This is a genomic window from Streptomyces sp. NPDC052225, from assembly GCF_040679615.1.
Taxonomy (GTDB): Bacteria; Actinomycetota; Actinomycetes; order Streptomycetales; family Streptomycetaceae; genus Streptomyces.
The window spans coordinates 112,629-340,009 of the sequence record NZ_JBFAVD010000007.1 but is presented as its reverse complement, the minus strand read 5'-3'; the positions used below and the strand labels follow the sequence as shown (position 1 = coordinate 340,009).

The 227,381-nt window shown below is 71.0% G+C and carries 204 protein-coding genes, 2 tRNA genes and 2 riboswitches (2 of these 208 cut by a window edge); of the genes, 121 read left to right on the top strand and 85 right to left on the bottom strand.

What is annotated here, in order from left to right; genetic code table 11:
- Window positions 1–1,765, top strand: partial view of an efflux RND transporter permease subunit gene (locus AB0L37_RS14295; RefSeq protein WP_365504201.1) — the 3' portion only. The gene continues 1,367 nt to the left of window position 1, outside the view; 1,765 of the gene's 3,132 nt are visible here — the last part of the coding sequence; its start codon lies beyond the left edge, outside the window; it ends in the stop codon at window positions 1,763–1,765.
- A gap of 198 nt (window positions 1,766–1,963) precedes the next feature.
- On the opposite strand, the gene nadA is transcribed toward AB0L37_RS14295, so the two are convergent.
- Entirely contained in the window at window positions 1,964–3,169 is a 1,206-nt protein-coding gene (gene nadA / locus AB0L37_RS14290; protein ID WP_365504199.1) for a quinolinate synthase NadA, read from the bottom strand.
- Between the two features lie 276 nt (window positions 3,170–3,445).
- On the opposite strand from nadA, the gene AB0L37_RS14285 reads away from it, so the two are divergent.
- Window positions 3,446–3,802, top strand: coding sequence for an iron-sulfur cluster assembly accessory protein (locus AB0L37_RS14285; protein WP_365504197.1), 357 nt, complete (start codon window positions 3,446–3,448; stop codon window positions 3,800–3,802).
- A 61-nt stretch (window positions 3,803–3,863) separates the two neighbouring features.
- Here the strand turns inward: AB0L37_RS14285 and AB0L37_RS14280 are convergent, their stop codons facing one another.
- Together AB0L37_RS14280 and AB0L37_RS14275 are read right to left on the bottom strand one after the other, a co-directional pair.
- Window positions 3,864–5,390 (bottom strand): hypothetical protein, encoded by a 1,527-nt coding sequence (locus AB0L37_RS14280; RefSeq protein ID WP_365504195.1) that lies wholly within the window; start codon window positions 5,388–5,390, stop codon window positions 3,864–3,866.
- A gap of 101 nt (window positions 5,391–5,491) precedes the next feature.
- Window positions 5,492–5,710 carry a hypothetical protein gene (locus AB0L37_RS14275; RefSeq protein ID WP_365504193.1) on the bottom strand — a complete coding sequence of 73 codons (219 nt, stop codon included), beginning with the start codon at window positions 5,708–5,710 and terminating at the stop codon, window positions 5,492–5,494.
- Window positions 5,711–5,844: 134 nt separating this feature from the next.
- On the opposite strand from AB0L37_RS14275, the gene AB0L37_RS14270 reads away from it, so the two are divergent.
- Window positions 5,845–6,822, top strand: a complete 978-nt coding sequence (locus AB0L37_RS14270; protein ID WP_365504191.1) for a carbohydrate kinase family protein — start codon at window positions 5,845–5,847, stop codon at window positions 6,820–6,822.
- A gap of 137 nt (window positions 6,823–6,959) precedes the next feature.
- Here AB0L37_RS14270 and AB0L37_RS14265 read toward each other — a convergent pair whose 3' ends face one another.
- The gene (locus AB0L37_RS14265; RefSeq protein ID WP_365504189.1) at window positions 6,960–8,342 is read right to left on the bottom strand and encodes an aminotransferase class V-fold PLP-dependent enzyme; all 1,383 of its coding nucleotides are present in this window, start codon (window positions 8,340–8,342) and stop codon (window positions 6,960–6,962) included.
- 353 nt (window positions 8,343–8,695) lie between these two features.
- Here AB0L37_RS14265 and coxB point away from each other — a divergent pair, with 353 nt between their 5' ends.
- From coxB to AB0L37_RS14245, 4 genes are all read left to right on the top strand, one after another.
- Window positions 8,696–9,655, top strand: a complete 960-nt coding sequence (coxB, locus tag AB0L37_RS14260; protein WP_338695784.1) for a cytochrome c oxidase subunit II — start codon at window positions 8,696–8,698, stop codon at window positions 9,653–9,655.
- Window positions 9,652–11,388, top strand: a complete 1,737-nt coding sequence (ctaD, locus tag AB0L37_RS14255; RefSeq protein ID WP_365504186.1) for a cytochrome c oxidase subunit I — start codon at window positions 9,652–9,654, stop codon at window positions 11,386–11,388. The genes coxB and ctaD overlap by 4 nt, the downstream gene beginning before the upstream one ends.
- Window positions 11,385–11,783, top strand: coding sequence for a cytochrome c oxidase subunit 4 (locus tag AB0L37_RS14250; RefSeq protein WP_365504184.1), 399 nt, complete (start codon window positions 11,385–11,387; stop codon window positions 11,781–11,783). Before ctaD ends, AB0L37_RS14250 begins: the two co-directional genes overlap by 4 nt.
- Window positions 11,784–11,903: 120 nt before the next feature.
- Entirely contained in the window at window positions 11,904–13,145 is a 1,242-nt protein-coding gene (locus AB0L37_RS14245; RefSeq protein WP_365504182.1) for an Ig-like domain-containing protein, read from the top strand.
- Window positions 13,146–13,217: 72 nt separating this feature from the next.
- Here AB0L37_RS14245 and AB0L37_RS14240 read toward each other — a convergent pair whose 3' ends face one another.
- Window positions 13,218–13,619: a hypothetical protein gene (locus AB0L37_RS14240; protein WP_365504180.1), complete on the bottom strand. Its 402-nt coding sequence runs from the start codon at window positions 13,617–13,619 to the stop codon at window positions 13,218–13,220.
- 174 nt (window positions 13,620–13,793) lie between these two features.
- Here AB0L37_RS14240 and AB0L37_RS14235 point away from each other — a divergent pair, with 174 nt between their 5' ends.
- The 6 genes from AB0L37_RS14235 (at window position 13,794) to AB0L37_RS14210 (ending at window position 20,945) form a co-directional block, all read left to right on the top strand.
- On the top strand, window positions 13,794–14,414 hold the full coding sequence (locus AB0L37_RS14235; RefSeq protein WP_338695773.1) for a heme-copper oxidase subunit III: 621 nt from the start codon (window positions 13,794–13,796) through the stop codon (window positions 14,412–14,414).
- An 81-nt stretch (window positions 14,415–14,495) separates the two neighbouring features.
- Window positions 14,496–15,305, top strand: a complete 810-nt coding sequence (locus tag AB0L37_RS14230; protein WP_365504178.1) for a c-type cytochrome — start codon at window positions 14,496–14,498, stop codon at window positions 15,303–15,305.
- The gene (locus AB0L37_RS14225) at window positions 15,302–16,366 is read left to right on the top strand and encodes a Rieske 2Fe-2S domain-containing protein (RefSeq protein ID WP_365504176.1); all 1,065 of its coding nucleotides are present in this window, start codon (window positions 15,302–15,304) and stop codon (window positions 16,364–16,366) included. Before AB0L37_RS14230 ends, AB0L37_RS14225 begins: the two co-directional genes overlap by 4 nt.
- Window positions 16,363–18,009, top strand: coding sequence for a cytochrome bc complex cytochrome b subunit (locus AB0L37_RS14220; protein WP_365504174.1), 1,647 nt, complete (start codon window positions 16,363–16,365; stop codon window positions 18,007–18,009). Before AB0L37_RS14225 ends, AB0L37_RS14220 begins: the two co-directional genes overlap by 4 nt.
- A gap of 121 nt (window positions 18,010–18,130) precedes the next feature.
- Entirely contained in the window at window positions 18,131–19,195 is a 1,065-nt protein-coding gene (gene trpD / locus AB0L37_RS14215) for an anthranilate phosphoribosyltransferase (protein WP_365504172.1), read from the top strand.
- 86 nt (window positions 19,196–19,281) lie between these two features.
- Window positions 19,282–19,399: riboswitch (SAM riboswitch) on the top strand.
- Window positions 19,400–19,586: 187 nt separating this feature from the next.
- Window positions 19,587–20,945 (top strand): aminotransferase class V-fold PLP-dependent enzyme, encoded by a 1,359-nt coding sequence (locus AB0L37_RS14210; protein ID WP_365504170.1) that lies wholly within the window; start codon window positions 19,587–19,589, stop codon window positions 20,943–20,945.
- A 67-nt stretch (window positions 20,946–21,012) separates the two neighbouring features.
- Here the strand turns inward: AB0L37_RS14210 and AB0L37_RS14205 are convergent, their stop codons facing one another.
- Together AB0L37_RS14205 and AB0L37_RS14200 are read right to left on the bottom strand one after the other, a co-directional pair.
- The gene (locus AB0L37_RS14205; protein ID WP_365504168.1) at window positions 21,013–21,294 is read right to left on the bottom strand and encodes an Lrp/AsnC ligand binding domain-containing protein; all 282 of its coding nucleotides are present in this window, start codon (window positions 21,292–21,294) and stop codon (window positions 21,013–21,015) included.
- On the bottom strand, window positions 21,291–22,034 hold the full coding sequence (locus AB0L37_RS14200; RefSeq protein ID WP_365504166.1) for a rhomboid family intramembrane serine protease: 744 nt from the start codon (window positions 22,032–22,034) through the stop codon (window positions 21,291–21,293). The genes AB0L37_RS14205 and AB0L37_RS14200 overlap by 4 nt, the downstream gene beginning before the upstream one ends.
- A 94-nt stretch (window positions 22,035–22,128) precedes the next feature.
- Between AB0L37_RS14200 and AB0L37_RS14195 the strand changes: the two genes are divergently transcribed.
- From AB0L37_RS14195 to AB0L37_RS14175, 5 genes are all read left to right on the top strand, one after another.
- Complete coding sequence (locus AB0L37_RS14195) at window positions 22,129–22,368, top strand: hypothetical protein (protein WP_338695757.1); 240 nt, start codon at window positions 22,129–22,131, stop codon at window positions 22,366–22,368.
- 32 nt (window positions 22,369–22,400) lie between these two features.
- Window positions 22,401–23,753, top strand: a complete 1,353-nt coding sequence (locus AB0L37_RS14190) for an NYN domain-containing protein (protein ID WP_365504163.1) — start codon at window positions 22,401–22,403, stop codon at window positions 23,751–23,753.
- A 286-nt stretch (window positions 23,754–24,039) separates the two neighbouring features.
- Complete coding sequence (locus tag AB0L37_RS14185; protein ID WP_365504161.1) at window positions 24,040–25,065, top strand: NlpC/P60 family protein; 1,026 nt, start codon at window positions 24,040–24,042, stop codon at window positions 25,063–25,065.
- A 233-nt stretch (window positions 25,066–25,298) separates the two neighbouring features.
- The gene (locus tag AB0L37_RS14180) at window positions 25,299–26,333 is read left to right on the top strand and encodes an NlpC/P60 family protein (protein WP_365504159.1); all 1,035 of its coding nucleotides are present in this window, start codon (window positions 25,299–25,301) and stop codon (window positions 26,331–26,333) included.
- Between the two features lie 34 nt (window positions 26,334–26,367).
- Window positions 26,368–27,570, top strand: a complete 1,203-nt coding sequence (locus AB0L37_RS14175) for a hypothetical protein (protein WP_365504158.1) — start codon at window positions 26,368–26,370, stop codon at window positions 27,568–27,570.
- A gap of 13 nt (window positions 27,571–27,583) precedes the next feature.
- Here the strand turns inward: AB0L37_RS14175 and AB0L37_RS14170 are convergent, their stop codons facing one another.
- Window positions 27,584–28,123 carry a PadR family transcriptional regulator gene (locus AB0L37_RS14170; protein ID WP_365504156.1) on the bottom strand — a complete coding sequence of 180 codons (540 nt, stop codon included), beginning with the start codon at window positions 28,121–28,123 and terminating at the stop codon, window positions 27,584–27,586.
- Between the two features lie 98 nt (window positions 28,124–28,221).
- Here AB0L37_RS14170 and AB0L37_RS14165 point away from each other — a divergent pair, with 98 nt between their 5' ends.
- Window positions 28,222–29,547: an MATE family efflux transporter gene (locus tag AB0L37_RS14165; RefSeq protein WP_365504154.1), complete on the top strand. Its 1,326-nt coding sequence runs from the start codon at window positions 28,222–28,224 to the stop codon at window positions 29,545–29,547.
- On the opposite strand, the gene AB0L37_RS14160 is transcribed toward AB0L37_RS14165, so the two are convergent.
- Window positions 29,508–30,752: a glycosyltransferase family 87 protein gene (locus AB0L37_RS14160; protein WP_365504152.1), complete on the bottom strand. Its 1,245-nt coding sequence runs from the start codon at window positions 30,750–30,752 to the stop codon at window positions 29,508–29,510. The two genes, AB0L37_RS14165 and AB0L37_RS14160, sit on opposite strands and share 40 nt — an antisense overlap.
- Before the next feature lie 91 nt (window positions 30,753–30,843).
- Between AB0L37_RS14160 and AB0L37_RS14155 the strand changes: the two genes are divergently transcribed.
- The gene (locus AB0L37_RS14155; protein ID WP_365504150.1) at window positions 30,844–31,986 is read left to right on the top strand and encodes a glycosyltransferase family 4 protein; all 1,143 of its coding nucleotides are present in this window, start codon (window positions 30,844–30,846) and stop codon (window positions 31,984–31,986) included.
- Window positions 31,987–32,151: 165 nt separating this feature from the next.
- Here AB0L37_RS14155 and AB0L37_RS14150 read toward each other — a convergent pair whose 3' ends face one another.
- Entirely contained in the window at window positions 32,152–33,948 is a 1,797-nt protein-coding gene (locus tag AB0L37_RS14150; protein WP_365504148.1) for an AMP-dependent synthetase/ligase, read from the bottom strand.
- Between the two features lie 291 nt (window positions 33,949–34,239).
- Here AB0L37_RS14150 and AB0L37_RS14145 point away from each other — a divergent pair, with 291 nt between their 5' ends.
- From AB0L37_RS14145 to AB0L37_RS14120, 6 genes are all read left to right on the top strand, one after another.
- The gene (locus AB0L37_RS14145) at window positions 34,240–35,001 is read left to right on the top strand and encodes a metallophosphoesterase (protein ID WP_365504146.1); all 762 of its coding nucleotides are present in this window, start codon (window positions 34,240–34,242) and stop codon (window positions 34,999–35,001) included.
- Between the two features lie 90 nt (window positions 35,002–35,091).
- Complete coding sequence (locus tag AB0L37_RS14140) at window positions 35,092–35,526, top strand: SRPBCC family protein (RefSeq protein WP_365504144.1); 435 nt, start codon at window positions 35,092–35,094, stop codon at window positions 35,524–35,526.
- A gap of 11 nt (window positions 35,527–35,537) precedes the next feature.
- Window positions 35,538–36,635, top strand: a complete 1,098-nt coding sequence (locus AB0L37_RS14135) for an ArsA-related P-loop ATPase (protein WP_365504142.1) — start codon at window positions 35,538–35,540, stop codon at window positions 36,633–36,635.
- 79 nt (window positions 36,636–36,714) lie between these two features.
- Window positions 36,715–37,170: a DUF5304 domain-containing protein gene (locus AB0L37_RS14130; protein WP_365504140.1), complete on the top strand. Its 456-nt coding sequence runs from the start codon at window positions 36,715–36,717 to the stop codon at window positions 37,168–37,170.
- 53 nt (window positions 37,171–37,223) lie between these two features.
- Entirely contained in the window at window positions 37,224–38,177 is a 954-nt protein-coding gene (locus AB0L37_RS14125; RefSeq protein WP_365504138.1) for an ROK family glucokinase, read from the top strand.
- A 70-nt stretch (window positions 38,178–38,247) separates the two neighbouring features.
- Window positions 38,248–39,003 (top strand): endonuclease/exonuclease/phosphatase family protein, encoded by a 756-nt coding sequence (locus AB0L37_RS14120; protein ID WP_365504136.1) that lies wholly within the window; start codon window positions 38,248–38,250, stop codon window positions 39,001–39,003.
- Here AB0L37_RS14120 and AB0L37_RS14115 read toward each other — a convergent pair whose 3' ends face one another.
- The 4 genes from AB0L37_RS14115 to AB0L37_RS14100 form a co-directional block, all read right to left on the bottom strand.
- Window positions 39,004–39,978 (bottom strand): CU044_5270 family protein, encoded by a 975-nt coding sequence (locus tag AB0L37_RS14115; protein ID WP_365504134.1) that lies wholly within the window; start codon window positions 39,976–39,978, stop codon window positions 39,004–39,006.
- A complete protein-coding gene (locus AB0L37_RS14110; protein WP_365504132.1) occupies window positions 39,971–40,597 on the bottom strand; it encodes an RNA polymerase sigma factor in 627 nt (208 codons plus the stop codon). Before AB0L37_RS14110 ends, AB0L37_RS14115 begins: the two co-directional genes overlap by 8 nt.
- A 174-nt stretch (window positions 40,598–40,771) precedes the next feature.
- Window positions 40,772–41,377 carry a hypothetical protein gene (locus tag AB0L37_RS14105; protein ID WP_365504130.1) on the bottom strand — a complete coding sequence of 202 codons (606 nt, stop codon included), beginning with the start codon at window positions 41,375–41,377 and terminating at the stop codon, window positions 40,772–40,774.
- Window positions 41,370–42,167 (bottom strand): alpha/beta fold hydrolase, encoded by a 798-nt coding sequence (locus AB0L37_RS14100; RefSeq protein WP_365504128.1) that lies wholly within the window; start codon window positions 42,165–42,167, stop codon window positions 41,370–41,372. Before AB0L37_RS14100 ends, AB0L37_RS14105 begins: the two co-directional genes overlap by 8 nt.
- Before the next feature lie 205 nt (window positions 42,168–42,372).
- Here AB0L37_RS14100 and AB0L37_RS14095 point away from each other — a divergent pair, with 205 nt between their 5' ends.
- The 5 genes from AB0L37_RS14095 to AB0L37_RS14075 all read left to right on the top strand — a co-directional run bounded on the left by AB0L37_RS14095 (window position 42,373) and on the right by AB0L37_RS14075 (window position 47,337).
- Complete coding sequence (locus tag AB0L37_RS14095; protein WP_365504253.1) at window positions 42,373–43,134, top strand: lysophospholipid acyltransferase family protein; 762 nt, start codon at window positions 42,373–42,375, stop codon at window positions 43,132–43,134.
- A gap of 59 nt (window positions 43,135–43,193) precedes the next feature.
- Window positions 43,194–44,411, top strand: coding sequence for a DUF5931 domain-containing protein (locus AB0L37_RS14090; RefSeq protein ID WP_365504126.1), 1,218 nt, complete (start codon window positions 43,194–43,196; stop codon window positions 44,409–44,411).
- A gap of 28 nt (window positions 44,412–44,439) precedes the next feature.
- On the top strand, window positions 44,440–45,117 hold the full coding sequence (locus AB0L37_RS14085; RefSeq protein WP_365504124.1) for a response regulator transcription factor: 678 nt from the start codon (window positions 44,440–44,442) through the stop codon (window positions 45,115–45,117).
- A 52-nt stretch (window positions 45,118–45,169) separates the two neighbouring features.
- Window positions 45,170–46,198 (top strand): 6-phosphofructokinase, encoded by a 1,029-nt coding sequence (locus AB0L37_RS14080; protein ID WP_365504122.1) that lies wholly within the window; start codon window positions 45,170–45,172, stop codon window positions 46,196–46,198.
- Window positions 46,199–46,335: 137 nt separating this feature from the next.
- Window positions 46,336–47,337 (top strand): 2-hydroxyacid dehydrogenase, encoded by a 1,002-nt coding sequence (locus tag AB0L37_RS14075; protein WP_365504120.1) that lies wholly within the window; start codon window positions 46,336–46,338, stop codon window positions 47,335–47,337.
- Here AB0L37_RS14075 and AB0L37_RS14070 read toward each other — a convergent pair.
- Together AB0L37_RS14070 and AB0L37_RS14065 are read right to left on the bottom strand one after the other, a co-directional pair.
- The gene (locus AB0L37_RS14070) at window positions 47,286–49,175 is read right to left on the bottom strand and encodes an anthranilate synthase family protein (protein WP_365504118.1); all 1,890 of its coding nucleotides are present in this window, start codon (window positions 49,173–49,175) and stop codon (window positions 47,286–47,288) included. The two genes, AB0L37_RS14075 and AB0L37_RS14070, sit on opposite strands and share 52 nt — an antisense overlap.
- A 113-nt stretch (window positions 49,176–49,288) precedes the next feature.
- Entirely contained in the window at window positions 49,289–49,348 is a 60-nt protein-coding gene (locus AB0L37_RS14065) for a trp operon leader peptide (RefSeq protein ID WP_365504251.1), read from the bottom strand.
- Window positions 49,349–49,457: 109 nt separating this feature from the next.
- Between AB0L37_RS14065 and AB0L37_RS14060 the strand changes: the two genes are divergently transcribed.
- Together AB0L37_RS14060 and AB0L37_RS14055 are read left to right on the top strand one after the other, a co-directional pair.
- A complete protein-coding gene (locus AB0L37_RS14060) occupies window positions 49,458–50,810 on the top strand; it encodes a class II 3-deoxy-7-phosphoheptulonate synthase (RefSeq protein WP_365504116.1) in 1,353 nt (450 codons plus the stop codon).
- Between the two features lie 159 nt (window positions 50,811–50,969).
- On the top strand, window positions 50,970–51,218 hold the full coding sequence (locus tag AB0L37_RS14055; RefSeq protein WP_365504115.1) for a (2Fe-2S)-binding protein: 249 nt from the start codon (window positions 50,970–50,972) through the stop codon (window positions 51,216–51,218).
- Window positions 51,219–51,228: 10 nt separating this feature from the next.
- Here AB0L37_RS14055 and bfr read toward each other — a convergent pair whose 3' ends face one another.
- Window positions 51,229–51,708, bottom strand: coding sequence for a bacterioferritin (bfr, locus tag AB0L37_RS14050; protein WP_361176008.1), 480 nt, complete (start codon window positions 51,706–51,708; stop codon window positions 51,229–51,231).
- Window positions 51,709–51,884: 176 nt separating this feature from the next.
- On the opposite strand from bfr, the gene AB0L37_RS14045 reads away from it, so the two are divergent.
- On the top strand, window positions 51,885–52,517 hold the full coding sequence (locus AB0L37_RS14045; protein ID WP_365504112.1) for a sulfite oxidase-like oxidoreductase: 633 nt from the start codon (window positions 51,885–51,887) through the stop codon (window positions 52,515–52,517).
- A 24-nt stretch (window positions 52,518–52,541) separates the two neighbouring features.
- Here the strand turns inward: AB0L37_RS14045 and AB0L37_RS14040 are convergent, their stop codons facing one another.
- The 6 genes from AB0L37_RS14040 to thiO form a co-directional block, all read right to left on the bottom strand.
- Window positions 52,542–53,096 carry a DUF4396 domain-containing protein gene (locus AB0L37_RS14040; protein WP_365504110.1) on the bottom strand — a complete coding sequence of 185 codons (555 nt, stop codon included), beginning with the start codon at window positions 53,094–53,096 and terminating at the stop codon, window positions 52,542–52,544.
- A gap of 108 nt (window positions 53,097–53,204) precedes the next feature.
- Window positions 53,205–54,098: a deoxyribonuclease IV gene (locus AB0L37_RS14035; protein ID WP_365504108.1), complete on the bottom strand. Its 894-nt coding sequence runs from the start codon at window positions 54,096–54,098 to the stop codon at window positions 53,205–53,207.
- 50 nt (window positions 54,099–54,148) lie between these two features.
- Window positions 54,149–56,095, bottom strand: a complete 1,947-nt coding sequence (gene pknB / locus AB0L37_RS14030; protein ID WP_365504106.1) for a Stk1 family PASTA domain-containing Ser/Thr kinase — start codon at window positions 56,093–56,095, stop codon at window positions 54,149–54,151.
- A gap of 93 nt (window positions 56,096–56,188) precedes the next feature.
- Window positions 56,189–56,983, bottom strand: a complete 795-nt coding sequence (locus AB0L37_RS14025; RefSeq protein ID WP_365504104.1) for a thiazole synthase — start codon at window positions 56,981–56,983, stop codon at window positions 56,189–56,191.
- A gap of 7 nt (window positions 56,984–56,990) precedes the next feature.
- On the bottom strand, window positions 56,991–57,191 hold the full coding sequence (gene thiS, locus AB0L37_RS14020; protein ID WP_365504102.1) for a sulfur carrier protein ThiS: 201 nt from the start codon (window positions 57,189–57,191) through the stop codon (window positions 56,991–56,993).
- Window positions 57,188–58,375, bottom strand: a complete 1,188-nt coding sequence (thiO, locus tag AB0L37_RS14015) for a glycine oxidase ThiO (RefSeq protein WP_365504100.1) — start codon at window positions 58,373–58,375, stop codon at window positions 57,188–57,190. Before thiO ends, thiS begins: the two co-directional genes overlap by 4 nt.
- Window positions 58,372–58,485, bottom strand: a riboswitch (TPP riboswitch). Its footprint overlaps the gene before it by 4 nt.
- A 51-nt stretch (window positions 58,486–58,536) precedes the next feature.
- Between thiO and AB0L37_RS14010 the strand changes: the two genes are divergently transcribed.
- From AB0L37_RS14010 to AB0L37_RS13985, 6 genes are all read left to right on the top strand, one after another.
- Window positions 58,537–58,884 carry a hypothetical protein gene (locus AB0L37_RS14010; RefSeq protein WP_365504098.1) on the top strand — a complete coding sequence of 116 codons (348 nt, stop codon included), beginning with the start codon at window positions 58,537–58,539 and terminating at the stop codon, window positions 58,882–58,884.
- 186 nt (window positions 58,885–59,070) lie between these two features.
- A complete protein-coding gene (locus AB0L37_RS14005; RefSeq protein ID WP_365504096.1) occupies window positions 59,071–60,297 on the top strand; it encodes an FAD-dependent oxidoreductase in 1,227 nt (408 codons plus the stop codon).
- 82 nt (window positions 60,298–60,379) lie between these two features.
- Window positions 60,380–60,745 carry an Rv2175c family DNA-binding protein gene (locus AB0L37_RS14000; protein WP_365504094.1) on the top strand — a complete coding sequence of 122 codons (366 nt, stop codon included), beginning with the start codon at window positions 60,380–60,382 and terminating at the stop codon, window positions 60,743–60,745.
- Window positions 60,746–60,826: 81 nt separating this feature from the next.
- Window positions 60,827–61,474 (top strand): thiamine phosphate synthase, encoded by a 648-nt coding sequence (gene thiE, locus AB0L37_RS13995; RefSeq protein WP_365504092.1) that lies wholly within the window; start codon window positions 60,827–60,829, stop codon window positions 61,472–61,474.
- Window positions 61,475–61,559: 85 nt separating this feature from the next.
- Entirely contained in the window at window positions 61,560–62,480 is a 921-nt protein-coding gene (metF, locus tag AB0L37_RS13990) for a methylenetetrahydrofolate reductase [NAD(P)H] (protein ID WP_365504090.1), read from the top strand.
- 45 nt (window positions 62,481–62,525) lie between these two features.
- A complete protein-coding gene (locus AB0L37_RS13985) occupies window positions 62,526–63,413 on the top strand; it encodes a hypothetical protein (protein ID WP_365504088.1) in 888 nt (295 codons plus the stop codon).
- 48 nt (window positions 63,414–63,461) lie between these two features.
- Here AB0L37_RS13985 and AB0L37_RS13980 read toward each other — a convergent pair whose 3' ends face one another.
- The 5 genes from AB0L37_RS13980 to AB0L37_RS13960 all read right to left on the bottom strand — a co-directional run bounded on the left by AB0L37_RS13980 (window position 63,462) and on the right by AB0L37_RS13960 (window position 69,440).
- Window positions 63,462–64,958, bottom strand: a complete 1,497-nt coding sequence (locus AB0L37_RS13980; protein ID WP_365504086.1) for an NAD(P)/FAD-dependent oxidoreductase — start codon at window positions 64,956–64,958, stop codon at window positions 63,462–63,464.
- Between the two features lie 43 nt (window positions 64,959–65,001).
- Complete coding sequence (locus AB0L37_RS13975; protein WP_365504084.1) at window positions 65,002–65,613, bottom strand: DUF4126 domain-containing protein; 612 nt, start codon at window positions 65,611–65,613, stop codon at window positions 65,002–65,004.
- Between the two features lie 335 nt (window positions 65,614–65,948).
- Complete coding sequence (locus AB0L37_RS13970; RefSeq protein ID WP_365504082.1) at window positions 65,949–66,575, bottom strand: TetR/AcrR family transcriptional regulator; 627 nt, start codon at window positions 66,573–66,575, stop codon at window positions 65,949–65,951.
- Window positions 66,576–66,610: 35 nt separating this feature from the next.
- Window positions 66,611–68,695 carry a YhgE/Pip domain-containing protein gene (locus AB0L37_RS13965; RefSeq protein WP_365504080.1) on the bottom strand — a complete coding sequence of 695 codons (2,085 nt, stop codon included), beginning with the start codon at window positions 68,693–68,695 and terminating at the stop codon, window positions 66,611–66,613.
- The gene (locus AB0L37_RS13960) at window positions 68,667–69,440 is read right to left on the bottom strand and encodes an ATP-binding cassette domain-containing protein (RefSeq protein ID WP_365504077.1); all 774 of its coding nucleotides are present in this window, start codon (window positions 69,438–69,440) and stop codon (window positions 68,667–68,669) included. The genes AB0L37_RS13965 and AB0L37_RS13960 overlap by 29 nt, the downstream gene beginning before the upstream one ends.
- 155 nt (window positions 69,441–69,595) lie before the next feature.
- Between AB0L37_RS13960 and AB0L37_RS13955 the strand changes: the two genes are divergently transcribed.
- The 3 genes from AB0L37_RS13955 (at window position 69,596) to AB0L37_RS13945 (ending at window position 71,742) form a co-directional block, all read left to right on the top strand.
- The gene (locus tag AB0L37_RS13955; RefSeq protein WP_365504075.1) at window positions 69,596–70,150 is read left to right on the top strand and encodes an SAV_6107 family HEPN domain-containing protein; all 555 of its coding nucleotides are present in this window, start codon (window positions 69,596–69,598) and stop codon (window positions 70,148–70,150) included.
- A gap of 138 nt (window positions 70,151–70,288) precedes the next feature.
- The gene (locus AB0L37_RS13950; RefSeq protein WP_365504073.1) at window positions 70,289–71,059 is read left to right on the top strand and encodes a methyltransferase; all 771 of its coding nucleotides are present in this window, start codon (window positions 70,289–70,291) and stop codon (window positions 71,057–71,059) included.
- 275 nt (window positions 71,060–71,334) lie between these two features.
- On the top strand, window positions 71,335–71,742 hold the full coding sequence (locus AB0L37_RS13945) for a DUF3040 domain-containing protein (protein WP_365504071.1): 408 nt from the start codon (window positions 71,335–71,337) through the stop codon (window positions 71,740–71,742).
- 190 nt (window positions 71,743–71,932) lie between these two features.
- On the opposite strand, the gene AB0L37_RS13940 is transcribed toward AB0L37_RS13945, so the two are convergent.
- The 4 genes from AB0L37_RS13940 to AB0L37_RS13925 all read right to left on the bottom strand — a co-directional run bounded on the left by AB0L37_RS13940 (window position 71,933) and on the right by AB0L37_RS13925 (window position 77,566).
- A complete protein-coding gene (locus AB0L37_RS13940; protein WP_365504069.1) occupies window positions 71,933–74,350 on the bottom strand; it encodes a DUF3488 and transglutaminase-like domain-containing protein in 2,418 nt (805 codons plus the stop codon).
- Window positions 74,347–75,744, bottom strand: a complete 1,398-nt coding sequence (locus AB0L37_RS13935; RefSeq protein WP_365504065.1) for a DUF58 domain-containing protein — start codon at window positions 75,742–75,744, stop codon at window positions 74,347–74,349. The genes AB0L37_RS13940 and AB0L37_RS13935 overlap by 4 nt, the downstream gene beginning before the upstream one ends.
- Window positions 75,744–76,802, bottom strand: coding sequence for a MoxR family ATPase (locus AB0L37_RS13930; RefSeq protein ID WP_365504063.1), 1,059 nt, complete (start codon window positions 76,800–76,802; stop codon window positions 75,744–75,746). Before AB0L37_RS13930 ends, AB0L37_RS13935 begins: the two co-directional genes overlap by 1 nt.
- 224 nt (window positions 76,803–77,026) lie before the next feature.
- Window positions 77,027–77,566, bottom strand: coding sequence for a carbonic anhydrase (locus AB0L37_RS13925; RefSeq protein ID WP_365504061.1), 540 nt, complete (start codon window positions 77,564–77,566; stop codon window positions 77,027–77,029).
- A gap of 409 nt (window positions 77,567–77,975) precedes the next feature.
- On the opposite strand from AB0L37_RS13925, the gene rsmH reads away from it, so the two are divergent.
- The 17 genes from rsmH to AB0L37_RS13840 all read left to right on the top strand — a co-directional run bounded on the left by rsmH (window position 77,976) and on the right by AB0L37_RS13840 (window position 96,068).
- Window positions 77,976–78,932: a 16S rRNA (cytosine(1402)-N(4))-methyltransferase RsmH gene (gene rsmH / locus AB0L37_RS13920; protein ID WP_365504059.1), complete on the top strand. Its 957-nt coding sequence runs from the start codon at window positions 77,976–77,978 to the stop codon at window positions 78,930–78,932.
- Window positions 78,933–78,968: 36 nt separating this feature from the next.
- Window positions 78,969–79,577 carry a septum formation initiator family protein gene (locus tag AB0L37_RS13915; RefSeq protein ID WP_365504057.1) on the top strand — a complete coding sequence of 203 codons (609 nt, stop codon included), beginning with the start codon at window positions 78,969–78,971 and terminating at the stop codon, window positions 79,575–79,577.
- 4 nt (window positions 79,578–79,581) lie between these two features.
- Window positions 79,582–81,546, top strand: a complete 1,965-nt coding sequence (locus AB0L37_RS13910; RefSeq protein ID WP_365504055.1) for a penicillin-binding protein 2 — start codon at window positions 79,582–79,584, stop codon at window positions 81,544–81,546.
- A 40-nt stretch (window positions 81,547–81,586) separates the two neighbouring features.
- The gene (locus tag AB0L37_RS13905; protein WP_365504053.1) at window positions 81,587–83,242 is read left to right on the top strand and encodes a UDP-N-acetylmuramoyl-L-alanyl-D-glutamate--2,6-diaminopimelate ligase; all 1,656 of its coding nucleotides are present in this window, start codon (window positions 81,587–81,589) and stop codon (window positions 83,240–83,242) included.
- A gap of 4 nt (window positions 83,243–83,246) precedes the next feature.
- Window positions 83,247–84,650 (top strand): UDP-N-acetylmuramoyl-tripeptide--D-alanyl-D-alanine ligase, encoded by a 1,404-nt coding sequence (gene murF, locus AB0L37_RS13900; protein WP_365504051.1) that lies wholly within the window; start codon window positions 83,247–83,249, stop codon window positions 84,648–84,650.
- Window positions 84,647–85,720 (top strand): phospho-N-acetylmuramoyl-pentapeptide-transferase, encoded by a 1,074-nt coding sequence (gene mraY / locus AB0L37_RS13895; protein ID WP_365504049.1) that lies wholly within the window; start codon window positions 84,647–84,649, stop codon window positions 85,718–85,720. The genes murF and mraY overlap by 4 nt, the downstream gene beginning before the upstream one ends.
- Window positions 85,702–87,144, top strand: a complete 1,443-nt coding sequence (murD, locus tag AB0L37_RS13890) for a UDP-N-acetylmuramoyl-L-alanine--D-glutamate ligase (RefSeq protein WP_365504047.1) — start codon at window positions 85,702–85,704, stop codon at window positions 87,142–87,144. The genes mraY and murD overlap by 19 nt, the downstream gene beginning before the upstream one ends.
- A gap of 89 nt (window positions 87,145–87,233) precedes the next feature.
- Window positions 87,234–88,559: a putative lipid II flippase FtsW gene (gene ftsW / locus AB0L37_RS13885; protein WP_365504045.1), complete on the top strand. Its 1,326-nt coding sequence runs from the start codon at window positions 87,234–87,236 to the stop codon at window positions 88,557–88,559.
- 6 nt (window positions 88,560–88,565) lie between these two features.
- On the top strand, window positions 88,566–89,654 hold the full coding sequence (gene murG / locus AB0L37_RS13880; protein ID WP_365504043.1) for an undecaprenyldiphospho-muramoylpentapeptide beta-N-acetylglucosaminyltransferase: 1,089 nt from the start codon (window positions 88,566–88,568) through the stop codon (window positions 89,652–89,654).
- A 29-nt stretch (window positions 89,655–89,683) separates the two neighbouring features.
- Window positions 89,684–90,496, top strand: a complete 813-nt coding sequence (locus AB0L37_RS13875) for an FtsQ-type POTRA domain-containing protein (RefSeq protein WP_365504041.1) — start codon at window positions 89,684–89,686, stop codon at window positions 90,494–90,496.
- A 298-nt stretch (window positions 90,497–90,794) separates the two neighbouring features.
- Entirely contained in the window at window positions 90,795–92,012 is a 1,218-nt protein-coding gene (gene ftsZ, locus AB0L37_RS13870; RefSeq protein ID WP_365504039.1) for a cell division protein FtsZ, read from the top strand.
- 25 nt (window positions 92,013–92,037) lie between these two features.
- Window positions 92,038–92,778 carry a peptidoglycan editing factor PgeF gene (pgeF, locus tag AB0L37_RS13865; RefSeq protein WP_365504037.1) on the top strand — a complete coding sequence of 247 codons (741 nt, stop codon included), beginning with the start codon at window positions 92,038–92,040 and terminating at the stop codon, window positions 92,776–92,778.
- 6 nt (window positions 92,779–92,784) lie between these two features.
- Entirely contained in the window at window positions 92,785–93,513 is a 729-nt protein-coding gene (locus AB0L37_RS13860) for a YggS family pyridoxal phosphate-dependent enzyme (protein ID WP_365504035.1), read from the top strand.
- A gap of 126 nt (window positions 93,514–93,639) precedes the next feature.
- Entirely contained in the window at window positions 93,640–94,284 is a 645-nt protein-coding gene (gene sepF / locus AB0L37_RS13855; protein ID WP_365504033.1) for a cell division protein SepF, read from the top strand.
- A 76-nt stretch (window positions 94,285–94,360) separates the two neighbouring features.
- Window positions 94,361–94,645 (top strand): YggT family protein, encoded by a 285-nt coding sequence (locus AB0L37_RS13850; RefSeq protein ID WP_188339419.1) that lies wholly within the window; start codon window positions 94,361–94,363, stop codon window positions 94,643–94,645.
- Window positions 94,646–94,691: 46 nt separating this feature from the next.
- Window positions 94,692–95,852, top strand: coding sequence for a DivIVA domain-containing protein (locus AB0L37_RS13845; RefSeq protein ID WP_365504030.1), 1,161 nt, complete (start codon window positions 94,692–94,694; stop codon window positions 95,850–95,852).
- Between the two features lie 141 nt (window positions 95,853–95,993).
- A tRNA-Ala gene (locus AB0L37_RS13840) sits at window positions 95,994–96,068 on the top strand.
- Between the two features lie 88 nt (window positions 96,069–96,156).
- Here AB0L37_RS13840 and ileS read toward each other — a convergent pair.
- Entirely contained in the window at window positions 96,157–99,294 is a 3,138-nt protein-coding gene (ileS, locus tag AB0L37_RS13835; RefSeq protein WP_365504028.1) for an isoleucine--tRNA ligase, read from the bottom strand.
- 645 nt (window positions 99,295–99,939) lie between these two features.
- Here ileS and AB0L37_RS13830 point away from each other — a divergent pair.
- From AB0L37_RS13830 to AB0L37_RS13805, 6 genes are all read left to right on the top strand, one after another.
- Window positions 99,940–101,301, top strand: a complete 1,362-nt coding sequence (locus AB0L37_RS13830) for a TraR/DksA family transcriptional regulator (protein ID WP_365504026.1) — start codon at window positions 99,940–99,942, stop codon at window positions 101,299–101,301.
- Window positions 101,302–101,396: 95 nt separating this feature from the next.
- Window positions 101,397–101,999, top strand: coding sequence for a signal peptidase II (lspA, locus tag AB0L37_RS13825; protein ID WP_365504024.1), 603 nt, complete (start codon window positions 101,397–101,399; stop codon window positions 101,997–101,999).
- 70 nt (window positions 102,000–102,069) lie between these two features.
- Complete coding sequence (locus AB0L37_RS13820; protein ID WP_365504022.1) at window positions 102,070–103,011, top strand: RluA family pseudouridine synthase; 942 nt, start codon at window positions 102,070–102,072, stop codon at window positions 103,009–103,011.
- Entirely contained in the window at window positions 103,008–103,478 is a 471-nt protein-coding gene (locus tag AB0L37_RS13815; RefSeq protein WP_365504020.1) for a GNAT family N-acetyltransferase, read from the top strand. Before AB0L37_RS13820 ends, AB0L37_RS13815 begins: the two co-directional genes overlap by 4 nt.
- 115 nt (window positions 103,479–103,593) lie before the next feature.
- Entirely contained in the window at window positions 103,594–105,180 is a 1,587-nt protein-coding gene (locus tag AB0L37_RS13810; RefSeq protein ID WP_365504018.1) for a Na+/H+ antiporter, read from the top strand.
- 29 nt (window positions 105,181–105,209) lie between these two features.
- Window positions 105,210–105,962 carry an SDR family oxidoreductase gene (locus AB0L37_RS13805; protein ID WP_365504016.1) on the top strand — a complete coding sequence of 251 codons (753 nt, stop codon included), beginning with the start codon at window positions 105,210–105,212 and terminating at the stop codon, window positions 105,960–105,962.
- On the opposite strand, the gene AB0L37_RS13800 is transcribed toward AB0L37_RS13805, so the two are convergent.
- Entirely contained in the window at window positions 105,959–107,068 is a 1,110-nt protein-coding gene (locus AB0L37_RS13800; RefSeq protein WP_365504014.1) for a mechanosensitive ion channel domain-containing protein, read from the bottom strand. The two genes, AB0L37_RS13805 and AB0L37_RS13800, sit on opposite strands and share 4 nt — an antisense overlap.
- Before the next feature lie 62 nt (window positions 107,069–107,130).
- Between AB0L37_RS13800 and AB0L37_RS13795 the strand changes: the two genes are divergently transcribed.
- A complete protein-coding gene (locus tag AB0L37_RS13795) occupies window positions 107,131–107,700 on the top strand; it encodes a dienelactone hydrolase family protein (RefSeq protein WP_365504012.1) in 570 nt (189 codons plus the stop codon).
- Here the strand turns inward: AB0L37_RS13795 and AB0L37_RS13790 are convergent.
- The 5 genes from AB0L37_RS13790 to AB0L37_RS13770 all read right to left on the bottom strand — a co-directional run bounded on the left by AB0L37_RS13790 (window position 107,697) and on the right by AB0L37_RS13770 (window position 113,696).
- Window positions 107,697–108,695, bottom strand: coding sequence for a zinc metalloprotease (locus AB0L37_RS13790; RefSeq protein ID WP_365504010.1), 999 nt, complete (start codon window positions 108,693–108,695; stop codon window positions 107,697–107,699). The genes AB0L37_RS13795 and AB0L37_RS13790 overlap by 4 nt on opposite strands.
- Before the next feature lie 313 nt (window positions 108,696–109,008).
- Complete coding sequence (locus tag AB0L37_RS13785; protein ID WP_365504008.1) at window positions 109,009–110,658, bottom strand: alkaline phosphatase D family protein; 1,650 nt, start codon at window positions 110,656–110,658, stop codon at window positions 109,009–109,011.
- Window positions 110,659–110,734: 76 nt separating this feature from the next.
- Window positions 110,735–111,553: a thioredoxin domain-containing protein gene (locus AB0L37_RS13780; protein WP_365504006.1), complete on the bottom strand. Its 819-nt coding sequence runs from the start codon at window positions 111,551–111,553 to the stop codon at window positions 110,735–110,737.
- Between the two features lie 57 nt (window positions 111,554–111,610).
- Window positions 111,611–112,303, bottom strand: a complete 693-nt coding sequence (locus AB0L37_RS13775) for a hypothetical protein (protein ID WP_365504004.1) — start codon at window positions 112,301–112,303, stop codon at window positions 111,611–111,613.
- Between the two features lie 67 nt (window positions 112,304–112,370).
- The gene (locus AB0L37_RS13770; protein ID WP_365504002.1) at window positions 112,371–113,696 is read right to left on the bottom strand and encodes a DUF2252 domain-containing protein; all 1,326 of its coding nucleotides are present in this window, start codon (window positions 113,694–113,696) and stop codon (window positions 112,371–112,373) included.
- A 176-nt stretch (window positions 113,697–113,872) separates the two neighbouring features.
- On the opposite strand from AB0L37_RS13770, the gene dnaE reads away from it, so the two are divergent.
- The gene (gene dnaE / locus AB0L37_RS13765; protein WP_365504000.1) at window positions 113,873–117,412 is read left to right on the top strand and encodes a DNA polymerase III subunit alpha; all 3,540 of its coding nucleotides are present in this window, start codon (window positions 113,873–113,875) and stop codon (window positions 117,410–117,412) included.
- Window positions 117,413–117,507: 95 nt separating this feature from the next.
- Here dnaE and AB0L37_RS13760 read toward each other — a convergent pair whose 3' ends face one another.
- Window positions 117,508–117,672 (bottom strand): hypothetical protein, encoded by a 165-nt coding sequence (locus AB0L37_RS13760; protein WP_365503998.1) that lies wholly within the window; start codon window positions 117,670–117,672, stop codon window positions 117,508–117,510.
- Window positions 117,673–117,917: 245 nt separating this feature from the next.
- Here AB0L37_RS13760 and AB0L37_RS13755 point away from each other — a divergent pair, with 245 nt between their 5' ends.
- The 4 genes from AB0L37_RS13755 to AB0L37_RS13740 all read left to right on the top strand — a co-directional run bounded on the left by AB0L37_RS13755 (window position 117,918) and on the right by AB0L37_RS13740 (window position 121,942).
- Window positions 117,918–119,171, top strand: a complete 1,254-nt coding sequence (locus tag AB0L37_RS13755; protein WP_365503996.1) for an NYN domain-containing protein — start codon at window positions 117,918–117,920, stop codon at window positions 119,169–119,171.
- Between the two features lie 248 nt (window positions 119,172–119,419).
- A complete protein-coding gene (locus AB0L37_RS13750; protein ID WP_365503994.1) occupies window positions 119,420–120,400 on the top strand; it encodes an ABC transporter ATP-binding protein in 981 nt (326 codons plus the stop codon).
- Window positions 120,397–121,227 (top strand): ABC transporter permease, encoded by an 831-nt coding sequence (locus tag AB0L37_RS13745; protein WP_365503992.1) that lies wholly within the window; start codon window positions 120,397–120,399, stop codon window positions 121,225–121,227. Before AB0L37_RS13750 ends, AB0L37_RS13745 begins: the two co-directional genes overlap by 4 nt.
- 34 nt (window positions 121,228–121,261) lie before the next feature.
- Entirely contained in the window at window positions 121,262–121,942 is a 681-nt protein-coding gene (locus AB0L37_RS13740) for a DUF2567 domain-containing protein (protein ID WP_365503990.1), read from the top strand.
- Window positions 121,943–121,958: 16 nt separating this feature from the next.
- Here the strand turns inward: AB0L37_RS13740 and AB0L37_RS13735 are convergent, their stop codons facing one another.
- The 5 genes from AB0L37_RS13735 to AB0L37_RS13715 all read right to left on the bottom strand — a co-directional run bounded on the left by AB0L37_RS13735 (window position 121,959) and on the right by AB0L37_RS13715 (window position 127,405).
- Window positions 121,959–122,888 carry a dihydrodipicolinate synthase family protein gene (locus tag AB0L37_RS13735; protein WP_365503988.1) on the bottom strand — a complete coding sequence of 310 codons (930 nt, stop codon included), beginning with the start codon at window positions 122,886–122,888 and terminating at the stop codon, window positions 121,959–121,961.
- 370 nt (window positions 122,889–123,258) lie between these two features.
- The gene (gene ybaK / locus AB0L37_RS13730; RefSeq protein ID WP_365503986.1) at window positions 123,259–123,762 is read right to left on the bottom strand and encodes a Cys-tRNA(Pro) deacylase; all 504 of its coding nucleotides are present in this window, start codon (window positions 123,760–123,762) and stop codon (window positions 123,259–123,261) included.
- A gap of 27 nt (window positions 123,763–123,789) precedes the next feature.
- Window positions 123,790–124,566: an LON peptidase substrate-binding domain-containing protein gene (locus tag AB0L37_RS13725; protein ID WP_365503984.1), complete on the bottom strand. Its 777-nt coding sequence runs from the start codon at window positions 124,564–124,566 to the stop codon at window positions 123,790–123,792.
- Between the two features lie 5 nt (window positions 124,567–124,571).
- The gene (locus AB0L37_RS13720; RefSeq protein WP_365503982.1) at window positions 124,572–125,591 is read right to left on the bottom strand and encodes a hypothetical protein; all 1,020 of its coding nucleotides are present in this window, start codon (window positions 125,589–125,591) and stop codon (window positions 124,572–124,574) included.
- A gap of 299 nt (window positions 125,592–125,890) precedes the next feature.
- Entirely contained in the window at window positions 125,891–127,405 is a 1,515-nt protein-coding gene (locus AB0L37_RS13715; protein ID WP_365504249.1) for an oxidoreductase, read from the bottom strand.
- A 245-nt stretch (window positions 127,406–127,650) separates the two neighbouring features.
- Here AB0L37_RS13715 and hisD point away from each other — a divergent pair, with 245 nt between their 5' ends.
- From hisD to AB0L37_RS13650, 13 genes are all read left to right on the top strand, one after another.
- Complete coding sequence (gene hisD, locus AB0L37_RS13710; protein WP_365503980.1) at window positions 127,651–128,973, top strand: histidinol dehydrogenase; 1,323 nt, start codon at window positions 127,651–127,653, stop codon at window positions 128,971–128,973.
- Window positions 128,970–130,070: a histidinol-phosphate transaminase gene (locus AB0L37_RS13705; protein ID WP_365503978.1), complete on the top strand. Its 1,101-nt coding sequence runs from the start codon at window positions 128,970–128,972 to the stop codon at window positions 130,068–130,070. Before hisD ends, AB0L37_RS13705 begins: the two co-directional genes overlap by 4 nt.
- Window positions 130,067–130,660, top strand: a complete 594-nt coding sequence (hisB, locus tag AB0L37_RS13700) for an imidazoleglycerol-phosphate dehydratase HisB (protein ID WP_026246354.1) — start codon at window positions 130,067–130,069, stop codon at window positions 130,658–130,660. The genes AB0L37_RS13705 and hisB overlap by 4 nt, the downstream gene beginning before the upstream one ends.
- A gap of 2 nt (window positions 130,661–130,662) precedes the next feature.
- Window positions 130,663–130,827, top strand: coding sequence for a hypothetical protein (locus AB0L37_RS13695; RefSeq protein WP_338695599.1), 165 nt, complete (start codon window positions 130,663–130,665; stop codon window positions 130,825–130,827).
- Between the two features lie 9 nt (window positions 130,828–130,836).
- On the top strand, window positions 130,837–131,475 hold the full coding sequence (hisH, locus tag AB0L37_RS13690) for an imidazole glycerol phosphate synthase subunit HisH (RefSeq protein ID WP_365503975.1): 639 nt from the start codon (window positions 130,837–130,839) through the stop codon (window positions 131,473–131,475).
- Window positions 131,476–131,483: 8 nt separating this feature from the next.
- Window positions 131,484–132,209 carry a bifunctional 1-(5-phosphoribosyl)-5-((5-phosphoribosylamino)methylideneamino)imidazole-4-carboxamide isomerase/phosphoribosylanthranilate isomerase PriA gene (gene priA / locus AB0L37_RS13685; RefSeq protein ID WP_365504247.1) on the top strand — a complete coding sequence of 242 codons (726 nt, stop codon included), beginning with the start codon at window positions 131,484–131,486 and terminating at the stop codon, window positions 132,207–132,209.
- On the top strand, window positions 132,206–132,613 hold the full coding sequence (locus tag AB0L37_RS13680) for a RidA family protein (RefSeq protein ID WP_365503973.1): 408 nt from the start codon (window positions 132,206–132,208) through the stop codon (window positions 132,611–132,613). Before priA ends, AB0L37_RS13680 begins: the two co-directional genes overlap by 4 nt.
- Window positions 132,610–133,365 carry an imidazole glycerol phosphate synthase subunit HisF gene (gene hisF, locus AB0L37_RS13675; protein ID WP_365503971.1) on the top strand — a complete coding sequence of 252 codons (756 nt, stop codon included), beginning with the start codon at window positions 132,610–132,612 and terminating at the stop codon, window positions 133,363–133,365. Before AB0L37_RS13680 ends, hisF begins: the two co-directional genes overlap by 4 nt.
- Window positions 133,366–133,577: 212 nt before the next feature.
- Window positions 133,578–134,480: a dienelactone hydrolase family protein gene (locus tag AB0L37_RS13670; protein ID WP_365504245.1), complete on the top strand. Its 903-nt coding sequence runs from the start codon at window positions 133,578–133,580 to the stop codon at window positions 134,478–134,480.
- A gap of 91 nt (window positions 134,481–134,571) precedes the next feature.
- Window positions 134,572–136,551 (top strand): helix-turn-helix transcriptional regulator, encoded by a 1,980-nt coding sequence (locus AB0L37_RS13665; RefSeq protein ID WP_365503969.1) that lies wholly within the window; start codon window positions 134,572–134,574, stop codon window positions 136,549–136,551.
- Window positions 136,552–136,648: 97 nt separating this feature from the next.
- Complete coding sequence (locus AB0L37_RS13660; RefSeq protein WP_365503967.1) at window positions 136,649–137,866, top strand: helix-turn-helix domain-containing protein; 1,218 nt, start codon at window positions 136,649–136,651, stop codon at window positions 137,864–137,866.
- A 77-nt stretch (window positions 137,867–137,943) separates the two neighbouring features.
- On the top strand, window positions 137,944–138,543 hold the full coding sequence (locus AB0L37_RS13655; RefSeq protein ID WP_365503965.1) for a helix-turn-helix domain-containing protein: 600 nt from the start codon (window positions 137,944–137,946) through the stop codon (window positions 138,541–138,543).
- Between the two features lie 14 nt (window positions 138,544–138,557).
- Window positions 138,558–139,802: an MFS transporter gene (locus AB0L37_RS13650; protein ID WP_365503963.1), complete on the top strand. Its 1,245-nt coding sequence runs from the start codon at window positions 138,558–138,560 to the stop codon at window positions 139,800–139,802.
- 9 nt (window positions 139,803–139,811) lie between these two features.
- Here AB0L37_RS13650 and AB0L37_RS13645 read toward each other — a convergent pair whose 3' ends face one another.
- On the bottom strand, window positions 139,812–140,210 hold the full coding sequence (locus AB0L37_RS13645) for a VOC family protein (protein WP_365503961.1): 399 nt from the start codon (window positions 140,208–140,210) through the stop codon (window positions 139,812–139,814).
- 43 nt (window positions 140,211–140,253) lie between these two features.
- Window positions 140,254–140,889, bottom strand: a complete 636-nt coding sequence (locus AB0L37_RS13640; protein WP_365503959.1) for a TIGR03085 family metal-binding protein — start codon at window positions 140,887–140,889, stop codon at window positions 140,254–140,256.
- Between the two features lie 83 nt (window positions 140,890–140,972).
- Between AB0L37_RS13640 and hisI the strand changes: the two genes are divergently transcribed.
- Complete coding sequence (gene hisI, locus AB0L37_RS13635; RefSeq protein WP_365503957.1) at window positions 140,973–141,350, top strand: phosphoribosyl-AMP cyclohydrolase; 378 nt, start codon at window positions 140,973–140,975, stop codon at window positions 141,348–141,350.
- On the opposite strand, the gene AB0L37_RS13630 is transcribed toward hisI, so the two are convergent.
- Window positions 141,331–141,795, bottom strand: a complete 465-nt coding sequence (locus AB0L37_RS13630; protein WP_365503955.1) for a hypothetical protein — start codon at window positions 141,793–141,795, stop codon at window positions 141,331–141,333. The two genes, hisI and AB0L37_RS13630, sit on opposite strands and share 20 nt — an antisense overlap.
- A 257-nt stretch (window positions 141,796–142,052) precedes the next feature.
- Here AB0L37_RS13630 and AB0L37_RS13625 point away from each other — a divergent pair, with 257 nt between their 5' ends.
- The 9 genes from AB0L37_RS13625 to lgt all read left to right on the top strand — a co-directional run bounded on the left by AB0L37_RS13625 (window position 142,053) and on the right by lgt (window position 150,377).
- Window positions 142,053–143,534 carry an anthranilate synthase component I gene (locus AB0L37_RS13625; protein WP_365503953.1) on the top strand — a complete coding sequence of 494 codons (1,482 nt, stop codon included), beginning with the start codon at window positions 142,053–142,055 and terminating at the stop codon, window positions 143,532–143,534.
- A gap of 49 nt (window positions 143,535–143,583) precedes the next feature.
- Window positions 143,584–144,249, top strand: coding sequence for a TIGR02234 family membrane protein (locus AB0L37_RS13620; protein WP_365503951.1), 666 nt, complete (start codon window positions 143,584–143,586; stop codon window positions 144,247–144,249).
- A gap of 108 nt (window positions 144,250–144,357) precedes the next feature.
- On the top strand, window positions 144,358–144,609 hold the full coding sequence (locus tag AB0L37_RS13615) for an HGxxPAAW family protein (protein ID WP_365503949.1): 252 nt from the start codon (window positions 144,358–144,360) through the stop codon (window positions 144,607–144,609).
- A gap of 88 nt (window positions 144,610–144,697) precedes the next feature.
- A complete protein-coding gene (locus tag AB0L37_RS13610) occupies window positions 144,698–145,147 on the top strand; it encodes a DUF2752 domain-containing protein (protein WP_365503947.1) in 450 nt (149 codons plus the stop codon).
- A gap of 143 nt (window positions 145,148–145,290) precedes the next feature.
- A complete protein-coding gene (gene trpC / locus AB0L37_RS13605; protein ID WP_365503946.1) occupies window positions 145,291–146,100 on the top strand; it encodes an indole-3-glycerol phosphate synthase TrpC in 810 nt (269 codons plus the stop codon).
- 289 nt (window positions 146,101–146,389) lie between these two features.
- The gene (gene trpB / locus AB0L37_RS13600) at window positions 146,390–147,676 is read left to right on the top strand and encodes a tryptophan synthase subunit beta (protein WP_365503944.1); all 1,287 of its coding nucleotides are present in this window, start codon (window positions 146,390–146,392) and stop codon (window positions 147,674–147,676) included.
- Complete coding sequence (trpA, locus tag AB0L37_RS13595) at window positions 147,673–148,488, top strand: tryptophan synthase subunit alpha (RefSeq protein ID WP_365503942.1); 816 nt, start codon at window positions 147,673–147,675, stop codon at window positions 148,486–148,488. Before trpB ends, trpA begins: the two co-directional genes overlap by 4 nt.
- Before the next feature lie 79 nt (window positions 148,489–148,567).
- Window positions 148,568–149,341, top strand: a complete 774-nt coding sequence (locus tag AB0L37_RS13590; protein WP_365503940.1) for a thioredoxin domain-containing protein — start codon at window positions 148,568–148,570, stop codon at window positions 149,339–149,341.
- A gap of 82 nt (window positions 149,342–149,423) precedes the next feature.
- Window positions 149,424–150,377 carry a prolipoprotein diacylglyceryl transferase gene (gene lgt / locus AB0L37_RS13585; protein WP_365503938.1) on the top strand — a complete coding sequence of 318 codons (954 nt, stop codon included), beginning with the start codon at window positions 149,424–149,426 and terminating at the stop codon, window positions 150,375–150,377.
- 70 nt (window positions 150,378–150,447) lie between these two features.
- On the opposite strand, the gene AB0L37_RS13580 is transcribed toward lgt, so the two are convergent.
- The 10 genes from AB0L37_RS13580 to AB0L37_RS13535 form a co-directional block, all read right to left on the bottom strand.
- Window positions 150,448–151,293: a CoA ester lyase gene (locus tag AB0L37_RS13580; protein ID WP_365503936.1), complete on the bottom strand. Its 846-nt coding sequence runs from the start codon at window positions 151,291–151,293 to the stop codon at window positions 150,448–150,450.
- Complete coding sequence (locus tag AB0L37_RS13575; protein WP_365503934.1) at window positions 151,290–152,501, bottom strand: CoA transferase; 1,212 nt, start codon at window positions 152,499–152,501, stop codon at window positions 151,290–151,292. Before AB0L37_RS13575 ends, AB0L37_RS13580 begins: the two co-directional genes overlap by 4 nt.
- On the bottom strand, window positions 152,498–153,853 hold the full coding sequence (locus AB0L37_RS13570) for an ADP-ribosylglycohydrolase family protein (RefSeq protein WP_365503932.1): 1,356 nt from the start codon (window positions 153,851–153,853) through the stop codon (window positions 152,498–152,500). Before AB0L37_RS13570 ends, AB0L37_RS13575 begins: the two co-directional genes overlap by 4 nt.
- Window positions 153,853–155,001: an ADP-ribosylglycohydrolase family protein gene (locus tag AB0L37_RS13565; protein ID WP_365503930.1), complete on the bottom strand. Its 1,149-nt coding sequence runs from the start codon at window positions 154,999–155,001 to the stop codon at window positions 153,853–153,855. Before AB0L37_RS13565 ends, AB0L37_RS13570 begins: the two co-directional genes overlap by 1 nt.
- Entirely contained in the window at window positions 154,998–156,167 is a 1,170-nt protein-coding gene (locus AB0L37_RS13560) for an ADP-ribosylglycohydrolase family protein (RefSeq protein ID WP_365503928.1), read from the bottom strand. The genes AB0L37_RS13565 and AB0L37_RS13560 overlap by 4 nt, the downstream gene beginning before the upstream one ends.
- Before the next feature lie 310 nt (window positions 156,168–156,477).
- Complete coding sequence (locus AB0L37_RS13555; protein WP_365503926.1) at window positions 156,478–157,551, bottom strand: ADP-ribosylglycohydrolase family protein; 1,074 nt, start codon at window positions 157,549–157,551, stop codon at window positions 156,478–156,480.
- A 36-nt stretch (window positions 157,552–157,587) separates the two neighbouring features.
- Entirely contained in the window at window positions 157,588–158,904 is a 1,317-nt protein-coding gene (locus AB0L37_RS13550) for a sugar ABC transporter substrate-binding protein (protein WP_365503924.1), read from the bottom strand.
- Window positions 158,904–159,746 carry a carbohydrate ABC transporter permease gene (locus tag AB0L37_RS13545; RefSeq protein WP_365503922.1) on the bottom strand — a complete coding sequence of 281 codons (843 nt, stop codon included), beginning with the start codon at window positions 159,744–159,746 and terminating at the stop codon, window positions 158,904–158,906. Before AB0L37_RS13545 ends, AB0L37_RS13550 begins: the two co-directional genes overlap by 1 nt.
- Entirely contained in the window at window positions 159,743–160,702 is a 960-nt protein-coding gene (locus AB0L37_RS13540) for a sugar ABC transporter permease (RefSeq protein WP_365503920.1), read from the bottom strand. The genes AB0L37_RS13545 and AB0L37_RS13540 overlap by 4 nt, the downstream gene beginning before the upstream one ends.
- Window positions 160,703–160,718: 16 nt before the next feature.
- Window positions 160,719–161,747, bottom strand: coding sequence for a LacI family DNA-binding transcriptional regulator (locus tag AB0L37_RS13535; protein WP_365503918.1), 1,029 nt, complete (start codon window positions 161,745–161,747; stop codon window positions 160,719–160,721).
- A 325-nt stretch (window positions 161,748–162,072) separates the two neighbouring features.
- Between AB0L37_RS13535 and AB0L37_RS13530 the strand changes: the two genes are divergently transcribed.
- The 3 genes from AB0L37_RS13530 to AB0L37_RS13520 all read left to right on the top strand — a co-directional run bounded on the left by AB0L37_RS13530 (window position 162,073) and on the right by AB0L37_RS13520 (window position 169,223).
- Entirely contained in the window at window positions 162,073–162,804 is a 732-nt protein-coding gene (locus AB0L37_RS13530; RefSeq protein ID WP_365503916.1) for a VIT1/CCC1 transporter family protein, read from the top strand.
- A 361-nt stretch (window positions 162,805–163,165) separates the two neighbouring features.
- The gene (gene gltB, locus AB0L37_RS13525) at window positions 163,166–167,767 is read left to right on the top strand and encodes a glutamate synthase large subunit (protein WP_365503914.1); all 4,602 of its coding nucleotides are present in this window, start codon (window positions 163,166–163,168) and stop codon (window positions 167,765–167,767) included.
- Entirely contained in the window at window positions 167,760–169,223 is a 1,464-nt protein-coding gene (locus AB0L37_RS13520) for a glutamate synthase subunit beta (RefSeq protein WP_365503912.1), read from the top strand. The genes gltB and AB0L37_RS13520 overlap by 8 nt, the downstream gene beginning before the upstream one ends.
- Before the next feature lie 131 nt (window positions 169,224–169,354).
- Here AB0L37_RS13520 and AB0L37_RS13515 read toward each other — a convergent pair whose 3' ends face one another.
- The 3 genes from AB0L37_RS13515 to AB0L37_RS13505 form a co-directional block, all read right to left on the bottom strand.
- Window positions 169,355–169,864, bottom strand: coding sequence for a lamin tail domain-containing protein (locus AB0L37_RS13515; protein ID WP_365503910.1), 510 nt, complete (start codon window positions 169,862–169,864; stop codon window positions 169,355–169,357).
- 427 nt (window positions 169,865–170,291) lie between these two features.
- Complete coding sequence (locus tag AB0L37_RS13510; RefSeq protein ID WP_365503908.1) at window positions 170,292–171,200, bottom strand: chitosanase; 909 nt, start codon at window positions 171,198–171,200, stop codon at window positions 170,292–170,294.
- Window positions 171,201–171,225: 25 nt separating this feature from the next.
- Window positions 171,226–172,140 carry a rhomboid family intramembrane serine protease gene (locus AB0L37_RS13505; protein WP_365503906.1) on the bottom strand — a complete coding sequence of 305 codons (915 nt, stop codon included), beginning with the start codon at window positions 172,138–172,140 and terminating at the stop codon, window positions 171,226–171,228.
- Window positions 172,141–172,245: 105 nt separating this feature from the next.
- Here AB0L37_RS13505 and AB0L37_RS13500 point away from each other — a divergent pair, with 105 nt between their 5' ends.
- Together AB0L37_RS13500 and AB0L37_RS13495 are read left to right on the top strand one after the other, a co-directional pair.
- Window positions 172,246–172,812, top strand: a complete 567-nt coding sequence (locus tag AB0L37_RS13500) for a HutD family protein (protein ID WP_365503904.1) — start codon at window positions 172,246–172,248, stop codon at window positions 172,810–172,812.
- A 73-nt stretch (window positions 172,813–172,885) separates the two neighbouring features.
- Window positions 172,886–173,785 carry an RNA polymerase sigma-70 factor gene (locus AB0L37_RS13495; RefSeq protein WP_365504243.1) on the top strand — a complete coding sequence of 300 codons (900 nt, stop codon included), beginning with the start codon at window positions 172,886–172,888 and terminating at the stop codon, window positions 173,783–173,785.
- On the opposite strand, the gene AB0L37_RS13490 is transcribed toward AB0L37_RS13495, so the two are convergent.
- Window positions 173,766–174,665, bottom strand: a complete 900-nt coding sequence (locus AB0L37_RS13490; RefSeq protein WP_365504241.1) for an aldo/keto reductase — start codon at window positions 174,663–174,665, stop codon at window positions 173,766–173,768. The genes AB0L37_RS13495 and AB0L37_RS13490 overlap by 20 nt on opposite strands.
- Window positions 174,666–174,771: 106 nt before the next feature.
- On the opposite strand from AB0L37_RS13490, the gene AB0L37_RS13485 reads away from it, so the two are divergent.
- Complete coding sequence (locus tag AB0L37_RS13485) at window positions 174,772–175,173, top strand: MerR family transcriptional regulator (RefSeq protein WP_365503902.1); 402 nt, start codon at window positions 174,772–174,774, stop codon at window positions 175,171–175,173.
- Here the strand turns inward: AB0L37_RS13485 and AB0L37_RS13480 are convergent.
- From AB0L37_RS13480 to AB0L37_RS13470, 3 genes are read right to left on the bottom strand one after another with little or no spacing between them, the layout of a single operon-like run.
- Window positions 175,097–176,062, bottom strand: coding sequence for an acyl-CoA dehydrogenase family protein (locus tag AB0L37_RS13480; RefSeq protein ID WP_365503900.1), 966 nt, complete (start codon window positions 176,060–176,062; stop codon window positions 175,097–175,099). The genes AB0L37_RS13485 and AB0L37_RS13480 overlap by 77 nt on opposite strands.
- Window positions 176,062–177,201 (bottom strand): acyl-CoA dehydrogenase family protein, encoded by a 1,140-nt coding sequence (locus tag AB0L37_RS13475; protein WP_365503898.1) that lies wholly within the window; start codon window positions 177,199–177,201, stop codon window positions 176,062–176,064. Before AB0L37_RS13475 ends, AB0L37_RS13480 begins: the two co-directional genes overlap by 1 nt.
- Entirely contained in the window at window positions 177,198–178,043 is an 846-nt protein-coding gene (locus AB0L37_RS13470; protein WP_365503896.1) for an enoyl-CoA hydratase, read from the bottom strand. Before AB0L37_RS13470 ends, AB0L37_RS13475 begins: the two co-directional genes overlap by 4 nt.
- Before the next feature lie 91 nt (window positions 178,044–178,134).
- Between AB0L37_RS13470 and AB0L37_RS13465 the strand changes: the two genes are divergently transcribed.
- From AB0L37_RS13465 to AB0L37_RS13435, 7 genes are all read left to right on the top strand, one after another.
- Window positions 178,135–178,926: an SDR family oxidoreductase gene (locus tag AB0L37_RS13465; RefSeq protein ID WP_365503894.1), complete on the top strand. Its 792-nt coding sequence runs from the start codon at window positions 178,135–178,137 to the stop codon at window positions 178,924–178,926.
- Entirely contained in the window at window positions 178,923–179,513 is a 591-nt protein-coding gene (locus AB0L37_RS13460; protein WP_365503892.1) for a TetR/AcrR family transcriptional regulator, read from the top strand. Before AB0L37_RS13465 ends, AB0L37_RS13460 begins: the two co-directional genes overlap by 4 nt.
- 19 nt (window positions 179,514–179,532) lie before the next feature.
- Window positions 179,533–180,690, top strand: coding sequence for an acetyl-CoA C-acetyltransferase (locus AB0L37_RS13455; protein ID WP_365503890.1), 1,158 nt, complete (start codon window positions 179,533–179,535; stop codon window positions 180,688–180,690).
- Window positions 180,691–180,707: 17 nt separating this feature from the next.
- A complete protein-coding gene (locus AB0L37_RS13450) occupies window positions 180,708–181,484 on the top strand; it encodes a glucose 1-dehydrogenase (protein WP_365503888.1) in 777 nt (258 codons plus the stop codon).
- 34 nt (window positions 181,485–181,518) lie between these two features.
- A complete protein-coding gene (locus AB0L37_RS13445) occupies window positions 181,519–182,145 on the top strand; it encodes a TetR/AcrR family transcriptional regulator (RefSeq protein ID WP_365503886.1) in 627 nt (208 codons plus the stop codon).
- 143 nt (window positions 182,146–182,288) lie between these two features.
- The gene (locus AB0L37_RS13440; protein ID WP_005318814.1) at window positions 182,289–182,492 is read left to right on the top strand and encodes a cold-shock protein; all 204 of its coding nucleotides are present in this window, start codon (window positions 182,289–182,291) and stop codon (window positions 182,490–182,492) included.
- An 82-nt stretch (window positions 182,493–182,574) separates the two neighbouring features.
- Window positions 182,575–184,161, top strand: coding sequence for a DEAD/DEAH box helicase (locus AB0L37_RS13435; protein ID WP_365503884.1), 1,587 nt, complete (start codon window positions 182,575–182,577; stop codon window positions 184,159–184,161).
- A gap of 24 nt (window positions 184,162–184,185) precedes the next feature.
- Here AB0L37_RS13435 and AB0L37_RS13430 read toward each other — a convergent pair whose 3' ends face one another.
- The 5 genes from AB0L37_RS13430 to AB0L37_RS13410 are packed head-to-tail and all read right to left on the bottom strand — an operon-like array spanning window position 184,186 to window position 188,622.
- On the bottom strand, window positions 184,186–185,097 hold the full coding sequence (locus AB0L37_RS13430; protein ID WP_365503882.1) for a tyrosine-protein phosphatase: 912 nt from the start codon (window positions 185,095–185,097) through the stop codon (window positions 184,186–184,188).
- A gap of 42 nt (window positions 185,098–185,139) precedes the next feature.
- Window positions 185,140–186,189, bottom strand: a complete 1,050-nt coding sequence (locus AB0L37_RS13425) for a nitronate monooxygenase (RefSeq protein ID WP_365504239.1) — start codon at window positions 186,187–186,189, stop codon at window positions 185,140–185,142.
- A gap of 20 nt (window positions 186,190–186,209) precedes the next feature.
- Complete coding sequence (locus AB0L37_RS13420) at window positions 186,210–186,977, bottom strand: CoA-transferase (protein WP_365503880.1); 768 nt, start codon at window positions 186,975–186,977, stop codon at window positions 186,210–186,212.
- Window positions 186,974–187,822 (bottom strand): CoA-transferase, encoded by an 849-nt coding sequence (locus AB0L37_RS13415; protein ID WP_365504237.1) that lies wholly within the window; start codon window positions 187,820–187,822, stop codon window positions 186,974–186,976. Before AB0L37_RS13415 ends, AB0L37_RS13420 begins: the two co-directional genes overlap by 4 nt.
- A 32-nt stretch (window positions 187,823–187,854) precedes the next feature.
- Window positions 187,855–188,622 (bottom strand): enoyl-CoA hydratase family protein, encoded by a 768-nt coding sequence (locus tag AB0L37_RS13410; protein ID WP_365503878.1) that lies wholly within the window; start codon window positions 188,620–188,622, stop codon window positions 187,855–187,857.
- Between the two features lie 72 nt (window positions 188,623–188,694).
- Here AB0L37_RS13410 and AB0L37_RS13405 point away from each other — a divergent pair, with 72 nt between their 5' ends.
- A complete protein-coding gene (locus AB0L37_RS13405; RefSeq protein ID WP_365503876.1) occupies window positions 188,695–189,447 on the top strand; it encodes an SDR family oxidoreductase in 753 nt (250 codons plus the stop codon).
- 1 nt (window position 189,448) lies between these two features.
- Window positions 189,449–190,393: an SDR family oxidoreductase gene (locus AB0L37_RS13400; protein ID WP_365503874.1), complete on the top strand. Its 945-nt coding sequence runs from the start codon at window positions 189,449–189,451 to the stop codon at window positions 190,391–190,393.
- A gap of 377 nt (window positions 190,394–190,770) precedes the next feature.
- Here the strand turns inward: AB0L37_RS13400 and AB0L37_RS13395 are convergent, their stop codons facing one another.
- Both AB0L37_RS13395 and AB0L37_RS13390 read right to left on the bottom strand, forming a co-directional pair.
- Window positions 190,771–192,315, bottom strand: a complete 1,545-nt coding sequence (locus AB0L37_RS13395) for an ankyrin repeat domain-containing protein (protein ID WP_365503872.1) — start codon at window positions 192,313–192,315, stop codon at window positions 190,771–190,773.
- Window positions 192,316–192,392: 77 nt separating this feature from the next.
- Window positions 192,393–193,298 (bottom strand): hypothetical protein, encoded by a 906-nt coding sequence (locus AB0L37_RS13390; protein ID WP_365503870.1) that lies wholly within the window; start codon window positions 193,296–193,298, stop codon window positions 192,393–192,395.
- 309 nt (window positions 193,299–193,607) lie between these two features.
- Here AB0L37_RS13390 and AB0L37_RS13385 point away from each other — a divergent pair, with 309 nt between their 5' ends.
- The gene (locus AB0L37_RS13385; RefSeq protein WP_365504235.1) at window positions 193,608–196,763 is read left to right on the top strand and encodes an endo-alpha-N-acetylgalactosaminidase family protein; all 3,156 of its coding nucleotides are present in this window, start codon (window positions 193,608–193,610) and stop codon (window positions 196,761–196,763) included.
- A 159-nt stretch (window positions 196,764–196,922) separates the two neighbouring features.
- On the opposite strand, the gene AB0L37_RS13380 is transcribed toward AB0L37_RS13385, so the two are convergent.
- The gene (locus tag AB0L37_RS13380) at window positions 196,923–198,668 is read right to left on the bottom strand and encodes a beta-galactosidase family protein (RefSeq protein WP_365503868.1); all 1,746 of its coding nucleotides are present in this window, start codon (window positions 198,666–198,668) and stop codon (window positions 196,923–196,925) included.
- A 162-nt stretch (window positions 198,669–198,830) separates the two neighbouring features.
- On the opposite strand from AB0L37_RS13380, the gene AB0L37_RS13375 reads away from it, so the two are divergent.
- The 5 genes from AB0L37_RS13375 (at window position 198,831) to AB0L37_RS13355 (ending at window position 205,933) form a co-directional block, all read left to right on the top strand.
- On the top strand, window positions 198,831–199,718 hold the full coding sequence (locus tag AB0L37_RS13375; protein WP_365503867.1) for an AraC family transcriptional regulator: 888 nt from the start codon (window positions 198,831–198,833) through the stop codon (window positions 199,716–199,718).
- A gap of 6 nt (window positions 199,719–199,724) precedes the next feature.
- Window positions 199,725–200,066, top strand: coding sequence for a chorismate mutase (locus AB0L37_RS13370; RefSeq protein WP_365503865.1), 342 nt, complete (start codon window positions 199,725–199,727; stop codon window positions 200,064–200,066).
- An 82-nt stretch (window positions 200,067–200,148) separates the two neighbouring features.
- A complete protein-coding gene (gene pepN, locus AB0L37_RS13365) occupies window positions 200,149–202,650 on the top strand; it encodes an aminopeptidase N (RefSeq protein ID WP_365503863.1) in 2,502 nt (833 codons plus the stop codon).
- 491 nt (window positions 202,651–203,141) lie between these two features.
- Complete coding sequence (locus AB0L37_RS13360; RefSeq protein ID WP_365504233.1) at window positions 203,142–204,509, top strand: aminotransferase class V-fold PLP-dependent enzyme; 1,368 nt, start codon at window positions 203,142–203,144, stop codon at window positions 204,507–204,509.
- Window positions 204,506–205,933, top strand: a complete 1,428-nt coding sequence (locus AB0L37_RS13355; RefSeq protein ID WP_365503861.1) for a SidA/IucD/PvdA family monooxygenase — start codon at window positions 204,506–204,508, stop codon at window positions 205,931–205,933. Before AB0L37_RS13360 ends, AB0L37_RS13355 begins: the two co-directional genes overlap by 4 nt.
- A 12-nt stretch (window positions 205,934–205,945) precedes the next feature.
- On the opposite strand, the gene AB0L37_RS13350 is transcribed toward AB0L37_RS13355, so the two are convergent.
- A complete protein-coding gene (locus tag AB0L37_RS13350) occupies window positions 205,946–207,751 on the bottom strand; it encodes a 5'-nucleotidase C-terminal domain-containing protein (RefSeq protein WP_365503859.1) in 1,806 nt (601 codons plus the stop codon).
- Window positions 207,752–207,904: 153 nt separating this feature from the next.
- Between AB0L37_RS13350 and AB0L37_RS13345 the strand changes: the two genes are divergently transcribed.
- Both AB0L37_RS13345 and pyk read left to right on the top strand, forming a co-directional pair.
- Window positions 207,905–208,615: an SIMPL domain-containing protein gene (locus AB0L37_RS13345; protein WP_365503858.1), complete on the top strand. Its 711-nt coding sequence runs from the start codon at window positions 207,905–207,907 to the stop codon at window positions 208,613–208,615.
- A gap of 161 nt (window positions 208,616–208,776) precedes the next feature.
- Window positions 208,777–210,213, top strand: coding sequence for a pyruvate kinase (gene pyk / locus AB0L37_RS13340; RefSeq protein WP_365503856.1), 1,437 nt, complete (start codon window positions 208,777–208,779; stop codon window positions 210,211–210,213).
- A gap of 56 nt (window positions 210,214–210,269) precedes the next feature.
- On the opposite strand, the gene AB0L37_RS13335 is transcribed toward pyk, so the two are convergent.
- From AB0L37_RS13335 to AB0L37_RS13325, 3 genes are all read right to left on the bottom strand, one after another.
- Window positions 210,270–212,210, bottom strand: coding sequence for an alkyl sulfatase dimerization domain-containing protein (locus AB0L37_RS13335; RefSeq protein WP_365503855.1), 1,941 nt, complete (start codon window positions 212,208–212,210; stop codon window positions 210,270–210,272).
- 133 nt (window positions 212,211–212,343) lie between these two features.
- Entirely contained in the window at window positions 212,344–213,123 is a 780-nt protein-coding gene (locus tag AB0L37_RS13330; RefSeq protein WP_365503853.1) for a helix-turn-helix domain-containing protein, read from the bottom strand.
- A gap of 107 nt (window positions 213,124–213,230) precedes the next feature.
- Window positions 213,231–213,303: transfer RNA gene (locus AB0L37_RS13325), tRNA-Leu, on the bottom strand.
- Window positions 213,304–213,411: 108 nt separating this feature from the next.
- Here AB0L37_RS13325 and AB0L37_RS13320 point away from each other — a divergent pair.
- Window positions 213,412–214,068 (top strand): response regulator, encoded by a 657-nt coding sequence (locus tag AB0L37_RS13320; RefSeq protein WP_365503851.1) that lies wholly within the window; start codon window positions 213,412–213,414, stop codon window positions 214,066–214,068.
- Window positions 214,069–214,149: 81 nt separating this feature from the next.
- On the opposite strand, the gene AB0L37_RS13315 is transcribed toward AB0L37_RS13320, so the two are convergent.
- From AB0L37_RS13315 to AB0L37_RS13290, 6 genes are all read right to left on the bottom strand, one after another.
- A complete protein-coding gene (locus AB0L37_RS13315; RefSeq protein WP_365503849.1) occupies window positions 214,150–214,866 on the bottom strand; it encodes an ABC transporter ATP-binding protein in 717 nt (238 codons plus the stop codon).
- The gene (locus tag AB0L37_RS13310) at window positions 214,863–215,651 is read right to left on the bottom strand and encodes an ABC transporter ATP-binding protein (RefSeq protein ID WP_365503847.1); all 789 of its coding nucleotides are present in this window, start codon (window positions 215,649–215,651) and stop codon (window positions 214,863–214,865) included. Before AB0L37_RS13310 ends, AB0L37_RS13315 begins: the two co-directional genes overlap by 4 nt.
- A 5-nt stretch (window positions 215,652–215,656) precedes the next feature.
- Entirely contained in the window at window positions 215,657–217,438 is a 1,782-nt protein-coding gene (locus tag AB0L37_RS13305) for a branched-chain amino acid ABC transporter permease (RefSeq protein WP_365504231.1), read from the bottom strand.
- A gap of 5 nt (window positions 217,439–217,443) precedes the next feature.
- A complete protein-coding gene (locus AB0L37_RS13300; RefSeq protein ID WP_338695482.1) occupies window positions 217,444–218,373 on the bottom strand; it encodes a branched-chain amino acid ABC transporter permease in 930 nt (309 codons plus the stop codon).
- Window positions 218,374–218,476: 103 nt separating this feature from the next.
- Window positions 218,477–219,712, bottom strand: coding sequence for a branched-chain amino acid ABC transporter substrate-binding protein (locus tag AB0L37_RS13295; RefSeq protein WP_365503845.1), 1,236 nt, complete (start codon window positions 219,710–219,712; stop codon window positions 218,477–218,479).
- A gap of 403 nt (window positions 219,713–220,115) precedes the next feature.
- A complete protein-coding gene (locus AB0L37_RS13290) occupies window positions 220,116–220,718 on the bottom strand; it encodes a hypothetical protein (RefSeq protein ID WP_365503843.1) in 603 nt (200 codons plus the stop codon).
- A 145-nt stretch (window positions 220,719–220,863) separates the two neighbouring features.
- Between AB0L37_RS13290 and AB0L37_RS13285 the strand changes: the two genes are divergently transcribed.
- Window positions 220,864–222,801, top strand: a complete 1,938-nt coding sequence (locus AB0L37_RS13285) for a Xaa-Pro dipeptidyl-peptidase (RefSeq protein WP_365503841.1) — start codon at window positions 220,864–220,866, stop codon at window positions 222,799–222,801.
- Here the strand turns inward: AB0L37_RS13285 and AB0L37_RS13280 are convergent.
- Entirely contained in the window at window positions 222,770–223,264 is a 495-nt protein-coding gene (locus AB0L37_RS13280; RefSeq protein ID WP_365503839.1) for a hotdog fold thioesterase, read from the bottom strand. The two genes, AB0L37_RS13285 and AB0L37_RS13280, sit on opposite strands and share 32 nt — an antisense overlap.
- A 57-nt stretch (window positions 223,265–223,321) precedes the next feature.
- A complete protein-coding gene (locus AB0L37_RS13275) occupies window positions 223,322–225,601 on the bottom strand; it encodes an FdhF/YdeP family oxidoreductase (RefSeq protein WP_365503837.1) in 2,280 nt (759 codons plus the stop codon).
- 186 nt (window positions 225,602–225,787) lie between these two features.
- Here AB0L37_RS13275 and polA point away from each other — a divergent pair, with 186 nt between their 5' ends.
- Window positions 225,788–227,381, top strand: partial view of a DNA polymerase I gene (gene polA, locus AB0L37_RS13270; protein WP_365503835.1) — the 5' portion only. The gene runs 1,145 nt beyond the window's last position; the window shows 1,594 of its 2,739 coding nt (coding positions 1–1,594); its start codon is at window positions 225,788–225,790; the stop codon falls past the right edge of the window.

Below are 227,381 nucleotides of genomic sequence, written 5' to 3'. Positions count from 1 at the left end.
CGAGCTGTTCGGCTCGTTCAGCCTCACGGTGACGGCCGCGCTCCTCGCGTCTTTGCTCGTCTCGCTGACGGTCGTGCCGGTCCTCTCGTACTGGTTCCTGCGCCCGCCGAAGACGGCCCGCGGTGTCGACCCGGAGGAGGCCCGCCGCAAGGCCGAGGAGAAGGAAGCACGCTCCTGGCTCCAGCGGATCTACGTCCCCGTGCTCCGTTTCGCGACGCGCCGCCGCTTCACCAGCGTCGTCATCGCGATCGTCGTCCTCGTCGGCACGTTCGGCATGGCGCCGATGCTGAAGACGAACTTCTTCGACCAGGGCGAGCAGGAAGTCCTGTCCATCAAGCAGGAGTTGAGGCCCGGCACCAGCCTCGCCGCGACCGACGCCTCCGCGCGCAAGGTCGAGAAGGTGCTCCAGGGCATCGACGAGGTCAAGGACTACCAGGTCACCATCGGCTCGTCCGGCTTCATGGCGGCCTTCGGCGGCGGCACCGACACCAACCAGGCCTCGTACCAGGTGACCCTGAAGGACAAGGCGTCGTACGAGGACACGCAGAGCCGCATCGAGCGCGAGCTCGGCAAGCTCTCCGGGATCGGTACGACGACGATCGCGGCCGGGGACGGGTTCGGCAGCCAGGACCTGAGCGTGGTCGTGAAGGCCGCCGACGGCGCCGTCCTCGACAAGGCGTCCGAGCAGGTGCGCGACGCGGTGGCCTCGCTCGACGACGTCACGGACGTCACCAGCGACCTGTCGACGTCGGTTCCGCGGATCTCCGTGAAGGCCAACTCCAAGGCGGCCGCGGCCGGTTTCGACGACACGACGCTCGGCGCCGCCGTCACCCAGGCCGTGCGCGGCACCACCAGCGGCAAGGCGATCCTCGACGACACCGAGCGCGACATCGTCGTGAAGTCGGCGAAGCCCGCCACGACGATGGACGAGCTGAAGAAGCTGCCGATGGGGCCGCGCGGCCTCACCCTCGGCGACATCGCCACGGTGAAGCTGGCCGACAGTCCGGTGTCGATGACCCGGATCGACGGCGCCCGCGCGGCGACCGTCACGGCGAAGCCGACCGGTGACAACACGGGCGCGGTCAGCGCCGACCTCCAGAAGAAGATCGACGCGCTGAAGCTGCCGAAGGGCGCCACGGCGACCATCGGCGGTGTCACCTCCGACCAGGACGACGCGTTCAAGAACCTGGGCCTGGCGATGCTCGCGGCCATCGCGATCGTCTTCATGCTCCTGGTGGCGACGTTCCGCTCGCTGGCCCAGCCGCTGATCCTGCTGGTCTCCATCCCGTTCGCGGCGACCGGCGCGATCGGCCTGCTGATCGCCACCGGCACCCCGATGGGCGTCCCGGCGATGATCGGCATGCTGATGCTCATCGGCATCGTGGTCACGAACGCGATCGTCCTCATCGACCTGATCAACCAGTACCGGGCCCAGGGCCTGGGAGTGGTGGAAGCCGTGGTCGAGGGCGGCCGCCACCGCCTGCGCCCGATCCTCATGACGGCCCTCGCGACGATCTTCGCCCTGCTCCCGATGGCGCTCGGCGTCACCGGCGAGGGCGGCTTCATCGCGCAGCCACTGGCCGTGGTCGTCATCGGCGGCCTGATCACGTCGACCCTGCTGACCCTCCTCCTCGTCCCGACGCTCTACGCGATGCTGGAGCTCCGCAAGGAGAAGCGGGCGAGGAAGCGCGCGGCGAAGCGGGAGAAGAAGGCGGACGTCCCGTCCCCCTCCACCTCCCCGGACTCGGAACCGGCGCAGGTCTGACGCCGGCCCCCGCCGCCTTGGGCAGTCTGCCGCCTGGGGCGGCAGGGTGGGCAAGGCGGCACCCCGGCGCGGGGCGAGCGCTTCACAAGGCGCCCACCGCGACGCACATCGGCCCGGCAGCAATTGCCGGGCCGATGTGCGTCGCGGGCCGCAGCCCGTCACCGATTGCTCGCGCAGTTCCCCGCGCCCCTGGCGGGGCTACGGCAACGCCAGCATCCTTTCGAGCGCCAGCTTCGCGAACTGTTCCGTCTCGCGGTCGACCTCGATCCGGTTCACGAGCTGCCCGTCCGCCAGGGACTCCAGCGTCCACACCAGATGCGGCAGGTCGATCCGGTTCATGGTCGAGCAGAAGCAGACCGTCTTGTCGAGGAAGACGATCTCCTTGCCCTCGGGAGCGAAACGGTTGGCAAGGCGCCGCACCAGGTTCAGCTCGGTCCCGATCGCCCACTTCGACCCGGCGGGAGCGGCCTCCAGCGCCTTGATGATGTACTCCGTCGACCCGACGTAGTCCGCCGCGGCGACGACCTCGTGCTTGCACTCGGGGTGCACCAGCACGTTCACGCCCGGAATCCGCTCGCGCACATCGTTCACGGAGTCCAGCGAGAACCGCCCGTGCACCGAGCAGTGCCCGCGCCAAAGGATCATCTTGGCGGCCCGCAGCTCGTCGACGGTCAGGCCGCCGTTCGGCTTGTGCGGGTTGTAGACGACGCAGTCGTCAAGGGACATCCCGAGGTCCCGCACCGCGGTGTTGCGCCCGAGGTGCTGGTCCGGCAGGAAGAGCACCTTGTCGCCCTGCTCGAAGGCCCAATTGAGCGCCCGCTCGGCATTGCTCGACGTACAGATCGTGCCGCCGTGCTTGCCGGTGAACGCCTTGATGTCGGCCGAGGAGTTCATGTACGAGACGGGCACGACGGACTCGGCGATCCCGGCCTCGGTCAGCACGTCCCAGCACTCGGCGACCTGCTCGGCCGTCGCCATGTCGGCCATCGAGCAGCCGGCGGCGAGGTCGGGCAGCACGACCTTCTGATCGTCACCGGTCAGGATGTCCGCGGACTCCGCCATGAAGTGCACACCGCAGAAGACGATGTACTCGGCCTCGGGCTTCGCGGCGGCGTCGCGCGCCAGCTTGAAGGAGTCGCCGGTGACGTCGGCGAACTGGATGACCTCGTCGCGCTGGTAGTGGTGCCCGAGCACGAACACCTTGTCGCCGAGCTTCTCCTTGGCCGCGCGGGCCCGCTCCACGAGGTCGGGGTCGGAGGGCGACGGCAGGTCGCCGGGGCAGTCCACGCCGCGCTCGCTCGCGGCGTCGGCCTCGCGGCCGAGCAGCAAAAGCGCCAGAGGCGTAGGCGAAACATCCAGGTCAACGGGGGCCTGGGGGGTCTGGGCCGTGGTCACGTCACGCACCCTTTCTGATCAACAGAACGACTTCTCGTCGAAATGACGCTATCTATCATACGTGGTTCACGTCAGTTTGACGACACTCAATTCGTCGATGTGACGCAATCCGCCTCACCTTCTCTCCACGGGCCCCGTGCCCCGTTCCTCCGGGGTGTGCGAGCATGAAAGGAAGAAGCGCGCAGCCCTCAACTGTTTTGGCCTCGGCGGATCCGGAATGGATCCGGGCCTTTGCCGGTTGTAATGGTCGCCAAGCAGTCTCCGTACAACCCGGGAGAGATGTAGATGTCCGTATCGGACGAGACCACCACCGTCAGCGACGGCATCATCCTGAGCGACGCCGCCGCGGCCAAGGTCAAGGCTCTGCTCGACCAGGAAGGCCGTGACGACCTGGCCCTGCGCGTGGCTGTTCAGCCGGGCGGCTGCTCCGGCCTGCGCTACCAGCTCTTCTTCGACGAGCGTCAGCTCGACGGCGATGTCGTCAAGGACTTCGGCGGCGTCAAGGTCGTCACCGACCGCATGTCCGCCCCGTACCTGGGCGGCGCCTCCGTCGACTTCGTCGACACCATCGAGAAGCAGGGCTTCACGATCGACAACCCGAACGCGACGGGTTCCTGCGCCTGCGGCGACTCGTTCAGCTAAAGCGAACAACGAGGCGGCCCACCCCGTACGCGGGGTGGGCCGCCTCGTCGTTCACCGCTGTTCAGCCACGCGGAGCGGTCTCGCTGCCACCCGGCCGGTTCCGCTGTGCCACCGGCACCTCGTGCCCCTGGCCGTCCACGACCTCGCGCCCGTCCAAGGGCGCGTCCAGCGTGACCGGCAGCGTGTAGAACTTCGCCAGCTCGACGCAGACGGTCCCCTTCTTCTCGGTCGCCGTCACCGTCACGCTCACCCGGTCCCCGGACTCGTGGGCCCGCGCCGCGTACGTCGCGCACACGCCCCCGGTGAAGTGCAGCGTCAGCGTCTTCCCCGCGCCGCTGTACCCCTCCACGCGTACGCCGTGCCGGTCGGACCCCGGGTCACCGGCCGATGTGCTCGGCCGCGGACTCGGCTCCGCCGGCGGCTCCCCGCCCGGCGAGGACGACGCACTCGACGGCGCCACCAGGTACGCGGGGTCGACCGCCGGATGCGTCACCGTGAACACCGAGTCCGCCCCGGTCGGCTTCACCTCGAACAGCCACGCCGGTACCAGCGCCTGCCGCCCCTGCGTGTAGTAGGCCGCGAGCCCGAACGCCGCCTTGTCCACGGTCACGGTGGAGGACGCCGGCGGCCGCGGCGACGACGGGGTGCACCCGGAGCCCTGCGCCGTGCTCCCGTCCAGCGGCACCGCGCTCGCGCAGTCACCGGCGGAGCGTCCCCGGCCACCGCCCGAGGCCGCCCTGTTCAGCTGCCGGATCGTCTCCTCGGCGCCGACCACCGGATAGACATCGCCCTTGACCGTGGCCTTCAACTGCCCGCTGCCGCCCGTCACTTGACCGTCGGGGCCGACCTGGATCCCGGTCGACCAGCCGTACGTCGGCAGGCCGCCCACCGTCGGGTCCGCGTTCACCACCCGCGTGGCGCCCATGAGCTGGTCCGTGTCGAGCTTCGCGTCGTCCTGCCCGAGCGCCTTGAGGATCGGCGCCGCCGCCTTCTTCGCGACGGCCGCGCTCACCGCGTCACCCTCGCTCCCGCTGCCCACCGGCGGGTCCGAACACTTCGCCACGCCGCCGCACTTGTCACCGGCCGACGGTGCGAGCCGGGAGTAGGTCCAGGCCCCCGGCGCCTTCCGGTTCACCTGCAACGACGGGCCCGAACCGTCCTGCGGCGGGTCCAGCCGCCAGGCCCCGTCCCGCAGTTGAGGCCGCCCCTCGACACCGAGCGCCTTGGCGAGCGAGGCCACCTCGGACGCGCTCACCTCACCCTCGGCGCGGTACACGGGCGCCTCGTCCGGCCCGTCGGGCAGCGCGCCGCCCGCCTTGTAGCGGGTGCCGTTGGGGTCCGGCTCGCCGGGCGCGATGCCGTTCGTCGTGCCGGGGCTGCCGCCCTCGCCGTATCCGTCCAGGGCCAGCGGCGGGGGAGTGCCGCCCCCACCGGGGCCGCTCGTACGGTCGTCGCCGCTCGGCCCCGACGCGTTCGTCGCGAGGTACGCTCCGCCGCCACCGGCGAGAAGGACAGCCGCGGCGACCGAGGCGATCGCCAGCGTGCGCCGCCGCCCGTGCCGGTCCCGCGTCTGCTGTTCGGTGCTCACCGCATCGCTCCTTCACCTGCCGCGTCGTATCCCGCATCCCCTTGATGAGGGACAGCTACAGGGGACAGCGATGGGACGCGGCAGGGGAGCGCGCGGTTCCCTCAGTCGCCGAAATCGGCCATGGAGTCGATGAGGCGGGCGGACGAGGCCGGCACGACGACCCCGTGGATCCGCGCGGAGACCGGCCCCGCGGGCGTCGGAACCCTCCGCTCCACCTCCCAGGGCGCCCGGGGCGTCACCCAGTGCGGCACCATCCGCGCGCAGTCGACGCGCAGCGCCGCGAGCCCGTCCTGGGTCATGAAGGACACGTCGTAGGTCATGACGGCACCGTAGGCACGTGGCCCCGTACGAAAAAAGCCCTACTATCGGGTAGTTTCCGCACTTCAGAGCAAGGGCTCCCACCGGGTAGCGTGAACCGTCAACTCCTCCCCCTCGCAGGAAGCGTGCTCACGCCGTGCGAATCGCAGTCACCGGCTCCATCGCCACCGACCACCTGATGACCTTCCCCGGCCGCTTCGCCGACCAGCTCGTCGCCGACCAGCTGCACACGGTCTCCCTCTCCTTCCTCGTCGACAACCTCGACGTGCGCCGGGGAGGCGTCGGCGCCAACATCGCCTTCGGCATGGGCCAGCTCGGCACGGGCCCGATCCTGGTCGGCTCCGCCGGCTTCGACTTCGACGAGTACCGCGCCTGGCTCGACCGCCACGGCGTGGACACCGAGTCGGTCCGTATCTCCGAGACCCTGCACACCGCCCGCTTCGTGTGCACGACGGACGCCGACCACAACCAGATCGGCTCCTTCTACACGGGCGCGATGAGCGAGGCCCGCCTCATCGAGCTGAAGACCGTCGCCGACCGCGTGGGCGGCCTCGACCTGGTCCTCATCGGCGCGGACGACCCGGAGGGCATGCTCCGCCACACGGAGGAGTGCCGCTCCCGGTCGATCCCGTTCGCCGCCGACTTCTCGCAGCAGATCGCGCGCATGGACGGCGACGAGATCCGTACGCTCCTCGACGGCGCCACGTACCTCTTCTCGAACGAGTACGAGAAGGGCCTGATCGAGTCCAAGACCGGCTGGACCGACGCCGAGATCCTGTCGAAGGTCGGCCACCGCGTCACCACGCTCGGCTCGCGCGGCGTCCGCATCGAGCGCGTCGGTGACGACCCGATCGAGGTCGGCGTCCCCGACGAGAAGGCCAAGGTCGACCCGACCGGCGTCGGCGACGCGTTCCGCGCGGGCTTCCTGTCCGGCCTGGCCTGGGGTGTCTCCCTGGAGCGCGCGGCCCAGGTCGGCTGCATGCTCGCCACGCTCGTCATCGAGACCCTGGGCACCCAGGAGTACGAACTGCGCCGCGCATCCTTCATGGACCGCTTCCGCAAGGCATACGGCGACGAGGCGTCGGCCGAGGTCGAGTCCTACCTGGGCGCATAGGGGCGCGGGGCTGTATCGATCAGCGGCTCCGCCGCGGGGCGCGAGCAACCCACGAAAAGCCGCAGTCGCGTCTGCTCATCGACCGAGCAGACGCGACTGCGGCTTTCTGTGGCTGGTCGCGCAGTTCCCCGCGCCCCTTACGGGGCGCTTCTGCGGACCTCATATGAGACGGCGCCGTCAGACCCCGGCACCGCCCCCACGTACTCGTGCCCCTGCGTAAAACACCACGCCGGAATGTCGACAGCGGCGACCTCGTCATCGGCGACCACCGTGACCGTGCCGCCGACCCGGACCCGCCCGATCGCCCGGGCCAGCTCGATGACCGGCTGCGGACAGGTCATCCCCAGCGCGTCGACGGTGACGGCATCGGCGTCCCCGGGACCCGCCACCCCTGACACGCCCAACTTCTCGCGCACCTCGGCGACGACCCCGGGCAGCACGTCGAGAAACCGCTCGACCTCCTCCTGCGGCACCCCGAGCGGCAGCGAGACCCGGACGTTCCCCTCGCTCACCACGCCCATCGCCCGCAGCACATGGCTGGGTGTCAGCGTGCTGCTGGTGCACGACGATCCGGATGAAACGGAAAATCCACTCCGGTCGAGCCCGTGCAGCACGCTCTCCCCGTCGACGTACAGGCACGAGAACGTCACGACGTGCGGCAGCCGCCGCGCCGGATCCCCGACGACCTCCACGTCCGGCACGAGCCCGGGCACCCGCGCCCGGATCCGCTCCGTCAACTCCCGCAGCCGCGCCGCCTCCCCGGCGGCCTCGGCGCGCACGGCCCGCAGCGACGCGGCGGCGGCCACGATGCCCGGAATGTTCTCGAACCCGGCGGCCCGCCCCGACTCCCGCTCGTCGGCGGGCCCTTGGGGCGCGAACCGCACACCCTTCCGTACGACGAGCACGCCGACCCCCGCCGGGCCGCCCCACTTGTGGGCGCTCCCCGTGAGCAGCGACCAGTCGCCCTCGACCTGCCCCCAGGCCAGCGACTGCGCCGCGTCAACAAGGAGGGGCACTCCCGCCTCCCGGCACACCTGAGCGACTTCGGCGACCGGCTGTACGGTCCCGACCTCATGGTTGGCGGACTGGAGGCAGGCCAGCGCGGTGTCGGCCCGCAGCGCGTCGGTGTACCCGGCGACGGCCACCCGGCCCTCGCGCCCGACCCCGACCTCGGTCACCGAACCGCCGCCGCTCTCGTGGGACGCCGCCGAATGGAGCACGGCCGAGTGCTCCACCGCCGAGACCACCAGGTGCCGCCCGACACGCCGACGCCCGGCGAGCGCGCCGGCGATCCCGTCGTGCAGGGCCCGCGTCCCGGAAGAGGTGAACACCAGCTCGTCCGGCCGGCACCCCACGGCCTCCGCGGCCGCCTCCCGGGCGGCGTCCAGCAGCAGCCTGGCCCGCCGCCCCTCGCGATAGAGCCGCGAGGGGTCGGCCCACCCTTCATCAAGGGAGGCCTGGAGGGCCTGCCGGGCGACGGGGTGCAGGGGAGCGGACGAGGCCACATCGAAGTACGACACAGCCCCACGCTAGAACCCCCGCGAAGGTCACCCCGGCCAGGGGCACGGGGAACGGCGCGAGCAACCCCACACAACCCGCACGCGCCGGACAAACAAGCCCCCCTCGGCGAAAGTGCGCACACCAGAGCCCCCGACCCCCCGTCAGAAAGCCCCAAACGCAGGCCGATCCCACCCTTCGGAGTGACCCGCGGCGCGTTAGGCACCCTCCCCGCGCGACCCCAAATAGCGTCCAGTAGGGTTTGGTCCGCATAAACATCCAAACCCCTGCCCGTGTGCCAGGGCGGCGAGCGACCAGCGAGATGGCGGCCGTAGCCAACCAAAGAGCGCGGGCGAGACTCTCGGGAAGGCGCTACGTGAGTCCCAACGGCTCCGACCGCTCGTCGCGGCGCCCGATGCGGCGGAAGCTGCCGCAGGTGCTGACTGCGGGCCTGATCCTGGTTACCGCTACCGGTTGCACATACAAGGACTTCCCTCGTCTTGGTATGCCCACCCCGGTGACGGAAGAGGCCCCACGGATCCTCTCCCTCTGGCAGGGCTCGTGGGCGGCAGCGCTCGCCACGGGTGTCCTTGTCTGGGGCCTGATCCTGTGGAGCGTCATCTTCCACCGGCGTAGCCGCACCAAGATCGAGGTACCGACGCAGACGCGGTACAACATGCCGCTCGAGGCGCTGTACACGGTGGTGCCTCTCATCATCGTGTCGGTCCTCTTCTACTTCACCGCGCGCGACGAGTCGAAGCTTCTGAAGCTCGACGACAAGCCCGCGCACACCATCAACGTGGTCGGCTACCAGTGGAGCTGGGGCTTCAACTACGTCGAGAACGTGCCGGGTGTCGACGGTGACGCCAAGACCTCCAAGGAGCTCTCGGCGATTCCGAAGCGCTTCAAGGAGGACTTCCCGGCGAACGCCGGCGGCGTCTACGAGGTCGGCACCCCTGGCGAGCGGAACCCGCAGACCAACAACCCCGGCCCGACCCTCTGGCTCCCCAAGGGCGAGAAGGTCCGCTTCGTCCTGACTTCGCGTGACGTCATCCACTCCTTCTGGGTGGTGCCGTTCCTCATGAAGCAGGACGTCATCCCGGGCCACACCAACTCCTTCGAGGTGACCCCCAACAAGGAGGGGACCTTCCTGGGCAAGTGCGCCGAGCTCTGCGGCGTCGACCACTCCCGGATGCTGTTCAACGTGAAGGTCGTCTCTCCGGAGAAGTACGAGCAGCACCTCAAGGACCTCGCGAAGAAGGGGCAGACCGGTTACGTCCCGGCTGGCATCGCCCAGACGGACCACGAGAAGGACCGGGAGACGAAGAACCTGTGAGCATCCTCAACGAACCCCAGGGTGCCGCCGCAGCTGACGACTCGTACGAGAACGAGCTGCCGGTCCGGCCCAAGAGCCCCGGCGCGACGGTGATCAAGTGGCTGACCACCACTGACCACAAGACGATCGGCACGCTGTACCTGGTCACGTCGTTCGCGTTCTTCTGCGTCGGCGGCATCATGGCGCTCTTCATGCGCGCCGAACTAGCCCGTCCCGGCACGCAGATCATGTCGAACGAGCAGTTCAACCAGGCGTTCACGATGCACGGCACGATCATGCTGCTGATGTTCGCGACGCCGCTGTTCGCGGGCTTCGCGAACTGGATCATGCCGCTGCAGATCGGCGCCCCCGACGTCGCGTTCCCGCGACTGAACATGTTCGCCTACTGGCTGTACCTGTTCGGCTCGCTGATCGCGGTGGGTGGCTTCCTCACCCCGCAGGGCGCCGCGGACTTCGGCTGGTTCGCCTACAGCCCGCTGTCGGACGCCGTCCGCTCGCCGGGCATCGGCGCCGACATGTGGATCATGGGTCTGGCCTTCTCCGGCTTCGGCACGATCCTCGGCTCGGTCAACTTCATCACCACGATCATCTGCATGCGCGCTCCGGGCATGACGATGTTCCGTATGCCGATCTTCGTGTGGAACGTCCTGCTGACCGGTGTCCTGGTCCTGCTGGCCTTCCCGGTCCTCGCGGCCGCGCTGTTCGCCCTGGAGGCGGACCGCAAGTTCGGTGCCCATGTGTTCGACGCCGCGAACGGCGGTGCGCTGCTCTGGCAACACCTCTTCTGGTTCTTCGGACACCCAGAGGTGTACATCATCGCCCTGCCGTTCTTCGGAATCATTTCCGAAGTGATCCCGGTGTTCTCGAGAAAGCCGATGTTCGGCTACTCGGGCCTCATCGGCGCGACGATCGCCATCGCCGGTCTCTCCGTGACCGTGTGGGCGCACCACATGTACGTGACCGGTGGCGTACTCCTCCCGTTCTTCTCCTTCATGACGTTCTTGATCGCCGTGCCAACAGGCGTGAAGTTCTTCAACTGGATCGGAACGATGTGGAAGGGCTCGTTGTCCTTCGAGACACCGATGCTCTGGGCGATCGGCTTCCTGATCACCTTCACCTTCGGCGGTCTGACCGGCGTCATCCTGGCGGCCCCGCCGCTGGACTTCCACATCTCGGACTCGTACTTCGTGGTGGCGCACTTCCACTACGTGGTGTTCGGCACCGTCGTCTTCGCGATGTTCTCCGGCTTCCACTTCTGGTGGCCGAAGTTCACCGGCAAGATGCTCGACGAGCGACTCGGCAAGATCACGTTCTGGACGCTGTTCACCGGCTTCCACGGCACGTTCCTGGTGCAGCACTGGCTGGGTGTCGAGGGCATGCCGCGTCGTTACGCGGACTACCTCGCGGCCGACGGCTTCACCGCGCTGAACACGGTCTCGACGATCTCCTCGTTCCTGCTCGGTCTGTCGATCCTGCCGTTCTTCTACAACGTCTGGAAGACCGCCAAGTACGGCAAGAAGATCGAGGTCGACGACCCGTGGGGCTACGGCCGTTCGCTCGAGTGGGCGACCTCCTGCCCGCCGCCGCGGCACAACTTCCTCACCCTGCCGCGCATTCGCTCCGAATCGCCGGCCTTCGACCTGCATCACCCTGAGATCGCGGCCCTGGACCAGCTGGAGAACTCCGGCCACGGCTCCAAGGCGCTCGCTGGCGGCAAGGAGGCCGGCAAGTGAAGGTCCAAGGCAAGATGTTCATCTGGCTGAGCCTCTTCGTCCTGATCATGGCCGGTGTCTACGGCGTGTGGTCGAAGGAGCCGGCCGGTACGACGGCGCTCTTCCTGGCGTTCGGCCTGTGCATCATGATCGGCTACTACCTGGCCTTCACGGCCCGGCGGGTCGACACCGGTGCGCAGGACAACAAGGAGGCCGACGTCGCGGACGACGCCGGCGAGGTGGGCTTCTTCAGCCCGCACTCCTGGCAGCCGCTGTCCCTGGCCGTCGGTGGCGCCCTCACCTTCATGGGCGTCGTCTTCGGCTGGTGGCTGCTGTACTTCTCGGCCCCCGTCATCCTGTTCGGCCTGTGGGGCTGGGTCTTCGAGTACTACCGCGGTGAGAACCAGAACCAGTAGGTCCTGAACTCCCGCACGACAAGGGCCCGGACCCTCCTGACGGAGGGTCCGGGCCCTTGCGCATGCCCCGTGCGGCTCACTCGCCGCGCTGGACGTGACGAACCTTCATACGGTGTGTTCATGAACCACTCACCGCGCATCCGTACGGTTCTCGGCTGCACGCTGCTGGTGGCCGCACTCGGTGCGGGCGTCACGGCCTGCGGCAGCTCCGGCCACCCGCTCTCCGCCAAGCCGTACGACGCGGCGAGCCAGATCACCTTCAGCGGTCCCGTGGGCGCCAAGAAGGCGGATCCGGACAAGCCCCTGGAAGTCACCGCGCAGGGCGACGAAGGACGCATCACCGACGTCACCGCCACGGACGCCATGGGCCGCTACGTCGCGGGCGAACTCACCGCCGACGGCCGGAGATGGCACAGCACCGCTCCGCTGGCCGCAGAGGCCCATTACACGGTCCACGTCAGCACGGAGGACGAGGACGGCGCGCCGGGCCGCAAGGTGCTCACCTTCGACACCGGCAAGGCCGGCAAGGAGAAGGCGCTCAAGGTCACGTTCGGCCCCGAGGGCGGCAAGTACGGCGTCGGCCAGCCCATCACGGCCCAACTCAACAAGCCCGTCAAGGACAAGAAGGCCCGCGCCGTCGTCGAGCGCGCCCTGAAGGTCGACTCGCAGCCCTCCGCGGGCGGCGGCTCCTGGTACTGGGTGGACAGCAAGGAACTGCACTACCGCCCGAAGGACTACTGGCCCGCCCACGCGACCATCACGGCCCGCAGCAACCTGGAGGGCATCAAGGTCGCCGACCGGCTCTGGGGCGGCAAGTCCAAGCCGCTGACCATCACCACGGGCGACAAGCTCGTCGCGGTCACCGACGCCGGTTCGCACTGGATGACGGTCTACCGCAACGGCGAGGAGATCAACTCCATCCCGGTCACCACCGGCAAGCCGGGCTACGAGACCCGCAACGGCGTCAAGGTCGTGCTGGGCCAGGAGTACTCCGTACGCATGACCAGCGCGAGCATCGGCTCCTCGGACTTCTACGACAAGGAGGTCTACTACGCGACCCGCGTCACCTGGAGCGGCGAGTACGTGCACGCGGCCCCCTGGTCCGAGGGCTCACAGGGCTACGAGAACACCAGCCACGGCTGCACCGGCATGAGCACGGGCAACGCCGCCTGGTTCTTCGACACGTTCCGCCGCGGCGACCTGGTGAAGGTCATCAACAGCTACGGCGAGGACATGGACCCGTTCGGCAACGGCTTCGGCGACTGGAACGTCGACTGGAAGAAGTGGCGCGAGGGCAGCGCCCTGTCGGACTCCAGCAAGCCGGACCCGGTGCAGAAGGCGCGGCTCAGCCCGGAGGTCTGAGCGCGCCGGATGTGAGACTTCCGACTCCCGTACGTCATCGGCGTACGGGAGTCGGCCGTCGGAGCCCCGGTCTCAGGCGCCGACGGCGAGCCGCGAACGCAGCAGCGACGCCAGCGCCCCGGCGAACTCGACCGGCTCGACGGGCAGCGTCACCGCGGCCTCCGCGCGGCTCCACGTGGCCAGCCAGGCGTCCTGCGGGCGGCCGATCAGGAGCAGCACCGGCGGGCAGCGGAAGATCTCGTCCTTGATCTGCCGGCAGACGCCCATGCCGCCGGCGGGCACGGCCTCACCGTCCAGGACGCATACGTCGATTCCGCCGCGATCCAGCTCCTTCAGGACCGCGGGGAGTGTCGCGCACTCGATGAACTGGACCTCGGGGACGTCCGACGCGGGCCTGCGGCCGGTCGCGAGACGCACCTGCTCCCGCGTGTTGGCGTCGTCGCTGTAGACCAGAACCGTCGCGGTCGACTGCATCGTTCCTCCGAGACATCGGTGTCCTAAGGCGTACTTGGCGCGGAGCCTACTCCTCCCGACACCCCGTCAACACCGGTTCGCACAGGCCTCCGATGGGCCATATGGGCTGGACACACCCCCCAGACACTCCGAACGGCACCCCCCGGAGTGAGGGCGAGATAAGCGACCGACATAATGTCGGTCGTGGCGACAGCAACGACAGTAGAAACCGGGCACGCGCACCCGTCGGTCAATCGACCGAACCTCACCAGCGTCGGAACCATCATCTGGCTGAGTTCCGAGCTGATGTTCTTCGCGGCCCTCTTCGCGATGTACTTCACCCTGCGATCGGTGACCGGACCGGATCACTGGAAGGAAATGGCGTCCGCGCTGAACCTTCCGTTCTCCGCGACGAACACCACGATCCTGGTGCTCTCCTCACTCACGTGTCAGCTCGGCGTGTTCGCAGCTGAACGCGGGGACGTGAAGAAGCTCCGGATGTGGTTCATCGTCACCTTCATCATGGGTGCGATCTTCATCGGCGGTCAGGTCTTCGAGTACACCGAGCTGGTCAAGAAGGATGGGCTCTCGCTCTCCTCCGACCCGTACGGCTCGGTGTTCTACCTGACCACCGGCTTCCACGGCATGCACGTGACAGGTGGCTTGATCGCCTTCCTGTTCGTCCTCGGCAGGACGTATGCCGCCCGGAGGTTCACCCACCATCAGGCAACCGCCGCCATCGTCGTGTCGTACTACTGGCACTTCGTCGACGTCGTCTGGATCGGCCTCTTCGCCACGATCTACCTGATCAAGTAGTTCGAAGATCACAGCATCGGGCGTAGCACCCGACACATTCCCGCAGCACCGACGCAGAAGATCCTGACACCGGGGTAATCCGTGAAAAAGCTCTCCGCACGACGACGCCATCCGCTGGCGGCGGTCGTCGTCCTACTCCTCGCGCTGGCGGCCACCGGGGGGCTGTACGCCGCGTTCGCGCCCGCGGACAAGGCGCAGGCCGATGAAACCGCCCAGTCCCTCGCCATCGACGAGGGCAAGAAGCTCTACTCCGTCGGCTGCGCCAGCTGCCACGGAACCGGCGGTCAGGGCACCACCGACGGGCCGAGCCTGGTGGGTGTCGGCTCCGCCGCCGTCGACTTCCAGGTCGGCACCGGCCGTATGCCGGCGCAGCAGCCTGGCGCTCAGGTCCCGCGCAAGAAGGTCATCTACTCGCAGGCCGAGATCGACCAGCTGGCGGCGTACATCGCCTCGCTGGGTGCCGGTCCGGTCGCGCCGACCTCCGAGGACTACAGCCCGGAAGGTGCGGACATCGCCAAGGGTGGCGAGCTGTTCCGTACCAACTGTGCCCAGTGCCACAACTTCACCGGTGAAGGTGGCGCTCTGACGCACGGCAAGTTCGCGCCGAGCCTCGAGGACGTCGCTCCCAAGCACATCTACGAGGCCATGCAGACCGGCCCGCAGAACATGCCGTCCTTCCCGGACACGACGATGACCAAGCAGAACAAGAAGGACATCATCGCGTACCTCGACGCGGTCAACGGTGACAAGACGGAGAGCCCTGGTGGTCTCAAGCTGGGCGGGCTCGGCCCGGTCAGTGAGGGTCTGTTCGCCTGGATCTTCGGTCTCGGCGCCCTCGTCGCCGTCGCCATCTGGGTCGCCGCTCGGACCGCAAAGGCCAAGAAGTCATGAGTAGCCAAGACATTCCAGAAGAGAACCTGCCTGCTGAGCGGGACATCCACGAGGGTGCGGAGCACGGCTCGGTCGCGGTGAAGGACGAGCCCTTCGCCGACCCGGGTCTGCCGCCCCACGAGCACCGGATCCAGGACATCGACGAGCGGGCCGCACGCCGGTCCGAGCGCGTCGTGGCCATGCTGTTCACGGTGTCGATGCTGGCGACCATCGCCTTCATCGCCTCGTACGTCGCCATCGACGTCGACAAGAGCATCTACGTCTTCCCGATCGGGCACATCAACGCGCTGAACTTCGCGCTGGGCCTGACCCTGGGCGTGGCCCTGTTCTGCATCGGCGCGGGCGCGGTCCACTGGGCCCGCACCCTGATGTCCGACGTCGAGGTCGCCGACGACCGGCACGCCATCGAGGCCGAGCCCGAGGTCAAGGCGAAGGTCCTCGCGGACTTCGCGGACGGTGCGCGCGAGTCGCAGTTCGGCCGCCGCAAGCTGATCCGCAACACCCTGTTCGGTGCGCTGGCCCTGGTGCCGCTCTCCGGCGTCGTCCTTCTTCGTGACCTCGGGCCGCTGCCCGAGACGAAGCTGCGCCACACGGCGTGGAAGAAGGGCAAGAAGCTCGTCAACATGAACACGAACGAGCCGCTGCGCGCTTCGGACATCGCGGTCGGTTCGCTCACCTTCGCCAAGCCCGAGGGCGTGGAGGAGCACGACGAGGACTTCCAGCAGGTCATGGGCAAGGCCGCCCTGATGCTCGTGCGCATCCAGCCGCAGAACATCAAGGACAAGCAAGAGCTCGAGTGGTCCCACGAGGGCGTTGTCGCGTACTCGAAGATCTGCACCCACGTGGGGTGCCCGATCTCCCTGTACGAGCAGCAGACGCACCACGTCCTGTGCCCCTGCCACCAGTCCACCTTCGACCTCTCCGACGGTGCCCGGGTGATCTTCGGTCCCGCCGGTCACGCGCTGCCGCAGCTGCACATCGGCGTAGATGACGAGGGCTTCCTCGTCGCGCAGAGCGACTTCGCGGAGCCCGTCGGTCCTGCCTTCTGGGAGCGCGGATGAGTACTACTACGACCAAGCCGTCCAACGACGCGCCTTCTCGTGAGAAGGCGCCGGCCGGCGAGCGCGTCGCCGACTGGGCCGACGGCCGGCTGGGGATCTACTCCCTGGCCAAGGCCAACATGCGCAAGATCTTCCCGGACCACTGGTCCTTCATGCTCGGTGAGATCTGCCTCTACAGCTTCATCATCATCATCCTCACGGGTGTGTACCTGACGCTGTTCTTCCACCCGTCGATGAACGAGGTGGAGTACCACGGCAGCTACGTCCCGCTGCAGGGACAGCTGATGTCCGAGGCGTTCAACTCGACCATGCACATCTCCTTCGATGTGCGCGGTGGTCTGCTGATCCGTCAGATCCACCACTGGGCCGCGCTGATCTTCCTCGCCGGCATGTTCGTGCACATGATGCGCGTGTTCTTCACGGGTGCGTTCCGCAAGCCCCGTGAGGTCAACTGGCTGTTCGGCTTCCTGCTGTTCGTCCTGGGCATGTTCACCGGCTTCACCGGTTACTCGCTCCCGGACGACCTGCTCTCCGGCACCGGTGTCCGCTTCATGGAGGGCGCGGTCCTGTCCGTGCCGATCGTCGGCACGTACCTGTCGTTCTTCCTCTTCGGCGGCGAGTTCCCGGGCGGCGACTTCGTCGCGCGGTTCTACTCGGTCCACATCCTGCTGCTGCCGGGCATCATGCTCGGGCTCGTGGTCGCTCACCTGATCCTGGTCTTCTACCACAAGCACACGCAGTTCGCGGGCCCCGGAAAGACGAACAAGAACGTCGTGGGCATGCCGCTCCTGCCGGTCTACATGGCCAAGGCGGGTGGCTTCTTCTTCCTGGTCTTCGGTGTCATCGCGGTCATCGCCGCGATCGCGTCGATCAACCCGATCTGGGCCATCGGCCCGTACCGGATCGACCAGGTGTCCACGGGTGCGCAGCCCGACTGGTACATGGGCTTCTCCGAAGGCCTGATCCGTACGATGCCGGGCTGGGAGATCAACCTCTGGGGTCACACGCTCGTCCTGGGTGTGTTCGTCCCGCTGGTGATCTTCCCGCTGGTCCTGGTGGCCATCGCGGTCTACCCGTTCATCGAGTCCTGGGTCACCGGCGACAAGCGCGAGCACCACATCCTGGACCGCCCGCGCAACGTCCCGACCCGCACGGCCTTCGGTGCCGCGTGGATCTCCTGGTACTTCGTGCTCCTCGTGGGTGGTGGAAACGACCTCTGGGCCACGCACTTCCACCTGTCGATCAACGCGATCACCTGGTTCGTCCGCGTCGGATTCTTCGTCGTGCCGGTCCTGGTGTTCATCGCCACCAAGCGGATCTGCCTCGGCCTCCAGCGCCGCGACAAGGACAAGGTGCTGCACGGACGCGAGTCCGGCATCATCAAGCGCCTGCCGCACGGTGAGTTCATCGAGGTGCACGAGCCGCTCGACCAGGAGGCCCTGCACACCCTCACGGCGCACGAGCAGTACCAGCCGCTCGAGATCGGCCCGTCGGTCGACGAGAACGGTGTGGAGCGCAAGCTGTCGCGCATGCAGAAGCTGCGCGCCAAGCTCTCGAAGGGCTACTACGGGGAGCACAACCAGATCCCCAAGCCCACCGTCGAGGAGTACAAGGAGATCACCAGCGGCCACGGCCACCACTGATCTCTGACTGTCCGCCACGGCAAGAGCCCCCGTCCAGTGCCTGGACGGGGGCTCTTTGCCGTCCCCGTCGCTCGATAAGGTGGGGACGTTTCATCCTTACGAACACCACACAGGAGCGGCCATGAGCGCTTTGACGCCCGCAGGAGGCACCACCGCGGCGGGCCGTTCCTGGCCCGCCGTGCTGAACGGTCTGCTCGACGGCCGCGACCAGAGCGCCGACGACACCGCGTGGGCGATGGACCGGATCATGCGGGGCGAGGCGACCGACGCGCAGATCGCCGCCTTCGTGGTCGCGCTGCGGGCCAAGGGCGAGACCGTCCAGGAGATCGTCGGTCTCGTCCGCGGGATGTACGAGCACGCCAACACCATCGAGGTGCCCGGCGAGGCCGTCGACATCGTCGGCACCGGCGGGGACGGCGCCAAGACCGTCAACATCTCCACCATGGCGGCGATCGTCATCGCCGGCACCGGCACGAAGGTCGTCAAGCACGGCAACCGCGCCGCCTCCAGCGCCTCGGGCTCGTCGGACGTCCTGGAGAAGCTCGGCGTGAACCTCGACATCGCGCCGCAGCGCGTCGCCGAGGTGGCCGAGGAAGCCGGGATCACCTTCTGCTTCGCCATCAAGTTCCACCCGGCGCTGCGGCACGCGGGCGCCGCGCGCGGGCAGATCGGCATCAGGACCGTCTTCAACGCGCTCGGCCCGCTCACCAACCCGGCCCGCGTCAAGGCGCAGGCGGTCGGCGTCGCGGACCCGCGGCTCGCGCCCATCATCGCCGGGGTCTTCGCCGAGCGCGGCAACTCCTCGCTGGTCTTCCGCGGCGACGACGGGCTCGACGAGCTGACCGTCACCGGCCCGTCGCGGGTGTGGGTCGTACGGGACGGCGCGGTGCGCGAGGAGGCCTTCGACCCGCGCGACGTCGGGATCGAGACCGTGCCGATCGAGGCGCTGCGCGGGGGCGACCCGTCGTTCAACGCGGAGGTCGCGCGGCGGCTGCTCGACGGGGAGCGCGGGCCCGTGCGCGACGCCGTGCTGCTCAACGCGGCGGCCGCGCTCGTCGCCGTACGGCCCGGCAGCGGGACGCTCGCCGAGCAGATCAGGGCCGGCATGGACCGGGCCGCCGAGTCGATCGACTCCGGCGCCGCGAAGGCCGCGCTCGAACGGTGGGTCGTCGCCACCAACCGCTGAGTGTGACGCAGGGCGCAGTCCGTTTCGTCTCAGGAAATGGACTGCGCCCTTGCCGTATCCGCGACGTGTGGCAGGATTCTGTCCAAGGTCATGAGTGACAGCGACCGAGGCCCCAGCCCGCTGTCCGGCAACCCTCCGTCCGTGGCGGGGTGCCCTGGGTGAAGACCAGGCCGTACGCAGCAAGGCGTATGGCAAGCGCGGACCCCTTGCAACCCTGGGGTCCTGGTCCTCAAGGGAGCAGTCTCGTGAGCAAGCGAATGCGATAGGGCGTCCCGGCCCCGCCTCTGCGTACCGTCTCTTCTCTTCTTTCCGTGCCGTCGAGCCCTGTTCCGTCGTGCTCAGTCGTGGCTTCGGCATGGTCAATTCGCTTACCTCGCCAGGGAGTTCACCCATGTCTGTTTCCGTCGACGCCTGCACCGAGACCATCGCCCCGCTCGCCGTTCTCGGCCGGGACGTCACCGTGCCGCTCGTCACCGGCGGCGAAGTGACGTACGCGGCCCTCGACTACGCGGCCAGCGCGCCGGCCCTGCAGCGGGTGTGGGACGACGTCGCCGCGTACGCGCCGTACTACGGCAGCGTGCACCGGGGCGCCGGGTACCTGTCGCAGCTGTCGACCGACCTCTTCGAGAACTCCCGTGCCACGGTCGCCGAGTTCCTCGACTGCCGCGACGGCGACCAGGTCGTCTTCACCCGGTCGACCACCGACTCGCTCAACCTGCTCGCCGCCGCGCTCCCGGCCGACTGCCAGGTCTTCGTCTTCGAGACCGAGCACCACGCCTCGCTGCTGCCCTGGCGCGACGCCCGCGTGACGTACCTGAACGCGCCGCGCACCCCGGACGAGGCCGTCGCCACCCTGGAGCGGGCGCTCGCCGACCGCGACCCGTACGGCCCGGCCCTCGTCTGCGTCACCGGTGCCTCGAACGTCACCGGTGAGCTCTGGCCGGTGCGCGAGCTGGCGGCGGCCGCTCACGCGCACGGTGCCCGCATCGTGCTCGACGCCGCCCAGCTCGCGCCCCACCACCCCGTCTCCGTAAGGGAGTTGGACGTCGACTGGGTCGCCTTCTCCGGGCACAAGCTGTACGCGCCGTTCGGTTCGGGGGTGCTCGCCGGGCGCTCCGACTGGCTGACCGAGGCCGAGCCGTACCTCGCCGGTGGCGGTGCCTCCCGTAAGGTCGCGCGGCGCGCCGACGGAGGGGTGGACGTCGAGTGGCACGCCACCGCCGCCCGCCACGAGGCCGGCTCGCCGAACGTCATCGGCGTGTACTCCATCGCCTCCGCGTGCAAGGCGCTCACCGAGGCCGGGTTCGACAACCTGGTCGCCCGTGAGCAGCACCTGATCCGCACCGTGCGCGAAGGCCTCGCCGGCGTGCCCGAGGTGAGGGTGCTCTCGCTGTTCGGCGACGACGCCCCGCGGGTCGGTGTCATCTCGTTCGTCGTGGAGGGCTGGAACTCCTCGCACTTCGCCGCCGCGCTCTCCGCCGAGTACGGGATCGGCGTGCGCGACGGCCTGTTCTGCGCCCACCCGCTCGTGCGCACGCTGCTCGGCTCCGACCCGCACACGCAGGGCGAGTGCGGTGCGCCCGAGGCGGCGCCGGGGGAGAAGTCGCTGAACGCGATCCGGGTCAGCTTCGGCGCGGGGACGCCCGACGAGCACGTGGAGCGTTTCGTCACCGCGGTGAAGGAGCTCGTACGCGACGGAGCGGCCTGGAACTACCGCACCGAGGACGGGCGTTGCGTGCCGGCCTCCTGAGGCCGTGTGACGTGGGACAGCGCGAAAGCCGCGGCCCCGGCCGCGGCTTTCGTATGCGTGTGCGGGGTCAGCCGTCGAGGCCGATGGCGAACGCCGCCTCCAGGTCGTGCTGCGAGTACGTGCGGAACGCCACGTGCGTGTCCGTCGCCTCGACGCCGGCGATCTTGCTGATCTTGCCGGGGATGACATCCGCCAGATCGTCGTGCCGGGCCACCCGGACCATGGCGATCAGGTCGTACGTGCCGGTGACGGAGAAGACCTCGCTGACGCTGTCCAGGGCCGCGATCGACTCGGCGATCTCGGGGATCCGGTCCACGCTGGTCTTGATGAGCACGATCGCGGTGATCACGGCTGGCTGTCTCCCTCGGTGGCCGTGGCTGGGACTGTCCTCACTCTAGCCCGGCCCCTGTACCGCACCCACGCGTAGAGGAACCCGAGGGAGAAGCCGATCAGGTGCGCCAGATACGCCACTCCCGGCCCCTGGCTGTCCCGTCCCGCCGCCGCCCACTGAAGCGCCACCCAGAACGGCAGCACCACCCATGCCGGAAAGCGCAGCGGCAGGAAGAACAGGAACGGGAACAGGCTCGTCACGCGCGCATCGGGGAACAGGTACAGGAAGGCGCCGAGGACCGCGGAGATGGCCCCCGAGGCGCCCACCAGCGTCTGGTCGGAGTCGGCGTGCGCGATCGCGTAGCCGAGGAGCGCCAGGTAGCCGCTGACCAGATAGAAGAGCGCGTACGCGATGTGGCCCATGCGTTCTTCGACCATCGCCCCGAAGACGTAGAGGAAGAGCATGTTGCCCAGCAGGTGCAGCCAGCTGCCGTGCACGAACAGGGCCGTGGCCGGGGTGAGCGCGGCTCGGGGTGATCCCGAGAAGAGTTCGGCGGGGACCACGCCCCAGCGCTCGAAGTAGGCGGTCTGCGCGGTGAGCAGGCGGGCCCCGGTGCCGTACGAGGGGTTGAGACCGGAGACCGGCGAGATGACGAAGGCCACGCAGCAGACGGCGATGATTCCGTACGTGACCGGGGCGGGGTGCCCTCTGAGGAATGCGGTCACCTTCGCGATCGCGTCGCGCCCGTTGCCGATCATGCAAGAGAGCATGACGCACGGCGGGGAGCGGGCGGCGTACGGCAGGCCGTAGGGTTACGGGCAATACAGCGAGCGAAAGAAGAGGCGCAATTCGATGACGGTTCCCCTGCCGACCGCCACCACCCGCTGGCGCTGCACGCTCTGCGGCAACCTCACGCGGTTCGACGTGACCCGCTCCTCGAAGGTCGTCGAGTACGTCCACCTCGACCTGGCCGGTGAGCCGAACGTCGAGGAACGCAACGTGGTCAGTGAGACCATCGAGTCGGTCCGCTGCCGTTGGTGCAACGCCGTGGATCAGGTGGAACTCGTGGACAGGCCGGGCGCCGACTCCTGACGGAGCGGCCCCACAGCGACTTGGGGTGACGGATGGTGGAGAGCACGGGCGGGGAGGCCGGGGACGGCGGTGCCGCCGAGGTGCTCGACCGGCCGTTGCCCGAAGGAGTGCGGCGCCGCGTCGTACAGATCGTCTCGGACGGCTTCGGCGGTCTGACGGTCGGCGAACTGCCGTCGCAATTGCGGCAATATGCCCGGTTCACCCCGAGTCGTCGGGCCAAGTTCGCCGGGAACGCGATGGCCGCCGCCGTGGAGAGCGACACGCTCTTCCGGCAGCGGATCGGGGAGCGGTTCCGTGAGGCGCAGCCCGAGCTGGCGGGCGCCCTGGACACCGGATCGCCACCGCCCGCCGCCGACCCGCTCGACGTGGCCGCGGCCGCGTACGTGCTGCGGCCCGTCGGCTGGGTGAAGCTGGTCGACGCCGCCGGCGAGGAGGCCCAGCGGGCGGACGCCGAGCGGGCCGACGAGGAGACCCGTGCCGAGCTCGACCGGCTGCGCGAGCAGTTGGCCGAGGCGCGGGCCCACACCAAGGCCGAGACCGAGCGGCTGCGCGCCGAGCTCGACGCGGCCAGGCGCGAGGCCGACTCCGTGCACCGCAAGCTGCGGGCCGCCCTCAGTGACGTCAAGCGCGGCGAGGCCGCCGTGCGCAAGGCGCGGGCCGAGTCCGACGCCGTACGGGCCGAGGGGCAGGCGCAGGTGTCCGCCGCCGAGAGCGAGACGCGGCGGCTCAAGGCGCGGCTCGGGGAGGCCGAGGCGGCCCTTGAAGCCTCGCGCAGAGCGGCCCGCGAGGGGCGCAGCGTCGAGGACATGAGAGTGCGGCTGCTGCTCGACACGGTCCTTGAGGCGGCTCAGGGGCTGCGCAGGGAGCTGGCGCTGCCGCCGGTCTCCGCGCGGCCCGCGGACTCCGTGGACGCCGTCGAGCCGGGCCGGATGACGCCGAAGGACATCGCGGCGCGCGCTCTGCACGAGCACGACCCCGCGATCCTCGACCAGTTGCTCGCGCTGCCGCAGGCCCACCTCGTGGTCGACGGCTACAACGTGACGAAGACCGGCTATCCCACGATGCCGCTGGAGAAGCAGCGGCTGCGGCTGCTCGGCTCCCTCTCGCAGCTCGCCGCGCAGACCGGCGCCGAGGTCACCTGTGTCTTCGACGGGGCCGAGCTGGCCGCCCCGGTGCTGCTCGCGCCGCCGCGCGGGGTGCGGGTGCTGTTCTCCAAGGCGGGCGTCACGGCTGATGAATTGATTCGCCAGCTGGTGCGTGCCGAGCCGCCGGGCCGGCCCGTGATCGTCGTCTCGACGGACCGGGAGGTCGCCGACGGCGTCGCCAAGGCGGGTGCGCGTCCGGTTGCGTCCGTCATGCTCCTGAAGCGCCTGTCGCGAGGTTGATGTCCGGTTCGGTCCGGAGCTGCAACATCCGTGCCGCTTGCCCGAATTGGCGAAACCTTCACGCAACGTAGCGTCAAACGGGCATCACTGCACGTGAGTTGTGTGCAAAGAATGCAGTCGGTGACCGAGATTTTTCTCGTCAGGATTTGAACTGATCACAAGAAGGTCACTAGGGTCGGGCCTCGAACCTCCGCTCGGGTGATCACTCACAAGAGGTGTGTGACGGTGGAGGGGCACCGCCGACCGGCGTTCGGTAGGCGGCTGGAGGAAGAAGGAGCTCGCCTTCGTGGCGTCCCACCGTCGACCCAAGCAGCCGAGCCGCACCCGCGTGACTGTGCTCACCGCGACCGCCGCCGCTGCCGTGGCCCTCACTTCGCAGGCCGCCAACGCCGCGCCGAAGCCCGACAAGACCGAGGTCAAGGCGAAGGTCGACAAGCTCTACGAAGAGGCGGAGAAGGCCACCGACCTCTACAACGGGGCCAAGGAGAAGCAGAAGAAGCTCGAGAAGGAGATCGGTCAGCTCCAGGACAAGGTCGCCCGCGGCCAGGAGGACCTCAACGAGCTTCGTACGGGCCTCGGTTCGCTCGCCAGCCAGCAGTACCGCTCGGGTGGCATCGACCCCTCGGTCCAGCTCTTCCTCTCCGCCGACCCGGACGACTACCTCGACAAGGCGTCCACCCTCGACTCGCTCTCCGCGCAGCAGCTCGAGTCGCTCAAGAAGGTCCAGGAGAAGCAGCGCACGCTCGCCCAGGAGCGTTCCGAGGCCTCCGAGAAGCTCAAGGACCTCGCCGACACCCGCGTCGAACTCGGCAAGAAGAAGAAGGAAGTTCAGAGCAAGCTCGGCTCCGCCCAGAAGCTGCTCAACACCCTGACCGCCGAAGAGCGCCAGAAGATGGCCGCCGCGGACGCGCGCGCCAGCCGCGACTCCGCGGGCCGCGTCGACCTCGGCAACGAGGCGGCCGCCTCCAAGTTCGGTGCCGCCGCCCTCAGCGCCGCCGCCACCCAGATAGGCAAGCCCTACGTCTCGGGCGGCACGGGCCCCAACTCCTACGACTGCTCGGGTCTGACGCAGTGGGCGTACAACCAGGCCGGCGTGAACCTGACGCGGACCACGTACACCCAGCAGAACGACGGAACCAAGATCGGCATGAGCCAGCTCAAGCCCGGTGACCTGGTCTTCTTCAACAACCTTGCGCACGTGGGCCTGTACGCAGGCAACAACCAGGTGCTGCACGCCCCGCACCCCGGCGCCGTCGTCCGCTACGAGTCGATGAGCACGATCGGGTCGTTCCAGTTCGGCGTCCGCATCTGATCCTCGTACCAACGGTCTGGCGAAAATCAGAAACGCGCCCGTTCGGGCGAATTCCGGTATCCCTCGCTGACCCCGCGCCCCGCCCATGACCTGCGTCAGAGGCGGGGCGCCGTGGTGTGCGCCCCCTGAACGGTCGTTGGCCAGGCGGTAGTCGCGCGGCTACTGTCGGCGCGCATTCCCCGATCACGGGGAGTGCCTGCACGATCCGTCAGCGGAAGGGAGAGCGGCTACCCGTGGGGTCCCATCGCCGTACTGCGCACTCTCAGAACTCCGGCCCCGACCGCGGTGCACGCGGGGTCGTCCTGACCGTGGCCGTCGCCTCGGCGGCGGCAGCCCTCGGCGCCGCTCCGGCGGGCGCCGCGCCGCAGGACAAGCCGGCCGACACCAAGGCCGAGGTGGACCGCCTCTACGAGCAGGCCGAGCAGGCCACCGAGGCGTACAACAAGGCCGACGAGCGGGCCGACAAGCTCCGCGAGGAACTGGCCACGACCCAGGACCAGGTGGCCCGCGGGCAGGAGCGCATCAACAAGATGCGGCAGGCCCTCGGCATGGTCGCGGGCGCCCAGTACCGCTCCGGCGGCATGGACCCCTCGCTCGCCCTCATGCTCTCCTCGGACCCGGACGGCTACCTCGACCGGGCCAGCACCCTCGACCGGCTGAGCGCCCGGCAGGCGGGCGATCTGACCGAACTGCAGGGTGCCCAGCGGGATCTGGCCCAGAAGCGGGCCGAGGCGCAGCGCAAGCTGGGCGACCTGGAGAAGAGCCGCAAGGCCGTGCAGGAACACAAGCGCAGCGTCGAGACGAAGCTCGCCAAGGCGCGGCGGCTGCTCAACTCGATGCCGAGCGCCGAGCGCGCCGCGTACGAGCGCGCCTCGCGCGGCACCGGGCGGCCCGACCTCTCCGGGGCGGGCGCCGCGTCGTCGTCCCGCGCCGCCGCGGCCCTCGCCGCCGCCCAGTCGGCGATCGGCAAGCCGTACGTGTGGGGCGCCACCGGGCCGTCGGGGTTCGACTGCTCGGGCCTGATGCAGTGGTCGTACGGGCAGGCCGGTGTGGGCCTTCCGCGCACCTCGCAGGCCCAGCGGTACGCGGGGCAGCAGGTCCCGCTCTCCCAGGCGCAACCCGGCGACCTGGTCGCCTACGGCTCGGACGCCCACCACATCGGGATCTACGCCGGCAACGGGCAGGTCATCCACGCGCCCTACCCGGGTGCCCCGGTGCGCTACGACCCGGTGGGCATGATGCCTGTCTCATCCGTGACCCGGGTCTGAGGCCTTCTGCGCGCGACGCCGTACGATCGGAAAGATGGCTGGTCGACGGCGTGTGCTGAGCAGGGCGGGGTGCTTCGTGACACTCGGCGCCCTGCTCGTCGCGGTCCCCGGGTGCGCCCGGCAGGACGCCGAGCAGGACAGCCGGTCGGCCGCCGTGCAGCGCGTCCTGGACCTGCGGGCGGACGCGGTGCTGCACGGGGACGGCGCGGCGTACCGGGCGACCGGCGGCGCCGACCCGAACCTCCTGTCCGACCTGGCCGCCGTGCCGCTCGACTCCTGGGCGTACAAGCTCACGCGGATCGACGGCAGCGGGCCGGAGGTCACCGCGGCGGCCGAACTGCGCTACCGCGTCGACGGCTACGACAAGGCGCCCGTCGTCGCCCAGCGCACGCTGGGGCTCCAGCGGACCGACGGGCACTGGCGGGTGATGAGCGACGAGCCCGCGGCGAAGTCCGGCAAGCAGCTCTGGGACCAGGGCAAGGTCGTCGCGGTCAAGGGCGCGCACAGCCTGGTCCTCGGCGTCGGGCAGCAGCCGGCCGTGCTGCGCTCGTACGCGGCGATCGCCGACGACGCGGTGCCCTCCGTGGACGCGGCCTGGGGCAGGAGCTGGGCCCGCAGGATCGTTCTGCTCGTGCCCAGGTCCCTCCACGGGATGGGGGAGTTGCTGGCGGCGCCCGCCTCGAACTACCGGGGGATCGCGGCCGTCACGACCGGTGAGGCGGGCGGGTCGGGCAGCGCGCCCGCGGACCGCGTGATCCTCAACCCCGAGGCGTACGGCGTGCTCGGCTCCTTCGGCAAGCAGGTCGTCCTCACGCACGAGACCACGCATGTGGCCACGCGCACGGTGACCACGGCCGCGACGCCGCTGTGGCTGTCGGAGGGGTACGCGGACTGGGTCGGGTACCGGGGCACGGGCCGCGGCGCCGGGCAGGCCGCGCCCGAGTTGCAGCGGGCGGTGCAGGGCGGCAGCGCGCCCGCCGGGCTGCCGACCGACGAGGACTTCGGGTTCAGCGGGGACGCGGGGAAGCTCGCGCGGGCGTACGAGAGCGGCTGGATGGCGTGCCGGATGATCGCGGACCAGTGGGGCGAGGACAAGCTCAAGGCGTTCTACACGTCGGTCGGCGGCCACAAGCGGCGGGCCGGAGCTGTGGAGGGCGCGCTCCAGAACGTCCTCGGGGTCGACGAGCGGGAGTTCGTGGCGCGCTGGCGCGTGTACGTCCGGGCCGAACTGGGCTGATCCGTGAGGGACTTCAGCCCTTCGCGGTCCCGTCCAGTGCGCTGAGCGCCTCCCGCAGCCACTGCTTCTCCGCGCGGCCCGTGGCCCGTGCCACCCGCAGCATCCCCTGCCGGAACAGGTCCGGCGGCTCCTCGGCGCGCACCGGCCTGCCCTCGGCGTCGTAGAAGAAGCTCGCCGGCGTCTCCAGGAAGTCCAGGCGGCGCCGGAGCACCGCCGCCTGCTCGGCCGGGTCGGTCAGGTGGCGCAGGAACGCCAGCAGGGTGTTGAAGCGGGTGTGGTCGGTGATCTCGATGTCCTTCGGCGTGCGGAGGCGATCGAGCAGGTCGGTGCGGCCCGCGTAGGTGAGCGTGAGGACGCGGCGCTGGGCGGCGCCGGAGCCGGGTGTCGTGTGCTGGTCGAGCTTGCCCGCCGTCACGAGCCGGGTGATCGCCGGGTAGAGCGCGCCGTCGCTGACCGGGCGGACGTGGCCGCTGAGCGCCTTGATGCGCTCCTTCAACTCGTAGCCGTGCAGCGGCTTCTCGTAGAGGAAGCCGAGGATCGGCAGCTCCAGCATGCGCACTCCCGGGGCGGTTGCGGGGCGGGTGCGGCCATGGTACCTCTTTTCGAGGTATCGACTACCTCGAATCGAGGTATGGGGGAAGGGGTCGCGCCATGGACGGCGCCGCACACCGCACCACGCTCATCGGGCTCGCGCGGCCCGTCTACTTCTCGCTGCTCGCCTCCGTGGCGGCCGGGATCATCAACACGCTGTGGGTCGCCCGGCTCGGCGGCGGCGCCGTCGCGGCCGTCGCCGTCGCCACGAACGTCGAGAACGTGCTGCTCGGCGTCGCCCTCGTCTTCGGCTCCGGCACCACCGTCCTCGTGGCACACGCGCGGGGCGCCGACGACCTGAGCGGCGTCCGGGCCGCCGTGCGCGGCGGCTGGGGACTGTGCGGCCTTGTCGTGCCGGTCGTCGCGGTGGGCGGCTGGCTGCTGCGGGAGCCGGTCGCGCGCCTGGTCCTCGGCGGCGACGGCGGGTCGGCCCTCGGGCTCGCCGTCGCGTACTTCGCCGTCTCGATGCCCGGCATGGCCGTCTTCTTCACGCAGCAGCTCGTCGACGGCATCCTCAAGGGCGCGGGCGACACCCGCACCCCGATGCGCCTGGCCCTGCTCGCGAACGGGCTGATCCTCGCCGCCGACCCGCTGCTCATCCATGCGTACGGGGTGGTGGGCGCCGCCGTCTCGACGGTGGCGGCCCGCTCCGTCGCACTCGGGGCCGGGCTGGTGGCCCTGCGCCGAAATCCCTTGCTGCGCAAGGCGTCCGCGGCGCCGCTCCAGGCGTCGGGGGCCGTGCGGCGCACCCTGCGCACCGGCCTGCCCATGTCGGCCGACTTCACGGTGCGGCAGGCGGGAGCGCTCGCGCTGATCGCCGTCGTGGCCCGGCTCGGGGTGACGGCCGTGGCGGCGTACGCCATCGCGTACAAGGCCCTCTACGTGGCGACCATGGCCTTCTACGCGGTGCGCCAGGCCGCCTCCATCCACACCGCGCACCGGCGGGGCGCGGGCCACGACGAGCGCGGCGCGATCGGGCGGCAGACGGTGCGGGTGGCGGGCGCGGCCGGGGGCGTCGCCGCGCTGCTGTACCTCGGGCTCGCGCCGTGGCTGATGCGGGCCTTCGGCGCGTCGCCCGAAGTGAGCGCGCAGGGCGCCCTGTTCCTGCGGTGCGTCGGCCCGTACCTGGTGCTGATGGCCGCCTTCATCGCCCTGGGCGGCGTCTTCGAGGGCAGCGGGGGATCGCCTCAGGTGCTGCGGGTGACCGTGGTGGGGACGGCCCTCCAACTCCCGTGCGCGGCCTGGCTGTCAGGGCTGTGGGGGCTCGCCGGGGTGTGTGCGGCGATGGGGCTCGCCATGGCCGTGCAGTGCGGCTGCCTGGTCGTCCTGGCGCGGCGGGGCGCCGCTCAGGGGGCGGCGCTCACCGACTGGTCGCGGGCGGCCTGAGCGGGCAGCGGGGTGCGCTCGGCGAGGCGCGGCTCGGTGACCGTCGCCCGCCACAGCCGGCGGCAGGCGCTGACCGAGGCCACGACCAGGAGTCCGTTGCGCACGAGGAGCAGGAAGAGCCCGAGCGAGTCGCTGGCGACCACGTGCGAGAACCAGATCGGGAACTCCAGGAACGTCACGAACGTCGCCGCGAGCACCAGACCCACCGGCAGCGTCATCCGGCTGCCCGGGAACAGCAGGCACACCGCGGCCAGCCCGACCAGCCACAGCATGTACTGCGGGCTGATCACCCGGCTGGTCGTCGTGAACAGCAGGACGGCGGTGAGCGCGGCGTCCGCGAGCGTGCCCGACTCCCAGGCGCGGGCCTTGAACCGCCACAGCAGCAGCCAGCCGAACGCCAGCGTGGTGAGCACCTGCGCGAGCATGCTCACCACGTCCACGTACGGGCCGAGGAACTCCACCGAGCCGTAGTTCAGCTGCACCGAGCCCGACCAGCCGAACTGCCGCGCCACATGGAAGACCAGCGAGCCGAGGGACTCGACCTCCGTGCCCCGGTCCTTCTGGAACGTCAGGAACGCCAGGGCGCCCGGCATCGCGATCGTGAAAGCCAGCAGCAGTCCGCCGGCCGTCAGCGCGGCCGCGCCCGCCGCCTCGCGGGTGGCCCGGCCGCGCCGGGTGCCGAGCAGCAGCAGCGCCGGCCAGACCTTGAGCATCGCGCCGATCGCCGCCATGACGCCCGCGGCCTTCGGGTGCCGGGCTGCCGCGAGCAGTGCCGCGACCGCGATGGCGGTCACCATCACGTCGTAGCGCGCGTACACGGTCTGCCCGAGCAGCGGCAGGCCGGCGATCCAGACCCACGCCCCGCGCCGCGACTTGCCGTGGCGTTCGGCCACGTAGAGGAGCATCAGGAAGACGGCCGCGTCGGCGAGGAAGGCGAGCAGGAAGAAGGCGGACGCGTACGAGAGGAAGGGCAGCAGGGCGGGGGAGAGGATCGCGACCGCGGCGGCCGGCGGGTACTGCCATGTCACGTCGTCCAGCGGGAACGTTCCGGTGCGCAGGACGTCGAACCAGCCGTGGTAGATCACGGAGACGTCGCTCGTGACATCCGGTCCCGGGACCACGATCACCTTGAAGACGCACAGCAGAAGCAGGGTCCGGGTCAGGACCCAGGTGATCAGGAGAGCTGCGGGATTTCGCGTCTTCATTCGACTCATCATGCCCGGCGGGCCTGTGCGGTGGCCATGGACCGGGCGGCGTGGCGCGCTCACTATGAGCGGTTCGGTACTGTCTGCGGCGATGCACAAGACCTTGATCGTGACCAACGACTTCCCGCCCCGCCCCGGCGGCATCCAGGCGTTCCTGCACAACATGGCGCTGCGCCTGGACCCCGAGCAGATCGTCGTCTACGCCTCGACGTGGAAGCGGAGCCAGGAGGGCGTCGAGGCGACCGCCGCCTTCGACGCCGAGCAGCCGTTCACCGTCGTACGCGACCGTACGACGATGCTGCTGCCGACGCCGCGCGTGACCCGGCGGGCGGTGGGCCTGTTGCGGGAGCACGGCTGTACGTCGGTGTGGTTCGGCGCGGCCGCGCCGCTCGGCCTGATGGGCTCCGCGCTGCGCAAGGCGGGCGCGACCCGGCTCGTGGCGACGACGCACGGGCACGAGGCCGGATGGGCCCAACTCCCCGCGTCCCGGCAGCTGTTGCGGCGGATCGGCGAGTCCACGGACACGATCACGTACCTCGGGGAGTACACGCGCTCGCGGATCGCGGCGGCGCTGACGCCCGCGGCGGCCGGGCGGATGGTCCAGCTCCCGCCCGGGGTCGACGAGAAGACGTTCCACCCCGACTCCGGCGGCGACGCGGTGCGCGCCCGCCTCGGGCTCTCGGAGCGCCCCGTCGTCGTCTGCGTCTCGCGCCTCGTGCCGCGCAAGGGGCAGGACACGCTGATCCTGGCCATGCCGCGGATCCTGGCCTCGGTGCCGGACGCGGTGCTGTTGATCGTCGGCGGCGGCCCGTACGAGAAGGAGCTCCGCAAGCTGGCCGTGGAGACCGGCGTCGCGGACTCGGTGCGCTTCACCGGGGCGGTGCCGTGGGAGGAGCTCGCGGCCCACTACGGCGCGGGGGACGTCTTCGCGATGCCGTGCCGGACGCGTCGCGGGGGCCTGGACGTCGAGGGGCTCGGGATCGTGTACCTGGAGGCGTCGGCGACGGGGCTTCCGGTGGTCGCCGGTGACTCGGGCGGGGCGCCGGACGCGGTGCTCGACGGGGAGACCGGGTGGGTCGTCCGGGGTGGCTCCGCGGAGGAGGCGGCGGATCGGATCACGGTGCTGTTGCAGGACCCCGAGCTGAGGCTCCGCATGGGGGAGCGGGGCCGGGCGTGGGTGGAGGAGCGGTGGCGGTGGGATCTGCTCGCCGAGAGGTTGCGGGGGCTGTTGTAACCGTCACTTCGGCTGACCGTCCGGTGGGGCCTGGTCGCGCAGCTCCCCGCGCCTCTGGGGAAGCTGCGCGCAGCGCATGCTTCAGGGGCGCTGGGAACTGCGCGACCAGCTACGACGCATGCCGCAGCCGCCCGACAAGCAAGCACCCACGGCGAAAAGGCGCGCTCAGCCCTGATACAGCGCCTCGATCTCGTCCGCGTAATCCTTCGCCACAACATTCCGCTTCAGCTTCAGCGAGGGCGTCAGGTGCCCCGAGTCCTCCGTGAACTGCGTCCCGAGGACACGGAACTTGCGGACCGACTCGGCCTTCGACACCGCCGCGTTCCCGTCGTCCACCGCCGACTGGATCGCGGCCAGCAGCTCCGCGTCGTCCCGCAGCGACGCCACCGTCGAGTCCGCCGGCTTGCCGTGGTCGGAGGCCCACTTGCCGAGGAACTCCTCGTCGATGGTGACGAGGGCGCCCACGAAGGGGCGGCCGTCGCCGACGACCATGCACTCGGCGACCAGCGCGTGCGCGCGGATGCGGTCCTCGATGACGGCCGGGGCGACGTTCTTGCCGCCCGCCGTCACGATGATCTCCTTCTTGCGGCCGGTGATGCGCAGGTAGCCGTCCTCGTCGAGCGTGCCGATGTCGCCTGTGTGGAACCAGCCGTCGGCCAGCGCCTCCTCGGTCGCGCCTTCGTTGTTCCAGTAACCGGAGAACAAGTGCTCGCCGTGGAGCAGGACTTCACCGTCGTCGGCGATCCGCACGACCGAGCCGGGCAGCGGCTGGCCGACCGTGCCGATCTTCTGGCGGTCCCACGGGTTGAAGGCGGTCGCGGCGCACGACTCGGTCAGGCCGTAGCCCTCCAGGACCGTGAAGCCGATGCCGCGGAAGAAGTGACCGAGGCGCTCGCCCAGCGGCGCGCCGCCGGAGATCGCGTACTCGCCGCGCCCGCCGAGGACGGCGCGCAGCTTGCTGTAGACGAGCTTGTCGAACGTCTTGTACTTGAGCTTCAGGGCGAGCGAGGGACCCTTGGGGGTGTCGAGCGCGCGGCTGTACTCGATCGCCGTGTCGGCGGCCTTGTCGAAGATCTTGCCCTTGCCGTCGGCCTGCGCCTTGGCGCGGGCCGAGTTGTAGACCTTCTCGAAGACGCGCGGGACGCCGAGGATCAACGTAGGCCTGAAGGCGGCCAGTTCGTCGGTGAGGTGCTTGATGTCGGGGGCGTGGCCCAGCTTGATCGGGGCCATCAGCGACGCCACCTCGACCAGGCGGCCGAAGACGTGCGCGACGGGGAGGAAGAGGAGCACCGAGCACTCGCCCGTACGGAACAGCGGCTTGAGGCGCTCCACCACGTTGCCGCACTCCGCGAAGAAGCTGCGGTGCGTGAGGACGCAGCCCTTGGGGCGGCCGGTGGTGCCGGAGGTGTAGACGATGGTCGCCGGGTCGTCGGCCTTCGCCGAGGCACTGCGCTCGTCGACGGTCTCGTCGGAGACCTCGGCGCCCGCGCGGTTCAGCTCGTCGACGCCACCCGCGTCGATCTGCCAGACGTGCTTGAGCTCCGGCAGGGAGCCGTGCACGGAGGCGACGGTCGCGGCGTGCGCGTCCGACTCGACGAGGATCGCGGCGGCGCCCGAGTCGCCGAGGATCCACTGGATCTGCTCGGCCGAGCTCGTCTCGTACACGGGAACGGTGACCGCGCCGGCGCTCCAGATCGCGAAGTCGAGCAGCGTCCACTCGTAGCGTGTACGGGACATGAGCCCGACCCGGTCGCCCGGCTGCACGCCGGAGGCGATCAGGCCCTTGGCGGCGGCGAGCACCTCGGCCAGGAACGTGGTCGACGTGACGTCCTGCCAGGTGCCGGCGATCTTGCGGCCGAGCACGGCGACATCAGGATGCTGCGCGGCGTTTCTGCGGACGATGTCGGTCAGATTGCCGTCCGCAGGGACCTCGTACAAAGCCGGAAGGCTGAACTCGCGCAAGACTGCTGCTCCTCATAGGGCGCCGGCGCCACGACTTTGTGTGCTGCGTCGGTGCGGTCCAAGATCGGGCAGGTGCTCAGGGCTGGGAATGATTGAACTGAGCACGACTGGACTGCCCGGACGTTACCCACCAGTACTGCTCTTTCGGTAGGGGGTCCAGGCCAGATGTTCTCTGCGTCACACGTCACGGCGGTGCTCGCTGCACAGTAGTCCACGCCGTTCCCGACTCGGAAGTAACCGCAGGTCCGGCGGCCTCTACCCACCTGGGACCCATGGTCCTAGGGTGATCGCATGCGCGTTCACGTGGTCAGCGATGTGCACGGAAACTCCACCGACCTCGCACGGTCCGGCGACGGAGCCGATGCCCTGATCTGCCTCGGTGACCTGGTCCTCTTCCTGGACTACGCCGACCACTCGCGCGGCATTTTTCCGGACTTGTTCGGAGTCGAGAACGCGGACCGCATCGTCGCCCTGCGCACCGCCCGCCGCTTCGAGGAGGCACGCGCCTTCGGGGCGCAGCTGTGGGCGGGCGTCGACCGCGGCCCCGCCATCGAGAAAGCGGTGCGCAAGCAGTACGCGGAGCTGTTCGCGTCGTTCCCCACACCGACGTACGCCACCTACGGCAACGTCGACATGCCGCACCTGTGGAGTGAGTACGCCGGGCCGGGCACGACCGTGCTCGACGGGCAGCGGGTCGAGATCGGCGGCCGGGTCTTCGGCTTCGTCGGCGGCGGCCTGCGCACCCCCATGCGCACCCCGTACGAGATCGACGACGAGGAGTACGCCGCCAAGATCGAGGCCGTGGGGGAGGTGGACGTGCTCTGCACCCACATCCCGCCGGAGGTGCCCGAGCTGGTCTACGACACCGTGGCGCGGCGCTTCGAGCGCGGCAGCAGGGCACTGCTCGACGCCATCCGCCGCACCCGGCCCCGCTACGCCCTGTTCGGCCACGTCCACCAGCCGCTCGCCCGACGGATGCGGATCGGGGCCACCGAGTGCGTCAATGTCGGCCACTTCGCGAGCTCCGGCAGGCCCTGGGCCCTGGAGTGGTGACGGCGGGAGCACCGGCGCGCGATAGCCTGCACGCGACACACACACGTATACACGGCGCACCCCTGACCGGTATCTGGAGGAGCCACGGCGATGGCGGAACACACCAGCTCGAGCATCACGATCGAGGCGGCACCGGCGGAGGTCATGGGAGTGATCGCCGACTTCGCGCGTTACCCGGACTGGACGGGTGAGGTGAAGGAGGCGGAGGTCCTCGCGACGGACGACGCAGGCCGCGCCGAGCAGGTCCGCCTCGTGATGGACGCCGGCGCGATCAAGGACGACCAGACCCTGCGGTACACGTGGGCGAGCGAGAACGAGCTGTCCTGGACGCTCGTGAAGTCGCAGATGCTGCGCTCCCTCGACGGCTCGTACGTGCTGAAGCCCGCGGGCACCGGCACCGAGGTCACGTACTCGCTCACCGTCGACGTCAAGATCCCGATGCTCGGCATGATCAAGCGCAAGGCGGAGAAGGTCATCATCGACCGTGCGCTGGCCGGTCTGAAGAAGCGGGTCGAGTCCAAGTAGCCTCAGGGCCCATGCGCACCCTTCTTGTCACCGGCCCCGGTGGCTCCGGTAAGACGTCCGTCGCCTCGGCCACCGCCGCGCGGGCCGCCCGGCAAGGGCTGCGCACCCTCCTGATCACCGGTGACGGCCTCGCCGGCCCGGACGGTGTCGCCGTACGGCGGCTCGTCCCGGCCGACGACTTCCGGGACGATCTGCTCGCCCTCCAGGACCGCGCGGCCTCCGCGCTCGACCTGCTGGGCGCCGCCCGGCTCGACGCCGACGAGCTCACCCCGCTCCCCGGCAGCGACGAACTCGCCCTGCTGCGCGCCCTGCGGGACAGCGCCGAGGGGCCGTACGACCTGGTCGTCGTCGACCTGCCCGCCGCCCCGCGCGCCGTCGCGGTCCTCGCCCTGCCCGAGCAGCTGCGCCGCTACCTGCGCCGTCTGCTGCCCGCGGAGCGCCAGGCGGCCCGCGCCCTGCGCCCCGTCCTCGGCCGGCTCGCCGGGGTGCCGATGCCCGCGGACTGGCTGTACGAGACCGCCGCCCGCTGGGACGCCGAACTCGCCGCCGCACAGGCCGTGATCGACGCCGGCACCACCGTCGTACGCCTCGTCGCCGAACCGACCAGGGCCGCCGCCGAGACCCTGCGCGTCACGCGCGCCGGGCTCGCCCTGCACGGGCTGCCCGTGGAGTCGGTCGTGGCCAACAAGGTGCTGCCCGACGGCTCCACCGACCCGTGGCTCGCCGACGCCGCGGCCCGGCAGCGCAAGGTGATCGCCGAGTGGCCGGACGCGTACGAGACCGCCCACCTGGGCCGCGACCCGCGCCCCGGCGAACTCGACGTACCGGTGCCGCACGCCCCTGGACCGCGTACCGACTGGCCCGTCGAGGACCGGCTCGCGCAGGACGGCGTACTGGTCTGGCGGATCCCCCTGCCCGGCGCCGTGCGCGAGGAGCTGACGCTGATCCGGCGCGGGGACGAACTGGTCGTCGGCGCCGGTGCGTTCCGGCGCATCGTTCCGCTGCCCTCCGCGCCCCGCCGCTGCACGGTGGCGGGTGCCGGGCTCGTCGACGGCGAACTGTGCGTACGGTTCGCGCCCGACCCGGATCTGTGGCCGCAGACCCGGTGAAGGGCATGCACCCGTTCGGGTAACGTCGAAGATGCCAGTGCTTCAGCATCTCTTCAGCTCTCCGCAGGAGTCAGCCGCCATGAGCGACGCCACCGAGCAGTCCGCCCCCCAGGTCGACGCCGACGCCTGGGAGAAGGCGTGTGCCGAGGATCTCGCGGCGGAGCGGGCCCGCCGCAAGGCCGCGTACGGCCCGCCGCCCGGGTCCGCCGCCGAGGAGCTGAAGAAGCTCGTCGACGCGGTCGCCGAGAAGCTCTCCTCCGTGCAGGCGCCGTTCCTCGGCGCCGTCGCGCAGGGCACCGCCGAGCAGGTCGCCAAGCAGGTCGTGCGGCAGGCCCGGTCCGTCGTCGAACCGGTCATCGAGCGCAACGCGGACGTCTTCGACCACCTGGCGGCCGCGGGCGGCGAACTCCTCGCCGCCTACCGCTCCGCCGTCGAGGGGCACGAGCGCCGCTGGACCCAGGGCTCCCAGGAGCCCCGCCCGCCGCAGACGCCCCGGGACGAAGGCCCCGGCGGGGAGCACATCGACCTGGACTGAACCGTGCTCGGGTACGGTGGGCCATAGCGGGGCTCGACCGAACTGAGGGATTCATGGGACTCACCATCGGCGTCGATATCGGCGGCACGAAGATCGCGGCAGGCGTGGTCGACGAGGAAGGCAACATCCTCTCCACGTTCAAGGTGCCGACGCCTTCCACGCCTGACGGGATCGTCGACGCGATCGCCTCGGCCGTGGAAGGTGCCCGGGCCGGACACGAGATCGTCGGAGTCGGTATCGGTGCCGCCGGTTACGTCAACCGGCAGCGCTCCACCGTGTACTTCGCGCCGAACATCGACTGGCGCCAGGAGCCGCTGAAGGAGAAGGTCGAGGCGCGCGTCGGCCTTCCGGTCGTCGTCGAGAACGACGCCAACGCGGCCGCCTGGGGCGAGTACAAGTTCGGTGCCGGCAAGGGCCACCGCAACGTCATCTGCATCACGCTGGGCACCGGGCTCGGCGGCGGCATCATCATCGGCAACAAGCTGCGCCGCGGCCACTTCGGCGTCGCCGCCGAGTTCGGCCACATCCGCATGGTGCCGGACGGGCTGCTGTGCGGCTGCGGTTCGCAGGGCTGCTGGGAGCAGTACGCCTCAGGGCGCGCCCTCGTGCGCTACGCCAAGCAGCGCGCCAACGCCACCCCGGAGAACGCGGAGTACCTGCTCTCGCTGGGCGACGGCACCCCGGACGGCATCGAGGGCAAGCACATCTCGATGGCCGCCCGCCAGGGCGACCTGGTCGCCGTCGACTCGTACCGCGAGCTGGCCCGCTGGGCCGGCGCCGGACTGGCCGACCTGGCCTCGCTCTTCGACCCGTCGGCGTTCATCGTCGGCGGCGGCCTGTCGGACGAGGGCGAGCTGGTCCTCGACCCGATCCGCAAGTCGTACAAGCGCTGGCTGGTCGGCGGGAACTGGCGGCCGGTGGCCGACGTCATCGCGGCCCAGCTGGGCAACAAGGCGGGCATGGTCGGCGCCGCCGACCTCGCGCGGGAGCCCGACCCCGTCATGTGACGCTTTTTCGTACCGTGTGGTGCCCGTCGTTCCCCTCGGGGGCGGCGGGCACCGGCGTATCTTGATCAGCATGCCGACCGACGCCACGCTCGCGCCTCTGCCCAACTCCCGTACGGAAGCGGACGGTTCGGCCGTCATCCGCGTCCTCAGCTACAACATCCGCTCGATGCGGGACGACCCCGTGGCCCTCGCCCGGGTGATGAAGGCGTGCGCCCCCGACCTCGTCCTGATCCAGGAGGCGCCCCGGTTCTTCCGCTGGCGCAAGCAGCTCGCCCGGCTCGCGCGCGCCGCGAACCTGGTGATCCTGTCGGGCGGCGGCTCGGCCGCGGGGCCCGCGCTGCTCTGCTCCCTGCGGGCCACCGTCGAACGCACCGAGGACGTGCTGCTCCCGCTCACCCCCGGGCTGCACCGACGAGGCTTCGCGACCGCGGTGGTGCGGTTCGGGGGTGCGCGGCTCGGCGTCGTCAGCTGCCATCTGAGCCTGCAGAAGGACGAGCGGTACGCGCAGGGCGGGATGCTGCTCGACCGGGTCGCCGCGATGGGCGTCGAGCACGTCGTCGCGGGCGGCGACCTCAACGAGCGGCCCGACGGGCGGACCTTCCGGCGGCTCGCCGGTGTCCTCAACGACTGCTGGGCGGTGGCCCCTTGGGGCCGCGAGCACACCTCGACACCGGACGACCCCCATCAGCGGATCGACGCGATCCTCGCGACCAAGGGCATCGAGGTGCTCGGCTGCGGCGTCCCCGACTTCCTCGACGAGGACGAACTGAGGGCGGCCACGGACCACCTGCCGGTCCTGGCCGCCCTCAGGGTGCCCGCGGTGTGACTACGGGCGCTGCCTGACCCTGTCGACGATCCCCCACTCCACCGTGTGCGACAGCTGGATGTACGTCTTCTTCCCGGAGCGCGAGGTCCGCTCGTCGCGGAAGCCCAGGAACGCGTACGAGGTGCGATCGAAGATGAGGTACCGGCCCTTGAAGCCCTCGGGGTAGGCGATGCCCACCCCGGGCCGCCCGGCGGAGTCCTTCACGTCCGGCACCGTCTCCACGCCGGGGATCAGCGCCAGCCCCTCGTACGCCGCGGCACGCAGCCCCGGGGGCAGCGCGGGCCACTTCAGGAGCTCGCCGACCAGGAAGTACGCCTGGGACCGCTCGTCCTTGTCGAACGCGCTGATCGGTTTGTCGGACGTGCCCATGGAGACGATCGCCGGGACGAGCTCCGCCGGGTCGGTGGGCAGCTTCTTCAGGTCGTCCCACTTCCGGGGCGGCCACACCCCCTCGCCCGGGCCCATCGGCTCCTCCCACATGGTCCTGCCCAGTTCCATGGACAGGGAGCGCTTGGAGCCGTCCACCGATTCCCACATCTCGTCGGTGTAGCTCTTGACCTCACCGGTCTTCCGCTCCGTCTCCTTGATGATCCGCTTGGAGTACACGAACTGGTCGTCGCGCGGCACCCCTTGCTGCTTCTCGTGCTCGCGGTCCCAGGCCGCCGCACCGTGGAGCACGGTCCGCGCGCTGACACCGACCAGGCGCGGGGAGCTGCTCGCCGGCGGCTCGGCCCGCGGTTCCTGCCGCCCGCCGTCCACCTGCACGAGGACGGCCGTGGCCACCGCCGCCGTCGCCACCCCGGTGAGGGCGATCCGCAGCACTGCCCGGCGCCGCAACGGCCTTGCGGCGGACGGCGGTTCGTTCATCGCGGCGAAGAGCGCCACCCGCGCGCGGTGACGTGCGTCGTCGTCGAGCGGGGGTGCCTCCCACGAGCGGAGCAGGTCGAGTTCGTCCGTCATGTGGTCGTCAGTCATGGGCGTGTGCCTCCCGGAAGGTGGTCGCGGCGGTCGGGTCGGTACCACCCAGTGCTTCACGCAATGTGCTGCGAGCCCGGCTCAGGCGGGACCTGATCGTGCCCACCGGAACCTTCAGGGCCTCGGCCGCCTCCTCGTACCCGAGGTCGGTCCAGGCCACGAGCAGCACCACGTCCCGCTGCCGCGCGGGCAGCGCGGCGAGTGCGGCCGCCAGTTCCCGCCGCAGCCCGTGCGCACCGGCCCGGGCCACCGCGCGGTCCGCCACCGGCTCCTCGTGCTCGACGGGCCCCGGTATCCGGGACATCGCCTTGAAGCGGCGCGCCTCGGACCTGCGGTGCCGGCCGATGAGGTTGGTGGCGATCCCGAAGAGCCAGGGGCGGGCGTCGGGTCTGCTCAGGTCGTAGCGGTGGCGCTGCTTGAAGGCGGTGGTGAAGGTCTCCGCCGTCAGGTCCTCCGCCGCCTCGCCGCCGAGCCGCCGCGCCGCGTAGTGGTGCACGGCGTCGGCGTACCGGTCGAAGAGGACGGCGAAGTGCTCGGGCTCCTCCCGCGACCGCTCGATCGCCCGGGCGTCGCTGTCGCCTGGAAGGTCCTGGCGGTGCTCCCGGGGTCGGAGCGTCATCGGGGCTCCTTTCGTCCGTGTGAACGCCTTGAAGGCTTGGGTTGGTTCAACCTGTTGTTCACCGGTACTTCGCCGCAGCCCCGGATCGGGTTCCATCGGGGTGGGTCCGGTCTCCGGATACGGGAAAGGGCCCGGCCGGTGTTCCGGCAGGGCCCTCGACGGCGTACGGGGAAATCAGACGACCGCGCCGCGCCCCGGGTCGTCGTCCTCGTCGTCGTCCGACCGCATCCGGGCGACCAGCGTGGCGAACCCGCCGAGGAAACCGCCGATGCAGACCGTCGCCAGCCACCACGTCATCGACCAGCCGAGCAGCACCGAGACGAGCAGCAGCACCGGGCCGCCGATCACCGCGAGCCAGGCGAACTTCGCCGTGACGTCGGCCTCCGGGAGCGGCGGCGGCTCCGGCGGGACGAAGTGGCCCTCGTCGTCGCCGTCGAAGTCGTCGTCGGACGACTCCGTCGGCGCGTAGTCGCGCGGGCCCGGGGTCGCGGCCACGCCGGGCGCGAAGGAGACCGACGAACCGAGCGGGGCCTTGGGCTCCTGCTTCGGCTTCTCCTCCCGGTCCGGCGCCCCGTTCACCTCCGGGTCGAGCAGCGCCAGGTCCTCGATCGACTTGAACGGCTTGGCGCCGGGTGGGTCCGGCGGCTCCTCGCCGTAGCCCGCGACGATCTGCGCCCACGCCGCAGCCTCGTCGGTGGGCAGCAGCGGATCGCGGCTCTGCGCGCCCTGCTGCTCGTCGGGCTCGGGGCTCTCGGGCTCCCGCCGGTCCTGCTCAGCCACCGCTGGCCGTCCCTTCCGCGCCTTCGCTGGGGGTCTTTCCGACACCTGGGGCGAGCCGCTCGACGAAGGCGTAGCTCTCCTCGAAGATCCGGTCCGCGTCATGGTCCAACGTCGCGACGTGGTAGCTCTGTTCCAGCAGAATCTCGGTGACGTCCGTGGACGAGACGCGGCTGAGCACGCGGGCCGAGTCGGCGGGCGGCACCACATGGTCGTTCACACTGTGCAGGACCACCAACGGCTGGGTCACCTGCGGCAGTTCACGGTCCACGACGTGGAAGAACGTGCGCAGCTGGTGCGCCGAGTGCAGCGGTACGCGGTCGTAGCCGACCTCGACCGAGCCCTCCTTGGCGATGTCGCTGGCGATGCCCGCGACGGTCCGTACGAAGTGGCGCGCGACCGGGAGGGCGTGGGCGGCCAGGCCGTGCACCTTGTTCCCCGGGTTCACCAGGACGAGGCCCGCCACGTCGTCCCCGTGCCGGGCCGCGAGGCGCAGGGCGAGGGCGCCGCCCATCGACAGACCGAAGACGAAGACCTGGGAGCAGCGCTCGGTGAGGTCGCGCAGGGCGCGGTCCACCTCCGCGTACCAGTCCTGCCAGGCGGTCACCGACAGGTCCTCCCAGCGGGTGCCGTGCCCGGGCAGCAGCGGCAGCGAGACGGTCAGACCGCGCCCGGCGAGGTACTCCGCCCATGGGCGCAGCGACTGCGGGGATCCGGTGAAGCCATGGCAGAGGAGGACTCCGACCTCGCCGCCTTCGTGGCGGTACGGCTCGGCTCCAGGGAGGACCGGCACCTTCGGTCTCCTGTTCATGAAAGGTGAACGACAGGGGCGAATGACAGGGGCATCGGGACGAGAACTTCACCGTACGCGACCGGACTGACACCGACCAGGGTCGTCGGGCCCTGGAGCGGCCTCGCGGGTTAAGGTCTGATCCTCGGACTGATACGGGTACGAGGGTCCGGGCACAAGGGAAGGCAGTGGGTTGATCTACGGCGCAATGAAGGTGGCCATCGGGGGGCCGCTGAAGCTCGGCTTCCGGCCGTGGGTGGAGGGACTGGAGAACATTCCCGCCGAGGGGCCGGCGATCCTCGCCAGCAACCACCTCTCCTTCTCCGACTCCTTCTTCCTGCCGGCCGTCCTCGACCGCAAGGTGACCTTCATCGCGAAGGCCGAGTACTTCACGACGCCCGGTGTGAAGGGCAAGCTGACGGCCGCCTTCTTCAAGGGCGTCGGCCAGCTGCCCGTGGACCGCTCCGGTTCGCGCGGCGCCGGTGAGGCCGCCATCAAGAGCGGCATCGAGGTCCTGGAGCGCGGCGAGCTCTTCGGCATCTACCCCGAGGGCACCCGCTCGCCCGACGGCCGCCTCTACCGCGGCAAGCCGGGCGGCCTCGCGCGCGTGGCGCTGGCCACCGGCGCTCCCGTGATCCCCGTCGCCATGATCGACACGGAGAAGATCCAGCCCCCGGGCAAGGTCCTCCCGAAGCTCATGCGCCCCGGCATCCGCATCGGCAAGCCGCTCGACTTCACCCGGTACCAGGGCATGGAGAGCGACCGGTTCGTGCTCCGGGCCGTGACCGACGAGGTCATGTACGAGATCATGAAGCTCTCCGGCCAGGAGTACGTCGACATGTACGCGACCGCCGCCAAGCGGCAGATCGCGGACGCGGAGAAGGCCGAGAAGGAAGCCAAGAAGGCGCAGGAGAAGGCGCTGGAGAAGGCGAAGGACACGTCCGCCGAGAAGGAACGCAGCGGCTCCTAGGCGCGTCGTCCTTCGAGACACGGACGCCAGGGGGGCGCGGGGACATGGGGGCGGGGGACATGGGGAACACGGTCAGACGCGAGCGCGTCGTCCGGATGTCGGTCGAACAGCCGCTGTGGCGCGCCCTCATGGCGTACCGCGTGCTGACGCTCCTGTACGCGATCGGGGTCTTCACCACCGCGTACGAACGGTACGAGCGGCCCGGGATCGCCATCGCGTACTACGTCGTCCTGGCCGGCTGGACGCTGGCCACACTGCCGCAGGTGTCCGGCGCCCGGCGCTGCACCAAGCGGTTCCTCACCGCCGACCTGACCATCGCGCTCGTCGGCATCCTGCTCTCCCCGGTCGCCGGCCACGAGCGGGCCGTCACCGGCGGCTCCACCCTGCCGTCCATCTGGACGGCGGGCGCGGTGCTCGCCTGGGCGATCAAGGGCGGCTGGCGGTGGGCGGCCTCCGCCTCACTCCTGATCGGCGTCGCCAACGTGGTGCAGCGCGGCTCCTTCAGCCGCAGCACCCTCCACAACGTCCTCCTCGTCTGCATCGCCTCGATAGCGATCGGTTACGTCGTCGAGGTGGCCCGCGCCTCCGAGCGCACCCTCGCCCGCGCCCTGGAGATCGAGGCCGCCACCCGCGAACGGGAGCGCCTGGCGCGGGACATCCACGACAGCGTCCTCCAGGTCCTCGCGATGGTGCAGCGGCGCGGCACCGCCCTGGGCGGCGAGGCCGCCGAGCTCGGCCGGATGGCGGGCGAGCAGGAGATCGCGCTGCGCACCCTGGTCGCCGCGGGCCTGACCCCCGCGTCCCGCGCCTCCGAGGACGCGGCGCTCGGCGCGGTCGTCAGAGCGGTGGACGAACCCGCCGACGGCGCCGACGACGGGCCCCGCGACCTGCGCCCCCTCCTCGCCGGCCACGCGGGCTCCGACGTCACCTTCGCCGCGCCCGGCACCCCGGTCCCGCTGCCGCCGGCCGCCGCCCGCGAACTGGCCGCCGCGGTCGGCGCCGCGCTCGACAACGTACGGCGGCACGCGGGCGACGGCGCGCACGCGTGGATCCTGGTGGAGGACGAGCCGGACGCGGTGATCGTGACCGTACGGGACGACGGACCCGGGATCCCGGACGGCCGCCTCGCACAGGCCGAGGGGGAGGGGCGGCTCGGTGTCGCCCAGTCCATCCGGGGGCGGCTGCGCGACATCGGCGGCACCGCCGAGCTGATCTCCGTACCCGGTCAGGGCACCGAGGTCGAGATGCACGTACCGAAGCAACCGCAGAAGAAGTGAACGGCACGGGGGAAGGCAGGAAAGACCGATGAGTGAAGCGCGCGAACCGATCAAGGTCATGGTCGTCGACGACCACCCGATGTGGCGCGACGCCGTCGCCCGCGACCTCGCGGCGGCCGGCTTCGACGTCGTCGCCACGGCGGGCGACGGCGAGCAGGCGGTGCGCCGCGCCCGCGCCACCGACCCCGACGTGCTCGTCCTCGACCTGAACCTGCCGGCCAAGCCCGGCGTCCAGGTCTGCAAGGAAGTCGTCGGCGCCGACCCTGCGCTGCGCGTCCTCGTGCTCTCCGCGAGCGGCGAGCACGCCGACGTCCTGGAGGCGGTCAAGTCCGGTGCCACCGGCTATCTGCTCAAGTCCGCGTCCACCGACGAGCTGATCGACGCGGTGCGCCGCACGGCCGTCGGCGACCCGGTGTTCACGCCCGGCCTCGCCGGCCTCGTCCTCGGCGAGTACCGGCGCCTGGCCTCCGAGCCCGCGCCCGCCTCCGGCCCGGACGAGCCCAAGGCGCCGCAGCTCACCGACCGCGAGACCGAGGTGCTGCGCCTCGTCGCCAAGGGCCTGAGCTACAAGCAGATCGCGGAGCGCCTCGTCATCTCGCACCGCACCGTCCAGAACCACGTGCAGAACACCCTCGGCAAGCTCCAGCTGCACAACCGCGTCGAGCTCGTCAGGTACGCCATCGAACGGGGTCTGGACGACGAGTGACCCCGCGCGGGAAGGTGGCCTGAACCACCCACCGTGACAAGGGAGTTACGCGATGCGGGTAGGAGTACTGACCGGAGGCGGCGACTGCCCGGGGCTCAACGCCGTCATCCGGGGCATCGTCCGCAAAGGCGTTCAGGAGTACAACTACGACTTCATCGGGTTCCGCGACGGCTGGCGCGGCCCCCTGGAGAACGACACCGTCCCGCTCGACATCCCGGCCGTCCGCGGCATCCTGCCCCGCGGCGGCACCATCCTCGGCTCCTCGCGCACCAACCCGCTCAACGCGGAGAACGGCATCCGCCGCGTCAAGGACAACCTCGCCAAGCAGGAGGTCGACGCGCTCATCGTCATCGGCGGCGAGGACACCCTGGGCGTCGCCGCCAAGCTCACCGACGAGTACGGCGTCAAGGCGATCGGCGTACCGAAGACCATCGACAACGACCTCTCCGCCACCGACTACACCTTCGGCTTCGACACCGCCGTCGGCATCGCCACGGAGGCCATCGACCGGCTCCACACCACCGCCGAGTCCCATATGCGGGTCCTCGTCGTCGAGGTCATGGGCCGCCACTCCGGCTGGATCGCCCTGCACTCGGGCCTGGCCGGCGGCGCCAACGTCATCCTCATCCCCGAGCAGCGCTTCGACGTCGACCAGGTCTGCGCCTGGGTCACCTCCCGCTTCAAGGCCTCGTACGCGCCGATCGTGTGCGTCGCGGAGGGGGCGATGCCGCGCGACGGCGACATGGTCCTCAAGGACGAGTCCCTCGACTCCTTCGGGCACGTACGGCTGTCCGGCGTCGGCGAGTGGCTCGCCAAGCAGATCGAGAAGCGGACCGGCAAGGAGGCCCGGACGACGGTGCTCGGGCATGTGCAGCGCGGGGGGACTCCGTCGGCGTTCGACCGGTGGCTGGCGACGCGGTTCGGGCTGCACGCGATCGAGGCGGTGCGGGACGGGGACTGGGGGAAGATGGTCGCGCTGCGGGGGACGGACATCGTGCGGGTGCCCATCGCTGAGGCGACCGCGCGGTTGAAGACCGTCGATCCTGAGCTGTACCGGGAGGTGGGGGTCTTCTTCGGCTGAGGTCGCGGGCTCTGCCCCGGACCCCGCTCCTCAATCGCCGGAGGGGCTTGATCGGTCTCGCCGGAGGGGCTTGATCGGTCTCGTCGTAAGGGCTTGGCCGATCTGCCGGTAAGGCGTGATCGGCCTAGACTCGCGCCATGGAGATCCTCGCTTTCGGCGTGCAATCCGACGAGAAGCCCCTCATCGAGAAGGCCTTCGCGGGTCATCACGAGGTGCGGTGCCTGGACGTGTTCCTCAACGAGGACACCGCACCCATCGCGGCCGGCTACGAGATCATCTCCACCAGCGTCAACGCCCACCTCGACAACCGCGTGCTCCAGACCCTCGCGGCCGGCGGCACGCAGATGATCGCCCAGCGCTCCACCGGCTTCAACAACATCGATCTGGACGTCGCCGAGCGCCTGGGCCTGACCGTGGCCCGGGTCTCGTACTACTCGCCGTACTCGGTGGCCGAGTTCGCCTGGACCCTCGCGATGGCCGTCAACCGCCGCATCGTCCGCGCCAGCACCCGCACCCGCGACTTCGACTTCCGCCTCGACGGCCTGATGGGCCGGGACATGCGCGGCCGCACCGTCGGCGTGCTCGGCACCGGCAAGATCGGCGAGGCCTTCACCCGGATCGCGCACGGCTTCGGCATGAACCTGCTCGGCTGGGACGTCGCCGAGAACCCGGAGCTCACCGCCCTCGGCATGAAGTACGTCGAGAAGGAGCGGCTCTTCGCCGAGGCCGACCTGATCAGCCTGCACGTCCCGCTGCTGCCCGCCACCGAGCACATCGTCGACGCCGCCGCGCTGCGCATGATGAAGGACGACGCGATCCTCATCAATTCCAGCCGCGGCGGCCTCATCGACACCAAGGCCCTCGTCGCCGAGTTGCGCGAGGGCCGCTTCACGGGCGTCGGCCTCGACGTGTACGAGGCCGAGGCGGGCCTGTTCTTCCTCGACAAGTCCCTGGACATCGTCGAGGACGACACCCTCGCCCGCCTCGTCACCTTCCCGAACGTCCTGGTCACCTCGCACCAGGCGTACTACACCGTGGACGCCGTCGGACAGATCATCGAGACCACGGTGCAGAACGTCCTGGACTATCAGGCCGGCCGCCGCTCCGAGAACGTGCTGGTCCCGGCCGCCGCCAGCTGAGCGACGAGCTCCCGTACGACGCCGGCGCCGCGCAGCGACAGCACCGACTCCGGGTGGAACTGCACCCCCGCGAAGCCGGGTCCGCGGACCGCGTGCACCTCGCCGCTGGCCGCGTCCTTGCTGACCTCGACGCCGTGCGCGGCCAGCTCCACGGCCGCCTCGTCGTCGCAGCGCGCCACGAAGCTGTTGTAGAACCCGACGGTCTCGGTCCGCCCGAACAGATCGACGTCGACCTGCGCGCCCTGATACGGAACCTCCTTCCGTACGATCTCCAGGCCCAGCTCGGCCGCGATCAGCTCGTGCCCGAGGCAGACGCCGAGCACCCCGTGCCGGTGCGAGCGGATCACGTCGCTGGTCAGGGAGCGCAGGAAACGCATCTTGGGGTCGGTGAGGTCGGACGGGTTGCCCGGTCCGGGGCCGAGCACGAGCGGACCCTCGTGCGCGAGCACCGCCTCCCGCAGCCCTTCCTCGTCGTAGCGCCGGACCGTCACGTCGAGCCCCGACGAGCGCAGCACGTGCGCCAGCATCGCGGTGAAGGTGTCCTCGGCGTCGATCACGAGCGCGTGCCCGGTCAGTGCCTCACGGTGCCGGTCGGGGTCCTGCATCCGCAGCCAGAACGGCGCGAGCGCCGAGCGGCGTCCGTCGAGAGCCGCGCGCACCCGCGGGTCGTCGGCGAGCGCGGGCCGGGCGCTCTCCTCGCGCGGGCGTGACGGGCGGACGCCGAGTGCGGCGAGGACCCCGGCCGCCTTCGCGTGGGTCTCCGCGACCTCGCCGGCCGGGTCCGATCCCCGTACGAGGGTGGCGCCCACCGGCACCCGCAGGTGCCCGTCCGCGTCGATGTCGGCGGTGCGGATCAGGATGGGGGAGTCGAGGGTCTGGGCCCCGCCGGAGTCCCGGCCGACGAGCGCGAGCGCGCCCGCGTAGTAGCCGCGCCCGCCGACCTCGTGCCGCTCGATGACCCGGCAGGCGTTCTGCACGGGCGAGCCGGTGACGGTCGCCGCGAACATCGTCTCCTTGAGCACGTCGCGCACGTCGAGCGTCGACCTGCCGCGCAGCTCGTACTCGGTGTGCGCGAGGTGCGCCATCTCCTTCAGGCGCGGGCCGACGACGACGCCGCCCATGTCGCCGACGGTGCACATCATCTTGAGCTCCTCGTCGACGACCATCGACAGCTCCTCGATCTCCTTGCCGTCGGCGAGGAAGCGCAGCAGATCGTCGGGGGTCGGCCCGGCGGCCGGGTAGCGGTACGTGCCGCTGATGGGGTTCATGACGACGGTGCCGCCGGACATCCGCACGTGCACCTCGGGGCTGGCCCCCACCAGCGTGCGGTCTCCCGTGTGCACGACGAACGTCCAGTACGCGCCCCGCTCACCGTCGAGCAGCCGCCGGAACAGCGCGAGCGCGTCCGCCCGGGAGAACCCCGCGATCTCACCCTCGTACGTCCTGCGGATCACGAAGTTCGCGCCCTCGCCCTGCCCGATCTCGTCCCGCAGCACCCGTCCGACGATCTCCGCGTACGTGTCGTCGTCGACGTCGAAACCGCCGTCACGGACCTGGACGTCGTGTCGCGGAAGCCGGTCGAGCGCTTCGGCGAGCGGGATCTCGTACGACTCCTCGGGGGTGAGGACCGTGAGCGGGGTGCCGTCGTCGCGGACGTCGAAGCCGCGCTCGCGGATCTGCCGGAACGGGACGAGGGCGAGCCCTTCGGGGATGTCCGCCAGCCGTTCGTACGTGCCGACTGAGCCGATCAGGAGTTCCACGGTGTCGTGGTCGCGGCCCGGTGTGCGGCGGCGCAGGAGGGCGAAGGGGCGGTCGTCGGAGAGCAGGGTGTCGATCATCGGGTTCCTTCCAGTGACGTGCGGAGCAGTCGTTCGGGAGGAACAGCCGGTGTGTCCTGAAAACACTGAAGGCCGCCCCTCGGGCGGCCTTCGCGAGTTCGTGGAACGCGCAGTCAGTGGGCCGCCGGATGTGCGGTCCACCACCAGGTGCGGTTCAGAAGCTGCGCGAACATGAGCGTCACCGTACCCGAAGCAGGGCTCATGTGTGGCCGGCGACTCTCATCCGTCTCAAAAGATGAGCGGGGGAATGGACGCCCGACACGACCCCGTAATGTTGGGCAGGTGACCGTGAACGCTAAGACCAGCGCGAGCGCTGGCAACACCTGGCGAGACCTGCCCGCGGCGCAGCAGCCCGAGTACCCCGATGCCGAGGCTCTGCGCGATGTGATCGCGGACCTCGAGTCGTATCCGCCGCTCGTCTTCGCGGGCGAGTGCGATCAGCTGCGCGCCCGACTGGCGGCCGTCGCCAAGGGAGAGGCGTTCCTGCTCCAGGGCGGCGACTGCGCCGAGGCCTTCGACGCCGTGTCCGCCGACCACATCCGCAACAAGCTGAAGACGCTGCTCCAGATGGGCGCCGTCCTCACGTACGCCGCCTCGGTGCCGGTCGTGAAGGTCGGCCGGATCGCCGGGCAGTACTCCAAGCCGCGCTCCAAGCCGACCGAGACCCGCGACGGCGTCACCCTGCCGACCTACCGCGGCGACTCCGTCAACGGCTTCGACTTCACCGAGGCCGCCCGGATCCCGGACCCCGAGCGACTGAAGCGGATGTACCACGCGTCCGCCTCGACGCTCAACCTGGTGCGCGCCTTCACCACCGGCGGCTACGCCGACCTGCGCCAGGTGCACGCCTGGAACCAGGACTTCGTGAAGTCGTCCCCCTCGGGCCAGCGTTACGAGCAGCTGGCGCGCGAGATCGACAACGCGCTGAACTTCATGCGCGCCTGCGGCACCGACCCGGCCGAGTTCCAGACGGTCGAGTTCTACGCCTCCCACGAGGCGCTGCTCCTCGACTACGAGTCGGCGCTGACCCGCGTCGACTCGCGTACGGGCAACCTGTACGACGTCTCGGGCCACATGGTGTGGATCGGTGAGCGCACCCGTCAGCTCGACGGCGCGCACATCGAGTTCGCCTCGCAGATCCGCAACCCGATCGGCATCAAGCTCGGCCCGACGACGACGGCCGAGGAGGCGCTGCAGTACATCGAGCGCCTCGACCCCGACCGCGAGCCGGGCCGTCTGACCTTCATCGTGCGCATGGGCGCCGACAAGGTCCGCGACAAGCTGCCCGAGCTGGTCGAGAAGGTCACGGCGTCGGGTGCGACCGTCGCCTGGATCACCGACCCGATGCACGGCAACACCTACGAGGCGGCCTCCGGCCACAAGACGCGTCGCTTCGACGACGTCCTGGACGAGGTCAAGGGCTTCTTCGAGGTCCACAAGGCGCTCGGCACGCACCCGGGCGGCATCCACGTGGAGCTCACCGGTGACGACGTCACCGAGTGCGTGGGCGGCGGCGACGAGATCTTCGTCGACGACCTCCACCAGCGCTACGAGACGGCCTGCGACCCGCGCCTGAACCGCAGCCAGTCGCTCGACCTGGCGTTCCTGGTGGCGGAGATGTACCGCGACCAGTGACACCGCTCTTCTGAGTGTTCGCTGTAGGTAACGCCGTGGGGCGCGGATCACAGGGATCCGCGCCCCACGGCACTTTTGTGCTCCCGACCCGGCGGGTAAGGTTAGGTTAGCCTCACCGATCAATCGGGGCGGCGCCGTCAATCAGTCCCCGATCGGGAGGTGAACCGCGTGTACGTCTGCAACTGCTTCGGTGTCACCGAGGCGCAGGTCAAGCAGCACGCGGAGAGCGGCGCCAGCACCCCTCGCCAGATAGCTTCGGCCTGCAAGGCCGGCACCGACTGCGGTTCGTGCGTACGCCGGATCCAGGCGCTGCTCGGCCGGGGCGCGTGCCCCCGCCGGGAACTGATCGAGCAGGGTGGGGCAGCGGCGGCCCTGGAGTCGCAGGCGGAACTCCCCGAGGCGGCCTAGCTCACGCGATCTAGCTCTCCGGCTGCTCGATGAGCTGCGCGATGTAGAGCGCCTCGCCGAGCTTCTCGACCAGCTCCAGCTGCGTGTCCAGGTAGTCGATGTGGTGCTCCTCGTCCTCGAGGATCGACTCAAAGATGTTTGCGGACGTGATGTCACCCTTGCCGCGCATCACCTCGATGCCCCGCTTGAGACGGTCGATCGCCTCGACCTCCACCTGCCGGTCCGCCTGGAACATCTCGGTGACCGTCTGGCCGACCCGGACGTGGAACAGGCGCTGGTAGTTCGGCAGGCCATCGAGGAAGAGGATCCGGTCGGTCAGCACCTCCGCGTGCTTCATCTCGTCGATCGACTCGGACCGCGTGTACTTCGCGAGCTTGGTCCAGCCGAAGTTCTCCTGCATCTTCGCGTGCAGGAAGTACTGGTTGATCGCCGTCAGTTCGGCGGTCAGCTGCTCGTTGAGAAACTCGATGACCTCGGGGTCGCCCTGCATCGCAGAGGCTCCTTCCAAGCGGGTGACTGGGCAGGTTTCGGCGCATCCTCGCACCGGCACCCAAACGCGTCCAGTAAGTGCACGCTTAGTAGGAGTTGCCCGAATCGATGATCGATGACGGCCCGTCGGCGCCCGCGTGGTCACGTCCACTGCCCGGGGTCTGTCAGGATGGAGGCATGGGTCATCCGGTGGGTCGCGAGTCTGGGGGAGCAGTGCAGCCGGAGCTTCCGCCGGGGCAGCGTCTTCAGCGCGGCTGGCCGGTCACGCACTACGGCCCGGTGCCCAAGTTCCGCCCCGAGCGCTGGGAGTTCAGGGTCTTCGGATCCACCGCCGACGGCGAGAAGCACTGCTGGAGCCACGAGGAGTTCTCCGCGCTGCCGTACACGAGCGTGGTCGGCGACCTGCACTGCGTCACGAAGTTCAGCATGCTCGGTGCCGAATGGGGCGGCGTCCGCGCCGCGACGATCCTGGAACTCGCGCCCCCCGACCCCGAGGTCACGCATGTGATGGTCTGGGCCGAGTACGGGTTCTCGTCGAACCTGCGGCTGGCCGACTTCGCCGCCGACCGGACCATCTTCGCGACCCACAAGGACGGCGAGCTGCTCACCGCCGAACACGGCTTCCCGCTGCGCCTCGTCGTGCCGCACCTGTATGCCTGGAAGGGCCCCAAGTGGGTCCGCGGCGTCGAGTACATGACCGCGGACCGGCGGGGCTTCTGGGAGGAGCGCGGCTACCACAACGTGGGGGATCCGTGGCGTGAGCAGCGCTACTCCTACCAGGAAGAGCCCGGGGAAGGCCCCGAGCTCTAGTTCCTGACGTGGGCGCCCGTGCGCTCAGTGGTGGTACTGGTGGACCACCGCGTGGCCCTTTCCGCGCCCGATCATCCAGCGGTTGACGGGCGTCGTGACGACGAAGGCGATCGCGAGCGACGCGGCAAGGGCGCCCCAGAACAACAGGTCGTCGAGGTGCGCGTCCATGGCGTTCGGCCAGAGCGCGATGACGCCGTTGTCGATCAGCTCCATCACCGCGATCGACAGCGTGTCCGCCGCGAGGGCGACGCGGAACGCCGTCCTGAAGTCGACGCCCGCCTTCAGGACGCCGCGCAGCGTGAGCGAGTAGCCGAAGACGAACGCGAGCACGATCGCCAGGATCATCGTCGGCATGTTGCCCCAGCCGAGGGCGGTGCCGATCACCATGCCGAGGATCTCGCCGATGGCGCAGCCGGTGAGGCAGTGCAGCGTGGCCTGGGCGGCCATGGACCACGAGACCTTGCCGGCGGTGTGGTGACCCGCGTGGTGCTGGTGGCCTGCGTGGTCCTGGTGGCTGTGGTGGTCCTGGTGGCCGTCGTGGTTCTCGTGCTCGTGGCTGGTGTGCGTCTCGTGCTGCATGGTTCCCCCAACGTCAGTAGCGGTTCCTGTCGCTCGACAAGAACCGTATACCCCCCAGGGGTATTCCTCAACAGGTTGAGGATCTTCGGTCGGACGGTGCGGGGATCTTTACGGGCGCAGCTCCTTGAGGCGGGCCACGTCCGCCGCGTGCCCCTCCTTGCCGCCCGGCGTCTCGATGACCAGGGGGACGTTCTCGGTCGCCGGGTGGGCCATGAGCGCGCGGAACGGATCGGCGCCGATGTGGCCCGAGCCGATGTTCTCGTGCCGGTCCTTGTGGGCGCCGACGACGTCCTTGGAGTCGTTGGCGTGGATCAGCTTGAGGCGGCCCTCGCCGACCGTCTCCACCAGGAGGTCGAGGGTCTGGTTCATGCCGGCCGGGCCGGTGAGGTCGTGGCCCGCCGCGAAGATGTGGCAGGTGTCCAGGCAGACGCCCAGCTTGGGGTGGTGGTCGAGGGCGTCGAAGTACGGGCCGAAGTCCCAGGTGCGCGAGCACAGCGACGCGCCCTGCCCCGCGGTCGACTCCAGGAGCAGGAACGGGTCGTCGTCGTGCGTCAGCTCGTCGAGCAACGGCAGCATGTGCGTACGGACCTGCGCGAGCGCCACCGCACGCTCACGGCCGCCGGTCGCGGACCCGGTGTGCACGACGACACCCAGGGCGCCTATGGCGCGGGCGCGGCGCAGCGAGTGCCGCATCGACTCGACGGACTTCTCGACCGTGGCCTCGGTGTGCGAACCGAAGTTGATCAGGTACGGGGCATGTACGTACGCCGGGATGTTCCCGGCGGCGCAGCGCTCGCGGAACTCCTCGTCCTGCCGCGGGTTTCCCGCGGGAGTGGCCCAGCCGCGCGGATTGGCGACGAAGACCTGGACGGCCTCGGCCTTCAGCTCTTCGGCGTAGGACAGTCCTACGGAGGCGAGCCCGCCGGCGACGGGGACGTGCCCGCCGACCGGGTTGCGGGAAACGGTGCTGGGCGAGGCGAGGGTGCGGGTGCTGCTGTTCACCGGGCCAGGGTGTCACGCGCGCCGGGCCCCGATGGCCGGGGCCCGGTCGCTCAGCGGATCGTGATGGTGATCGTCGAGCCCTTGGGCGCCTCGTCGCCGCCCTCGACCGACTGGCTCTTGACCGTGTCGCCGAAGAGGCCGAGCAGGCCCCGGTCGTCCTCGACCTCGAAGCCGGCGCCCTCCAGCTTGGTGTGGGCGTCGTCGACGCTCAGGCCCGTGACGTCCGGGACCTCGATCATCTCGGGACCCTTGGAGATCGTCAGCGTCACGGTGTCGCCCTCGGCGAGCTGCTTGCCCTCCACGGGCGACTGCGCGGCGACGTCACCCTTGTCCTCGTCGGAATGGACGCGCTCGGTGGAGATCTCCGCCTTGAGGCCCGCGTCCTCCAGGTCGGCGATCGCGTCCTGCTCGGACTCGCCCGTGACGTCCGGCACGTCGACCGGCGCGCCCTTGGAGACGACGAGGGCGACCGCGGAACCCGAGCGCCGGACGGTGCCGGCATCCGGGTCCGTGCTGATCACGGAGCCCTTCGCGATCTCCTCGCTGAACGCACGGGTGACCATGCCGGGTTCGAGACCGCGGTTCTTCAGGTCGCTCTTCGCCGTGGCGAGCGGGGTGCCCTTGAGGTCGGGGACCTTCACGGTGTCGGGGCCCTTGGAGACCGTCAGCGTCACCGTGCCGTCGTCCCGGATCCGGGCGCCCGCGGCGGGGTCGGTGGCCATCACCGTGCCGCGCTTGTAGGCGTCGCTGAACGCGTACTTCGACGAGCCGGCCTGGAGGCCCGCCTCGCTCAGCCGCGCCTTGGCCTGCGCCTCGGTCTTGGTGAGCAGGTGCGGGACCTTCGTGAACTGGCCCGAGTTGATGTACCAGACGCCAGCGCCGACGCCGACGACGAGCAGGATCGCGGCGATGATCGCGAACATGCCGCGCCGCGGGTTCCCGGTCCGGCGGGGCGCGGGTGCCGGGGGAGGGGGCGGAGGGGTCTCCAGGCGGCTCGTGCGCTGGAAGCCGTCGTCGGTGCCCCCGTCCGCGGTGGGCAGGGGGAGCTGCACGCCGTTCGTGCGCACGGCGCGCGGAATCACGCTGGTCCGGTCGTCCGCGCCCGCGTGCTCCACCTCGCGCGCCTGCGGCGGCACCGCGTCCAGCTGGGCGTCGGTGAGCGTCGCCCGGGCGTCCCTGAGGTGGCCGAGGAGCGCGACCGCGTCGGGCGGGCGGACCTCGGGGGTGCGGGCCGTGGCCGACGCGACCAGCTCGTCGAGCTCGTACGGGAGGCCGGGGACCAGCGCGGAGGGGGGCGGGACGTCCTCGTTCAGGTGCTTGTAGAGGACCTGCGCGGGAGTGTCGCCCGAGTGCGGCTTGGCGCCGGTGAGCATCTCGTAGAGGACCACACCGCACGCGTACACGTCGACGCTCGCCGTGGCCGTGCCGTCCTCGATCTGCTCGGGCGCCAGGTAGGAGACCGTGCCGAGCACGGCACCGGTGGTGTTGGTGACCGTGTCCACGGCGCGGACCAAACCGAAGTCCGCCACCTTCACGCGGCCGTCGTCCCCTATCAGGACGTTCTCCGGCTTCATGTCGCGGTGCACGAAACCCGCGCGGTGCGCGGCCCCGAGCGCGGCGAGGACCGGCGCCAGGATGTCGAGCGCCGCGCGCGGCTGGAGCGCCCCGCGCTCGCGCAGGACGTCACGGAGCGTGCAGCCGGCGATGTACTCCATCGCCAGGTAGACGTACGCGCCGTCGGCGCCCTGGTCGTAGACACCGACCACATTGGGGTGCGAGAGACGGGCGACCGACTTCGCCTCGCGGATGAAGCGGTCGACGAACGAGGCGTCGGCGGCCAGCGAGGGGTGCATCACCTTGAGCGCGAGCACGCGGTCGAGGCGGGTGTCCACGGCCCGGTAGACCGTGGCCATCCCACCGACCGCGATGCGTGCGTCGATGCGGTACCGGCCGTCGAGCACGTGCCCGAGCAACGGGTCCTGAAGGGTCGTGTCCACGCAGGCGAGTGTACGAGGAGTGACTGACAGGCCGGTCCCGTGCGGCAGGACCGGACCCGTACTGCAGCAGAGCTGTGACCGGCCGTTCGACCGTCAGAAGGCCGGGCGCTCCGGGTCGAGGTGCGCCTGCCCCTCGGAGGGCGACGACGCCTGGGCGAAGCGGCGCTTGGGGATGCGGCCCGCGCGGTACGCCAGGCGGCCTGCCTCCACCGCGTGCCGCATGCCCTCCGCCATGAGGACCGGCTCCTGCGCGCGGGTCACCGCCGAGGCGAGCATCACACCGGCGCACCCCAGTTCCATGGCGAGCGCCACATCGGAGGCGGTGCCCGCGCCGGCGTCCAGGATCACCGGCACGCGCGCGTGGTCGACGATCAGCTCGAAGTTGTGCGGGTTGCGGATGCCGAGCCCGGAGCCGATGGGGGAGCCGAGCGGCATGATCGCGGCGCAGCCCACGTCCTCCAGCTTCCGCGCGATGACCGGGTCGTCGTTCGTGTACGGGAGCACCGTGAAGCCGTCGTCGACCAGGGTCTCCGCGGCGTCGAGCAGCTCGACGGGGTCGGGCAGCAGGGTGCGCTCGTCGGCGATGACCTCCAGCTTGATGAGGTCGGTGCCGAGCGCCTCGCGCGCGAGGCGGGCCGTGAGGACCGCCTCCCCCGCGGTGAAGCAGCCCGCCGTGTTGGGCAGCACCTGAATGTCGAGTTTCTCCAGCACGGACAGGACCGAGCCGTGGACGTTCGCGTTCACGCGGCGCATCGCCACGGTGGTGAGTTCGGTCCCGGAGGCCACCAGGGAGCGCTCCAGGACGTCGAGGCTCGGCGCGCCTCCCGTGCCCATGATCAGGCGCGAGGAGTACGAGGTGCCGCCGAGGACGAAAGCGTCGTCAGCCATGGATGAGTCAGCCTCCTTGTACGGCGGTGAGGACTTCGACGCGGTCTCCTTCGGAGAGCGCGGTCACGGGCCACTGGGTGCGCGGGACGACCGTCTCGTTGAGGGCCGCGGCGACACCGGAGTGCGCGGAGGTGAGCGTGGCCACGAGCACGTCGAGGGTGGCCCCGGCGGTGACGGTGCGCGGCTCACCGTTGAGGGATACGTTCATGCGGACTGCTCCAGGGACTGAAGACCCGCGGCGCAGAAGCGTTTCGGGGTGAACGGGCGGGCCTCGTCGGGCAGTTCACCGGTGGCCAGGACGTGCGCCATCGCGTCGCCCGTGACCGGGGTCAGGAGCACGCCGTTGCGGTAGTGGCCGGTGGCCAGCAGGAGGCCGGGCAGGGTGGTCGGGCCGAGCAGCGGGGCGTTGTCGGGCGAGCCGGGGCGCAGGCCCGCGCGGGTCTCGGTCAGCGGCAGTTCGGTGATGCCGGGGACGAGTTCGTGGGCGTCGCGCAGCAACTCGTAGACCCCGCCGGCCGTGACGGTCGTGTCCCAGCCGAGCTCTTCGCTGGTGGCGCCGACGACCAGTTCGCCGTTGGTGCGCGGGACCAGGTAGACGTGGCTGCCGCGGACGACGGCCCGGATCGTGCGGCTGAGGAACGGCGCGTGCCTGCGCGGCACCGTGAGGCGCAGGACCTGGCCCTTGACGGGCCGCACCGGCGGCAGCACCTCGTCCGGGACACCGGCGAGCTGTCCGCTGCGGCTGCCCGCGGCCAGGACGACCTGTTCCGCCGCGAGCTGGGTGCCGTCGGCGAGGACGAGGCCGCACGCCCGGTCCCGTACGACGGAGAGCCGCTCGGCCGAGGATCGGTGGAGGACCACCCCGGCGCGCTCGCAGGCCGTCACGAGGGCGCTCGCGAGCCTTCTCGGGTCGATCTGGTGGTCACCGTCGACCCGCAGGCCCCCGCGCACGCCCGGCGCGAGCATCGGCTCGAGGCGGCGGCAGTCGCGGCCCGAGAGCCACTCGGACTCCAGGCCCGACTTCCTTTGCAGGGCGTGCAGTTCGCGCAGATGCGCCCGGTCGTCCGCGTCGAGCGCGACGGCCAGCGTGCCGCACGCGCGGTAGCCGAGGTCCTGTCCGCTCGCCTCGGCCAGTTCGGCCGCGAAGTCCGGATAGCGGTGCGCGGACGCGAGGTTCAGGGCGAGCAACGTCTGCTCGCCGTAGTGGAGTTCGGTGACGGCGGCCAGCATCCCGGCCGCCACCTGGGCGGCCCCGCCGCCCGGTTCGGGGTCCACGACCGCCACGGACAGACCGCGCTGCGCGGCCCTCCATGCGGTGACCAGACCGATGATTCCGCCTCCGACGACCAGGACGTCGGAGGCGCTCGACACGGTGGGTGGCGTACGCGACATGGGCGTCAGCCCCTCCCTTCGCCGGCATGACCCGGATCAGGTTCGTACGGTCGGAGGCCGCTCCAGCCTCCCTCTCAGCCCGCTGCGTACGGGCTCCCGCGAGTGCTTTACGTTGGCCACCCTAGTCCTTCGGTACGACGCCCAGTAAGGGAGCCTCATCTGTGGCCCGTTCGCTCGACGGTCTCCTCCTCGCCCCCGTGGCCGACCAGGCCCCCGGTCAGGTCGGTACGCGCACCCGCTTCGCCTACCAGGAGAGGGACGGCCGCGTATGGGCCGCTTATGAAGGCGGCGACGTCGTACAGGGCCACCTCGTGGGCACGCGTTCCGGTGACCGGCTCGACTTCCGCTACGTACAGCTGAAGACGGACGGATCCACCTCTTCGGGACACTGCGTCTCGACCGTCTCCGAACTGCCGGACGGCCGCGTGCGGCTCGACGAGACATGGGAGTGGGAGTCGCAGGAGGGCAGCGGCACCAGTGTGGTCGAGGAGATCGCCGCACCGGCCTGATCGTCCTAGGGCCTGTCTGGAGTTCCCCCGCGGCGTCGCGACGCCCGGCACGCCCGCTCCTTCTCCCACGGGGGAACTCCGGACAGGCCCTAGATCGCTAAACCGGTGACACGTGTGCAGGACGTCACTGGACGGGAGTGGCCCGCGCCGCTGACCGACGGAAGATCAGATGCCTAAGGTGATCCCGTGAGCGAGCAGCGGAACGGGACACCTACAGGGCAGCGGCGCGTGGTCATCGTCGGCGCGGGGATGGCCGGCGTGCAGACGGCGGTGGCGCTGCGCGAACAGGGCTTCGCCGGTGCCGTCACGCTGATCGGCGCGGAACCCCACCAGCCCTACGACCGGCCGCCGTTGTCCAAGGCCGTGCTGCTCGGCAAGGCCGAGGGCTCGGCCTTCGACGTCGACTTCGAGGCGCTCGGCGTCACCCTCGACCTGGGCCGCGAGGTGACCGGCCTGCGCCCCGGCGACCACGAGCTGGACACCGCCGAGGGCCCGGTCCCGTACGACGTCCTGGTCGTCGCGACCGGCGCCGAACCGATCCGCCTGCCCGGCGCGGAGACCGTCCCGGGAGTGCACCTGCTGCGCACCCTGGACGACGCCGAGCGGCTGCGGCCCGTCCTCGCCGAGCAGCACGACGTCGTGGTCGTGGGGGCCGGCTGGATCGGCGCGGAGTTCGCCACCGCCGCCCGCGAGGCCGGCTGCCGCGTCACCGTCGTGGAGGCGGCCGAGCGACCGCTGGCCGGGGCGCTGCCCGCGGAGATCGCCGCCCCCATGGCGCGCTGGTACGCGGACGCCGGGGCCCAACTGCGCACCCGCGCGCGCGTGGAGCGCGTCGAGAGCGGCGAGGTGGTCCTGGACGACGGGACGCGACTGCCGGCCGGAGCCGTCGTCGTCGGCATCGGCGCCCGCCCCGCCACCCGCTGGCTGGCCGGCTCCGGCATCGAACTGGGCGACCACCGCGAAGTGGTGGCCGACCAGCGGCTGCGCACCTCCGTGCCCGACGTGTACGCGGTGGGCGACTGCTCGTCGTTCCCCTCGGCCCGCTACGAGGAACGCCTGCTCGTCCACCACTGGGACAACGCGCTGCAAGGGCCGCGCACGGTCGCGGCCAACATCATCGGAGAGACACCCGCGGTCTACGACCCGGTGCCCTACTTCTGGTCCGAGCAGTTCGGCCGCTTCGTCCAGTACGCGGGCCACCACGGCGCCGCGGACACCACGGTGTGGCGCGGCGATCCGGCGGGCGCCGCGTGGTCGGTGTGCTGGCTGCGCGGCGGCGCCCTGGTCGCCGTCCTGGCCGTCGGCAAGCCGCGTGACCTGGCCCAGGGCCGCAAACTCATCGAGGCCCGCACCGTCCTCGACCCGGAGCTGCTGGCCGACCCGGCCCGCCCGCTGAAGTCCGCGGTGGCCTGAGCAGCCCCGGTTGCGCGGGGAAAATACCTGGTCAGACGGGTCCGGCTTTCCGACTGTCAGTCCGGGATGGCACGCTTGTCCTGTGACCGAGATTGACGCAAAGATCGATGCTCTCGTCCCCGAGTGGCTGAACCTCCCCGACATCGCCGAGATGCTCGACATCGAGGTGACGCGTGTGCGACAGCTGGTGAAGGAAGGCCAGCTGATCGCCGTACGCCGCGGGGAGAACAGGGCACTGGCCGTGCCCGCCGCCTTCATCGACGGCGACAAGATCGTCAAGGGGCTCGTGGGCCTCCTGACGGTCCTGAGGGACGACGGCTTCAGCGACGAAGAGATGCTGGAGTGGCTCTTCACCCCCGACCCGACCCTGCCGGGCACGCCCGCGCAGGCCCTGAGCGAGAATCGCGGCACGGAGGTGAAGCGCCGCGCCCAGGCGCTCGCCGTCTGACCTGACAACCGTCCGGCGTGCGCGCCCCATGTCCTGGGGTGCGCACGCCACCGACACCGCACCACTTACGGGGGGACTTCCATGGCGGACACCCAGCGCGCCCGGCTCGCCGACGCCCGGCTCTACCTCTGCACGGACGCACGCAAGCGCCAGGGCGACCTGCCGGAGTTCCTCGACGCCGTCCTCGCGAGCGGCGTGGACATCGTGCAGCTGCGCGACAAGGGCATGGAGGCCGGCGAGGAGCTCGAGCACCTCGCCGTGTTCGCCGACGCGGCCCGCCGCCACGGCAAGCTCTTCGCGGTGAACGACCGGGCGGACGTCGCCCACGCCACCGCCGCCGACGTGCTGCACCTGGGCCAGGGCGACCTGCCCGTGCCCGCAGCGCGCGCGATCCTCGGCGACGACGTCCTGATAGGCCGCTCCACGCACGCCGACGCGGAGGCCGCCGCGGCCGCCGTCCAGGAGGGCGTGGACTACTTCTGCACCGGACCCTGCTGGCCGACCCCCACCAAGCCCGGCCGGTACGCACCCGGTCTCGACCTGGTGCGGTACACGGCAGGCCTCGGCACCGACCGCCCCTGGTTCGCCATCGGCGGCATCGACCTGGGCAACCTCGACGAGGTCCTGGAGGCCGGCGCCCGTCGCGTCGTCGTCGTACGGGCCATCACCGAGGCCGACGATCCGGGCGCCGCCGCGGCCGAGTTCGCGAAGCGCCTGCGCACCGCGTGACACGTCGGAAGCCCCGGTTTCGCTCGGCTGTCCGCAAGGTGGACGGGGATTAGGGGCAACCGGATTCCGTCAGTAACCTGCCCGTATGGCCCTAGGTACCGCTTCCACCAGGACTGATCGCGCCCGCACCGTGCGCGACATGCTCGCGTCCGGCAAGACGACGTACTCGTTCGAGTTCTCCGCGCCGAAGACCCCGAAGGGCGAGCGCAACCTGTGGAACGCGCTGCGCCGGGTGGAGGCCGTGGCTCCCGACTTCGTCTCCGTCACGTACGGGGCGGGCGGCTCCACGCGCGCGGGCACCGTCAAGGAGACGCAGCAGATCGTCGTGGACACGACGCTGACGCCGGTGGCCCACATCACCGCCGTCGAGCACTCCGTCGCCGAACTGCGCAACATCATCGGCCAGTACGCCGACGCCGGGATCCGGAACATGCTCGCGGTGCGCGGCGACCCGCCGGGCGACCCGATGGGCGACTGGATCTCGCACCCCGAGGGCCTCACGTACGCGGCCGAACTCGTCGAGTTGATCAAGGAGTCGGGCGACTTCTGCGTCGGCGTCGCCGCGTTCCCCGCGATGCATCCGCGCTCCGCGGACTGGGCCACCGACGTGCGGCACTTCGTCGACAAGTGCCGGGCGGGCGCCGACTACGCGATCACGCAGATGTTCTTCCACCCGGAGGAGTACCTGCGCCTGCGCGACAAGGTCGCCGCCGCGGGCTGCGACACCCCGATCATCCCGGAATGCATGCCGGTGACGAGTGTGCGCATGCTCGAACGCCTGCCCAAGCTCAGCAACGCGGACTTCCCCCCGGCACTGAAAGAGCGGATCCTCACAGCCAAAGACGATCCAGCCGCTGTACGCTCCATTGGCATCGAGTTCGCGACGGAGTTCTGCGCGAAGCTGCTTGACGAGGGTGTCCCGGGTCTGCACTTCATTACGCTCAACAACTCCACTGCGGCGTTGGAAATCTACGAAAACCTGGGCCTGCACGACCAGCGGGCCTGATGGGCCGTACCCACCTCGGGATACGGCCGTACGAGAGGGGCGTACATGGGCTGGGCGGTCCTCTACATCGCGTTCGGACTGGTGGCGCTCTGGCTCCTCGGTGAGGTGCTGCTGCAGTACAAGGCACGGCTGCGCTGGCGGCTGCTCGCCTTCGTCGGCTTCCTCGGAGTCGTCCTCGGTGTCCTGATGCCGTCGGTGTACGTCATCGGGCTCGGCGCCATCGCCTTCGCGATCGGCCAGACGTACGTCACGCTGTCGTTCCGCCGCGGCTTCGCCGCGGGCTGGGCGCTCAAGCACGGCCCGGAGCAGGACGGCGAGGCCCCGGCCGAGGGCCGTTCGAGCAAGCGCCGCAAGAGGGAACCCGTCCACCAGGAGCCGACGCTCGAGGTCTCCGACCTGGAGTACGAGCAGAGCGCGCACGACTACGCGCCGGTTCCGGAGTCCCCGGCCGAGAGCACCACGGTGTACGCGACCACCGAGCCGATGCCCGACGACACCGGCCAGTACGGCGTCTACAGCGACACGGCGTACGCCCAGGCCGCCCAGGGGCACGGCGCGCAGGACTACGGCTACGGCACCGGGTCCTTCGGCTACGACCAGCAGAACTACGGCTACGACGCCACGCAGCAGCCGTACGCGGCGCCCTACTCCGACCCGTACATCGGCGCGCAGACCTACCCCGCGCAGCCCCAGTACGGCGATCCGTACGCGACGGGGGAGCAGCAGTACGGCGACCCGTACGCGACGGCCGCCGGCTACGGCTCGGACACCCCGCCCGGTGGCGTCTGGGTGCCGCAGCAGCGCAGCGGCGACGAGCAGCAGCAGGGCTACGGCGGTGAACTCCCGCCGGAGCAGCCGTACCCGGCGTATCCGCAGCACGACCCGAACACCGGGTACGAGACCGGCTACAACGAGCAGCAGTACCGGTACTGACACCGCGACACGGAGACGGACACGGGTACTGACCCGCTCTTCCGCGGCTCACTGGGAGCCGCGGAACTCCGGTCCCTCCACGATCAGGCCCGCCACCAGCGCCCCCGACATGCCCGCGTGCGGCAGCCCGCCGCCCGGATGCGACCAGCCGCCGACCGTGAACAGGCCCGGCATCCCCGTGCTGTTCGCCGGGTGCAGCAGGCGCCCCTGAGCCGCGGCGAGGGCGGGCGCGGGCACGGCTCCACCGGCCGCGCCGGTCGCCTCGGCGATGTCCTGCGGGGTACGGACCTCGTGCCAGAGCAGCCGGTCGCGCAGCCCGGGGACGGCTCGCTCGGCCGCCGTCAGGACGCTCTCCACCTCGGCCTCGGCCACGCGGGCGTGCGGCGGCACGGTCACCGTGACCGTCACCGCCTCGTGCGCGGCATCCGGCACCTGCGCCGCGTCCCCGGGACGCAGCACCGTGACCGTCGGTCTCACGGGCCGGGGGCCGCCGTCGAACAGCCACGCCAACTCGGCCTCGCGGTCCGGCCCGTGCACCACCGTCCGGTGCGGCGTCCCCTCGGCCCGCGCCCCGCGCAGCGCCAGATGCAGCGTCATCCGGCCGGGCAGCGCCGACTCGGACTGCGCCGGCACCTCACCCCGCACGGAACGCCCGGCCAGCAGCCGGTCCAGAACGCTCGGCGCGACGCCCGCCACCACGAACTCGGCGTCCTCCACCGAGCCGTCGGCCAGCTCGACGCCCGCCGCGCGCCCGTCCTTCTCCACGATCCGGCTGACGTCGGCCCCGAATCTGAACTCGACCTTCCGCTTCAGGCAGCGCGCGTACACGGCATCCGCGAGCGCCCGCAGACCGCCGGTGACGGCCCACGTCCCGAAGGTCTGCTCCATGTACGGCAGCACGGCCGCGCTCGCGGGGGCGGTACGGGGATCGAGGCCGTACGCCAGCGCGTACTGCTCCAGAAGGGCCACCAGGCGCGGGTCGCCGCCCAGCTCCAGGGCGGCGATCCCGGCGAGCGTCGTCGCCGCGCGGTCCTTGCGCAGCAGGCGCCGCCGGACCACGGCGGGGTAGGGCTCGCGCTCGGCGAGTACCTGCCAGTTGGGCCACAGGGGCTCTTCGAGCAGGGGGCGCCGGGAGCGGTCCCAGGCCTCACGGGCCCGGTTCATGAACTCCGACCAGCGGGCGCCCGCACCGGCGCCGACCGCCGCGTCCAGCGCCTCGGCCACCCCCGCACGGCGTGCGTTCGGCAGGTCCGTCACGGTGCCGTCCGCGAACACGTGCCGCACGGACGGCTCGACCTGGGTCAGACCGACGAGGTCCTCCAGGGGCTCCTTGCCGGTCTTGACGAACAGATCGCGGTAGACGGCGGGCAGGTGGAGCAGGCCCGGGCCCGTGTCGAACGCGAAGTCGTCGCGCTCGATCCTGCCGACCGCCCCGCCGTACGTCGACCCGCGCTCGAGGACCACCGGTCGGTGGCCCGCGACGGCCAGCCGAGCGGCGGCCGCCATGGCGCCCATCCCCGCGCCGATCACCGCAATTCGTGCCATGCCAGGGACTTTATCCGGCGCCACTGACAACGCCGCCGCCAGGTCAGACGGGCGGCGGTGCCTCCCGGGCAAGCCGTTTCTCCTCGCGCCGCTGGGCCCGTCGACGCAGGAACCGGCGGATGCGCCGGACCAGGAAGAACAACAGCAGCAGCCCCAGGACGAGCAGCACCGCCGCGATGATCGCCGCGGCCTCCGGATAGAACATCGCGAACGTCATGATGCTGCCGACGCCGAGATCCTCGGCGGTGCTCATCACGATGTTCGACACCGGCTCGGGCGAGGTGTTGACCGCCATCCGGGTCCCGGCCTTCACACCATGGCTGGCCAGCGCCGTGGTTCCGCCGATCGCGCCGGCCGCCAGGTCGGACAGCGAGCCGCTCTGCCCGGCGAGCAGCGCCCCGACGACCGCGCCGGACACCGGCCGGATCACGGTGTGCACCGTGTCCCACACCGAGTCCACGTACGGGATCTTGTCCGCGACGGCCTCGCACAGGAAGAGCACCGCCGCGGCGATCAGGACGTCCGGACGCTGGAGCGACTCGGGGACGTCGTCGGTCAGCCCGGTCGCGCCGAAGATGCCGAGCAGCAGGACCACCGCGTACGCGTTGATGCCGCTCGCCCAGCCACTGGTGAACACCAGAGGGAGTACGGACACGTACAAGATCGTAACCAGTGGGCGACTCTTCGTGCCTGGGGATGAGCGCTCACGTCTGAGTATCCGTACCTAGGTACGGAGATGAGTAGCCGCACGGATGGGCCCTCACCTGCGCAGACGGAAGAGTGGTGGGCACGGCAGGGGCACGGCTCCGGTACCGCCGACACGGGGCGGCGGAACGGACACGGTGCTCTTGGCCGCTCCTCCCGCCTTCGGGGCGGGAGCGAGGCACGGGGGTGACCGACGGGGGATGCGCCGGTCCGGTGAGGCCTGAGAACGACCACAGGCCTTGCCGGACCGGCGCTTCACATGGAGGGCACCGCTTCACATGGAGGTCACGCTTTTCCGGTGAGGGGCTGGCCGCCGCCCACGCGCCCTTGAAGGAGCAGCGACAGCGCGGCGTGCACGTCGTCCAAAGACCTCTCGGGCTGGAACGCCTGCCAGTCGAGGGCGGCCACCAGGACCATCCCGACCAGGGCGGCCGCCGTGAGCGGCACGTCGATCTCCTCGCTCAGCTCGCCGCTCTCCACGGCGCCGCGCAGCACGCCCTCGACGACGGCCACCGCCTCCTGGCGGACCACGGCGAGCGTGGACTGCCAGGCACGGTTGGTGCGCCAGAGCTCCGCCACGTAGAGCTGTGTGAAGGCCGGGTACTCGTCGATGAACACGAGACCGGCGCGGATCATCGCGTCCAGGGCGTCGACCTTGCTGCCGCCCTTCTCGTCCGCCTTCTGCGCCGCCTCCCGAAGGGAGGCGGTGAGGAGCCCGACGCCGTGCCGCAGCAGCTCCTCGAAGAGGACCGACTTGCTGGCGAAGTTGTAGTAGACCGTGCCCTTCGCGACCCCGGCGCGCTCGGCGATCTCGTCGACCGTCGTCGCGGAGAAACCCTGCTCCGCGATGAGCGTGACGGCTGCCTCGTAGAGCTTCTGGCGGGTGGCCTGGCGCCGTGTGCTGCTTTCCATGCCCCCGATTCTCACAGGCCGCCTTGTGGGCGCGCTCACAGGCTCAGCTCGGGGTGCAGCCGGTCCAGGGTCCACACCTGCTTGCGCCGGGCCGTCAGGGCGGTGAGCGCGAGGGCGCCCGCCGTGAAGGCGGCCAGGACCGCACACGCCTGCCACACGGGACCGAGGCCGCCGCCGGAGATGAGCCGCCGCAGGGCCTCCACCACGTAGCTCATCGGAAGGAACGGGTGGATCGCGTTGAAGAAGCCCGGGCTCGTCTGCACGGGATACGTGCCGCCCGCCGACGTCAGCTGGAGCATCAGGAAGGCCAGCACAAGGATGCGGCCCGCCGCGCCGAAGCGGGCGTTCAGCCACTGCACGATCGCCGCGAAGCACGCCGTGACCAGGCACAGGAACCCGACCGTGCCGGCCGCGTGCAGCATCTGCAGGCCGAGCGCCCAGTGCAGGACCGACATCAGGGCGGCCACTTGGAGGAGGCCGAGCGCGGCGACCGGCAGCCACCCCGCCAGCGCGACGCGCCACGAGGAGGCGCCCACGGCGAGGGCCCTCCGGTTGAGCGGCTGGATCAGCATGTAGGCGACCATCGCGCCCACCCACAAGGACAGCGGGATGAAGTACGGGGCGAAGCCCGTCCCGTAGTTGGGCGCCTTGTGCAGCGACTGGGAGGCCAACTGCACGGGATCGGCCATCACTTCAGTGCGCTGATCGCGGTCCTTCTTGTCGTAGTCGGGGATCTGCTCGACCCCGTCGTGCAGGCCGCCCGCGAGCTTGCCTGAGCCGTCGGCGAGCTTGAACATGCCGCCGTTGAGGTCCTTCGCGCCGGTCTTCAGCTTGCCGACCCCGGAGTCGAGTTCACCCGATCCGGTCTTCGCCGTACCGAGACCTGTGTGCAGCTTCTTGGAGCCCGCGGCGACCTGTCCCGCGCCCTTGTTGAGCTTGTTGATCCGGGCGACCGCGTCCTCGACATCCTTGTCGAGCGTCGGGGCCCGCTTCGCCAGCGCCTCGGACTGCTTCTGGAGGGTGGCCAGATGGCCGTCCATGAGGTCGAGATCGCCGTGCTCGTCCTGGATGAGGGTGTCCAAGTCGTCGGAGACGGTGGCGACGTCCTCCGCGGCCGTCTTCGCCTTCTTCAGGTCCGGGCACGCGGGGTCGTCGAGCAGCGCCTTCTCGCAGCGTTGCTCGTAGATCGCGGCCAGGACGTCGGACCCGGCGTGGGCGCCCTTGCGCGCGGTGGGGGCGAGCTTCACCAGGGCATCCAGGTTGTGCCGGATGCCTTTGGCGGAGTCGGCGACGAGCTGAGCGGTGTCACCGATCTGCTTCTTGTTGCCCTTCAGGAACGGCAGGACCTGGTCCGCGGCGCCGTTGACCTTGTCGGCGAGCAACTGGGTGCCGTCGGCGACCTGTCGGGAGCCCGTCTCCAGATCGCCGGATCCCTTGTCGAGCTTCTTCAGGCCGCTCGCCAGGTCACCGCTGCCCTTCTTGGCGTCCTTCAGGCCGTCGGCCAGATCCTTCGAGCCCTTCTTGGCCTTGCCGATGCCGCCCTTGAGGTCGTCCGCGCCCTTGGCCGCCTTCTTGGTGGCGTCGTGGATGTCGGAGAAGGAGATGAAGATCTTGTCGAGGAAGGACCGCGAGGCGTTCGTGGACGCGGCGGAGCGCACCTCGGAGAAGACGGTGCGGGATATCTGTCCGACGATGTAGTTGTTCGCGTCGTTCGTGCGTACCTGAAGGGCGCCGGTCTCGGGGGAGTCACCCGAACTCGACGCGATGCGCTTGCTGAAGTCCTCGGGCATGGTCAGCGACAGGTAGTACGTGCCGTCCTCCACGCCCTTGTCCGCCTGCGCGGCGCTGACCTCGTGCCACTGGAAGGTGTCGCTGTCGTACAGGCCCTCGGTGATGTCGTCGCCCGCGTTGATCTTCTTGCCGGCGGCGCTCGCGCCCTTGTCGTCGTTGACGAGCGCGACGGGGATCTTGTCGAGGCGCCCGTACGGGTCCCAGAACGACCACAGGTACAGCGCCCCGTAGAGCAGCGGCAGCAGCAGAAGGGCGACGAGCGCGGCACGCGGCAGCTTTCCCCTGCCGAAGCGCCTGAGCTCAAGCGCGGCCAGCTTCGGCGAGCGCATCGGCCGCCTCCTTGTCGGTGTCGTCGGGGTCGTCGGTGTCCGCGGGCGCGGTCGAGAGGACCGTCGCGCCTTCGGGGGCCTCGCTGCACACGGCCACGACCGTGGTCCCGGCCTCGGCGATGGCCTTCAACTGGTCCCAGATCGCGGCCCGTTCGGCGTCCGCGAGCTTGAGGTCGGTGTCGTCGACGCCGAGCAGGAGGGGGCGGCCGATCAGCGCGAGGGCGAGCGAGAGCCGCAGAGCCTCGACGCGCTCCAGGTCGCGCACGGCGGTACGGCCGCCCTTCGGCAGCGCCTCGCGGTCGAGCCCCGCGGCCGTCAGCGCGGTGTCGATGCGCAGCTTCGCCTCGGTCGTGCGCTCGCCGCGGGGCCGCAGCAGCGAGCGCAGCGAGCCGTCGAACCGCCTTTGCAGCAGCGCCCGTTCCCGCAGGTGCTCGGCCACCGTGAGGGCGGGATCGAGGTCGGTCACCCCCGGCACGTGCGCGAGCGCGCTCACCCGGCGCACCGCGCTCATCTGCTTCGGCAGCCGGAATCCGCCGACGACGGCCGTCCCCTCGCCGGCGCGCATGCGTCCCGTCAGAGCGAGCAGCAGACAGGTGCGGCCGCTGCCCGACGGACCTTCGATCGCGACGAGCGATCCGGGGGCCGCGTCCACCTCGATGCCCCGGAAGGCCCACCCCCGCGGGCCCTTCACGCCGAATCCCTCGGCGGTGACGGCGGCGCCGCCCTCCCGGCCGACCGCGTCCACGACCGCCCCCCTCTTTGAACTGACTGGTCAGTGCAAAAGCTAGCCCGAACCTTCGATCGAAGCAAAAGCCCAGGTCAGAGCCGATTGTCAGTGGCGTACTCCACGATGGGCACATACGGCCACTGCGCCGTCACACAGACGACAGGAGGTTCGTCATGGCCAGGAACACCGCAGCAGCCGCGCGCCGCCGCACCGCCACCGGCCCTGCCCCCTCACTGACCGGACCACCCAGCGACGTCCACCCGGTGCTGCGCCGGGCGAGCGCCCCGCCCGCCGCCCTCGATCTGCTCGCCCAGGCCCGCGCGGGACTCGACGAGGCGACCGTCCTCGAAGCGCCCAACGAGCGGTACGCGACAGCCCACTTGGCCGCCCTGCGCACCGCGGCCGCCGTGCTCGCCGCCCGCGGCAGGCCCGAAGCCACGCCCAAGCGCCGCGCCAGGATCCGGAGCGCCTGGGAAGTGCTCCCCGAGATAGCACCCGAACTGATCGAGTGGAGCGCCTTGTTCGCCTCGGGGGCGACCAAGCGCGCTCGCGCGGAGGCCGGCATACGCGACGCGGCCACCGCCCGTGACGCCGACGACCTGCTGCGCGACGTGGCGATGTTCCTGCGTCTCGTCGAGCGCATGCTCGTCCTGCAACCGGTGCTGCCGCAGCCCCGCCAGGAGGACGGCGACCGGACCGAGGAGCGGGAGGTGCCCGACGCGGGGTGAGAAGGGAGCGGCCAGGGGGTGAGGGCGGCGTGCTGCGCCGGGCGTGGCCGAGGGGTGGGGCGGGCCCATTAGGGTGGAGGTTCCCGAACCTGTTCACGCTCCGCCACCAGCCGGAGCCGCGCCGAGGAGTCACCTGCAGTGTCGGACCCCAGTCGCCCCCGCGCCGCCCTCCGTACCGCCGTGGTCTGGGACGTACTCAAAGACTCACTCGACCGGCGCGCCAAGACCGCGGGAAGCCAGTCCCTCGACGTCCTCGACACCGGGGGCGGCAGCGGCAACTTCGCGGTGCCGGTCGCCCGTCTGGGCCACCGCGTCACCGTCGTCGACCCCAGCCCGAACGCCCTGTTCGCGCTGGAGCGCCGCGCCGCCGAGGCCGGCGTCGCCGACCGGGTGCGCGGTGTCCAGGGCGACATCTCGGGCCTGTTCGACGTGGTCGAGCGCGACGGGTACGACGCGGTCCTGTGCCACGGCGTCCTCGAGTACGTCGACGACGCGGCGGAGGGCGTGCGCAACGCGGTGGGCGCGCTGCGCACCGGCGGCGTGCTCAGCCTGCTCGCCGCGGGCCTCGGCGGCGCCGTGCTCGCACGGGCTCTGGCCGGCCACTTCAAGGAGGCCAGGCAGGCCCTCGGCGACCCGGCGGGGCGCTGGGGCGAGGGCGACCCCGTGCCGCGCCGCTACACCGCCGAGCAGCTCTCCCGGCTCGTCTCCGACGAGGGTGTGGAGGTCGGCGCCGTGCACGGCGTGCGGGTCTTCGCGGACCTGGTCCCGGGCGTCCTGGTGGACACCGAGCCGGGCGCCCTTCAGGAGCTCCTCAAGCTGGAGGCGGCCGCCGCGGAGCTGCCCGCCTTCCACTCCGTGGCGACACAGCTGCACGTGCTCGGCGAGAAGCGGGTGACCGAAGCGCCCTGAGCGGCTCCGGCCATCCGTCGCTGATCAGCGACGCAGCGGCAGATGGAGTACGCCACAGGCCCCCCGATCGGGCGCCCGGCGCCGTATGATCGGGGTAGACCGTCCGGCATGACGGGTCGGCCACCGGGGAATGACGCCTCAGTGAGCCGGAGCGGCGTGACGCGGTCCGGAATGGTGAAGTTGGCGTAGAGGGGCGGGTTTCACGGGGGCGATTCCCTGCCTATCCTGAAGGGGACCCCCGGTCGCCCCGGCGACTGCACGATGAGGAGGACTCCGTGCCGCTCTCGGAGCACGAGCAGCGAATGCTCGAGCAGATGGAGCGAGCGCTGTACGCCGAAGATCCCAAGTTCGCGACAGCGCTTGAGGGAAGCGGGCTGCGTACGTACACCCGACGTCGGGTCTACCAGGCAGTCGCGGGCTTCCTGGTGGGTATCGCGCTCCTCATGGCAGGTATGGTCGCGCAGCTTATCTGGATCAGCGTGGTGGGATTCCTCGTCATGCTGGGCTGTGCCGTGCTCGCCGTCACCGGATGGCGCAAAGCGCCGAAGCCGGGTGAACAGCCCGCGGCCGGTGCCGTCCCAGGCGCCCCCGCAGGGCGACGCCAGGCGAAGGCCAAGCGCTCGATGATGGACCGGATCGAGCAGCGCTGGCAGCGCCGCAGGGACGAGCAGGGCGGCCGCTGAGCGACTGCGCGCCGACCGTCGACGACATGTGTGAAGGGTGACCGCCGAGGCGGTCACCCTTTGTGCGTAACGGGCGCCCTCGTATTCGTCCGTATCCGTCCGTATCCATCCGCTGTATCCGCCGCGTGCGATCCGCGGACCAGAAGGCGCCGGTCACCTCGCAGGGGACCGGCGCCTTCCGCGGTGTCGATCAGCCTTCCTGGCCCGAGGGCTTGGCGCGGCGCGACCGGTCGAGCGTCGCCGCCCAGCGTGCGCGCAGCCCCGCCGTGAAGGTCTCCCGGCGCCGCCCCAGCGCCCATGCCACACGGACGGCCGAACGCGGCGCGAACGTCGCCCGCAGCCGGGTCGTCCGGCTCATGTTCGCGTGCAGGGCGTCGCAGAGCCGGTGCACGTCCTCGCCGAGCCCTGACGAGGGCTGCGGCCGTGGCGCGTAGAGCACCTGCTCCACCGCCGCCGCCACCCGGTGGACGGCCTCGGCGGCCGCCGCGTCGAGCCGGCCGATCCGCACGATGCGGGCCGCGGCCTTCCGCGGGGTCTGCGAGTCGTCCGGCAGGATGCCGTGGTCCCACGCCGTGTCCGTCACCTCGCGCCACGCCGCCAACGTGCGCCCGGCGACATCCGCGTCCGTACGCCCAGAGGAGCCGAGGCGCAGCGCCCTGACGCGTTTGCGCCACAGCATCGGCAGCAGGGGCACCACGAGAACGAGCAGCCCGGCCAGCGTCGCCAGCAGGATCGTGCCGAACGGCGGGCCGTCGTCCGTGGAGCCGACGATGGCCGCCGGCGCGGTGTTGCCGCAGCTGCCGTCCTTGCGCTGGGCCAGCGAGCAGCTCTCCGAGGAGGAGGGCTGGGAGGCCGAGGGCCCGGTCGACGTGGACGCGCTCGGCGCCGCCTGGTCGGTGGCGCTGCCCGACGGGGTGTTGTCCTGCGTGTACTCCGGGATCGTGCCGCGGTTCGGCGTCGGCTCGAAGCGGGTCCAGCCCACGCCCTCGAAGTACAGCTCGGGCCAGGCGTGCGCGTCGCGCAGCCCCACCGAGTAGTTGCCGTCGCCCGCGGGCGAGCCCGGCGTGAAGCCCACCGCGACCCGGGCCGGGATGCCCAGCGTCCTGGCCATCGCCGCCATCGAGAAGGAGAAGTGGACGCAGAAGCCCTCCTTGTCCTTCAGGAACTTCGCGATGGCGGCGGAGCCGCTGCCGGCCGCGACATCGGTGTTGTACGTGAAGCCGCCGCTGACCGCGAAGTAGTCCTGGAGCTTCACCGCACGCTCGTAGTTGTTCGTCGCGCCCTGGGTGACGCGCAGGGCCGTCTGCTCCACCACGTCCGGCAGCGAGCCCGGCACCTTCGTGAACTCGCGGAGCAGGTCGCTCGGGGGCGTCCCGGCGTCGGCCAGCTGCTCCGCGGTCGGCTGCACGATCAGGCTGCTGACCGTGTACGTCTTCCCGCGCGTCGTCTGCCCGTGGTCACCCACCAGGGTCCGGCCGACCTGCTCGTACCGCCAGCGTCCGTCGATGTCCACGCGGGTCGCGGGGTAGGGCATCGGCAGCCAGTCCTGCGCGTACTCGTCGGCCGCCGAGATCGTGGTCTTGATCTCGGTCCTGCGGACGTCCGCGTCGAGACCGCGCGGGCTGGGGAGCGGGGAGGGCACGTCGGTGATGCTGCGCACCGACGGGCGCCAGGTCGTGCCGTCGAAATCGTCGAGCGCCACGATCCGCAGGTACAGGTCGGAGGTCTGCTCGGCGTTCGTCCGGTAGGCCATCACCTCCCGGTCCTCCGGCTGGTTCAGGCTGTCCTTCAGCGAGACCAGGGGGTTGACCGCGGAGATCGTGCCCCCGCCGCCCGGGCCGCTGCCCACCCCGGTGCCGGACGTGCCCAGGAGGCCGCCGTCGAGCGCGGGCAGCGCGAGCGGTACCACCAAGGCGATGCCCAGGGCGAGCGCGCCGATCCTGCGGCCGGTGCGGACCGGGGCCAGCGCGCCGCCCCCGCCGTCCGCCTGCATGGCGCCGGGCGTGCGCGACGTACCGCCGAAGACCCGGCCCCACTGCGAGAGCCGGTCGCGGCCCTCGGCGAGCAGCAACAGGAGATAGCCGCCCGCCGCGAGCACGAACCACAGCCAGGCGGCGCCGCCCTGGGAGAGACCGGCGGCCACCGAGTACAGCGCGAGCAGCGGCAGCCCCGCCGGGGCCGCGCTGCGAAACGTCACCGCGAGCGCGTCCACCGCCAGCCCGATCACCAGCGCGCCGCCCACCAGCATCAGCCGGATGCCGTCGGTCAGCGGCGCCGGGATCGCGTACCGGCTCACGTCGTCGCCGCCCGCCTGGAGCAGCGCACCGAAGTGCCGGAACGTGTCCGGGACGGGGAGCACCCCGCCGAGCGCATGGGCGTTGGCGAAGACGAGGGTGAGCAGCAGCAGGGACACCACGGCCTGCACCAGGACGGTGAGCGGCCGTGCGAGCGGCACCCTGCGGGCCGCCGCGCCCACCGCGGCCTGGATCACCAGCAGGATCGCGGCCTGGATGATCCACGTCGAGCGGTTGACCAGCGGGAGCAGCGAGCACGTGGCCAGGAACGTGGCCAGCGTCGCGCAGATCGAAAGGCGGGCACCGCCGCTCATGACCAACCCCCTGTGGTGCTGGGGGCGCCGGACAGACCCGTACGCTCCCGGTCCGCCTGCCGCCACACGTCCACCATGGCCGCGCCCGCGGGCACCGCCACCGTGGTCCAGCCCGCCTCCCGCAGCATGCGCAGCCGCTCGGCGCAGCGCTGCGAGGGCGGCGAGCCCGGACCCTGGATCCAGGACTCGCTGTCCAGGAGGAAGGCCACGGCGCCGCCGGAGCGCTGGCGCATCCGGGCGGCGACGGCGGCCTGTTCCTCGTCCAGATCGCCGAAGAAGGCGATCAGAAGTCCCTCGTTCCCACTGCGCAGCACGTCGTACGCGGCCGAGAGCGTGAACCCGTCCGAGTGGTCGACCACCGCGAGGGTGTCCATCATCAGGCCCGCCGCGTCCGCCGATTCCTGGCTGGCGCCCGCGAACCCGTCGGTGCCCTCGCCCGGCACCACGTTGCCCGTGTCCGTCAACAGGCGGACGGAGAAGCCCCGTTCGAGCATGTGCACCAGGGCCGATGCCGTGCCGGACACCGCCCACTCGAAGGCCGAGTCCGGGCCGGCACCCTGGAACGCGGCACCGCGCGTGTCGAGCAGCACGGTGCAGCGGGCTCGCTGCGGCTGCTCCTCGCGGCGCACCATCAACTCGCCGTACCGTGCGGTCGACCGCCAGTGGACGCGGCGCAGATCGTCGCCGTAGCGGTAGCCGCGCGGGATCACGTCGTCCTCGCCGGCCAGGGCGAGTGAGCGCTGCCGCCCGTCCCCGTACCCCTTGGCCTCACCGGAGAGCCGCACCGGAGGCAGCGCCTCCACGCGCGGGATCACCGTCAGGGTGTCGTACGTCGAGAAGGACCGGGTCAGTTCGCACATGCCGAAGGGGTCGCTCAGGCGCAGCTGGAGCGGGCCCAGCGGATAGCGGCCGCGCAGGTCCGAGCGGACCCGGTACGACACCTCGCGGCGCCCGCCCGCCTCGACCCGGTCGAGGACGAAGCGGGGCCGCGGACCGAGCACGTAGGGCACCCGGTCCTGGAGCATCAACAGGCCCGTCGGCAACCGGGAGATGTTGTCCATACGGAGATGGACGCGCGCCTCGGAGCTCGCGGGCACGCGCGCGGGGGAGAGCCTGCGACTGCCCGCGACCCGGTATCGGGTGCGGTACAGCACGCCCGCGCAGACCAGCGGCAGGGCGGCGAGCAGCAGTCCGACGCGGAGCAGATCGCTCTGCCCGAGCACGTAGGCACAGATCGCCGCGGCGATGCCGGCGGCGAGGAACGAACGGCCGCGCGTGGTCAGCCCGGCGAGCGCCGTGCGCAGGCCGCTCTTGTCCCCCTTGTCGTTCGTCGCGCCGTCGCCGTCCGAGAACCCGCCCCCCGCCTCCGCGGCGTAATACCCCCCGGACGCCATCACAGCCTCCGCGTGCCGGGCGGCTGCTGGCCGTACATCGGAGGGGTCGTGTTGGTGGTGTACCCCTGCGGCGGTGCCTGCGGAGCGCGGGTGTCGGCGGCCGGGACCGGGGTGCGCTGCAGGATGTCGAGGACGACCTGCTCGGCCGTGCGCCGGTTCAACTGGGCCTGCGCGGTGGGCAGCAGACGGTGCGCCAGGACGGCGACGGCCAGCGACTGCACGTCGTCCGGCAGTGCGTACTCCCGGCCGCTGAGGGCCGCCGACGCCTTCGCCGCGCGCAGCAGGTGCAGCGTCGCGCGCGGGGACGCGCCGAGTCTGAGGTCCGGGTGGCTGCGCGTGGCCGCGACCAGGTCCACCGCGTAGCGCCGTACGGCGTCGGCGACGTGGACGGAGCGGACGGCGTCGACCAGCTTCACGATCTCGTGGGCGTGGGCCACCGGCTGGAGGTCGTCCAGCGGGTTCACCCCGCCGTGGATGTCCAGCATCTGCAACTCGGCCTCCGCGCTGGGATAGCCGATGGAGACACGGGCCATGAAGCGGTCGCGCTGGGCCTCGGGCAGCGGATAGGTCCCCTCCATCTCGACCGGGTTCTGCGTCGCCACCACCATGAAGGGGCTGGGCAGTTCGTAGGTCTTGCCGTCGATGGTGACCTGGCGCTCCTCCATGGACTCCAGGAGCGCGGACTGCGTCTTGGGAGACGCGCGGTTGATCTCGTCGCCGATCACGATCTGCGCGAAGATCGCGCCCGGCTTGAACTCGAAGTCCCGCCGCTGCTGGTCGAAGATGGACACACCGGTGATGTCCGACGGCAGCAGGTCGGGAGTGAACTGGATACGGCGCACCGAGCAGTCGATGGACCGCGCCAGCGCCTTGGCGAGCATCGTCTTGCCGACACCCGGCACATCCTCGATGAGCAGGTGCCCCTCGGCGAGGAGCACGGTCAGCGAAAGCCGTACGACCTCCGGCTTGCCCTCGATCACACCCTCCACCGACCTGCGGACCCGCTCCACAGTGGTGGTCAGATCAGTGAGGCTCGCTCGATCGTCATAGGTCGTCACCCGGCCCTCCTCGGCCCGTACATTTCCCGGGCCGACGCTCTGTGACGCGGACCGGCCCACCCCGAAACACGGACACCACGCGCGAAAAGTTCCGTCGCTCGCGCGGGGTGCCACACACGCATTCTTGTTGGCGTTACCGGTTCGTGTCACTCGCCTGTGGATAACTGGCCGCGATATGTCGGGTCTTACAACCTTTTGAGGGGCAGGTCGACCGGCATGAAACGTCAGGCCGGGGTGATCTCGCGCAGCCGGCCGGTCTTCACGTCGAAGACGAAGCCGCGTACGTCGTCGGTGTGGAGCAGGAAGGGCGAGGTGCGCACCTTCTGGATGGACTGCCGTACGTCCTGGTCGACGTCGCGGAATCCCTCGACCGCCCAGCTCGGCCGCTGGCCGACCTCCATCTCCAGCTCGTGCCGGAACTCCTCGGTGAGGGATTCGAGGCCGCAGCCGGTGTGGTGGATGAGGACCACGCTGCGGGTGCCGAGCGCCCGCTGGCTGATGGTGAGGGAGCGGATCACGTCGTCGGTCACGACGCCGCCCGCGTTGCGCACGGTGTGGCAGTCGCCGAGTTCGAGGCCGAGCGCGGCGTGCAGGTCGAGGCGGGCGTCCATGCACGCCACGACGGCGACACGCAGCACCGGGCGGGCGTCCATGCCGGGGTCGGTGAACGCGGAGGCGTACCGCGCGTTGGCGTCGACGAGGCGGTCGGTGACGGTGCCGGTGGATATGGCGCCTTCGGACGGGACGGATGCGGAAGTCGTCATGCCCCCGACGTTACTGGTCACGGCCGGTCGCAGCCCGCTGTGAGAGAGGACAAAGAACATCAATGAGCGTTGTTGTGAGCTAACCCACAGGGGTGGCCGGGCCTCGGCCGGACGGGTGAATTCGACCGGTGCGCGGCTTCGCGCCGATGCCGTCCGCGACGCGCAGGCCGGTTGATTGACCGAGGGACGCGGTGGACTAAAGTGACGCCGAACCCCATTGACGAAGCAATACGGAGATCCCGGCGCTGCCGGACGCTCCCCGCGTGCGCGGCGCGTACGTACGGCTCGGCCTCCTCCCGCTCCGGTCGGCCGGCGTCACTTCCCCGGCGCCGGCGGACCACCATCCCCTTCACGAGCGGGCGGGGACCCGGCAGTGCGTACCGCCCGCCGCCGGACCTGAGAGGGCCTCTTGAGTCAGCGACACGTCCCGGTCATGCTCCAGCGCTGCTTGGACCTGCTGGCCCCCGCCCTCGCCGAGCCGGGCGCGGTCGTCGTCGACTGCACGCTCGGGCTCGGCGGTCACAGCGAGGCCCTGCTCTCCACGTTCCCCTCGTGCCGCCTCGTCGCCCTCGACCGCGACAAGGAAGCGCTGCGGCTGTCCGGTGAGCGCCTCGCGCCCTTCGGCGACCGGGCCACCCTCGTGCACGCCGTCTACGACGAACTGCCCGATGTCCTCGACCGGTTGGGCATCCCGCGCGTCCAGGGCGTCCTGTTCGACCTCGGCGTCTCCTCCATGCAGCTCGACGAGGCCGACCGCGGCTTCGCGTACGCGCAGGACGCGCCGCTCGACATGCGCATGGACCAGACGACCGGGATGAGCGCCGCCGAGGTCCTCAACACGTATCCGCCGGGCGAACTGGTGCGGATCCTGCGCCAGTACGGCGAGGAGAAGCAGGCCAAACGCATTGTCTCGGCCGTCGTACGGGAGCGTGAGAAGGAGCCGTTCAGCAACAGCGCGCGGCTCGTCGAGCTGATCCGTGACGCGCTGCCGCAGGCCGCCAAGCGCACCGGTGGCAACCCGGCCAAGCGCACCTTCCAGGCGCTGCGCATCGAGGTCAACGGCGAGCTGAGCGTCCTGGAGCGGGCGATCCCGGGGGCCGTGAAGGCGCTCGCGGTCGGCGGCCGGATCGCCGTGCTGTCGTACCACTCGCTGGAGGACCGGCTGGTCAAGCAGGTGTTCGCGGCCGGTGCCGCCACCACGGCGCCGCCCGGCCTGCCGGTCGTGCCCGAGCGCTACCAGCCGCGGCTCAAGCTGCTCACGCGCGGTGCCGAACTTCCCACGGAGGAAGAGGTCGCCGAGAACCGCCGGGCCGCTCCGGCACGGCTGCGGGGTGCGCAGCGCATCCGCGAGGATGTCGAGGGATGAGGGCCGAGTGAGGCACGCGCGCGTGGAGGGGTGTTCATGAGCGTAAAGAGTGGCTCGAAAGGTTCCAGGAGCGCCTCGGGCGCTCCAGGGTCCCGGGGCCAACTGCGGGGCAGGGCCGCCAGATTCGCGCGGCTGTTCCCGCTCGCCCCGTCCGGCGGCGCGCAGGCCGCGCGCACCCCGTTCGTCCTCCTCGTCGTGCTGCTGCTCGGCGGCGGTCTCATCATGCTGCTGATGCTGAACTCCTCGCTCAATGAAGGATCGTTCAAGCTCAGCAAGCTCAAGAAGCAGACCACCGAGCTCACCGACGACGAGCAGCAGCTCCAGCGCGACGTCGACGACTACTCCGCGCCCGACGCCCTCCAGCGCCGCGCCCGCGAGCTGGGCATGGTGCCCGGTGGAGACCCCGTCTTCCTCGACCCCGACGGCACCGTGCGCGGCATGCCGAGCCCCGCCTCGCTCCCCTCCCCGCTGCGCACGCCGGCGCCCCGGCCGCCGGAGGCCGTCCGTACGACGCCGTCCGCCTCGGCCACGCCGTCGCCGTCCGCGTCCACCCCGCCGTCCGGGCAGCCGACGACGACCACCGCCTCGGTGAAGCCCTCGGCCCCCGCTCCTTCGGCCCCCGCTCCTTCGACCTCAGGCAGGTGACGCCATGACCGACAAGGAGCCCCCGCGCCGCCGCGTGCCAGGACCCACGCGCCCGGCCAGATCCGCCCGGCCGGGAGCCCAGCGGCGCCCGGCCCCCGGCGCGCGCCCCGCCGCACGGCGCCCGCGCCCCGCGGCTTCCAAGGCCGCCACTCCGCTGCGCCTGGGCAGTCCACGGCCGCGCCTGCGCATGGTGAGCCTGGGCCTCACGCTCGTCCTCATGGTCTTTGTCGTACGGCTTCTCCAGGTGCAGGGCGTCGACGCGAGCGCGTACGCCGCGAAAGCCGAGCTGAACCGGTACGTCAGCCACACCATCGCCGCCGAGCGCGGCCAGATCACCGACCGCGGCGGCGTCTCGCTGGCGTCGAGCGTGGACGCGTACGACATCACGGCCGACCCCACGCTCTTCACCGAGAAGGCGACCAAGGTGAAGGACGCGCCCGAGCAGGCCGCGGCGCTCCTGTCGCCGATCATCGGGGTCGACGCCGCCGAGCTGACCCGGAAGCTCAAGACGAAGAACACCCGCTACGTGCGGCTCGCCGCGCGGCAGACGCCGCAGGTCTGGAAGCAGATCAAGGACCTGCGCTCCACGCTGAACGAGAAGGCGAACGCCGAGGGCCGCGAGGCGAGCGTCCTGTCCGGCGTCCTGTCCGACCCCAGCAGCAAGCGCGTGTACCCCAACGGGGACCTCGCCGCCGGGATACTGGGCTGGGTCAACGCCGACGGCAAGGGCGGCGGCGGTGTCGAGCAGCAGCTCAACAAGGAGCTCTCCGGCAAGGACGGCAAGATCCGCTACGCCCAGTCCGGCGGCCAGCAGGTGCCGACGGCCGGCAGCACCGAGCAACCCGCGGTGGCAGGCTCCGACGTGGAGCTGACCATCGACCGCGACATCCAGTGGGCCGCGCAGAACGCGATCTCCGAGCAGGTGAAGAAGTCCGGGGCCGACCGCGGCTACGTGATAGTGCAGGACACGCGGACCGGCGAGGTCCTGGCCATGGCGAACGCGCCCGGCTTCGACCCGAACGACCTGTCGCAGGCGAACGCGGCGGCCCTCGGCAACGCGGCGCTCCAGGACGCCTACGAGCCCGGCTCCACCGCCAAGGTCATGTCGATGGCGGCGGTCCTGGAGGAGAACGCGGCCACGCCGATGACCCATGTCACCGTGCCCAACCGGCTGCACCGCGGCGACCGCCTCTTCCAGGACGACGTCGACCACAAGACCTGGCACCTCACGCTGAACGGCGTGCTTGCCAAGTCCAGCAACATCGGCACCATCCTCGCGACGGGCGAGCTCGGCGACACCCAGCCCGAGGCCAACCAGAGCCTCTACTCGTACCTGCGCAAGTTCGGCATCGGCAAGCAGAGCGGTCTCGGCTTCCCCGGCGAGACCTCCGGCATCCTCGCCGCGCCCGATAAGTGGTCCACGTCGCAGCAGTACACGATCCCGTTCGGCCAGGGCTTCTCGATCAACGCGATGCAGGCCGCCTCCGTGTACTCGACCATCGCCAACGGCGGCGTACGGATCGAGCCGACGCTGGTGCGCGGCACCAAGGGCCCCGACGGCCGGTTCACGCCCGCGCCCAAGCCCAAGCAGACCCGCGTCGTCAGCGAGAAGACGGCGAAGACGGTCGCGCAGATGCTGGAGTCCGTCGTCGACGACGAGGAGGGGACCGGCGCCAAGGCCCGCATCCCCGGCTACCGCGTCGCGGGCAAGACGGGCACGGCCAACCGCGTCGATCCGGCCACCGGCCGCTACAAGGGGTACACCTCGTCGTTCGCCGGGTTCGCGCCGGCGGACAAGCCGCGCGTCACCGTCTACTGCGCAATCCAGAACGCCACGAAGGGCAGCTATTTCGGCGGCCAGATCTGCGGGCCCATCTACAAGCAGGTCATGGAGTTCGCCCTGAAGACCCTTCAAGTGCCGCCCACGGGCGCCAAGTCCGCGCGGCTCCCCGTCACTTTCCAGCCATGACGGCCCGTGACCATGATCACCCGTAACTCCTGAAGGGCTCGTGAGAACCATCACCCCCGATCCAGGGAACCGGCCCGCGCCACGCCCCTCGCTTCGCTCAGGGCGGGGTGCGCCCGGTACGCTCACCGCCGTGCCACACGCTGATCAGTCCCAAACCACCCAGAAGGGCGCACCCGTGACATATCCCGGGCCGCCGCGACCGGTCGAGGTCTCCGCCACACCTCTCGCGGAACTGGCCGGTCAGCTGGGTGTCCCCGCACCCCAGGCCGCCGTGGAGATCACCGGCATCACCCACGACTCCCGTGCGGTGCGCCCCGGTGACCTGTACGCGGCCCTGCCCGGAGCCCGCGCCCACGGAGCCGACTTCGCCGCGCAGGCCGCCTCGCTCGGTGCCGTCGCCGCGCTGACCGACCCGGCGGGCGCCGACCGCGTCGCCGACGCCGGACTCGTGCCGCTCGTCGTGGACAACCCGCGCGGACGCATGGGCGAACTGGCCGCCACCATCTACGGCCACCCGGGCAAGGACCTGCTGCAACTCGGCATCACCGGCACGTCGGGCAAGACCACCACCGCGTACCTCGTGGAGGGTGGCCTGAAAGAGGTCCGCTCGACCGGGCTCATCGGCACCGTCGAGATGCGCATCGGCGACGAGCGCATCAAGTCCGAGCGCACCACCCCCGAAGCCACCGACCTCCAGGCCCTGTTCGCGGTCATGCGCGAGCGCGGCGTCGACGCCGTCGCCATGGAGGTCTCCAGCCACGCCCTCGTGCTCGGCCGGGTCGACGGCTGCGTCTTCGACGTGGCCGTCTTCAACAACCTCAGCCCGGAGCACATGGAGTTCCACTCCGACATGGAGGACTACTTCCGGGCGAAGGCGCAGCTGTTCACCAAAGCGCGCAGCAAACAGGGCGTCGTGAACTTCGACGACGAGTACGGGCGCCGGCTCGTCGACGAGTCCGAAGTGCCCGTCGTGACCTTCTCCGCCGAGGGCCACCCCGACGCCGACTGGCGCGCCGAGGACGTCGAAGTCGGGCCGCTCGGCTCGACGTTGACCGTCGTCGGCCCCAAGGGCGAGCGGATCGCCGCCAAGGCGCCGCTGCCCGGCCCCTTCAACGTCGCGAACACCCTCGCCGCGATCGTCACCCTCGCCGTCGCCGGGATCGACCCGCAGACCGCGGCCGACGGCGTCGCCGCCGTACCCGGCGTCCCCGGCCGCCTGGAGCGCGTGGACGCGGGCCAGCCGTACCTCGCCGTCGTCGACTACGCCCACAAGACCGACGCCGTCGAGTCCGTGCTGAAGGCGCTGCGCAAGGTCACCGAGAACAAGCTGCACATCGTGCTCGGCTGCGGCGGCGACCGGGACAGGACCAAGCGGATGCCCATGGGCGCCGCTGCCGCCCGGTTCGCCGACACGGCCATCCTCACCTCCGACAACCCCCGCTCCGAGGACCCCCTCGCGATCCTCGCCACGATGCTGGCGGGCGCGGCCGACGTGCCGGCCCACGAGCGCGGCGACGTCGCCGTCTTCGAGGACCGGGCCGCCGCCATCGCCGCGGCCGTCGCCCGCGCGCAGCCGGGCGACACGGTGCTCGTCGCGGGCAAGGGCCACGAGCAGGGCCAGGACATCGCCGGGGTGGTGCGTCCCTTCGACGACCGCCTGGTGCTTCGCGAAGCCATCGAGCAAACCCAGGGATGAAGTTGTGATCGCCCTCTCCCTCGCCGAGATCGCCTCAGTCGTCGGCGGGCAGACGTACGACATACCGGATCCGCAGGTCCGGGTGACCGGACCTGTCGTCATCGACTCGCGCAAGGTCGAGGCCGGCAGCCTGTTCGCCGCGTTCGTCGGCGAGCGCGTGGACGGCCACGACTACGCGCGCGACGTCGTGGACAAGGGCGCGGTCGCCGTACTGGCGTCCCGCCCCGTCGGCGTGCCCGCCATCGTCGTCGACGACGTACAGGCGGCGCTCGGCGCGCTCGCCCGGCACGTCGTCGAGCGGCTCGGCGCCACCCTCGTCGCGCTGACCGGATCGGCCGGCAAGACCAGCACCAAGGACCTCATCGCGCAGGTGCTCCGGCGCAAGGCGGAGACGGTGTTCACGCCCGGCTCGTTCAACAACGAGATCGGCCTGCCGCTGACCGCCCTGTCCGCCACCGACGCGACCAGGTTCCTCGTCCTGGAGATGGGCGCCCGCGGCATCGGCCACATCCGGTACCTGACGGGCCTGACGCCCCCGAAGGTCGGTGTCGTCCTGAACGTCGGCACCGCCCACATCGGCGAGTTCGGCGGCCGCGAGCAGATCGCGCAGGCCAAGGGCGAACTGGTCGAGGCACTGCCCGCCGAGGGCACCGCGATCCTCAACGCGGACGACCCGCTGGTGAAGGCCATGGCCTCCCGTACGAAGGCGAAGGTGCTCTTCTTCGGAGAGAGCGCCGAAGCCGACGTACGTGCCGAGAATGTCCGGCTCACGGAGAACGGTCAGCCCGCCTTCAGCCTTCACACACCCACCGGGTGCAGCGAAGTGACCTTGCGCCTGTACGGTGAGCATCACGTGTCGAACGCGCTCGCCGCGGCCGCCGTCGCCCATGACCTTGGCATGTCCGTATCGGAGATCGCCCTCGCGCTCTCCGAGGCGGGCACACTGTCCCGCTGGCGCATGGAGGTCACCGAGCGCCCGGACGGCGTCACGATCGTCAACGACGCCTACAACGCGAACCCCGAGTCCATGCGAGCGGCGCTGCGCGCGCTCGTGGCCATGGGCAAGGGACGTCGTACGTGGGCGGTGCTCGGGCACATGGCCGAGCTGGGCGACGAGTCGCTGGCCGAGCACGACGCGGTCGGACGGCTCGCTGTCCGGCTCAACGTCAGCAAGCTCGTGGCAGTCGGGGGCAGGGAAGCGTCCTGGCTGCAACTGGGCGCCTATAACGAGGGTTCGTGGGGTGAGGAGTCGGTGCACGTGTCCGACACACAGGCGGCGATCGACCTGTTGCGCAGCGAGCTGCGCCCGGGTGACGTCGTGCTCGTGAAGGCATCCAGGTCGGTCGGCCTGGAGAGCCTGGCACAGGCGCTGCTCGAGGGCTTCGAGAACGGGGGCGATGCCCGATGATGAAGCAGATCCTCTTCGCGGGCGTCATCGGTCTCTTCCTGACCCTGGCCGGAACGCCGTTGCTCATCAAGCTCCTCGCGCGCAAGGGCTACGGGCAGTACATCCGCGACGACGGCCCGCGCGAGCACGCCAGCAAGCGCGGTACGCCGACCATGGGTGGTATCGCCTTCATCCTGGCGACCCTCATCGCGTACTTCCTGAGCAAGCTGATCACCGGCGCGGCCCCGACCCTGTCGGGTCTGCTCGTGCTCGGCCTGATGGCGGGCATGGGCCTGGTCGGCTTCCTCGACGACTACATCAAGATCGTCAAGCGGCGTTCGCTCGGTCTGCGGGCCAAGGCGAAGATGGCCGGACAGCTGATCGTCGGCATCGCCTTCGCGCTGCTCGCCATCAACTTCGCGGACGCACGCGGCAACACCCCGGCCTCCACCAAGCTCTCCTTCGTCCAGGACTTCGGCTGGACGATCGGCCCGGTGCTCTTCGTTGTCTGGGCGCTGTTCATGATCCTCGCGATGTCGAACGGCGTGAACCTCACCGACGGCCTCGACGGCCTCGCCACCGGCGCCTCCGTGATGGTCTTCGGCGCCTACACCTTCATCGGCGTCTGGCAGTTCCAGGAGTCCTGCGCCAACTCGCAGACCCTGACCAACCCGGCCGCCTGTTTCGAGGTCAGAGACCCACTCGACCTGGCCGTCGTGGCATCGGCCCTCATGGGCGCCTGCTTCGGCTTCCTGTGGTGGAACACCTCACCGGCCAAGATCTTCATGGGTGACACGGGCTCGCTGGCCCTCGGCGGCGCCCTCGCCGGTCTCGCGATCTGCTCGCGCACCGAGATGCTGCTCGCCCTGCTCGGCGGCCTGTTCGTGCTCATCACGATGTCCGTCGTCATCCAGGTCGGCTCGTTCAAGATGACCGGCAAGCGCGTCTTCCGTATGGCGCCACTGCAGCACCACTTCGAACTCAAGGGATGGTCCGAAGTCCTTGTCGTGGTCAGGTTCTGGATCATCCAGGGCATGTGCGTGATCGTCGGACTCGGCCTCTTCTACGCAGGATGGGCAGCCGAGAAGTGACATCTGTTCAGGGCCCCTGGCAGGGGATGAACATCACCGTCGCCGGTCTCGGCGTGAGCGGCCTCAGCGCCGCCCGCGCCCTGGCCGGCCTCGGCGCGTCGGTGACCGTCGTGGACGGCGGCGACAGCGCCGCCCACCGCGAAAAGGCGGCCCTTCTTGAAGAAGAGGGGATTTCCGTACGCCTGGGAGACGCCGAGACGCTTCCCGAGGGCACGGAGCTGGTCGTCACGTCGCCGGGCTGGAAGCCGTCAAGTCCCTTGTTCGCGGCGGCCGGAGCGGCCGGTGTCGACGTCGTCGGCGACATCGAGATCGCCTGGCGCCTTCGCGGCCCGAACGCCGCGCCCTGGCTCGCGATCACCGGCACGAACGGCAAGACCACGACGACGCAGATGCTCGCGTCGATCCTGGAGGCGGCCGGTCTGCGCACCGCCGCCGTCGGCAACATCGGCACCCCGATCGTCGACGTCGTCCTCCAGGGCGACGACGCGTACGACGTGTTCGCCGTCGAACTCTCCTCGTACCAGCTGCACTGGGCGCCCTCGCTGCGCGCCCACTCCGGCGCCGTCCTGAACCTCGCGCCCGACCACCTCGACTGGCACGGCTCCATGGAGGCGTACGCCGCCGACAAGGGCCGTATCTACGAAGGCAATCAGGTCGCCTGCGTCTACAACGTCGCGGACAAGGCCACCGAGGACCTCGTCGTCGAGGCCGACGTCGAGGAGGGCTGCCGCGCCATCGGCTTCACGCTCGGCACGCCGGGCCCCTCCGAACTCGGCGTCGTGGACGGCATCCTGGTCGACCGCGCCTTCGTCGAGAACCGGCAGAAGAACGCGCAGGAGCTCGCCGAGATCTCCGACGTGAACCCGCCGGCCCCGCACAACATCGCCAACGCCCTCGCTGCGGCGGCCCTCGCCCGCGCCTTCGGCGTCGAGCCCCAGGCCGTACGCGAGGGGCTGCGCAACTTCACGCCGGACGCGCACCGCATCGCGCACGTCGCCGACGTCGACGGGGTCGCGTACGTCGACGACTCCAAGGCGACCAACACCCATGCCGCACAAGCGTCGTTGGCCTCGTACGAGTCCATCGTGTGGATCGCCGGCGGCCTGGCCAAGGGCGCTACGTTCGACGAACTGGTCGCGGGCGCCGCGAAGCGGCTGCGAGGCGTCGTGCTCATCGGTGCCGACCGGGCGCTGATCCGGGAAGCCCTGGAGCGACACGCCCCGGAAGTCCCGGTGGTCGACCTCGACCGGACCGACACTGGGGCGATGTCGGCGGCGGTCCAGGAGGCAGCACGGCTCGCCCGCCCGGGGGACACCGTGCTGATGGCTCCGGCCTGTGCGTCGATGGACATGTTCACCAACTACAACAAGCGTGGCGAGGCGTTCGCGGAAGCAGTCCGCGAACTCGGCGCCACCAGCGTCTGAGGGGACCTGAGAGGGTTGCCCGGTGACGCCGGGCAACCCTTCGGGAGGGGACGTGGCAGCGCATCAGGAACCGGCCCACGGGAGCGGCGATGGCCGGTAGCAGCGCCCGCACCACCAAGCGCCCCGCCGCGCCGCCCCGGAAGACCAGCAAGGTCTACCGGGCGCGGGTCAACCCCGTGCGCCGCCTGTACGCGCAGGCCAGGCGCGCCTGGGACCGGCCACTGACCGCGTACTACCTGATCCTCGGGTCCGCACTGCTGCTCACGGCGCTCGGCCTGGTGATGGTCTACTCGGCGTCGATGATCACGGCCCTGCAAATGGGCCTGTCCAGCTCGTACTTCTTCCGCAAGCAGTTCGTCGCGGCCGTCCTCGGCACGATCCTGCTCCTGGTCGCGCTGCGCATGCCGGTGAAGCTGCACCGCGCGCTCGCGTACCCGATCCTCGCCGTCAGCGTCTTCCTGATGGTCCTGGTGCAGGTGCCGGGGATAGGAGTGTCGATCAACGGCAACCAGAACTGGATCTCGCTCGGCGGCCCCTTCATGCTGCAGCCCAGCGAGTTCGGGAAGCTGGCGCTGATCCTGTGGGGCGCCGATCTCCTCGCGCGCAAACACGACAAGCGCCTGCTGACCCAGTGGAAACACATGCTGGTGCCGCTGGTCCCGGTCGCCTTCCTGCTGCTCGGCCTGATCATGCTCGGCGGCGACATGGGCACCGCGATCCTGCTCACCGCCATCCTGTTCGGCCTGCTGTGGCTGGCGGGGGCGCCCACGCGGCTGTTCGTCGGCGTCCTGTCCGTGGCCGGTGCGATCGGCGTCATGCTGATCAAGACCAGCCCGAACCGGATGGCCCGCCTCGCGTGCCTGGGTCGCGCCGACGCGGGACCCGACGACATGTGCTGGCAGGGACTGCACGGGATCTACGCGCTCGCCTCAGGCGGACTCTTCGGTTCCGGGCTCGGGGCGAGTGTGGAAAAATGGGGTCAACTTCCCGAAGCGCACACTGACTTCATCTTTGCCATCACCGGTGAGGAACTGGGCCTGGCGGGGACGCTGTCGGTGCTCGCCCTGTTCGCGGCTCTAGGCTATGCGGGTATCCGCGTGGCCGGACGCACGGAGGACCCCTTCGTTCGATACGCCGCGGGTGGCGTGACGACCTGGATCACGGCGCAGGCCGTGGTCAACATCGGTGCGGTGCTCGGCCTGCTGCCGATCGCCGGCGTCCCGCTCCCGCTGTTCTCGTACGGGGGGTCGGCCCTGCTGCCGACCATGTTCGCCGTGGGACTTCTGATCGCGTTCGCGCGGGACGAACCGGCGGCGCGGGCGGCCCTCGCCATGCGGCGAACCACGGGGGAGCGCGGGATGAGATGGAACACGATGCGACGGCGCGTTTCGGCGCGTACGTCCGGAGAGCGGTGAATTTCGGTGCATGTCGTACTCGCCGGTGGGGGGACCGCCGGCCACATCGAGCCGGCGCTCGCCCTCGCGGACGCCCTGCGCAGGCAGGACCCGACCGTGGGGATCACGGCCCTCGGCACGGAGCGCGGCCTGGAGACCCGTCTCGTACCGGAGCGCGGCTACGACCTGGCGCTGATCCCCGCCGTCCCGCTGCCGCGCAAGCCCACCCCTGAGCTGATCACCGTCCCCGGGCGGCTGCGCGGCACCATCAAGGCGGCGGAGCAGATCCTGGAGCGCACGAAGGCGGACTGCGTCGTCGGCTTCGGCGGGTACGTGGCGCTGCCCGGCTATCTGGCCGCCAAGCGTGCCGGCGTGCCGATCGTCGTGCACGAGGCCAACGCACGCCCGGGCCTGGCCAACAAGATCGGTTCGCGGTACGCCGCGGGGGTCGCCGTCTCCACCCCGGACAGCAAGCTGCGCGGGGCCCGCTACATCGGCATCCCGCTGCGCCGCACCATCGCCATGCTGGACCGCGCCGCGGTGCGCCCCGAGGCGCGCGCCGCGTTCGGCCTCGACCCCAACCTGCCGACGCTGCTGGTCTCCGGCGGCTCGCAGGGCGCCCGGCACCTGAACGAGGTCGTGCAGCGCGTCGCGCCCGTCCTCCAGCAGTCCGGCATCCAGATCCTGCACGTGGTCGGCCCGAAGAACGAACTGCCGCAGGTCCAGCAGATGCCGGGGATGCCCCCGTACATCCCGGTACCGTACGTGGACCGGATGGACCTCGCGTACGCCGCGGCCGACATGATGCTCTGCCGCGCGGGCGCGATGACCGTCGCCGAACTCTCCGCCGTCGGGCTCCCGGCCGCCTACGTCCCGCTGCCCATCGGCAACGGCGAACAGCGGCTCAACGCCCAGCCGGTGGTCAAGGCGGGCGGCGGCCTGCTGGTCGACGACGCGGAACTGACCCCCGAGTGGGTCCAGGGCAACGTCCTGCCCGTCCTCGCCGACCCGCACCGGCTGTACGAGATGTCCCGCGCCGCCTCCGAGTTCGGCCGCAGGGACGCCGACGACCTGCTCGTCGGGATGGTCTACGAGGCGATCAACTCGCGTCATTAAGCGACGTACGGATGTAAAGGCAGGGGAGCGTGGCCGGAGCGACCACCGCGGACCGCGGCGAACGAGGCAAGGCCGAACCGTCCGATCCGGGCCCGCCCCCCGCCCCTCGCCGGGTGCGCATGCCGAGCGTGCGCGCCCTGGTCGTGACCGGAGTGCTGCTCGTCCTGATCGGGGCGGGCGGCATCTGGCTCCTGTACGGGTCGCAATGGCTGCGCGTCGAGCGCGTCACGACCGCGGGGACGGACGTCCTGACGCCCGCGGAGGTGCGCGAGGCGGCGGCCGTACCGGTCGGCTCCCCGCTGATTTCCGTCGACACGGGCGCCATTGAGGACCGGTTGCGCCGGAAATTGCCCCGAATCGACTCGGTTGACGTGGTGCGTTCCTGGCCGCACGGAATCGGGTTGAAAGTGACGGAACGCAAGCCGGTCCTGATTGTCGAAGACGACCGAAATTCGGGCAAGTTCGTCGAAGTCGACCGCGAAGGCGTACGTTTCGCGACGGTCGACAAGGCCCCGAAGGGCGTTCCCCGCCTTGAATTGACGCCGGATCAGTCGGGCGCCGCGGCAAGCCTGCGACGCTTCGGCCCGGACCGGCTCGTCCGTGAGGCGGTCCGCGTCGCGGGACAGCTTCCGCGGGTGGCGGCGCGCGACACCCGTACCGTCAAGGTCCGTTCGTACGACGACATCTCGCTGGAGCTCACCGGCGGGCGCACCGTCGTGTGGGGAAGCGGCGAGAAGGGCGCCACGAAGTCGCGCGCTCTTGTCGCGCTGATGAAAGCCGCCCCGAAGGCCCGCCACTTCGACGTGAGTGTTCCCACCGCCCCTGCGTCAGCGGGGAGTTGACGCACATCAGCGCAGGCCAGCACCCTGGTTGGGCAGCGCTACGGCTGATCACATAGGGTGAAAAGAAAAACGGGAGGTTCGGCGTGTTCGTTGAACGGGCGCCACTTGTCGACTTAGTGTCAGGTTCGGAAGAGTCCAGGGAACAGACACACTGGTAACCCTAAACTTCAGCGTTAGGGTTCGGGTCGGCAGTCGACTAGTAGTCAACTAGTAGTCCGGACCGACCCAATTCGGCATCAGTCGTCGCACCGTAGAACGCGAGGCGGCGACACGTAACTCGAGGCGAGAGGCCTTCGACGTGGCAGCACCGCAGAACTACCTCGCAGTCATCAAAGTCATCGGTGTCGGCGGCGGTGGTGTCAATGCCATCAACCGGATGATCGAGGTCGGTCTCAAGGGCGTCGAGTTCATCGCCATCAACACCGACGCGCAAGCCCTGTTGATGAGCGACGCGGACGTCAAGCTCGACGTCGGCCGTGAACTCACCCGCGGACTCGGCGCCGGAGCGAATCCGGCCGTCGGGCGCAAGGCGGCCGAGGATCACCGCGAGGAGATCGAGGAGGTCCTCAAGGGGGCCGACATGGTCTTCGTCACCGCCGGAGAAGGCGGCGGCACCGGCACCGGCGGCGCACCTGTCGTCGCCAACATCGCTCGCTCGCTGGGCGCCCTGACGATCGGTGTGGTCACCCGGCCGTTCACCTTCGAGGGCCGCCGTCGTGCGAACCAGGCGGAGGACGGCATCGCCGAGCTCCGCGAAGAGGTCGACACCCTCATCGTCATTCCGAACGACCGGCTCCTGTCCATCTCGGACCGGCAGGTCTCCGTCCTCGACGCCTTCAAGTCGGCGGACCAGGTCCTGCTCTCCGGTGTCCAGGGCATCACCGACCTCATCACCACCCCGGGTCTGATCAACCTCGACTTCGCCGACGTCAAGTCCGTGATGTCCGAGGCGGGTTCGGCGCTCATGGGGATCGGCTCGGCCCGCGGCGACGACCGCGCGGTGGCCGCCGCGGAGATGGCGATCTCCTCGCCGCTCCTGGAGGCGTCCATCGACGGCGCCCGCGGTGTGCTGCTCTCCATCTCCGGTGGCTCGGACCTCGGTCTCTTCGAGATCAACGAGGCCGCGCAGCTGGTCAGCGAGGCGGCCCACCCGGAGGCGAACATCATCTTCGGTGCCGTCATCGACGACGCCCTGGGCGACGAGGTACGGGTCACCGTCATCGCCGCCGGGTTCGACGGCGGACAGCCTCCGGCCAAGCGGGACAACGTTCTCGGCTCGTCGACGGCCAAGCGCGAGGAACCGGCACCGGCCCGTCCGGCGTCGACCCCCGAGCCCTCGCGCCCGACCTTCGGCAGCCTCGGCAGCGTCACGCCGCGCGAGGAGAAGGTCCCGGAGCCGGAGCCCGCTCCGGTGAACGAGACGCCCGCCGCCCCGGTCGCCCCGCCCCAGGTGCCCCGGCCGTCCTACCCGGACAGCCAGGCCGAGGAGCTGGACGTTCCGGACTTCCTGAAGTGACCCTGCGGGCTTACGGATCACTGAAGTGATAGAGCAGCTCGACGCTGTGACCTCTACGAGTGGCGCGCACTTCGCCTTCACCGACCGGTGGGGCGGAGTGAGCGCCGCTCCGTACGAGGAGCTGAATCTCGGCGGCGCGGTCGGGGACGACCCCGAAGCCGTGCTCCGCAACCGGGAACTGGCGGCCGAGGCGCTCGGCCTCCGGCCGGCCCGGGTCGTCTGGATGAACCAGGTGCACGGGCCCGATGTGGCGGTGGTGGACGGGCCCTGGGCCACGGACGCCGACATCCCGTCCGTCGACGCACTCGTCACCACCCGGCGCGGGCTCGCCCTCGCCGTGCTCACCGCGGACTGCACCCCGGTCCTGCTGGCCGACCCGGTCGCCGGAGTCGTTGCCGCCGCACATGCCGGGCGCCCCGGCATGATCGCCGGGGTGGTGCCCGCCGCGGTCGAGGAGATGGTGAACCTCGGCGCGGAGCCGGCCCGGATCGTGGCCCGCACCGGGCCCGCGGTCTGCGGCCGTTGCTACGAAGTCCCGGCCGACATGCGCGCGGAGGTCGCCGCGGTGGAGCCCGCGGCGTACGCCGAGACCAGTTGGGGCACTCCGGCCGTCGATGTGACCGCCGGTGTGCACGCGCAACTGGAGCGGCTCGGGGTGCGCGACCGGCAGCAGTCGCCGGTGTGCACGCTGGAGTCGCACGACCACTTCTCGTACCGCCGCGACAAGGCCACGGGCCGGCTCGCGGGCTATGTCTGGCTGGACTGATACGACATGACGGACCTTCAGGGACGTACGGAAGAACTCGCAACGAACCTGGCCGCGGTGGAGGAACGTATCTCCGCCGCCTGTGACGCCGCCGGGCGCAAGCGCGAGGACGTGACCCTGATCGTGGTCACCAAGACCTACCCCGCCAGCGATGTGCGGATCCTGTCCGGGCTCGGTGTGCGGCACGTGGCCGAGAACCGGGACCAGGACGCGGCCCCGAAGGCCGCGGAGTGCGAGGATCTGCCGCTCACCTGGCACTTCGTCGGTCAGCTTCAGACCAACAAGGTGCGTTCCGTGGTGAGTTATGCCGATCTGGTGCAGTCCGTGGACCGGGCGAAGCTCGTCACGGCGCTGTCCAAGGAGGCCGTGCGCGCCGAGCGGGAACTGGGGTGCCTGATCCAGGTCGCGCTCGACGCGGACGAGGACGGCCGGGGCGAGCGCGGTGGCGTAGGAGTGGGCGGAGTGCAGGAGTTGGCCGCGCGCGTGGCCGAGGCTCCGGGGCTGCGGCTCGACGGACTGATGACCGTCGCACCGCTCACCGGTGACTACGCGGGGCGGCAACAGGCGGCGTTCGAGCGGCTCATGGATTTGTCGACTGTCCTGCGCGCGGCCCATCCGGCTGCGAACATGGTCTCGGCAGGGATGAGTTCGGACCTCGAGCAGGCAGTGGCGGCCGGAGCGACACATGTGCGCGTCGGTACGGCGGTCCTCGGCGTCCGACCCAGGCTCGGGTAACGTCGCCAAGAAGTCGGACCACAGCAGAAAATATGGTCATTCTCGCTGATGGGCGGGGAGATCACGTGGATCGCGGGCACTTTGGTTGACGTCAGCCGATCCACCACAGAGCGGAGGACTCAGAGCATGGCCGGCGCGATGCGCAAGATGGCGGTCTACCTCGGCCTCGTGGAGGACGATGGGTACGACGGCCGGGGCTTCGACCCCGACGACGACTTCGAACCCGAGCTCGACCCGGAGCCCGAGCGTGACCGCCGACGGCACGAACCGTCGCATCAGTCACATAACTCCCGCGCGGTGGCGGACGTGGAGGAATCAGTACGAGTGGTGCAGCCGCCGGCCCAGCGGGAGCCGACGCGGCAGCCCGCTTCGCTCCCCGCTGAATCCGGACGTCCGGCGCGAATCGCCCCCGTGGCATCCATCACACCTGAACGTCAGAGCCTGGAGAAGAACGCACCGGTGATCATGCCCAAGGTCGTGTCCGAGCGGGAGCCCTACCGCATCACCACGTTGCACCCCCGGACCTACAACGAGGCCCGTACCATCGGGGAACACTTCCGTGAGGGCACCCCGGTGATCATGAATCTGACGGAGATGGACGACACCGACGCGAAGCGACTTGTCGACTTTGCCGCCGGTCTCGTCTTCGGCCTGCACGGGAGCATCGAGCGGGTGACGCAGAAGGTGTTCCTGTTGTCGCCTGCTAACGTCGATGTCACGGCGGAGGACAAGGCCCGTATCGCAGAGGGCGGGTTCTTCAACCAGAGCTGAGACGCAGCACTAGTTCAACGACTAGCTATGTACTAGTCACGAAGGCACGAGACACAGGGGAGAGGGAACCACCAACATGGGCGTGGTTTTGGATGTGGTCTACATCGCGCTGATGTGTTTCCTCATCGTGCTGATCTTCCGGCTGGTCATGGACTACGTCTTCCAGTTCGCCCGCTCGTGGCAACCCGGCAAGGCGATGGTGGTCGTTCTGGAGGCCACCTACACTGTCACTGATCCACCGCTCAAGCTTCTGCGGCGGTTCATTCCGCCGCTGCGTCTCGGGGGCGTGGCGCTCGACCTGTCCTTCTTCGTACTGATGATCATCGTCTACATCCTGATCTCCGTCGTGAGCCGGCTGTGAACGATACGGTCTTGCCGAATGCCGACGACAACGTTGAGGTGAAGAGATGCCGTTGACCCCCGAGGACGTGCGGAACAAGCAGTTCACGACCGTCCGCCTCCGAGAAGGCTATGACGAGGACGAGGTCGATGCCTTCCTCGATGAGGTCGAAGCCGAACTGACCCGTCTCCTTCGTGAGAACGAGGACCTGCGCGCCAAGCTGGCCGCAGCCACCCGTGCCGCTGCACAGAACCAGCAGCAGGGCGGCATGCGCAAGGGCCCCGAGGGCCCCGGCGGTCCGCAGGACCAGCAGGGTCCCCCGCAGGGCATGCGCGGTCCTGGCGCCCCCGTGCCCGCCGGGATATCGGGCCCGCCGCAGCAGCAGATGGGCGGCCCCATGGGCGGTCCGCCGCAGCTGCCGAGCGGTGCCCCGCAGCTTCCCGCCGGCCCCGGTGGACACGGTCCGCAGGGCGGCCCGCAGGGTCCCGGTCCGATGGGCCAGGGCCCGATGGGGCAGGGTCCGATGCAGGGCTCCATGGGTGGCCAGCCGCAGCTCGGTGGCCCCATGGGCGGCCCGATGGGCGGCCACGGCGGCCCGCCGCAGATGCAGCAGCCCGGTCAGGGCCCTGGTGGCGACAGCGCCGCCCGTGTCCTCTCGCTGGCCCAGCAGACCGCCGACCAGGCGATCGCCGAGGCCCGCTCCGAGGCCAACAAGATCGTCGGCGAGGCCCGCAGCCGCGCCGAGGGTCTCGAGCGTGACGCCCGTGCCAAGGCCGACGCCCTGGAGCGGGACGCGCAGGAGAAGCACCGCGTCGCGATGGGCTCCCTGGAGTCCGCTCGCGCCACGCTGGAGCGCAAGGTCGAGGACCTGCGCGGCTTCGAGCGCGAGTACCGGACGCGTCTGAAGTCGTACCTGGAGTCGCAGCTGCGTCAGCTGGAGACCCAGGCCGACGACTCGCTGGCTCCGCCGCGCACTCCGGCCACCGCCTCGCTGCCGCCGTCGCCGGCGCCGTCGATGGCTCCGGCCGGTGCGGGTGCCCCGTCCTACGGTGGCAACCAGGCCATGGGTGGCAACCAGCAGCAGGGCGGCCCGTCCTACGGCGGCCAGCAGCAGATGTCGCCCGCGATGACGCAGCCGATGGCGCCGGTGCGGCCGCAGGCTCCGCAGCCGATGCAGCAGGCCCCGTCGCCGATGCGCGGGTTCCTCATCGACGAGGACGACAACTAAGGGCGCCCCGCGCGCCTGAGAAGGCGTCGGCGTTCATTCAGGCCCTGGCCCGGATCGTTTCTGCGATCCGGGCCAGGGCCTTTTCGCGCCGTAAATCGCTGGAGGCGAGGGGTGGGGTGCCGCTAGCGTGCGGGCAGCACTGGGGTGCGTAGCGCAGTGGCTTGTCGCGCCTTCACGGCATGTAGGAGGACGCCGGTTCGAATCCGGCCCGCCCCAGTGCGTCAGCTGTACGAGGGGACGAAACGCCGAAGGGCCGCCCCGCCGGAGACTTCTCCGGCGGGGCGGCCCTTCGGCGTTCTCGGTGCTATGCCTTGCGGAGGCGGAACTGCAGGCTCAGGCCCTCGTCCGTGAACGGGGTGCCGTACGTGTCGTCCGCCTCGCCCTGGGCGAAGTCCGTCGCGAGGACCTCGTCCGCGATGAGCTCGGCGTGCTCGGACAGGGCGGCGAGGACGGCCGGGTCCGTGGACGTCCAGCGCAGGGCGATCCGGTCCGCGACGTCCAGGCCGCTGTTCTTGCGGGCCTCCTGGATCAGGCGGATCGCGTCACGGGCCAGGCCCGCCTGCCGCAGCTCCTCCGTGAGCTCCAGGTCGAGGGCGACCGTCGCGCCGGAGTCGGACGCCACCGACCAGCCCTCGCGCGGGGTCTCCGTGATGATGACCTCGTCGGGGGCCAGCGTGATCGTCTCGCCGTCGACCTCCACCGTGGCCGTGCCCTCGCGCAGGGCGAGGGAGAGGGCCGCGGCGTCCGCGTTCGCCACGGCCTTCGCGACGTCCTGGACGCGCTTGCCGAAGCGCTTGCCGAGCGCCCGGAAGTTCGCCTTGGCCGTCGTGTCGACCAGGGAGCCGCCGACCTCGGAGAGCGAGGCCAGCGAGGAGACGTTCAGCTCCTCCGTGATCTGCGAGTGCAGCTCGGGGGAGAGCGTGTCGAAGCCCGACGCCGCGACGAGCGCGCGGGACAGCGGCTGGCGGGTCTTGACGCCCGACTCCGCGCGCGTGGCGCGGCCGAGCTCGACCAGGCGGCGAACCAGTGCCATCTGCGTCGACATCTCCGGTTCGATGGCCGAGGTGTCGGCCTCCGGCCACGACGACAGGTGGACCGACTCCGGCGCGTCCGGCGTGACCGGGACGACCAGGTCCTGCCAGACCCGCTCCGCGATGAACGGCGTGAGCGGCGCCATCAGCTGAGTGACCGTCACCACCACGTCGTGCAGGGTGCGCAGCGCGGCCTTGTCGCCCTGCCAGAAGCGGCGGCGCGAGCGGCGCACGTACCAGTTGGACAGGTCGTCGACGAACGACGAGAGGAGCTTGCCGGCGCGCTGGGTGTCGTACGCCTCAAGGGAGTTGGTGACGTCGACCGTGAGCTGGTGCAGCTCCGAGAGCAGCCAGCGGTCGAGGACCGTGCGGTCGGCCGGGGCCGGGTCCGCCTCGCTGGGCGCCCAGTTCGACGTGCGGGCGTACAGGGCCTGGAAGGCGACCGTGTTCCAGTACGTGAGGAGCGTCTTGCGGACGACCTCCTGGATCGTGCCGTGGCCGACGCGGCGGGCCGCCCACGGGGAGCCGCCGGCCGCCATGAACCAGCGCACCGCGTCCGCGCCGTGACGGTCCATCAGCGGGATCGGGTCCAGGGTGTTGCCCAGGTGCTTGGACATCTTGCGGCCGTCCTCGGCGAGGATGTGGCCGAGACAGACCACGTTCTCGTACGACGACTTGTCGAAGACCAGGGTGCCGACCGCCATCAGCGTGTAGAACCAGCCGCGCGTCTGGTCGATGGCCTCGGAGATGAACTGCGCCGGGTAGCGGGACTCGAACAGTTCCTTGTTCCGGTACGGGTATCCGTACTGCGCGAACGGCATCGAGCCCGAGTCGTACCAGGCGTCGATGACCTCGGGCACGCGCGTCGCCGTCGCCGAGCAGCCCTCGTGGGTGCAGGGGAAGGTGACGTCGTCGATGAACGGGCGGTGCGGGTCGAGCGCCGACTGGTCGGTGCCCGTCAGCTGCGACAGCTCCTCGCGCGAGCCCACGCACGTGAGGTGTCCCTCTTCGCAGCGCCAGATCGGCAGCGGAGTGCCCCAGTAGCGGTTGCGGGACAGCGCCCAGTCGATGTTGTTGCTCAGCCAGTCGCCGAAGCGGCCGTGCTTGACCGTCTCCGGGAACCAGTTGGTCTTCTCGTTCTCCTGGAGGAGGCGGTCCTTGACGGCGGTGGTGCGGATGTACCAGGACGGCTGCGCGTAGTAGAGCAGCGCCGTGTGGCAGCGCCAGCAGTGCGGGTAGCTGTGCTCGTACGGGATGTGCTTGAAGAGGAGGCCCCGGGCGCCGAGGTCCTCGGTCAGCTTCTCGTCGGCCTTCTTGAAGAAGACGCCGCCGACCAGCGGGACCTCGGGGGCGAACGTGCCGTCCTGGAGGACCGGGTTCACCACCGGCAGACCGTACGCCTTGCAGACCTTGAGGTCGTCGGCGCCGAACGCGGGGGACTGGTGGACCAGACCCGTACCGTCCTCGGTCGTCACGTACTCGGCGTTCACCACGTAGTGGGCCTCGGCCGGGAACTCGACGAGCTCGAACGGTCGTTGGTACTTCCAGCGCTCCATCTCGGCACCGGTGAAGGACTCGCCGGTCGTCTCCCAGCCCTCGCCGAGCGCCTTCTCGACGAGCGGCTCGGCGACGACGAGCTTCTCGTCGCCGTCGGTCACCACGACGTAGCGGACGTCGGGGTGGGCGGCGACCGCCGTGTTGGACACCAGGGTCCAGGGCGTCGTCGTCCAGACCAGGAGCGAGGCCTGACCGGCCAGCGGACCGGAGGTGAGGGGGAAACGGACATAGACCGAAGGGTCGACGACCGTCTCGTAGCCCTGCGCCAGCTCGTGGTCCGACAGGCCCGTGCCGCAGCGCGGGCACCAGGGGGCGACGCGGTGGTCCTGGACCAGCAGGCCCTTGTTGAAGATCTCCTTCAGCGACCACCACACGGACTCGACGTACTCGGGGTCCATCGTGCGGTACGCGTCGTCGAGGTCGACCCAGTAGCCCATGCGGGTCGTCAGGTCGGAGAAGGCGTCGGTGTGGCGGGTCACGGACTCGCGGCACTTGGCGTTGAACTCGGCGATGCCGTACGCCTCGATGTCCTTCTTGCCGCTGAAGCCGAGCTCCTTCTCGACCGCCAGCTCCACCGGGAGGCCGTGGCAGTCCCAGCCCGCCTTGCGGGCCACGTGGTAGCCGCGCATCGTGCGGAAGCGGGGGAAGACGTCCTTGAAGACGCGGGCCTCGATGTGGTGGGCGCCCGGCATGCCGTTGGCCGTGGGCGGGCCCTCGTAGAACACCCACTCGGGGCGCCCTTCGGACTGCTCCAGGCTCTTGGCGAAGATCTTCTGCTCGCGCCAGAAGTCGAGCACGGCGTGCTCGAGGGCGGGCAGGTCGACCTGGGCGGGCACCTGGCGGTACTGCGTCATCAGTCTTCCTCCGGCGGACGTGCTTCTCTCCGTCGGAGGGACGAGAGCTCAAGTGCTGTACGCCGTGTGCGGCGCGCTCCCGCGGTACCACCCTCCTTGGCTCCCCTTCGCGCCGGTGAGCGCTTCGGTGAGCCCCCTCATTGGGGTCGCGATACCGGGTCTACTGACCGCTGCTGTCTCTCCTGCTTCGCTGCGGCGTTCTTCCGGCGGCTCCGGGGTGATCTTCGCGGCGCGCTCGCCTCCGGGCTTCCACCGTCCCCGGATCGCTCTTGGCTGCGTACGTCGCTACTCGGCCCCATCCACGCTTTTCGCTCCGCCCAGTGTACGGCGCCCGGCAGGGGACGGCCGACCGGTTTTCGCGGGGCCTCGGGCGGCGGCGGGCGGCCGCGCGCGCTGACCCGAATGGCGACACGCGCGGCGGCGGATCCTGGACGGGGCCCGGGCCGGGCGGTGGTGGGCGGGCGAGGGGCGGATTACCAGGCGGGGAGCTGGGCACAACGCTTGCAGGTTCGTCGCGGGGCGCTCGTGGCGGCCGGCGAGCGGGGCCGGATCGGAGAGTGCGCCCCGTTGCCGCGGGCTCTGAGTCGATTTATCGTCCCAGCACGATTCGCGTGCAAGATCACAATTTGTGAAGGGGCCGCGGCCATGGTGGCGAAAAAGACCGCCGTTCAGCAGTCGACGTCCGGAAGATCCGCGGGCGCCGATGCCTCCGGCGGTGCCGCGGGCAAGGATGTGAGCGGCAAGAAGAGCGCGCCGCCGCCTGCGCGTGCGGCGCACGGGGCCAAGGCGGTGAAGCCGGCGTCGAAGGCGTCCGGCGCCGCCAAGGAGACGCCGACCGGTAAGAAGTCGGCCGCGGCGAAGAGTGCGGCCAAGAAGGCTGAGGCCACGGCTGCGAAGGCCGGGGCTGAGAAGGCGACCCCGGCCAAGGTCACGGCTGCCAAGGCCACGGCTGCGAAGGTCGGGGCTGCGAAGACGACCCCGGCCAAGGCAACGGCCACCAAAGCCACGACTGCCAAATCCACGGCCACCAAGGCGGCGGCCACCAAAGCCACGACTGCCAAATCCTCGGCTACTAAGGCGGGCGTTACGAAGACGGCCGCTACTAAGGCAGCCGCCGGCAAGGCCGCGGCTACGGAGGCGGCGTCTTCGCAGGGCGCTGCTGCGAAGACCGGCGCGAGCGAGGGTGCTGCGTCGAAGTCGGTCGCGGCCAAGCGCGCTGCGGCGAAGGCCGGTGCGGGCGGGGGAAGCGCCACGGCGAAGGCCGGGGCGGGGGAGGAGGCTGCTGTCGAAGGGGCCGCCGTGGGCGCTGTGAAGGCGGGCGTGAAGCGTGCGGCATCGAAGGCAGCGGGCAAGGATGGCGACGTCTCCGGTGAGGGTGCAGCGGAGGCGGTCGTGGGGAAACGTACGAGCAAGGCCGGCGGCGTCGGTGCGAAGCCCGCAGGGCGCAAGGGTGCGGTGAAGAAGGCGGTCGCCTCCGCGGCCGAGGACGCGGCCGAGGCCGCGAAGACGACGGGAGCCACGACGGTGGTTGCGAAGAAGACTCAGGGCACGGCCACAGCGGCGAAGAAGCCCGGCGCGGTTCCCAAGGCGCGGGTGGCCGCCGCGGAACCCGGTGAGCTGCCGGTCCGGCCGGGGGAGGACCCCTGGACGCCGGACGAGGTCGAGGAGGCCCGTGCCGAGTTGCAGAGCGAGGTGCTGCGCCTCGGCAGCGAGATCGCCACGGCGGAGGAGGGGCTCGCCGGGCTGATGAGGGACTCCGGTGACGGTGCCGGGGACGACGACGCCGACACGGGCACGAAGAACATCACCCGTGAGCACGAGATGGCGCTCGCGGCGGTCGCGCGGGAGATGCTGGAGCAGACCGAGCGGGCTCTGGAGCGCTTGGACGCGGGGACGTACGGGCTCTGCGAGAACTGTGGCAATCCGATCGGCAAGGCCCGGATGCAGGCCTTCCCGCGCGCCACCCTGTGCGTGGAGTGCAAGCAGAAGCAGGAGCGCCGCTACTGAGCGCCTTCGCAGCGCGCGGCAGCACCGTCCATGTGCTGCCGCGCGCGCGTGTCGTACTCTCGTCCTCAGTCAGGTACCTAGCTTGAGGGACTCACGTGGCAGAGGCGGAGCGCATCATCGGTACGCCGGATTCCCCCGAGGCAGGGGCAGCCGAGCCGGAGAAGGCCGACGAGGCCGCGACCCCGGCCGAGGAGAGCGCCGAGCGGCCCAGGGGCAGGCGGCGCATCGCCGTCCTGTTCGCCGTGGCCGCGCTGGCGTACGCCTTCGACCTGGTCAGCAAGCTGCTCGTGGTCGCGAAGCTGGAGCACCAGGACTCCATCGAGATCCTCGGTGACTGGCTGAAGCTCGAAGTGATCAGGAACCCGGGCGCGGCCTGGGGCATCGGCGAGGCGTTCACGATCGTCTTCACGCTGATCGCGGCGGCGGTGATCGTCGTCATCGCGCGGCTCGCGAAGAAGCTCTACAGCACGCCCTGGGCGATCGCGCTCGGGCTGCTGCTCGGCGGTGCGCTCGGCAACCTCACGGACCGGATCTTCCGGGCGCCGGGCGTCTTCGAGGGCGCGGTCGTGGACTTCATCGCGCCGAAGAACTACCCCGTGTTCAACCTCGCCGACTCGGCCATCGTCTGCGGCGGCATCCTGATCGTGCTGCTCTCCTTCCGCGGGATCGACCCCGACGGGACCGTGCACAAGGACTGAGCCCGGGACCGAGCCCCAGGTCACGGGGCTGGCGTACGGGACTGTCGGTGCGCTCCTGCATACTCGACGGGTGAGCACGATTCCCGAGATCCGCACCCTGCCCGTGCCCGACGGCCTGGAGGGCGAGCGTGTCGACGCCGCCATCTCCCGCATGTTCGGCTTCTCCCGTACCAAGGCCGCCGAGCTTGCCGCCGCCGGGAAGGTCATGGTGGACGGCTCGGTCGTGGGCAAGTCCGAGCGGGTGCACGGCGGCGCCTGGCTGGAAGTGGAGATGCCGCAGGCGCCCGCTCCGGTGCAGATCGTCGCCGAGCCCGTCGAGGGCATGGAGATCGTGCACGACGACGACGACATCGTCGTCATCGTGAAGCCGGTCGGCGTCGCGGCTCACCCCAGCCCCGGCTGGACCGGGACCACCGTCATCGGCGGGCTCGCCGCCGCCGGGTACCGGATCTCCACGTCCGGTGCCGCGGAGCGCCAGGGCATCGTGCACCGCCTCGACGTCGGCACCTCCGGCCTGATGGTCGTCGCCAAGTCGGAGCGCGCGTACACGTCGCTGAAGCGGCAGTTCAAGGAGCGCGTCCCGGACAAGCGCTACCACGCGCTCGTGCAGGGCCACCCCGACCCGATGAGCGGCACCATCGACGCCCCTATCGGCCGCCACCCGAACCACGACTACAAGTGGGCCGTCACGGCCGAGGGCAAGCCGTCGGTGACGCACTACGACCTCATCGAGGCGTTCCGCTCCGCCTCCCTGCTGGACATCAAGCTGGAGACCGGTCGCACCCACCAGATCCGTGTGCACATGTCCGCGCACCGTCACCCCTGTGTCGGCGACCTGACGTACGGCGCCGACCCGACGCTCGCCAAGCGGCTCGGCATCACTAGGCAGTGGCTCCACGCGGTGCGGCTCGGCTTCGAGCACCCCTCGGACGGGCAGTGGGTCCAGTTCGAGAGCGAGTACCCCGAGGACCTTCAGGTCGCCCTCGACCGGGTGCGCGCGGAGAGCTCATGAGCGCCGCGTACGTGGTCCGGGTCGCCGAGGCCGACGCGGACAAGGAAGCCTGTTTCGCCGTCCGCAGAGAGGTCTTCGTCGGCGAGCAGGGCGTGCCGGAGGATCTTGAGTACGACGCGTACGACGCCGGGGCCGTGCATGTCCTCGCCGTCCGGGAGGACGGGGTCGCGCTCGGTACGGGGCGGCTCCTGACCGGCGACGCCGCCGCGGTGAAGAACGGCGGGGCGGCGGACGTCGGCGCGCTCGGCCGGCTGGCCGTCGCGAAGCCCGCCCGCGGGCTCGGCGTCGGGGCGGCGCTGGTGCGGGCGATCGAGGACGCCGCGCGGGAGCGCGGGCTCGCCGCGGTCGACCTGCACGCGCAGACCCACGCGCTGGGGTTCTACGAGCGGCTCGGGTACGTGGTGTACGGGCCCGAGTTCCCGGACGCGGGGATTCCGCACCGGGCGATGCGCAAGAGCCTCGGCTGAGCGGCGGATCGCCCCGAGGCGCGTGCGCCATCTGTCCGCTTTGCCGGTAACGCCGGGTGGGCGTGGCACCCTTGGTCTCCGAACGTCTTGATCATCGAGTCCGGTCGGAGCCCCCGTGGATCAATTGGCCCTGCTGTTCGTGCTGTTGCTCGGGGCCGTCCTGAGCGTGCCGCTCGGTGACCGGCTCGGGCTCCCCGCGCCCGTCCTGATGACCCTGCTCGGCATCGTCCTGGCCCTGATCCAGGCCGTGCCGAACGTCGACATCAACCCCGATCTGATCCTGCCGCTCGTGCTGCCGCCGCTTCTCTACGCGGCCGTGCACCGCACGTCATGGCGGCAGTTCGCGTCCAACAAACGCCCGATCTTCCTGCTCGCCGTCGCCCTCGTCTTCGTGACGACGGCCGCGGTCGCCGTCGTCGCCGACGCCATCGTGCCCGGCCTTCCGCTGGCCGCCGCCGTCGCGCTCGGCGCGCTGGTGGCGCCGCCCGACCCGGTCGCCGCGACCGCCGTCGCCGGTCAACTCGGCCTGCCCCGGCGCTTGGTGTCGATCCTGGAGGGCGAGGGGCTCTTCAACGACGTGACCGCGATCGTGCTCTACCACGTCGCGATCGCCGCCGCCGTCAGCGGCACTTTCTCGCTGCCCGAGGCCGCGCTCGCGCTCGTACTGTCCGCCGTCGTGGCCATCGCCGTCGGCTGGGCGCTCGGCTGGGCCGCCAACAAGCTCATCGGCTACCTCGGCGACGCGACCCTCCAGGTAGGACTCACCCTCCTGGTCCCGTACGCCTCGTACGTCCTCGCCGAAGAACTGCACGGCTCGGGCGTGCTGGCCGTCCTGACCACCGCGATGTTCCTCGCGGAGCGGGCCTTCGACGCGGACGACGTGCTCACACGGCTGACCGGGCGCGCGTTCTGGGACGTCGTCGACACCCTCGTCACCGGCGTCGCCTTCGGTCTCATCGGCCTGGAGGTGCACAACGTCGTCAGGACCGCGCAGGGGCGCTGGGGCGAGATGCTGGGCTGGGCGGGCGCGGTCGTCGCCGTCGTCATCGTCGTACGGCTGCTGTGGCTGCTGCCGATGACGTGGGTGACGCAGCGGCTGCACGCGCGGCGCGACGTCGAGGAGGAGATCCCGGTCAGCTGGCGCGAGACCGTCGTCATGTGGTGGTCGGGGATGCGCGGGGTGGCGTCCGTCGCGCTGGCCCTCGCCGTCCCGCTGACCATGGACGACGGCTCACCGTTCCCGGACCGGGACGAGATCGTCTTCATCGCCTTCGGCGTCATCATGGCGACGCTGGTCATCCAGGGGCTGAGTCTGCCGTGGCTGGTGAAGAAGCTGAAGGTGCGGGCCGACACGGAGGCCGAGCAGGAGTACGAGAAGGAGCTCGCCCTGCGCGCCGCGAAGGCCGCGAAGCGGCGGCTCAAGGAGATCGAGGAGGTCGAGGAGCTGCCGGAGGAGGTGCAGGAGCAGATGCTGCGCCGGGCGTACGACATCGGGCTGCGCATCAACCCCGAGATGGGGGCGGAGGAGCGCCGCGAGTCGCAGGCCAAGCGGTACGCGAGGATCAAGCGGATCCGGCGTATCCAGGGCGAGATGATGTCGGCGGCACGCCACGAGGTGCTGTCCGCGCGCAGTGAACCGGGCGCCGATCCCGAGGTGGTCGACCGGGTGCTGCGGCAGCTGGATGTGCGCAGCCTGCGTTAGAGCGTGCTTCACGTCTTAGGCTCGTGCACATGGCACGCAACGTGATAGTCACCGGTGGCGGTACGGGAATCGGGCTCGCGGCGGCGCAGGCGTTCGCCGCCGGAGGGGACCGGGTGCTCATCCTCGGGCGGCGCGTCGAGGTCCTGGAGAAGGCCGACGTGCCCGGCGGCAAGATGATCTACGCCGCGGATCTCAGCACGGTCCAAGGGGCGCGCGGCGCGGCGGAGTTCGCGCGCGAGGCGTTCGGCGGGCGGGTCGACGTGCTCGTGCACAGCGCGGGCGGGATCGGCGGCCGGATGCTCGAAGGCCCGGACGGGGACGACCCGTTGGAGGCCGTCGTCCACGACTGGAACTCCAACTTCCGTATCAACACGCTCACTTCGATTCTGCTGACCGAGGCGCTGCGCGAGGACCTGGCCTCACCCGGCGGGCGGATCCTCTTCGTCACCTCCATCGCCGCGCTGCGCGGCTCCGGCGGAGGCGGCGCCTACGGGGGCTCCAAGGCCGCCCTGCACCCGTACACCTTCGACCTCGCCAAGGCGCTCGGGCCGCGCGGCATCACCGTGAACGCCGTCGCCCCCGGCTACATCGAGGACACCGAGTTCTTCGGGCCCTCGATGCCCGAGGAGGAGTACCGCAGGCGGGTCGGGGCCATCCCGACCGGACGCGCCGGGACGCCCGGCGACGTGGCCTCCACGCTGCTGTGGCTGGCGTCGCCGGGCGGCGGGCATGTGAGCGGACAGATCGTGCAGGTCAACGGCGGGGAGCTGCTGGGGCGCTAGCCGCGGCCCGTGCGCGGGGCGTGGCCGTCGCGGGAGAGCACGTGGTCGGGGAGGGACTCCAGCGTCTCGCCCCGGCCGACCAGCGCGGTCGCCGTGTTGATCCGCGGCAGCGCGTACGGGTGCTGCTCGGTCAGCCAGCGGACCAGCTGCTCGCGGACCGTGACCCGCACCGTCCAGATGTCGTCCGCGTCCTTGGCCGTGACCAGGGCGCGGACCTGGAGGGTGCTGGGCGTGGTGTCGGTGACGGCCAGGCCCCAGTCGCGGCCGTCCCAGGCCGCGCACTCGCGCAGGATGTCGTGGAGCTTCTCGCGCATCGCCGGGACGGGTGCGCTGTGGTCCAGGTGGAAGAAGACGGTGCCGGTCATCTGGGCGCCGCCGCGCGACCAGTTCTCGAACGGCTTCGAGGTGAAGTACGACACGGGCATCGTGATCCGGCGCTCGTCCCAGGTGCGCACGGCGAGGAACGTGAGGGTGATCTCCTCCACGGTGCCCCACTCGCCGTCCACGACCACGGTGTCCCCTATGCGGACCATGTCGCCGAAGGCGATCTGCAGGCCGGCGAAGAGGTTGCCGAGGGTGGACTGGGCGGCGATACCGGCGACGATGCCGAGGAGGCCGGCCGAGGCGAGCAGCGAGGCGCCGGCCGCCCTGAAGGCGGGGAAGGTCAGCAGCATCGCGGCCACCGCGACCACACCGACGATCGCCGTGACGACCCGCTGGATGAGGGTGACCTGGGTGCGCACCCGGCGGACCCGGGCCGGGTCGCGGTGGGCGTTGGCGTAGCGGGCGTACGAGGACTCGACGATCGCGGCGGCGATCCGGACGATCAGCCAGGCGGTGGCGCCGATGAGGACCAGATTGAGCGTCTCCCCGATCCCGGCGGAGTGCTCGGGGGCGATCTGGGCCTGGTCGTACGACCCGCGCAAAAGGGCCGTGCAGAGCACGAATTGGAGGGGCAGTCGGCAGCGGCGCAGCAGGCCCCACAGCGGGGTCTCGTGGTGACGCCGGTCGGCGCGCTGCAGCAGACGGTCGACGGCCCACCCCACGAACAGGGTGAGCACGACCGAGCCACCGACAACGATCAGTGGGCGCAGTACGTTCTCCATGCCTCGACCGTAACCGGGATCGTGGATCTCACACGTCACCGGGTCCTGGCACCATGGGGCTCATGAACATCATGCTTTTCCACTCGACGTACGGACTGCGGCCCGCCGTGGAGGCCGCGGCCGACCGGCTGCGCGCCGCCGGGCACGAGGTGTGGACCCCGGATCTCTTCGAGGGACGCACCTTCGACACCGTCGAGGAGGGCATGGCCTTCAAGGACGAGATCGGCAAGGACGAGCTGCTCAAGCGGGCCGTGCTCGCCGCCGCGCCCTACTCCGACCGCGGCCTCGTCTACGCGGGCTTCTCGCTGGGCGCCGCGACCGCCCAGACCCTCGCCCTGGGCGACGAGAAGGCGAAGGGGCTGCTGCTCCTGCACGGCACGTCCGACATCGCGGAGAACGTCTCCGTGGACGAGCTCCCGGTCCAGCTGCACGTCGCCGAGCCCGACCCGTTCGAGACGGACGACTGGCTGACCGCCTGGTACCTCCAGATGGGCCGCACGGGCGCCGACGTCGAGGTCTACCGGTACGCCGGGGCCGGCCATCTCTACACCGACCCCGACCTGCCGGACTACGACGAGGAGGCAGCCGAGGCCACCTGGCGGGTGGCGCTCGGCTTCCTCGACAGCCTCTAACCAGCCCGGTACGCCGTCCAGCTGTCCTTCATGCGCTGCACCTGACCGGCGGTGAACTGGTACATGCAGGAGTCGTACGTGTAGTCCATGAAGTTGTGGATCGGGTCGACGCCCGCCTTGCTCGCGCAGGTGTCGCGCCCGGTCGGGCACTGGTAGGCGGCGCTCTTCTCGGCCGGGGTGTCGGCCACGTAGTCGCCGTTGCCGTTACAGCCGCCCTGGAAGGTGTGGTACAGCCCCAGCCAGTGGCCGATCTCGTGCGTGCCGGTGTCGCCCTCGTTGTAGTTCGTCGCGGAGCCGCCGGGCAGCGAGGTGTCGAGGATGACCACGCCGTCGTCGGACGGGTTCGACTTGTACGAGGACGGGAACGTGGCCCAGCCGAGCAGGTCCTGGCCGAGGTTCGCGGTGTAGAAGTTCAGCGCGTTCGCGCCGCCCTTGCGCAGGGTGGACTTCATCGACTTCTCGGCAGCGGAGCCCGGAGTGATGCCGTTGTACCAGGAGGCGTTGTCCGTGTAGTCGGTGCCGGCCAGCGTGAACGTGAAGCCGGAGTCCACGTTGCCGGTGCCCTGGCCGCTGTAGGCGGCGTTCAGGACGCTGATCTGGTTGGCGATCGCGGTCGACGACAGGTTGCCGGTGGCGCCGTCGTGGATGACGTGGACGTACACCGGTATGGACGTCGACGCGGCGGCCAGGCCCTGGCGCAGGGACCCGTCGGCGCGCATCTTGTCGAGTCTCTTCTGGAGCGCCGCGTCCATGGACTTGGCCTGCGCGGCGGTCAGCTCGTTGGGCTCGTTCGCGTGCTCCGCGCCCGTGGGCTTCTTCTCGCGGGCGACCGCGTTCGTGCCGGTGGCGCACTTCTCCGCGGCCGTGGTCTTCGCGGCGGCGCTGCCCGTGGGGGCGGAGAGCGGGACCAGGGCCAGGGTTCCGGCGAGCACCGCGGTGCCGAGCAGACGGCGGCGCAGGCGCTGGGTGGGGCGGGCTGTTGCGGAAGAGGTCATGGTGGGGCTCCTCGCGGACACCGGCGGGGAGGGACTTCCTCGCCGCCGCGGGGAGATTACGTGGCCATGTCACTCCTGGAAGAGCGGGTAACTGGTCGCATCGATCGCGGAGTTGTGCCGGGCAAACCGGGGCAACCGGGAGAAGAAATTCGGTCCCCGTCCGGAGTTTGAGACGTGGACGTAACGGCTGGGGTTACCGGGGTGGGTGGTGTGTCCGCATTCGGGTCCGCGCCGGACCGCGTCCGCACCACCCACCGTGAGCGCCCGAGGGGCGGCGTCATCCGCCCTTAACGTGCCCGCCGGTGGCCGGAATTCACCGTACCGGCGCGTCCACGCGCTCGACCTTCTGTGTGCCGCTGCGCGTGCGGTACGAACGTTTCCAGGAGGTTGTGGCGTTCTTGTCCGTACGGTCGGAGATCACGTAGTAGTCCATCTGCGCCCGCTCGGCCGTCACGTCCAGGACTCCGTAGCCGTGAGAGTCCATGTCCAGCCACTTCACATGCCGGTTGGCCGCCTTGATCGCGCCCTCGGCGACCGTCGAGACCGTGTCGGGGGCCACGTGCAGGATGTCGTCCAGGTTGTCGGAGGTCACCGACGTGACGACGAACTCCGTGGCCGCGGACGGCGAGAGCGGGTACGTCGCCGCCTGAGCGGGCACGTCGTTGGCCCACGCCATGTGGATGTCGCCGGTGAGGAAGACGGTGTCGCGGATGCCGTGGTCGCGCAGGTGGCCGATGAGCTCCTTGCGGTCGTGCGTGTAGCCGTCCCACTGGTCGACGTTGATCGCGAGGCCGCCCTCGGGCAGGCCCAGCAACTCCCCGAGCGGGCCCAGGAGATGAGCGGGCAGCGAGCCGAAGGCGACCGGCGAGATCATCACCGACGTGCCGACCAGCTTCCAGCGCGCGTCGGAGGCGGCGAGCCCGGACTTCAGCCAGTCGAGCTGGGCGCGGCCCGTGATCGTACGGTCCGCGTCGTCCACGTCACCGCTGCCGACGCTCGACTGCTGGGAGCGGAAGGAGCGCAGGTCGAGCAGGTGCAGATCGGCCAGCTTGCCGAAGCGCAGCCGGCGGTAGACCGTGCCCGCGGTGGACGCGCGGACCGGCATCCACTCGAAGTAGGCCTGCTTGGCGGCCTGTTGGCGGGCGGCCCAGTCGCCCTCGGTGCCCGGCGTGTGGTTCTCGGCGCCGCCGGACCAGGCGTCGTTGGCGAACTCGTGGTCGTCCCATATCGCGATCAGCGGGTGCGCCGCGTGCAGGGCCCGTACGTCGTCGTCCGTCTTGTGCAGGCCGTGCCGGATCCGGTAGTCGGCGAGCGAGACGATCTCGTGGGCCGGCTCGTGCGGGCGGACGGTGTACTGCGCCGCCGGGTACTCGCCGGTCTTGTACTCGTAGATGTAGTCGCCGAGATGGAAGACCGCGTCCAGGTCGGTACGGGCGGCCAGGTGCCTGTAGGCGGAGAAGTAGCCGGCCTCCCAGTTGGCGCAGGAGACGACGCCGAAGCGCAGGCCGGCCGCGGAGGCGTCGGCGGCGGGGGCCGTGCGGGTGCGGGCCGCGGGGGAGTGGACGCCTTCCACGGAGAAGCGGAAGTAATAGGCGGTCGCCGGGCGCAAGCCCCTTACATCGGCCTTCACCGTGTGGTCGGAGGCGGCGCTCGCGGTGGTGGTGCCCCGGCCCACGACCGTACGGAAGGCGCTGTCCTCGGCGATCTCCCAGCCCACTTCTATGTCGGGGCCCTTGCCGGAGCCGGGGACGGCCTCGGGGGTGGGGGTCACGCGGGTCCACAGCAGGATGCCGTCGGGCAGTGGGTCGCCGGACGCGACGCCGTGCAGGAAGGCGGGCGCCTCCGCGGCGTGCGCGGTGGCCGCGGCGGCGAGGGGCGCGGCGAGTACGGCAGTGGCGGCCGCGGCCTTGACGACCGTACGGCGGCGCGGAGTTGAGGGTTCTGGCAGAAGTCGACTGGTCACGGACGATCACATTACTGACCAGTACGCGCCAAGGGCGGGCGAACCGCGAAGAGTTCGCCCGCCCTTCAGTGAAGAGTCAGCCCTTGAGGGCCTTGTCCACGGCCGTGTTCCAGTCGGCGACCGTACTCGGCGCGTTCTGGCCGTCGGAGCCGGTGAGCTTCTTGCCGTCCACGACGAACGACGGGGTGCCCTGCACGCCGTACTTGTTGTCGTCGAACTTCTTCGACATGGTCAGCGCCCACTTGTCGAAGGTGCCGTCCTTGACGTCCTTCTGGAAGGCCTTGTTGTCCTTCAGTTCCGGGACGGTGTTCGCGACCTTGATGAGGTACGCGTCGTCCTTGAACTTGTCGTCGGTCTCCTCCGGGTGCCACTTCTTGGAGTACAGCGCCTCCTTGAAGTCCCAGAACGCGTCCTTGGAGACGTTCAGGGCCGAACCGAGCGCGCTGAGCGCGTTCTTCGAGCCCTCGCCCTGGAGGTTGGTGTCGAGGAAGGTGGCACCGACGTACTGGAGCTTGTACTTGCCGTCGTCGAGGTCCTTCTTCACCGTCGGGCCGACCGTCTGCTCGAAGGCGGCGCACACGGGGCAGCGCGAGTCCTCGTACGCGATGACCGTCTTCTTCGCGGAGTCCTTGCCCAGCGTGACGGTGGTGTTGTCCTTGCCGGTGGTGTTCTTCGGCGCGACCAGGGCCTCGTCCTTGGCGGCGTCCCAGTAGGACGGCTCGCTGGCCTGCTTGATGAAGTAGGCGCCGACGCCGACTATCGCGAGGACACCGACGATGGAGCTCGCGACGATGGCCTGCCGCTTCGTCCTGTCCTTCTTGGCCTGGCGCTCGCGCTCGATGCGCAGCCGCTCGCGGGCCGCCGTCTTCGCCTGCTGGCTGTTGCGCTTGCTCATGATGTTCGTACTCCGTAGACGTGTGAGAAGAATTGGGGGGACTGCCGTACGACTGGCTCAGGCGGCCAGGCACGGCGGTCCGCGCCGTCCCACGGAGTGCACCCAGATCCGGGTGTGCGCGGCCTGTACGCGGGCGGCGGGGCGCGGGGCGCGGCCCACCGGCTCGCGGTGCGCACGCACTGCGGCGCAGGCGATCAGGAGCGGCCGGAACGCGAACGCGGCCACGGCGCGCAGCAGTTGCGCGAGGGCCTGCTCGCCGCGGCGCAGCCAGGCGGCCGCGAGCAGCCCGACCGTGACGTGCGCGCCGAGCAGCAGCCAGGAGGCTCCCGGGTCGGCGTGGGCGAACAGCACGGCGGCCTTGTCGGTGCCCGTGCCGGTCATCCGCGCCAGCGGCGTACCGACGTTCCCCGCGCACAGCACGTCGAAGCCGAACGCGCGCAGCGGGCCCGCGACCGGGCCGCCCGCCTCGCCGTAACAGACGTGCTGGCCGGTGGTGAAGACGGTGTCGGCGGCCAGCTCCAGCGGGACGAGCAGCGCCGCGATCCGGCCGAAGCCGCGCTCGCGCCCGGCGAGCGCGTACGCGACCGCGAAGACGGCCACGGCGATCGCCGCGACCGTCGTGAGCGGCAGCGGGACCCGGGACAGCAGGACGTGCGACGCGGCGGACAGCGTCACGACGAGCGCCGTGAAGAGTGCCGCGCGCACGGCTCTGAGGTGGGCCCCGGACATGGCCCCGGATATGTCGTCCATCGCGGAGGAGTGTCCCATGGCAGCCGGTAAGCGATGCCTAAAGGGTGCCTGTGAGTGAGGTCTCGGTCTAGAGGCCGGGGATGCGGCCGTTGCGGAACAGGTCGACGAAGACCTGGTGGTCCGCACGCGCGCGTGCCCCGTAGGAGTGCGCGAAGTCGACCAGGAGACCCGCGAAGCCGTCCTCGTCCGCCGCGATCGCCGCGTCGATGGCGCGCTCCGTGGAGAACGGCACCAGGGACTGCCCGGACAGGTCGTCCGCCGCCGCGTGCATCGCCGCCGTCGCCCGGCCCAGGTCCGCGACGACCGCCGCGATCTCCTCCGGGTCGTCGATGTCGCCCCAGTCCAGGTCCACCGCGTAGGGCGAGACCTCGGCGACGAGCTGGCCCGAGCCGCCCAGCTCGGTCCAGCCCAGCCACGGGTCGGCGTGCGCCTGGAGCGCGCGCTGCGAGATCACCGTGCGGTGGCCCTCGTGCTGGAAGTACTCGGCGATCGCCCGGTCGGAGATGTGCCGGGAGACGGCAGGCGTCTGGGCCTGCTTCATGTAGATCACGACATCGTTCTCCAGGGCGTCGCTGTTGCCCTCCAGAAGGATGTTGTACGAGGGCAGGCCCGCCGAGCCGATGCCGATGCCGCGGCGCCCGACCACGTCCTTCACGCGGTACGAGTCCGGGCGCGTGAGGGAGGACTCCGGCAGCGTCTCCAGGTAGCCGTCGAACGCCGCGAGCACCTTGTAGCGCGTCGCCGCGTCCAGCTCGATGGAGCCGCCGCCCGCCGCGAAACGGCGCTCGAAGTCACGGATCTCCGTCATGGAGTCGAGCAGCCCGAAGCGGGTCAGCGAGCGCGCGTCGCGCAGCGCGTCCAGGAGCGGTCCGTCCGCCGTGTCCAGCGTGAACGGCGGCACCTCGTCGCTCTTGGCGCCCGTCGCGAGCGCGTGGATGCGCTCGCGGTAGGCCGCCGCGTACGTGCGCACGAGGTCGGTGATCTGCTCGTCGCTGAGCGCCTTCGCGTAGCCGATCAGGGCGACGGAGGCGGCGAAGCGCTTGAGGTCCCAGGTGAACGGGCCGACGTAGGCCTCGTCGAAGTCGTTCACGTTGAAGATCAGCCGGCCCGTGGCGTCCATGTACGTGCCGAAGTTCTCCGCGTGCAGGTCGCCGTGGATCCAGACGCGGCTGGTGCGGTCGTCCAGGTACGGGCCGCCGTGCTGCTCGCGCTGCACATCGTGGTAGAAGAGGCACGCCGTCCCGCGGTAGAAGGCGAACGCCGAGGCCGCCATCTTGCGGAACTTGACCCGGAACGCGGCGGGGTCCGCGGCGAGCAGCTCGCCGAAAGCGGTGCCGAAGACGGCGAGGATCTCCTCGCCGCGCTGCTCAGCGGTGGGCTGCGGGTCGGACATCGCGGGGTGCCTCCTGGTGCAAATGGTGCGTGAGATGTGTGACACGCAGAGCAGGTGTTCTGACCTGTCCAACGGATGACCGTACTCCGGAGTGCCCGCGGGTTGTCAGTGGCCGGTCGTAGACTTCCAAGCTGTCCCAGTCAGTCGCCCGGCGTTTGCCTATGGAGGCCCCAACCGTGTCGAAGCCGCCCTTCACGCACCTGCACGTCCACACCCAGTACTCGCTGCTGGACGGTGCCGCGCGGCTGAAGGACATGTTCAACGCGTGCAACGAGATGGGCATGACCCATATCGCGATGTCCGACCACGGCAACCTCCACGGGGCGTACGACTTCTTCCACTCCGCGCAGAAGGCCGGCGTGACGCCGATCATCGGCATCGAGGCGTACGTCGCCCCCGAGTCGCGGCGCAACAAGCGGAAGATCCAGTGGGGCCAGCCGCACCAGAAGCGCGACGACGTGTCCGGTTCGGGTGGTTACACCCACAAGACGATCTGGGCGGCGAACAAGACGGGCCTGCACAACCTCTTCAAGCTGTCCTCGGACGCGTACGCCGAGGGCTGGCTCCAGAAGTGGCCGCGCATGGACAAGGAGACCATCTCCCAGTGGAGCGAGGGGCTCATCGCCTCCACCGGCTGCCCCTCCGGCGAGCTCCAGACCCGGCTGCGCCTCGGCCAGTTCGACGAGGCGCTGAAGGCCGCGTCCGAGTACCAGGACATCTTCGGCAAGGACCGGTACTTCCTGGAGCTGATGGACCACGGCATCGAGATCGAGCGCCGGGTCCGTGACGGCCTCCTGGAGATCGGCAAGAAGCTCGGCATCCCGCCGCTGGTGACGAACGACTCGCACTACACGTACGCCCACGAGGCGACGGCGCACGACGCCCTGCTGTGCATCCAGACCGGCAAGAACCTCTCCGACCCGGACCGCTTCCGGTTCGACGGGACGGGCTACTACCTCAAGTCGACCGACGAGATGTACGCCATCGACTCCTCGGACGCCTGGCAGGAGGGCTGCCGCAACACCCTCCTGGTCGCCGAGCAGATCGACACGACCGGCATGTTCGAGAAGCGCGACCTCATGCCGAAGTTCGACATCCCCGAGGAGGGCTACACCAACACCACCTGGTTCAAGGAGGAGGTGCGGCGCGGCATGGCCCGCCGCTACCCCGGCGGTGTCCCCGAGGACCGGCAGAAGCAGGCCGAGTACGAGATGGACATCATCATCCAGATGGGGTTCCCGGGGTACTTCCTCGTCGTGGCCGACTTCATCATGTGGGCGAAGAACAACGGCATCGCGGTGGGCCCCGGCCGTGGTTCCGCCGCCGGTTCGATCGTCGCGTACGCGATGGGCATCACCGACCTCGACCCGATCGAGCACGGGCTGATCTTCGAGCGGTTCCTCAACCCCGAGCGCGTCTCCATGCCCGATGTCGACATCGACTTCGACGAGCGCAGGCGCGTCGAGGTGATCAGGTACGTGACCGAGAAGTACGGCGCCGACAAGGTCGCCATGATCGGCACCTACGGCAAGATCAAGGCCAAGAACGCGATCAAGGACTCCGCGCGCGTGCTCGGCTACCCGTACGCGATGGGCGACCGCCTCACCAAGGCGATGCCCGCCGACGTCCTCGGCAAGGGCATCGACCTCTCCGGCATCACCGACCCCAGCCACCCGCGCTACAGCGAGGCGGGCGAGATCCGGGCGATGTACGAGAACGAGCCGGACGTGAAGAAGGTCATCGACACCGCCAAGGGCGTCGAGGGCCTGGTCCGGCAGATGGGCGTGCACGCCGCCGGCGTCATCATGTCCAGCGAGCCGATCATCGACCACGCCCCGGTCTGGGTGCGGCACACCGACGGCGTGACCATCACGCAGTGGGACTACCCGCAGTGCGAGTCGCTCGGCCTGATCAAGATGGACTTCCTGGGCCTCAGGAACCTGACGATCATGGACGACGCCGTGAAGATGGTGAAGTCCAACAAGGGCATCGACCTGGAGATGCTCTCGCTCCCGCTGGACGACCCCAAGACCTTCGAACTGCTCTGCCGCGGTGACACGCTCGGCGTCTTCCAGTTCGACGGCGGCCCGATGCGTTCGCTGCTGCGCCAGATGCAGCCCGACAACTTCGAGGACATTTCCGCCGTCTCGGCCCTGTACCGGCCGGGCCCGATGGGCATGAACTCGCACACGAACTACGCCGAGCGCAAGAACGGCCGGCAGGAGATCACGCCGATCCACCCGGAGCTCGAAGAGCCCCTGAAGGAGACGCTCGGCCTGACCTACGGCCTCATCGTGTACCAGGAGCAGGTGCAGAAGGCCGCGCAGATCGTCGCCGGCTACTCGCTCGGCGAAGCCGACATCCTGCGCCGCGTGATGGGCAAGAAGAAGCCCGAGGAACTGGCGAAGAACTTCACCATCTTCCAGGCGGGCGCCCGGAAGAACGGGTTCAGCGACGCCGCGATCCAGGCCCTGTGGGACGTCCTGGTGCCCTTCGCCGGCTACGCGTTCAACAAGGCGCACTCCTCCGCGTACGGCCTGGTCACCTACTGGACCGCGTACCTGAAGGCCAACTACCCGGCCGAGTACATGGCGGCGCTGCTCACCTCGGTGAAGGACGACAAGGACAAGTCGGCCGTCTACCTCAACGAGTGCCGGCGCATGAAGCTCAAGGTGCTCCCGCCGAACGTGAACGAGTCGGTGCACAACTTCGCCGCCCAGGGCGACGACGTGATCCTCTTCGGCCTGGAGGCCGTCCGCAACGTCGGTACGAACGTGGTGGATTCGATCATCCGCTCGCGCAAGGCGAAGGGGAAGTACACCTCGTTCCCCGACTACCTCGACAAGGTCGAGGCCCAGGCGTGCAACAAGCGGACCACCGAATCACTCATCAAGGCGGGCGCGTTCGACGAGCTCGGCCACACCCGCAAGGGCCTCACCGCGCAGTACGAGCCGATGATCGACAACGTGGTGGCGGTCAAGAGGAAGGAAGCGGAAGGGCAGTTCGACCTCTTCGGCGGTGGTGAGGAGGACAGCGGCGAGCCGGGCTTCGGACTCGACGTCGAGTTCTCCACCGACGAGTGGGACAAGACGTACCTGCTCGCCCAGGAGCGGGAGATGCTCGGCCTGTACGTGTCCGACCACCCGCTGTTCGGGCTCGAGCACGTGCTGTCCGACAAGGCCGACGCGGGCATCGGGCAGCTGACCGGCGGCGACTTCGGCGACGGTGCCGTGGTCACGGTCGGCGGCATCATCTCGGGCCTCCAGCGCAAGATGACCAAGCAGGGCAACGCGTGGGCGATCGCCACCGTGGAGGACCTCGCGGGCTCCATCGAGTGCATGTTCTTCCCGGCGACGTACCAGCTCGTGTCGACCCAACTCGTCGAGGACGCCGTGGTGTTCGTCAAGGGACGCCTCGACAAGCGTGAGGACGTGCCGCGTCTGGTCGCCATGGAGATGCAGGTCCCCGACCTGTCCAACGCGGGGACGAACGCGCCGGTGATCCTCACCATCCCCGCCCTGAAGGTGACCCCGCCGATGGTCAGCAGGCTCGGCGAGATCCTCAGCCACCACCGGGGCGACAGCGAGGTGCGGATCAAGCTCCAGGGGCCGCGCAAGACGACGGTGCTCCGGCTCGACCGGCACCGCGTGAAGCCGGACCCGGCGCTGTTCGGCGATCTGAAGGTGCTGCTCGGCCCGTCCTGTCTGGCCGGCTGAGGCCGTAGGGCCGAGCGCGCGAGCGTACGACGAGGGGCTCGTCCGGACATCCCGGACGAGCCCCTCGTCGTGTGCCAAATGGCGGGCGCTGCCCGTCAGTTGTGGCCGAAACGCTTCTCGCGATGCTTGCGGGCCATGTCGCCGGGGGTCGCGGCGGCGGACTGGGCCTCGGCCTCCATCGACGAGGAGCGGGCCTGCTCCTCGGCCTGCGCGGAGCTCTTCTGCTGCTGGTTACGGTTCTGCTTGCGGTTCTTGGCCATGGTGATCTGCCTCCTGAGGGGGATCTAGGGGCCAGGGCCGGCTTCAGATTCACATATGACGACAAAAGGCGCATTTCAGAGAATTACCGTGCGTGACAAGGGGTATCGGCACGCGTTCGTCCGGCCTTCACGTCATCCGCCACGCCGAAGATCGAGTTCCGCCCGTTAACCCCCGCGCGGTCGGGCAGACTCGAAGGAAACCCGAAGCGAACGCACGGGCGTGTCGGCGAAAGAGGGTGGATCGCGTGGACCGTTGCATCGTCCTGGTGGATGCCGGGTATCTGCTGGGGGCCGCCGCGAGCCTGCTCGCGGGCGAACCCTCCCGCTCCCGTATCCATGTCGACCACACCGCCCTCATCCAGGGCCTGCGTGAACGCGCCGAGTCCGAGACCGAGCGCCAACTCCTGCGCATCTACTGGTTCGACGGGGCGCCCGACCGCGTTCCGCAGCCCGAGCACCGGCGGTTGCGCGTCATGCCCCGCGTCACCGTCCGGCTCGGCGCGCTGACCCGCAGTGACGGGCGGTGGGCACAGAAGGGCGTCGACGCCGCCATGCACGCCGAGCTGACCGAGCTCGCGCGCAACCGGGCCTGTTCGGATGTCGTGCTCGTGACCGGCGACGGGGACCTGCTGCCCGGCATGATGGCCGCCAAGGAGCACGGCGTCGCCGTCCACCTGTGGGCCGTGCAGGCCGCCGACGGCGACTACAACCAGTCCGAGGACCTCGTCGCCGAGGCCGACGAGCGGCGCGTGCTCGACCGGACCTGGATCACCAAGGCCGTCCGCGCCAAGGAACTCGGCGGCGTCTGCGCGCCGCCGCCCGTGCCGCGCCCCGAGATCGCCGCGATCCTCTCCGCCCCGCTGCCCGAGTCGGCGCTCTCCTCGTCCGGCCGCGCCCGGGACGAGGGGGTGGACGCGCCGCCCGTGCAGCACGCGCCGGCCGCGCGGGCCGAGAGCGACGCGGAGGACCGTTCCGGCGCGGGAAAGGGCGTGCCCACGCCGAAGGACCTGGCAGCCCTGCGCGGGCCCGGGCCGCAGGCCGGGCAGGCCGGACAGGCGGGGCAGCAGCCGGCGAACGCGACGCTGCGGTGGTCCTCCGACAAGGGGTGGGTGGAGCGGCCCGGGGGCGGCGGTGAGCCCGCCGAGGCAGCCTCCCTGCCGACGCTCGCGCAGCTCACCACGGCGGAGCAGCGGTGGGCCGACCGGGAGGAGGACATCACCACGGTCGGCGGGGACCCGTACGAGGTGGGGCAGGTCTTCGCGCGGCGGTGGATGGGGCGGCTCGCCGACCAGACGCTGCTGCCGAAGCTGGCGACCATGTACCCGCGGGTGCCGCATCGGATCGACGGGGAGCTGCTCAGGTATGCGGCGCGGTTCGGGCTGCTCGCCCATAAGGACGACCAGATCGACGAGCACGACCGGTATGCGATCCGGGCCGGGTTCTGGCGGGAGATCGATGTGCGGACCACTGTGGAGCACGCGTCCGCGGGGGATGCGTGACGCCGGCGCGTCTGCCGCATCGCTGTCCGTCGGCGGGTGCGGATTTCGTCGTGGCCGGCCGCGCCCCGCGGCGGAGCCGCTGATTGATGCGGCCCGTACCCCTGGCGGGGCTGATCGCGCCGCGCGGTGCCCCGCCGGGGAGCTTTTGCCCGACCCGGGCGCAATGCGACGCCCTTGACCCCGTACCCTCGTTCTTCGTGAGTACGCGCACCGGTGAGGCCGCCCTGGACCATAAAGGGGGCGCTGTCGTGTGCGCGGTGCGGGGGCTCAGCAAGACGTATTCCGCCTCTCGTGGGCGGCGTGGGGTGCCCGGGACGCCTGCGGTGCGGGCCACCGACGACGTGACCCTCGACATCCGGCGCGGCGAGATCTTCGGGCTGCTCGGGCCGAACGGGGCCGGCAAGTCCACCCTCGTACGGCAGCTCACCGGGCTGATGCGGCCCGACGCGGGCGGCGTGGAGATCCTCGGGCACGACATCGTGCGGTACCCGGAGCGGGCCTCGCGGATCCTCGCCTATCTGGGGCAGGAGTCGACCGCCCTCGACGAGCTGACCGTCTCCCTCGCCGCCGAGACGACCGGGCGGCTGCGCGGGCTCGGCCTCAAGGACGCGCGGGCCGAGCGTGACGCCGTCCTGGAGGAGCTCGGGCTCACGGAGCTCGCCGCGCGGCCGCTGAAGAAGCTGTCGGGCGGGCAGCGGCGCCTCGCGTGCTTCGCCACCGCGCTCGTCGGCGAGCGGCCGCTGCTCGTGCTCGACGAGCCGACCACCGGGATGGACCCCGTCGCACGGCGCGCCGTGTGGGGGGCCGTGGACCGGCGGCGGGCCGAGCGCGGCACGACGGTGCTGCTGGTCACCCACAACGTCATCGAGGCGGAGACCGTCCTCGACCGGGTCGCCGTGCTCGACGAGGGCCGGGTCATCGCCTGCGACAGCCCGGCCGGGCTCAAGGAGAGCGTGGCCGGCGAGGTGCGGGTCGAGCTCGTGTGGCGGGAGAAGGCGCCGATGCAGCTGGACGAGGTCGCCCGGCTGCGCGAGCACGCCGTCGAGTCCGGGCGGCGCTGGTCGCTGCGGCTCGCCCCCGACGCGGCCCGCGGCGCCGTCGCCACCGTCACCGGCGGCCCGGCCTTCGACTTCCTCGACGACTTCACGCTCGCCACCCCGAGCCTGGAGGACGTGTACCTGGCGCTCGGCGGGAGCCGCAGCAGCGTGAAGGGCCTGGTGAAGGCATGAGTGTCGTTCCCGCCGAGGCGTTGCAGGGGAGCCGGGCCGCCGAGCCCGCACCGCCGGCGGGGCTCGCCGACGACGGGCTCGCGCCGCGTGCGCGGTTCCTGCCGTCGCTCGCCGCCGTCTACCGCGCCCAGCTCTCGCGGGCCCGTGTCGCCCGGATCCCGCTGCTCTTCGTGGCGACGTTCCAGTCGATCGGGATCATGATCCTGATGCGCGGGGTCGTCGACCGGGGCGGCAGCGAGGCGCGGGCCGTCGTCGCCGGGTCCGCCGTGCTCGTCGTCGCCTTCGTCGCGCTGAACCTGCTCGCCCAGTACTTCGGCCAGTTGCGCGCCGCCGGGGGGCTCGACCACTACGCGACGCTGCCCGTGCCGCCCGCCTCCGTCGTCCTCGGCGCCGCGGGCGCGTACGCCTCCTTCACCGTGCCCGGCACCGTGGTCACCGCGGTCGTCGGCTCCCTGATGTTCGACCTGCCGCTCACCCACCTGTGGGTGCTCGGCGCCGTGATCCCGCTGGCCGGCGCCGCGCTCGCCGGGCTCGGCGCCGCGCTCGGGCTGCTCGCGCCGCGGCCCGAACTGGCCACGCTGCTCGGCCAGTTGGGCATGTCCGCGGCGCTGCTGCTCGGAGTCCTTCCGGCCGACCGGATGCCGGGCGTCGTCCAGTACGCGCGGGATCTGCTGCCGTCGACGTACGGGGTCGAGGCCTTCGCGCGGACCTTCGGGGACCGGCCCGACTGGGCCGTCGTCCTGCTCGACCTGGGGGTCTGCGCCGCCGTCGGCGTGGCCTCGCTGGCCGTGGCGACGTGGGCGTACCGCCGGGCAGCCGTCCGGTGACGCGGCGGACAGGGACGCCTGGCACGATGGCAGGGTGACCGCACCGTTGACGCCGCCGCCTCATCAGCCCCCGCACAACAACGGGCAGGGGGACCCGTGGCAGGCCCCCGATCCGATGACCGGACACCTGCCGCCCGCGCCGTCCGCCCCGCACGCAGGGCAGCAGGACGGACCCGGGCTCCGCACCGAACTGCGCGAGGCCGCCGTCGTGACGGTCGGCGTCGCGCTGGCCGGCCTGCTGCTCGGGGCGCTGTGGCTGTGGCTCGCGCCGCGGGTTCCGCTGGTGTCGGACGCCTCGGCGGTCTACCTCAAGGACACCGAGGGCGAGCAGGCCATCGGGATCGACGGAACGTTCACCCTGCTCGGGCTCGCGTTCGGTGCCGTGACCGGGGCCGCGGTCTTCCTGTGGCGCAAGCGCGGCGGGATCGCGCTCGTCGTTGCGCTCGCCCTGGGGAGTCTGCTCGGCGGGGTGCTCGCGTGGCGGTTCGGGGTCTGGCTCGGGCCGACGCAGGACGTCGCGGCGCACGCGAAGGCGCTCGGCAAGGGGGTCGTGTTCGACGCGCCTCTGGAACTGAAGGCCAAGGGGGCGCTGCTGGCGTGGCCGCTCGCCGCGATGGTCGTCCACCTCGGGCTCACAGGGTTGTTCGGGCCGCGGGACCCCGACCCGTACGCCACGTATTACGCGCCGCGGGACGAGGCGTCGGCGGCCGGCTGAGCGCTGGACGGAGCCGTCACAGCAGGCCGGCCTCGGTCAGGTGGCGGCGTACGTACGCGTACTCGGGCTCACCCAGGGGGACCTGGGGGGCCGCCGTGGCCGGGCAGGCGATGATGCCCTGGAGATGGACGGCCGCCTTGAAGGCTCCGAGGGCCGAGGACGAACCGCCCATGACCGCCGGGTCACCCGCCTCCGTGAGGCCGAACAGGGCGGCCAGGCGGTCCTGTTCGGCGCGGGCCGCGGCCCAGTCGCCGGCGCGGGCGGCCTCGTAGAGACGTACGTAACCGTGCGCGTCGACGTTCCCGAGGCCGGGGACGACGCCGTCGACGCCCGCCAGCAGTGCGCCGTCCACGGTCAGTTCGGACCCGGTGAGGACCGAGAAGGCGGGTGCCGCGGCGCGCAGCGGGGGCAGCAGGCGGCGCAGGGAGCCCTCGTCGCCGCTGGAGTCCTTCAGGCCCGCGAGGGTGCCGTCGGCGGCCAGCGCGAGGACCGTCCCGCGGCTCAGCTTGCTGTGCACGGCCATCGGGATGTCGTACGCGAACAGGGGCAGGTCCGCGCCCGCGCGCAGCCGCCGGAAGTGGTCGGCGATCTCCGCCGGGTGCGTGCGCGTGTAGAACGGTGCCGTCGCCACGAGCGCGTCCGCGCCCGCCTTCACGGCGTCCTGCGCGCGGTCCAGGACGCGGGCCGTGGTCGTCTCGATGACGCCCGCGAGCACCGGGACCCGGCCGGCCGCCGCGTCCACGGCCGTCTCCAGGGCGGTGCGGCGCCGGGCGTCGGTCAGGTACGCGGCCTCGCCGCTGGAGCCGAGCAGGAACAGGCCGTGCACCCCGGCGCCGATGAGGTGCTCGACCAGGCGCCGCACGGACGCGACGTCCACCTCGCCGTCGGGGGTGAGCGGGGTGAGCAGCGGCGGGACGACTCCGCGGAGCGGGGCGTGGAGAGGCATGGCGGTGACCTCCGAACGGTTCGGCTGCGGGAGCCGGCAGCTGGGACGTAGGACGTCCCATGTTCAGAGGTGACAGTGCGCCACCGCGCGGGCCGGTGTCAAGGGTGGTGCCCAGGAGGTCGCCGCGGGGCGGCTGAGAGCCTGTCTTTGAACCCCCGTCGTTCGCCCGGAGGGCGGGCGCAGCGCCGTGCGGCGAGGGTGCGTGCCGGGCGTCGGGGCGCAGGCGGGGGTCCAAAGACAGGCTCTCAGGCGGGCCTGCGCCCGTGATTCGCCTTGCCCTTCTTGATCCGCCACTTGCGCTTGCGCGTCTTCTTCGACATGTCCTTGGTGCTTAGCCGAGGACGGCGGGCTCGTCCATCCCTTCGGAGGGTCAGGCGCGCCCGACCGGGGCGAGCACCGCGTCGGTGAGGGCCGCCAAGTCCTGTGCGGACAGCTCCACTTCGAGCCCGCGACGCCCCGCGGAGACGCAGATCGTCGCGTGCTGCTCGGCCGACGCGTCGATGACGGTACGCAGCTTCTTGCGCTGGCCGAGCGGGGAGATGCCGCCGCGCACGTAGCCGGTGGTGCGCTCGGCGAGAGCCGGGTCGGCCATCGTGGCGCGCTTGCCGCCGACCGCCGCGGCGAGCGCCTTGAGGTCGAGCTGGCCCGCCACCGGCACGACGGCGACGGTCAGTTGGCCGTCGACGTCCGCGACGAGCGTCTTGAACACGCGGTCGGGGGAGACGCCCATCGCCTCGGCGGCCTCCTCGCCGTACGAGGGGTGCGCGGGGTCGTGCTCGTACGCGTGGACCGTGAAGGCCGCGCCCGCGGCGGTCAGCGCGACCGTCGCCGGAGTACCCCCGGACTGCTGCTGCTTCTTGGCCTTCTTCGCCAACGTGCCCTGTCCTTACGGTGGTTGAGGTCAGTTGAGGCTGGTCTGCTGTCGGGTCAGTTCCGTCGCCGGGAGCGACGGCAGATGCCGGATGATCGCCGTCTCCGCCCGCAGGAGCTTCAGTTCGTCGCGCAGCCGCGACGCCGCGTCGGGGGACTGGAGCAGGCGCTGCTTCGTCGGTACGTCGAGGACGGCCGCGGCGGCGACGAGATACGACACCACCGACGGCTCGTCCGGCAGTTCGGCGCCCGTCGACAGGGACCGCTCGCGGGCGCCCGCCAGACGCTTCTGGTACGAGCGGAACGCGCGCAGCACCCCTTCCGCCAGGGCGCCCGCCTCGTCGCCGTCCTCCTCGGGCAGCTCCTCCACCTCGGCCGTCAGATAGGGGCCGGAGGCGTCCACCGAGAGCAGCTTCACGCGGCGGGTGCCGGTGGCCAGGACCTCGAAGCTGCCGTCGGCGCGCTCGCGGATCGTCGCCGCGTCCGCGACGCAGCCGACGGCGTGGAAGGACGTGATCGGGTCGTCGCCGAAGCCGGCCGCGGGGCCCGCCCCGGCCTCCTTCGTCGTCGCGTCGTCCGGCATGCCCGCGGCGCTCGGCGCGACCTCGTGGCCGTCGCGGATGGCGACGACGACGAACTGCCGGGGCTCGTCGGAGACGGCCGGGTCGGTGTCGGGGATCTCGGGGGCTGCCTTCAGGAGATCGCGCATCATGGCGCGATAACGCTCCTCGAAGATGTTCAGCGGGAGCACGAGTCCCGGGAACAGCACCGAGTTGAGCGGGAAGAGCGGAAGCCGGACGGTGGTCACGACGGTCAAGCGTAATGGTCGCCGGACGCGCCGGGTCCGCCGCGCAGCGGCAGGGCCGCCGCGACCTCCAGGCGCACGGTGTCGCGCAGCTCCAGAAACCGGCCCAGCGGGTCGTCCGAGACCCGGTCCCAGGGGAACGTGGTCGCGTACGGGCCGATGAGGCGCAGCTGCTCCAGGGCGTCCGGCCAGCGCTCCAGTTCGGTCAGCACGCAGGTCAGTACGTTGCGCACCTCGGCGGGCCACGGGTCCGCGGCGTCGTACGCGCGGGACAGTTCGATCGCGAGGTCGGCGGCGGCGTCGAGGCGGCTGCGGGGGACGCCGTGCGCGGTGGGAGGCGCGGTCGTCGTCAGATACGCGAGGGCGGCGCGGGCCGGCAGGGCCTTGAGGAGGGAGCCGGGCAGGGCGTCCTGCGCGGCGCGCTCGGCGAAGTCGAAGCACTCGGCGTGCGAGCCGTACCAGGCGGCCGACAGGTACTGAAGTGCCGACACGTGGCAGCCGTAGTGGTGCGGGGAGCGGCGCACCGCCTGCGACCACAGGGCCTCGAACGCGGTGTGCGGGGCGTTCGTGCCGCGGGCGTGGTCGAGCGCCACGCGCCAGGGCACCGGGTCGCCGGAGTCCGCGTCGGACGCGGCGAGGATCAGCGGGGTGACGTCGCGCAGGAGCTCGGCGCGGGCCGGGGACGCGAAGGCGCGGCTCACCGCGAGTTCGGCCTTGACCAGGAGCAGGTCGGGGTCGTGGGGGGAGCTGTGCTGCCAGGTCTCGAACCACTCGGTGCGGTGGGTGGCGAAGGCGGCGAGGCGCTGGATGTAGCGGTCCCGGTTCTCCCACTCGGCGGCTTCGCGGGTGTGGGCGAGGACCTTGGCGACGGGGCCGGGGTCGCCGGTGCCGGCGGCGACGAGGGCCGGGGCGAGGCGGGCGTCGGGGGCGTCGAGGAGGACCTCGTCGTCCGGGGGGAGGCCTTCGGCCAGGGAGCCGGTGTGGCGGATCATGCGGGCTGTGCGGATGAGGGCGCGCAGGAGCGGCATGGTTCGGGCCTCCTCTGCGGGCGGGGGGAATCGTCGGTCGCGCAGGAATGACGGGTGACGGGGGCGGATGGTTGCGTGTGGGGGCTGGAATGTTTCGGGTGGGACGGGTTCTGGTCGGCGGGGTCGGGGCCGGGGTCCTCTGTAAGTGTGACGCGGGGGTGGGTTCGCTGTGCCGGGGTGGCGGGCCTGATGGAGCGGTGCGGCGGCGCTGGGGAGCCGCCTTGCCCACCCTGCCGCCCCAGGCGGCAGATTGCCCAAGGCTGAGGGTGCCCGAGGGCGGATGGGAAGCTGTGGTCGGGTCAGCTTCTGCGGAGGAGGCGGGTGGCTCCGGCTGCCACTGTTGTGGCCAGGATCCAGCCCAGGAGGACCAGGACCGCCGCGAGCCACTGCCAGCCGCCGCGCAGTTGCCAGCTGGCGGACTGGCCGAGGTCGATCACCGGGAGGAGGAGGTCGAGGGTGAACAGGGCCGCGTCCCAGTGCGGGCCCTCGCCCGGCTTCACCCGGGGGTGGTCGGCATGGCTGAACGCCACCGCGCTGACCGCCCAGAGCACCGCCATCCACACCGCCGCCCGGCCCGGCCGGTACCCGTAGGCCACCGTCCAGTCCTGGATGACACCCCATGTCTTCGCCGCGAACGGCAGCGTCTCGCGGCGCCGGCGCTGCTTGGCGAGGAGCACCTCGCGGGCGTCGGCGTCCTCGCCGCTGTTGCGCAGGACCGTGGCGAGACGCTCGTACGGCTCCGGGTTGTACTCGGGGGTCGCCGCCGCGATCCAGTCCAGGCGCCGGGTGAGCGGGAACGAGCCGAACGGGATCAGGTTCTCGTACTGGAATCCGCCCACCCGTAACTGCCCGGGCCCCGGCCAGCTCGTCGACTTGTCGATCAGGTTGACGACCTTCGCGCCGGACAGGACGACCCGCCCGCGCTGCGGCTTCTCGCCGAGGAAGCGCAGTTCGGGGGTCTGCACGCGGCGCAGCGAGATCTCCTGGTCGTTCTCCAGGGTGAAGCGCGCCGATTCGAGGTCGATGGCGTCACCGAAGCGCCCGTCGTCGAGCCGGATGCCGCCCACGCAGGTGAAGCGCTGGACGCGGGTGCCGCGGGCCGGGGTGGAGCCGCTGGTCTGGAGCGGGTTCCCGAGGCCGGCCGGGGTCAGGTAGAGGGTGCGTTCGACGGACATCTGCGGGGCGTTCAGGGCGAGCCGCCCGCGGGTGTTGGAGAGCAGGCTGCCGCGCAGCGAGAACGAGACGCCCACCGTCGCGCCGCGCAGGCTCATCTCGCCGTGCGTCTCCAGCATCTCGGCCTGGAGGTCCTGCCCGACCGACATCCCGTCCGCCATGATCGACTTGCCGCGCCGGTCGCGGAACACGACGGCCTGGTTGAGCAGCAGGTCCGTGCCTATGTGGGCGTCGGTGAGCCGGATCCCGCTGTGGAAGCGGCAGCGGGGGAGGTGCAGATCGCCCTCGGTGTGCACCCGGGCGCCCTCCAGGCGCGGCACCGAGCAGTCGACGAGCCGCACCGTCGTGAAGTGCGCCTCCGGCAGCAGCACCTCCTTCTCGAAGCGGCACTGCTTCATCTCGACATACGGGACGACCGTCCCGCCCGCGAGATCGAGGACATCCGTGATCTGCACGCCCTGGAGCTTGAGCGAGGAGACCCGGCCGTCCAGGGCGGGCGGCCCGGCGAGCAGGAGCCATGCCACGATCCGTGCCCGCACGCTGCGCTCGGGGCCCCACGCGTGCCCGCCGTGCGGGTCGTCCACCGCCGAGTCCCCGGCCCTGAGGTCGTAGACGCTCCCATTCCGGAACGCCTGCCACATTCCGACTTCCGCTGCGGTCAGCCCGTCCGGCACATCCCCGTTCCCGTTGCCGGCCGCCGTCCCGTCGACCACGACTGCTCTTCCTCCCCGTACGTTTCGTACAACTGTTCATGCCCGCTGAGTGACCGTCTGAACGCTAGTGGTGAAGGTCATCTTCCGGGGCCGGAACGAGAGCCGGATCAGGTCGTGTATCAGCCATTGATACGGGCGGCCGACGGCAAACCCGCGTCTGAGAGAATTGGTGCGTGATCTCTCGAATCGATCTGCGCGGCGCCGCCCTCCCCGAGGGTCAGGCCCTGCGCTCGCTGCTGCCCCGTGCCGACTTCGACGTCTCGGCCGCCCTGGACAAGGTGCGTCCGATCTGCGAGGACGTGCATCATCGCGGCGACGCGGCGCTGATCGAGTACGCGGAGAAATTCGACGGTGTGAAGCTGGAGAGCGTCCGGGTTCCGGCCGAGGCCATCGCCGAGGCCCTGGAGACGCTCGACCCGGCCGTCCGCGCCGCCCTGGAGGAGTCGATCCGGCGCGCCCGGATCGTGCACCGCGCTCAGCGTCGTACGACCGAGACCACGCAGGTCGTCCCCGGTGGCACCGTCACCGAGAAGTGGGTCCCGGTCGACCGCGTCGGGCTGTACGCGCCCGGCGGCCGTGCCGTCTACCCGTCCTCCGTGATCATGGATGTGGTCCCGGCGCAGGAGGCCGAGGTCCCCTCGATCGCGCTCGCCTCCCCGGCCCAGGCCGACTTCGGCGGCCTTCCGCACCCGACGATCCTGGCGGCCTGCGCGCTGCTCGGCGTCGACGAGGTGTACGCGGCCGGCGGCGCCACCGCCGTCGCGATGTTCGCGTACGGCACCGAGTCCTGCCCGTCCGCGCCGATGGTGATGGGCCCGGGCAACATCTGGGTGGCCGCCGCCAAGCGCTACTTCACCGGCGTCATCGGCATCGACTCCGAGGCGGGCCCGACGGAGATCGCCGTCCTCGCGGACGCGACCGCCGACCCGGTGCACGTCGCGGCCGACCTGATCAGCCAGGCCGAGCACGACCCGCTCGCCGCCTCCGTCCTCGTCACCGACTCCGAGGAGCTCGCCGCCGGCGTGGCCAAGGAGCTCGAAGCGCAGGTCGCGGTCGCCAAGCACCGCGAGGAGCGGATCGTCCCCGCGCTCACCGGCAAGCAGTCCGCGATCGTCCTCGTCGACTCCGTCGAGGACGGACTCGCCGTCGTGAACGCGTACGGGGCCGAGCACCTGGAGATCCAGACCGCCGACGCCGCCGCCGTGGCCGAAAAGGTGCGCAACGCGGGCGCCGTGTTCGTCGGCCCGTGGGCCCCGGTCTCGCTCGGCGACTACGCCGCCGGGTCGAACCACGTGCTGCCCACCGGCGGCTGCGCCTGCCACTCCTCGGGCCTGTCCGTGCAGTCCTTCCTGCGCGGCATCCACGTCGTGGACTACAGCCGCGACGCCCTCGCCGAGATCACCCGGCATGTGGTGACCCTCTCGGAGGCCGAGGACCTGCCCGCGCACGGCGCCGCCCTCAAGGCCCGGTTCGGATGGAAGGTGCCCACCGTATGACCGGCATGGACGACCTTCCCGTCCGCGACGAGCTGCGCGGCAAGTCCCCTTACGGAGCACCGCAGTTGGACGTCGCCGTCCGGCTGAACACGAACGAGAACCCGTATCCGCTGCCCGAGCCCCTCGTGCGGCGGATCGCCGAGCGGGTCGCGGACGCGGCCAGGAACCTCAACCGCTACCCGGACCGGGACGCGGTCGAGCTGCGCACCGGACTCGCCGCGTATCTGACCAGGACCACCGGGTACGAGGTCACGTACGAGCAGGTGTGGGCGGCCAACGGGTCGAACGAGGTGCTCCAGCAGCTGCTCCAGGCCTTCGGCGGCCCGGGGCGTACGGCGCTCGGCTTCGAGCCCTCGTACTCGATGCACCCGCTGCTCGCCCGCGGCACCAACACCGGCTGGGTCAGCGCCCCGCGCCTGCCGGACTTCTCGCTGGACGTGCCGGGTGCGATCGAGGCGATCCGTACGCACAGGCCGAGCGTCGTCTTCATCACCAGCCCCAACAACCCGACCGGTAACGCGGTGGCGGCCGAGGACGTCCTCGCGCTGTACGAGGCGGCCGGGCGGGACGCGATGGTGATCGTCGACGAGGCGTACACCGAGTTCAGCCACGGCGACTCGCTGCTCTCCCTGCTCGACGGGCGGCCCAACCTCGTCATCTCGCGCACCATGTCCAAGGCGTTCGGCGCGGCCGGGCTGCGGCTCGGCTACCTCGCCGCCGACCCGGCGGTGGTCGACGCCGTTCAACTGGTGCGCCTGCCCTACCACTTGTCGGCCGTCAACCAGGCCACGGCGCTCGCCGCCCTGGAGTACACCGACACCCTGCTCCAGTACGTGGAGCAGCTGAAGGCCGAACGCGACCGCGTGGTCGCCGAGTTGAAGGGCCTCGGCTTCGACGTGACCGTCGCCGACGCCAACTTCATCCAGTTCGGTGTCTTCGAAGACCCGCATGCCGTCTGGCAGTTCATCCTCGACCGCGGTGTCCTCATCCGCGACAACGGAGTGCCGGGACGCCTGCGGATGTCCGTCGGCACCCCCGGGGAGAACGACGCGTTCCTGGACGCGGCCCGTGAAGTCAAGAAGGAGTTCGGCGCATGAGCCGCGTAGGACGTATTGAGCGCGTGACGAAGGAGACCTCCGTCCTCGTCGAGATCGATCTCGACGGGAGCGGCAAGGTCGACGTGTCGACCGGGGTCGGCTTCTACGACCACATGCTCGACCAGCTCGGCCGCCACGGCCTCTTCGACCTCACGGTCAAGACCGAGGGCGACCTGCACATCGACTCGCACCACACCATCGAGGACACCGCCCTCGCCCTCGGCGCCGCCTTCAAGCAGGCGCTCGGCGACAAGGTCGGCATCTACCGCTTCGGCAACTGCACCGTCCCGCTCGACGAGTCCCTCGCCCAGGTGACCGTCGACCTCTCCGGCCGCCCCTACCTCGTGCACACCGAGCCCGAGAAGATGGCGCCGATGATCGGCGAGTACGACACGACGATGACCCGGCACATCCTGGAGTCCTTCGTCGCGCAGGCGCAGATCGCCCTGCACGTGCACGTCCCGTACGGGCGCAACGCGCACCACATCGTGGAGTGCCAGTTCAAGGCCCTCGCCCGCGCCCTGCGCTACGCGAGCGAGCGCGACCCGCGCGCCGCCGGCATCCTCCCGTCCACGAAGGGTGCCCTCTAGCCATGAACGGCCTCGCGACCGTCCTCATCGTCCTCGGCCTCTTCCTGCTCGGCGGCGTCTACTCGTTCGTCAAGCAGGGCATGGGCAAGAGCCTCATCACGCTCCTCTCGATCAGCGCCGCCCTGTGCCTGGTCGCGGGCGTGCTGCGGCTCGACTACTGGAACTGACCCACTGCCATGACTGCCAAGAAAGTTGTCGTCTTCGACTACGGCTTCGGGAACGTGCGCTCCGCCGAGCGCGCCCTCGCCCGCACGGGCGCCGACGTCGAGATAACGCGTGACTTCGCCAAGGCCATGAACGCGGACGGGCTGCTCGTGCCCGGCGTCGGTGCCTTCGCCGCCTGCATGAAGGGCCTCACCGACGCCCGCGGCGACTGGATCGTCGGCCGCCGTCTGTCCGGCGGGCGTCCCGTCATGGGCATCTGCGTCGGCATGCAGATCCTGTTCGCGCGCGGTATCGAGCACGGCGTCGAGGCCGAGGGCCTCGACGAGTGGCCCGGCGTCGTCGAACCGCTCAAGGCCGACGTCGTCCCGCACATGGGCTGGAACACCGTGCGCGCGCCCGAGGACAGCCAGTTGTTCGCCGGTCTCGACGCCGACGAGCGCTACTACTTCGTGCACTCGTACGCGGTGCGGCGCTGGGAGCTCGAGACCCACAACCCCACCATCCGTTCCCCCAAGGTCACATGGGCCACCCACGGCGAGCCGTTCGTCGCCGCCGTCGAGAACGGCGCGCTGTGGGCGACGCAGTTCCACCCCGAGAAGTCCGGCGACGCCGGAGCCCAGCTGCTGAAGAACTGGATCGGAACGCTGTGAGCACCTCCGTGAACAAGCTTGAACTCCTGCCCGCCGTCGACGTCCGCGACGGCCAGGCCGTCCGCCTCGTGCACGGCGAGTCCGGCTCCGAGACGTCCTACGGCTCCCCGCTCGAAGCCGCCCTCGCCTGGCAGAACGCCGGCGCCGAGTGGCTGCACCTGGTCGACCTGGACGCCGCGTTCGGCACCGGCGACAACCGCGCCCTGATCCGCGAGGTCAGCCAGGCCATGGACATCAAGGTGGAGCTGTCCGGCGGCATCCGCGACGACGACACGCTCGCCGCCGCCCTCGCCACCGGCTGCACCCGCGTGAACCTCGGCACCGCCGCCCTGGAGACCCCCGAGTGGGTCGCCAAGGTCATCGCCGAGCACGGCGACAAGATCGCGGTCGGTCTCGACGTGCGCGGCACGACGCTGCGCGGCCGCGGCTGGACCCGCGACGGCGGCGACCTCTACGAGACGCTCGAGCGCCTCAACGCCGAGGGCTGCGCCCGCTACGTCGTCACCGACATCGCCAAGGACGGCACGCTCCAGGGCCCGAACCTGGAGCTCCTGAAGAACGTCTGCGCGGCCACGGACCGTCCGGTCGTCGCCTCCGGCGGCGTCTCCTCCCTGGACGACCTGCGCGCCATCGCCGAGCTCGTGCCGCTGGGCGTCGAGGGCTCCATCGTCGGCAAGGCGCTGTACGCCAAGGCGTTCACCCTTGAAGAGGCGCTCGCGGCGGTCTCGTCATGAGCGACAGCGACGCCGTCCGCCGGGTGCAGTCCGGGGCTCCCTGGGAGGAGGCCTTCGGATACGCGCGCGCCGTCGAGCTGCCGAACGGGCTCGTCCTGGTCTCCGGCTGCACCTCCGTCGTCAACGGCGTCATCGCCGAGGGCGGCCCGTACGAGCAGGCGGTCAACGCGTTCACCGTGGCGTTCGACGCGCTCGCCGAACTGGGCCTGACCCGCGACGACGTCGTCCGCACCCGTATGTATCTCACGCACGTCCGGGACGTGGACGAGGTCGGCAGGGCCCACAAGGAGCTGTTCGACACCGTCCGTCCCGCCGCGTCCATGCTGATCGTCTCCGGCTTCGTCGACCCGTCGCTGGTCGTCGAGGTGGAGGTCGAGGCGTACCGAGGAGCCGGCGCATCATGAGTCTCGCCGTACGAGTCATCCCCTGCCTCGACGTCGACAACGGTCGCGTCGTCAAGGGCGTCAACTTCCAGAACCTGCGCGACGCGGGCGACCCCGTCGAGATGGCGAAGGTGTACGACGCCGAGGGCGCCGACGAGTTGACGTTCCTGGACATCACCGCGTCGTCCGGCAACCGCGAGACCACGTACGACGTGGTGCGCCGCACCGCCGAGCAGGTCTTCATCCCGCTCACGGTCGGCGGCGGCGTGCGCACGGCGGAGGACGTCGACAAGCTGCTGCGCGCGGGCGCGGACAAGGTCGGCGTCAACACCGCCGCGATCGGCCGGCCCGACCTCATCCGCGAGATCGCCGAGCGGTTCGGCCGGCAGGTGCTCGTCCTGTCCGTGGACGCGCGCCGCACCGAGTCGGGGTCCTTCGAGGTCACGACGCACGGCGGCCGGAAGTCCGCGGGCATCGACGCCGTCGAATGGGCGCACCAGGCAGCCGAGTTGGGCGCGGGCGAGATCCTGCTCAACTCGATGGACGCCGACGGCACCAAGGACGGCTACGACATCGAGATGATCGAGGCCGTCCGCAAGCACGTGACCGTCCCGGTGATCGCCTCCGGCGGCGCCGGCCGCCTCGATCACTTCGCGCCGGCCGTCGCGGCCGGGGCCGACGCGGTCCTTGCCGCGTCCGTGTTCCACTTCGGCGATCTGCGGATCGGCGAGGTGAAGCAGGCGCTGCGCACGGCCGGACACCCGGTGCGCTGACCGCTTTTCCGTGCGAGGGGCCCCGACCGCGGTCGGGGCCCTTTCGCGTGGCCTCGACTGCCGTACGGGACCGGTGATTTCGCCGATGCGCGTGGGGCTCATCCCGCGGGAGCTTTACCGCTGTCACTGACAGCGGTGGCGTCCCGGGACGGACGCCGCCTCGGCGAGAGGAACGCGTCATCGTGCAGCAGCACAGCAGTGCGGCATCCCCCGTGCACGCCCGACGAGCCGCGACCACCCTGCGAACCCGCCTGATCCGTACGGTACTTGCCGCCGCCCTCGCGGCCGGCGGCCTCGTCACGACGCAGGCGCTGACGGCACACGCCGCCGACAACCCCTACGAGCGCGGCCCCGCCCCGACCGTGTCCAGCATCGAGGCGTCGCGCGGCCCGTACGCCGTCTCGCAGACCACCGTGTCGTCGCTGAGCGTCAGCGGCTTCGGCGGCGGCACGATCTACTACCCGACGTCGACGGCCGACGGCACGTTCGGCGCCGTCGCGATCTCGCCCGGCTACACCGCGTACCAGTCGTCGATCGCCTGGCTCGGCCCGCGCCTCGCCTCGCAGGGCTTCGTCGTCTTCACCATCGACACCAACACCACGCTCGACCAGCCCGACAGCCGTGGCCGCCAACTCCTCGCCGCACTTGACTACTTGACGCAGCAGAGCTCCGTGCGCGGCCGCATCGACACGAGCAGGCTCGGCGTCATGGGCCACTCGATGGGCGGCGGCGGCACGCTGGAAGCCGCCAAGAGCCGCCCCTCGCTCCAGGCCGCGATACCCCTCACCGGCTGGAACCTCGACAAGACCTGGCCCGAGATCCAGACGCCGACGCTCGTCGTGGGCGCGGACGGCGACACGATCGCCCCGGTCGCCACCCACTCCGAACCGTTCTACGAGAGCCTGCCGGGATCGCTCGACAAGGCGTACCTGGAGCTGAACGGCGCCACGCACTTCACGCCCAACTCGTCCAACACGACGATCGCGAAGTACAGCATTTCGTGGCTGAAGCGCTTCATCGACAACGACACCCGGTACGAGCAGTTCCTCTGCCCGCTGCCGCGCCCGAGCCTCACGATCGACGAGTACCGGGGGAACTGCCCGCACACCTCCTGATCTGTGCGCCGGTACAGCGTCGTGCGACGTCGGTTGGGTTCTGGCCCAACCGGCGTTCCGCGTACGGGACTTCGCTCCTACCGTGACGGGAATGACCGCGTCAGACGTGCTGATGCTGACCGCCGCCGCGTACGAGAGCGACCCCGAGGGTCCTGGCGCCGACGGCGGACTCGTGCTGCGGGCCGCCGCCGCGGCGGGTCTCGGCGCCGACGCCCTGGACGCCGCCGAGCGGGCCGGCCTTGAGCGCACCCCCGACGGCCGGCTGCGCCTCCCCGACCGGCGCACGCGGTACGAGGCGGCGCCGCCCGCCCGCCGCCGGGTCGCGCACCGGATGCTCGCCGAAGCCGCCGCTGCCGCCACGGGGGAGCGGCAGCGGCTCGCCGCACTGTTGCACGAGGCGCTCGCGGCCCCGTACCCCGACGAGCGGCTCGGGGCCCGACTGGCCGCTGCCGCGGGGGAGCCGGGGCCGCCGCACGGGGAGCGGGCCACCGCTCTCGCCCACGCGGCGGCGCTCACCGCGGCCCCCGACGAGCGCGCGCTGCGACTGACCGACGCCGCCGACCAGGCCCGGCTCGCCGGACGCCCGGCGCGCGCCCGCGAACTCCTCGACGCGGCCGCCGAGTCGGCGTGCGGCGACGCCGTGCGCGGGCGGGCCGCCCTGGTGCACGGCCTGCTCGCGCTGCGCGACGGGCCCGTGGCCGATGCCCGCGAGTCCCTGCTCCTCGCGACCCGGCTCTGCCCGCCGCCCCTCGCGCTCCCGGCCCGGCTCGCCGCGGCCGAGGCGTCCTGGGCCCTCGGCGACATGGCCGCCTACCAGGAGGCGGCGGCCCTTGCCCGCGGCAGGGCGCCCGAGCCCGACGCCGACCGCGACTACCGCCTCGGCATGTCCGCCTCCCTCGGTGAGCGGTACGGGCCCGCACGGGTCGCGCTGCGCCGGGTCGTCGCGCGGGCCGCGTCGGAGCGCGACCCGGACGCCCTGCTGCGGGCCGGGGCCGCCGCCCTCGTCGCCGGGGACGTCGACGCCGCCTGCCGCACCGGCAGCCGGGCCCTCGCCGCCGCCCGCGCCGGGCACGCGGAGGCCGAACTCCCGCGCGCCCTGGAACTGCTGGCGTACGGGGAGCTGCGCGCGGGCCGGCACGCGCGGGCCCGCGCCCACGCCGAGGAAGGACTGCGCGCCGCGCTCGCCACGGGGCAGCGCAACGTCCTCGCCCACCAGCACGCGATCCTCGCCCTCGTCGCCTCCCTCGACAGCGACGCGGCGGCCGTCGCCCAGCACGCCGGGGCCGCGCAGGACATCGCCGCCCGGCACGGCCTCGCGCAGGCCGCGACCCTCGCCCAGTGGGCGCTGGCCCGCGCCGACCTGGCCCGCGGCCGGGCCGCACAGGCGGCGGCCCGGCTCGGCCCGCTGGTGCGGCCCGGGCCCCGGTGCGGGCACTTCGCGGTGCGGATGCTCGCCGTGCCGTGCTTCGTCGAGGCGGCGGTGCTCGCGGGCGAGGCCTGCGCGACCGGCTCGGTGCGCGGCGCCGTCACCGAGTTCACCGTCTGGACCGAGCGGCGTCACGACCCCCAGGCCCCGGCCCAACTCGCCCGCTGCATCGCCCTGTTGAACCCCTCCGACGAGCTGTTCGGCGAGGCCCTGGCCCACTACGACCGCACCGGCGGGGACTTCGAGCGGGCCCGCACCGCCGCCCTCTACGGCAAGTGGCTGCGCCGCGCCCGCAGGCCCGCCCGCGCCCGCGTACTGCTGCGCGACGCGCTCGTCGCCTTCGAGCGGTGCGGCGCGGCCGTCTGGGCCGCGCAGACCGCGGCCGAACTGCGGGCCACGGGGGAGGAGGCCCCCGCGCACCGCGAACCCCCCGGCGTGCTGAGCGAGTTGACCCCGCAGCAACTGCGGATCGCCCGCTGCGTCGCGGACGGTGCCACCAACCGCGAGGTCGCCCGGCATCTCTCGGTGAGCCCCCGCACCGTCGACCACCATCTGCGCAACGTGTTCGCGCAGCTCGGCGTCCGCTCCCGGGTGGAGCTGGCCCGCCTCGTCGACCGTGCGGAACAGGCGGCCGCGCACTCCTGATCACGACCCCTCTCACCTGCGGCTTTCTCCCGAACCCTAGAGACCGACCGGACGGTATGTCATTCTGCGGGCGCGAGTCGACCCGTGGAGGACCGTCATGCCCGCTGCGCACCTCGTACGCCCCCGCCCCCGCACGCGCCCCACCGACGCCGGCGCCGGACCGGACGCCGTCGCCGTGCTGCGCCGCGCCGCGCTGCCCCTGATCGGTCAACTCGCCGCGCTCACCGACCGGTTGACCGCCGACCTGTACGCGCGGGAGCCCGCCTACCGTGCCGCGATCGACGCCGACCCCGCCGAGGTGCGCGCCGAGATCCGCCGCTCCCTGCGGCACAGCATCGACTCCCTCCTCGACCCGGCCCGCTCCCGCGCCGCCGCCCGCGCCTGCTCCGCCCGGATCGGCGCCGACCGTGCGGCGAGCGGCGTCCCGCTCGACGCGGTGCTGCACGCCTTCCGGCTCGGCGGCGCCCTGGTCTGGCAGTCCCTCGTCGACGAGGTGACCCTGCGCCACCCCGAGGACGCGCATCTCCTGGTCCACCTCGCCGCCGACGTGTGGAACTTCGTCGACGACCACTGCGCCTGCGTCGCCGACGCCTACCGGGAGGCCGAACGTGAACTGACCTGGCGCCGCGGGAACCGGCGCCGCCTGCTGGCCGCCGCGCTCCTCGACGGCGCCATCCGCGTCGCCGACCTGCCCGAGGCCGCCGCCGCGCTCGGCCTGCCCGAACGCGGCCGGTACGCGGTGGTGGTCGTCGCGGGCGGCCGGGGCGCGCCGCCCGCGCTGCCGGGCGCGGTCCGCGCGGTCTGGCAGCGCGGCGCCGACACCGAGCTGGGCATCGTCGCCCTGGGCGACCTCGACCCCGGCCAACTCGCCGCCGCGCTGCGAGAGTCGGCGACCGGGCGGGCCGGGGTCAGCCCCGCTGTCGACGGACTCGCCGCCGTCGGCACCGCCCGCCGCCTGGCCGAGACCGCGCTGCGCATCAGCCCCGCCGCGGGCGGCACCGTCCTGCTCGACGACGAACTGCCCGCCGCCCTCGTCGCGGGCGCCCCCGCGCTCGGCCGCATCCTCGTCGACCGGGTCCTCGGCCCGCTGCTCGCGCTGCCGCCCGCCGACGCGACGGTCCTGCTCGACACCCTGACGGCCTGGCTGGACTGCGACGGCTCGGCCCAGCGCGCCGCCACCCGCCTCTACTGTCACCGCAACACCGTCCTCAACCGCCTGCGCCGCTGCGAACAGCTCACGGGCCGCAGCCTGACCCGTCCCGCGGACCTGGTGGAACTGGGTCTCGCCCTGAGCGCGCACCGGCAGCTCCGGTAGGGGCCCGCGCCGCCATGTGCAACAGAACTTGCGCAATTTATATTGCGCAAGTTTTCTTTCGTATCTACGGTGGTGTCATGGCAGACAAAGAGCGCGACCGCCGCATCACCGACGTCGGCACCCTCAAGGCGCTGGCCCACCCCGTGCGCGCCCAGCTCTACCGCGAGCTGTCCCTGCGCCGCGTCGCCACCGCCTCGCAGCTCGCCGAGCAGGTCGACGAAGCCGTCGCGCTCGTCAGCTACCACCTGCGCAAACTCGCCGAGCACGGCCTCATCGAGCAGGCCGAGCCGCAGCGCGCGGACGCCCGGGAGCGCTGGTGGCAGCCCGCGTCGGAAGGTGTCGAGATCCGCGACGCCGACTTCCGCGACGCCCCCGAGAAGGCCGCAGCCCACACCGCGGCGAGCCGCCTCTTCTTCGAGCAGCGCGCCGCCATGTACCGCCGCTTCCTCGACGAGCGGATCACCTGGGAGGACGCCTGGGCCACGGCCCACGAGTCGTCCGAGTCGATGCTGCGCCTGACCGCCGCCGAACTCACCGAGCTCGTACGGGAGATGCGCGCTCTCCTGCGCCGCTACGAGGAGGACGGCCGGGCCGCCGACGCCGCCGGGGACACCGAGGGCCGGGAGAACGTCGCGGTGCACATGTACGCGTTCCCGTTCCGGAACGCCGGGAGCTGAGGAGGCACCCCGCGATGGCTTCAGCTGCCGTACGCATACCGCCCGTCGACGACGGCGTCGCCGCCCATCGCGACGGCAACGTCCTGCGCTGGCTCGGCGCCTACACCGCGTCCGCCGTCGGCGACAACGTCTACTACGTCGCCCTGTCCTGGGCGGCCGTGCAGCAGGGGACCCCCGCCCAGGCCGGCGTCGTCACCGCCGTCAGCGCCGTGCCGCGCGCCGTCCTCATGCTGGGCGGCGGCGTCGTCGCCGACCGGTACGGGCCGCGCCGCGTCGTGATCGGCAGCAGCGCGGTGCGCGCCGTGCTCGTCGTGGCCGCGGCCGTGATGCTGCTCGCCACCAGCCCCGGCCTGTGGGCCCTGGGCGCCGTGGCCGTCGTCTTCGGCATCGTCGACGCCGTCTTCCTGCCCGCCGCGGGGGCCCTGCCGAGCCGCATCGCCGCACGCGCCCAACTCGCCCGCGTCCAGGGCCTGCGCGCCCTCGCCACCCGCCTCGCCAACGTGCTCGGCGGCCCCCTCGGCGGACTCGGCATCGCGCTCGGCGGCACCGCGGGCTCCTTCGGCCTCGCCGCGCTCCTCATCGGCGCGTCCCTGCCGCTGCTGCTCACCGTCCGCCTGCACGCGCCGATGCCGGAGGAGGGGTGCAAGCGCGGCGCCGTCGGAGCCGAACTCCGCGACGGAATGCGGTACATCGCCCGCCATCCGGTCCTTCGCCCCCTCGTCCTGTGCATCGCCCTCGGCGACCTGGGTTTCGTAGGACCGATGAACCTCGGCCTCACCCTCCTCGCCCGCGAGCGCGGCTGGGGCTCGGCCGGCATGGGGCTCGCCCTCGCCGGATTCGGCGTCGGCGCCGGGGTCGCCGCGCTTCTGGTGACCGTGCGCGGCCGGGTGCCCCGGGCCGGCCTGGTCACCGGTGTCGTCGCCGTCACCGGGTCCACGGCGATCGCCGCCCTCGCGCAGGTGCCGACGCTGTGGGGCGCGGTCGGCGCGGCGCTCGCCGTCGGACTGCTCGTCGGCCTCGCGGGAACGCTCAGCGGCGCCCTGCTCCAGACGTACGCGGGCCCCGCCTACATCGGCCGCGTCACCTCGGCCTCCACCCTGGTCAGCTTCGGCGTCGCCCCGCTCACGTTCCCCGTCGTCGGCTGGGCCGTACAGGAGTGGGGGACCGGCGTCGTCTTCGCGGTGTGTGCCGGAGTCTGCGCGCTGGGCGGCGCCGTCGCCCTGGCGTCGGGACCGCTCCGGCGCGCCGAACTCCCGTAGAGAAGCCGCTTACTTGGCGACCGGCTGCATCAACTGCACATAGTTGCCCACCGTGTCGTCGAGCACCGCCGTGATCATCGGGCCCTCCTCCTGCGGCCCCTGGGTGAACCGCACCCCCAGCTTCTCCATGCGCTCGTGCTCCGCCGTGACATCGTCCACGGAGAAGACGATCACCGGCAGGCCCGCCTCGCGCAGGGCCGCGCGGTACGGCTCCGCGATCGGCCCCTGGCCGGGCTCCAGGAGGAGCTCGACGTCCTCCTGGGCACCGGCCGCGCCCACCGTCACGAAGAGCGTCCCGTCGCCGAGGTCGATGTCGGTGCGGGTCTCGAACCCCAGCACGTCCGTGTAGAAGGCGCGGGCCTTCGCCACGTCGTCGACGTAGACACTGGTCATGGCGAGCTTGATCATGGGGGCCTTTCCTGTGGCTCGTACGCGTATGCGTACGAGCCTGCTACAGCCCCAGCTGCTTCGTCTCGCTGAGCGTGGCGATCGCCGCCTTGTCGCCCTCCAGCTCCACGTTCGCCGCCTCCTGCCGGCCGAACGCGTACATCAGCAGCTCCGACGGCTCCCCGGTGACCGTCACCACGGGCGTGCCGCGGTGCGCGACCGCCGTCTGCCCGTCCGGGCGGCGCAGCACCAGGCCGACGGGCGCCTTGCGGCCCATCACCCGCGCCATCCGCTCCAGGCGCGACCAGAGCACGTCGGAGAAGACCGGGTCGAGCTCGCGCGGCGACCAGTCGGGCTGCGCGCGGCGCACGTCCTCGGTGTGCACGTAGAACTCGACGACGTTCGCCGCCTCGTCGAGCTGCTTGAGGGAGAACGGGGAGAACCGCGGCGGGCCCGTACGGATCAGCTGGATCAGTTCCTCGTACGGCTTCTCGGCGAACTCGCCCTGCACCCGTTCGAGCCGGGAGGAGAGCTGCTTGACGAAGCTGCCGCCCGCGGCGTCCGGGCGGCGCTCGCGCACCACCACGTGGGCCGCGAGATCGCGGGCGGTCCAGCCCTCGCAGAGAGTCGGGGCCTCGGGGCCCGCGGCCTCCAACAGGTCGGCGAGCAGAAGTCGTTCACGCTTGGCATGGGTCGACATGGCCGCCAGCCTACGACCGTGCCCGGCGTCCGGACAGTGGACGGCAGGCCGACCGGGCCGCGCGGCGCGGCACAATGGCACGTATGACCAGCTCGCCCGTGCCCAGCAGCAACCTCGACCCGGCCATCGCCGCCCGCCTCAAGCGCGGCGCCGACGGCCTGGTGCCCGCCGTCGCCCAGCAGTACGACACCGGCGAGGTGCTCATGCTCGGCTGGATGGACGACGAGGCGCTGCACCGCACCCTCACCACGGGCCGCTGCACCTACTGGTCGCGCAGCCGCCAGGAGTACTGGGTCAAGGGCGACACCTCGGGGCACGTCCAGCACGTGAAGTCCGTCGCCCTCGACTGCGACGCGGACACCGTCCTGGTCAAGGTCGACCAGGTCGGCGCCGCCTGCCACACCGGCGACCGCACCTGCTTCGACGCCGACGAACTGCCCGTCAGCGGCAGCGCAGCGTGATCCGCGATCCGTCCCGGAACACGATCCGGGCCGGATCGCCCGCCACCGCACGCCCGTCGACCACACCCGTGCACGCCGGCCGCACGCCCCACTCCGTGAGCAGCTGACCGACGGTGAAGTCCTCCCACCGCGGTGACTCCACATGCACGGTGCCGCTGGTGTCGTGGGTGTGCAGCGGGCTGTAGCGCGGCTCCTTCCCGCTGCGGTCGATGCCGAGGTCGGCCGGGACGGTGACCCGCTGCCCGCCCGCGTACACCGTGAGCCGGGAGTGGATGTGCATGACGACGCCCTCCGCGGGGAGCATCGTGAGCCCGGCCGCGCGCACCCGCTCCGCGACGTCCGTCGGGGCGGGCCACATCGGCGCCGGAGGCGCGGGGGCGGCGGCGGTGAGCAGGGACAGCAGCGGGGCGAGAGCGGCCAGGACAGCGGCACGTTTGACGTTCACGCCTCCGTTCTAGGGGGTGCGCCGTCCGTACGGTGACCAGCCACGCGGGGCGACCGCGCGGTCGCCTCAAGAGCCTGTCTCTGAGCCCCCGCCTGCGCGCCGACGCGCGGTACGCGCGCTCGCCGCACGGCGCCGCAGGACAGGCAGCTCCGCCGCATGACCTGCGACGCCGCACGCCGAGCACACGCACCGAACGCCGCTGCGCCCGCCCTCCGGGGGGACGACGGGGGCTCAAAGACAGGCTCTAAGCTCCTCCCATGGATCTCGAGACCTTCCGCAAGCTCGCGACCGACCGCCGAGTGATCCCCGTCAGCCGCAAGCTCCTCGCGGACGGTGACACACCCGTCGGTCTGTACCGCAAGCTCGCCGCCGAGCGGCCCGGCACGTTCCTCCTGGAGTCCGCGGAGAACGGCCGCTCGTGGTCCCGTTATTCGTTCGTCGGCGTCCGCTCCGCCGGCACCCTCACCGAGCGCGACGGACAGGCCCACTGGCTGGGCACCCCGCCCGTCGGCGTCCCCGTCGACGGCGACCCCCTCGCCGCCCTGCGCGCCACCGTCGAGACGCTGCACACCCCCCGCTACGAGGGCCTGCCGCCGTTCACCGGCGGCATGGTCGGCTACCTCGGCTACGACATCGTGCGCAGGCTCGAGAAGATCGGGCCCGGCGAGCGCGACGACCTGAGGCTGCCCGAGCTGACCATGCTGCTCACCAGCGACCTCGCCGTGCTCGACCACTGGGACGGCTCCGTCCTGCTCATCGCCAACGCGATCAACCACAACGACCTCGACACCGGCGTCGACGAGGCCTACGCGGACGCCGTCGCCCGGCTCGACGCGATGGAGGCCGACCTCGGCAAGCCTGTCGAGAGCGCGCCCGCCGTGCTCCCGCCCTCCCAGCTGCCGGAGTTCACCGCCCTGTGGGGCGGCAAGCAGTACCAGGACGCCGTCGAGGACATCAAGGAGCGGATCAGGGCCGGCGAGGCCTTCCAGGTCGTCCCCTCGCAGCGCTTCGAAACCCCTTGCGACGCAAGCGCGTTGGACGTCTACCGCGTGCTGCGCGCCACCAACCCGTCCCCGTACATGTACCTCTTCCGGTTCGACGGATTCGACGTCGTCGGCTCGTCGCCGGAGGCCCTCGTCAAGGTCGAGGACGGGCGCGCCATGGTCCACCCCATCGCCGGGACCCGGCCGCGCGGCGCCACCCCGCAGAAGGACCAGGCCCTCGCCGAGGAACTGCTCGCCGACCCCAAGGAGCGCGCCGAGCACCTCATGCTCGTCGACCTCGGCCGCAACGACCTGGGCCGCGTCTGCGAACCCGGCTCCGTCGAGGTCGTCGACTTCATGTCCGTCGAGAAGTACTCGCACGTCATGCACATCGTCTCGACCGTGACCGGCCGCGTCGCCGAGGGCCGCACCGCCTACGACGTGCTCACCGCCTGCTTCCCCGCAGGCACCCTCTCCGGCGCCCCGAAGCCCCGCGCGATGCAGATCATCGACGAACTGGAACCGTCCCGGCGCGGCCTGTACGGCGGCTGCGTCGGCTACCTCGACTTCGCCGGCGACTCCGACACCGCCATCGCCATCCGTACGGCACTGCTGCGCGACGGCACCGCCTACGTGCAGGCGGGCGCGGGCGTCGTCGCCGACTCGGACCCCGTCGCCGAGGACACCGAGTGCCGCAACAAGGCCGCCGCGGTGCTGCGCGCCGTGCACACCGCGAGCCACCTCCATGTGAAGTGACGCACGCTTGCGGCCCCCGGGTCACGCATACCCGGACGGAGGGGCGATAGTGGAGTACGTGACTGCCGTACCGCACCCCCGTACCGATGCCGCCGAGTCCGCCGACCCGGCCGAGCCGGCTGCTCCGTCGAGGAACGGCCGGCGCAGCCTCGGCGCAGCCCTGCTCCTGGGGGCCGTGGGCGCCGCGGTCGCGCTGCTCGCGTCCCGGCAGGAGTGGTGCTCCGGCGTCGTCTCCGTCGCGGGCGGCGAACTGCCGCTCGACGCGAAGGGCAGCGACGTCACCGGCGTCCCCGCCGCCCTCGCCGTCGTCGGACTCGCCGCCCTGGTCGCCGTGTTCGCGGTGCGCAGGGCCGGCCGCATCCTCGTCTCCGCGCTGCTCGCGCTCAGCGGCGCGGGCGCCGTCGCCGCCGCCGTGCTCGGTGCCGACGACAGCGCCGCGCTCGACGAGAAGGCGGCCACGGCCGCGGGCAACACCGCCGCGACCATCGACACCATCAGCCACACCGCCTGGCCGTACGTCGCCGCGGCCGGCGGCCTCCTCATCCTGCTCGCCGGGATCCTCGCCGTGATCTACGGCGCGGCCTGGCCCTCGATGGGCGGCCGCTACGAGCGCTCCGGCGCCCCCCGCCCCCGCAAGGTGAAGGCCGTCGACCCCGAGCGCCCCGACGAACTGTGGAAGGCCCTCGACCGCGGCGAGGACCCGACCGGGGCCTGAGGGGCTTGTACGAACCCCGAGTTCCTCCCGTACGCGCGAGTACGGGACAATGGACATGAACGTCGTACGTGCACGTACGCATAGGCCATAAGCAACTAGGAGTAAGCCATGGCGGACAGCAGCCACGGACACACCCCGGCCGCCTGGACCGGTGTCATCATCGCCTTCATCGGTTTCTGTGTCGCTGGCGCCTTCATGGTGATGGGCAGCGTCGCCGGGTTCTGGGCGGGCATGGCCCTGCTCGCCCTCGCGGCGATCGTCGGCGGCATCATGAGCGCCGTCGGCCTCGGCAAGCCGAAGCGCGCCGAGCTGCAGATGAAGTCCACGGCGACCGCGCAGCCCGCCGGCTCGGAGGCCTGAGCCTTCTCGGTACGTGACAGGGGCGGGGCGGCGAGGGATCGCCGCCCCGCCCCTTCGCGTTCCCCGACAAGCGCGGCCGGGGACACCGATGCAGAATTCACGGGTGACCGTCGAGACGAGCGCCCCCGCCACCGGCCGCCCCGCGACGCTGCGCGGGCTCGCCGTCCCGCTCGGCGTGCTCGGCGGCGTCGCCGCGGCCTTCACGTACGTGGGGGCCGTCGACCCGAACCGGCCCGGCCACTACCCGGCTTGCCCGCTCCTCCAGGCCACCGGGATCTACTGCCCCGGCTGCGGCGGTCTTCGCGGCGCCCACGCGCTCGTGCACGGCGACCTGACGGCGGCGCTCGGCGCCAACGCCCTGGCCGTCGCCGGCTACGCCGTCCTCGCCGTGCTGTGGACGGTGTGGGCCGTGCGCGCGGCGCGCGGCAAGCCGCTCGGCATCACGTTCGGCCGAGTCCAGTTGTGGGCGATCGGCGCGGTCGTGCTCGCCTTCACCGTTGTCCGGAACCTGCCCTTCGGTGGCTTCCTGCACCCTTGATCAACCAGAAATGTCCAGGTAGTGGGACCGACGTCAACCGGATGCGGAGCCTTCGCCCTCCTCCGGATACCATCACAGTGACCACTTGGTCGCTCAGGATCGCCAGGAACCGCCAGGCATCGCCAGGAAAGGAGTCCGCTCGCGTGAGTGTGCTCGACGAGATCATCGACGGAGTCCGTGCCGACCTCGCGGAACGGCAGGCGCGCGTCAGCCTCGACGAGCTCAAGGAGCGCGCGGCGAAGGCTCCGGCAGCCAAGGACGGTGTCGCGGCCCTGCGCGGCGACGGCGTCAAGGTCATCTGTGAGGTCAAGCGGTCCAGCCCCTCCAAGGGCGCCCTCGCGATGATCGCCGACCCGGCCGCCCTGGCCGCCGACTACGAGGCGGGCGGCGCCGCCGTCATCTCCGTACTGACCGAGCAGCGACGCTTCGGCGGGTCCCTCGCCGACCTCGAAGCGGTCCGCGCCAAGGTCGACGTCCCGGTCCTGCGCAAGGACTTCATCGTCACGTCGTACCAGCTGTGGGAGGCCCGCGCGTACGGCGCCGACCTCGCCCTGCTGATCGTGGCGGCCCTCGACCAGCCCGCCCTTGAGTCCCTCATCGAGCGGGCCGAGTCCATCGGTCTCACGCCGCTCGTCGAGGCGCACGACGAGGACGAGGTCGAGCGGGCCGTGGACGCCGGAGCCAAGATCATCGGTGTCAACACCCGCAACCTGAAGGACCTCACGGTCGACCGCGGCACCTTCGAGCGCGTCGCCCCGGACATCCCGGACCACATCGTCAAGGTCGCCGAGTCCGGTGTGCGCGGCCCGCACGACCTGATCGCGTACGCCAACGCCGGCGCCGACGCGGTCCTCGTCGGCGAGTCCCTCGTCACCGGTCGCGACCCGAAGTCCGCGGTCGCCGACCTCGTCGCCGCGGGCGCCCACCCGGCGCTGCGCCACGGGCGGGGCTGACCCGAGCCATGTCGATCTCCGCCCGCCTCGCCCCCGGCTGCCGCCCCCGCGGCTGCCGGGCTCCGGCGCGGCGCGTGCGGGGCCGCAGGGTCAGGTACCACATCGGCTCGGAGCCGGGCCAGATCAACGGCATGCGATGGCAGGCGCCCCGTTAGGGGCGCGGGACGGTTATCGATTTGCGGCTGCCGCCGCGTGAGCGCGAGCAACCACGAACAGCCCGCAGCCGAGTAACTACCCATGCCCCCACGGCGATTAGTACGTCACACCAGACTCACCGTGAGGTTTACGCATGCCCAGCGAGTACTTCATCCCTGACCCCGAGGGTCGGATCCCCAGCGCCGAGGGCTACTTCGGCGCGTTCGGCGGCAAGTTCATCCCGGAGGCGCTCGTCGCCGCCGTGGACGAGGTGGCCGTCGAGTACGAGAAGGCCAAGGACGACCCGGAGTTCGCCCGTGAGCTCGACGACCTCCTCGTCAACTACACCGGCCGCCCCAGCTCCCTCACCGAGGTCCCCCGCTTCGCCGCGGAAGCGGGTGGCGCCCGGATCTTCCTCAAGCGCGAGGACCTGAACCACACCGGCTCGCACAAGATCAACAACGTGCTCGGCCAGGCCCTGCTCACCAAGCGCATGGGCAAGACCCGCGTCATCGCCGAGACCGGCGCCGGCCAGCACGGCGTCGCGACGGCCACCGCCTGCGCGCTGTTCGGCCTCGAGTGCACCATCTACATGGGTGAGATCGACACCGAGCGCCAGGCCCTGAACGTGGCCCGGATGCGCATGCTCGGCGCCGAGGTCATCGCCGTGAAGTCCGGCAGCCGCACCCTGAAGGACGCGATCAACGAGGCGTTCCGCGACTGGGTCGCCAACGTCGACCGCACCCACTACCTCTTCGGCACGGTCGCGGGCCCGCACCCCTTCCCGGCGATGGTCCGCGACTTCCACCGCGTCATCGGCGTCGAGGCCCGCCGCCAGATCCTGGAGCGCGCGGGCCGGCTGCCCGACGCCGCGATCGCCTGCGTCGGCGGCGGCTCCAACGCCATCGGCCTGTTCCACGCGTTCATCCCCGACGCCGGCGTCCGGCTCATCGGCTGCGAGCCGGCCGGCCACGGCATCGAGACCGGCGAGCACGCGGCGACGCTGAGCGCCGGCAACCCGGGCATCCTGCACGGCTCCCGCTCCTACGTCCTCCAGGACGAGGAGGGCCAGATCACCGAGCCGTACTCGATCTCGGCCGGTCTGGACTACCCGGGCATCGGCCCGGAGCACGCCTACCTCAAGGACAGCGGCCGCGGCGAGTACCGCGCGGTCACCGACGACGCGGCCATGCAGGCGCTGCGCCTGCTGTCGCGTACGGAGGGCATCATCCCGGCCATCGAGTCGGCGCACGCCCTCGCGGGCGCCCTGGAGGTCGGCAAGGAGCTGGGCGAGGACGGGCTGATCATCGTCAACCTGTCGGGCCGCGGCGACAAGGACATGGACACCGCCGCACGCTACTTCGGCCTCTACGACACGGACGCGTCCGTCGCCGCGGACGCCGAGGGCGAGCAGGCCGAGATCGAGGGGGACGCCAAGTGAGCGGCAACATCCAGCTGTTGAACGACACCCTCGCCGGCGCGAAGGCCGAGGGGCGCGCCGCGCTCATCGCCTACCTGCCCGCGGGCTTCCCCACCGTCGACGGTGGCATCGAGGCGGTCAAGGCCGTCTTCGACGGCGGCGCCGACGTCGTCGAGGTCGGGTTCCCGCACTCCGACCCGGTGCTCGACGGCCCGGTCATCCAGACCGCCGACGACATCGCGCTGCGCGGCGGCCTCAAGATCAAGGACGTCATGCGCACCGTGCGCGAGGCGTTCGAGGCCACCGGCAAGCCGGTCCTCGTCATGACGTACTGGAACCCGATCTACATCTACGGCATCGAGCGGTTCACCGCCGAGCTCGCCGAGGCGGGCGGCGCGGGCTGCATCCTGCCCGACCTGCCCGTGCAGGAGTCGGCGGAGTGGCGCGAGCACGCGGACAAGCACGGTCTCGGCACCGTCTTCGTCGTCGCGCCCAGCAGCAAGGACGAGCGCCTGGCCACCATCACGGCGGCCGGTTCGGGCTTCGTCTACGCCGCCTCGCTCATGGGCGTCACCGGCACCCGCGAGTCCGTCGGCACCCAGGCGCAGGACCTCGTGCGCCGCACGAAGGCCACCACCGACCTGCCGGTCTGCGTCGGCATCGGCGTCTCCAACGCCGAGCAGGCCACGGAGGTCGCGGGCTTCGCCGACGGCGTCATCGTCGGCTCCGCGTTCGTGAAGCGGATGCTGGACGCCCCGGACGAGAAGGCCGGGATCGAGGCGGTGCGCGCCCTCGCCGCCGAGCTCGCCGCCGGCGTGCGGGGTCACGCTTAGTCACGTTGCTGCGTAACCCGTACGGGTGGATTCGGACCGGGGAGGCACGCTCGTGCCTCCCCGGTTCGTTGGCGCCGATGTGAGTGAGAAGAACCGTGAGGGAAAGCGCTCGGCCCGCGAACGGCTGGCCGTGGAGCGCGAGAAGCAGAAGGCCGCGGAGAAGCGGCGCCGGACGTTGATCGTCGGGGCGGCCGTCGTCTGTGTACTGGGACTTGCCGCGGTGATCGGCGTCGCCGCCGCGAACTCGGGCGACGACAGTTCCGGCGACACGTCGTCCGGCCCGGCCGTCGCGCCGAAGGGGGCGGTGGGCGACGACAAGCTGGCCATCCCCGTGGGCCAGGACACCGCCAAGTCGACGCTCACGATCTGGGAGGACTTCCGCTGCCCGGCGTGCAAGGCCTTCGAGACCAACTACCGCACGGTGCTGCACGAGATGGCCGACACCGGCAAGGTGCAGATCCAGTACCACCTCGTCACGCTCATCGACGGGAACCTCGGCGGCACGGGCTCGCTGCGCGCGGGCAACGCGGCGGCGTGCGCGCAGGACGCGGGCAAGTTCCGCGACTACCACGACGTCCTGTACGAGAACCAGCCGGAGGAGACCGATGACGCGTACGCGAAGAACGACAAGCTGATCGAGCTGGCCGGGAAGGTCGACGGCCTGGTCACCGACACGTTCACGTCCTGTGTGAACGACGGGACCCACGACAGCTGGGTGCAGAAGACCAACAAGAAGTTCCAGGACGACAAGATCTCGGCGACGCCGACGGTGATCCTGAACGGCAAGACCCTCGACCTGAACTCGCTGACGCCGGACAAGCTGAAGCAGCAGGTGGAGGACGCCGCCAAGTAGCCCTTGCCGTCGTCCTTGTTATGGAGCCGTAGCCGGGCTGCCGGACGAGTCCGCGGCCCGGCACGGTAGCGTCGACCCTGCCATGGAACTTGCCTACATCCCCAGCCCGTCGCGCGGGGTCCTCTACCTCGGACCGATCCCGCTGCGCGGCTACGCGTTCTGCATCATCATCGGCGTCTTCGTGGCCGTCTGGCTCGGCAACAAGCGCTGGATCGCCCGCGGCGGGCGGGCCGGCACGGTCGCCGACATCGCCGTCTGGGCGGTGCCGTTCGGCCTGGTCGGCGGGCGGCTCTACCACGTGATCACGGACTACGAGCTGTACTTCAGCGAGGGCCGTGACTGGGTGGACGCCTTCAAGATCTGGGAGGGCGGCCTCGGCATCTGGGGCGCGATCGCCCTCGGTGCGGTCGGCGCCTGGATCGGCTGCCGCCGCCGGGGCATCCCGCTCCCGGCCTGGGCCGACGCGCTGGCGCCCGGCATCGCCCTCGCGCAGGCGCTCGGCCGCTGGGGCAACTGGTTCAACCAGGAGCTGTACGGGCGCGAGACGGATCTGCCGTGGGCGCTGAAGATCACGTCGGACACGGACGGGCGGGTGCCGGGCCTCTACCACCCGACCTTCCTGTACGAGTCGCTGTGGTGCATCGGCGTGGCGCTGCTCGTCATCTGGGCCGACCGGAAGTTCAAGCTGGGGCACGGGCGGGCGTTCGCGCTGTACGTCGCCTCGTACTGCGCGGGCCGGTTCTGGATCGAGTGGATGCGGGTCGACGACGCCCACCACATTCTGGGCATGCGGCTCAATCAGTGGACGGCGATCTTCGTCTTCGTGCTCGCCGTGGTCTACCTGGTGCTCTCCGCGAAGATGCGGCCGGGGCGCGAGGAGATCGTCGAGCCGGGGGCGTCCGATGCCGATGCCGGCTCTGCGGCCAAGGACGACGGTGGCTCCGACTCCGTGACGCTGGAGAAGGCTGACGGCGCCACGGACGACGCCACAGCGGACGCCAAGGACGAGGCCGAGGCCGAGGCCAAGAAGGGCTGAGGTCTCTTCGCCGTACGTCGACGAGGGCGCCGAACCGGGAAGGTTCGGCGCCCTCTGGCGTTGCTCGGCGTCACACGCCGGACGGGCTGGGGGCTGTCCGTCCGGCCAGATGCAGCGTGCGGCGCGCCGCAGCCACCACCGCCGCGTCGACGAACCGCCCGTCCGCCAGCGCGAGCGCCCCCGCCTCCGTGGCCGCCGCCCCGACGATCTCCTCGGCCGCCGTCACCTCCGCCTCCGTCGGGCGGAACGCCTCCTCGATCACCGGGAGCTGGCGCGGATGGATCGCCGTACGGCCGAGGAAGCCGAGCGCGCGGCCCTCGGCGCAGGAGCGGGCCAGCCCGTCCGTGTCCCGGATGTCCGGGTAGACGGACTGCGGCGGTGGTGGAAGGTGCGCCGCGCGGGCGGCGACCACCGCGCGGCCGCGCACCCACGCGAGGCCCGCCGCGTCCGAGATGCCGAGATCCGCGCGCAGGTCCGCCTCGCCGAGGGCGATGCCGTGCACCGACGGGTGGGAGGCGATGGCGTACGCCTGCTCGACGCCGAGGGCCGACTCCAACAGGGCGTACAGCGGCGGCACTTCGACCGCCCAGTCGGCGACCCGGGCCAGGTCCGCCGTGGCGTGCACCTTCGGCAGGCGCAGCGCGCCCAGGCCCGGCAGCGGGGCGAGGCGGCGCACCTCGTGCTCGGCGAGCGGCCCGTCGAGGGCGTTCACGCGGACGTGCACCGGCACCTCGTGCCGGTCGGCGAGCAGCTCGGCGGTCGCGTCGAGGGCGTACGCCTTGCGGTCCGGGGCGACCGCGTCCTCCAGGTCGACGAGGACCACGTCGGCGCCCGAGCCGAGCGCCTTGGCGACGACGTCGGGGCGGTCTCCCGGTACGTACAGCCAGGTGAGGTGGACGGCATGCGTGGTGCTCATACCGCACCAGCCTTCCGCAGCGCGGCGATCTCCGCCTCCGAGAGGCCGAGGCCGTCGAGGAGCTCGTCGGTGTCCGCGCCGTGCCCGCGGCCCGTCCATCTGATCGCGCCGGGGGTCTCGGAGAGGCGGAAGAGCACGTTCTGCATCTTGACCGTGCCGAGGTCCGGGTCGGGGAGTTCGGTGATGGAGCCGAGGGCCCGGTACTGCTCGTCGCGCAGGACGTCGCGGACGTCGTAGACCGGGGCGATCGCGGCCTCCGCCTGCTCGAAGGCCGTCACCACCTCGTCGCGGGTGTGCGCCGCGATCCAGCCGCCGACCGCCTCGTCGAGCGCGTCGGCGTGGGCGGCGCGGCCCGCCCCCGTCGCGAACCAGTCCTCGTCGATGAACTCGGGCCGTCCCACCAGGCGCATCACGCGCTCCGCGATCGACTGGGCCGACGTGGAGACCGCGACCCACTTGCCGTCGCCGGTGCGGTACGTGTTGCGGGGCGCGTTGTTCGTCGAGCGGTTGCCGGTGCGCGGCTGGACGTAGCCGAGCTGGTCGTACCAGGTGGCCTGCGGGCCGAGGATCGCCAGCATCGGCTCGATGATCGCCATGTCGACGACCTGGCCGCGTCCTGTCGTGTCCCGGCCGCGCAGGGCGGCCATCACGGCGTACGAGGTCGCGAGCGCGGCGATCGAGTCGGCCAGGCCGAACGGGGGCAGCGTCGGCGGGCCGTCCGGCTGGCCCGTGATCGCGGCGAAGCCGGACATGGCCTCCGCGAGCGTGCCGAATCCGGGGCGGCGGGCGTACGGGCCGAACTGACCGAAGCCGGTGACGCGGGCCAGGACCAGGCGGGGGTTCGCCGCACTGAGCTCCTCCCAGCCGAGGTGCCACTTCTCCAGGGTGCCCGGGCGGAAGTTCTCGATGATCACGTCCGACTGGGCCGCCAGCTTGAGGAGGACCTCGCGGCCGCCGGGGGAGGAGAGGTCGAGCGTGAGGTTTTTCTTGTTGCGGCCCAGCGTCTTCCACCACAGACCGACGCCGTCCTTCGACGGGCCGTGGCCGCGGGACGGGTCCGGCTTGCGCGGGTGCTCGACCTTGATGACCTCGGCGCCGAAGTCGCCGAGCATCGTGGCGCAGAGCGGGCCCGCGAAGAGAGTGGCCAGGTCGAGGACCCGGAGTCCGGTCAGCGGGCCTGTCGGCGCCGTGTTGTGCGGGTGCGTCATGTGCTTGTCTCCAGGGTGAGCCCGGCCAGTTCGTCGAAGCCGATGCCGTCGAAGCCGCCCACCGTGGTCGCGAGGCGGTTCTTCAGTGGCGCTGTCCACGCCTCACCGAGGGCTTTCGGGTCTCCTGCCAGCAGGCCCGCGATCGAGCCGGCCGTCGCGCCGTTGGAGTCCGTGTCCCAACCGCCCTCCACCGCACGGCAGATGGAGGCCGTGAAGTCGCCGTCGGCGTGGGTGAGGGCGGCGGCGAGGAGCGCCGCGTTGGGCAGGACGTGCACCCAGTGATGGTCGGCGTAGGCGGCGTGGAGCGCGTCCGCGACGTCGTCGAAGTCGGTGTGCGTGTCGGCCAGTTGAATGCCGTGGCGGATCGCCTTCGCGTAGCGCGAGTGCGGGGGTACGACCGTCAGGCCGGTGCGCAGCGCCCCGTGGATGTCCGTGGTGCCGGACGCCGCCGCCGCGATGGTCGCCGCGATGAACATCTCCCCGTACACGCCGTTCGCCGTGTGCGTCAGGACCGCGTCCCGGTGCGCCTGCTCGGCCGCGCGCGCCGGGTCGCGCGGGTTGGTCCAGCCGAAGACGTCGGCGCGGATCTGCGCGCCGATCCACTCCCGGAAGGGGTTGCGGTGCAGGGCGGTCAGCGGGGGTTCGATGCCGTCGAGGAGGTTGCGGTACGCGATCCGTTCCGCGGTGAACGTGCGGCCCGCCGGGAGTTCGTCCAGCCACAGCTTCGCCACGTCCTCGGTGGTGAAGTCCGGGCCGTGCCGCTGGAGCAGGAGCAGGCCCAGGAGCGGGTAGTTGAGGTCGTCGTCCTCCGGCATGCCGTCGATGTTCTCGGCGAGCGAGGTGGGGGCGCTGCGACGGTTCCAGGGGTGGGCGGCGGCGATGTCCGGGTCGAGGCCGCGGGCCGTGAACCAGGTGGTCAGGGGCCAGTTGCCGGTGGCCCGGGCCAGGGCTCGGATGCCCTTGAGGGGGAGCTTCTCCACCGGCTTGCCGAGCAGGCAGCCGGCGGCCCGGCCCAGCCAGGCCGCGTGGAGGGCTTCGCGGGCGGCCGGGGCCGGGTGTGCCGGGGGCTCGGGCCAGTTCGGGCAGGACGCCTTGATTGCCGGGAGGCCGGTCGGCTCGTCCGGCGCCAGCGGCGAGGGCACAGCGGCCAGTTCGTCCAGCAGGAGCGTCGCGAGGTCGCGCAGTCCGGGCGCGGGGGCGGCGGGGGAGGCGCCCGCCCGGTCCGGGGCCAGGTGGCCGCCGGCGGCCACCCACCGGTCGCGGATCGCGGACCCGCCGCGCCCGTCCTGCGCCGCCTGGCGCAGTTCGTGGCCGACCAGGTCCTCGGGCTGTACCCAGGTGACGCGGAGCATCACAGCGCCGCGATCGCCGTGAACGCGGACTCGTGGGCGCGGCGGCGCTCCTGGTCCTTGGCGTAGACCTCGCGCGTGACCTGCGCGAGGGACGCCGCCGGGCCGTGCAGGTCCAGCTTGCTGGCCCGCGCGATCTCCGTGCTCCACTCCTTGGGCACCGCGCTCTCCCCGTACAGCGCACCGACGATCGCGCCGCTCATCGTGGCGATCGAGTCGCAGTCGCGGCCGTAGTTCACCGAGCCGAGGACCGTGCGGCGGAAGTCGCCGCCGCCCACCAGCAACATGCCGAGCGCCACCGGGAGTTCCTCGATCGCGTGCAGCCGCGACGGGCGGCGGGCGCCCAGGGACGGCTTGCGGTACTCGTCGCCCACCGTGTCGAAGGGGGCCACCGCCTCGCGGAGGGGCTTGAGGGCCTCCTCGAAGTCGTCGTAGCGGGAGGCTGTTTCGCAGACCGCTTCGATGGCCTGCCTCGTGCCGTCCTTGGCCAGGGCGAGGGCTTCGGTGATGACCGTGGTGGGGGTGGCGTCGGGTGTGTGCGCTGCCGCCACCGCCGCCGCGAAGACGCCCGCCGCCTCGCGGCCGTACGAGCTCTGGTGGGCGCCCGCGATGTCCAGGGCCTCCTCGTACGCCTTGAGGGGGTTGCCCGCGTTGACCGCGCCGACCGGGGCCATGTACATCGCCGCGCCGCAGTTCACGATGTTGCCCACGCCTGCTTCCCGGGGGTCCACATGGCCGTAGTGGATGCGTGCCACGATCCACTTCTCCGCCAGGAAGATGCGCTGGAGGGGGAGGGCTTCGGCTTCGAGTTCCGGGATCCAGCGGGGAGTTGTGATCAGGTCCGGGACCAGGTGGTCCGCTACGGCGTACGCGTCCAAGTGGTCGCGGACCTTCTCGTACACGCGGATCAGCGCGTGTGTCATGAGGGTGTCGTCGGTGACGTGGCCGTCGCCCTTGTGGTACGGCGCGATGGGGCGCGCCGTCTTCCAGTTGTCTTTGTGGAAGGGCTCGACGATGCCCTGGACCCGGCCGCCGTGGCGTTCTGCGATCGCCTCCGGTGTCCAGCCCTCGACCGGGCCGCCGAGCGCGTCGCCCACGGCTGCTCCGACGAGGGTGCCCGTGATGCGGTCTTCCAACGAAACGGTGGTCATGCCGACGTTCCCTTCAGGGTGGTGAGGTCTGAGTTCGAGGTGATCAGGGCCAGCCGGGCGGCGATCTCGGTCAGGTCGGTGCCCGCCAGGCGGGGCAGGGCGCAGCCCGCGAGGATGCGGCAGGCGTCCCGCCAGGTGTCGGGGAGCGCGTCCGCGCCGCCGATCGCGCCGGTCAGCGCTCCGGCGAGGGCGGGCGCCGAGTCCGCCACGCGGGACAGGCAGGCCGCGGTGGGCACCGCCTCCGTGACGTCGCCCGCGGCTGCCGTCGCCACGGCCAGCGCCACGGGGACGGTCTCCGCCGCCGCGATGCCGTAGCTGTAGACGTGGTCGACGATCTCGTGCTCCAGGACGGGGACGAGGGCGAACGCGTTGCCGTGGCGGCCCGGGCGGGCGGCTGCCGCCGCTCTGCCGAGGTCTACGGCGCGGTGGGCGTTGCGGTGGATCTCTGTGCCCGGGGGGAGTTGGGCGAGTGCCGCGTTCACGCAGGCGTCGACGGGGGCGCCGGTGAGGGCTGTCGACACCGCTGCCGCCATGGCGCGGGCACCGTGTACGCCGTCGCCGTCCTGGGTGTAGCGGGCGTCGAACTCGGCGAGATCTGCGGCCAGTCGGGGGTCGCCGGGGTGGACGACGGCGAGGACGGCGGCTCTGACACAGGCCGCGTCGTCGAAGTAGTGCGGGTTGTCGTGGCCCGTCGCCGGAGGGCGCAGGCCGGCGGCCAGGTTGCCGAGGCCCGCCCGGACCGAGATGCGGGCGCGGAGCGGGATCTTGGCCGATTCGATCTCGTCGGCTCGTGCCGCCGCTGCCGCGATCTCGTCGGCGAGGGTGTTCCAGGCGAGGGCGAGCGAGGAGCGGACGCTGTGGTCGGGCGGGAGGTCGCTGAGGCCTGCGGCGTAGGCGTCGAGGACGGCCTGGGCGGTGAAGGCCGCCCACTCCGCGTCGTCGGACGGGCCGAGGCGGAGGGGTTCGGGGGGCTGGTTCAGGGCGATCGGGACCGGGAGGGTCGTCGTCGCGTTCTGCTCGGCGAACGTGTCGAGTTCGCGGGTGAGGCGGCGGGTCCAGTCCGGGAGGCGGGCGGCGCGGTGCCGGCCCGAGGGCCAGCCGGCGGCGTCGCCTGCGGCGATGCCCAGGAGGAGGCCCTCGATGCGGGGCGCGTCCGCTGGGGTCATGATCGGGGCCTTTCGGTTGTGCGGGGTCTTGGGGGTGCGGGGACTCTTGTGCGGGTCGCGGGGCTCCGCCCCGGGCCCCGCTCCTCAAGCGCCGGAGGGGCTTGAGAGTGGGATCGGTGGGCCTGGTGGGTGCGCCCGGCGTCGCGTCGTGGGGCGGGGACCCGTCGGGGTACCTCCTCGGCCGGATGGGTGTCGTCGCCTCCGGACGACCAATGTCGGGTGCGGCTGCGCTGTATTCCTGCGGTGTCCTGCGGGGGCACCCCGACGTGCCCCCTCCCGTCGTCGTGCGACGGACGGTGGGCGGGGGGTTTCACGCCGCCGCTTCCGGGGGTGGTGGGCTGAGTCGGTCCGCCACGTCGAGGATGTGGCGGCCCGCCATGGACGGGAGGCAGCTGCCGCGGACCGGGCCGATCGCCGATGCCCAGGTCAAGGGGATCGCTTTTTCGCCGCAGAGCGCGCCGGCCAGGGCGCCCGCCACCGCTGCTGTGGTGTCGGCGTCGCGGCCCATGTTGACCGCGGTGAGGATCGATTCGCTGAAGTCGCCCCGGGCCACCGCGAAGGCTCCGAAGGCCAGGCCTACGGCTTCGGGGGCCAGGTCCGTCCAGGGGTAGCCGCCGATCACTACTGCTTTGCGTACCGCTCTTTCCATGGAGAGTTGGGTGCCGTCCGGGTCTCGGCGGGCGCGGCGGGCGGCTGATACTGCGCGGTGCAGGGAGCGGGCCGTCCAGGAGTCCTCGGGCACGACGGAGAGGGCTGCCTGGACCACCGCGTCGGGGTTGTGGCTGACCATCGCCGCGGCCACGCCGGCGGCCACCGCCCGGCCGCCGTGGATGCCTTCGCCGTCGTGGCTGACGGTGCCGTCGATCGAGACCAGGCGGGCCGCCTCGGCGGGGCGGCCCGCCGCGTAGACGCCGAACGGGGCCGCGCGCATGGCGAGGCCGTCGCTCCACGCGTGGCGGTGCTGGGCCGAGATGGGGGCCGCGAGGCCGCGGCGGAGGTTCTCCAGGGTGCCGCGCTCGCTGAACCCGGCACCCTTGAACGGGCCCTCGTCGCGGTCCGCGATCCAGGTGTGCCAGGCCCGTTCGACGTCGGCGATGGTGAGGTCCGCGCCGTGCTCGGCCAGGAGCAGGCCCGAGAAGATCGCGTACTCGGTGTCGTCGGTGCCCGCCGGGTTGTCGGAGACGAACCCCTCGATGCGGCCCCAGCGTTCGCGGATCTGGGACGGCTTCATGTTCTCGGCGGGCGCGCCGAGCGCGTCGCCCACGGCGAGCCCGAGGAGCGCGCCGCGGGCACGGTCCCGCGGGGTGATCGCGGCCGGGGGTGTGGGGTGCGGGACCGTGCGGAGCCTGCGTGCCGATGGATCGGGGTCGACGCTGACGCTCATGGTGTGCTCGTGCTCTCTTGTGGGTGGTGCGGTGGTTCAGCGCTGGTAGCGGTCCAGGATGCGGTTGCCGTCCTGGGCCAGGCGCTTGCGCAGTTCGGTGATGCCGATCGCGCCGTTGTAGTACTCCTGGAAGGCCGGAGTGGCGATCTTGTCCTTCCACTCCGCGTAGCCGCGCACCCCGAGGACCGGGGACGGGCGCAGCGACGTGGCTATGGCCGTGCCGGTCTTCCAGCCGTATTTGGCGGTGGTGAGGGACGGGTCCTTGAGTGCCTCGCGGCTGGTGGGCAACAGCCAGTCTCCGCGCGCCAGTTGGGCCTGGTGCTGCGCCTGTGTGAGGTAGGCGATGAAGGCGGCTGCCTGTTTCTTGTGGTTGCTGTCCTCGGAGACCGAGAGGGTTTGGGGGGCCGTTCCCTGGGCTGTGCCGCCGGTGCCGGCGGGTAGGGGGAGCACCGTCCAGTCGAAGTCTTTGGGGGCCTGCTGCTGGACCTGTTGGCGATAGGAGAAGTTGAGCGGGAGCATCGCGTATTTGCCCGCGAAGAAACCCGGCAGTGTGTCCGAACCCGACATGCCCAGGCCTGTTCTGGGTGCGGTGTGGGTTTTGTTGACCTGTCGGTTGATGAGGCGGGCGATCTCCGAGTCCGGGTTGTCGTAGCGGATTTCGTTTTTGTTTTCTTTGTCCTTGTAGAAGATGTGGCCGTCCGTGGAGAGGGAGAGGTTGACCGACTGGCTGACCGGTTCCTTCATCGACCACGCCACTCCGTAGGTGTCCGGGCGACCGTCGTTGTTCTTGTCACGGGTCAGCTTCTTGGACGCCGACTCGAACTCCGTCCAGGTCCAGGGGTGTTGGGCCGTCGGGATGCGGACGCCCGACGCCTTGAGGAGCTTGGTGTTCGCGATGAGGACGCGTGGTTCCTGGAGGAACGGGATTCCGTAGATCTTGTGGTCGAGCGTTGTCGTGTTCCAGGACGTCTGGGGGATGTCCTCGCGGAGGGACTTCGGGAGGTAGGGGGTGAGGTCCGCCAGATAGCCGCCGTTCGCGAAGTCCGTGAGGTCGGACGCGTCGTCATGGAAGATGTCCGGCGCCTCGCCGCCCTCGAAGGACGTCAGCAGCTGGTCGTGGATGTTGTCCCAACTACCCTGTACGTATTTGACTTTGACGTGGGCGTGGGTGTCGTTCCAGTGTTTGACCAGAGCCTTGTTCGCGTCCACCGACTCCTTCTGCCAGGCCAGGCTGAGGAATTCGAGAGTGATCGTGCCGTCCGGCGTCGTGTTGTCGTCCGTGCCCGTGCAGCCGGCCAGGACGGTGAGGGCCACCGTCGTTGTGGCCAGGGCCGTCAGTTTTGTCTTGCGCATCAGCCCTTCACCGCCCCTGCGAGCATGCCGCCGACCAGGCGGCGCTGGAGGAGGGCGAAGAAGACGAGGCTGGGGATCGTGGCCAGGACCGAGGCCGCCGCGAGCGGGCCCAGGTCGGCTACGCCCTCGGCGCCGAGGAAGCGGGTGAGGATGACCGACATCGTCTGGTTCTCCGGGGACTTGAGGAGGACGAGGGCGAAGAAGAACTCGTTCCAGGCCGTCACAAAGCTGAACATCAGCGTCGCCACCAGGCCCGGTGCGAGGAGCGGCAGGACGACGCTCGTGAGGGTGCGCAGGCGGCCCGCGCCGTCCATCGCCGCTGCTTCCTCGAGTTCTCGTGGCACCGATTTGACGTAGCCCTGGAGCATCCAGAGCGAGAAGGGCAGGTTCCAGACGACGTACACGATGATCAGGCCGGGGATGCTGTCGATCATGTGCAGGTTCTTGAGGACCAGGAACAGCGGGATGATCACCAGGACGAACGGGAACATCTGGCTGACCAGGATCCAGACCGTGCCCGCCTGGCTGACGCGTGTGCGGTAGCGGACCATCACGTAGGCGGCGGGGACCGCGATCGTGACCGAGATCAGGGACGCGCTCACCGCGACGGTCAGGCTGTTGAGCGCCGAGTGCAGGAGCGGCTGGGCGTCGAAGGCCTCGCGGTAGTTGTCCAGGCTGGGGTGGCGCGGGAGCCACGTGGGGTCGATCGAGCCCAGTTCCTGGGGGGACTTGAAGGATGTGGAGAGGAGCCAGAGGAAGGGGAAGGCCAGGAAGACCATGTAGCAGAGGAGTGCCAGGTACTGGCCTGTGCGGCCCGCGGCCCGGGGGAGGGGCGTGGTCATGCTGCGTCCTCCTTCAGCTTCGTACGGAGGAAGAGGGTGAGCAGGATCGCGATCACCGCGACCATGACCAGGCCCATTGCCGCCGCGTAGCCGAACTGGCCGTACTTGAAGGCCTCTTCGTACGCGAACAGCATCGGCAGGCGGGTCTGGCCGCCGGGGCCGCCCTGCGTGAGGACGTACACGAGGCCGAAGGAGTTGAAGTTCCAGATGAAGTTGAGGGCCGTGATCGCCATGACGACCGGCTTCAGGGCCGGCCAGGTGACCGCGGTGAAGCGGCGCCACAGGCCCGCGCCGTCCAGCTGGGCCGCCTCGCGCAGTTCGTGCGGGACGTTCTGGAGCCCTGCGAGGAGGACCACCGTGGTCTGCGGCATGCCCGCCCAGACGCCCACGACGATGACCGCGGGCAGCGCGTAGGAGAGGTCCGCGAGCCAGTCGACGTTCTCGTGGATGACTCCGAGCTGGGTGAGCGTCTTGTTCAGGATGCCCGCGTCCGCGTGGTAGACGAGGCGCCACATGATGCCGACCACGACCTCCGGCATCGCCCAGGGGACCAGGGCGAGGGTGCGGGCCAGCCAGCGGAAGCGCAGGTTCTGGTTGAGGAGCAGGGCCAGGCCCAGGGCCAGGACGAACTGGAGGGCCGTGACGCACACCGCCCAGATCAGGCCGATGCGGAACGACTCCCAGAACAGGCTGTCGTGGCGCAGGTCCAGGAGGTTGTCCAGGCCGATGAACTGGGTGGGTGCCGTGCGGCCCGCCTGCGAGTCGGTGAACGCGAGGGCGACGCCGTACAGGAGCGGCCCGACGCTGAGTATCAGGATCGGGATCAGCGCGGGAAGCAGCAGGAACCAGGCGTCCCGGTCCAGGCCGAGCGCGCGTTTGCGCTGGGCCGGGGTCCGGGGCGGCGGTGTGCCGCGGCTGCCCGGGACGGCGCTGTCCCGGGAGGCGGTGAGGCGCATAGGGGTCCTCGCGTTCTCAACTGTCGGTCGCCGCCGGGCCGGTGGAGGCACGGACGACGAGGCGGGGAGGGGCCGTGGTGCTGCGGGGGGTGGGCGGGTCGTCGGTGGGCGCCTCGATGCCGAGGCGCTCCAGGAGCAGTTCCGCCGCGCGCCGGCCGCGCTCCGTGGAGCCGAGGTCGACGCTGGTCAGCGGGGGCCATCCGGCCTGCGCGAGCACGCTGTCGTCCATCCCCGCGACGGCGACGTCCTCGGGTATGCGCAGACCGCGGGCGTGCAGGGCGCGGGCGGCGCCGAGCGCCAGCTGGTCGTTGGCGCAGAAGACCGCGTCGGGGGCGTGGTCGAGGAGCGCCTCGGCGGCCTCGGCGCCGGACTCGATGCCGAAGTCCGTGTGGACGACGAGATCCGGGTCGTACACGAGACCGCAGTCGGCGAGGGCGTCGCGGTAGCCGCGGGCGCGGTTGTGGCCGGGGACGGTGTCAGGGGGGCCGTTGACGAAGGCGATCCGGCGGCGGCCCGTGTCGTGCAGATGGCGTACCGCGAGCGCGGCCCCCGCGACGGAGTCGGCGCGCACGCTGTCCACCGGGACGCCGTCGGGCAGCGACCCTATGACCACCACCGGGCCCGCCGCCGTGCGCAGCGCTTCCACGTGGTCGTCGGTGATGCGGATGGGGCAGATGATGAGGCCGTCGCTGGTGCGGTCGCCGAGGCTGCGCAGGACGGCCAGTTCGTCGTCGACGACGGCGTCCGTGGAGTGCAGGAGGAGCCGGTAGCCCGCCGCCTTGGCCACCGACTGGATCGCGCGGACCATCGCCACATAGACCGGGTTTCCGATGTCGGGCATCGCGAACGTGAGCTGGCGGGTGCGGCCGCCCTTGAGGGAGCGGGCCACCGCGTTGGGGACGTAGCCGAGTTCGGCGGCGGCGCGCTCGACCCGCTCGACGGTGTCGCGGCGGGCGCCGACGCCGTTCAGGACGCGCGAGACGGAGGCGATGGAGACGCCGGCGCGCTCGGCGATCGAGACGACCGTCGGTTGACCCGTGCCCATGCGCGTACCCCTATGTGTCGGTAAGTGGGTGTTCCGGCTGTTGCTGTAAACGTTTCCCGAAACTGGAAACGTTTACAGATGTTGCGACCATGTTTCCCGGCCGTCAATGCGTCCATCGCGTGATCCATCTCACGAGTGACGGCGGGAAGGTCGAGGTCAGCCCGTGCGGAAGGTGTTGCGCAGAGCGCAAAACCGCAGGTAAGTACGGCCTTCCTTGCTAGCGGGCGGGACTATTCGCGCGTACTTTCGTGTTCCGGAGACAGATGTCGAATGAGTCTGGATCTGGACCCTGTCCAGATTCCGGCAGGGAGCGGGGAGCATCAGCATGGCGATCATCGAGACCGAGGCGACCCTCCACGACGCGCACCGGGACAACCACACCCACCGCGACGTCAACGGAGGCTGGCTGCGCCCCGCGGTGTTCGGCGCGATGGACGGTCTCGTGTCCAACTTCGCGCTGATGGCCGGCGTCGCGGGCGGCGCCGTCTCGCAGCAGATCGTCGTCATCACGGGGCTGTCGGGGCTTGCCGCCGGAGCCTTCTCCATGGCCGCCGGCGAATACACCTCCGTCGCCTCCCAGCGTGAGCTGGTCGAGGCCGAACTCGACGTCGAGCGGCGCGAGTTGAGGAAGCACCCGGCCGACGAGGAGCGCGAGCTCGCCGAGCTGTACGTCTCGCGCGGTGTCGAGCCGGACCTTGCGCGGGAGGTCGCGCGGCAGCTCTCCCAGGACCCCGAGCAGGCCCTTGAGATCCACGCGCGGGAAGAGCTCGGTATCGACCCGGGCGATCTGCCCTCGCCGATGCTGGCCGCCGTCTCCTCCTTCGGCGCGTTCGCGCTGGGCGCCCTCATCCCCGTACTGCCGTATCTGCTCGGAGCGAGCGCGCTGTGGCCGGCCGTGGTGCTCGCGCTCGTCGGGCTCTTCGCGTGCGGGGCTCTCGTGGCCCGGGTGACGGCGCGGTCGTGGTGGTTCAGCGGGGTGCGGCAGTTGGCCCTGGGTGGTGCCGCGGCGGGTGTGACGTATCTCCTGGGCAGCCTCTTCGGAACGGCAATAGGTTGACGGTTCGCCGGTCACGGCCGGAAGATGGCTATACAAGGCCTTGCATAAGTAGTCGTTACCGGACGGTTTCGATTACTTGACCGCGGGGCATGAGCCGTAAGCGCTGTGGGCAATGAGGCCCGCGGCGCGCACCGGCACATCGGCCCCCGGCCAACGATCTGACCGTTCGGGCCTCTCCTCGCCGCCACTCGCGGTGTCCGCATGCTGGAACGAACTATCCGGTTCCCGAGAATCGCTCCATCATGTAACCTGCACGAAATTTTGCCGCAGCATGCCTGTGGCAGCACGTTTTCGCAGTACTCCGCAGAGGGCCAACGTCGTCCCTCGGCACTCAAATGCCACGACGACGACGGGAGAGCCGATGCGTACGCCGCGCCAGCCGTCCCAGCACTCCACGAACGGCCAGAAGTGGTCGCACATGGATGCTCGCCCTGCCGCCCAGGGCATGTACGACCCGCGCAACGAGCACGACGCCTGCGGCGTCGGCTTCGTGGCCACCCTCACCGGTGAGGCGAGCCACACGCTGGTCGAGCAGGCGCTCACCGTTCTGCGCAACCTGGAACACCGCGGTGCCACCGGCTCCGAGCCCGACTCGGGTGACGGCGCGGGCATCCTGTCCCAGGTGCCGGACGCCTTCCTCCGCGAGGTCGTCGACTTCGACCTCCCCGAGGCCGGTGCGTACGCCGTCGGTATCGCCTTCCTGCCGGAGCACGACACGGAGTCGTTCGTCTCCCAGATCGAGACGATCGCCGCCGAAGAGGGCCTCGATGTCCTCGGGTGGCGTGAGGTTCCCGTCGCTCCGCAGCTGCTCGGTGCCACCGCGCGCTCGACGATGCCGGAGTTCCGGCAGATCTTCGTCGCCGACGGCTCCAGCACGGACATCGCCCTCGACCGCAAGGCGTTCGCGCTGCGCAAGCGTGCCGAGCGCGAGGCCGACGTGTACTTCCCGTCGCTCTCCGCCCGCACCATCGTCTACAAGGGCATGCTGACCACCGGCCAGCTGGAGCCCTTCTTCCCGGACCTGTCCGACCGCCGCTTCGCGTCGGCCGTCGCACTCGTCCACTCGCGCTTCTCCACGAACACGTTCCCGTCGTGGCCGCTCGCGCACCCGTACCGCTTCGTCGCGCACAACGGTGAGATCAACACCGTCAAGGGCAACCGCAACTGGATGCGGGCCCGTGAGTCGCAGCTGGCCTCGGAGCTCTTCGGTGCGGAGAAGCTGGAGCGGATCTTCCCGATCTGTACGCCGGACGCCTCGGACTCCGCGTCGTTCGACGAGGTGCTCGAACTCCTGCACCTCGGTGGACGTTCGCTGCCGCACAGCGTCCTGATGATGATCCCGGAGGCGTGGGAGAACCACGACTCCATGGACCCGGCCCGACGCGCCTTCTACCAGTACCACTCCACGCTGATGGAGCCCTGGGACGGCCCGGCCTGTGTCACCTTCACCGACGGCACTCAGGTCGGCGCCGTTCTCGACCGCAACGGTCTGCGCCCCGGCCGCTACTGGGTGACGGATGACGGTCTGGTGGTTCTGGGTTCCGAGGTCGGCGTGCTCGACATCGACCCGTCGAAGGTCGTCAAGAAGGGCCGCCTCCAGCCCGGCAAGATGTTCCTCGTCGACACCGCCGAGCACCGCATCATCGAGGACGACGAGATCAAGGCGGGCCTCGCCGCCGAGCAGCCGTACGCGGACTGGCTCGAGGCCGGCGAGATCGAGCTCTCCGACCTGCCCGAGCGCGAGCACATCGTGCACACGCACGCCTCCGTCACGCGCCGCCAGCAGACCTTCGGCTACACCGAGGAAGAGCTGCGCGTCCTGGTCGCGCCGATGGCCCGTACGGCCGCCGAGCCGATCGGCTCCATGGGCACGGACACGCCGATCGCGGCGCTCTCCGCCCGCCCGCGCCTGCTCTTCGACTACTTCACCCAGCTGTTCGCGCAGGTCACGAACCCGCCGCTGGACGCCATCCGTGAGGAGCTCGTCACCTCGCTGCGCTCGTCGCTGGGCCCGGGCAGCAACCTCCTGGAGCCCACCGCCGCCTCGTGCCGGTCCGTGACCCTGCCGTTCCCGGTCATCGACAACGACGAGCTGGCCAAGCTCATCCACATCAACGCCGACGGCGACATGCCCGGCATGAAGGCCGCGACGCTGTCCGGCCTGTACCGGGTCTCCGGCGGCGGCGACGCCCTCGCCGCCCGGATCGACGAGATCTGCGCCGAGGTCGACGCCGCCATCGAGGCCGGCGCCCACCTCCTCGTGCTCTCCGACCGCCACTCGGACGCCGAGCACGCGCCGATCCCGTCGCTGCTGCTCACCTCCGCCGTGCACCACCACCTCATCCGTACGAAGAAGCGGACCCAGGTGGGCCTGCTCGTCGAGGCCGGTGACGTCCGCGAGGTCCACCACGTCGCGCTGCTCATCGGCTTCGGTGCCGCGGCCGTCAACCCGTACCTGGCCATGGAGTCGGTGGAGGACCTGGTCCGCGCCGGCACGTTCCTGACGGGCGACGAGGAGGGCGGTGCCGAGCAGGCGATCCGCAACCTCATCTACGCGCTCGGCAAGGGCGTCCTGAAGGTCATGTCCAAGATGGGCATCTCGACGGTCGCCTCGTACCGCGGCGCCCAGGTCTTCGAGGCCGTCGGTCTCGAAGAGGCCTTCGTCGAGAAGTACTTCAACGGCACGGCCACCAAGATCGGCGGCGCCGGTCTCGACGTCATCGCCGAAGAGGTCGCCGCCCGCCACGCGAAGGCGTACCCGGCCTCCGGCATCGCCCCGGCGCACCGCGCCCTGGAGATCGGCGGCGAGTACCAGTGGCGCCGCGAGGGCGAGCCGCACCTGTTCGACCCGGAGACGGTCTTCCGCCTCCAGCACGCGACCCGCTCGCGCCGCTACGACATCTTCAAGAAGTACACGGGCCGGGTGAACGAGCAGTCGGAGCGTCTGATGACGCTGCGCGGCCTCTTCGGCTTCAAGTCGGACCGTCCTTCGATCTCCGTCGACGAGGTCGAGCCGGTCTCCGAGATCGTCAAGCGGTTCTCGACCGGTGCCATGTCGTACGGCTCCATCTCGAAGGAAGCGCACGAGACGCTCGCCATCGCGATGAACCAGCTGGGCGGCAAGTCCAACACCGGTGAGGGCGGCGAGGACCCGGACCGTCTGTACGACCCGGCCCGCCGCTCGTCGATCAAGCAGGTCGCCTCCGGCCGCTTCGGTGTGACCTCCGAGTACCTGGTCAACGCCGACGACATCCAGATCAAGATGGCCCAGGGCGCCAAGCCCGGTGAGGGCGGTCAGCTGCCCGGCCACAAGGTCTACCCGTGGGTCGCGAAGACGCGTCACTCGACGCCGGGCGTGGGCCTCATCTCCCCGCCGCCGCACCACGACATCTACTCCATCGAGGACCTGGCTCAGCTGATCCACGACCTCAAGAACGCCAACCCGGCCGCGCGTATCCACGTGAAGCTGGTCTCCGAGGTCGGTGTCGGCACGGTCGCCGCGGGTGTCTCCAAGGCGCACGCGGACGTCGTCCTCATCTCCGGCCACGACGGCGGTACGGGCGCCTCGCCGCTCACCTCGCTGAAGCACGCCGGCGGTCCCTGGGAGCTCGGCCTCGCCGAGACCCAGCAGACCCTGCTCCTCAACGGCCTGCGCGACCGCATCGTCGTCCAGACCGACGGCCAGCTGAAGACCGGCCGCGACGTCATCATCGCCGCGCTCCTCGGCGCCGAGGAGTTCGGTTTCGCGACCGCGCCGCTCGTCGTCTCCGGCTGCGTCATGATGCGCGTCTGCCACCTGGACACCTGCCCGGTCGGCATCGCCACGCAGAACCCGACGCTGCGCGACCGGTTCTCCGGCAAGGCCGAGTACGTCGTCAACTTCTTCGAGTTCATCGCTCAGGAAGTGCGCGAACTCCTCGCCGAGCTGGGCTTCCGCTCCATCGAGGAGGCCGTCGGCCACGCCGAGCTCCTCGACACCGAGCGGGCCGTGAGCCACTGGAAGGCGCAGGGTCTCGACCTGGAGCCGCTCTTCTACGTCCCCGAACTGCCGGACGGCGCCGTGCGCCACCAGCTGATCACGCAGGACCACGGCCTGGAGAAGGCGCTCGACAACGAGCTCATCAAGCTCGCCGCCGACGCCCTCGCGGCCAACGACCAGGCGGACGCCCAGCCGGTGCGCGCCCAGGTCGCCATCCGCAACATCAACCGCACGGTCGGCACCATGCTCGGCCACGAGGTGACGAAGAAGTTCGGTGGCGCGGGCCTGCCCGACGACACCATCGACATCACCTTCACGGGCTCGGCCGGTCAGTCCTTCGGCGCCTTCGTCCCGCGCGGTGTCACGCTGCGCCTGGAGGGCGACGCCAACGACTACGTCGGCAAGGGCCTCTCCGGCGGCCGGATCATCGTCCGCCCGGACCGCGGCGCCGACCACCTCGCCGAGTACTCGACGATCGCCGGCAACACGATCGCGTACGGTGCGACGGGCGGCGAGCTGTTCCTGCGCGGCCGCACCGGCGAGCGCTTCTGCGTCCGCAACTCCGGTGCCACGGTCGTCTCGGAGGGCGTGGGCGACCACGGCTGCGAGTACATGACCGGCGGCCACGCGGTGGTCCTCGGCGAGACGGGCCGTAACTTCGCGGCCGGTATGTCGGGCGGCATCGCGTACGTCATCGACCTGGACATCAACAACGTGAACGCCTTGAGCCAGGCGGCCGTCGGTGCCCTCGACGACACCGACAAGCAGTGGCTGCACGATGTCGTGCGCCGCCACGCCGAGGAGACCGGCTCGACGGTCGCCGAGAAGCTGCTCGTCGACTGGGACGCGTCCGTGGCCCGGTTCAGCAAGATCATCCCCAGCACGTACAAGGCAGTGCTCGCCGCCAAGGACGCCGCCGAGCGAGCCGGTCTCTCCGAGACCGAGATCACCGAGAAGATGATGGAGGCGGCGACCAATGGCTGATCCCAAGGGCTTTCTCAACCATGGCCGCGAGGTCGCCAAGACCCGCCCGGTCGGCGAGCGCGTGCAGGACTGGAACGAGGTCTACGTTCCCGGCTCCCTGCTCCCCATCATCAGCAAGCAGGCGTCGCGCTGCATGGACTGCGGCATTCCGTTCTGCCACAACGGCTGCCCGCTGGGGAACCTGATCCCCGAGTGGAACGACTACGCGTACCGCGAGGACTGGTCGGCCGCGCAGGAGCGCCTGCACGCCACGAACAACTTCCCGGAGTTCACGGGCCGCCTGTGCCCCGCTCCCTGCGAGTCGGCGTGCGTGCTCGGCATCAACCAGCCGGCCGTCACCATCAAGAACGTCGAGGTCTCGATCATCGACCAGGCGTGGGACCGGGGCGACGTCGCCCCGCAGATCCCCGAGCGCCTGTCGGGCAAGACCGTCGCCGTCATCGGCTCGGGCCCGGCGGGTCTCGCCGCCGCCCAGCAGCTGACGCGGGCCGGTCACACGGTCGCCGTCTACGAGCGCGCCGACCGCATCGGCGGCCTGCTCCGCTACGGCATCCCCGAGTTCAAGATGGAGAAGCGCCACATCAACCGCCGCATCGAGCAGATGCGCGCGGAGGGCACCAAGTTCCGCACCGGTGTGGAGATCGGCCGCGACATCGACGCCGCGAAGCTGCGCAAGCGCTACGACGCGGTCGTCGTCGCCGCGGGCGCCACGATCTCCCGCGACCTGCCGGTCCCGGGCCGTGAGCTGAACGGCATCCACTTCGCGATGGAGTACCTGCCGCTCGCGAACAAGGTGCAGGAGGGCGACTTCGTGGCGCCCCCCATCACCGCCGAGGGCAAGCACGTCGTCGTCATCGGCGGTGGCGACACCGGCGCGGACTGCGTCGGCACCGCCCACCGTCAGGGCGCCGCTTCGGTCACGCAGCTGGAGATCATGCCGCGCCCGAACGACGACCGTGACCCGGCCTCGCAGCCGTGGCCGACGTTCCCGATGCTGTACAAGGTCACCTCGGCCCACGAGGAGGGCGGCGAGCGGGTCTACTCCGTCTCCACCACCCACTTCGGGGGTGACGAGGACGGCAACGTCCAGTGGCTGCACCTCACCGAGGTCGAGTTCATCGACGGCAAGCTGACCCCGAAGCCGGGCACGGAGCGCAAGATCCCCGCCCAGCTGGTCACCCTCGCCATGGGCTTCACCGGCACCGACCAGGAGAACGGCCTGGTCGCGCAGTTCGGCCTCGACCTCGACGCGCGCGGCAACATCGAGCGCGACGCCGAGTTCCAGACCAACGTGCCGGGCGTCTTCGTGGCCGGTGACGCCGGCCGCGGCCAGTCGCTCATCGTGTGGGCCATCGCGGAGGGCCGCTCGGCCGCCCGCGGCGTGGACCGCTTCCTGACCGGCGCCTCGGAACTCCCGGCCCCCATCAAGCCGACGGACCGCGCCCTGATGGTGTGACGGCCCCTCTCTAGACGTCCCGTACAACGGCGTACGGAACAGAGCGCGACGCTCGCCCGAACTGTCCCCGACCGGACGAACTGGGCGGGCGTCGCGGTGCGTTCGGCCTCGTGCGGGGCCCCGCGGTGGTCTCAGCCGTGGAAGCCGATGTACCCGTTGCCGTCCGCGTCGTTGCCGGACTTCGTGTACGCGTGGGTGTCCGCGTGCGAGCCCGACGGCTTGTACAGGTAGATCGTGTCCTTGTCGTTGTTCCACATGAAGTTGCAGTTGTCGCGGTAGACCACGTTGTTCGCGTCGGAGTCGGTGCCGTTGCCGCCACGCAGGCGGACGTAGTCGCCGGGCTGGAGGTAGTGGTTCTTCGTGAACGTGAACGTGTTGCCGGTCGCGTCCTTGACCTTGTAGCCCTTGAGGTTGATCGTCGCGCTGCCGGAGTAGTTCTTGATCGTCACGTACTCCTTGTACGTGTTGCCGCCGGAGCAGCGGTTGTCGTTCCGCTCGGCGAAGTTGTACTGGACCCCGCGGACCTTCAGCGCCGAGCTGTACTCGGTGGCGTACGCGGGGGCCGCTCCCAGCAGGGCCACGGCTGCCAGGGCCGAGACGGAGAGCGCGGCAGTGGTGGCCAAAGCGGGACGTATGCGCATGTGTTGACCTCTTTTGGGCAGGCGGTGCGCACGCGGGCACCGCGAAATCGACACGTCATCTTCACAGACGGGTGGGGCGTGCAGGGGGCGAATCGTTGTAATCGCCGCAGGGGTTGAGGGGCGGCTGGGTCACTGGGGCACCGAGGCGCTGGATCACTGGGTGGCCAAGGTCGGCGGGTGGTGTGGGTCGCGGGGGCGGACGGTGCCCCTGGGGCGGTCGCGGCGGCGGTGAGCATCGGGACCGGTGCCGCCACCGCAGGTGCGCCGTGAGGTCGTGGCGGGACGTGCCGTACCGTTCGAAGCCGCACCAGAGCACCTGGAGCGGATCGGCCCGCCCGGCACAGGGCCAGGCCGGGGGCCTCGTGGCGGCCGCGCCGCAGGGGGCCGTCCGGGATCTCGCGCTCGCGCAGCACGTGCGCGGGGAGGGCTACGGCACGCGGTACGTCTCGCCGTACACCTGCCACGTGAGCGGTGTCTTGAGGCTCAGGTTCCCGTCGTAGAGGAACTGGCGCTGGGCGGTGTCGATGCGGGTGGTGTCGCGGTCCGGGTTCTTGGACTTCATCGCCTTGCGGCGGATGTCCAGGAAGATGTCCAGGTACGCCTTCTCCTTGCCGCCCTGGGACGGGGTGTCGGCCTCCTTCATGGCGCGTTCGCGCAGGCCGTAGAAGCCGTTCGGGCCGATGCCGGGGCCGTGCAGGACCATCGCGTCGTAGTAGATGAACTGGCCGAGCGTGCCGAGGCCGTCGAGCTTGGCGAGGCGGACCGCCGGGTTGAAGTAGACCCGGTCGCGCTCTTCGTCCTGCGCGTCACGGAACGCCTTCTTCGTGGCCTCCGCCTTCCAGGCCGCGGTGAAACCGGGGTCGAGGCCCTTGTGGGAGTCCGTGCCGTCGACCTTGCGCAGGGCGGGGAGGTAGCGGGCCAGGCCGTTGTCGGGGTGCGCCTTGGTGTAGCGCTCGACCAGGGTCAGCAGGTCATGGGTGCCGGTGCAGAAGCCGATGATGCCCGCGGTGTAGCCCTGGCCGTCGTCTATGTCCTCTATGTACCCGTACGCGCTGCGCCAGTTCAGCGTGGAGTTCTCGGCGCTGGCCACGATCTGCTGGGCCAGTTCCTTGGACGCGGGGGCGGCGAGGCCGGGCGGCAGGCTCGCGATCAGCTTGTCGTCGGCCTTGCGCTCCGAGGCCGACTTGCCGTCGCTGTACGAGCCCGTGGAGGCCGAGGCCGACGGGATGGCGGGGGAGTCCCCCGAGCCGCCGTCGGGGGACAGGAGGAACACGACCGCTGTGGCAAGGGGAGCCACGGCGAGAAAAGAGAGGGCCAGACAGCCTGCGCGCTTCATGCGGGACAGAGTAAGCGGGGGATTCCTAGGTGAGTGCCGCGGCCTTGAGTGCCGCCAGGACCATCAGCAGCCCCACCAGTCCCACGCAGGCCACGCCTTGTGTCAGCGCCCGTCGTTCCCGCGGCGCGTACACCAGCGCCAGCGTCACGAGAGCGCCGGTCAGGAGGCCGCCCAAGTGGGCCTGCCAGGAGGTGAATCGGGACGCGATCAGCAGCCACAGCAGGAGGAACCCCATGAAGCGGTTCACGCCGCTCATGTCCGCGCCGATCCGCCGGGCGATCACGTAGTACGCCGCTCCGAGCCCGAAGATCGCGCCCGACGCCCCGACCGTCTGGTTCTCGGGCACGATCAGCAGCACCAGGACCGAGCTGCCGAGCGCCGCGATCAGGTACAGGGCGAGGTAGCGGACGCGGCCGAGCTGGGACTCGACGATGCGGCCGATGTTCCACAGCGACCACATGTTCAGGCCGATGTGCGCGATCCCGAACACGCCCTCGCTGGGCGGCAGATGGAGGAACGCGCCGGTCAGCAGGCGGTACAACTCGCCGGTCGCGACGCCCTCCGCGTGGAAGGCCGCCGGGTACGCGTCCTGGTAGACGTACGCGGCGCCGTCCGGCCCGACCAGGCCGATGCCCAGCATCCCGAGCCGGTCCACGATCCCCGGAAAGACCGCCTCGCCGAGGAAGACGAGGATGTTCACCGCCATCAGCGCGTACGTCACCAGCGGCACGGCCGAGATCCGGCCGCCGGCCACGGTCCGGGCCTGGCGCACGGTGCGGGATCCCTCGCGCACGCACTCGGGGCACTGGAAGCCGACCGCCGCATCGCGCATGCAGTCGGGGCATATGGGCCGCTCGCAGCGCGTGCAGCTGATGTGCGTCTCGGTGTCGGCGTGGCGGTAGCACGTCGGTGCCGTGGCGGACGGGGGTGTGGACTCCACGGCCGGGCTCCTGGGATCTGATCAACATCGGGCGCCGAACAAAATAGCGAACTCGGGCGGGGTCGGACCCCGTCGGCCTGTCACGATCACGTACCGTCTGCGCCCATGGACACCGAGGTCGTCGTACGTCTGCTGCCTGCCGCGGAGCGCCCCGCCGTCGCCTGGAAGAACGGCGGCGGCGTCACCCGCGAGATCGCCGGCGCCCCGCAGGGCGCGGGCACCGCCGACTTCCGGTGGCGGGTGAGCCTCGCGGAGGTGGCGGCCGACGGCCCGTTCTCCGCGTTCCCCGGCGTCGACCGCACGCTCACCATGGTCGAGGGCGACGGGATGGAGCTGACCGTCGACGGGGCGGTCACCCTCGTCAACGCACCGTACGAACCACGGGACTTCGCCGGTGACGTGCCCACCGGCTGCCGGCTGCTCGGCGCGCCCGTCGTCAACTTCAACGTCATGTGGCGGCGCGACGCGGTCGCCGCCCCGCCGTCCGTCGCCGTCGTACGCGGGCGGCTGCCGCTCACCGGGCCGTCGCTCGCCGTCGCCCTCACCGACGAAGGCGCCGAGGTCGCGGGGCACCGGCTCGGCCGGTACGACGCCGCGCTCGTGACGGGCACCGGCGCCGCCGCGCTGCACGCGCAAGGGCAGGTCGCCGTCGTCAGCGGACTGGTGATCTGACGCGAGGAGAAGGGTGGAGGGTCCGGGTGAGGGCTTGCCGGGTGCGTTCCGCGCTGGCAGCCTGACCGGCGTGATCGAGACGACCGACGCTTTTGTGGAACACCGGCGCCTGCTGTTCTCCACCGCCTACCGGATGCTCGGCAGCGTCGCCGACGCCGAGGACGTGTTGCAGGACGCCTGGATCAAATGGGACGGGGTGGACAGGTCCGAGGTCGCCAACCACCGGGCGTACCTCGTGCGCACCGTCACCAACCTCTGTCTGACCAGGCTCACTTCGGCCCGCGCCCAGCGCGAGACGTACGTCGGACCGTGGCTGCCGGAACCGGTGCTCACCGACGCGGGCGCCGGGCCCGAGGGCGACCTCGCGCCGGATGTTTCCGAGGGCGTGGAGCGCGCCGAGTCCGTCTCTCTCGCGATGCTCGTGGTCCTGGAGTCGCTCTCCCCGCTGGAGCGCGCCGTGTTCGTCCTGCGCGAGGCCTTCGGCTACTCGTACGCGGAGATCGCCGATGCCACCGGCCGCGCCGAGGCCACCGTGCGCCAGACCGGGCACCGCGCCCGCGCGCACGTCCAGGCACGCCGCCCGCGCTACGGCGCGAGCGCGGGGGCCCGCCGCGAGATCACCGACAAGTTCCTCGCGGCCTGCTCGGGCGGCGACCTGAACGCCATGATGGAACTGCTCGCCCCCGACGTCACCGCCTGGTCGGACGGCGGCGGCAAGGTGCAGGCCGCGCGCCGCCCCCTGCACGGCACGGACCACGTCGCCCGCTGGCTCATGGGTGTGCTCGCCAAGCCCGGTCTGGAGAACGTCCGCTCCGAGGTCGTCGGCATCAACGGGCAGCCCGGCGTCGTGTTCACCGCCGGCGGGGACCTCCTCGGCGTCCTCGTCCTGGAGACGGCCGACGGCCTCGTCCAGGAACTCCGCTTCCAGGTCAACCCCGACAAGCTGTCCGGCATCACCCGCCGATCCGCCTGAACTGCTCGTCCGTCAGGGTGACGTGGAGAGCCGCGACGTTCTCCGCGAGGTGCACGGGCGAGGACGTGCCCGGGATGGGGAGGATGTTCGGGGAGCGGCGCAGCTGCCAGGCCAGGGCGACCTGGGAGGGCGTCGCGCCGATCTCCCCGGCGACGGCGGCGACCGCCGCGACCGGGCTGTCGGGGCCTGCGAGCGCGCCCATCGCGATCGGGAACCACGGGATGAACGCGATGCCGCGCGCCGCCGTGTGGTCGACGACCGCCTCGTGGTCGCGGGTCGCCAGGTTGTAGAGGTTCTGGACGCTCGCGATCGGCGCGATCGCCTCGGCCGCCTCGATCTGCTCGACGCTCACCTCGGAGAGCCCGATGTGCCGCACCTTGCCCTCCTCCTGGAGCTGCCTGAGCGCGCCGATCTGGTCGGCGAGCGGGTACTGCGGGTCGATCCGGTGCAGTTGCAGCAGGTCGATACGGTCCGACCGCAGCCTGCGCAGGCTCAGTTCGGCCTGCTGGCGCAGATAGGCCGGGTGCCCGAGCGGCACCCACTCGGTGGGCGAGGGGCGCACGACGCCGACCTTCGTGGCGACGGTCACGCCGTCCTTGTACGGGTGCAGGGCTTCGGCGACCAGCTCCTCGTTGGCGCCCAGGGCGTACGCGTCGGCCGTGTCGAACAGGGTCACGCCGAGCTCGGCGGCGCCGCGCAGCAGGGCGATCACTTCCGAACGGTCGGTCGGCGCCGTCCAGATGGGGGCTTCCGCGCCCCGCCGCTCGCCGGGGGCGCCGGCCAGCCGCATCGTTCCGTAGCCGATACGGGAGACGGGAAGATCGGATCCGAGTGGATACGTTGTGCTGGTCGCGTCGTTCGTCGAGTTCGGCGTCGGCATCGGGTTCTTCGTCGTGTTCGTCATGACGGGGACGCTATGAGCTCACATGGGTGTGAGGTTCAAGCGACTGTGGCGCACGTCACTTCAAGGGGGTTGGGGATGTCGGATGAAGATCGGTGAGCTGTCGAGCGCGACCGGCGTCAGCGTGCGGCTGCTGCGCTATTACGAGGAGCAGGGCCTGCTCACCGCCGGCCGCACCGCCGGCGGACAGCGGGTGTACGACGCCGAGGCGCCGCGCACCGTGCGCCGTATCCGCGCCTTCCTGGACGCAGGACTGCCCACCCGGGTCATCGGGGAGATCCTCACGTGCGTGTGCGGCAGCGAGGCCGAGGTCGAGCCGTGCCTGACGCCGATGCTCCTCGACCAGCTCCGGGACATCGAGGAGCGCATCAACCGCCTCCAGGGGTCGCGGGCCTCCCTCGCGGACATCCTCACGGCCACCCGGTCACCCGCGCCCGGCAGGCGGCGGGAGAACCCCACGCGTCCCGCAGCGGGCGTGCCTTCCTGAGCCACAGGGACAGGTCCAGCTCTTCCGTGTAGCCGATGGCGCCGTGGAGCTGGAGGGCGGCGCGGGCCGTCGCGTACGCCGCGTCGCCCGCCGCCGCCTTGGCCGCCGCGACGTCCGCGGGCGTCATCGACAGGGCCGCCCCGAACAGCAGCGGCCGGGCGAGCTCCAGGCCGATGAGGGCGTCCGCCAGCCGGTGCTTGACCGCCTGGAACGAGCCGATGGGCACGCCGAACTGCTCGCGCCGGCCCGCGTACTCGACGGTGCGGCGCAGCAGTTCGAGCCCGACGCCGAGCGCCTGCGCCGCCGTCAGGAACGCCGCGACGTCCGAGGCCCGCGCCACCGCCTCGCGCACCTCGGGGCCGCGCGCCACCACCTCGCCGCCCTCGGGCGGGAACAGGCGGCGCGCGGGGTCGGCGGACGCCCGCAGCGGCCCGCGCCCGGCGGCGATCCGCAGCGTGTCGTCCTCGGCGACGAACACCGCGTCCGCCGCGTCCGCGTCCAGCGCGTACGACCCCGCGGCCAGTGTGACCGTCGCGTCCCCGCCCGCGATCCGCGGCAGCCACTCCTTCGCCGCCCCCGAGGCGTCCGGCAGCGCGCCGAGCAGCACCGCCACCGCCGCCGTCTCGACGACCGGGCCCGGCACCGCGTGCCGCCCCAACTCCACGTACGACACCGCGAGTTCCACCGGGAGCAGCCCGAGGCCCTCGTGCGCCTCGGGGACCGCGAGCGCGAACACCCCGGCCTCCGCGAGCCGCGCCCACAGCGCCCGCCCAGGACCGAAGTCGCCGCCCGCCCACGCGCGCGCCGCCGACGGGGTGTCCGCCGCGCCCAGCATCCGGTCGAGGGTGCGGCCGAACTCGGCCTGCTCCGGCTCCAGCAGGAACCTCATCAGCGGCGTCCCTTCGGCAGGCCGAGCAGCCGCTCGGCGATGATGTCCCGCTGGATCTCGTTGGTGCCCGCGTAGATGGGCCCCGCGAGGGAGAAGACGTACCCCTCCGCCCACTCCCCGTCCGCCAACTCGCCTTCTGCACCGAGGAGTTCGAGCGCCGTCTCGTGCAGCGCGATGTCGTACTCCGACCAGAACACCTTGTTCAGGCTCGACTCCGCGCCGATCCGCTCGCCGGCCGCGAACCGGGACGCGTGGGCGTACGTGAACAGCTGGTAGGCGCGTGCCCCGATCAGCGCGTCCGCCACCCGGCCCTGGAGCGCCGGGTCCGCGCCGTGCTCCCGCCACAGCCGCGCGAGCCGGTCCGCGGCGGCGAGGAAGCGGCCGGGGGAGCGCAGGGTCAGCCCCCGCTCGTTCCCCGTCGTCGACATGGCGATCCGCCAGCCGTTGCCCGGAGCGCCGATCACGTCCTCGTCCGGTACGAACACCCCGTCCAGGAACAGCTCGGCGAACGCCGGCTTCCCGTCGAGGCGGCCGATCGGCCGGACCGTGACGCCGGGCGCACGCAGGTCGAACATCAGATACGTCAGCCCGTGATGGGGCTTCGCCGCCGCCGGGTCCGTGCGGAAGATGCCGAACGCCCGGTCCGCGAAGGCGGCCCGCGACGACCACGTCTTCTGCCCGTGCAGCAGCCAGCCGCCGTCCGTGCGCACCGCCCGCGAGCGCAGCGACGCCAGGTCCGAGCCCGCCTCCGGCTCCGACCAGGCCTGCGCCCAGATCACCTCGCCGCTCGCCATCGACGGCAGGACCCGGGCCCGCTGCTCGTCCGTGCCGTGGTCGAAGAGGGTCGGCGCCAGCAGGTTGATGCCGTTCTGCGAGACGCGGCCCGGGGCGCCCGCGGCGTAGTACTCCTCCTCGAACACCAGCCACCGGAAGATGTCGACGCCGCGGCCCCCGAACTCCTCGGGCCACGACACCACCGACCAGCGGTCCGCGTGCAGTTCGGCCTCCCACGCGCGGTGCGCGGCGAAGCCCTCCGCGGTCTCCAGGGAGGGCAGCGGCCCGGCCGGTACGTGCGCCGCCAGCCACTCCCGCGCCTCCTCGCGGAAGGCGTCCTCCTGCGGAGTGAAGTCCAGGTTCATCGCGCGCCCGCCTCCTTCATGGCCCGGACGTCCATCCCGCCGAGCGGGTCGGCAGCCGTCTCCGCGTTGTGCGCGTGCGCCAGGTGGTGCAGGCCGAACACCGCGTCCATGCCCGCGTGCAGGCCCTGGAGGTCCTCCGCCTGGTTCACCGCGCGCTTGGCGAGCGCGAGCCCGAGGCGCGGCATCTCGGCGATCCGGCCGGCCAGATCCCGCGTGGCGGCGCCGAGTTCCTCGCGCGGCACCACCCGGTTGACCATCCCGACCTCGTACGCCCGGCGCGCGCTCATCCGCCCGCCCGTGAAGAGGAACTCCTTCGCGATCCGCGGCGGCATCACCCACGGGTGCGCGAAGTACTCGACGCCCGGTATCCCCATCCGTACGACGGGGTCGGCGAAGAACGCGTCCTCGCTCGCCACGATCAGGTCGCACACCCACGCCAGCATCAACCCGCCCGCCACGCACGCCCCTTGGACGGACGCGACGAGCGGCTTCGGCAGCTCGCGCCAGCGCCGGCACATGCCGAGATACACCTCCGACTCGCGCGCGAACCGCGACTCCGCACCCCGCTTGTCGCTGTGGTCCCACCACAGTCCGGCCCGCCGCTCGAACGGCAGGTGCGCGTCGCGCTCCGGCGTCCCGATGTCGTGCCCCGCCGAGAAGTGCTCGCCCGCGCCCGCGAGGACCACGGCCTTGACGCCACCGTCCTCGGCGGCCCGGTAGAAGGCGGAGTCGAGGGCGTACGTCATCGCCGAGTTCTGCGCGTTGCGGTACTGCGGCCGGTTCATCGTCACGTACGCGACCTGGCCCTCGACCTCGTACAGGACGGGCTGCTCTGCGGGCATCGAAAACGTCCTTCCCTAACAAGTGTTTGGTAGGTTAGCTTATGAGCATGCACACCGTCGAGGACTTCCGGATCGGGACAGAGGTGCGCGTATGACGAGGTCCATCGCCCCCGAGTACGTCCCGGGGCACCGGCTGCTCGACGGGCGGACCGCCGTGATCACCGCGGCCGCGGGCGCCGGGATCGGCGGCGCCACCGCGCGCCGCTTCCTGGAGGAGGGCGCCCGCGTCGTCATCAGCGACGCGCACACGCGGCGCCTCAAGGAGAGCGAGCGGGCGCTCGCCGAGGAGTTCGGGGCCGGCCGGATATCCGCGCAAGCCTGCGACGTGACCGACGAGGAGCAGGTGCGGGCGCTGTTCGGCCACGTCGCGGCGGAGCACGGCGGCCTCGACATCGTCGTCAACAACGCCGGTCTGGGCGGGACGTCGGCCCTCGTCGACATGAGCGACGAGCAGTGGAGCCGCGTCCTGGACGTCACGCTCAACGGAACGTTCCGGTGCGTACGGGCCGCCCTGCGCGCCTTCCGCGACACCGGCCGCGGCGGCGTCGTCGTCAACAACGCGTCCGTGATCGGCTGGCGCGCCCAGGCCGGGCAGGCGCACTACGCCGCGGCCAAGGCCGGGGTGATGGCGCTGACCAGGACCGCGGCGATCGAGGCCGCCGCGTACGGCGTACGGGTCAACGCGGTGGCGCCGAGTCTCGCCATGCACCCCCACCTGGTGAAGGTCACGTCGCAGGAGCTCCTCGCCGAGCTGACGGAGAAGGAGGCGTTCGGCCGGTACGCGGAGCCCTGGGAGGTGGCCAACGTGATGGTGTTCCTCGCCTCCCGCTACTCCTCGTACATGACCGGCGAAGTCGTCTCCGTCAGCAGCCAGCACCCATGAGCGCCTCGCCCGAGCGGCGGCGTGAACTCCTCGACACGGCGGCCGACGTGTTCGCGGCGCAGGGCTACGACGCCACCACCGTGCGCCGGATCGCCGACGCGGCGGGGATGCTCGCGGGCAGCCTCTACTACCACTTCGACTCCAAGGACTCGATCGTCGAGGAGATCCTGCGCGGCTTCCTCGACGAACTGGGGGACCGCTACGACACGGTGCTCGCCGCCGGGCTCGGACCGCGCGCGACGATGCGGGCCCTGGTCACCGAATCGTTCCGGGAGATCGACCGGCACGGGTCCGCCGTCGCCATCTTCCAGAAGGAGTCGAAGACGCTCGCGGCCAGGGAGCGGTTCGCGTTCCTCGCCGCGTCACAGCGCAAGTTCGAGCAGACATGGCTGGCCACCCTCCGGGAAGGGGTGGCGGCCGGGGCGTTCCGCGCCGACCTCGACATCCGGCTCACCTACCGGTTCGTCCGCGACACCGTATGGGTGGCCGCGTCCTGGTACCGGCCGGGCGGCCGGTACAGCCCCGAGGACATCGCCCGCGAATACCTGGCGACGGTCCTCGACGGGATAGCCCAACAGCCCTCTTAGCATCGGGAGTTGAAGCACCATGGCCGAGGCCTTCATCGTCGAAGCCGTCCGCACACCCGTCGGGCGCCGCAAGGGCGGACTCAGCGCCGTCCACCCCGCCGACCTGGGCGCCCACGTCCTGAAGTCGCTCGTCACCCGCACCGGCATCGACCCGGCCGCCGTCGAGGACGTCGTCTTCGGCTGCCTCGACACCGTCGGCCCGCAGGCCGGGGACATCGCCCGCACCTGCTGGCTCGCCGCAGGACTGCCCGAGGAGGTGCCGGGCGTCACCGTCGACCGGCAGTGCGGCTCGTCGCAGCAGGCGATCCACTTCGCCGCCCAGGGCGTGCTCTCCGGGACGCAGGACCTCGTCGTCGCGGGCGGCACCCAGAACATGTCGATGATCCCGATCGCCTTCGCCTCCCGGCAGGCCGCCGAACCGCTCGGCCTCACCGAAGGCCCGTACGCCGGCAGTGAGGGCTGGCGCGCCCGCTACGGCGACGCCCCCGTCAACCAGTTCCACGGCGCCGAACTCATCGCCCGGAAGTGGGGCATCACCCGCCAGGACCAGGAGGAATGGGCGCTCCGCTCCCACCAGCGGGCCCTGCGCGCCATCGACGAGGGACGCTTCGCCAAGGAGACCCTCGCGTACGCGGGCGTGAGCGTCGACGAGGGTCCGCGCCGCGACACGACCCTGGAGAAGATGGCCGGGCTGAAGCCGGTCGTCGACGGCGGCACCATCACCGCCGCCTGCTCCTCGCAGGTCTCCGACGGCGCGGCCGCGCTGCTCATCGCCTCCGAGCGGGCCGTACGGGAACACGGGCTGACGCCGCGCGCCCGCATCCACCACCTCTCCGTACGCGGCGAGGACCCCATCCGGATGCTGTCCGCGCCCATCCCCGCGACCGCGTACGCCCTGAAGAAGACCGGCCTCACCATGGACGACATCGACCTGGTCGAGATCAACGAGGCGTTCGCCCCGGTCGTCCTCGCCTGGCTCAAGGAGACCGGTACCGACCCCGAGAAGGTCAACGTCAACGGCGGCGCCATCGCCCTCGGCCACCCGCTCGGCGCCACCGGCACCAAGCTGATGACGACACTGCTGCACGAACTGGAGCGCACCGGCGGCCGGTTCGGCCTCCAGACCATGTGCGAGGGCGGCGGCCAGGCCAACGTCACGATCATCGAGCGCCTGTGACCACGGGGAGTACGGGGATGGGGGAGGGGCAGCTCGCGGGCAAGGTCGCCCTGGTCACCGGTGCGGCCCGCGGCATGGGCGAGGCCATGGCCCGAGAACTCGTGGCGGGCGGGGCGCGGGTCGTGCTCGGTGACGTACGCGTGGAGGAGGGGGAGAAGGTCTCCGCGGACCTGGGCGACGCGGCGCGGTTCGTGCGGCTCGACGTCACCGACGCGGCGTCCTGGGCGGCCGCCGTCGACACCGCCGTCGCGACGTACGGCCGCCTCGACATCCTCGTCAACAACGCCGCGATCCACACGACGTCGCCCATCGTCGACGAGGACCCGGGGCAGCTGCGGCGGCTCCTGGAGGTCGACCTCGTCGGCCCGTTCCTCGGCATCCAGGCCGTCGTCCCCGCCATGCGGGCCGGGGCGGCCGGCGGCTCGATCGTGAACATCTCCTCGCAGGCCGGGCTCGAGGGCATCCGGGGGCACGGCGCGTACGGCGCCGCGAAATGGGGGCTGCGCGGCCTCAGCAGGACCGCCGCCCTCGAACTCGGCGGCGACGGAATCCGCGTCAACGCCGTCTTCCCCGGAGCCGTCGACACGGCCATGACCGCACACCTGGGCACCACCGACCACCCGGCCGCCGCGCTCGGCCGCATCGGACGGCCCGACGAGGTCGCGGCGCTGGTGGCGTTCCTCGCCTCGGACGGCGCCTCCTATCTGACCGGCGCGGAGATCGCCGCGGACGGCGGCGCGTCGGCCGGACGGATGCCGGGGGCCGGGCAGCGCGGCAAGGGGACCGGCCGGTGACCCGGCGCCCGCCGGCGGGGACCACAATGGGCCCGTGCCTACGAAGAAGTCCGTGAACAAGACCCGGCCCGCGACCGGTGCCGCCGCCCCCGAGCGGCGCGGCGAGCTCCTGCACACCGCGGCCGAGGTCTTCGCCGAGCAGGGTTACAACGCCACCACCGTCCGTAAGATCGCGGACCACGCGGGCATGCTCGCCGGCAGCCTCTACTACCACTTCGACTCCAAGGAATCGATGCTGGAGGAGATCCTGCGCACCTTCCTCGACGAGCTGTGGTCCGGCTACGACACCGTGCTCGACGCGGACCTCGGCCCGCGCGAGACCCTGGAGGCCCTGGTCACCGAGTCCTTCCGGGAGATCGACCGGCACCGCCCCGCCGTCGCCATCTACCAGCGCGAGGCCAAGGCCCTCGTCGCCCAGGAGCGCTTCGGGTTCCTCGCCGAGTCGCAGCGCCGCTTCGAGAAGAGCTGGCTGACCACCCTGGAGCGGGGCGTCGCCGACGGTGTCTTCCGCGCCGACCTCGACATCCGGCTCACCTATCGGTTCGTCCGTGACACCGTGTGGGTCGCCGCGTCCTGGTACCGGCCCGGCGGCCAGCACAGTCCCGAGGAGATCGCCCGCCAGTACCTGTCCATGGTGCTGGACGGAATCGCCGCGCGGTGAGGATCGTGCTAAGGTTGTTCGCGTTGCAGTTTTGGTACCCATAGACTTTATGTGCGCCTGACGGGAATGTTCCTCAGGCGCATTATTGTTTTTGCCGGGGAATTTCCGGAATGGGGACTGCTACCTATTCAAGGAGATTTGATATGGCCACCGGTACCGTGAAGTGGTTCAACTCGGAAAAGGGCTTCGGCTTCATCGAGCAGGACGGCGGCGGCGCCGACGTCTTCGCCCACTACTCGAACATCGCCACCTCGGGCTTCCGTGAGCTCCAGGAGGGCCAGAAGGTCACGTTCGACGTGACGCAGGGCCAGAAGGGCCCGCAGGCGGAGAACATCCTCCCCGCCTGACCAGCATCACCGGGCCGGGGTCCGCACCGCTGACGGTGCGGGCCCCGGCTCATGCTGTCCCCGTCCCCGGAAGGCATGCCGCATGGCCAGCTCACCCCGCCCGTCCCGCCGTCGCAGTCCCCGCCCCGCCACCGCAGGCGGCAAGCGCCGCGCCCCCGAGCAGCAGCGCCGGCAGCAGCCCACGCCGCCGCGCGAGTTCACCATGCCGGAGAACACCACTCCCGCGCTGCCTCCGGTCGACACCTTCGCCGAACTCGACATGCCCGCAGCCCTGTTGAAGACGCTGACGGCGCAGGGCGTCACCGCGCCCTTCCCGATCCAGGCCGCGACGCTGCCCAACTCCCTCGCCGGACGAGACCTGCTCGGCCGCGGCCGCACCGGTTCCGGCAAGACCCTCGCTTTCGGGCTTCCGATGCTCGCCCGCACCGCCGGTGCGAAGGCCGAGCCGCGCACCCCGCTGGCCCTCGTGCTCGTCCCCACGCGCGAACTCGCCCAGCAGGTCACCGACGCCCTCACCCCGTACGCCACCTCGCTGCACCTGCGCATGGCCACCGTCGTCGGCGGCATGTCGATCGGCCGCCAGGCCGGTCAGCTGCGCCGCGGCGCCGAGGTCGTCGTCGCCACCCCCGGCCGTCTGAAGGACCTCATCGAGCGCGGTGACTGCGACCTGTCCCAGGTCCGCATCACGGTTCTCGACGAGGCCGACCAGATGGCCGACATGGGCTTCATGCCGCAGGTCACCGCGCTGCTCAAGCAGGTCGAGGCGGGCGGCCAGACGATGCTGTTCTCCGCGACGCTCGACCGGAACGTGGACCGACTCGTACGGCAGTTCCTCACCGACCCCGTCGTGCACTCGGTCGACCCGTCCGCGGGCGCCGTCACCACGATGGAGCACCACGTCCTGCACCTGCTCGACGAGACCGACAAGAAGGCCGTCACGGCGCGCATCGCCGCCCGCGAAGGCCGCGTCATCCTCTTCGTCGACACCAAGCGCTCCGCCGACCGGCTCGCCAAGCGGCTCCTCGCCAACGGTGTGTACGCGGCTCCGCTGCACGGCGGACGCAGCCAGCCGCAGCGCAACCGCACCCTGGAGCAGTTCAAGGACGGCCGGGTCACCGCCCTCGTCGCCACGAACGTCGCCGCGCGCGGCATCCACGTCGACGACCTCGACCTCGTGGTGAACGTGGACCCGCCCACCGAGCACAAGGACTACCTGCACCGCGGCGGCCGTACCGCCCGGGCCGGCGAGTCCGGCAGCGTCGTCACGCTGGTGCTGCCCGAGCAGAAGCGCGACGTGCAGCGCCTGATGCGCGACGCCCAGATCCAGCCCCGTACCACGCAGGTCCGCTCCACGGACGAGGAGCTGGTGACGATCACCGGCGCCCGCGAGCCGTCCGGCGTGGCCGTCGTCATCGCCGTGCCCGAGCCGACCGCACCGGCCGCCGCCGCGAAGCCGCGCCGCTCGCGCCGCTCCCGCGGTGCCGGTTCCGGCAACGGCGGTACGGGCCGTGCGTCCGGCGGCGAGGGCCAGCAGCGCTCCTCGGCAGCCGGGTCCGGCGGCCGCCGCCGCTCCGGCACGGGTGCCGGCGCGGCCGGTGCGAGCGCCGCCGGTGCCGGTGGTGCCCGGCGCGGTCGCGGCCCGCGCGGTCCGCGCAAGGCCGCCGCGTAACACAGCACTCCTGACGGGCGCGGTTCACTCGATGAGCCGCGCCCGCAGCATGTCCACCGTGCACCGGTCGACGCCGAGGCCTTCGGTGACGTACCGCTTGAGGCCGCCGTGGTCGGCGCGGACCTGGTCGAGGGCCGCCGCGAGGTACTCCGTGCGCACCTCCTGGAGCGGGATCAGCAGCTCCGGGTTCCGCATCATCCCTGCCTGTCTCAGGCCCTCGCGCAGCTTCGCGTCGTACGCCGCGCGGAACGTGTTCGACGCCAAGTAGTCGGCCACCGCGTCCCGTTCGGACACACCGAGCAGCCGCAGCAGGACGTACGTCGTCCAGCCGGTGCGGTCCTTGCCGGACGTGCAGTGGAACAGCAGGGCGCCCCGGCCGCCGTACGCGATGTCGTGCAGGGTCGCCGCGAACCGCGCGCGGTTGTCGGCGCTGGTCACGAACATGGGGTAGACGCCGCGCATGAACGCCGCCGCCCGGCCGCCGCCCAGCATCTCTTCCTGCCGCACCGGGTCCTTGGAGCCGATGGCGGCGAGGATCCGCGCGTACAGGCCGTTGTCGGTGACCGGGCGCGCGACGCCGGTGACGCCCGCGGGCAGCCGGTCCGCACCGTCGTACTGGACCTCCAACGGGACGCGGTAGTCGACTACTTGACGGAGCCTCAGTGCGCCGAGCGTCGTCACGTCGCTGTCGGTGAGCTTGCTCAGGGCGTCGGCACGGTAGACCAGGCCGTGGCGGACCCGGCCGCCGCGGCCGGCCCGGGGGCCGCCGATGTCGCGGACGTTCACCGCGCCCTGGAGCGGGATCTGCCGGATCGGCGGGGCGCCGGGCGCGGCGGTGGCGGCGGCCGGGGAGAGTGCCGCGGCCGTCAGCGTGCCGGCGGTGACGGCGAGCACCCGGCGCCGGGAGAGAAGCGCGTTCGTGCGAGTGGCTGGCATGTGTGAACTCCCTTGCGGAAGCGGCCGGTCGGCGGCCTGGGATCACCCTGGTGTCGGCAGGGCGGCGAGCACGTGCCGGGCCTCGGCCAGTACGCGGTCGACGAGCTCCGCGCAGCTGGGCAGGTCGTCGATGACCCCCGCGACCTGGCCCGACGCCATCACGCCGAGGTCGGTGCGGCCCTCGACCATGGAGGCCTTCAGGAGCATCGGGGTGTTCGCGGCGAGCAGGACCTGGCTCCAGGTGAGGTCCTTGCCGTGCTTCATGGCGAGCCCGTCCCTGACCATCCGCGGCCAGGACAGGCCGGACAGCCTGCGGAACCCGGCGGCGCGCCGCACCGCGTGCAGCAGCGCCCGCGAACGGCCCGCGTTCTCCAGGGAGTTCACGAGATCCGTGCGCAGCATGCGGTGCGGCAGACCGTCGACCGCCCGCGTCACGGTGACGTCCTTCACCGACGCCGCGAGGTAGCGGGCCTTCACCGCGTCGGGAACCGTGGAGTCGGAGGTGAGCAGGAACCGCGTCCCCATCGCGACGCCCGCCGCTCCGTAGGCGAGCGCGGCGACCAGGCCGCGTCCGTCGTGGAAGCCGCCCGCGCCGATCACCGGGATGTCCACCGCGTCCACGACCTGCGGCAGCAGCACCGACGTCGCCACCTCGCCGGTGTGGCCGCCGCCCTCGCCGCCCTGCACGATCACCGCGTCCGCGCCCCACGCCGCGACCTTCTCCGCGTGCCGGCGCGCCCCGACCGACGGGATGACGATCACGCCCGCGTCCTTCAGCTCGGCGATCAGCTCGCGCGAGGGGGCGAGCGCGAACGAGGCGACCTTCACGCCCTCGTCCACGATGATCCGGACCCGCTCGCGCGCGTCGCCCGCGTCGGCCCGCAGATTCACCCCGAAGGGCTCGTCGGTACGGGACTTCACCTCCCGTACGGAGGCCCGCAGTTGACCGGCCGTCATGGTGGCGGAGGCGAGGATGCCCAGCGCCCCCGCGTTCGCCGACGCCGAGACGAGCCGGGGACCCGCGACCCAGCCCATCCCGGTCTGGACGATCGGATGGCGCACACCGACCAGCTCGGTCAGGGGCGTGCTGATCGTGAACGCGGCGCCGCTGCTCATGCCGACGGGACCTCCCGCTCCCGCGTCCCCCTGGGGTCGACGACCTCCCGGATCAGCCGCAGCTCCTCGGGCGTCGGCTCCCGGGTGAACGGCACCGCGCCGCCCTCCGGCAGGGCCGGCGCGAAGCCGGTCGCCGCCCGCACCTCGTCGACCGTGACCCCCGCGTGGACGGACGCGAGGCGCATCGTGTGGTCCGGCGTCTCGAAGTCGAGCACCGCCAGATTCGTCACCACGCGCGGGATGCGGTGGTAGCGGGTCGCGGAAGGGCCGGCCGCGGCGGCACTGTCGTAACCCACCCCGCTGATCATGTCGACCTTCTCGACGAAGACCCGCCGACTGTGCTTCGGGACCCAGTAACTCACCGGATTGTTCAGCGTGTTGACGGGTGCGCCGCGCACGCCGAGCAGCTGCCGGTCGGGCCGCTCCCAGGCGCCGATGCACGAGATGTTCTGGTTGCCGAACCGGTCGAGCTGGCTCGCGCCCATCATCACGTGCCGCTTCCCGCCGGTCACCATCGCCAGATGCTGCCGGTACGGGAGCCAGCCCTCGGCCGCGCCGTCGAGCCCGACGAGCGTCGCCTCGCCGTCGGTGAGCAGCAGATCGGGGGCGAAGGTCCGCTTGGCGAGCCGCGCCCCGATGCCCGGGATCAGACCCATGGGGCTCGCCAGCACCTCGCCGTCGTCCCGCCAGGCGTCGGCGCACGCGATCACGCAGTACTCGGCGCGGGTCACCCCGGTGGTGGTGCCGGTCGTCGTGGTCGTCACTTCTGCTCCTCGTGCCAGGCCTGTACGGCGGACTGGTACTGCTTCTCGTCGCCCCCCGGCGGCAGGAAGCGCTCGGCGAACTCGGGCCAGGGCGTGGTCGCGTACAGCTTCTGGAAGGGCTCGTCCCGGTCGTGGTCGGGCACGCAGGAGGTGAAGTGCGCCCCGTTCGGCGTCTCGACGACGCCCGTCACCGCGTACCGCTTGATGAGGAGCGTCTGCGGCACGACGTCGCTCCCGAAGCCCTCGACCAGCCGCTCGCACGACATGTACGCCGCGTCGGCCGCCTCGCAGAACAGGTCGTCGAAGTACGGGTCGGGGCCCAGGTACTGGCCGTTGCCGTGCCGGTCCGCGCGGTTCATGTGCACGAGCGCCGCGTCCAGGCGCAGCGCGGGCATCGCGACGAACGTCTCCCCGTCCGCGTACGGCGAAGTGACCGTCCGCAGGCGGGGGTTGACGCGCATCACGTCCGAGCCCAGGCCCGCCCGCACCGGCAGGAACGGCAGCCGGTTCGCCGCCGCGTGCAGGCCCCACATGAACATCGCCTCGTCCAGCTCCTCCATCGCGAACGCGCCCTGCTGGCGCGCGGCCCGGAAATGCGGTTCGAGCGGGATCGAGTCGAGCGTCGCGAACGGGGCGACCAGCTTGCGGATCCTTCCGGCCGCGGCGAGCAGTCCGACGTCGGGACCGCCGTACGAGACGACGGTCAGGTCCCTCACATCGCTGCGCAGCAACGCCCGTACCAGCGCCATCGGTTTGCGGCGCGAGCCCCAGCCGCCGATACCGACGGTCATCCCGCTGCGCAGCCGCGCGACGACCTCGTCGGCCGTCATCGTCTTGTCGGTCATGGCGGTGCTCGTCGGCCTCTGGTCCGGCATGGTCATGTGCCCTCCTGTCCGAACGTGTCGCGGACCCGGTCGGCGACGCCGCTGAGGTTCGCCTCGAAGGTGAAGCCCTGCTCGAAGCGGTAGCTGCGGTGGACGTCGACCGGATCGATCCCGTTCAGCGCGGCCTTCGCGAGGCGGATGAGATGGCCGTCCTTGCGGGCGATGTCGCGGGCCAACTCCAGTGCCGCCGCACTGAGTTCAGGGCGCGGGACGACCTTCCACACCGAGCCGTGCGCGTGCAGCTCGGCGGCCGTCGCGGTGCGCGAGGTGTAGAACAGGGCGCGCATCAGATGCTGGGGGACCAGGCGGGAGAGATGGGTGGCCGCGCCGAGCGCGCCCCGGTCCAGCTCCGGCAGGCCGAACGTGGCGTCGTCGCTCGCCACGATCGCGTCCGCGTTCCCCACCAGGCCGATGCCGCCGCCCAGACAGAACCCGGCGACGGCCGCCACGACCGGCACCTCGCACTGGTACACCGCCGAGAACGCCTCGTAGCAGCCGCGGTTGGCGCCGAGCAGCGCGCTGTGGCCGCCGCCCGGCGCGGCGGTCTCGCGCTGCATCTCCTTGATGTCCACCCCCGCGCTGAACCCCCGGCTGTCCTCGGCGGCCGTCAGCACCACGCAGCGCACATCCGGGTCGCGACCGGCGGCACGCACCGCGTCCGCCAGGTCGTACCAGCCGCGCACCGGCAGCGCGTTGACCGGAGGGAAGTCCACCGTGACGACGGCGATCCCCTTTTCGGGTGAGGAGGTGGAGACACCCATGGCGCTCAGCTACCTTTCCACCTAACGTTTGTTTGGTGAGCATGACCGTAGCAGGGGACGGGGGTCAGTGGAATGGGTCGGGGAGAGAGCCTGAAGGGGCGGGTCGCTGTGGTGACGGGCGGCACCAGGGGAGTGGGCGCGGGGATCGCGAGCGCCTTCGCGCGGGCCGGGGCGCGCGTCATCGTCTGCGCCCGCAGACCGCCCGAAGTACCGCCGGACGACTGCGAGTTCCGGCCGCTCGACCTGCGGGATCCCACCGCCGTACGGGACTTCTTCGCCGACCTCGACCAGGTCGACGTCCTCGTCAACAACGCGGGCGGGACGCCCTACCGGATGCTCGGCGAGAGCGACGCCGAGCGGCACGCCCGCGTCATCGAGCTGAACCTGACGGCACCGCTGACCGCGTCCCTCGCCGCGCGCGAACACCTCGCCGCCGCCCGCGGATCGATCGTGATGATCGGCAGTGTCAGCGGCACCCGGCCCTCACCGGGCAGCGCGGCATACGGGGCGGCGAAGGCGGGCCTGGAGAACCTGGCACGGTCGATGGCCGTCGAATGGGCCCCCGGGATACGGGTGAACACGCTGGTCCTCGGCATGGTGCGCACCGAACTCTCGTCCCTGCACTACGGGGACGAGGCGGGCATCGCGGCCGTCGGCGCGACGGTGCCGCTGGGGCGGCTCGCCGAACCCCGCGAGATCGGCGAGGCGGCGGTGTTCCTGGCGTCGGACGCCGCCGCGTACATCACCGGGGCGAGCCTGCTCGTGCACGGCGGCGGGGAGCGCCCCGCCTTTCTCGACGCGGCAACGGTCAACAAGGAGGCGTGACATGACGGAGCAGGGTGGGTCGACGGTGGGCGGCGGCGGGCTGTGCGCGGGGCGCGTGGTTGTGGTGACCGGAGCGGGGCGCGGCCTCGGCCGGGCCCATGCGCTCGCCTACGCGGCAGAAGGGGCGAAGGTCGTCGTGAACGACCTGGGGGTGGGGCTCGACGGACAGCCCGCGCCCGACAGCCCGGCGGCCCACGTGGTCGACGAGATACGGGCGTCGGGCGGCGACGCCGTGGCCCACGGAGGTGACATCGCGACGTCCGAGGGCGCCGCCTCGCTCGTCGCCGCGGCCGTCGACACCTTCGGGCGGCTCGACACGCTCGTGAACAACGCCGGGTTCCTGCGCGACCGGATGCTGGTCAACCTCGCCGAGGACGACTGGGACGCTGTGCTGCGGGTCCACCTCAAGGGGCACTTCCTGCCGCTCAAGCACGCCGCCGCCCACTGGCGCGCCGAGGCGAAGGCGGGCCGCACCCCCGTCGCCCGCGTCGTCAACACCTCCTCCGGAGCAGGCCTGTTGGGGTCGGTCGGACAGGGCAACTACAGCGCCGCCAAAGCCGGGATCCTCGGCCTGACGCTGGTCGCCGCCGCCGAGATGGGCCGCTACGGGATACAGGTCAACGCGATCGCACCGGCCGCCCGGACCCGGATGACCGAGGCCACGTTCGCCGAGACGATGGCGGTCCCCGAACCCGGCGCCTTCGACGCGATGGCCCCGGCGAACGTGTCGCCCCTGGTGGTGTGGCTGGGCTCCGGCGCACCGAGTGCCGGGGTCACCGGCCGCGTCTTCGAGGTCGAGGGCGGCCGGATCACGGTGATGGAGGGCTGGCGCCCGGGCCCGACCATCGACAAGGGCGCGCGGTGGACGCCGTCCGGGGCGGGCGAGGCGGCGCGGGAGCTGGTGGAGCGGGCGGGGGTGCCCGGGGCGGTGTACGGGGCTTCTTGAGGAGCCCCGTCGAGACCGGGGCGGGCCGCCGGGTTCCGGCCTGGCGTGAGCGCGTGGGCACCGGGCTGTTCGTGGGGCGCGGGGATGCGCTCGCCGTGCTGGAGCGGGTGCGGCGGGATGCCGGGGGAGGTGTGCCGCAGCGGGTGCGGCGGGGCGCCGGGGAGGTGTGCCGCGGCGGGTGCTCGTCGAAGGGGCCGCCGGGGTCGGCAGGACCGACGCCGCGGCGGGTGCGGCGGGACGCCGGGGGAGGTGTGCCGCGGCGGGTGCTCGTCGAAGGGGCCGCCGGGGTCGGCAGGACCGCAGCTGCCTCGCGCACCCGCCCGCCACCGCTGCCCGGCCCAGCCGTCACCGTCGGCAACGAAGCCCGGCACGCCCCCTCAACTCCGGCGCGGCAGCGTCCACTCCAGCCGGTTCCTGACCCGTACGTCGGTCAGGGCGCGGGCACCGTCCTGCGCCACGTCCCGCGCGTAGTCGCCGGGGGCGGCGCAGGCGAGCAGGCGCGCGAGGGTGTCCACGGCGCGCCCGTCCTGCCGCACGGCGAGCCCGCGCGCCGCCTCCGCGGCCACGTCGTCCCGCGGATCGTCCAACAGCCCGGCCAGCGCGTCCCGCACCGCACGGCCGTCCGCCCCGCTTCCGGCGAGTGCGGCCGCGGCCCACGTCCTGACGTCGGGATCGGCGTCGCGGCAGAGGCCGAGCAGCGCGTCGACCGCGGGGGCGGCCGGGGTGGTGGCACCGCCGGTCAGCCCGCACAGCGCGAGGGCGACGGCCCGCCGGACGCCGGAATCCGGATGCCGGGCGAACCGGACCACTTCCGGGGCGGCGGCGGGGTCGTCGGCCCGGCCCAACGCGCCGATGACGGACCGCAGTTCAGGCCCGCCGCCCCCGGCCCCCGCCGTCCGCGCCGCACCCCGCAGCGCCGGAAACGCCCGGCGGGCGAACGGGCGGGCCCCGTCCGCGCCCGGGGTCCCCAACTGGCCCAGCACGTCCGCAGCGAAGGCGCGCCGCAGCGGGTCCCGGTCCGCGCACCACGCCACCGCCGCACGGAACGTCGGCTCGTCGCCGCGCCGGCGCAGCACCTCCATCGACTCGATCCAGTCGTCGTTGTCCGGGTCCCCGCAGCGCACCGCCCGGTCGGCCAGTTCTGCCGCGGGGGTCGCGATGCCGAGGGAGGACTCCAGAAGTGTGGCGATCGCGGCATGGCCCGTCTGCTGATGGTTGCCGCGCGTCGGGCGTCCCGTCCCGTCGAGCAGTTCGACGACGACCGTCACCCCGCCGTCCTCCCGGAACCGCTGGACCACCGCCTCCAGCGCCTGCGCCCCTTCCGGGGACGTGTCGCCCGCCGCCGACGCCAGCAGCTCCGCCCGCAACCGCTCCGCCACGTCCACCCCCAGCCACCGCCGCGCCTGCGCGAGCGCCTCCTCGCGCCCCGCCGCCCCGTGTTCCAGCAGGGCCCGCACACATCCGGCCGATCCGCGCCGCGCGGCCACCACCAGCGGCAACTCCCCGCTCGGGCCGACGAGTCGGGGGTCCGCGCCGCCGTCGAGCAGGGCCCGCACCACCGGCTCGTGCCCCAACTGCACCGCCCACGTCAGCGCCCGCCAGCCGCCCTGCTCCACCTCGTCGGCCCGCGCCCCGGCCGCGAGCAGCGCCCGCACGACCTCGACGTGCCCGCCGCACGCCGCCCCGCACAACGGCAGGTCCGTACCGCTGCTCAACCGGTCGGGGTCCGCCCCGGCCGCGAGCAGCAGTCGTACGATGCCGGGCGCGTCGCACATCGCCGCCCGGTACAGCGCGCTCTCCCCGTCCGCGTCGCACACCTCGCCCGGGACCCCGGCCCGCAACAGCCGCACCACCGCGTCCTCGTCACCGTCGTGCACCGCCTCGAACAGGCCGGACACCTCCGCCTTCCGCTCGTCTTCCATGCATCGAGCGTCACCCGCTGACCCCCCGAACGCAAAGCAATTCCGGGCAAAAGGGCATCGGCGCTACCAGGGTGGGGCTACGTGTCGCACTCAAGGACCGTGCGGCACAGCCCGCACCGCGCCCGCACCCGCCCCCGCACCGGAACCCGGATCCGCTGATGGCACGTAGGACAGGGGAACGCCACCCGCAGGCCGCCCCGTCCCTGCGGACCGTCCGCCGAGAACGTGTAGGGGCCCGCGGGCGCGGGGCCGCGCGTCCCGTGGTCCTGCGCGTAGCGGCGGTCCTTCGCGTACCGGCGCCGGCCCGCCCAGCCCGCGGCCGTCAGCGGCGGCTGCTGCTCGTCGCGGCGCGCCTGCGCGAGACCCTTCGCGTACGCCGTGTACGCCTGCGCACTCGTGAACCACGTCTCCGGCGCCTCCCCGAACGCCAGCGACCGCTTCGCCAGGACGTACCCGAACTCCTCCGGCGTCAGATAGCCGAGCTTCTGCGACGACGCCCCGTCCTCCCGGTAGGCGTCGAGCAGCAGCCAGCCCGCGCCCAGATAGGTGGCGGCCGTGTCCGTGAGGATCTCGTTGTCCCGCGTGCCCGGGAACTCCAGGCCCAGGCGGTGCAGGTACACGTGCATGACCTCGTGTGCGAGCGCCGCCCCGATGTCCCTGCGATGCGTACGGAACCGGTCGTTCAGCTCGATGAAGTACTCGGGCCCCGCCGCGAGTTCGACGCTCGCCGCGTGCTGCATCTCGCGGAAGCTCACGATCATCCGGGCGTCCGGCAGCCGGTAGTGGCGTACCAGTTCGCGCGCCACCCGCTGCGCCCCCATGTGCAGATCGTCCTGGTCGCAGAACGCCACGTCCGCCGGGGCGACGCTCGTCGCGAAGGTGTGCACGGTGTCGTACGAGAGGCGCTTGTACAGCGCGGTGACCGCCGAGCGGACGGTCTCCAGATGCGGGTAGCCGTGCACCACCGGTCCGCCGTTCGCCACGTGCGCACCCCCAGGGGCCGCCGGGCCGTGTCGCTCCGGGGCCCGCGCCCGGACCCGGCGACTCCCAGAGTACGGCGGGCCCGCCGCCCCCGAACAGCACGCCAGGGCGCAGGGAGCGGTGACGGGAGACAGCCGCTGGTGACCGGGGAGCCGGGGCATTAGTCCAACACCTGCCCCTCCTTTGTCCATGGGCCCCCTCGCCCCACCCGGCGCATCGTGATCGACGCCGTGACCGGCACCGTGACCGGCACCGTGACCGACGCCGTGATCGACGCCCCCAGCCGCCGTGAGAAGGAGTGCGCCGTGCCCGTGCAGCCCACAGGCCAGCAGCAGCCGCCGCAGAACCCGGAGCGTTCACCCGGATCGGGGGCCCCGGACGGCGGCGGGCCCAGTCGCCGCGCGGTCGTCGCCGCGGGCGCCGCCGCCGGGGCGGGCACCGCGCTCGGCCTGACCGGCCGCGCGACCGCCGCCACCCCCACCGCTTCCGACGCCGCCACCGAGGACGCCGTGATCCGCTCCCACGACCTGGACGTCCGTGTCGCCGCCGGCTTCCCGGCCGTCGTCTCCTACACCGACCGCGCCACCGGAGCCGTCCTGCACGCGCAGCCCGACCCGGTCACCACCGTCCTGATCGACGGCACCGCGCACACCCCCGCCGTGACGCGCACCCTGGCCGACGACCACGCCGACTACCGGCTCGTCCTCGCCGGGGGCGCCGCCGTCATCGACGTACGCATCACGGTCGAAGGCCACCGCGTCGACTGGCGCGTCACCGGCCTCACCGACACCGACGCCCTGCGCGTCGGCACCCTCCAGATCCCCGGCCTCGCCCTCCTGTCCGTCCGCAGCGACCAGCCCGGCGCCGCCCTGCTCGCCGCCAAGGTCCAGCTCGACAAGGCCAGGAGCGGCGACACCCTCGTCACGCCGAAGGCCGACAGCCCGGCCGAGGCCGCCACCGGATGCGCGTACGCCGTCGTCGCCCACGACACCCTCGGCGGCGCCATCGAGACCAACACCAGCTACGACAAGCCGACTTCGGCAGCCGGCACCACCTGGGAGAACGGCCGCCTGTGGCGCGAGACCGTCCGCACCGCCGACGGACAGGCCGCGGTCCGCCTCGCCCCCGGCCAGTGGACCCACCGCGCGGCGACCGCCCCCGTCGACGCCACCGAGCCCCTCCCGTACGCGACGGTGATCATCACCGGGGACCGCAACGGCGACGGGACCGTCGACTGGCAGGACGCCGCCACCGCCTTCCGCGACATCGCCCACACCCCCCGCGGCGCCGACGAACAGCACCTGCGCGTCGTCCCGCACATCCCGTTCAACTTCGCCTCGCAGGCGACGAACCCGTTCCTGGCGACCCTCGACAACGTCAAGCGGATCCACCTCGCCACCGACGGCCTGCGCCAGTACACGCTCCTCAAGGGCTACCAGTCCGAGGGCCACGACTCCGCCCACCCCGACTACGCGGGCAACTACAACACGCGCGCGGGCGGCCTCGACGACCTCAACACCCTTCTCCGCAAGGGCAAGGAGTGGAACAGCGACTTCGGCGTCCACGTCAACGCCACCGAGTCCTACCCCGTCGCGAACGCCTTCTCCGAGACCCTCGTCGACAAGACCGACGAACAGTGGGACTGGCTCGACCAGTCCTACCGCATCGACCAGCGCCGCGACCTCGTCTCCGGCGACATCATCAAACGCTTCGCCGACCTGCGCCACGACACCGACGACGGCCTCGACACCCTCTACATCGACGTGTTCCGCGAGTCCGGCTGGACCTCCGACCGCCTCCAGCGCACCTTCCGCGACCAGGGCTGGAACGTCACCACCGAATGGGGCCACGGCTTCGAACGCTCCGCCCTGTGGTCGCACTGGGCCACCGAGACCGACTACGGCCCCGACACCTCGCGCGGCATCAACTCCCAGCTCATCCGCTTCATCCGCCACCACCAGAAGGACGTCTTCGCCGACAAGTGGCCGACCCTCCTCGGCATCGCCCGCATGGGCAACTTCGAGGGCTGGACCGGCAAGACCGACTGGACGTCCTTCTACCGCCTCATCTGGACCGACTCCCTGCCCGCCAAATACCTCCAGGCCCAGCCCGTCAGAACCTGGGGCGAGCACGAGATCACCTTCTACGGGGACACGAAGACGTCCGTCAGCGACGCGACCGGCGCCCGCCGCATCACCACCGACGACCGCCTCGTCTACGACGCCGGCACCTACCTGCTGCCGTGGGAACCGCGCCGCGCCACCGACCCGCCGAAGCTGTACCACTACAACCCCCGGGGCGGCACCAGCAGTTGGACCCTGCCGCGCGGCTGGACGGACCGCACGCACGTCGCCCTGTACCGCCTCACCGACCAGGGCCGCGTCTTCGTCTCGTACGTGGATGTGGACCGCGGATCCGTGACCCTGAAGGCCGACGCCGACCAGCCCTACGTCCTCTACAAGGACCGCGCCGACCTGGACCGCGACCCCGCCTGGGGCGAGGGCACCCCGCTGCACGACCCCGGCTTCAACTCCGGCTCCCTGAAGGGCTGGACGGTCACCGGACCCGCCTCCGTCGAGCGCAACGCCCTCGGCGACCACGAACTCGTCATCTCCTCGGGCCCCGCCGCCTCGGTCGCCCAGCGCCTGACCCGCCTCGCCCCCGGCAGCTACGCGGCCTCCGTCCAGGTCGAGGTCGGCGCCAAGGCGGGGGAGCGGCGCAAGGCATCCCTGGAGGTCCGCACCGCGGACGGCGTCACCGCCGCGAACTGGACCACCACGTCCACCGCCGTCAACCATGTCGCCGCCGACCGCAAGCACGACACCCGCTTCCAGCGCATGACCACGTACTTCACCGTCCCCGAGGGCGGCGGCCCCGTCACCCTCGCCCTGCGCGCCGAGTCCGGCAGGGCCCGCGTCCGCTTCGACAACGTCCGCGTCGTACGGGCCACCGCGCCCGCCCTGCCCCAAGGCACCCTCGCCGACGAGGACTTCGAGCACGTGCCGCAGGGCTGGGGCGTCTTCGTCAAGGGCGACGCGGGCGGCTCCACCGACCCGCGCACCCACATCGCGCAACGCCACGCCCCGTACACCCAGCGCGGCTGGAACGGCAAGGCGATCGACGACGTCATCGACGGCACGCAGTCCCTGAAATCCCGCGGCGAGAACACCGGCCTCGTCTACCGCACGGTCCCGCACACGGTCCGCTTCGCGCCGGGCGTGCGTCATCGCGTCTCCTTCCGCTACGAGAACGAGACGGCCGGCCAGTACGCGTGGATCACCGGGGTCGACAGCCCGGCAGCGAAGGAGCTCTCCCGCGAGGACCTGCCGGTCGCTATCGGGCCGACGGAGTTCTCGTACGAGTTCACGGCGCCGGAGAAGGGAGAGGCCTGGGTGGGTCTGCGTAAAACCGGGGACGACGGTTCTGCGGAGTTCGCCATGGATGCGTTCAGGGTGACGGTGGCCTGACCGGCGCCGGGCGCGCTTGATCGTCTGCCGGGTGTCCCTTGGCGGGCGGCTGCGGGTGCGTCGTGGCTGGTCGCGCAGTTCCCCGCGCCCCTGGAGCATGCGGCTTCGCCGCAGCCCCACGGGGCGCGACCAGCCCCCACCGGCCCGCAGCCGACCGCGTCACCCCAAACTGACCCGAGGTTCCCCGCCTGCCTCAAGTTCCAGCACCCACACCTCGTTCAACCCTTCCCGCAACACCGGCCCCGGCACATACAACGACCCCTGCGGCCCGGCCGCCCAGTACCGGCCCAGGCAGAACCCGTTCACCCACACGAACCCCCGCCCCCACCCGGGAAGGGCCAGCGACGCGTCGCCCGGGCCGGACACCGGGAACGACCCCCGGTACAGGCCCCGTTCCCCACCGGAAGGCACCCCCGACACCAGCCCCGCCACCCGCTCGGCGGAGAACGCGTCCAGGCGCAGCCCCCGCGCCCGCACCCCGTGCAGGAACTGCCGCTCGTGCAGCAGCCCGCCCGTGATGCCCTTCGACTCACCCGTACGCGGGCCGTAGTTGACCCGGCCGAGCGACTCCACCCACAGCTCCACGCGCGCGTGCCCCGCGACATCCCGCGCCAGCTGCGGCTCGGCCTCCGTGAGGACCCCGGCCCGCTCCCCGTCGACGTACACGACCGCGAGATCCCGCAGCCCGGCCGCCCGCAACGGATACGGCTGCCGCGGCCCGGGCACCGTCACCGCGTACCGGACCAGGCCGCGGTCCACGTCCAGCTCCTCGAACGACGGCGGCACCGCGTACTCCGCCTCGGGGCCGCCCAGCGCCTCCAGGACCCCGTCGAGCGCCGTGAAGGCGGTCAGCTCGGCCGTGACCGGCGCCGCGAGCGCCGCCGGCTGTCCGGGCAGCTCCGGCAGCGGACCGTCCGCGTACGCGCCCAGCACCTCCCGGAACAGCCAGAACTTCTCCGTGGGCCGCCCGAACTCGTCGATCGGCGCGTCATAGTCGTACGACGTGACATCCGGCTCCAGCGGCCCGTCGTGCAGCGCGCCCCCGCCCCGGTTCGCGCCCGCCCAGCCCCCGAAACTCGTCCCGCCGTGCGCCATGTACAGGTTCACCGACGCCCCGCACTCCAGGATCTCCCGCAGCGCCCGCGCCGCGTCCCCGGCGTCCCGTACGACATGTTCGGCTCCCCAGTGGTCGAACCAGCCGCACCAGAACTCCATGCACATCAGCGGCCCCTTGGGGCGGTGCTTGCGCAGCGTCGCGAAGCCCTCGCGCGCGTGGGAGCCGAAATTCGCCGTCGCCAAGATCCCCGGAACCGAACCGCCCGTCAGCATGTGGTCCTCGGGACCGTCCGACGTGAACAGCGGCACCGTCACCCCGAGTTCGACGAGAAGGCCGGCAAGAGCGCGCAAGTAGAGGTGGTCCGAGCCGTAACTGCCGTACTCGTTCTCCACCTGCACCATGATCACCGGGCCGCCCCGGTCGATCTGCCGCTCCACGACATGCGGCAGCAGCGCCCCGAACCACCGCTCTACGTAAGACAAGAACTCCGCATCCCTTGTGCGGATCCGCGACCCGAGGGCGCCCGTCACCCAGTGCGGCAGGCCGCCGTTCTCCCACTCGGCACAGATGTAGGGCCCCGGCCGCACGATCGCCCACAGCCCCGCCTCCTGCGCCGCGTCCAGGAAGCGGCCCAGCGCCGCCGCGTCGTGCACCTCACCGGGGCGCGGCTCGTGCAGATTCCACGGCACGTACGTCTCCACGCAGTTCAGGCCCATCGCCCGCAGCATCCGCAGCCGGTGCGGCCACTGCTCCTCGTGCACCCGGAAGTAGTGCAAGGCCCCCGAAAGCAGCCGCACCGGCCGCCCGTCCACCTCGAAGTCGTCCTCGCCCACCCTGAACTCGGCCATCACGTGCTCCTCCATGCCTGATAGGCGCATCACCTACCGGCCGCCACCCTCACCTCTGGCGGACGGCACGGTCCATGGACAAAGATCGGCTGTTGTTGGACGGCTCTTGTCGGCTCCCGCCGGCCGAGGGGCAGGCGCGCGAAACACCACGGGAGGGGACACATGTCCACATACCACACCTGGATGCGCTACTTCACGCCCAGCCCGGTCCACCACCGCCTCGGCCTCGTCTGCCTCGGCGTCGGCCTCCAGCACGGCCTGCTGCCCACCGTCGGACCCCGCACCCTCGACCACCACGTCGCCGTCGTCGTCACCGCCGGCAGCGGCTGGTACCAGGACGCCGAAGGACGCCGCACCCACCTCACCGCCCCCGCCCTGATCTGGCTCACCCCCGGCCGCCCCCACCACTACGGCGCCGACCCCGGCACCGGCTGGGACGAGTGCTTCGTCGACTTCACCGGACCCGCCACCGCCACGTACACCGAACTCGGCTACATCGAACCCGAGCGGCCCGTCGTCGCCCTCTCCGACGCCGCGCAGGCCCGCGCCGCCGTCGGCCGCATCGCCCGCGCCGCCCGCCGCGGCAACCCGCTCCTGGAGGTCGAGACCGGCGCCGCCGTCCACGAACTCCTCGTCGCCCTGCGCCGCGCCCGCGCCGACATGGCCCCCGACGGCGACCCCGTCCTCCAGGCTCTCGCCCGCGACGCCTTCCAGCCGCTGTCCGTCGCCGAACACGCCGCCCGGCACGGCATGACCCCCGCCGAACTGCGCACCGCCGTGCGCCGCGGCGCCGGATGCAGCCCCAAGGACTACCTCCTCGGCATCCGCCTCGGCCGCGCCAAGGAACTCCTCGCCGCCACCGAACTGCCCGTCGCCGCCGTCGCCCGCCGCGTCGGCTACGACGACCCCGCCTACTTCTCCCGCCTGTTCACCCGCCGCGTCGGCACCGCCCCCGTCCGCTTCCGCGAACAACAGGGCCGCGCCGTACCCGGCGGCTGGTCCGACAAGATCCCCGACCCCGACGACCCGCCCATGCTCCACGTAGGGTGATCCGTCATGACCACCAGCACGCCTCAGGACCAGCCGGCCGTCGACCCGGAGGTGCGTGCCGAACTCGGCCGCCTGCGCGACAGCATCGACAACATCGACGCCGCCGTCGTCCACATGCTCGCCGAACGCTTCAAATGCACCCAGCAGGTCGGCCACCTCAAGGCCCAGCACGCCCTGCCCCCGGCCGACCCGGCCCGCGAGTCCCGCCAGATCGAGCGCCTGCGCCAACTCGCCGAGAACGCCAAACTCGACCCGGCCTTCGCGGAGAAGTTCCTCAATTTCATTATTTCCGAGGTCATCCGCCACCACGAACAGATCGCGGCGGGTTCAAGCCCTTCCGGCGATTGAGGAGCGGGGTCCGGGGCGGAGCCCCGCGACCTCCGGGCGAACCCCCTGTCCCGATGTCCGTGCCATCAGGCAGCATGACCCCATGTCCGTACTGACGCGCGACGAAGCGCAGAACCGAGCCCGGCTCATCGACGTCCAGCGGTACACGGTCGACCTCGACCTGACCACCGGCGCCGACACCTTCGACTCCCGCACCGTGATCCGGTTCACCGCCCACACCCCGGGCGACACCTTCGTCGAACTCAAGCCCGCCACCCTGCGCTCCGTCACGCTCGACGGACAGCCCCTCGACCCCGCCGCCCTCGACGGCAACAGGCTGCCGCTCACCGGCCTCACCCCCGGCCCGCACGAACTGCGCCTCGACACCGCCATGCGGTACTCGCACACCGGCGAGGGCATGCACCGCTTCACCGACCCCACCGACGGCGAGACGTACGTCTACACGCAGCTGTTCATGGAAGACGTCCAGCGCGTCTTCGCCGCCTTCGACCAGCCCGACCTCAAGGCCGTCTTCGACCTCACCGTCAAGGCCCCCGAAGGCTGGACCGTCCTCGCCAACGGCGTCACCGAGCACCTGGGGGAGGGGACCTGGCAGGCCGCCACCACCCCCCTCCTGTCCACCTATCTCGTCGCGGTCGCCGCGGGCCCCTGGCACTCCGTGCGCACCGAGCACCGCGGCCTGCCCTTCGGCCTGCACTGCCGCCGCTCGCTGGCGCCCTACCTGGACGCCGACGCCGACGAGATCCTCGACATCACGCGCGCGTGCTTCGACCGCTACCACGAGAAGTTCGAGGAGCCCTACCCCTTCGACTCCTACGATCAGGCGTTCGTCCCCGAGTTCAACGCGGGGGCGATGGAGAACCCCGGCCTCGTCACCTTCCGCGACGAGTTCGTCTACCGCTCCGCCGTCACCGACACCGAGCGCCAGACCCGCGCCATGGTCGTCGCCCACGAGATGGCCCACATGTGGTTCGGCGACCTCGTCACCCTCCAGTGGTGGGACGACATCTGGCTGAACGAGTCGTTCGCCGAGTACATGGGCTACCAGACCCTCACCGAAGCCACCCGCTTCACCGACACCTGGGTCGACTTCGGCGTCGCCCGCAAGGCCTGGGGCTACGACGCCGACCAGCGGCCCTCCACCCACCCCGTCGCCCCCGACGCCGTCCCCGACACGGCCTCCGCCCTGCTCAACTTCGACGGCATCTCCTACGCCAAGGGCGCCTCCGCACTACGGCAGTTGGTGACCTGGCTCGGCGAGAAGGACTTCCTCGCCGGGATCAACACCCACTTCAAGCGCCACAAGTTCGCCAACGCCACCCTCGCCGACTTCATCGACTCCCTCGCCCACCACACCGAGCGCGACGTCCACGCCTGGGCCGACGCCTGGCTGCGCACCACCGGAGTCGACACCCTCACCACCCAGGTCACCGAGGGCACCGACGCCACCTGGACACTCACCGTCGACCGGCAGGGCAGCCGCCCGCACCGCATCGCCGTCGGCCTCTACGACCGCGACCCCGCCGACGGCAGCGCCTTCGTGCTGCGCGAGCGCGTCGACGTCGACGTCCCCGGAGAGCCCCTCACCCTGCGCGGCGCCCGACCCGCCCTGATCGTCCCCAACGACCAGGACCTCACCTACGCCAAGGTCCGCCTCGACGCCGACTCCCAGGAAGCGGCCCTGCGCGGCCTGTCCGGCCTCCCCGGCCCGCTCACCCGCGCCGTCCTGTGGAACGCGCTGCGCGACATGGTCCGCGACGGCCAACTGGCGCCCGCCGCCTACCTGGAGACCGCCGCCGCCCACCTCCCCGCCGAGAGCGACCTCGCCCTCGTCCAGGGCGTCCTCGCCTTCGCCCGCACCCAGGTCGCCGACCGCTACAGCACCCCCGCCGACCGCCCCGCCGCCCTCACCCTGCTCACCGCCCTCGGCGAGGACCTCCTGGCCCGCACCGCCGACGGCACCGACCCCGGCCTGCGCCTGACCGCCGTACGCCACCTCATCGACACCGCCCAGCACGCCGACACCATCCGCGGCTGGTACGACAACGCGGGCATCCCCGACGGCCCCGACCTCGACCCCGAACTGCGCTGGCGCATCCTCGCCCGGATGAGCGTCCTCGGCGCCATCGACGACGCCGTCATCGAGGCCGAACTCGCCCACGACCCCAGCGCCACCGGACAGGAAGGCGCCGCCCGCTGCCGCGCCGCCCTGCCCGACCCGCAGGCCAAACAGGCCGCCTGGGACGCCCTGTTCACCACCGACCCGGGCGGCGAACTGTCCAACTACCTGTTCACCGCCACCGCCCAGGGCTTCTGGCAGCCCGAACAGGCCGACCTGCTGCGCCGCTACGTACCCCGCTACTTCAGCGACGCCCCCGCCCTCGCCGACCGCCGCGGCCCCGCCATCGCCGACGCCGCCGGGCGGTACGCGTTCCCCGCCTACGCCATCGACGCCGAGACCCTGCGCCTGGGCGAACAGTGCCTCGCCGGCGGAGCGCCCAGCCCCGCCCTGCGCCGCAAGCTCGTCGACCAACTCGACGACCTCGCCCGCGCGTTGAAGGTCCAGGAGGCCACCGGCGCGTAACCGCGCGAGCCCGTCACGGGGCGCCGTCCGCCGACCCGGCGGGCGGCGCCCCGCCGCGTTCCCGACCCCCGCCACACCTGATCAGACCCGGCACGAATTGATCAGAACGCGACGGCCCGGGTCCCTCTATCCGGTGGTCTCACCCGAAACCCCCACACGCCGCCCCCCACCGCTCCAGGCTGGTGCACCACGGCCGCACGACCGCCCCGTACGCGCGTACGCCACACGCACGCGCGAGGCCCCCACCGCACCGAAGGACGCCCATGAGCACGCTGCCGCCCCCAGGGCCTGGGCCGAGTTCTCCCTCGGCGTCGCAACGCCCGGCACGCTCCCCCATCCCCGAACCTGCTTCGCAGGATCGGGCGGGAGGGACCCCCTTCGCCGCACCGGACGAACGCCCTGGTGGCTCCGCTACGAGGACGCCCGCCCGGCACACCGGGAGCACGCACCGAGCGCCGCTCCTTCTCCCGAAGGAGAACCCGACCCAGGCCCTGGCCGGAGGCACCCAAGGCCCCCACGCCCTGAGGCCGCTCCTCGACACCGTCCTCGACGCACTCCACGACGGCGCCACCCGCCGCGGCGGCCCCCTCCCCGCCGGAGGCCCCGACACCGTCACCGCCCAACTCCACGCCCACGTGGGCGAGGTGCTCCCCGAGCACGGCACCGGCGCCGACACCGCCCTGCGCACCCTCGTCACCGCCCTCGCCGAAGGCGCCGCCGACCCCGCCGACCCCCTGTGCGCCGCCCACCTGCACTGCCCGCCGCTCGCCGTCGCCACCGCCGCCGACCTCGCCGCCAGCGCCCTCAACCCCTCCATGGACTCCTGGGACCAGGCCCCCGCCGCCTCCGCCCTCGAAGCCCTCGTCACCCGCGCCCTCGCCCACGAGGTCTACGGCGACGCCTCCGGCAGCGACGCCCTGGTCACCACCGGCGGCACCGAAGCCAACCAGCTCGCCGTCCTCCTCGCCCGCGAACACCACCCCCACGCGGGCCCCCTGCGCCTCCTCGTCGGCGCCAACGCCCACCACAGCCTCGCCCGCGCCGCCTGGCTCCTCGGCCTGCCCGACCCCGTCGTCCTGCCCGCCCCCACCGGCACCCTCGACCCCGCCGCCCTCGACGACGCCCTCACCGACGTCCCCGGACCCAAACTCGTCGCCGCCACCGCGGGCACCACCGACGCCGGCCTCATCGACCCCCTCCCCGAGATCGCCGACATCTGCGAACACCACGGCGCCCGCCTCCACATCGACGCCGCCTACGGAGCAGGCCTCCTCTTCAGCACCCGCCACCGCGCCCAGCTCGACGGCCTCACCCGCGCCCACACCGTCACCCTCGACCTCCACAAACTCGGCTGGCAGCCCGTCGCCGCAGGCCTCCTCGCCGTACGCGACCACAGCGACACCCGCGCCCTCACCCACACCGCCGACTACCTCAACGCCGACGACGACACCGAAGCAGGACTCCCCGACCTCCTCGGCCGCTCCCTGCGCACCACCCGGCGCCCCGACATCCTCAAAACCGCCGTCACCCTCAAAGCCCTCGGCCGCACCGGCATCGCCACCCTCGTCGACCACGTCGCCGCCCTCGCCCACCACCTCGCGCGACTCATCGACGCACACCCCCACTTCGACCTCTACGACACCCCCACCCTCACCACCGTCCTGTTCCGGCCCACCGGAGCGAGCGACGACCGCGTCGCCGCCATCCGCCGCGACCTCCTCACCGAAGGCCGCGCCGTCCTCGGCCGCGCCCGCATGGACGGAACGCTCTGGCTCAAAGCCACCCTGCTCAACCCGCACACCGAACCCGGCGACCTCGCCGCACTCCTGAAACTGGTGGAAGGACACACCGCCCGATGAACGCCGCGCCCGCCCCCACCCCCCAGCCCACCGAAGCACCCCGCGACCTCGTCGGCATCGGCATCGGCCCCTTCAACCTCTCCCTCGCCGCCCTCGCCCACCCCCTCACCGAACTCGACACCGCGTTCTACGACCAGCGGCCCGCCTTCCACTGGCACCCCGGCCTCCTCATCGACGGCGCCACCCTCCAAGTCCCCTTCCTCGCCGACCTGGTGACCCTCGCCGACCCCACCAGCAACTGGACGTTCCTCAACTACCTCAAGACCCGCGAGCGCCTCTTCCCCTTCTACTTCGCCGAGCGCTTCCACATCCAGCGCACCGAATACGACGCCTACTGCCGCTGGGTCAGCGAGCACCTCCCCGGACTCCACTTCAACCACCAGGTCGACGCCGTCCGCTGGAACCCCGAACGCACCCTGTTCGAAGTCGACTTCACCCAACTCGACGACCAGGGCGAAGCCGAAGCCCTCGGCCGCACCTACACCAAGAACATCGCCCTCGGCGTCGGCACCGAGCCCTACGTCCCCGACCCCCTCAAGCCCCTCGCCGACGCACCCACCGTGCCCGTCATCCACTCCGCCGACTACCTCACCCACCGCGACCGCCTCCTCGCCGCCGACCACATCACCGTCATCGGCAGCGGCCAGTCCGGCGCCGAGATCTTCCTCGACCTGCTCCGCGCCCGCCCCGCAGGCCACGAGAAGATCCACTGGCTCGCCCGCACCGAAGCGTTCGCCCCCATGGAATACAGCAAACTCGGCCTCGAACACTTCACCCCCGACTACACCCGCTACTTCCACGCCCTCCCCGAAGCCGAACGCGACCGCCTCGTCCCCGCCCAATGGCAACTCCACAAGGGCATCGACGCCGACACCATCGCCGCCATCCACGAAGAGCTCTACCAGCGCACCCTCCACGGCGGCTGGCCCGACGCCACCCTCACCCCCGGCGTCAGCGTCCGCACCGCCGGCCGCGTCGCCGCCACCAAAGTCGAACTCCACCTCGAACACCGCCAGCAGGGCACCCGCTCCCGCCTCACCACCGACGCCGTCGTCCTCGCCACCGGCTACAAGGAACGCCCCCTCGGCCAGATGCTCGCCGGCCTCGACCCCTACCTCCGCCGCGACACCGCCGAACGCCCCCGTATCGACGAGGACTTCCGCCTGGTCCTCGACGAGTCGGTACAAGGAGCGGTCTACGTCCAGAACGCCGAACGCCACACCCACGGCGTCGGCGCCCCCGACCTCGGACTCGCCGCCTGGCGCAGCGCCACCATCCTCAACACCCTCACCGGCAAGGACCCCTACCCCCAGCCTCGCCGCACCGCCTTCACCACCTTCGGCCTCACCGGCCACGAAAACCGCGCCCCCCACACCCCGACCGGGGCAGGAGAGCGCGGCAACCTGATCAAACTCGTCGACTGACCACCCGAGCGATCAGGCGAACACCGGCGTCCCGTCCCGCGTCAACTTCCAGTCCACCGAAGCGAAATCGGCCGGGTCGAGGACGCCCTTCGCCGTCACCCACTCCGCGATCCGCGTCCGGATCTCCGTCGACTCCGCCCACAGCTCCTGCGCCGTCGCCACCCCCGGGAACGCGCCCCCACCGTTCGCCCGGTAGTTGTTCACCGCGAACACGAACTGCGCCGCGTCATCCAGCGCCGCGCCGCCGAACGTCAGATTCTTGATCCGCGAACCCGCCGGCTGTGCGATGTCGATCTCGTACGAAACCCCCGACACATAGTCGTAGTTGTAGTCCGGCCGGTTGCCCGCGTTCGTCAGCTTCTCCACGTCCACCGGCGCACCCGCCGCCGTCTGCACGAAGTACTGAGCCGAGTACTCCAGGTACGCCCGCACCTGCGCACCCGTCATCAACTTCGCTACCAGCGTGTTGTCGTACACATACAGACCCGACAGATCCCGGATCGTCACATCACCCGCCGGGATCTCCGACGTACGCGAGAACGGCGACGCCTGCGAAAGGACCGGAAGCGACGCGTACTGCGTCGACTTCAGCGCCTCCGTCACCACATCGGCCTGCACCTTGTTGATCAGATCGATGATCGGCGCATCCTTGTAGCGCGCCTCCACCGTCGTCAGCGTCGTCGTCGCCCGGCCCACCACCTGGTTCACGTACTTCACGACCAGCGCGTGCTCGTCTGCGAGCAGCTTCGTGATCTTCGGATCGTCCGCCACCGACGCCGAGTTCAGCAGCTTCGACGACGCCGACACCACCGACCAGCGACCCTTGTCCCACTCCAGCTCGAAGTCGAACAACGCAAGACGCTCCGCGTAACACAGCGGCTCCGACAGCACGACCGACTTGCCCGTCTCGTCGTTCGTCACCAGCTGCTGCGGGATCTCCACATGCGCGTGCCCGACCAGGATCGCGTCGATCCCCGGCACCGTCTTCGCCACGTTCGCCGCCGCGTTCTCCACATACGGCAACTGGTCACCCCACGACGACGTCCCCGACGCCCCCGAGTGCGCCGAGATGATCACCACGTCGGCGCCCATCGACCGCAGCTTCGGCACCCACAGCGCGGCCTGCTCCTCAAGCCCCGGGAACTTCAACACGCCCTGCACATACGCCTTGTCCCAGATCGCGATCCCCGGGTTCGTCAGCCCCAGGATCGCCACCTTCACATCCTTGCCGTGCGGCGTCCGCATCGTCTTGATGACGTACGGCCTGAACGCCGGCTTCTCCGTCTTCGCGTCCACCGCGTTCGCACCGAGCAGCGGGAAATTCAGCTGCGACTCGAACTTGCGCAGCGTGTCGATGCCGTAGTTGAACTCGTGATTGCCGAGCGCCGCCGCGTCGTACCCGATCGCGTTCATCGCCTGGGCCATCGGGTGCACCGGACCGTTCTCCGCGGTGATCGGATCCACCCGCGCGAAGTAGTACGTCAGCGGCGTCCCCTGGATCGTGTCACCCGCGTCGATCAGCAGCGTGTTGTGCCGGCCCTTCTCCTCCCGCACCTGCTGCACCAGCGTCGAGATCCGCGACAGACCCTGCGCGTTGCCCGCCGTGTCCTTGTACTCGGCGTCCTTGAAGTAGTCCCAGTTGAAGACGTGACCGTGCAGATCCGTGGTCCCCATCACGGTGAACGAGTACCGCTTCCTCTTCTTGGCCCCGCCCCCCTGCGCGGCCTCGGCCGACGGCGCCACCACGGCACCCGCGAGCGCGACACCCGCCCCGGTCGCGGCGGACTTGCCCAGGAAGGATCTGCGGTTCAACGGCATGGAAAGGCTCCTGACCTTCAAGACGTTCGTACGGAGGAACACAGCACTGCAACGCGCGTAGATTCTGGCCCAGCCGGCCCACCCCGCAACACCCCTTACAGGTTTCGATCTGATGACCTGAGCCCGAACCCGAACGGTGACAAAGTGGGACCCATGACCCACCACACCCCCACTCCGAGCGGCCCCTACGGCACCCCCGAAGCCCCCCGCCTCGCCGTCCGCGGCGAAGCCCACCTCGAAGCCGACCCCGAACTCGCCCGCATCACCGTCACCGTCACCGCCCGCGGCACCGACCGCCGCACCACCCTCGACGACCTCACCCGCCGCAACACCACCACCCTCGACCTCATCAAGTCCTACGGCGACTGCGTCGAAAAGCTCGAGACCGGCACCCTCTCCCTCACCCCCGAATTCGCCCGGCACGGCCGCGGCGAACGCATCCGCACCTACCACGGCACCCTCCACATCACCGCCGAACTCACCGACTTCACCGCCCTCGGTGAACTCGCCACCCGCCTCGCCGACCTCGAACTCACCCGCGTCGACGGCCCTTGGTGGTCCCTGCGCCCCACCTCACCCGTCCACACCACCGCCCGCCGACAAGCCGTCCACGCCGCCGTCCAACGCGCCCGCGCCTACGCCGACGCCCTCGGCACCACCCTCGCCGCCCTCGTCGAACTCTCCGACACCGGCACCGACGACCACGCATGGATGGCCCGCGAAGCCGGCCCCGGCACGACCCGCGCCGCCTACGCCACAGCCGCCCCCGACGACACCGCCCCACCCCTCGACCTCGAACCCCAGCGCCAACATGTACGGGCCCAGGTCGACGCCCGCTTCACCATGAACCCGCCCGCACTCTGACCCCACCGACGGACAAAAATTGCTCATCAGAGCAGAGCCGCGCGCACATTCAAAACTTGGCGACTACTCTCCGCCGCTTGTCAATAACCCTTCATGCAAAGGTTGTTGAGTAGTCACACCAGGCCAATTCTCTACCCGCCGGTAGGGCCTAGGCTCGAACCATGCGCCGAGCAAAAATCGTCTGTACCTTGGGCCCCGCCACCGACTCGTACGAGCAGATCAAGGCACTCGTAGAAGCCGGAATGGACATCGCCCGCTTCAACCTCAGCCACGGCACCTACGCCGAACACGAGGAGCGCTACCAGCGCGTGCGAAAGGCCTCCGACGAGACCGGCCGCAGCGTCGGCATCCTCGCCGACCTTCAAGGCCCGAAGATTCGCCTCGGCCGCTTCAGCGAAGGCCCCGTACTCCTTGAACGCGGCGACGAGTTCACCATCAGCGTCGAAGACGGCATCCAGGGCGACCGCCAGACCTGCGGCACCACCTACGACGGCCTCGCCGCCGACGTCACCCCCGGCGAGCGCATCCTCGTCGACGACGGCAAAGTCAGCCTCGAAGTCACCGGCGTCGACGGCCCCCGCGTCCGCACCCAGGTCATCGAAGGCGGCATGGTCTCCGACCACAAGGGCCTCAACCTCCCCGGCGTCGCCGTCTCCGTCCCCGCCCTCAGCGACAAGGACCAGGCCGACCTCCGCTGGGCCCTGAACATCGGCGCCGACATCATCGCCCTCTCCTTCGTCCGCAGCGGCCGCGACATCGAAGACGTCCACCGCATCATGGACGAAGAAGGCCGCCACCTCCCCGTCATCGCCAAGGTCGAAAAGCCCCAGGCCGTCGACAACATCGAGGACATCGTCGCCGCATTCGACGGCATCATGGTCGCCCGCGGCGACCTCGGCGTCGAAATGCCCCTCGAACAAGTCCCGATCGTTCAAAAGCGCGCCATCAAACTCGCCAAGCGAAACGCCAAACCGGTCATCGTCGCCACCCAAATGCTCGACTCGATGATCGACAACTCCCGCCCCACCAGGGCCGAAGCAAGCGACGTCGCCAACGCCGTCATCGACGGCACGGACGCCGTCATGCTCTCCGGCGAAACCAGCGTCGGCAAATACCCCATCGAGACCGTCAAGACGATGTCCCGCATCGTCGAAGCCGCCGAGGAGGACATCCTCGCCAAGGGCCTCCCGCCGCTCACCGAACGCAACAAACCCCGCACCCAAGGCGGCGCCGTAGCCCGCGCAGCCGCCGAGATGGGCGACTTCCTCGGCGCCAAATTCCTCGTCGCCTTCACCCAGTCCGGAGACACGGTCAAGCGCCTCTCCCGCTACCGCTCCCCGATCCCCCTCCTCGCCTTCACCCCCGTACCGGCCACGCGCTCGCAGCTGAACCTCACCTGGGGCGTCGAAACCTTCCTCGGCCCCCACGTCGACTCCACCGACGCCATGGTCGCCCAGGTAGACGAACAACTCCTCAAGATCGGCCGCTGCAAGAAAGGCGACATCGTCGTCATCACCGCCGGCTCCCCGCCCGGCGTCGCCGGCTCCACCAACCTCGTCCGCGTCCACCACATCGGCGAGGACGACAGCCCCAAGTAGCCGACTACACCAACGCAGTTGGGGCCGCGCCACCCCCGTGGACGCGGCCCCCGGCCTCACGGCGTCACGATCGCGAAGCCCCCATCCGGCTTCTCCACCACAGCCAGCAACTTCTGCAACAACGACGCATCACCCTCGACCTTGATATCGCCGAGCCCCTTACCGCCCAACAAGGCGAGCAACTGCGGCTTCGTCATCGTCAGCGTCACCCCCGCCCCGGCATCCGCCTTCGCATCGCTCCTGTAGGTCAACACCCCGTTCTGCACCGTCAGGTGATAGACGACACCCAGCGCCGGGAAACTCCAGTCCATCCTGATCCGCAGATCCCACGCCTTCGGACCATTGATCCGAATCGCCACGGAGTCGATGAGCTGATCGATACTCAGTGCCATCATCATCGTCGGACTCGCCGTCGTCGACCCACCCGGCCTCACCCCGTCCGTCAGCTCCATGGCCCCCGTCAGATAGAAGTTCCGCCACACCGCGTTCTCCGTGGCATACCCCAACTTCGTGTACACGCGCGCCAGTTCAGCCTTGGCGGCCGTGTAGTCCGGGTCGGCGAACACCACATGGTTCAACAACGTCGCCGCGAACCGCAGATCCCCGTCCTTCACGAACCCCTTGGCCTTCGCGACCGTCGCCGCACGCCCACCCATCGCCTTCACATACCGCTTCGCCTCATCAACCGGCGTGTGCTCCCACAGATGCGCCGGGTTCGCATCGAACCACCCCATGTACCGCTGATAGATCCCCTTTACGTTGTGCGACAGCGACCCGTAATACCCACGATTCGCCCACCCCTCCAACGCCGGAGGCAACTGGATCTCCTCAGCGATCTCCCGCCCCGTCATCCCGATGTTGATCATCCGCAACGTCTGGTCATGCATGTACGCATACAAGTCCCGCTGCTGAGTCAGCAGTTCGGTGATCTCCTCACCGCCCCACGTCGGCCAGTGATGCGAAGCGAACGCCACATCCACCCGACCGCCGAACAGGTCGATCGACTCATTCAGGTAATGCGCCCACTCCCGCGCATCCCGCACCTGCGCACCACGCAACGTGATGATGTTGTGCATCGTGTGCGTCGCGTTCTCCGCCATGCACACGGCCCGCAGCTCCGGGAACACGAAGTTCATCTCGGCCGGCGCCTCCGTACCCGGCGTCATCTGAAACTCGATCTTCACGCCATCGACGACCTCGACCTGCCCCGTCTTCGTGATGCTCTTCGTCGGAGCGATCAGCCCCACCGTCCCGAGCGACACGTTCTGCCCCAGACCACAACCGATCTGCCCCCGCGCCGACTTGGGCAACTGCGCCCCGTACATGTACGACGAGCGTCGCGTCATCGCCGTACCGGCATACACGTTCTCGGAGACAGCGTGCTCCAGGAACCCCTCAGGCGCGATCACCGGCACATCCGCCGACGCCCCATTGGGCAGCACCCCGTACGCGCCACCGAAGTGGTCCACATGCGGATGCGTGTAGATCAGCGCCGTGACCTTCTTGTCTGCGGCGTCACGGTGATCCCGGTACAGCTTCAGGGCGGCGGCGGCCGTCTCGGCGGAGATCAGCGGATCGATGACGATGAGCCCGGTGTCACCCTCGACGATCGTCATGTTCGACAGATCGAGCCCTCGCACCTGATAGATCCGGTCGGTGACCTTGTACAGGCCCTGCTTCGCGGCCAGTTGGGACTGTCGCCACAGGCTCTTGCTCGCCGTGTCCGGGGCCTCGCCCTTCAGGAAGTCGTACGCGTCGTTGTCCCAGACCACCTTGCCGGCCGCGTTCTTGATCACGCCGGGCGTCAGCGCCGCGATGAAGCCCTTGTCGGCGTTGGCGAAATCGGTGGTGTCGTCGAAGTCAAAGTCGCCCTGGTCCGTCGCGCCGGTGCTTCCCTCGACGGCGGACGCGAACGCGGACTCGGGGCTCACGGCTACAGCGGCCGCGGCGGCACCTGCCGCTGCCGCGACGAATCGGCGCCGGTTGATCGGGCTCATGCGTACCTCTTCGGACGACGGTGAGTGTGATCCCGAACATCATCCGAGGCGGGCGGGCAGGTCAAGGCTTCCCGAGGATATTGGGGCAGGTCCCAGGGGGTGGGCGGGGCCGCTGTGACGGGTCATATTGCGGTCAGTGCTTCGGGCCCACGTGGAGATCGAGGAGGGCTACGTCTGCTTTGCGGGCCACGGAGATGTTGTACGGGTTGCCGTGCCGGGTGCAGTGCGTCCACGTGAGGCCGAGCCGGTCGAGCGTGTCGGTGAAGAGCTGCCGGATGCAGTCGGACTTGTTGGTGAAGAAGTACCGGGGGTACTCATAGCGCTTGCGCTCGCCGCCGATGATCTTCTCGGTCCAGTTCGTGATGCGGCAGCCGTCGGAGTGGATCAGGCCCCGGATGAACTCCCACGGGTGGGCGTCGACGATCTCCTGCTGCCAAGGGGCGAGGACGATCTTGCGGTCGTGCTTCTTGCCCGGTCCGTGCTGGGGGAACATGCAAGTCCAGTGCTTGGTGTAGGACTTCACCTCGGTGCAACCGGGCTTCTCGCGTCGGCTTACGGATGGGAGCGGCATCACCGTGCGCATTGCCTGCTCTGCTGCGTCGATCAGACCGACCTGGGTGGCGTTGCAGAAGATGGACAGGTGGTGCTGCTTGGGCTTGGAGATGATGTGCCCGTCTCCGAGATAGAGGCCCAGCAGATACGAGTAGGCGGCGTGATCGAAGGTACGGCCGGTGCACGTCGGGCAGTCCGTGGGCTGCTCGTACGACTCGCCGCGCGCTCGTCGATCTTCGCTGCGCCACCAGCCGATGGTGCCCCGGGGAATGTTCAGGTGCTCTGCAACGACCCGGTTGGGCACGCCCTGCCGCATGAGCGCAACCGCGTGGGCCCGGATGGAGGGGCTGTGCTGATCCATGGCGAACACACTGCGTGACTGATCGTGACGCCGCGCAGCAAAAAGCGGATGTTCACGAGAACGTGAGCATCCGCTTTCGGTGATCAATCTTCGAATCGAAGGAAAAGTGCCCCGAGTCGGATTCGAACCGACGCTGTATGGGTTTTGAATCCACCGCCTCTACCGCTGGGCTACCGGGGCTTCCTCTAAAACAAAGGTTGGCGGCCACCCGCCGTGCCCCTACCTTACCGCAGCTAGGTAGGCTCTTGGGAGCAGTACCCCCGCCCTGCATAACCAAGGAGCGCCCCCGTGACCGCCCCCGAGTCGCCCCAGCCAGTCGACGCCGCCGACGACGACAAGTCGCACGTCCCGCCGCTGACGACCCGTGTCGTCATCGCCGAGGACGAGGCCCTGATCCGCCTCGACCTCAAAGAGATGCTCGAGGAAGAGGGCTACACCGTCGTGGGTGAGGCCGGCGACGGTGAGCAGGCCATCGAGCTGGCCCGCGAGCACAAGCCCGACCTGGTGATCCTCGACGTGAAGATGCCGAAGCTGGATGGCATCAGTGCGGCGGAGAAGATCGCCGAGGAGTCCATCGCGCCGGTGCTGATGCTGACGGCGTTCTCGCAGCGTGACCTGGTCGAGCGGGCTCGTGACGCGGGTGCCATGGCGTATCTGGTGAAGCCGTTCAGCAAGAGCGATGTCGTGCCGGCGATCGAGATGGCCGTGTCCCGGTTCGCTGAGTTGAAGACGCTGGAGAACGAGGTCGCTGACCTCACGCAGCGTCTGGAGACGCGGAAGCTGGTGGACCGGGCGAAGTCGATTCTTCAGACGGAGTACGGGCTGACGGAGCCGGCGGCGTTCCGTTGGATTCAGAAGACGTCGATGGATCGTCGTCTGTCGATGCAGCAGGTCGCCGAGGCGGTCATCGAGGATGCCGCTGAGAAGAAGGCGTCGAAGGGCTGATACCGCCCCCGGAGATGAGATGAGGCCCGCGCCCCTACCAAGGGGCGCGGGCCTCATTCGCGTACGGGCGTACCGGCGGCGTCAGTCCTCGCCGAGGTATGCCTTGCGGACGGACTCGTCGTGGAGGAGGTCCTGTCCTGTCCCGGAGAGGACGATGGAGCCGACTTCCATGACGTGGCCGTGGTCGGCGAGGGAGAGGGCGGCCTGGGCGTTCTGTTCGACGAGGAGGATCGTCGTGCCCTGGGCCTTGAGTTCGACGATGGTCGCCATGATCTTCTGCATCATGATCGGCGAGAGGCCCATGGAGGGTTCGTCGAGCATGAGGAGTTTGGGCTGGGACATCAACGCCCGTCCCATGGCGAGCATTTGCTGCTCGCCGCCTGACAACGTTCCCGCGGCTTGCTTTCGGCGTTCGCCGAGGATGGGGAAGAGGTCGTAGGCGCGCTGCATGTCCTTTTCGATGCCTGCCGTGTCCTTGCGGAGGAAGGCGCCGAGTTGGAGGTTCTCCGCGATGGAGAGGCGGGGGAAGATCCTCCGCCCTTCCGGCGAGTGCGCGAGGCCCATGGCGACGATTTTGTGGGCGGGGACGGTGTTCAGCGGCTGGCCGTTGAACATGATCTTGCCGCTCAGTGGCTTCAGCAGCCCCGACAGCGTGCGCAGCGTCGTCGTCTTGCCGGCGCCGTTGGTGCCGATGAGGGTGACGACCTGGCCTTCTTCGACGCTGAAGGAGATGCCCTTGACGGCTTCGATCTTGCCGTAGGCGACCTTGAGGTCTTCGACTTCGAGGAGTGCGGTCACTTGGTGTCTCCTTCCGCGCCTTCGTAGGGGGTGCCGAGGTAGGCGGCGATGACGCGTTCGTCGCCCTGGACGACGTCGCTGGTGCCTTCGACGAGTTTTTCGCCTTGGACGAGTACGGCGACGCGGTCGCAGAGGTTGAAGATGAACCGCATGTCGTGCTCGATGACGAGGACGGCGACGCCCTTGTCGCGGATGGCGAAGACGAGTTCCTCGGTGGCCCGCGTTTCCTGCGGGTTCATGCCGGCCGTGGGCTCGTCGAGGAGGAGCAGGCCCGGTTCGCTTGCCAGGGCGCGCGCGATTTCGAGCTTGCGCTGTTCGCCGTAGGGGAGGCTGCGGGCGAGGTGGTCTCGTTTGTGGGCGAGGCCGATGAACTCGAGGAGTTCCATGGCGCGTTCTTCGCTGGTGGCTTCGGCTTTGCGGAAGCCGGGGCCGCGGAGGAGGGCTGACCAGAGGCCTTCTTTGGTCCTCGTGTGGCGGCCGACGAGGACGTTTTCCAGGACGGTCATGTTGGCGAAGAGCCGGATGTTCTGGAAGGTGCGGGCCATGCCGGCCTGGGTGACGAGGTGGGGCTTGGGGGGCAGGACGGTGCCCTTGTAGGAGACCTTGCCCTCGGTGGGGATGTAGAGGCCGGTGAGGCAGTTGAAGAAGGTGGTTTTGCCGGCGCCGTTGGGGCCGATGAGGCCGACGATCTCGCCTTCGCTGACGGTGAGATCGACGCCTCGTACGGCGGTGAGGCCGCCGAAGCGCATGGTGACGCCGCTGGCTTCGAGAACGGTGTTGGTCATGGTGGTCACGCACCTGCCTTGGTGGCCTTGGCAGCGCCGATGGTTCCTTCGGGCAGGCTCTGTTGTTCGGGGATGTCGAGTTGGCCGGTCTCGTGGAATTCGAGCTGGCGGCGGCGGTTGGCGATGATCCCCTCGGGGCGGAAGCGCATGAGGAGGACGAGGGCCAGGCCGAAGGCGAGGAGGCTGTAGTTCTGGAGGAACTGGAGCTTCTCGGGGATGAGGTAGAGGAGGCTGGCGCCGAGGAGGGGTCCGCTGACGGTTCCCATGCCGCCGAGGACGACGGCGGCGAGGAGGAAGGCGGAGTTGGGGGGTACGGCGTCGGCGAACTTGTAGGGCTGGGGGTTGACGCTGTAGTTGACGTGCGCCATGACGGTGCCCGCGAGTCCGGCGAGGGAGGCGCCGAGGGCGAAGGCGATGAGTTTGACGCGGAAGCCGTTGATGCCCATGGCGGTGGCGGCGGTTTCGTCCTCGCGGATGGCGATCCAGGCGCGGCCGATGCGGGAGTCGGCGGCGCGGGTGAAGACGAGGACGACGATCGCGGTGACGATCAGCATCAGGAAGAGGTAGTTGGCGAATCGGCCGAGGGTGAAGGAGCCGATGTCGTGGGGGACGCCGAGGTTGAAGCCGAAGATCTCGAGGTCGGGGATCTGGCTGATTCCATTGGGCCCGTTGGTGATGTTGGGGCCTGAGGAGCCGTCCATGTTGTTGACGGCGATGCGGAAGATCTCTCCGAAGCCGAGGGTGACGATGGCGAGGTAGTCGCCGCGCAGTCGCAGGGTGGGTGCGCCGATGAGGACGCCGAAGACGAGGGAGGCGGCCATGCCGGTCAACGCGGCGGCCCAGAAGGGGAATTGGGCGCCGGAGAAGCGGGAGAACTCGGAGCCGGAGACGAGGGCTGCGGCGTAGGCGCCGACGCCGAGGAAGGCGACGTATCCGAGGTCGAGGAGGCCGGTGAGGCCGACGACGATGTTCAGGCCGAGGGCGACGGTGGCGAAGATGAGGATGCTGACGCCGAGGTTGGCGTTGTGGTCGTCGCTCTGGGTGAAGGGGAAGATCGCGGCGGCGAGGAAGGCGAGGCCTGCGGCGAAGCCCTTGTGGCGGCGGCCGATGTCGGCGTAGCGGTCGAGGAGGCCGGCGTGGGTGGCGGCCCAGACGGCGAAGATGATGAGGAGCAGGTAGCCGACGAAGGTTTCGCTGTCGTCGTCGTCGATGCCGATGCCGTACGTGAAGACGATGAGGGCGATGGTGGTGCCGGCGGTGAGGACGAGGCGTTCGGCGAGGGGGCCGAGGCGGTCCGGGCGGGGCTGGTCGGACTTGGTGATGTAGTCCTTGAGCGTGGTGCCGGGCAGGGCGAGGGCGCCGATGACGGGGATCGCGGAGGCGGCCATGGCGATGTAGGCGCCGGGGTCGAGGTTGGCGAGTCCGCCGAGGTCGACGGCGATGGCGATGCCGGTGAACCAGCAGACGGTGAATCCGCTGAGGGTCATGAGGAAGACGGGGGAGGTGGCGCCTGCGGGGTTGAGGGACCGCAGGGGCTTCACGCCGTGGAGGGCGAGCCCGTACAGGAGGGTGAGGAGGCCGGCGACGAGGGCGATGATCTGGAGGCCTGCGGGGTAGCCGTAGACGGTCAGGTCGCCGGGGAATTCGTCGGTCCAGGTCCAGGACATGAAGGTGCTGGCGATGGTGCCGGCGGCGCCGATGAGGATGAGGGCGCGGGCGGTGGCGGCGGGGAGCGGGAGGAGTCCGCGCTCGGGGGCCGTGGCCGTGGTCTTGGTGGTGTCGGTCATGGTGGTCACGCCCTGTCCGCGACGCGTTCGCCGAGTAGGCCTTGTGGCCGTAGGAGGAGGACGAGGATGAGCAGGACGAAGGCCCAGACGGCGGACCAGCCCTGGCCGCCGAGTTGTTCCATGCCGGGGATGTCGGAGATGTAGGCGGTGGCCATGGCTTCGGCGAGGCCGAGGACGAGGCCGCCGAGCATGGCTCCGTAGATGTTGCCGATGCCGCCGAGGACGGCTGCGGTGAAGGCTTTGAGGCCGGCGAGGAAGCCCATGTTGTATTCGACGGCACCGTATTTGACGCCGTAGGCGACGCCGGCGACGGCGGCGAAGAGGCCGCCGATGGCGAAGGCGATGACGATGATGCGGTTGGTGTCGATGCCCATGAGCTGGGCGGTGTCCGGGTCCTGCGCGGTGGCCTGCATGGCGCGGCCGGTGCGGGAGAGGCGGACGAAGAAGGCGAGGGCGGCCATGCAGAGGGGGGCCGCGATGATGAGGAAGATGTCGCCGCTCTGGATCCGGATCGAGCCCAGGTGGTAGGGGCCGAAGGGGAGTTGGGGGAAGACGCGGGCGTTCTCTGCCTTGGGGTAGAGGTTGAAGACGAGTTGCTGGAGGGCCAGGGAGAGGCCGATGGCGGTGATGAGGGGGGCTAGTCGTGGTGCTCCCCTCAGTGGTCGGTAGGCGAACCGTTCCGCTCCGACGGCGATGAGGACGGCGACGAGTGCGCCGCCGATGAGCATCGCCGGCAGGGCTATCCACATGGATATGCCGTCCGGCAGGACGAGGTAGACGGTGAGGGCGCCGAAGCCGCCCGTCATGAAGATCTCGCCGTGGGCGAAGTTGATGAGCTGGACGATGCCGTACACCATCGTGTAGCCGATGGCGATCAGCCCGTACATCGAGCCGAGGAACAGCCCGTTGGCCAGCTGCTGCGGCAGGGTGTTCACCGCATGGCCTCCATGTGGTGGGGAGCGAGCAGGGTATGTGGGTGGGCCGCGCGGTTGACGGTGGTCTGTGCCGCGCGGCCCGGGGTGGTGCGGGGTGTGTCGGTCAGCTCTTGGGCTCGAAGGTGCCGCTCTTGACGGACTTCCACTCGCCCTTGACGACCTGGTAGACGGTCAGCTGCTTGTTGGTGGTGTCGCCGAACTCGTCGAAGGCGACCTTGCCGGAGAGGCCGTCGAAGGAGGTCTTCTGGACGGCGTCGACGACCTGCTGGCGGGCGTCGGCGGGGACCTTTCCGTCCTTCACGACCTGGCCGACGGCCTTGATGATGGCGGTGGCGGCGTCGTAGGAGTAGGCGCCGTAGGTGCCGTAGTCGCCGGGGTACTTCTTGGCCTTGTACGTGTCGACGAAGGTCTTGGCGGCGGGCAGGGTGTCGACGGGGACGCCGATGGAGGTGACGAGGTCACCTTCGGCGGCCTTGCCGGCGGTCTTGATGTAGGTGGGGGTGAACATGCCGTCGCCGCCGAAGAGCGGGATGTCGGCGCCGGCTTCCTTGAGCTGCTTGGTGAGGACCTGCGACTCGTCGTACTGGCCGCCGTAGTAGAGCAGATCGGCGCCGGAGTTCTTGATCTTGGTGACGAGGGTGGAGAAGTCGCGGTCGCCGGTGTTGACGTGGTCGGTGGCGACGACCTTGCCGCCCGCGTCCTTGAATCCGGCGGTGAAGAGCTTGGCGAGGCCCGCGCCGTAGGTCTGCTTGTCGTCGACGACGAAGACCTTCTTCTTCTTGAGCGTGTTGTACGCGTAGTCGGCCGCGAAGCCGCCCTGGAGGGCGTCGGTGGTGGCGGTGCGGAAGTACGTCTTGTAGGCGCGCTTCTTGTCCGTCTGCCAGTTCTTGCCCTGGGTGAGCTCGGGCGCCGTGTTGGACGGGGAGATCTCCACCAGGTTGGCGGTGGCGAAGACCTGCTGCATCTGGGTGGCGACACCGGAGTTGAGGGGGCCGACGACGCCGAGGACGTCCTTGTCGGCGACCAGGGCGGTGGCGTTCTGCTGGCCGGTGGCGGGCTGCGCCTTGTCGTCCTTGGCCACGAGTTTGAAGGTGACACCGGGGACGGTGTTGTTCTTGTTGGCGTCGTCGACGGCGACCTTGGCGCCGTACTGGATGCCGAGGCCCGTGGCGGAGTTGGCGCCGGTCAGGGGGGCGTCGACGCCGATGACCACGGTGGTCTTCTTGTCGCTGCTCGAACCCTTGTTGTCGTCGTCACGCGACCCGCAGGCGGTGAGCGTGAGGGCTCCGGTGGTGAGCACGGTCGTGAGTATGAGCAGAGAACGGTGTCGCACGATCATTCCTCTCCCTGGCGCGGCTCCCGGTCGGGGGCCGTGTGTCTCGCCGGGCCGTACTGGGTCTGGTACAGGGGCCGTGCAAGTGACGCGCCCGGCGGCGCGGTGACTGGCCGTGACTATAAGCGCAGGTCGTGGAGTGGGGAGCGGCGTGGGGGAGGATGTGACGCTCTTGTTATGCCGGGGTGCTCCGGCGGGGGTGCAGTGGGGGCGTTTGGGGCGTATGCATACCGAGTCGCGGTGTTCGCATTTCGAGAACGCCCTGTTCCGCTAAGGGACTTGAGTCGATCTTGGTCGGGGCGGAGTGACCGATTCGATGCGGTCGCAAGGCTTGTGCGGGGGGTGGCGCGGGTGTAAAAGGCGCGCCGCGATCCTTCCTGTGCCGTGTTGCGATGCTGGTAACTGAGTGTTACCGGCGTGTGAGATCGTTTCGGGGGTCGCAGGTGGCGTGGATCCACTGCCACAGGTCGTGGGGGTAGCGGCCTTCGAAGATGAAGCTGTGGGCTTGCTGGGCGCGGCGGTTGCGCAGGGTCAGCTCGACGTAGGGCTGGTTGATGCCGACGGGCATGTGGGCGCAGTCCCGTACGGCGATGCGTACGGTCAGGTGTGCGGGGGCGTCGGGTCGTGCGACGCGGGGCAGTGCGGGGGTCACGGTCGCCATCAACTGCGGTATGCCGGTGTCGAGATGGCGGACCGTCATGGGGTGGTCGCCGGTGACGCTGACGGTGAAGCGGAAGCGGCCGGCGCCCGTGCCGGGGCCGTCGTAGTGCAGCGTGGTGATCTGTGAGGGCCAGGACGCGGGGGCGGGCGGCGGCGGGTCGGGGCGGGTCGCGAGGAAGGTGACGGTGGCTGCTGCCGCGGCGGCGAGGGCGACGGCGGTGCGGCGCCGGCGGGCGGGGAGCGCGGTCCAGCGGTCGGTGACGCGGGGCGCGTCGGTGCCGATCGCCTCGGCGGGCCGCGGCGGGCTGTCGGTGCCGGGGTCGTAGGGCTCGACGGGCCCGATGCCGGTCATGCTCGACGGTAAGCCGGAGCGGTGGGCTCCGCCAACGGGCGCGCGGATCAAGGAAGTTGTGGATGCCCTCTGGTGGGAGGTGGTGCGGCGCGGTGGAATACCCGTGTCCCGCGAGTGAACTCCCTTACCGCGCCCTGGAGGCACGATGGTGAGATCCACCGGCAACAGACGCATCGGCAGGAGACGCACCGGCATCGCCGTGGTGTGCGCGATGGCGGCGGTGCTGGCCGCCCCCTCCGCCCACGCCGCTCAACCCTCCGGCGGGCGCGGCACGTTGGAGATGTCCGGCGGGGAGACGCAACCCGTCTTCTCCCGGGCCGACGCCGTGCTTCAGCAGGTCGACGTCCGGACGGAGGTCGACAGTGACGGGGACGGTGAGCGCGACACCGTCCGGATGCGGATCCTGCGCCCCGAGGAGACCGACACTGCGGGTCTGAAGGTCGCCACGGTCGTGGAGGCGAGCCCGTACTGGGCGGGTGGCAACGATGTCCCCAACCACGGTGTCGACCTCGACGAGGACGGCCTCCCGGTGAGCGGGCGGCATCAACTCGGCGCGAAGAAGCCCGGGTTGACCGGCCCCGCTGTCGCCTACTCCGGCTACTACGACAACTACTTCCTGCCGCGCGGATACGCCGTCGCGCAGGTCGACAGTCTCGGTACCGGCGGCTCCACGGGCTGTCCGACGTCCGGGGGCCGCAACGAGACGCTCGGCGCGAAGGCCGCGATCGACTGGCTGAACGGCCGGGCCAAGGGCTGGGACCTCGACGGCAGGCCGGTCGAGGCGGGCTGGTCCACCGGGAACGCGGCGATGATGGGCATCTCCTACAACGGCACCCTGCCAACGGCCGTCGCCACCACGGGAGTCGAGGGTCTCAAGGCGATCGTGCCGATCTCCGGGATCTCCTCCTGGTACGACTACTACCGGGCGAACGGCGGGGTCGTGGCGCCCGGCACGTTCCAGGGCGAGGACACCGACGTGCTCGCCCGCTACGTGTACTCGCGGGCCGACCGCGAGATCTGCAAGCCGGTCCTCGACGCCCTGGAGCGCGATCAGGACCGGGTGACGGGGGACTGGTCGGCGTACTGGCAGGAGCGCGACTACCTCAAGGACGCCGACAAGATCAAGGCGGCGACGTTCGTCGTGCACGGCCTCAACGACTGGAACGTGAAGACGAAGAACGCGGGCCGGCTGTGGGAGGCGCTGAAGAAGAACCACGTGCCGCGCAAGCTGTGGCTGCACCAGGCCGGGCACGCCAACCCGATGCCGCTGCGCATGGAGGAGTGGCTGCGCCAGGTGCACCACTGGTTCGACCACTACCTGTACGGCATCGACAACGGCATCACGGCAGAGCCCCAAGTCGACGTCGAGCAGGCCGACTTCACCTGGAAGCAGCAGAAGACGTGGCCCGCCGCCGGTACGCGGGATGCGACGCTGCGGCTGAACGCCGACGGTTCGCTGGGGCGCGCCGCGGGACCGGCCACCGTCCAGTCGCTGACGGACGCGGGGCGCACGGTGCCCGCCGAGCAGCTCGTCACGGCCCCGGACGCGGCGAACCCGAACCGGCTCGCGTACACGACGGGACCGCTCAAGAGCGACCTGCGGGTCAACGGTGTCCCGGAGGTCGACGTGCGGGCCTCGCTCGACGGGACGTCGCCGTACGTGGCCGCGCTGCTCGTGGACTACGGCCGGGACACCCGGGCGACGTCGGGCACGGTCACCGACACGTCGCAGCAGGTCTGCTACGGGCAGGGCGTGCCGGGGCTACCCGGTGAGACGGGCTGTGCGTACCGCACGAAGCACGCCACCGCGACGGCCGACTTCAAGATCGTCACGCGGGGCTGGCTGGACGCGCGCAACCGGGTGTCGTACGCGCGCCAGTCCAAGGTCGTCGAGGGCCGCGAGTACCGGCTGAGCTGGGACATGCAGCCGCAGGACTATGTGTTCAAGGCCGGGCACCGGCTCGGCGTGGTGCTGATCTCGACCGACTACGACTACACGCTGCGTCACCCGGCGGGCACGGAGATGACCGTGCGCGCCGGGGTCAGCTCGCTCACTGTGCCGGTGGCGCCTGCGACGTCGTAGGCGCCACCATCGGGGAGTCCTTGAGGACGCAGGTCAGACGGGCCGTGCAGACCCGTCTGTCCTGCTCGTCCGTGATGACGATCTCGTACGTGGCCGTGGTGCGGCCGCGGTGCACGGGCGTGGCCACACCGGTGACGAGGCCGGAGCGGGCGGAGCGGTGGTGGGTGCAGTTCAGGTCGACGCCGACGGCGAGCTTGCCGCTGCCGCCGTGCAGCATCGAGCCGACGGAGCCGAGGGTCTCGGCGAGGACGGCGGAGGCGCCGCCGTGCAGCAGTCCGTAGGGCTGGGTGTTGCCCTCGACGGGCATCGTGGCGACGACGCGGTCGGCGGAGGCCTCCTTGACCTCGATGCCCATCCGGGTGCCGAGGTGCCCGGCGGAGAACAGGGCCGGCAGGTCGACGCCGAGCGTCGCGTACTCGTCGATGACCTCTTGCGGGAACTTCACGTGGTTCTGCTCGCCCATGGGGCCCGGCTCCGTCCGTCGTGCCTTACCTGAGTGTCTGGGTGGCTGAGCAAACGCTCAGTCGGTCTTCGATTGTTCCAGGCGTACGACGACGGACTTGCTGGCGGGGGTGTTGCTGGTGTCCGCCGTGGCGTCCAGCGGAACCAGGACGTTCGTCTCCGGGTAGTAGGCGGCCGCGCAGCCGCGGGCCGTCGGGTAGTGCACGACCCGGAAGCCGGGAGCCCTGCGCTCCACGCCGTCGCTCCACTCGCTCACCAGGTCCACGTACGAGCCGTCGGCGAGGTCGAGGTCCTTGGCGTCGCCGGCGTTGACGAGGACGACCCTGCGGCCGTTCCTGATGCCGCGGTAGCGGTCGTCGAGGCCGTAGATCGTGGTGTTGTACTGGTCGTGCGAGCGCAGCGTCTGGAGCAGCAGCCGGCCCTCGGGCAGGCGCGGGTACTCGACGGGCGCGGCCGTGAAGTTGGCCTTGCCGGTGGCGGTGGGGAAGCGGCGCTCGTCGCGCGGGGCGTGCGGCAGCGCGAAGCCTGCCGGGTTCGCCACGCGCGCGTTGAAGTCCTCGAAGCCGGGGATGACGCGGGCGATGCGGTCGCGGATCGTCGCGTAGTCCTTCTCGAACTCCTCCCAGGGTGTACGGGAGTCGGGGCCGAGGACGCGGCGCGCGAGGCGGGCCACGATCGCGGGCTCGGACAGCAGGTGCCTGCTCGCCGGCTCCAGGCGGCCGCGCGAGGCGTGCACCATGCCCATGGAGTCCTCGACGGTCACGAACTGCTCGCCGCCGCCCTGGAGGTCGCGCTCGGTGCGGCCGAGGGTCGGCAGGATCAGCGCGCGGGCGCCGGTGACCACGTGCGAGCGGTTGAGCTTCGTCGACACATGGACGGTGAGGCGGGCACGGCGCATGGCCGCCTCGGTGACCTCGGTGTCGGGGGACGCCGCCACGAAGTTGCCGCCCATGGCGAAGAAGACCTTCGCCTCGCCGTCGCGCAGGGCGCGGATGGCGCGGACGACGTCGAAGCCGTGCTCGCGCGGCGGCGCGAAGCCGAACTCCTTCTCCAGAGCGTCCAGGAAGGCGGGCGCGGGGCGCTCGAAGATGCCCATCGTGCGGTCGCCCTGCACGTTGCTGTGGCCGCGCACGGGGCACACGCCGGCGCCGGGCCGGCCGATGTTGCCGCGCAGCAGGAGGAAGTTGACCACTTCGCGGATCGTGGGCACGGAGTGCTTGTGCTGGGTCAGGCCCATCGCCCAGCACACGACGGTCCGCTTGGAGGCGAGGACCATCTCCAGGGTCCGCTCGATGTCGGCGCGGGACAGGCCGGTCGCCTTCAGCGTCTCGTCCCAGTCGGCGGCGCGGGCGGCGGCGGCGAACTCCTCGTAGCCATGGGTGTGCTCGGCGATGAACGCGTCGTCCGTGGCGCCTTCGGTGTCGAGGATGAGCTTGTTGAGGAGGCGGAAGAGGGCCTGGTCGCCGCCGAGCCGGATCTGCAGGAACAGGTCCGTGAGGGAGGCGCCCTTGGTGAGGCCCTTCGGCGTCTGCGGGTTCTTGAACTTCTCAAGCCCCGCTTCCGGGAGCGGGTTCACGGAGATGATGCGGGCGCCGCCCGCCTTGGCCTTCTCCAGGGCGGACAGCATGCGCGGATGATTCGTGCCCGGGTTCTGCCCGGCCACGATGATCAGGTCCGCCTTGTAGAGGTCCTCCAGGAGGACGCTGCCCTTGCCGATGCCGATGGTCTCCACGAGCGCCGAACCGGACGACTCATGGCACATGTTCGAGCAGTCGGGCAGGTTGTTCGTGCCGAACTCGCGGGCGAAGAGCTGGTAGAGGAAGGCCGCTTCGTTGCTGGTGCGGCCCGAGGTGTAGTACACGGACTCGTCGGGGGAGTCGAGCGCCGCGAGCTCCTCGCCGATGATGTCGAAGGCCCGCTCCCACGGCACCGGCTCGTAGTGCGTGGCACCCTCGGCCAGATACATGGGGTGGGTCAGGCGGCCCTGCTGGCCCAGCCAGTACCCGGAGCGCGTCGCCAGGTCCGCGACGGGGTGCGCGGCGAAGAACTCGGGGGTGACGCGGCGCAGCGTGGCCTCCTCGGCGACCGCCTTCGCCCCGTTCTCGCAGAACTCCGCCGCGTGCCGGTGCTCCGGCTCGGGCCAGGCGCAGCCCGGGCAGTCGAAGCCTTCCTTCTGGTTGACGCGCAGCAGTGTCAGCGCGGTGCGCTTCACGCCCATCTGCTCGCGGGCCATCTTGAGGCTGTGCTTGACGGCGGGGAGCCCGGCGGCGTGGTGCTGCGGCGCCGCGACCTGCGGTGCGTCCTGAACCGGGTCCGATGCGGGCGGCTTGCTGGCCATGTCGTGCTCCCCTTCGAGCGGTCCTGCGAACGTGCTGTGAGCTGTGTCTCGATCCTCGCACGGGGGTCCGACAGTGCCGCCGGGCGGTCGGGGTGGGAGACAGGAGGTGGTCGCGCGAGCGACTCTTTGGAAGGGTGGGGGTGGGAGACGGGCGGGCTGTCAGTGGGGTCTGGCAGGATCGGGGACGTGGCAGAGAAAGCAGCAAAGACGGCGACCGAGGCAGCAGGCAACAGCACAGGCGGACGCCCCCGCCTGATGCTCATGGACGGGCACTCGCTGGCGTACCGGGCGTTCTTCGCGCTGCCCGCGGAGAACTTCACGACGGCGACGGGCCAGCCGACGAACGCGATCTACGGGTTCGCGTCGATGCTGGCGAACACGCTGCGCGACGAGTCGCCCACCCACTTCGCGGTGGCGTTCGACGTGTCCCGCAAGACGTGGCGCTCCGAGGAGTTCACGGAGTACAAGGCGAACCGGTCGAAGACACCGGACGAGTTCAAGGGGCAGGTCGAGCTGATCGGCGAGCTCCTCGACGCGATGCACACCCCGCGCTTCGCGGTCGACGGCTTCGAGGCCGACGACATCATCGCCACGCTCGCCACCCAGGCCGAGGCCGCCGGGTTCGACGTCCTCATCGTCACCGGCGACCGCGACTCCTTCCAGCTGGTCACGGACCATGTGACGGTCCTGTACCCGACGAAGGGCGTCTCCGAGCTGACGCGCTTCACGCCGGAGAAGGTCCAGGAGAAGTACGGGCTCACCCCCGCCCAGTACCCGGACTACGCGGCGTTGCGCGGCGACCCGTCGGACAACCTGCCGGGCATCCCCGGCGTCGGCGAGAAGACCGCCGCGAAGTGGATCAACCAGTTCGGTTCGTTCGCCGAGCTGGTCGAGCGCGCCGACGAGGTCAAGGGCAAGGCGGGGGCGAACCTGCGGGAGCACCTGGACGCCGTCAAGCTGAACCGCCGCCTCACCGAGATGGTGCGCGACGTCGAGCTGCCCAAGACGGTCGCCGACCTGGAGCGCGCGGCGTACGACCGTACGGCGATCGCGATGATCCTGGACACCCTGGAGATCCGTAACCCGTCGCTGCGCGAGCGCCTGTTCGCCGTCGACCCGGGTGCCGCCGAGGCCGAGGAGACGCCGGCCGAGCCGGGCGTCGACGTGGACGGAAAGGTGCTCGCCACCGGCGAGTTGGCGCCCTGGCTGGCCGAGCACGGCACGGCCGTCCTGGGCCTGGCGAGCGTCGACACGTGGGCGCTCGGCGCCGGTTCGGTGACCGAGGTCGCGCTGGCCGCCGCCGGGGGAGAGGCCGCCTGGTTCGACCCGGCCAAGCTCGACCAGGGCGACGAGCAGGCCTTCGCCGCGTGGCTCGCCGACGCGGACAGGCCCAAGGTGATGCACAACGCCAAGGGCGTCATGCGGGTCTTCGCCGAGCACGGCTGGAGCGTCGCGGGCATCACCATGGACACGGCGCTCGCCGCGTACCTGGTCAAGCCGGGCCGCCGCTCCTTCGCGCTCGACGCGCTGTCCCTGGAGTACCTGGGCCGCGAGCTCGCCCCGGCGGGCGCCGCCGACGGGCAGCTGGCCTTCGGCACGGAGGAGGACGACCAGGCCGAGGCCGACGCCCTCATGGTGCAGGCCCGCGCGATCCTCGACCTGGGCGAGGCGTTCGGCGAGCGACTCAAGGAGGTCGGCGCCGCGGAGCTCCTCACCGACATCGAGCTGCCCACCTCCACGCTCCTGGCGCGTCTGGAGCGGCACGGCATCGCCGCCGACC

Excerpts from the sequence above, each read along its gene's own strand:
- AB0L37_RS14285 (WP_365504197.1), top strand. The coding sequence starts at position 3,446 with ATGTCCGTATCGGACGAGACCACCACCGTCAGCGACGGCATCATCCTG.
- AB0L37_RS14275 (WP_365504193.1), bottom strand. The coding sequence starts at position 5,710 with ATGACCTACGACGTGTCCTTCATGACCCAGGACGGGCTCGCGGCGCTG.
- AB0L37_RS14245 (WP_365504182.1), top strand. The coding sequence starts at position 11,904 with ATGAACCACTCACCGCGCATCCGTACGGTTCTCGGCTGCACGCTGCTG.
- AB0L37_RS14240 (WP_365504180.1), bottom strand. The coding sequence starts at position 13,619 with ATGCAGTCGACCGCGACGGTTCTGGTCTACAGCGACGACGCCAACACG.
- AB0L37_RS14235 (WP_338695773.1), top strand. The coding sequence starts at position 13,794 with ATGTCGGTCGTGGCGACAGCAACGACAGTAGAAACCGGGCACGCGCAC.
- AB0L37_RS14225 (WP_365504176.1), top strand. The coding sequence starts at position 15,302 with ATGAGTAGCCAAGACATTCCAGAAGAGAACCTGCCTGCTGAGCGGGAC.
- AB0L37_RS14220 (WP_365504174.1), top strand. The coding sequence starts at position 16,363 with ATGAGTACTACTACGACCAAGCCGTCCAACGACGCGCCTTCTCGTGAG.
- trpD (WP_365504172.1), top strand. The coding sequence starts at position 18,131 with ATGAGCGCTTTGACGCCCGCAGGAGGCACCACCGCGGCGGGCCGTTCC.
- AB0L37_RS14210 (WP_365504170.1), top strand. The coding sequence starts at position 19,587 with ATGTCTGTTTCCGTCGACGCCTGCACCGAGACCATCGCCCCGCTCGCC.
- AB0L37_RS14200 (WP_365504166.1), bottom strand. The coding sequence starts at position 22,034 with ATGATCGGCAACGGGCGCGACGCGATCGCGAAGGTGACCGCATTCCTC.
- AB0L37_RS14195 (WP_338695757.1), top strand. The coding sequence starts at position 22,129 with ATGACGGTTCCCCTGCCGACCGCCACCACCCGCTGGCGCTGCACGCTC.
- AB0L37_RS14190 (WP_365504163.1), top strand. The coding sequence starts at position 22,401 with ATGGTGGAGAGCACGGGCGGGGAGGCCGGGGACGGCGGTGCCGCCGAG.
- AB0L37_RS14175 (WP_365504158.1), top strand. The coding sequence starts at position 26,368 with ATGGCTGGTCGACGGCGTGTGCTGAGCAGGGCGGGGTGCTTCGTGACA.
- AB0L37_RS14170 (WP_365504156.1), bottom strand. The coding sequence starts at position 28,123 with ATGCTGGAGCTGCCGATCCTCGGCTTCCTCTACGAGAAGCCGCTGCAC.
- AB0L37_RS14165 (WP_365504154.1), top strand. The coding sequence starts at position 28,222 with ATGGACGGCGCCGCACACCGCACCACGCTCATCGGGCTCGCGCGGCCC.
- AB0L37_RS14160 (WP_365504152.1), bottom strand. The coding sequence starts at position 30,752 with ATGAAGACGCGAAATCCCGCAGCTCTCCTGATCACCTGGGTCCTGACC.
- AB0L37_RS14155 (WP_365504150.1), top strand. The coding sequence starts at position 30,844 with ATGCACAAGACCTTGATCGTGACCAACGACTTCCCGCCCCGCCCCGGC.
- AB0L37_RS14145 (WP_365504146.1), top strand. The coding sequence starts at position 34,240 with ATGCGCGTTCACGTGGTCAGCGATGTGCACGGAAACTCCACCGACCTC.
- AB0L37_RS14140 (WP_365504144.1), top strand. The coding sequence starts at position 35,092 with ATGGCGGAACACACCAGCTCGAGCATCACGATCGAGGCGGCACCGGCG.
- AB0L37_RS14135 (WP_365504142.1), top strand. The coding sequence starts at position 35,538 with ATGCGCACCCTTCTTGTCACCGGCCCCGGTGGCTCCGGTAAGACGTCC.
- AB0L37_RS14130 (WP_365504140.1), top strand. The coding sequence starts at position 36,715 with ATGAGCGACGCCACCGAGCAGTCCGCCCCCCAGGTCGACGCCGACGCC.
- AB0L37_RS14125 (WP_365504138.1), top strand. The coding sequence starts at position 37,224 with ATGGGACTCACCATCGGCGTCGATATCGGCGGCACGAAGATCGCGGCA.
- AB0L37_RS14120 (WP_365504136.1), top strand. The coding sequence starts at position 38,248 with ATGCCGACCGACGCCACGCTCGCGCCTCTGCCCAACTCCCGTACGGAA.
- AB0L37_RS14115 (WP_365504134.1), bottom strand. The coding sequence starts at position 39,978 with ATGACTGACGACCACATGACGGACGAACTCGACCTGCTCCGCTCGTGG.
- AB0L37_RS14110 (WP_365504132.1), bottom strand. The coding sequence starts at position 40,597 with ATGACGCTCCGACCCCGGGAGCACCGCCAGGACCTTCCAGGCGACAGC.
- AB0L37_RS14095 (WP_365504253.1), top strand. The coding sequence starts at position 42,373 with ATGAAGGTGGCCATCGGGGGGCCGCTGAAGCTCGGCTTCCGGCCGTGG.
- AB0L37_RS14090 (WP_365504126.1), top strand. The coding sequence starts at position 43,194 with ATGGGGAACACGGTCAGACGCGAGCGCGTCGTCCGGATGTCGGTCGAA.
- AB0L37_RS14085 (WP_365504124.1), top strand. The coding sequence starts at position 44,440 with ATGAGTGAAGCGCGCGAACCGATCAAGGTCATGGTCGTCGACGACCAC.
- AB0L37_RS14080 (WP_365504122.1), top strand. The coding sequence starts at position 45,170 with ATGCGGGTAGGAGTACTGACCGGAGGCGGCGACTGCCCGGGGCTCAAC.
- AB0L37_RS14075 (WP_365504120.1), top strand. The coding sequence starts at position 46,336 with ATGGAGATCCTCGCTTTCGGCGTGCAATCCGACGAGAAGCCCCTCATC.
- AB0L37_RS14070 (WP_365504118.1), bottom strand. The coding sequence starts at position 49,175 with ATGATCGACACCCTGCTCTCCGACGACCGCCCCTTCGCCCTCCTGCGC.
- bfr (WP_361176008.1), bottom strand. The coding sequence starts at position 51,708 with ATGCAGGGCGACCCCGAGGTCATCGAGTTTCTCAACGAGCAGCTGACC.
- AB0L37_RS14045 (WP_365504112.1), top strand. The coding sequence starts at position 51,885 with ATGGGTCATCCGGTGGGTCGCGAGTCTGGGGGAGCAGTGCAGCCGGAG.
- AB0L37_RS14040 (WP_365504110.1), bottom strand. The coding sequence starts at position 53,096 with ATGCAGCACGAGACGCACACCAGCCACGAGCACGAGAACCACGACGGC.
- AB0L37_RS14025 (WP_365504104.1), bottom strand. The coding sequence starts at position 56,983 with ATGGCTGACGACGCTTTCGTCCTCGGCGGCACCTCGTACTCCTCGCGC.
- thiS (WP_365504102.1), bottom strand. The coding sequence starts at position 57,191 with ATGAACGTATCCCTCAACGGTGAGCCGCGCACCGTCACCGCCGGGGCC.
- thiO (WP_365504100.1), bottom strand. The coding sequence starts at position 58,375 with ATGTCGCGTACGCCACCCACCGTGTCGAGCGCCTCCGACGTCCTGGTC.
- thiE (WP_365504092.1), top strand. The coding sequence starts at position 60,827 with ATGGCGGACACCCAGCGCGCCCGGCTCGCCGACGCCCGGCTCTACCTC.
- metF (WP_365504090.1), top strand. The coding sequence starts at position 61,560 with ATGGCCCTAGGTACCGCTTCCACCAGGACTGATCGCGCCCGCACCGTG.
- AB0L37_RS13985 (WP_365504088.1), top strand. The coding sequence starts at position 62,526 with ATGGGCTGGGCGGTCCTCTACATCGCGTTCGGACTGGTGGCGCTCTGG.
- AB0L37_RS13980 (WP_365504086.1), bottom strand. The coding sequence starts at position 64,958 with ATGGCACGAATTGCGGTGATCGGCGCGGGGATGGGCGCCATGGCGGCC.
- AB0L37_RS13970 (WP_365504082.1), bottom strand. The coding sequence starts at position 66,575 with ATGGAAAGCAGCACACGGCGCCAGGCCACCCGCCAGAAGCTCTACGAG.
- AB0L37_RS13965 (WP_365504080.1), bottom strand. The coding sequence starts at position 68,695 with ATGCGCTCGCCGAAGCTGGCCGCGCTTGAGCTCAGGCGCTTCGGCAGG.
- AB0L37_RS13955 (WP_365504075.1), top strand. The coding sequence starts at position 69,596 with ATGGCCAGGAACACCGCAGCAGCCGCGCGCCGCCGCACCGCCACCGGC.
- AB0L37_RS13940 (WP_365504069.1), bottom strand. The coding sequence starts at position 74,350 with ATGAGCGGCGGTGCCCGCCTTTCGATCTGCGCGACGCTGGCCACGTTC.
- AB0L37_RS13935 (WP_365504065.1), bottom strand. The coding sequence starts at position 75,744 with ATGGCGTCCGGGGGGTATTACGCCGCGGAGGCGGGGGGCGGGTTCTCG.
- AB0L37_RS13925 (WP_365504061.1), bottom strand. The coding sequence starts at position 77,566 with ATGACGACTTCCGCATCCGTCCCGTCCGAAGGCGCCATATCCACCGGC.
- AB0L37_RS13915 (WP_365504057.1), top strand. The coding sequence starts at position 78,969 with ATGAGCGTAAAGAGTGGCTCGAAAGGTTCCAGGAGCGCCTCGGGCGCT.
- AB0L37_RS13910 (WP_365504055.1), top strand. The coding sequence starts at position 79,582 with ATGACCGACAAGGAGCCCCCGCGCCGCCGCGTGCCAGGACCCACGCGC.
- mraY (WP_365504049.1), top strand. The coding sequence starts at position 84,647 with ATGATGAAGCAGATCCTCTTCGCGGGCGTCATCGGTCTCTTCCTGACC.
- murD (WP_365504047.1), top strand. The coding sequence starts at position 85,702 with ATGGGCAGCCGAGAAGTGACATCTGTTCAGGGCCCCTGGCAGGGGATG.
- ftsW (WP_365504045.1), top strand. The coding sequence starts at position 87,234 with ATGGCCGGTAGCAGCGCCCGCACCACCAAGCGCCCCGCCGCGCCGCCC.
- AB0L37_RS13860 (WP_365504035.1), top strand. The coding sequence starts at position 92,785 with ATGACGGACCTTCAGGGACGTACGGAAGAACTCGCAACGAACCTGGCC.
- sepF (WP_365504033.1), top strand. The coding sequence starts at position 93,640 with ATGGCCGGCGCGATGCGCAAGATGGCGGTCTACCTCGGCCTCGTGGAG.
- AB0L37_RS13850 (WP_188339419.1), top strand. The coding sequence starts at position 94,361 with ATGGGCGTGGTTTTGGATGTGGTCTACATCGCGCTGATGTGTTTCCTC.
- AB0L37_RS13845 (WP_365504030.1), top strand. The coding sequence starts at position 94,692 with ATGCCGTTGACCCCCGAGGACGTGCGGAACAAGCAGTTCACGACCGTC.
- ileS (WP_365504028.1), bottom strand. The coding sequence starts at position 99,294 with ATGACGCAGTACCGCCAGGTGCCCGCCCAGGTCGACCTGCCCGCCCTC.
- AB0L37_RS13830 (WP_365504026.1), top strand. The coding sequence starts at position 99,940 with ATGGTGGCGAAAAAGACCGCCGTTCAGCAGTCGACGTCCGGAAGATCC.
- AB0L37_RS13815 (WP_365504020.1), top strand. The coding sequence starts at position 103,008 with ATGAGCGCCGCGTACGTGGTCCGGGTCGCCGAGGCCGACGCGGACAAG.
- AB0L37_RS13805 (WP_365504016.1), top strand. The coding sequence starts at position 105,210 with ATGGCACGCAACGTGATAGTCACCGGTGGCGGTACGGGAATCGGGCTC.
- AB0L37_RS13800 (WP_365504014.1), bottom strand. The coding sequence starts at position 107,068 with ATGGAGAACGTACTGCGCCCACTGATCGTTGTCGGTGGCTCGGTCGTG.
- AB0L37_RS13795 (WP_365504012.1), top strand. The coding sequence starts at position 107,131 with ATGAACATCATGCTTTTCCACTCGACGTACGGACTGCGGCCCGCCGTG.
- AB0L37_RS13790 (WP_365504010.1), bottom strand. The coding sequence starts at position 108,695 with ATGACCTCTTCCGCAACAGCCCGCCCCACCCAGCGCCTGCGCCGCCGT.
- AB0L37_RS13780 (WP_365504006.1), bottom strand. The coding sequence starts at position 111,553 with ATGAGCAAGCGCAACAGCCAGCAGGCGAAGACGGCGGCCCGCGAGCGG.
- AB0L37_RS13775 (WP_365504004.1), bottom strand. The coding sequence starts at position 112,303 with ATGGACGACATATCCGGGGCCATGTCCGGGGCCCACCTCAGAGCCGTG.
- AB0L37_RS13770 (WP_365504002.1), bottom strand. The coding sequence starts at position 113,696 with ATGTCCGACCCGCAGCCCACCGCTGAGCAGCGCGGCGAGGAGATCCTC.
- AB0L37_RS13760 (WP_365503998.1), bottom strand. The coding sequence starts at position 117,672 with ATGGCCAAGAACCGCAAGCAGAACCGTAACCAGCAGCAGAAGAGCTCC.
- AB0L37_RS13745 (WP_365503992.1), top strand. The coding sequence starts at position 120,397 with ATGAGTGTCGTTCCCGCCGAGGCGTTGCAGGGGAGCCGGGCCGCCGAG.
- AB0L37_RS13735 (WP_365503988.1), bottom strand. The coding sequence starts at position 122,888 with ATGCCTCTCCACGCCCCGCTCCGCGGAGTCGTCCCGCCGCTGCTCACC.
- AB0L37_RS13720 (WP_365503982.1), bottom strand. The coding sequence starts at position 125,591 with ATGCCGCTCCTGCGCGCCCTCATCCGCACAGCCCGCATGATCCGCCAC.
- AB0L37_RS13715 (WP_365504249.1), bottom strand. The coding sequence starts at position 127,405 with ATGTGGCAGGCGTTCCGGAATGGGAGCGTCTACGACCTCAGGGCCGGG.
- AB0L37_RS13705 (WP_365503978.1), top strand. The coding sequence starts at position 128,970 with ATGACCGGCATGGACGACCTTCCCGTCCGCGACGAGCTGCGCGGCAAG.
- hisB (WP_026246354.1), top strand. The coding sequence starts at position 130,067 with ATGAGCCGCGTAGGACGTATTGAGCGCGTGACGAAGGAGACCTCCGTC.
- AB0L37_RS13695 (WP_338695599.1), top strand. The coding sequence starts at position 130,663 with ATGAACGGCCTCGCGACCGTCCTCATCGTCCTCGGCCTCTTCCTGCTC.
- hisH (WP_365503975.1), top strand. The coding sequence starts at position 130,837 with ATGACTGCCAAGAAAGTTGTCGTCTTCGACTACGGCTTCGGGAACGTG.
- AB0L37_RS13680 (WP_365503973.1), top strand. The coding sequence starts at position 132,206 with ATGAGCGACAGCGACGCCGTCCGCCGGGTGCAGTCCGGGGCTCCCTGG.
- hisF (WP_365503971.1), top strand. The coding sequence starts at position 132,610 with ATGAGTCTCGCCGTACGAGTCATCCCCTGCCTCGACGTCGACAACGGT.
- AB0L37_RS13665 (WP_365503969.1), top strand. The coding sequence starts at position 134,572 with ATGACCGCGTCAGACGTGCTGATGCTGACCGCCGCCGCGTACGAGAGC.
- AB0L37_RS13660 (WP_365503967.1), top strand. The coding sequence starts at position 136,649 with ATGCCCGCTGCGCACCTCGTACGCCCCCGCCCCCGCACGCGCCCCACC.
- AB0L37_RS13655 (WP_365503965.1), top strand. The coding sequence starts at position 137,944 with ATGGCAGACAAAGAGCGCGACCGCCGCATCACCGACGTCGGCACCCTC.
- AB0L37_RS13650 (WP_365503963.1), top strand. The coding sequence starts at position 138,558 with ATGGCTTCAGCTGCCGTACGCATACCGCCCGTCGACGACGGCGTCGCC.
- AB0L37_RS13645 (WP_365503961.1), bottom strand. The coding sequence starts at position 140,210 with ATGATCAAGCTCGCCATGACCAGTGTCTACGTCGACGACGTGGCGAAG.
- AB0L37_RS13640 (WP_365503959.1), bottom strand. The coding sequence starts at position 140,889 with ATGTCGACCCATGCCAAGCGTGAACGACTTCTGCTCGCCGACCTGTTG.
- hisI (WP_365503957.1), top strand. The coding sequence starts at position 140,973 with ATGACCAGCTCGCCCGTGCCCAGCAGCAACCTCGACCCGGCCATCGCC.
- AB0L37_RS13625 (WP_365503953.1), top strand. The coding sequence starts at position 142,053 with ATGGATCTCGAGACCTTCCGCAAGCTCGCGACCGACCGCCGAGTGATC.
- AB0L37_RS13615 (WP_365503949.1), top strand. The coding sequence starts at position 144,358 with ATGGCGGACAGCAGCCACGGACACACCCCGGCCGCCTGGACCGGTGTC.
- AB0L37_RS13610 (WP_365503947.1), top strand. The coding sequence starts at position 144,698 with ATGCAGAATTCACGGGTGACCGTCGAGACGAGCGCCCCCGCCACCGGC.
- trpB (WP_365503944.1), top strand. The coding sequence starts at position 146,390 with ATGCCCAGCGAGTACTTCATCCCTGACCCCGAGGGTCGGATCCCCAGC.
- lgt (WP_365503938.1), top strand. The coding sequence starts at position 149,424 with ATGGAACTTGCCTACATCCCCAGCCCGTCGCGCGGGGTCCTCTACCTC.
- AB0L37_RS13580 (WP_365503936.1), bottom strand. The coding sequence starts at position 151,293 with ATGAGCACCACGCATGCCGTCCACCTCACCTGGCTGTACGTACCGGGA.
- AB0L37_RS13575 (WP_365503934.1), bottom strand. The coding sequence starts at position 152,501 with ATGACGCACCCGCACAACACGGCGCCGACAGGCCCGCTGACCGGACTC.
- AB0L37_RS13570 (WP_365503932.1), bottom strand. The coding sequence starts at position 153,853 with ATGCTCCGCGTCACCTGGGTACAGCCCGAGGACCTGGTCGGCCACGAA.
- AB0L37_RS13565 (WP_365503930.1), bottom strand. The coding sequence starts at position 155,001 with ATGACCACCGTTTCGTTGGAAGACCGCATCACGGGCACCCTCGTCGGA.
- AB0L37_RS13560 (WP_365503928.1), bottom strand. The coding sequence starts at position 156,167 with ATGACCCCAGCGGACGCGCCCCGCATCGAGGGCCTCCTCCTGGGCATC.
- AB0L37_RS13555 (WP_365503926.1), bottom strand. The coding sequence starts at position 157,551 with ATGAGCGTCAGCGTCGACCCCGATCCATCGGCACGCAGGCTCCGCACG.
- AB0L37_RS13550 (WP_365503924.1), bottom strand. The coding sequence starts at position 158,904 with ATGCGCAAGACAAAACTGACGGCCCTGGCCACAACGACGGTGGCCCTC.
- AB0L37_RS13545 (WP_365503922.1), bottom strand. The coding sequence starts at position 159,746 with ATGACCACGCCCCTCCCCCGGGCCGCGGGCCGCACAGGCCAGTACCTG.
- AB0L37_RS13540 (WP_365503920.1), bottom strand. The coding sequence starts at position 160,702 with ATGCGCCTCACCGCCTCCCGGGACAGCGCCGTCCCGGGCAGCCGCGGC.
- AB0L37_RS13535 (WP_365503918.1), bottom strand. The coding sequence starts at position 161,747 with ATGGGCACGGGTCAACCGACGGTCGTCTCGATCGCCGAGCGCGCCGGC.
- AB0L37_RS13530 (WP_365503916.1), top strand. The coding sequence starts at position 162,073 with ATGGCGATCATCGAGACCGAGGCGACCCTCCACGACGCGCACCGGGAC.
- gltB (WP_365503914.1), top strand. The coding sequence starts at position 163,166 with ATGCGTACGCCGCGCCAGCCGTCCCAGCACTCCACGAACGGCCAGAAG.
- AB0L37_RS13520 (WP_365503912.1), top strand. The coding sequence starts at position 167,760 with ATGGCTGATCCCAAGGGCTTTCTCAACCATGGCCGCGAGGTCGCCAAG.
- AB0L37_RS13515 (WP_365503910.1), bottom strand. The coding sequence starts at position 169,864 with ATGCGCATACGTCCCGCTTTGGCCACCACTGCCGCGCTCTCCGTCTCG.
- AB0L37_RS13510 (WP_365503908.1), bottom strand. The coding sequence starts at position 171,200 with ATGAAGCGCGCAGGCTGTCTGGCCCTCTCTTTTCTCGCCGTGGCTCCC.
- AB0L37_RS13500 (WP_365503904.1), top strand. The coding sequence starts at position 172,246 with ATGGACACCGAGGTCGTCGTACGTCTGCTGCCTGCCGCGGAGCGCCCC.
- AB0L37_RS13490 (WP_365504241.1), bottom strand. The coding sequence starts at position 174,665 with ATGCCGACGCCGAACTCGACGAACGACGCGACCAGCACAACGTATCCA.
- AB0L37_RS13485 (WP_365503902.1), top strand. The coding sequence starts at position 174,772 with ATGAAGATCGGTGAGCTGTCGAGCGCGACCGGCGTCAGCGTGCGGCTG.
- AB0L37_RS13480 (WP_365503900.1), bottom strand. The coding sequence starts at position 176,062 with ATGAGGTTCCTGCTGGAGCCGGAGCAGGCCGAGTTCGGCCGCACCCTC.
- AB0L37_RS13475 (WP_365503898.1), bottom strand. The coding sequence starts at position 177,201 with ATGAACCTGGACTTCACTCCGCAGGAGGACGCCTTCCGCGAGGAGGCG.
- AB0L37_RS13470 (WP_365503896.1), bottom strand. The coding sequence starts at position 178,043 with ATGCCCGCAGAGCAGCCCGTCCTGTACGAGGTCGAGGGCCAGGTCGCG.
- AB0L37_RS13465 (WP_365503894.1), top strand. The coding sequence starts at position 178,135 with ATGACGAGGTCCATCGCCCCCGAGTACGTCCCGGGGCACCGGCTGCTC.
- AB0L37_RS13460 (WP_365503892.1), top strand. The coding sequence starts at position 178,923 with ATGAGCGCCTCGCCCGAGCGGCGGCGTGAACTCCTCGACACGGCGGCC.
- AB0L37_RS13455 (WP_365503890.1), top strand. The coding sequence starts at position 179,533 with ATGGCCGAGGCCTTCATCGTCGAAGCCGTCCGCACACCCGTCGGGCGC.
- AB0L37_RS13450 (WP_365503888.1), top strand. The coding sequence starts at position 180,708 with ATGGGGGAGGGGCAGCTCGCGGGCAAGGTCGCCCTGGTCACCGGTGCG.
- AB0L37_RS13440 (WP_005318814.1), top strand. The coding sequence starts at position 182,289 with ATGGCCACCGGTACCGTGAAGTGGTTCAACTCGGAAAAGGGCTTCGGC.
- AB0L37_RS13435 (WP_365503884.1), top strand. The coding sequence starts at position 182,575 with ATGGCCAGCTCACCCCGCCCGTCCCGCCGTCGCAGTCCCCGCCCCGCC.
- AB0L37_RS13430 (WP_365503882.1), bottom strand. The coding sequence starts at position 185,097 with ATGCCAGCCACTCGCACGAACGCGCTTCTCTCCCGGCGCCGGGTGCTC.
- AB0L37_RS13415 (WP_365504237.1), bottom strand. The coding sequence starts at position 187,822 with ATGACCGACAAGACGATGACGGCCGACGAGGTCGTCGCGCGGCTGCGC.
- AB0L37_RS13410 (WP_365503878.1), bottom strand. The coding sequence starts at position 188,622 with ATGGGTGTCTCCACCTCCTCACCCGAAAAGGGGATCGCCGTCGTCACG.
- AB0L37_RS13405 (WP_365503876.1), top strand. The coding sequence starts at position 188,695 with ATGGGTCGGGGAGAGAGCCTGAAGGGGCGGGTCGCTGTGGTGACGGGC.
- AB0L37_RS13400 (WP_365503874.1), top strand. The coding sequence starts at position 189,449 with ATGACGGAGCAGGGTGGGTCGACGGTGGGCGGCGGCGGGCTGTGCGCG.
- AB0L37_RS13395 (WP_365503872.1), bottom strand. The coding sequence starts at position 192,315 with ATGGAAGACGAGCGGAAGGCGGAGGTGTCCGGCCTGTTCGAGGCGGTG.
- AB0L37_RS13380 (WP_365503868.1), bottom strand. The coding sequence starts at position 198,668 with ATGGCCGAGTTCAGGGTGGGCGAGGACGACTTCGAGGTGGACGGGCGG.
- AB0L37_RS13375 (WP_365503867.1), top strand. The coding sequence starts at position 198,831 with ATGTCCACATACCACACCTGGATGCGCTACTTCACGCCCAGCCCGGTC.
- AB0L37_RS13370 (WP_365503865.1), top strand. The coding sequence starts at position 199,725 with ATGACCACCAGCACGCCTCAGGACCAGCCGGCCGTCGACCCGGAGGTG.
- pepN (WP_365503863.1), top strand. The coding sequence starts at position 200,149 with ATGTCCGTACTGACGCGCGACGAAGCGCAGAACCGAGCCCGGCTCATC.
- AB0L37_RS13355 (WP_365503861.1), top strand. The coding sequence starts at position 204,506 with ATGAACGCCGCGCCCGCCCCCACCCCCCAGCCCACCGAAGCACCCCGC.
- AB0L37_RS13350 (WP_365503859.1), bottom strand. The coding sequence starts at position 207,751 with ATGCCGTTGAACCGCAGATCCTTCCTGGGCAAGTCCGCCGCGACCGGG.
- AB0L37_RS13345 (WP_365503858.1), top strand. The coding sequence starts at position 207,905 with ATGACCCACCACACCCCCACTCCGAGCGGCCCCTACGGCACCCCCGAA.
- pyk (WP_365503856.1), top strand. The coding sequence starts at position 208,777 with ATGCGCCGAGCAAAAATCGTCTGTACCTTGGGCCCCGCCACCGACTCG.
- AB0L37_RS13335 (WP_365503855.1), bottom strand. The coding sequence starts at position 212,210 with ATGAGCCCGATCAACCGGCGCCGATTCGTCGCGGCAGCGGCAGGTGCC.
- AB0L37_RS13330 (WP_365503853.1), bottom strand. The coding sequence starts at position 213,123 with ATGGATCAGCACAGCCCCTCCATCCGGGCCCACGCGGTTGCGCTCATG.
- AB0L37_RS13310 (WP_365503847.1), bottom strand. The coding sequence starts at position 215,651 with ATGACCAACACCGTTCTCGAAGCCAGCGGCGTCACCATGCGCTTCGGC.
- AB0L37_RS13305 (WP_365504231.1), bottom strand. The coding sequence starts at position 217,438 with ATGACCGACACCACCAAGACCACGGCCACGGCCCCCGAGCGCGGACTC.
- AB0L37_RS13295 (WP_365503845.1), bottom strand. The coding sequence starts at position 219,712 with ATGATCGTGCGACACCGTTCTCTGCTCATACTCACGACCGTGCTCACC.
- AB0L37_RS13290 (WP_365503843.1), bottom strand. The coding sequence starts at position 220,718 with ATGACCGGCATCGGGCCCGTCGAGCCCTACGACCCCGGCACCGACAGC.
- AB0L37_RS13285 (WP_365503841.1), top strand. The coding sequence starts at position 220,864 with ATGGTGAGATCCACCGGCAACAGACGCATCGGCAGGAGACGCACCGGC.
- AB0L37_RS13280 (WP_365503839.1), bottom strand. The coding sequence starts at position 223,264 with ATGGGCGAGCAGAACCACGTGAAGTTCCCGCAAGAGGTCATCGACGAG.
- AB0L37_RS13275 (WP_365503837.1), bottom strand. The coding sequence starts at position 225,601 with ATGGCCAGCAAGCCGCCCGCATCGGACCCGGTTCAGGACGCACCGCAG.